This window comes from Pseudoflavonifractor sp. MCC625, assembly GCF_018784545.1.
In the GTDB taxonomy this organism is placed as follows: Bacteria; Bacillota; Clostridia; order Oscillospirales; family Oscillospiraceae; genus Pseudoflavonifractor_A; species Pseudoflavonifractor_A gallinarum.
Window position 1 is genome coordinate 1 of the sequence record NZ_WQOJ01000005.1, and the last position, 224,714, is coordinate 224,714.

223 protein-coding genes, 9 tRNA genes, 5 pseudogenes and 1 riboswitch (1 of these 238 running past the window's edge) are annotated in these 224,714 nt (G+C 58.8%); of the genes and pseudogenes, 120 read left to right on the plus strand and 117 right to left on the minus strand.

All coding sequences use genetic code 11. The annotated features are described in order from the left end of the window. Positions 1 to 59: 59 nt before the first annotated feature. The 8 genes from GPK94_RS00435 to GPK94_RS00470 form a co-directional block, all read right to left on the minus strand. The gene (locus tag GPK94_RS00435; RefSeq protein WP_003500126.1) at positions 60 to 218 is read right to left on the minus strand and encodes a Maff2 family protein; all 159 of its coding nucleotides are present in this window, start codon (positions 216 to 218) and stop codon (positions 60 to 62) included. A gap of 89 nt (positions 219 to 307) precedes the next feature. Continuing rightward, positions 308 to 2,131, minus strand: a complete 1,824-nt coding sequence (locus GPK94_RS00440; RefSeq protein ID WP_215653864.1) for a type IV secretory system conjugative DNA transfer family protein — start codon at positions 2,129 to 2,131, stop codon at positions 308 to 310. Further along, positions 2,128 to 2,598, minus strand: coding sequence for a PcfB family protein (locus GPK94_RS00445; RefSeq protein WP_012741698.1), 471 nt, complete (start codon positions 2,596 to 2,598; stop codon positions 2,128 to 2,130). Before GPK94_RS00445 ends, GPK94_RS00440 begins: the two co-directional genes overlap by 4 nt. Before the next feature lie 90 nt (positions 2,599 to 2,688). After that, on the minus strand, positions 2,689 to 3,738 hold the full coding sequence (locus tag GPK94_RS00450) for a hypothetical protein (protein WP_215653866.1): 1,050 nt from the start codon (positions 3,736 to 3,738) through the stop codon (positions 2,689 to 2,691). Positions 3,739 to 3,752: 14 nt separating this feature from the next. Continuing rightward, on the minus strand, positions 3,753 to 4,466 hold the full coding sequence (locus tag GPK94_RS00455; RefSeq protein WP_215652076.1) for an antirestriction protein ArdA: 714 nt from the start codon (positions 4,464 to 4,466) through the stop codon (positions 3,753 to 3,755). 4 nt (positions 4,467 to 4,470) lie between these two features. Continuing rightward, positions 4,471 to 5,556 carry a DNA cytosine methyltransferase gene (locus GPK94_RS00460; RefSeq protein ID WP_215653868.1) on the minus strand — a complete coding sequence of 362 codons (1,086 nt, stop codon included), beginning with the start codon at positions 5,554 to 5,556 and terminating at the stop codon, positions 4,471 to 4,473. After that, the gene (locus GPK94_RS00465) at positions 5,543 to 5,899 is read right to left on the minus strand and encodes a hypothetical protein (protein WP_003500157.1); all 357 of its coding nucleotides are present in this window, start codon (positions 5,897 to 5,899) and stop codon (positions 5,543 to 5,545) included. The genes GPK94_RS00460 and GPK94_RS00465 overlap by 14 nt, the downstream gene beginning before the upstream one ends. 309 nt (positions 5,900 to 6,208) lie before the next feature. Next, on the minus strand, positions 6,209 to 7,588 hold the full coding sequence (locus GPK94_RS00470; protein ID WP_215653869.1) for a ParB/RepB/Spo0J family partition protein: 1,380 nt from the start codon (positions 7,586 to 7,588) through the stop codon (positions 6,209 to 6,211). Positions 7,589 to 7,836: 248 nt separating this feature from the next. Between GPK94_RS00470 and GPK94_RS00475 the strand changes: the two genes are divergently transcribed. Together GPK94_RS00475 and GPK94_RS16240 are read left to right on the plus strand one after the other, a co-directional pair. After that, the gene (locus tag GPK94_RS00475) at positions 7,837 to 8,127 is read left to right on the plus strand and encodes a hypothetical protein (RefSeq protein WP_215653871.1); all 291 of its coding nucleotides are present in this window, start codon (positions 7,837 to 7,839) and stop codon (positions 8,125 to 8,127) included. A 21-nt stretch (positions 8,128 to 8,148) separates the two neighbouring features. After that, a complete protein-coding gene (locus tag GPK94_RS16240) occupies positions 8,149 to 9,822 on the plus strand; it encodes a DEAD/DEAH box helicase (RefSeq protein WP_215653873.1) in 1,674 nt (557 codons plus the stop codon). Positions 9,823 to 10,128: 306 nt separating this feature from the next. Here GPK94_RS16240 and GPK94_RS16245 read toward each other — a convergent pair. From GPK94_RS16245 to GPK94_RS15920, 6 genes and pseudogenes are all read right to left on the minus strand, one after another. Beyond that, positions 10,129 to 10,788: pseudogene (locus GPK94_RS16245) on the minus strand (PD-(D/E)XK nuclease family protein); the annotation flags it as partial. A gap of 13 nt (positions 10,789 to 10,801) precedes the next feature. Continuing rightward, the gene (locus tag GPK94_RS00485) at positions 10,802 to 11,269 is read right to left on the minus strand and encodes a DUF4365 domain-containing protein (protein WP_215653875.1); all 468 of its coding nucleotides are present in this window, start codon (positions 11,267 to 11,269) and stop codon (positions 10,802 to 10,804) included. A 1-nt stretch (position 11,270) separates the two neighbouring features. Further along, entirely contained in the window at positions 11,271 to 12,284 is a 1,014-nt protein-coding gene (locus GPK94_RS16385) for a nucleoside triphosphate pyrophosphohydrolase (RefSeq protein ID WP_346727961.1), read from the minus strand. A 17-nt stretch (positions 12,285 to 12,301) separates the two neighbouring features. Further along, complete coding sequence (locus tag GPK94_RS00495) at positions 12,302 to 12,685, minus strand: (deoxy)nucleoside triphosphate pyrophosphohydrolase (RefSeq protein WP_215654149.1); 384 nt, start codon at positions 12,683 to 12,685, stop codon at positions 12,302 to 12,304. Positions 12,686 to 12,729: 44 nt separating this feature from the next. After that, entirely contained in the window at positions 12,730 to 15,213 is a 2,484-nt protein-coding gene (locus tag GPK94_RS00500) for a restriction endonuclease-like protein (protein WP_215653877.1), read from the minus strand. Further along, positions 15,188 to 18,271: a DUF3578 domain-containing protein gene (locus GPK94_RS15920; RefSeq protein WP_252192470.1), complete on the minus strand. Its 3,084-nt coding sequence runs from the start codon at positions 18,269 to 18,271 to the stop codon at positions 15,188 to 15,190. Before GPK94_RS15920 ends, GPK94_RS00500 begins: the two co-directional genes overlap by 26 nt. Positions 18,272 to 18,591: 320 nt before the next feature. On the opposite strand from GPK94_RS15920, the gene GPK94_RS00510 reads away from it, so the two are divergent. Beyond that, positions 18,592 to 19,266, plus strand: a complete 675-nt coding sequence (locus GPK94_RS00510) for an alpha/beta hydrolase-fold protein (protein ID WP_215653878.1) — start codon at positions 18,592 to 18,594, stop codon at positions 19,264 to 19,266. Between the two features lie 444 nt (positions 19,267 to 19,710). Here the strand turns inward: GPK94_RS00510 and GPK94_RS00515 are convergent, their stop codons facing one another. From GPK94_RS00515 to GPK94_RS00575, 14 genes are all read right to left on the minus strand, one after another. Further along, positions 19,711 to 20,907 (minus strand): Wadjet anti-phage system protein JetD domain-containing protein, encoded by a 1,197-nt coding sequence (locus GPK94_RS00515; protein WP_215653879.1) that lies wholly within the window; start codon positions 20,905 to 20,907, stop codon positions 19,711 to 19,713. Then, positions 20,904 to 24,245 (minus strand): SbcC/MukB-like Walker B domain-containing protein, encoded by a 3,342-nt coding sequence (locus GPK94_RS00520; RefSeq protein ID WP_215653880.1) that lies wholly within the window; start codon positions 24,243 to 24,245, stop codon positions 20,904 to 20,906. Before GPK94_RS00520 ends, GPK94_RS00515 begins: the two co-directional genes overlap by 4 nt. Continuing rightward, positions 24,242 to 24,811 carry a DUF4194 domain-containing protein gene (locus tag GPK94_RS00525; RefSeq protein WP_252192471.1) on the minus strand — a complete coding sequence of 190 codons (570 nt, stop codon included), beginning with the start codon at positions 24,809 to 24,811 and terminating at the stop codon, positions 24,242 to 24,244. Before GPK94_RS00525 ends, GPK94_RS00520 begins: the two co-directional genes overlap by 4 nt. A gap of 13 nt (positions 24,812 to 24,824) precedes the next feature. Next, positions 24,825 to 26,225, minus strand: a complete 1,401-nt coding sequence (locus tag GPK94_RS00530; protein ID WP_215653882.1) for a Wadjet anti-phage system protein JetA family protein — start codon at positions 26,223 to 26,225, stop codon at positions 24,825 to 24,827. 701 nt (positions 26,226 to 26,926) lie between these two features. After that, positions 26,927 to 27,301, minus strand: coding sequence for a recombinase family protein (locus GPK94_RS00535; RefSeq protein ID WP_193536817.1), 375 nt, complete (start codon positions 27,299 to 27,301; stop codon positions 26,927 to 26,929). 14 nt (positions 27,302 to 27,315) lie between these two features. Beyond that, positions 27,316 to 27,825, minus strand: coding sequence for a DUF4368 domain-containing protein (locus tag GPK94_RS15925; protein ID WP_252192472.1), 510 nt, complete (start codon positions 27,823 to 27,825; stop codon positions 27,316 to 27,318). A gap of 25 nt (positions 27,826 to 27,850) precedes the next feature. Further along, positions 27,851 to 28,447, minus strand: coding sequence for a recombinase family protein (locus GPK94_RS15930; RefSeq protein ID WP_252192473.1), 597 nt, complete (start codon positions 28,445 to 28,447; stop codon positions 27,851 to 27,853). Next, positions 28,444 to 28,812, minus strand: a complete 369-nt coding sequence (locus GPK94_RS00545; RefSeq protein ID WP_215654159.1) for a recombinase family protein — start codon at positions 28,810 to 28,812, stop codon at positions 28,444 to 28,446. Before GPK94_RS00545 ends, GPK94_RS15930 begins: the two co-directional genes overlap by 4 nt. A 123-nt stretch (positions 28,813 to 28,935) precedes the next feature. Next, complete coding sequence (locus GPK94_RS00550; RefSeq protein ID WP_055145343.1) at positions 28,936 to 29,298, minus strand: hypothetical protein; 363 nt, start codon at positions 29,296 to 29,298, stop codon at positions 28,936 to 28,938. Positions 29,299 to 29,340: 42 nt separating this feature from the next. Further along, positions 29,341 to 31,845, minus strand: a complete 2,505-nt coding sequence (locus GPK94_RS00555) for an ABC transporter permease (RefSeq protein WP_055145341.1) — start codon at positions 31,843 to 31,845, stop codon at positions 29,341 to 29,343. After that, complete coding sequence (locus GPK94_RS00560; protein WP_055145338.1) at positions 31,845 to 32,525, minus strand: ABC transporter ATP-binding protein; 681 nt, start codon at positions 32,523 to 32,525, stop codon at positions 31,845 to 31,847. The genes GPK94_RS00555 and GPK94_RS00560 overlap by 1 nt, the downstream gene beginning before the upstream one ends. Before the next feature lie 100 nt (positions 32,526 to 32,625). Next, positions 32,626 to 33,633 (minus strand): HAMP domain-containing sensor histidine kinase, encoded by a 1,008-nt coding sequence (locus tag GPK94_RS00565; RefSeq protein ID WP_055145335.1) that lies wholly within the window; start codon positions 33,631 to 33,633, stop codon positions 32,626 to 32,628. A 1-nt stretch (position 33,634) separates the two neighbouring features. Further along, the gene (locus GPK94_RS00570) at positions 33,635 to 34,303 is read right to left on the minus strand and encodes a response regulator transcription factor (RefSeq protein ID WP_055145332.1); all 669 of its coding nucleotides are present in this window, start codon (positions 34,301 to 34,303) and stop codon (positions 33,635 to 33,637) included. Next, the gene (locus GPK94_RS00575) at positions 34,300 to 34,512 is read right to left on the minus strand and encodes a helix-turn-helix domain-containing protein (protein WP_055145329.1); all 213 of its coding nucleotides are present in this window, start codon (positions 34,510 to 34,512) and stop codon (positions 34,300 to 34,302) included. The genes GPK94_RS00570 and GPK94_RS00575 overlap by 4 nt, the downstream gene beginning before the upstream one ends. Before the next feature lie 401 nt (positions 34,513 to 34,913). Here GPK94_RS00575 and GPK94_RS00580 point away from each other — a divergent pair, with 401 nt between their 5' ends. Continuing rightward, positions 34,914 to 35,474, plus strand: a complete 561-nt coding sequence (locus GPK94_RS00580; protein ID WP_055145326.1) for a sigma-70 family RNA polymerase sigma factor — start codon at positions 34,914 to 34,916, stop codon at positions 35,472 to 35,474. Further along, positions 35,471 to 36,139 (plus strand): hypothetical protein, encoded by a 669-nt coding sequence (locus GPK94_RS00585; protein ID WP_055145323.1) that lies wholly within the window; start codon positions 35,471 to 35,473, stop codon positions 36,137 to 36,139. The genes GPK94_RS00580 and GPK94_RS00585 overlap by 4 nt, the downstream gene beginning before the upstream one ends. A gap of 133 nt (positions 36,140 to 36,272) precedes the next feature. On the opposite strand, the gene mobQ is transcribed toward GPK94_RS00585, so the two are convergent. The 9 genes from mobQ to GPK94_RS00630 all read right to left on the minus strand — a co-directional run bounded on the left by mobQ (position 36,273) and on the right by GPK94_RS00630 (position 44,609). Next, a complete protein-coding gene (gene mobQ, locus GPK94_RS00590) occupies positions 36,273 to 37,970 on the minus strand; it encodes a MobQ family relaxase (RefSeq protein WP_055145320.1) in 1,698 nt (565 codons plus the stop codon). A gap of 6 nt (positions 37,971 to 37,976) precedes the next feature. Further along, complete coding sequence (locus tag GPK94_RS00595; RefSeq protein WP_055145317.1) at positions 37,977 to 38,207, minus strand: hypothetical protein; 231 nt, start codon at positions 38,205 to 38,207, stop codon at positions 37,977 to 37,979. 164 nt (positions 38,208 to 38,371) lie between these two features. Then, positions 38,372 to 38,560, minus strand: coding sequence for a hypothetical protein (locus GPK94_RS00600; protein ID WP_055145756.1), 189 nt, complete (start codon positions 38,558 to 38,560; stop codon positions 38,372 to 38,374). 203 nt (positions 38,561 to 38,763) lie between these two features. After that, entirely contained in the window at positions 38,764 to 39,138 is a 375-nt protein-coding gene (locus GPK94_RS00605) for a hypothetical protein (RefSeq protein WP_055145314.1), read from the minus strand. Then, on the minus strand, positions 39,135 to 40,064 hold the full coding sequence (locus tag GPK94_RS00610; RefSeq protein WP_055145311.1) for a ParM/StbA family protein: 930 nt from the start codon (positions 40,062 to 40,064) through the stop codon (positions 39,135 to 39,137). Before GPK94_RS00610 ends, GPK94_RS00605 begins: the two co-directional genes overlap by 4 nt. Before the next feature lie 283 nt (positions 40,065 to 40,347). Next, positions 40,348 to 41,652, minus strand: coding sequence for a phage/plasmid primase, P4 family (locus GPK94_RS00615; protein ID WP_055145753.1), 1,305 nt, complete (start codon positions 41,650 to 41,652; stop codon positions 40,348 to 40,350). After that, positions 41,636 to 42,271 (minus strand): CHC2 zinc finger domain-containing protein, encoded by a 636-nt coding sequence (locus GPK94_RS00620; protein ID WP_055145308.1) that lies wholly within the window; start codon positions 42,269 to 42,271, stop codon positions 41,636 to 41,638. Before GPK94_RS00620 ends, GPK94_RS00615 begins: the two co-directional genes overlap by 17 nt. Before the next feature lie 83 nt (positions 42,272 to 42,354). Continuing rightward, positions 42,355 to 44,403 (minus strand): recombinase family protein, encoded by a 2,049-nt coding sequence (locus tag GPK94_RS00625; RefSeq protein WP_055145306.1) that lies wholly within the window; start codon positions 44,401 to 44,403, stop codon positions 42,355 to 42,357. After that, positions 44,400 to 44,609, minus strand: a complete 210-nt coding sequence (locus GPK94_RS00630; protein WP_055145303.1) for a transposon-encoded TnpW family protein — start codon at positions 44,607 to 44,609, stop codon at positions 44,400 to 44,402. Before GPK94_RS00630 ends, GPK94_RS00625 begins: the two co-directional genes overlap by 4 nt. A 250-nt stretch (positions 44,610 to 44,859) precedes the next feature. On the opposite strand from GPK94_RS00630, the gene GPK94_RS00635 reads away from it, so the two are divergent. Genes GPK94_RS00635 through GPK94_RS00645 form a run of 3 tightly spaced genes read left to right on the plus strand, consistent with a single transcriptional unit; the run spans position 44,860 to position 48,072 of the window. Next, entirely contained in the window at positions 44,860 to 45,738 is an 879-nt protein-coding gene (locus tag GPK94_RS00635; RefSeq protein WP_055145300.1) for a hypothetical protein, read from the plus strand. A gap of 47 nt (positions 45,739 to 45,785) precedes the next feature. Further along, positions 45,786 to 46,712, plus strand: a complete 927-nt coding sequence (locus tag GPK94_RS00640) for a hypothetical protein (protein WP_215632688.1) — start codon at positions 45,786 to 45,788, stop codon at positions 46,710 to 46,712. After that, complete coding sequence (locus GPK94_RS00645) at positions 46,705 to 48,072, plus strand: ATP-binding protein (RefSeq protein WP_215632689.1); 1,368 nt, start codon at positions 46,705 to 46,707, stop codon at positions 48,070 to 48,072. The genes GPK94_RS00640 and GPK94_RS00645 overlap by 8 nt, the downstream gene beginning before the upstream one ends. A gap of 60 nt (positions 48,073 to 48,132) precedes the next feature. On the opposite strand, the gene GPK94_RS00650 is transcribed toward GPK94_RS00645, so the two are convergent. The 3 genes and pseudogenes from GPK94_RS00650 to tnpA all read right to left on the minus strand — a co-directional run bounded on the left by GPK94_RS00650 (position 48,133) and on the right by tnpA (position 49,910). Next, positions 48,133 to 48,504 carry a TnpV protein gene (locus tag GPK94_RS00650; protein WP_055145291.1) on the minus strand — a complete coding sequence of 124 codons (372 nt, stop codon included), beginning with the start codon at positions 48,502 to 48,504 and terminating at the stop codon, positions 48,133 to 48,135. Between the two features lie 340 nt (positions 48,505 to 48,844). Further along, on the minus strand, positions 48,845 to 48,991 hold the full coding sequence (locus tag GPK94_RS00655; RefSeq protein WP_164475090.1) for a hypothetical protein: 147 nt from the start codon (positions 48,989 to 48,991) through the stop codon (positions 48,845 to 48,847). A 404-nt stretch (positions 48,992 to 49,395) separates the two neighbouring features. After that, positions 49,396 to 49,910 (minus strand): annotated as a pseudogene (gene tnpA, locus GPK94_RS00660) (IS200/IS605 family transposase). 206 nt (positions 49,911 to 50,116) lie between these two features. Between tnpA and GPK94_RS00665 the strand changes: the two are divergent. Beyond that, positions 50,117 to 51,256 carry a transglutaminase domain-containing protein gene (locus GPK94_RS00665; protein WP_215653883.1) on the plus strand — a complete coding sequence of 380 codons (1,140 nt, stop codon included), beginning with the start codon at positions 50,117 to 50,119 and terminating at the stop codon, positions 51,254 to 51,256. An 8-nt stretch (positions 51,257 to 51,264) separates the two neighbouring features. Here the strand turns inward: GPK94_RS00665 and GPK94_RS00670 are convergent, their stop codons facing one another. Continuing rightward, positions 51,265 to 51,669, minus strand: coding sequence for a hypothetical protein (locus GPK94_RS00670; protein WP_215653885.1), 405 nt, complete (start codon positions 51,667 to 51,669; stop codon positions 51,265 to 51,267). A 205-nt stretch (positions 51,670 to 51,874) separates the two neighbouring features. Here GPK94_RS00670 and GPK94_RS00675 point away from each other — a divergent pair, with 205 nt between their 5' ends. Genes GPK94_RS00675 through GPK94_RS00685 form a run of 3 tightly spaced genes read left to right on the plus strand, consistent with a single transcriptional unit; the run spans position 51,875 to position 53,278 of the window. Next, positions 51,875 to 52,321, plus strand: a complete 447-nt coding sequence (locus GPK94_RS00675; protein WP_195279174.1) for a hypothetical protein — start codon at positions 51,875 to 51,877, stop codon at positions 52,319 to 52,321. Further along, positions 52,318 to 53,097 carry an alpha/beta fold hydrolase gene (locus GPK94_RS00680; protein WP_215653887.1) on the plus strand — a complete coding sequence of 260 codons (780 nt, stop codon included), beginning with the start codon at positions 52,318 to 52,320 and terminating at the stop codon, positions 53,095 to 53,097. Before GPK94_RS00675 ends, GPK94_RS00680 begins: the two co-directional genes overlap by 4 nt. Further along, a complete protein-coding gene (locus GPK94_RS00685) occupies positions 53,060 to 53,278 on the plus strand; it encodes an aspartate dehydrogenase (protein WP_215653889.1) in 219 nt (72 codons plus the stop codon). Before GPK94_RS00680 ends, GPK94_RS00685 begins: the two co-directional genes overlap by 38 nt. A 188-nt stretch (positions 53,279 to 53,466) precedes the next feature. Here the strand turns inward: GPK94_RS00685 and GPK94_RS00690 are convergent, their stop codons facing one another. Continuing rightward, on the minus strand, positions 53,467 to 54,387 hold the full coding sequence (locus GPK94_RS00690) for a LysR family transcriptional regulator (RefSeq protein WP_252192474.1): 921 nt from the start codon (positions 54,385 to 54,387) through the stop codon (positions 53,467 to 53,469). A 149-nt stretch (positions 54,388 to 54,536) separates the two neighbouring features. Between GPK94_RS00690 and GPK94_RS00695 the strand changes: the two genes are divergently transcribed. Further along, complete coding sequence (locus GPK94_RS00695; RefSeq protein ID WP_215653892.1) at positions 54,537 to 55,013, plus strand: flavodoxin; 477 nt, start codon at positions 54,537 to 54,539, stop codon at positions 55,011 to 55,013. Positions 55,014 to 55,066: 53 nt separating this feature from the next. Here the strand turns inward: GPK94_RS00695 and GPK94_RS00700 are convergent, their stop codons facing one another. Genes GPK94_RS00700 through GPK94_RS00710 form a run of 3 tightly spaced genes read right to left on the minus strand, consistent with a single transcriptional unit; the run spans position 55,067 to position 56,806 of the window. Next, positions 55,067 to 55,510 carry a GNAT family N-acetyltransferase gene (locus tag GPK94_RS00700; RefSeq protein ID WP_215653894.1) on the minus strand — a complete coding sequence of 148 codons (444 nt, stop codon included), beginning with the start codon at positions 55,508 to 55,510 and terminating at the stop codon, positions 55,067 to 55,069. 9 nt (positions 55,511 to 55,519) lie between these two features. After that, complete coding sequence (locus GPK94_RS00705) at positions 55,520 to 56,269, minus strand: GNAT family N-acetyltransferase (protein WP_215653897.1); 750 nt, start codon at positions 56,267 to 56,269, stop codon at positions 55,520 to 55,522. Positions 56,270 to 56,275: 6 nt separating this feature from the next. Further along, positions 56,276 to 56,806 carry a dihydrofolate reductase family protein gene (locus tag GPK94_RS00710; protein WP_215653899.1) on the minus strand — a complete coding sequence of 177 codons (531 nt, stop codon included), beginning with the start codon at positions 56,804 to 56,806 and terminating at the stop codon, positions 56,276 to 56,278. A gap of 128 nt (positions 56,807 to 56,934) precedes the next feature. Here GPK94_RS00710 and GPK94_RS00715 point away from each other — a divergent pair. From GPK94_RS00715 to GPK94_RS00770, 12 genes and pseudogenes are all read left to right on the plus strand, one after another. Beyond that, positions 56,935 to 57,843, plus strand: a pseudogene (locus tag GPK94_RS00715) (YafY family protein). 1 nt (position 57,844) lies between these two features. After that, positions 57,845 to 58,168 (plus strand): TfoX/Sxy family protein, encoded by a 324-nt coding sequence (locus tag GPK94_RS00720; protein ID WP_215653901.1) that lies wholly within the window; start codon positions 57,845 to 57,847, stop codon positions 58,166 to 58,168. A gap of 2 nt (positions 58,169 to 58,170) precedes the next feature. After that, positions 58,171 to 58,806, plus strand: coding sequence for a GyrI-like domain-containing protein (locus tag GPK94_RS00725; RefSeq protein ID WP_215654168.1), 636 nt, complete (start codon positions 58,171 to 58,173; stop codon positions 58,804 to 58,806). An 8-nt stretch (positions 58,807 to 58,814) separates the two neighbouring features. Further along, positions 58,815 to 59,276 (plus strand): annotated as a pseudogene (locus tag GPK94_RS00730) (N-acetyltransferase); the annotation flags it as partial. A gap of 39 nt (positions 59,277 to 59,315) precedes the next feature. After that, positions 59,316 to 59,744, plus strand: coding sequence for a nuclear transport factor 2 family protein (locus GPK94_RS00735; protein WP_207724998.1), 429 nt, complete (start codon positions 59,316 to 59,318; stop codon positions 59,742 to 59,744). A 13-nt stretch (positions 59,745 to 59,757) separates the two neighbouring features. Beyond that, positions 59,758 to 60,315, plus strand: a complete 558-nt coding sequence (locus GPK94_RS00740) for a DUF3795 domain-containing protein (protein WP_215653903.1) — start codon at positions 59,758 to 59,760, stop codon at positions 60,313 to 60,315. A 4-nt stretch (positions 60,316 to 60,319) separates the two neighbouring features. Beyond that, the gene (locus tag GPK94_RS00745) at positions 60,320 to 60,724 is read left to right on the plus strand and encodes an SRPBCC family protein (RefSeq protein ID WP_215653905.1); all 405 of its coding nucleotides are present in this window, start codon (positions 60,320 to 60,322) and stop codon (positions 60,722 to 60,724) included. Positions 60,725 to 60,846: 122 nt separating this feature from the next. Then, entirely contained in the window at positions 60,847 to 61,704 is an 858-nt protein-coding gene (locus GPK94_RS00750; protein WP_215653907.1) for an AraC family transcriptional regulator, read from the plus strand. A 151-nt stretch (positions 61,705 to 61,855) separates the two neighbouring features. Next, positions 61,856 to 62,845 (plus strand): DUF3089 domain-containing protein, encoded by a 990-nt coding sequence (locus tag GPK94_RS00755; protein WP_215653909.1) that lies wholly within the window; start codon positions 61,856 to 61,858, stop codon positions 62,843 to 62,845. Positions 62,846 to 63,021: 176 nt separating this feature from the next. Continuing rightward, the gene (locus GPK94_RS00760) at positions 63,022 to 63,381 is read left to right on the plus strand and encodes a dihydropteridine reductase (RefSeq protein WP_215653911.1); all 360 of its coding nucleotides are present in this window, start codon (positions 63,022 to 63,024) and stop codon (positions 63,379 to 63,381) included. A gap of 19 nt (positions 63,382 to 63,400) precedes the next feature. Beyond that, positions 63,401 to 64,000: a TetR/AcrR family transcriptional regulator gene (locus GPK94_RS00765; protein WP_215653913.1), complete on the plus strand. Its 600-nt coding sequence runs from the start codon at positions 63,401 to 63,403 to the stop codon at positions 63,998 to 64,000. After that, positions 63,990 to 64,688 carry a hypothetical protein gene (locus tag GPK94_RS00770; protein WP_215653915.1) on the plus strand — a complete coding sequence of 233 codons (699 nt, stop codon included), beginning with the start codon at positions 63,990 to 63,992 and terminating at the stop codon, positions 64,686 to 64,688. The genes GPK94_RS00765 and GPK94_RS00770 overlap by 11 nt, the downstream gene beginning before the upstream one ends. 101 nt (positions 64,689 to 64,789) lie before the next feature. On the opposite strand, the gene GPK94_RS00775 is transcribed toward GPK94_RS00770, so the two are convergent. Continuing rightward, positions 64,790 to 65,407: a CatA-like O-acetyltransferase, family 2 gene (locus GPK94_RS00775; RefSeq protein ID WP_215653917.1), complete on the minus strand. Its 618-nt coding sequence runs from the start codon at positions 65,405 to 65,407 to the stop codon at positions 64,790 to 64,792. A gap of 179 nt (positions 65,408 to 65,586) precedes the next feature. Here GPK94_RS00775 and GPK94_RS00780 point away from each other — a divergent pair, with 179 nt between their 5' ends. The 10 genes from GPK94_RS00780 (at position 65,587) to GPK94_RS00825 (ending at position 71,914) form a co-directional block, all read left to right on the plus strand. Beyond that, positions 65,587 to 66,114 (plus strand): XRE family transcriptional regulator, encoded by a 528-nt coding sequence (locus tag GPK94_RS00780; protein WP_215653919.1) that lies wholly within the window; start codon positions 65,587 to 65,589, stop codon positions 66,112 to 66,114. Between the two features lie 142 nt (positions 66,115 to 66,256). Beyond that, a complete protein-coding gene (locus tag GPK94_RS00785) occupies positions 66,257 to 66,415 on the plus strand; it encodes a hypothetical protein (protein ID WP_215653921.1) in 159 nt (52 codons plus the stop codon). Positions 66,416 to 66,492: 77 nt separating this feature from the next. Continuing rightward, positions 66,493 to 67,434, plus strand: a complete 942-nt coding sequence (locus GPK94_RS00790) for a hypothetical protein (RefSeq protein WP_215653923.1) — start codon at positions 66,493 to 66,495, stop codon at positions 67,432 to 67,434. Positions 67,435 to 67,445: 11 nt separating this feature from the next. Next, on the plus strand, positions 67,446 to 67,649 hold the full coding sequence (locus GPK94_RS00795) for a hypothetical protein (protein WP_195279197.1): 204 nt from the start codon (positions 67,446 to 67,448) through the stop codon (positions 67,647 to 67,649). 42 nt (positions 67,650 to 67,691) lie between these two features. Beyond that, positions 67,692 to 68,399 (plus strand): ABC transporter ATP-binding protein, encoded by a 708-nt coding sequence (locus GPK94_RS00800; RefSeq protein ID WP_186963599.1) that lies wholly within the window; start codon positions 67,692 to 67,694, stop codon positions 68,397 to 68,399. Next, positions 68,392 to 69,963, plus strand: coding sequence for a hypothetical protein (locus GPK94_RS00805; protein ID WP_215653925.1), 1,572 nt, complete (start codon positions 68,392 to 68,394; stop codon positions 69,961 to 69,963). The genes GPK94_RS00800 and GPK94_RS00805 overlap by 8 nt, the downstream gene beginning before the upstream one ends. A gap of 105 nt (positions 69,964 to 70,068) precedes the next feature. Continuing rightward, positions 70,069 to 70,479: a peptide deformylase gene (locus tag GPK94_RS00810; protein ID WP_101692983.1), complete on the plus strand. Its 411-nt coding sequence runs from the start codon at positions 70,069 to 70,071 to the stop codon at positions 70,477 to 70,479. Then, complete coding sequence (locus GPK94_RS00815) at positions 70,476 to 70,790, plus strand: TIGR04076 family protein (protein ID WP_215653927.1); 315 nt, start codon at positions 70,476 to 70,478, stop codon at positions 70,788 to 70,790. The genes GPK94_RS00810 and GPK94_RS00815 overlap by 4 nt, the downstream gene beginning before the upstream one ends. 12 nt (positions 70,791 to 70,802) lie before the next feature. Next, complete coding sequence (locus GPK94_RS00820) at positions 70,803 to 71,441, plus strand: Vat family streptogramin A O-acetyltransferase (protein ID WP_215653929.1); 639 nt, start codon at positions 70,803 to 70,805, stop codon at positions 71,439 to 71,441. Positions 71,442 to 71,455: 14 nt separating this feature from the next. Then, positions 71,456 to 71,914, plus strand: coding sequence for a metallophosphoesterase family protein (locus GPK94_RS00825; protein WP_215653931.1), 459 nt, complete (start codon positions 71,456 to 71,458; stop codon positions 71,912 to 71,914). A gap of 35 nt (positions 71,915 to 71,949) precedes the next feature. Here GPK94_RS00825 and GPK94_RS00830 read toward each other — a convergent pair whose 3' ends face one another. Continuing rightward, positions 71,950 to 72,501: a pyridoxamine 5'-phosphate oxidase family protein gene (locus GPK94_RS00830; protein WP_215653932.1), complete on the minus strand. Its 552-nt coding sequence runs from the start codon at positions 72,499 to 72,501 to the stop codon at positions 71,950 to 71,952. A gap of 153 nt (positions 72,502 to 72,654) precedes the next feature. Between GPK94_RS00830 and GPK94_RS00835 the strand changes: the two genes are divergently transcribed. After that, entirely contained in the window at positions 72,655 to 73,104 is a 450-nt protein-coding gene (locus tag GPK94_RS00835; protein WP_186963606.1) for a helix-turn-helix transcriptional regulator, read from the plus strand. A gap of 94 nt (positions 73,105 to 73,198) precedes the next feature. On the opposite strand, the gene GPK94_RS00840 is transcribed toward GPK94_RS00835, so the two are convergent. The 3 genes from GPK94_RS00840 to GPK94_RS00850 form a co-directional block, all read right to left on the minus strand. Continuing rightward, the gene (locus GPK94_RS00840) at positions 73,199 to 73,858 is read right to left on the minus strand and encodes a CatB-related O-acetyltransferase (protein ID WP_215653935.1); all 660 of its coding nucleotides are present in this window, start codon (positions 73,856 to 73,858) and stop codon (positions 73,199 to 73,201) included. A 133-nt stretch (positions 73,859 to 73,991) separates the two neighbouring features. Next, the gene (locus GPK94_RS00845; RefSeq protein WP_215653936.1) at positions 73,992 to 74,342 is read right to left on the minus strand and encodes a DUF2200 domain-containing protein; all 351 of its coding nucleotides are present in this window, start codon (positions 74,340 to 74,342) and stop codon (positions 73,992 to 73,994) included. A 27-nt stretch (positions 74,343 to 74,369) separates the two neighbouring features. Next, positions 74,370 to 74,879 carry an ATP-binding protein gene (locus GPK94_RS00850; RefSeq protein WP_215653938.1) on the minus strand — a complete coding sequence of 170 codons (510 nt, stop codon included), beginning with the start codon at positions 74,877 to 74,879 and terminating at the stop codon, positions 74,370 to 74,372. 176 nt (positions 74,880 to 75,055) lie between these two features. Between GPK94_RS00850 and GPK94_RS00855 the strand changes: the two genes are divergently transcribed. From GPK94_RS00855 to GPK94_RS00990, 28 genes and pseudogenes are all read left to right on the plus strand, one after another. Further along, complete coding sequence (locus tag GPK94_RS00855) at positions 75,056 to 75,613, plus strand: TetR/AcrR family transcriptional regulator (protein ID WP_215653940.1); 558 nt, start codon at positions 75,056 to 75,058, stop codon at positions 75,611 to 75,613. A 69-nt stretch (positions 75,614 to 75,682) separates the two neighbouring features. Then, entirely contained in the window at positions 75,683 to 76,135 is a 453-nt protein-coding gene (locus GPK94_RS00860) for a hypothetical protein (protein ID WP_193538397.1), read from the plus strand. A 3-nt stretch (positions 76,136 to 76,138) separates the two neighbouring features. Then, a complete protein-coding gene (locus GPK94_RS00865; RefSeq protein ID WP_186963610.1) occupies positions 76,139 to 76,804 on the plus strand; it encodes a hypothetical protein in 666 nt (221 codons plus the stop codon). A gap of 13 nt (positions 76,805 to 76,817) precedes the next feature. Beyond that, positions 76,818 to 77,239: pseudogene (locus tag GPK94_RS00870) on the plus strand (DUF2871 domain-containing protein). Between the two features lie 282 nt (positions 77,240 to 77,521). After that, the gene (locus GPK94_RS00875; protein WP_215653942.1) at positions 77,522 to 77,752 is read left to right on the plus strand and encodes an Imm17 family immunity protein; all 231 of its coding nucleotides are present in this window, start codon (positions 77,522 to 77,524) and stop codon (positions 77,750 to 77,752) included. Between the two features lie 87 nt (positions 77,753 to 77,839). Then, positions 77,840 to 79,057 (plus strand): RtcB family protein, encoded by a 1,218-nt coding sequence (locus GPK94_RS00880; RefSeq protein ID WP_215653944.1) that lies wholly within the window; start codon positions 77,840 to 77,842, stop codon positions 79,055 to 79,057. Then, the gene (locus GPK94_RS00885) at positions 79,057 to 79,566 is read left to right on the plus strand and encodes an adenylate kinase (RefSeq protein ID WP_215654170.1); all 510 of its coding nucleotides are present in this window, start codon (positions 79,057 to 79,059) and stop codon (positions 79,564 to 79,566) included. Before GPK94_RS00880 ends, GPK94_RS00885 begins: the two co-directional genes overlap by 1 nt. A gap of 165 nt (positions 79,567 to 79,731) precedes the next feature. After that, positions 79,732 to 80,175 (plus strand): bilirubin utilization transcriptional regulator BilQ, encoded by a 444-nt coding sequence (bilQ, locus tag GPK94_RS00890; protein WP_252192475.1) that lies wholly within the window; start codon positions 79,732 to 79,734, stop codon positions 80,173 to 80,175. Next, positions 80,168 to 80,719: a hypothetical protein gene (locus GPK94_RS00895; RefSeq protein WP_215653945.1), complete on the plus strand. Its 552-nt coding sequence runs from the start codon at positions 80,168 to 80,170 to the stop codon at positions 80,717 to 80,719. Before bilQ ends, GPK94_RS00895 begins: the two co-directional genes overlap by 8 nt. 195 nt (positions 80,720 to 80,914) lie before the next feature. Beyond that, the gene (locus tag GPK94_RS00900; RefSeq protein ID WP_215653947.1) at positions 80,915 to 81,325 is read left to right on the plus strand and encodes a cytidine deaminase; all 411 of its coding nucleotides are present in this window, start codon (positions 80,915 to 80,917) and stop codon (positions 81,323 to 81,325) included. 185 nt (positions 81,326 to 81,510) lie between these two features. Continuing rightward, positions 81,511 to 81,882 (plus strand): YlxM family DNA-binding protein, encoded by a 372-nt coding sequence (gene ylxM / locus GPK94_RS00905; protein WP_101692966.1) that lies wholly within the window; start codon positions 81,511 to 81,513, stop codon positions 81,880 to 81,882. Positions 81,883 to 81,885: 3 nt separating this feature from the next. After that, a complete protein-coding gene (gene ffh, locus GPK94_RS00910) occupies positions 81,886 to 83,238 on the plus strand; it encodes a signal recognition particle protein (RefSeq protein WP_215653949.1) in 1,353 nt (450 codons plus the stop codon). A gap of 68 nt (positions 83,239 to 83,306) precedes the next feature. Continuing rightward, positions 83,307 to 83,546, plus strand: a complete 240-nt coding sequence (gene rpsP, locus GPK94_RS00915; RefSeq protein WP_101692964.1) for a 30S ribosomal protein S16 — start codon at positions 83,307 to 83,309, stop codon at positions 83,544 to 83,546. Between the two features lie 17 nt (positions 83,547 to 83,563). After that, positions 83,564 to 83,794: a KH domain-containing protein gene (locus GPK94_RS00920; RefSeq protein ID WP_101692963.1), complete on the plus strand. Its 231-nt coding sequence runs from the start codon at positions 83,564 to 83,566 to the stop codon at positions 83,792 to 83,794. A gap of 61 nt (positions 83,795 to 83,855) precedes the next feature. Beyond that, positions 83,856 to 84,353 (plus strand): ribosome maturation factor RimM, encoded by a 498-nt coding sequence (rimM, locus tag GPK94_RS00925; RefSeq protein WP_186963616.1) that lies wholly within the window; start codon positions 83,856 to 83,858, stop codon positions 84,351 to 84,353. Next, positions 84,354 to 85,148 carry a tRNA (guanosine(37)-N1)-methyltransferase TrmD gene (gene trmD / locus GPK94_RS00930; protein ID WP_101692961.1) on the plus strand — a complete coding sequence of 265 codons (795 nt, stop codon included), beginning with the start codon at positions 84,354 to 84,356 and terminating at the stop codon, positions 85,146 to 85,148. Positions 85,149 to 85,254: 106 nt separating this feature from the next. Further along, positions 85,255 to 86,091: a DegV family protein gene (locus tag GPK94_RS00935; RefSeq protein ID WP_215653951.1), complete on the plus strand. Its 837-nt coding sequence runs from the start codon at positions 85,255 to 85,257 to the stop codon at positions 86,089 to 86,091. Between the two features lie 135 nt (positions 86,092 to 86,226). Further along, positions 86,227 to 86,760 (plus strand): nitroreductase, encoded by a 534-nt coding sequence (locus tag GPK94_RS00940; protein ID WP_215653955.1) that lies wholly within the window; start codon positions 86,227 to 86,229, stop codon positions 86,758 to 86,760. A 158-nt stretch (positions 86,761 to 86,918) separates the two neighbouring features. Further along, positions 86,919 to 87,782: a 16S rRNA (adenine(1518)-N(6)/adenine(1519)-N(6))-dimethyltransferase RsmA gene (rsmA, locus tag GPK94_RS00945; protein ID WP_215653957.1), complete on the plus strand. Its 864-nt coding sequence runs from the start codon at positions 86,919 to 86,921 to the stop codon at positions 87,780 to 87,782. Positions 87,783 to 87,927: 145 nt separating this feature from the next. Then, positions 87,928 to 89,700 (plus strand): phosphoenolpyruvate carboxykinase (GTP), encoded by a 1,773-nt coding sequence (locus GPK94_RS00950; RefSeq protein ID WP_193538411.1) that lies wholly within the window; start codon positions 87,928 to 87,930, stop codon positions 89,698 to 89,700. Between the two features lie 187 nt (positions 89,701 to 89,887). Continuing rightward, complete coding sequence (locus GPK94_RS00955; protein ID WP_186963624.1) at positions 89,888 to 90,367, plus strand: NAD(P)H-dependent oxidoreductase subunit E; 480 nt, start codon at positions 89,888 to 89,890, stop codon at positions 90,365 to 90,367. Beyond that, positions 90,364 to 92,238: an NADH-ubiquinone oxidoreductase-F iron-sulfur binding region domain-containing protein gene (locus GPK94_RS00960; protein WP_215653959.1), complete on the plus strand. Its 1,875-nt coding sequence runs from the start codon at positions 90,364 to 90,366 to the stop codon at positions 92,236 to 92,238. The genes GPK94_RS00955 and GPK94_RS00960 overlap by 4 nt, the downstream gene beginning before the upstream one ends. 17 nt (positions 92,239 to 92,255) lie before the next feature. Further along, complete coding sequence (fdhF, locus tag GPK94_RS00965; protein ID WP_215653961.1) at positions 92,256 to 94,970, plus strand: formate dehydrogenase subunit alpha; 2,715 nt, start codon at positions 92,256 to 92,258, stop codon at positions 94,968 to 94,970. Positions 94,971 to 95,304: 334 nt separating this feature from the next. Next, entirely contained in the window at positions 95,305 to 96,018 is a 714-nt protein-coding gene (locus GPK94_RS00970) for a formate dehydrogenase accessory sulfurtransferase FdhD (RefSeq protein WP_215653963.1), read from the plus strand. 51 nt (positions 96,019 to 96,069) lie between these two features. Next, positions 96,070 to 96,810: an N-acetylmuramoyl-L-alanine amidase gene (locus GPK94_RS00975; protein WP_186963627.1), complete on the plus strand. Its 741-nt coding sequence runs from the start codon at positions 96,070 to 96,072 to the stop codon at positions 96,808 to 96,810. A gap of 313 nt (positions 96,811 to 97,123) precedes the next feature. Continuing rightward, positions 97,124 to 97,200 (plus strand) — tRNA-Arg (locus GPK94_RS00980). 164 nt (positions 97,201 to 97,364) lie between these two features. Beyond that, positions 97,365 to 98,660 carry a M18 family aminopeptidase gene (locus GPK94_RS00985; protein WP_215653965.1) on the plus strand — a complete coding sequence of 432 codons (1,296 nt, stop codon included), beginning with the start codon at positions 97,365 to 97,367 and terminating at the stop codon, positions 98,658 to 98,660. Between the two features lie 36 nt (positions 98,661 to 98,696). After that, the gene (locus tag GPK94_RS00990; RefSeq protein ID WP_215653966.1) at positions 98,697 to 99,152 is read left to right on the plus strand and encodes a MarR family transcriptional regulator; all 456 of its coding nucleotides are present in this window, start codon (positions 98,697 to 98,699) and stop codon (positions 99,150 to 99,152) included. Positions 99,153 to 99,222: 70 nt separating this feature from the next. On the opposite strand, the gene GPK94_RS00995 is transcribed toward GPK94_RS00990, so the two are convergent. The 3 genes from GPK94_RS00995 to GPK94_RS01005 all read right to left on the minus strand — a co-directional run bounded on the left by GPK94_RS00995 (position 99,223) and on the right by GPK94_RS01005 (position 104,216). Continuing rightward, entirely contained in the window at positions 99,223 to 101,811 is a 2,589-nt protein-coding gene (locus GPK94_RS00995; protein ID WP_215653967.1) for a LamG-like jellyroll fold domain-containing protein, read from the minus strand. A 602-nt stretch (positions 101,812 to 102,413) separates the two neighbouring features. Beyond that, positions 102,414 to 102,905, minus strand: coding sequence for a hypothetical protein (locus GPK94_RS01000; protein WP_215653968.1), 492 nt, complete (start codon positions 102,903 to 102,905; stop codon positions 102,414 to 102,416). Positions 102,906 to 103,169: 264 nt separating this feature from the next. Then, the gene (locus GPK94_RS01005) at positions 103,170 to 104,216 is read right to left on the minus strand and encodes an ATP-binding protein (RefSeq protein ID WP_215653969.1); all 1,047 of its coding nucleotides are present in this window, start codon (positions 104,214 to 104,216) and stop codon (positions 103,170 to 103,172) included. Between the two features lie 234 nt (positions 104,217 to 104,450). Between GPK94_RS01005 and GPK94_RS01010 the strand changes: the two genes are divergently transcribed. Next, a complete protein-coding gene (locus GPK94_RS01010; RefSeq protein WP_215653970.1) occupies positions 104,451 to 105,629 on the plus strand; it encodes an IS3 family transposase in 1,179 nt (392 codons plus the stop codon). A 134-nt stretch (positions 105,630 to 105,763) separates the two neighbouring features. Here GPK94_RS01010 and GPK94_RS01015 read toward each other — a convergent pair. From GPK94_RS01015 to GPK94_RS01050, 8 genes are all read right to left on the minus strand, one after another. Continuing rightward, a tRNA-Cys gene (locus GPK94_RS01015) sits at positions 105,764 to 105,838 on the minus strand. A 47-nt stretch (positions 105,839 to 105,885) separates the two neighbouring features. Then, positions 105,886 to 105,961, minus strand: a tRNA-Gly gene (locus GPK94_RS01020). A 55-nt stretch (positions 105,962 to 106,016) separates the two neighbouring features. Beyond that, positions 106,017 to 106,092 (minus strand) — tRNA-Phe (locus GPK94_RS01025). Positions 106,093 to 106,095: 3 nt separating this feature from the next. After that, positions 106,096 to 106,172, minus strand: a tRNA-Asp gene (locus GPK94_RS01030). Between the two features lie 4 nt (positions 106,173 to 106,176). Next, positions 106,177 to 106,252, minus strand: a tRNA-Val gene (locus GPK94_RS01035). Between the two features lie 151 nt (positions 106,253 to 106,403). Then, complete coding sequence (gene hslO, locus GPK94_RS01040; RefSeq protein ID WP_215653973.1) at positions 106,404 to 107,282, minus strand: Hsp33 family molecular chaperone HslO; 879 nt, start codon at positions 107,280 to 107,282, stop codon at positions 106,404 to 106,406. Positions 107,283 to 107,287: 5 nt separating this feature from the next. Further along, entirely contained in the window at positions 107,288 to 108,040 is a 753-nt protein-coding gene (locus tag GPK94_RS01045) for a class I SAM-dependent methyltransferase (RefSeq protein ID WP_101692947.1), read from the minus strand. Next, complete coding sequence (locus GPK94_RS01050) at positions 108,027 to 108,338, minus strand: YerC/YecD family TrpR-related protein (RefSeq protein ID WP_101692946.1); 312 nt, start codon at positions 108,336 to 108,338, stop codon at positions 108,027 to 108,029. Before GPK94_RS01050 ends, GPK94_RS01045 begins: the two co-directional genes overlap by 14 nt. 191 nt (positions 108,339 to 108,529) lie before the next feature. On the opposite strand from GPK94_RS01050, the gene GPK94_RS01055 reads away from it, so the two are divergent. Next, the gene (locus GPK94_RS01055; RefSeq protein WP_215653975.1) at positions 108,530 to 109,198 is read left to right on the plus strand and encodes an RsiV family protein; all 669 of its coding nucleotides are present in this window, start codon (positions 108,530 to 108,532) and stop codon (positions 109,196 to 109,198) included. A gap of 145 nt (positions 109,199 to 109,343) precedes the next feature. Beyond that, a complete protein-coding gene (locus tag GPK94_RS01060) occupies positions 109,344 to 110,621 on the plus strand; it encodes an adenylosuccinate synthase (RefSeq protein ID WP_101692944.1) in 1,278 nt (425 codons plus the stop codon). Between the two features lie 160 nt (positions 110,622 to 110,781). On the opposite strand, the gene GPK94_RS01065 is transcribed toward GPK94_RS01060, so the two are convergent. From GPK94_RS01065 to GPK94_RS01090, 6 genes are all read right to left on the minus strand, one after another. Continuing rightward, positions 110,782 to 111,783, minus strand: a complete 1,002-nt coding sequence (locus GPK94_RS01065) for an NAD(P)H-dependent glycerol-3-phosphate dehydrogenase (protein WP_101692943.1) — start codon at positions 111,781 to 111,783, stop codon at positions 110,782 to 110,784. Then, on the minus strand, positions 111,780 to 112,490 hold the full coding sequence (locus tag GPK94_RS01070) for a glycerol-3-phosphate acyltransferase (RefSeq protein WP_101692942.1): 711 nt from the start codon (positions 112,488 to 112,490) through the stop codon (positions 111,780 to 111,782). The genes GPK94_RS01065 and GPK94_RS01070 overlap by 4 nt, the downstream gene beginning before the upstream one ends. Positions 112,491 to 112,493: 3 nt before the next feature. Next, positions 112,494 to 113,819, minus strand: a complete 1,326-nt coding sequence (der, locus tag GPK94_RS01075; protein ID WP_101692941.1) for a ribosome biogenesis GTPase Der — start codon at positions 113,817 to 113,819, stop codon at positions 112,494 to 112,496. Next, complete coding sequence (locus GPK94_RS01080; RefSeq protein ID WP_215653977.1) at positions 113,816 to 115,306, minus strand: DUF512 domain-containing protein; 1,491 nt, start codon at positions 115,304 to 115,306, stop codon at positions 113,816 to 113,818. Before GPK94_RS01080 ends, der begins: the two co-directional genes overlap by 4 nt. A 176-nt stretch (positions 115,307 to 115,482) precedes the next feature. Then, a complete protein-coding gene (gene rpmF, locus GPK94_RS01085) occupies positions 115,483 to 115,680 on the minus strand; it encodes a 50S ribosomal protein L32 (RefSeq protein WP_101692939.1) in 198 nt (65 codons plus the stop codon). Positions 115,681 to 115,724: 44 nt separating this feature from the next. Further along, the gene (locus GPK94_RS01090; RefSeq protein WP_101692938.1) at positions 115,725 to 116,231 is read right to left on the minus strand and encodes a DUF177 domain-containing protein; all 507 of its coding nucleotides are present in this window, start codon (positions 116,229 to 116,231) and stop codon (positions 115,725 to 115,727) included. Between the two features lie 272 nt (positions 116,232 to 116,503). Between GPK94_RS01090 and GPK94_RS01095 the strand changes: the two genes are divergently transcribed. The 8 genes from GPK94_RS01095 to GPK94_RS01130 all read left to right on the plus strand — a co-directional run bounded on the left by GPK94_RS01095 (position 116,504) and on the right by GPK94_RS01130 (position 123,435). Further along, entirely contained in the window at positions 116,504 to 117,466 is a 963-nt protein-coding gene (locus tag GPK94_RS01095; protein ID WP_215653979.1) for an RluA family pseudouridine synthase, read from the plus strand. A 174-nt stretch (positions 117,467 to 117,640) separates the two neighbouring features. Then, complete coding sequence (locus GPK94_RS01100) at positions 117,641 to 118,828, plus strand: ABC transporter ATP-binding protein (protein ID WP_101692936.1); 1,188 nt, start codon at positions 117,641 to 117,643, stop codon at positions 118,826 to 118,828. Further along, positions 118,818 to 119,738, plus strand: coding sequence for an ABC transporter permease (locus GPK94_RS01105; protein WP_101692935.1), 921 nt, complete (start codon positions 118,818 to 118,820; stop codon positions 119,736 to 119,738). Before GPK94_RS01100 ends, GPK94_RS01105 begins: the two co-directional genes overlap by 11 nt. Next, positions 119,735 to 120,598, plus strand: a complete 864-nt coding sequence (locus tag GPK94_RS01110) for an ABC transporter permease (RefSeq protein WP_101692934.1) — start codon at positions 119,735 to 119,737, stop codon at positions 120,596 to 120,598. Before GPK94_RS01105 ends, GPK94_RS01110 begins: the two co-directional genes overlap by 4 nt. A 66-nt stretch (positions 120,599 to 120,664) precedes the next feature. Next, the gene (locus GPK94_RS01115; protein ID WP_215653980.1) at positions 120,665 to 121,750 is read left to right on the plus strand and encodes a spermidine/putrescine ABC transporter substrate-binding protein; all 1,086 of its coding nucleotides are present in this window, start codon (positions 120,665 to 120,667) and stop codon (positions 121,748 to 121,750) included. Between the two features lie 132 nt (positions 121,751 to 121,882). Continuing rightward, positions 121,883 to 122,275, plus strand: coding sequence for a thioesterase family protein (locus GPK94_RS01120; RefSeq protein WP_101692932.1), 393 nt, complete (start codon positions 121,883 to 121,885; stop codon positions 122,273 to 122,275). Positions 122,276 to 122,277: 2 nt separating this feature from the next. After that, positions 122,278 to 122,766 carry a YbaK/EbsC family protein gene (locus tag GPK94_RS01125; protein WP_215653983.1) on the plus strand — a complete coding sequence of 163 codons (489 nt, stop codon included), beginning with the start codon at positions 122,278 to 122,280 and terminating at the stop codon, positions 122,764 to 122,766. Positions 122,767 to 122,847: 81 nt separating this feature from the next. Then, the gene (locus GPK94_RS01130; RefSeq protein ID WP_215653985.1) at positions 122,848 to 123,435 is read left to right on the plus strand and encodes a DUF308 domain-containing protein; all 588 of its coding nucleotides are present in this window, start codon (positions 122,848 to 122,850) and stop codon (positions 123,433 to 123,435) included. Positions 123,436 to 123,509: 74 nt separating this feature from the next. On the opposite strand, the gene GPK94_RS01135 is transcribed toward GPK94_RS01130, so the two are convergent. The 5 genes from GPK94_RS01135 to GPK94_RS01155 all read right to left on the minus strand — a co-directional run bounded on the left by GPK94_RS01135 (position 123,510) and on the right by GPK94_RS01155 (position 130,067). Then, the gene (locus tag GPK94_RS01135; RefSeq protein WP_215653988.1) at positions 123,510 to 125,621 is read right to left on the minus strand and encodes a diguanylate cyclase; all 2,112 of its coding nucleotides are present in this window, start codon (positions 125,619 to 125,621) and stop codon (positions 123,510 to 123,512) included. Between the two features lie 345 nt (positions 125,622 to 125,966). Further along, positions 125,967 to 126,638: a TIGR03936 family radical SAM-associated protein gene (locus GPK94_RS01140; RefSeq protein WP_101692928.1), complete on the minus strand. Its 672-nt coding sequence runs from the start codon at positions 126,636 to 126,638 to the stop codon at positions 125,967 to 125,969. Positions 126,639 to 126,665: 27 nt separating this feature from the next. Next, a complete protein-coding gene (locus GPK94_RS01145) occupies positions 126,666 to 128,507 on the minus strand; it encodes a TIGR03960 family B12-binding radical SAM protein (RefSeq protein WP_215653990.1) in 1,842 nt (613 codons plus the stop codon). 97 nt (positions 128,508 to 128,604) lie between these two features. Further along, positions 128,605 to 129,726, minus strand: a complete 1,122-nt coding sequence (locus GPK94_RS01150; RefSeq protein ID WP_193538431.1) for an SLC13 family permease — start codon at positions 129,724 to 129,726, stop codon at positions 128,605 to 128,607. A gap of 116 nt (positions 129,727 to 129,842) precedes the next feature. Beyond that, the gene (locus tag GPK94_RS01155) at positions 129,843 to 130,067 is read right to left on the minus strand and encodes a hypothetical protein (RefSeq protein WP_193538433.1); all 225 of its coding nucleotides are present in this window, start codon (positions 130,065 to 130,067) and stop codon (positions 129,843 to 129,845) included. A gap of 424 nt (positions 130,068 to 130,491) precedes the next feature. Between GPK94_RS01155 and GPK94_RS01160 the strand changes: the two genes are divergently transcribed. The 10 genes from GPK94_RS01160 to GPK94_RS01205 all read left to right on the plus strand — a co-directional run bounded on the left by GPK94_RS01160 (position 130,492) and on the right by GPK94_RS01205 (position 140,183). Next, a complete protein-coding gene (locus tag GPK94_RS01160; RefSeq protein WP_193538435.1) occupies positions 130,492 to 131,262 on the plus strand; it encodes a LexA family transcriptional regulator in 771 nt (256 codons plus the stop codon). A gap of 192 nt (positions 131,263 to 131,454) precedes the next feature. Continuing rightward, the gene (locus GPK94_RS01165; RefSeq protein WP_215653992.1) at positions 131,455 to 132,429 is read left to right on the plus strand and encodes an ABC transporter ATP-binding protein; all 975 of its coding nucleotides are present in this window, start codon (positions 131,455 to 131,457) and stop codon (positions 132,427 to 132,429) included. After that, on the plus strand, positions 132,426 to 133,130 hold the full coding sequence (locus tag GPK94_RS01170; protein ID WP_215653994.1) for an ABC transporter permease: 705 nt from the start codon (positions 132,426 to 132,428) through the stop codon (positions 133,128 to 133,130). Before GPK94_RS01165 ends, GPK94_RS01170 begins: the two co-directional genes overlap by 4 nt. A gap of 14 nt (positions 133,131 to 133,144) precedes the next feature. Further along, complete coding sequence (locus GPK94_RS01175; protein ID WP_215653995.1) at positions 133,145 to 133,687, plus strand: Gldg family protein; 543 nt, start codon at positions 133,145 to 133,147, stop codon at positions 133,685 to 133,687. Continuing rightward, positions 133,677 to 134,549 carry a Gldg family protein gene (locus tag GPK94_RS01180; RefSeq protein WP_215653997.1) on the plus strand — a complete coding sequence of 291 codons (873 nt, stop codon included), beginning with the start codon at positions 133,677 to 133,679 and terminating at the stop codon, positions 134,547 to 134,549. Before GPK94_RS01175 ends, GPK94_RS01180 begins: the two co-directional genes overlap by 11 nt. Next, positions 134,549 to 135,556, plus strand: coding sequence for a DUF4340 domain-containing protein (locus GPK94_RS01185; RefSeq protein ID WP_215654000.1), 1,008 nt, complete (start codon positions 134,549 to 134,551; stop codon positions 135,554 to 135,556). The genes GPK94_RS01180 and GPK94_RS01185 overlap by 1 nt, the downstream gene beginning before the upstream one ends. A gap of 117 nt (positions 135,557 to 135,673) precedes the next feature. Further along, positions 135,674 to 136,255: a hydrolase gene (locus GPK94_RS01190; protein ID WP_215654002.1), complete on the plus strand. Its 582-nt coding sequence runs from the start codon at positions 135,674 to 135,676 to the stop codon at positions 136,253 to 136,255. Next, entirely contained in the window at positions 136,252 to 137,097 is an 846-nt protein-coding gene (locus GPK94_RS01195; protein ID WP_215654010.1) for an MBL fold metallo-hydrolase, read from the plus strand. Before GPK94_RS01190 ends, GPK94_RS01195 begins: the two co-directional genes overlap by 4 nt. A gap of 119 nt (positions 137,098 to 137,216) precedes the next feature. Further along, entirely contained in the window at positions 137,217 to 139,004 is a 1,788-nt protein-coding gene (locus GPK94_RS01200; protein WP_215654012.1) for a CvpA family protein, read from the plus strand. A gap of 117 nt (positions 139,005 to 139,121) precedes the next feature. Continuing rightward, on the plus strand, positions 139,122 to 140,183 hold the full coding sequence (locus GPK94_RS01205) for a glycosyltransferase (RefSeq protein WP_215654014.1): 1,062 nt from the start codon (positions 139,122 to 139,124) through the stop codon (positions 140,181 to 140,183). Positions 140,184 to 140,493: 310 nt separating this feature from the next. On the opposite strand, the gene GPK94_RS01210 is transcribed toward GPK94_RS01205, so the two are convergent. Both GPK94_RS01210 and GPK94_RS01215 read right to left on the minus strand, forming a co-directional pair. Continuing rightward, the gene (locus tag GPK94_RS01210) at positions 140,494 to 141,864 is read right to left on the minus strand and encodes a penicillin-binding transpeptidase domain-containing protein (RefSeq protein ID WP_186963659.1); all 1,371 of its coding nucleotides are present in this window, start codon (positions 141,862 to 141,864) and stop codon (positions 140,494 to 140,496) included. Next, on the minus strand, positions 141,851 to 143,770 hold the full coding sequence (locus GPK94_RS01215) for an FtsW/RodA/SpoVE family cell cycle protein (protein ID WP_346727964.1): 1,920 nt from the start codon (positions 143,768 to 143,770) through the stop codon (positions 141,851 to 141,853). The genes GPK94_RS01210 and GPK94_RS01215 overlap by 14 nt, the downstream gene beginning before the upstream one ends. Before the next feature lie 211 nt (positions 143,771 to 143,981). After that, a riboswitch (glycine riboswitch) is annotated at positions 143,982 to 144,064 on the plus strand. A gap of 176 nt (positions 144,065 to 144,240) precedes the next feature. On the opposite strand from GPK94_RS01215, the gene gcvT reads away from it, so the two are divergent. The 5 genes from gcvT (at position 144,241) to lpdA (ending at position 150,085) form a co-directional block, all read left to right on the plus strand. Next, positions 144,241 to 145,326 (plus strand): glycine cleavage system aminomethyltransferase GcvT, encoded by a 1,086-nt coding sequence (gcvT, locus tag GPK94_RS01220; RefSeq protein ID WP_346727965.1) that lies wholly within the window; start codon positions 144,241 to 144,243, stop codon positions 145,324 to 145,326. A 70-nt stretch (positions 145,327 to 145,396) separates the two neighbouring features. Next, a complete protein-coding gene (gcvH, locus tag GPK94_RS01225) occupies positions 145,397 to 145,777 on the plus strand; it encodes a glycine cleavage system protein GcvH (RefSeq protein WP_101692916.1) in 381 nt (126 codons plus the stop codon). Between the two features lie 3 nt (positions 145,778 to 145,780). Continuing rightward, the gene (gene gcvPA, locus GPK94_RS01230; RefSeq protein WP_101692915.1) at positions 145,781 to 147,097 is read left to right on the plus strand and encodes an aminomethyl-transferring glycine dehydrogenase subunit GcvPA; all 1,317 of its coding nucleotides are present in this window, start codon (positions 145,781 to 145,783) and stop codon (positions 147,095 to 147,097) included. Then, entirely contained in the window at positions 147,094 to 148,542 is a 1,449-nt protein-coding gene (gcvPB, locus tag GPK94_RS01235; protein ID WP_186963665.1) for an aminomethyl-transferring glycine dehydrogenase subunit GcvPB, read from the plus strand. Before gcvPA ends, gcvPB begins: the two co-directional genes overlap by 4 nt. Positions 148,543 to 148,702: 160 nt before the next feature. Then, on the plus strand, positions 148,703 to 150,085 hold the full coding sequence (gene lpdA / locus GPK94_RS01240) for a dihydrolipoyl dehydrogenase (RefSeq protein ID WP_215654018.1): 1,383 nt from the start codon (positions 148,703 to 148,705) through the stop codon (positions 150,083 to 150,085). Between the two features lie 100 nt (positions 150,086 to 150,185). Here lpdA and GPK94_RS01245 read toward each other — a convergent pair whose 3' ends face one another. From GPK94_RS01245 to GPK94_RS01315, 15 genes are all read right to left on the minus strand, one after another. After that, positions 150,186 to 150,584, minus strand: a complete 399-nt coding sequence (locus tag GPK94_RS01245; protein WP_193538452.1) for a GNAT family N-acetyltransferase — start codon at positions 150,582 to 150,584, stop codon at positions 150,186 to 150,188. 13 nt (positions 150,585 to 150,597) lie between these two features. Then, complete coding sequence (locus tag GPK94_RS01250) at positions 150,598 to 153,417, minus strand: DNA translocase FtsK (protein ID WP_215654020.1); 2,820 nt, start codon at positions 153,415 to 153,417, stop codon at positions 150,598 to 150,600. A 79-nt stretch (positions 153,418 to 153,496) separates the two neighbouring features. Continuing rightward, complete coding sequence (locus GPK94_RS01255) at positions 153,497 to 154,345, minus strand: undecaprenyl-diphosphate phosphatase (protein ID WP_252192476.1); 849 nt, start codon at positions 154,343 to 154,345, stop codon at positions 153,497 to 153,499. Positions 154,346 to 154,521: 176 nt separating this feature from the next. Beyond that, complete coding sequence (locus GPK94_RS01260) at positions 154,522 to 155,217, minus strand: ATP-dependent Clp protease proteolytic subunit (RefSeq protein WP_186963673.1); 696 nt, start codon at positions 155,215 to 155,217, stop codon at positions 154,522 to 154,524. 303 nt (positions 155,218 to 155,520) lie between these two features. After that, positions 155,521 to 156,930, minus strand: a complete 1,410-nt coding sequence (locus GPK94_RS01265; protein ID WP_215654024.1) for an aminopeptidase — start codon at positions 156,928 to 156,930, stop codon at positions 155,521 to 155,523. Positions 156,931 to 157,033: 103 nt separating this feature from the next. Further along, on the minus strand, positions 157,034 to 157,657 hold the full coding sequence (gene coaE, locus GPK94_RS01270) for a dephospho-CoA kinase (RefSeq protein ID WP_215654027.1): 624 nt from the start codon (positions 157,655 to 157,657) through the stop codon (positions 157,034 to 157,036). After that, on the minus strand, positions 157,654 to 158,394 hold the full coding sequence (locus GPK94_RS01275) for a hypothetical protein (RefSeq protein ID WP_215654028.1): 741 nt from the start codon (positions 158,392 to 158,394) through the stop codon (positions 157,654 to 157,656). Before GPK94_RS01275 ends, coaE begins: the two co-directional genes overlap by 4 nt. A 20-nt stretch (positions 158,395 to 158,414) precedes the next feature. Continuing rightward, a complete protein-coding gene (locus GPK94_RS01280) occupies positions 158,415 to 159,428 on the minus strand; it encodes an L-threonylcarbamoyladenylate synthase (RefSeq protein ID WP_215654031.1) in 1,014 nt (337 codons plus the stop codon). Positions 159,429 to 159,453: 25 nt separating this feature from the next. Beyond that, positions 159,454 to 159,723, minus strand: a complete 270-nt coding sequence (locus GPK94_RS01285; protein ID WP_101692905.1) for a hypothetical protein — start codon at positions 159,721 to 159,723, stop codon at positions 159,454 to 159,456. Between the two features lie 77 nt (positions 159,724 to 159,800). Next, positions 159,801 to 160,865, minus strand: a complete 1,065-nt coding sequence (gene prfA / locus GPK94_RS01290) for a peptide chain release factor 1 (protein ID WP_101692904.1) — start codon at positions 160,863 to 160,865, stop codon at positions 159,801 to 159,803. 27 nt (positions 160,866 to 160,892) lie between these two features. Continuing rightward, the gene (locus tag GPK94_RS01295; protein WP_346727966.1) at positions 160,893 to 161,669 is read right to left on the minus strand and encodes a YdcF family protein; all 777 of its coding nucleotides are present in this window, start codon (positions 161,667 to 161,669) and stop codon (positions 160,893 to 160,895) included. Continuing rightward, a complete protein-coding gene (locus GPK94_RS01300) occupies positions 161,666 to 163,579 on the minus strand; it encodes an ABC-F family ATP-binding cassette domain-containing protein (RefSeq protein ID WP_215654033.1) in 1,914 nt (637 codons plus the stop codon). The genes GPK94_RS01295 and GPK94_RS01300 overlap by 4 nt, the downstream gene beginning before the upstream one ends. A gap of 62 nt (positions 163,580 to 163,641) precedes the next feature. Continuing rightward, a complete protein-coding gene (murF, locus tag GPK94_RS01305) occupies positions 163,642 to 165,036 on the minus strand; it encodes a UDP-N-acetylmuramoyl-tripeptide--D-alanyl-D-alanine ligase (protein ID WP_215654035.1) in 1,395 nt (464 codons plus the stop codon). Positions 165,037 to 165,071: 35 nt separating this feature from the next. Further along, on the minus strand, positions 165,072 to 166,127 hold the full coding sequence (locus tag GPK94_RS01310) for a D-alanine--D-alanine ligase (RefSeq protein WP_215654038.1): 1,056 nt from the start codon (positions 166,125 to 166,127) through the stop codon (positions 165,072 to 165,074). A 213-nt stretch (positions 166,128 to 166,340) separates the two neighbouring features. Beyond that, complete coding sequence (locus GPK94_RS01315; protein WP_145996876.1) at positions 166,341 to 166,631, minus strand: hypothetical protein; 291 nt, start codon at positions 166,629 to 166,631, stop codon at positions 166,341 to 166,343. 166 nt (positions 166,632 to 166,797) lie between these two features. Between GPK94_RS01315 and GPK94_RS01320 the strand changes: the two genes are divergently transcribed. The 5 genes from GPK94_RS01320 (at position 166,798) to GPK94_RS01340 (ending at position 173,317) form a co-directional block, all read left to right on the plus strand. Next, a complete protein-coding gene (locus tag GPK94_RS01320; RefSeq protein WP_215654040.1) occupies positions 166,798 to 168,606 on the plus strand; it encodes a biotin/lipoyl-binding protein in 1,809 nt (602 codons plus the stop codon). A gap of 5 nt (positions 168,607 to 168,611) precedes the next feature. Further along, entirely contained in the window at positions 168,612 to 169,337 is a 726-nt protein-coding gene (locus GPK94_RS01325; RefSeq protein ID WP_195278983.1) for an ABC transporter ATP-binding protein, read from the plus strand. Next, positions 169,334 to 170,515, plus strand: coding sequence for an ABC transporter permease (locus GPK94_RS01330; RefSeq protein WP_215654042.1), 1,182 nt, complete (start codon positions 169,334 to 169,336; stop codon positions 170,513 to 170,515). The genes GPK94_RS01325 and GPK94_RS01330 overlap by 4 nt, the downstream gene beginning before the upstream one ends. 20 nt (positions 170,516 to 170,535) lie before the next feature. Then, the gene (locus GPK94_RS01335) at positions 170,536 to 172,614 is read left to right on the plus strand and encodes an S-layer homology domain-containing protein (RefSeq protein ID WP_215654044.1); all 2,079 of its coding nucleotides are present in this window, start codon (positions 170,536 to 170,538) and stop codon (positions 172,612 to 172,614) included. A gap of 79 nt (positions 172,615 to 172,693) precedes the next feature. Next, a complete protein-coding gene (locus GPK94_RS01340; RefSeq protein WP_186963690.1) occupies positions 172,694 to 173,317 on the plus strand; it encodes a LexA family transcriptional regulator in 624 nt (207 codons plus the stop codon). A 142-nt stretch (positions 173,318 to 173,459) separates the two neighbouring features. Here GPK94_RS01340 and GPK94_RS01345 read toward each other — a convergent pair. The 3 genes from GPK94_RS01345 to GPK94_RS01355 all read right to left on the minus strand — a co-directional run bounded on the left by GPK94_RS01345 (position 173,460) and on the right by GPK94_RS01355 (position 174,549). Next, a tRNA-Leu gene (locus GPK94_RS01345) sits at positions 173,460 to 173,547 on the minus strand. A 74-nt stretch (positions 173,548 to 173,621) separates the two neighbouring features. Beyond that, on the minus strand, positions 173,622 to 174,392 hold the full coding sequence (gene yaaA / locus GPK94_RS01350) for a peroxide stress protein YaaA (protein ID WP_215654046.1): 771 nt from the start codon (positions 174,390 to 174,392) through the stop codon (positions 173,622 to 173,624). Positions 174,393 to 174,465: 73 nt separating this feature from the next. Further along, positions 174,466 to 174,549 (minus strand) — tRNA-Leu (locus GPK94_RS01355). 172 nt (positions 174,550 to 174,721) lie between these two features. Here GPK94_RS01355 and GPK94_RS01360 point away from each other — a divergent pair. From GPK94_RS01360 to GPK94_RS01370, 3 genes are all read left to right on the plus strand, one after another. After that, entirely contained in the window at positions 174,722 to 175,177 is a 456-nt protein-coding gene (locus tag GPK94_RS01360) for an ATP-binding protein (RefSeq protein ID WP_193538474.1), read from the plus strand. Positions 175,178 to 175,225: 48 nt separating this feature from the next. Further along, a complete protein-coding gene (locus GPK94_RS01365) occupies positions 175,226 to 175,786 on the plus strand; it encodes a TetR/AcrR family transcriptional regulator (RefSeq protein ID WP_101692886.1) in 561 nt (186 codons plus the stop codon). Between the two features lie 143 nt (positions 175,787 to 175,929). Next, positions 175,930 to 177,900 carry an oleate hydratase gene (locus tag GPK94_RS01370; RefSeq protein ID WP_215654048.1) on the plus strand — a complete coding sequence of 657 codons (1,971 nt, stop codon included), beginning with the start codon at positions 175,930 to 175,932 and terminating at the stop codon, positions 177,898 to 177,900. A gap of 114 nt (positions 177,901 to 178,014) precedes the next feature. On the opposite strand, the gene GPK94_RS01375 is transcribed toward GPK94_RS01370, so the two are convergent. Both GPK94_RS01375 and GPK94_RS01380 read right to left on the minus strand, forming a co-directional pair. Next, a complete protein-coding gene (locus GPK94_RS01375) occupies positions 178,015 to 178,647 on the minus strand; it encodes a TetR/AcrR family transcriptional regulator (protein WP_215654050.1) in 633 nt (210 codons plus the stop codon). Beyond that, positions 178,644 to 179,885, minus strand: a complete 1,242-nt coding sequence (locus tag GPK94_RS01380; protein ID WP_193538481.1) for a cation:proton antiporter — start codon at positions 179,883 to 179,885, stop codon at positions 178,644 to 178,646. The genes GPK94_RS01375 and GPK94_RS01380 overlap by 4 nt, the downstream gene beginning before the upstream one ends. 328 nt (positions 179,886 to 180,213) lie before the next feature. Between GPK94_RS01380 and larE the strand changes: the two genes are divergently transcribed. From larE to GPK94_RS01420, 8 genes are read left to right on the plus strand one after another with little or no spacing between them, the layout of a single operon-like run. Further along, on the plus strand, positions 180,214 to 180,969 hold the full coding sequence (larE, locus tag GPK94_RS01385; protein WP_215654052.1) for an ATP-dependent sacrificial sulfur transferase LarE: 756 nt from the start codon (positions 180,214 to 180,216) through the stop codon (positions 180,967 to 180,969). A gap of 13 nt (positions 180,970 to 180,982) precedes the next feature. After that, complete coding sequence (larB, locus tag GPK94_RS01390) at positions 180,983 to 181,747, plus strand: nickel pincer cofactor biosynthesis protein LarB (protein ID WP_101692881.1); 765 nt, start codon at positions 180,983 to 180,985, stop codon at positions 181,745 to 181,747. 1 nt (position 181,748) lies between these two features. Then, entirely contained in the window at positions 181,749 to 183,245 is a 1,497-nt protein-coding gene (locus GPK94_RS01395) for a LarC family nickel insertion protein (protein ID WP_215654054.1), read from the plus strand. Positions 183,246 to 183,259: 14 nt separating this feature from the next. After that, positions 183,260 to 184,873 carry an ABC transporter substrate-binding protein gene (locus GPK94_RS01400; protein WP_215654056.1) on the plus strand — a complete coding sequence of 538 codons (1,614 nt, stop codon included), beginning with the start codon at positions 183,260 to 183,262 and terminating at the stop codon, positions 184,871 to 184,873. Between the two features lie 37 nt (positions 184,874 to 184,910). Next, positions 184,911 to 185,906 (plus strand): ABC transporter permease, encoded by a 996-nt coding sequence (locus tag GPK94_RS01405; protein WP_346727967.1) that lies wholly within the window; start codon positions 184,911 to 184,913, stop codon positions 185,904 to 185,906. Further along, positions 185,903 to 186,724 (plus strand): ABC transporter permease, encoded by an 822-nt coding sequence (locus GPK94_RS01410; RefSeq protein WP_101692878.1) that lies wholly within the window; start codon positions 185,903 to 185,905, stop codon positions 186,722 to 186,724. The genes GPK94_RS01405 and GPK94_RS01410 overlap by 4 nt, the downstream gene beginning before the upstream one ends. A gap of 17 nt (positions 186,725 to 186,741) precedes the next feature. After that, the gene (locus GPK94_RS01415) at positions 186,742 to 187,677 is read left to right on the plus strand and encodes an ABC transporter ATP-binding protein (protein ID WP_215654058.1); all 936 of its coding nucleotides are present in this window, start codon (positions 186,742 to 186,744) and stop codon (positions 187,675 to 187,677) included. Continuing rightward, positions 187,674 to 188,279 (plus strand): ATP-binding cassette domain-containing protein, encoded by a 606-nt coding sequence (locus tag GPK94_RS01420; protein WP_215654060.1) that lies wholly within the window; start codon positions 187,674 to 187,676, stop codon positions 188,277 to 188,279. Before GPK94_RS01415 ends, GPK94_RS01420 begins: the two co-directional genes overlap by 4 nt. Positions 188,280 to 188,327: 48 nt before the next feature. Here GPK94_RS01420 and rbr read toward each other — a convergent pair whose 3' ends face one another. The 3 genes from rbr to GPK94_RS01435 form a co-directional block, all read right to left on the minus strand. Continuing rightward, positions 188,328 to 188,861, minus strand: coding sequence for a rubrerythrin (gene rbr / locus GPK94_RS01425; RefSeq protein WP_101692876.1), 534 nt, complete (start codon positions 188,859 to 188,861; stop codon positions 188,328 to 188,330). Positions 188,862 to 188,969: 108 nt separating this feature from the next. After that, entirely contained in the window at positions 188,970 to 189,356 is a 387-nt protein-coding gene (locus GPK94_RS01430; protein WP_101692875.1) for a desulfoferrodoxin family protein, read from the minus strand. A gap of 158 nt (positions 189,357 to 189,514) precedes the next feature. Then, entirely contained in the window at positions 189,515 to 189,898 is a 384-nt protein-coding gene (locus GPK94_RS01435) for a transcriptional repressor (protein ID WP_101692874.1), read from the minus strand. Positions 189,899 to 190,071: 173 nt separating this feature from the next. Between GPK94_RS01435 and GPK94_RS01440 the strand changes: the two genes are divergently transcribed. After that, positions 190,072 to 190,377 carry a hypothetical protein gene (locus GPK94_RS01440; RefSeq protein ID WP_101692873.1) on the plus strand — a complete coding sequence of 102 codons (306 nt, stop codon included), beginning with the start codon at positions 190,072 to 190,074 and terminating at the stop codon, positions 190,375 to 190,377. A 274-nt stretch (positions 190,378 to 190,651) separates the two neighbouring features. On the opposite strand, the gene tsaD is transcribed toward GPK94_RS01440, so the two are convergent. The 5 genes from tsaD to GPK94_RS01465 form a co-directional block, all read right to left on the minus strand. Then, positions 190,652 to 191,662, minus strand: a complete 1,011-nt coding sequence (gene tsaD, locus GPK94_RS01445) for a tRNA (adenosine(37)-N6)-threonylcarbamoyltransferase complex transferase subunit TsaD (protein WP_215654063.1) — start codon at positions 191,660 to 191,662, stop codon at positions 190,652 to 190,654. Further along, positions 191,659 to 192,255, minus strand: a complete 597-nt coding sequence (locus GPK94_RS01450; protein ID WP_215654065.1) for a GNAT family N-acetyltransferase — start codon at positions 192,253 to 192,255, stop codon at positions 191,659 to 191,661. Before GPK94_RS01450 ends, tsaD begins: the two co-directional genes overlap by 4 nt. Next, a complete protein-coding gene (rimI, locus tag GPK94_RS01455) occupies positions 192,252 to 192,701 on the minus strand; it encodes a ribosomal protein S18-alanine N-acetyltransferase (RefSeq protein ID WP_186963708.1) in 450 nt (149 codons plus the stop codon). The genes GPK94_RS01450 and rimI overlap by 4 nt, the downstream gene beginning before the upstream one ends. A 26-nt stretch (positions 192,702 to 192,727) precedes the next feature. Then, the gene (gene polA, locus GPK94_RS01460) at positions 192,728 to 195,388 is read right to left on the minus strand and encodes a DNA polymerase I (RefSeq protein ID WP_215654067.1); all 2,661 of its coding nucleotides are present in this window, start codon (positions 195,386 to 195,388) and stop codon (positions 192,728 to 192,730) included. Positions 195,389 to 195,495: 107 nt separating this feature from the next. Next, positions 195,496 to 196,035: a DUF4364 family protein gene (locus GPK94_RS01465; RefSeq protein WP_101692868.1), complete on the minus strand. Its 540-nt coding sequence runs from the start codon at positions 196,033 to 196,035 to the stop codon at positions 195,496 to 195,498. A gap of 222 nt (positions 196,036 to 196,257) precedes the next feature. Here GPK94_RS01465 and GPK94_RS01470 point away from each other — a divergent pair, with 222 nt between their 5' ends. Further along, positions 196,258 to 197,361: a DUF3048 domain-containing protein gene (locus GPK94_RS01470; protein WP_195278969.1), complete on the plus strand. Its 1,104-nt coding sequence runs from the start codon at positions 196,258 to 196,260 to the stop codon at positions 197,359 to 197,361. Between the two features lie 698 nt (positions 197,362 to 198,059). After that, a complete protein-coding gene (bsh, locus tag GPK94_RS01475) occupies positions 198,060 to 199,037 on the plus strand; it encodes a choloylglycine hydrolase (protein WP_215654069.1) in 978 nt (325 codons plus the stop codon). Between the two features lie 65 nt (positions 199,038 to 199,102). Here the strand turns inward: bsh and GPK94_RS01480 are convergent, their stop codons facing one another. Together GPK94_RS01480 and GPK94_RS01485 are read right to left on the minus strand one after the other, a co-directional pair. Continuing rightward, positions 199,103 to 199,933, minus strand: coding sequence for a hypothetical protein (locus GPK94_RS01480; protein WP_186963714.1), 831 nt, complete (start codon positions 199,931 to 199,933; stop codon positions 199,103 to 199,105). A 556-nt stretch (positions 199,934 to 200,489) separates the two neighbouring features. Further along, positions 200,490 to 200,966, minus strand: a complete 477-nt coding sequence (locus GPK94_RS01485) for a hypothetical protein (protein WP_215654071.1) — start codon at positions 200,964 to 200,966, stop codon at positions 200,490 to 200,492. A 146-nt stretch (positions 200,967 to 201,112) separates the two neighbouring features. Here GPK94_RS01485 and GPK94_RS01490 point away from each other — a divergent pair, with 146 nt between their 5' ends. Further along, positions 201,113 to 201,868 carry an EFR1 family ferrodoxin gene (locus GPK94_RS01490; RefSeq protein ID WP_215654073.1) on the plus strand — a complete coding sequence of 252 codons (756 nt, stop codon included), beginning with the start codon at positions 201,113 to 201,115 and terminating at the stop codon, positions 201,866 to 201,868. Between the two features lie 25 nt (positions 201,869 to 201,893). Further along, positions 201,894 to 202,286: a DUF5655 domain-containing protein gene (locus GPK94_RS01495; RefSeq protein WP_215654075.1), complete on the plus strand. Its 393-nt coding sequence runs from the start codon at positions 201,894 to 201,896 to the stop codon at positions 202,284 to 202,286. 267 nt (positions 202,287 to 202,553) lie between these two features. Here the strand turns inward: GPK94_RS01495 and cls are convergent, their stop codons facing one another. The 9 genes from cls to GPK94_RS01540 all read right to left on the minus strand — a co-directional run bounded on the left by cls (position 202,554) and on the right by GPK94_RS01540 (position 212,664). Further along, positions 202,554 to 204,086 (minus strand): cardiolipin synthase, encoded by a 1,533-nt coding sequence (gene cls / locus GPK94_RS01500; RefSeq protein WP_215654181.1) that lies wholly within the window; start codon positions 204,084 to 204,086, stop codon positions 202,554 to 202,556. Next, positions 204,086 to 207,622, minus strand: a complete 3,537-nt coding sequence (locus GPK94_RS01505; protein ID WP_215654077.1) for a DNA polymerase III subunit alpha — start codon at positions 207,620 to 207,622, stop codon at positions 204,086 to 204,088. The genes cls and GPK94_RS01505 overlap by 1 nt, the downstream gene beginning before the upstream one ends. 107 nt (positions 207,623 to 207,729) lie before the next feature. Beyond that, positions 207,730 to 208,038 (minus strand): hypothetical protein, encoded by a 309-nt coding sequence (locus GPK94_RS01510; protein WP_215654080.1) that lies wholly within the window; start codon positions 208,036 to 208,038, stop codon positions 207,730 to 207,732. Positions 208,039 to 208,190: 152 nt separating this feature from the next. Further along, positions 208,191 to 208,472, minus strand: a complete 282-nt coding sequence (locus GPK94_RS01515) for a hypothetical protein (protein WP_193538019.1) — start codon at positions 208,470 to 208,472, stop codon at positions 208,191 to 208,193. A 17-nt stretch (positions 208,473 to 208,489) separates the two neighbouring features. Next, positions 208,490 to 209,386: a DNA-binding protein WhiA gene (gene whiA / locus GPK94_RS01520; protein WP_101692760.1), complete on the minus strand. Its 897-nt coding sequence runs from the start codon at positions 209,384 to 209,386 to the stop codon at positions 208,490 to 208,492. A gap of 13 nt (positions 209,387 to 209,399) precedes the next feature. Beyond that, positions 209,400 to 210,413 carry a gluconeogenesis factor YvcK family protein gene (locus tag GPK94_RS01525; protein ID WP_101692759.1) on the minus strand — a complete coding sequence of 338 codons (1,014 nt, stop codon included), beginning with the start codon at positions 210,411 to 210,413 and terminating at the stop codon, positions 209,400 to 209,402. 48 nt (positions 210,414 to 210,461) lie between these two features. Further along, positions 210,462 to 211,322: an RNase adapter RapZ gene (rapZ, locus tag GPK94_RS01530; protein WP_101692758.1), complete on the minus strand. Its 861-nt coding sequence runs from the start codon at positions 211,320 to 211,322 to the stop codon at positions 210,462 to 210,464. Positions 211,323 to 211,353: 31 nt separating this feature from the next. Next, entirely contained in the window at positions 211,354 to 212,268 is a 915-nt protein-coding gene (murB, locus tag GPK94_RS01535) for a UDP-N-acetylmuramate dehydrogenase (protein WP_215654082.1), read from the minus strand. 322 nt (positions 212,269 to 212,590) lie between these two features. After that, positions 212,591 to 212,664: transfer RNA gene (locus GPK94_RS01540), tRNA-Gly, on the minus strand. Positions 212,665 to 212,883: 219 nt separating this feature from the next. Between GPK94_RS01540 and sigG the strand changes: the two genes are divergently transcribed. Then, the gene (gene sigG, locus GPK94_RS01545; RefSeq protein WP_215654085.1) at positions 212,884 to 213,654 is read left to right on the plus strand and encodes an RNA polymerase sporulation sigma factor SigG; all 771 of its coding nucleotides are present in this window, start codon (positions 212,884 to 212,886) and stop codon (positions 213,652 to 213,654) included. 111 nt (positions 213,655 to 213,765) lie between these two features. Here sigG and GPK94_RS01550 read toward each other — a convergent pair whose 3' ends face one another. Then, positions 213,766 to 214,497: a class I SAM-dependent methyltransferase gene (locus GPK94_RS01550; RefSeq protein WP_215654087.1), complete on the minus strand. Its 732-nt coding sequence runs from the start codon at positions 214,495 to 214,497 to the stop codon at positions 213,766 to 213,768. Positions 214,498 to 214,533: 36 nt separating this feature from the next. Beyond that, positions 214,534 to 216,480 carry a bifunctional UDP-sugar hydrolase/5'-nucleotidase gene (locus GPK94_RS01555; RefSeq protein WP_215654089.1) on the minus strand — a complete coding sequence of 649 codons (1,947 nt, stop codon included), beginning with the start codon at positions 216,478 to 216,480 and terminating at the stop codon, positions 214,534 to 214,536. Positions 216,481 to 216,766: 286 nt separating this feature from the next. Between GPK94_RS01555 and infC the strand changes: the two genes are divergently transcribed. From infC to rplT, 3 genes are read left to right on the plus strand one after another with little or no spacing between them, the layout of a single operon-like run. Further along, on the plus strand, positions 216,767 to 217,327 hold the full coding sequence (gene infC / locus GPK94_RS01560; RefSeq protein WP_207724933.1) for a translation initiation factor IF-3: 561 nt from the start codon (positions 216,767 to 216,769) through the stop codon (positions 217,325 to 217,327). 57 nt (positions 217,328 to 217,384) lie between these two features. Next, a complete protein-coding gene (gene rpmI / locus GPK94_RS01565; RefSeq protein WP_101692753.1) occupies positions 217,385 to 217,588 on the plus strand; it encodes a 50S ribosomal protein L35 in 204 nt (67 codons plus the stop codon). Between the two features lie 37 nt (positions 217,589 to 217,625). Next, a complete protein-coding gene (rplT, locus tag GPK94_RS01570; protein WP_087259349.1) occupies positions 217,626 to 217,982 on the plus strand; it encodes a 50S ribosomal protein L20 in 357 nt (118 codons plus the stop codon). Between the two features lie 62 nt (positions 217,983 to 218,044). Here the strand turns inward: rplT and GPK94_RS01575 are convergent, their stop codons facing one another. Then, positions 218,045 to 218,572 carry a ferritin family protein gene (locus tag GPK94_RS01575; protein WP_186963721.1) on the minus strand — a complete coding sequence of 176 codons (528 nt, stop codon included), beginning with the start codon at positions 218,570 to 218,572 and terminating at the stop codon, positions 218,045 to 218,047. Between the two features lie 139 nt (positions 218,573 to 218,711). Between GPK94_RS01575 and GPK94_RS01580 the strand changes: the two genes are divergently transcribed. The 4 genes from GPK94_RS01580 (at position 218,712) to GPK94_RS01595 (ending at position 223,641) form a co-directional block, all read left to right on the plus strand. After that, positions 218,712 to 219,461: a hemolysin III family protein gene (locus tag GPK94_RS01580; protein WP_101693954.1), complete on the plus strand. Its 750-nt coding sequence runs from the start codon at positions 218,712 to 218,714 to the stop codon at positions 219,459 to 219,461. A 114-nt stretch (positions 219,462 to 219,575) separates the two neighbouring features. Further along, the gene (locus tag GPK94_RS01585; protein ID WP_186963722.1) at positions 219,576 to 220,445 is read left to right on the plus strand and encodes an NAD(P)-dependent oxidoreductase; all 870 of its coding nucleotides are present in this window, start codon (positions 219,576 to 219,578) and stop codon (positions 220,443 to 220,445) included. Between the two features lie 211 nt (positions 220,446 to 220,656). Then, entirely contained in the window at positions 220,657 to 222,558 is a 1,902-nt protein-coding gene (locus GPK94_RS01590) for an LTA synthase family protein (RefSeq protein ID WP_215654092.1), read from the plus strand. A 318-nt stretch (positions 222,559 to 222,876) separates the two neighbouring features. Next, a complete protein-coding gene (locus GPK94_RS01595) occupies positions 222,877 to 223,641 on the plus strand; it encodes a GH25 family lysozyme (protein ID WP_346727968.1) in 765 nt (254 codons plus the stop codon). A gap of 63 nt (positions 223,642 to 223,704) precedes the next feature. On the opposite strand, the gene GPK94_RS01600 is transcribed toward GPK94_RS01595, so the two are convergent. Then, a complete protein-coding gene (locus GPK94_RS01600) occupies positions 223,705 to 224,214 on the minus strand; it encodes a hypothetical protein (protein ID WP_215654094.1) in 510 nt (169 codons plus the stop codon). A 336-nt stretch (positions 224,215 to 224,550) separates the two neighbouring features. Between GPK94_RS01600 and GPK94_RS01605 the strand changes: the two genes are divergently transcribed. Then, a protein-coding gene (locus tag GPK94_RS01605; protein ID WP_215654096.1) for an acyl-CoA dehydratase activase crosses the window boundary here: on the plus strand, positions 224,551 to 224,714 show its beginning. The gene runs 2,773 nt beyond the window's last position; 164 of the gene's 2,937 nt are visible here — the first part of the coding sequence; its start codon is at positions 224,551 to 224,553; its stop codon lies beyond the right edge, outside the window.

Genomic DNA, 224,714 nt, shown 5'->3' on the forward strand with positions numbered 1-224,714 from the left:
ATTCTTGTAGCCTGCCGCTGATACCGTCTGGATTGGTTTTTCCTTTCTTTTTGTTCCCTTTAATTAGCCATGAACTGCTTAATGCCCTGTGATTTTGCCGCAGGGTTATCCGACCCGTAACCTTCCAGAAGGTTGATGACGCCCCATACCGCCAGACCGGCGCCAAGAGCCATGACCAGAATTTTGAGAATGTCGATTGCCTGATTGAAAAATTCCATATACGTTCCTCCATTTTGTTTGTTTGATGGTTTTGGGTACAAAAAAAGCCGCCCACATCGGCGGCGCTTCGGGTCATCATGGCCCGAAGTTACACAAACTCGTCGCTGTCCAGATCATCGAAGTTCAACAGGTCAGCTTCTTCGTCCGTGTCGGAGCCGTCCACTTCGTACACCGTGTATTCGTCCTCCGGCTTTAGTCTCAATGGCCGGTGGCGGAACAGGCTTTCCAAGCGGAAGGCGTTTTTCTTTTTATCAAATTCGGCTGTGTACTTGTAATTCGGGTGCTTTTTCAAGTCATACTTTGGGGATAGAAAAGGCGGGAGCCCCCGAAGCTGCAAGATACATTTATCCCCGGGCATGGTGGTGATCTCGCTGGTGGTCATCAGCTCCCGGCCAAGTCGCTGCATATTCTGGCTGTAACTTTCAGACTGTCCACGGCTTCGGCCCTCGGTCTGCATGGAGATGGTGGCCTTGCCCAGCCAGTTTTCCGAAATATCCTTTAGGGTGGAAGCCTCCCGGCCTCCGAGGAACACGATGCTGTCCATGTTTCCCATGATGGTTTCGGAATGGTCTTTGTACAATGCCTTGCACTGGCTCATAGCCTGATAAAAGAGCGTCAGGCTGATCTCCCGGGAGCGAATGACGGCCACAATCTTTTCCAGCCCCGGCACCTGCCCGGTGTTGGCAGCCTCGTCCCACAGCACCCGCACATGGTAGGGCAGACGCCCGCCATAGGTGTTGTCAGCCCGTTCACACAGAAGGTTGAACATCTGCGAGAAAGCAAGGGCAACCAAAAAGTTGTAGGTGGTGTCCGTGTCGCTGATAAGGAAGAACAGCGCCGATTTTTCGTCCCCCAGCTTATCAAGCTCCAGCTCGTCATAAGACATGATCTCCCGAAGCTGGGGAATATCAAAGGGAGCCAGTCTTGCACCGCAGGAAATCAAAATGCTTTTGGCTGTCTTGCCGCTGGCGAGCTTGTATTTCTTATACTGCCTCACGGCGAAGTGGTGGGGGCTGCGGCGTTCCAGCCCGTCAAACATATAGTCCACCGCATTTTTGAAGGTTTCGTCATCCTCCCGGACTTCCATGCTGTTTATCATTTCCACCAGCGTATTCATGTTGCGTTCTTCTTCCGGCCCCTCAAAGACGATGTAGGCCACAAGGGCGCAGTACAAGAGGGTTTCGGCTTTGGTCCAGAACTCGTCGCCCTCCTTGCCGTCGCCTTTGGTGTTGGCAATCAAGGCGGTAACGAATTTCAAAACATCGCTTTCCGTCTTGATATAGGCCAGCGGATTGTAGTGCATGGATTTTGAAAAGTCGATACTGTTGAACACCCGCACCCTGTATTTCTCCCGTTGCAGAAACCGCCCGCACTGGTCGAGGGTGCCGCCCTTCGGGTCTACCACCACATACGAGGAATGGGCTTGAAGGAGCTGCGGGGTCAGCCAGAACCTTGTCTTTCCCGAGCCGGACGAGCCGATGACACAGGCGTTTAGGTTCCGGGCATTGGCGGGTATCTTCGGACGGGTGTTCATGGTAAGGAACTCCGTCCCGGTCAGAATGACATTGTTCTGAAATTTTGGGTCAACAAACGGCTTTATATCCTCCTTTGTTCCAAAGCGGGCGGTGCCGTATTCCGCATCCCGCCGGAATTTTTTCGCCTGCCTGATCTTTGACTGTATCAGCAGATACACCCCAGCCGCACCGGCAAGGCCCACCAGCAGGTCAATACCTCCCAGCCCCGGCCAGTAGGTTTCAAAGGCTTTGGGGAAGGTATCGAGCATCCCCATGAGCTTTGTCCCGAAGTCTGTGCCGGGGGCGATCCGGTAGGCCGTCCCGATTTTGGAGAAGAACCAGAACACAAAGAGGTACGGCAGGTTTGGGAGTACATATTTTCTGATTTTGTCACTCAACGTCCGTCCTTCACCGCCTCTCTGGTTCGCTGCTTTTCCTTTGCCTGTGTCCTGATCTGCTCCGTGAATTTCCGAAGCTGGCCGAGGATGGAAGCCTTGTCCTGCTCTTTATTCAGCACCTTTGCGCTGTACTTCTGGAAGGCCGCCGTGATAGCGTCCGCCTGATTGGCTTTGAAAAACAGCAGGTAATGACCGGGGCTCACTTTATGGAAAGCGTAGTCCACATGGAACTCCTTCGCGATCCGGTCAAAATCCTTTGGAGCTCCCACATAGGGCATGGCACTTTTGCCGCCATAGTGGTTCATCAGCTTTTTCACGCTCTGGCGTCCCTGCGGGGTCAGCGCCTTCCGGTGGTGCTTTTGCAGCGCCCGAACCACCTTGCCAAGAGCGGCAGCCAGCACTTTTCCTGTGAGCTTCGTTGTCCTGATCGAAAGGGCAACCGTTTTTTGGTTTACTTCTTCCTGCATAAAACCTCCTTTCCGTCGGGGTTCCCGCTATCCGGGAGGCCCCCGTACAGTCTCGGGGAACAGAAAACCTCGGACCAATGTGGCCCAGGCTTACCGCTCGGCATCCCTGCCGGACGGAGCTTTCTTTTCCGGCTCCGTCTGGACTTTTTCGCCCTGTTCCCGCATGGTTTGCAAGATAGAGGGCTTCTTTTGAAGCTGGGAGGGCTTTTCGCTGGACAGCGGCTTGATACATTCCAAGCGGTCAGCCGCCCGGATGGCGTTGTCCGTGAGCTGCCTCTGCCATGCGCCCACGCTGGGAGCCCAGCGGAAACCGTTGCTTTTCAACTCGGCCCGGGTGTCCGCGTCAGGCTTTCCATCAAAGAATACCTGCAAGCGGTTGTCCTCCCGGTTCATCTCCACACGGCCCCCGTCGAACTCCCAGCCGGAAAACTCCCGCTGCGCCTGTTTGGAGAGCTGTTCGATACGCGTCTTTACCCGGCGGATCTCCGCATTGTTGTTGGTAAGCTGGTAGCTTTCAAAGGGCCTCGGGTCGCTCCGCCAGTTTGCCGCCATGCTTGCTTTCAGCTTTTCGATCTGGTCCGGCGACAGCAGCGCACAGCCATCCAGCTTGCCATGCTTGCGGTAATAGGCGTTGACCTCCTTCATAATGAGCTGGGAGCGTTCCAGCCCGTCCAGCTTCTTCTGGAGCTTTTCAATCGCTGCCGGGTCATCGGCGCTGATCCCGCCCATGCCGGTACTGCGTATCTTATCCAGCAGCCCTTGAATATACCGCCATTCCTCCATGTTGCTGTCCCGGGCCCGGTTCTGTTTTTCCTTCTTTCCCACCGGGAAATTGGCAGGTCCGGCAATCATCACAGAGGGAACCCTTGCGTCAATGGCAAAGCCCTGGTTCATGTTTTCGGCCAGCTTGCGGGCGTAGGTGTCTAACAGATGGTCGATCTTCTCATGGTACATGGGGTCCACCCGGGATTTCTGCTGTTCCGCTATGGCGGCGGCCTTGTCCACCATTGCCCGGTATTCCGCCGTTGCGCTCCCTTCCTTGTAGTCGGAAAAGCTGTTCATTTCCTTTGCCCGGCGGGCGGCTCCTTCATTGATAGGGTAATAGTTGATGGTATGCACCTCCTTCATGCTTCGGGCCATGCTGGCCCGAAGTCTTACCGTTCTTCATGGGAAGGCCCCGCCTTGTCCTTTTTCGGAGCGGGCGGGGCTTCTTGAAACCGTTTGAGTGCAGCGAGAATGGAGTGGACAGGCTCGGCCTTTTCAGGATAGGCAAATATCCGGTGTTCCGGCGGAATGTCCTGTGGCCCGTGGTAATACTCCTTGAAGCCCTCCGGGACTGCCGACACATACCCACCGGGAGCGAATACGCCGCCCTCGTTGATACGCACATCCCGTCCGTATGCTTCATAATCGAAGTAGTTCTGAATGTGCTCCGGTATGTCGATAGTCCCAAGCTCGTCGGCGTAAAGACGGCCCAGCCCTTCATCATCAGAAATATCCGGGTAAAAGCGGTAAAGGTCAAGGTTCTGCGTCAGATTTATCAAATCCTTCACGCTCCTTGTGTGGTTTCCCAAGACAAGAGCGGCTTCAAAGGTTTCCAGTCCGCCCTTATCCCATACTTCCAGCAGGGCGTGGCCCAGCTCGTTCAGCTCGTCGATGTTCTCACATTCGTAGAGATAATCGTAGAGCCCCAGCACATCACTGTCAAAGCTGGTAAAGAACACTTCGCTGTACCGTTTCCCGTCTATCCCGATTTTGGCAAGAGCGGCCTGCAACTCCTGTGTCGTCATGGGGAAATGTACCGTTGTCCCTACCTCGATCCCCATCAAGGGGTACAGGGCGGTGTTGGTTATATAGGCTTCAAACATGGGCTCATTCCTCCTTTCCGGCCCGGTCAGCCAGCACCTCATAGATCCCGGCCATAATGTAATCGGCGCAAGGGAGGGCAATCGCATTTCCCAGCGCCTTGTAGCGTTGCAGAGGCCGGATCTCCACGCCGTCCGCCCCGTACTTTGTCCAGCCCTCCGGCAGCCCCATCAGCCGTTCGCTTTCCGTTTCCGTCAGAAAACGGATACAGCCGCCCGCCGGGTCGCCCTCATACCAGAAGGCGAAGGGCGTCACGTCACTGGCTAAAAGAGTGGGAAAAGGGTCAGTTGGTAATCCGAAGCTGTTTCGGAAGGCCGTTTCTTCCTGCCTTTTTGCCGCTCCCCGCATACGGAAGCACTGAAAGGGGTGGATGACTGGTATCTGCCGCCCTGTTTCAAAAGAAGCTGTTCGATCTCCTTCGGCGGCGGCCCGCCCGCCCTCTCCGCAAGGCGGAGGAAGTGGGAGCATTGGACGGGGCTTAAATAGTATGTCTGCGGCACGTCTGCCTCCAAAATCCGCCACGACGAAAATCCGCTGCCTTCGTGCCAGCCTTCGGGAGCCTGCCCAATACTGGGCGTCCATGAGCCGCCAGCACACATCAGGCGTTCCCCCTCGCACCATTCCGGCGTTTCCCCATCTTCCCGAAGGAGGCATTGGAACTTCGGTGTCCGAGAAGGCGGATAGGACGGCTCTAAAGTCCATCCGGTCATTTGTAGAAAACGCTCCCATGACGTTTTCCCAAACAGCGATAGCTGGATATAGGTTATCAGTAGCATCCCTCATTTCCTGTATGATACGAAACGCCTGATAGAACAGGCTTGATTTTGCCCCGGCAAGGCCGGAGCGGTTGCCGATCAGAGAAAGGTTCTGACAGGGGGAACCGAAGGTAATTATATGGACAGGTGGGATTTTCCCGCCGTCCACCTTCGTAATATCCCCCAAATGCACCATGTCGGGAAAGTGCCTTTTGGTTATGGAGATGGGCGCTTTTTCAATCTCACTGGCCCATACCGGACGGATACCGCACCGGGAAGCAGCCAGAGGGAACACGCCAATCCCGTCGAAAAGGCTTCCCAGCTTAATGTCCGGCATGGCCCGGGGTGCCGTGTCCCTTCACGGCAAGCACCCCTTCCAGCGTTGTCGCCGCAATGCCCAGCCGTCCGGCAACCGCAATATCGTTTTTCACATCCTCATCCACAGCGCTGCCGCAGACGATCAGGGTGTGGGAGCGCCGCAGCATATCCCGGCGCATATCAATCCCGGCCTTGTGTTCCTCGGGAACGCTGTCATTCAAAAACAGCGGCAGATACAAGAGCGGGCAGATCGGGGAAAAGCCCGCCTCATAAGCAAGACGGCAGTAGTGGGCCGCCAGCTCCATATCAACATCCGGCTCGCCGCTCCATGCGGCGGTCAGGTACGCTAAAGGTCGTTTCATTGGTTGAGCCTCCATTTCTGTTTAGGTTTAGGGAAAAGCAAGAGTTCGCCCAACCCCTCCGCCCCTTCCCCCGGGAAGGGGAACAGCTCTGGAGAATTTATATCCCCGTCGCTTGACCGGGAAAAAGCATAACCGGGAGAAATCCGTCAAGGGTGCCTCCGGCACCGCCTGCGGCGGCGCTGCCCTTGACTGATTTTCCCGGCTATGCTACGGAATAACTGGCGACGGGGAATCATTTATATCTCCAGAGCTTCGGGACGCGGGGCAGAGCCCCGCAATCCTCGGGCCATGCTGACCCGAAGTTTGGGCTTACTTTTCCTGTTCGGTTTTCTTCTCCGGTTTTTCGTGTTCCTTCTGCTGGCCCTTCCAGTCGTCCAGCAGCTTGATGATCTGGTCCTTCATTTCCCTCGGCGTAGTTTCCTTGCCGAAATACTTGCTCAGTTCCGCACCTGTCAAAATCACTTTGTCTACCTCCTTTTTGTCCTCCATCATAATGCCGTCGATCACATCCCCGTTGAGCAGCTTCTTTTCGTCCAGCTCACGCATACGCTTTGCCTGCGCCTGCGAAGGAGAGGACTGCTGGCTGTCAATGGCGACGGCGATATAGTTCTGGTTCTTTTTGCTGACATAGGAAAGCTCCACCGCCGTAGTAAAGCCCAGCTTTTTTTCATCCATCAACTTCATCAAGTCGGGAACCAGTTCATTGAGCCGGATATACCGCTGCACCTGTTTGACGGCCATCTTATTGCGCTCGGCCACGATCTCGTTGGAGCGTTTGCCTGCGTCCTTCGGGTCAATCTGGCCCGAAGTGCGGGAGCCCTGGTGCTTGATGGCCTCAAGCTGCATTTTCAGAGCTTTGGCCCGCTCACTGGGGAGGATTTCTTCACGCTGGTTCAGATTGTCCTCCACCATCTGCGTGATGGCTTCATCGTCCGTCAGGTTGCGGACAATACAGGGCATATCCGCATATCCGGCAAGCTCGCTGGCCTTCTGGCGGCGGTGGCCGGACACGATCTCATAGCCGCCATCCTCACGGGGACGGACGATAGCGGGCTGGGTCACGCCCTTGTCCTTGACGCTGGACACCATAGCCCGCATTTCTTCATCATCCCGAACCTCAAAGGGATGGTTCTTGAAGGCGTGAAGCTCGTTCAGCTTGATATAGACGATCTGTTCCTTGCCCCGGCGTGGTGCATCCTTCGGTTTTTCGGGTCCTTTCGGAGCGGGAGCGGCCTGTACCGTTGGCGCCGTTTTTTTCTCCGGTTCTTTTTTGACCGTCTTTTCCGGTTTCTGTGCGGGGGCTTTGGACTTCGGGGCTGCGGCCTTGTCCTTATCTGCTTTCGGGGGACGGCCCCGGCGCTTCGGCTGTTCCGGCTCTTTGGGTTTTTCCTCTGCTTTTTTCGGAGTCTCCGGCTGCTTTTCCGGTTTCTCCACTTTTGCCGGGTCAGGCTTTTCCACGCCGGGAGTTGCCGCCCGTTCCTCGGCTTTCTTTTCCTTCATAATTTCAGCGAAGTTATAGACGGAAACCTGTGGGTTCTTTACCTCTGGTTCCGTCTTTTTTCCCGGCTCCGAGGAAACGGAAACCTTCTCCGGCTCTTTTGGGGGAGCGGGAGGCGTTTCCTTGCCCGGCCCGCTATCCGTTACTGGCTGTTCCGGCGTTTTTGTGGTTTTATCATCTGCCATAAGCATTTACCTCCTGTTTTTTGGCATGAAAAAAGGGGCTCAACTTTTCAGTCAAGCCCCCGTGGGAAGTTCCTCCTTTCTCCGCCATGATACAAAAATACCGCCCGTAGTCTCGTTTGGGCGGTACTTTGTGTAAGATTGGCAGTCCATTATTAAGGTTTTTATTATGTTCCCTTTGTACACCGTTGCAAAGTATTCTTGATACCTACTTGAATCTTCACGAAGAATTGAATCTCTATCTTCATGAAGACTTTTTGGATAAAGAACTAGATCTTGTAGCAGAAAAAATATTAACTAATAGGCTGCCTAACACCAAAATTGAACTGGTAAGCTTAGTCCTCTATAATGAAACAAAGCCAATTAAACTTATAAGTGAAGACGATATTAAATCTCAAATTGAAAAAATTATACAGGATAGATATGCTTCATTTGATAAGTCTAAAATAAGAATCGATGAAAATCCTATTTTAAATAGGATAACATACATAATATTTCCTATCTGGAAATTTGAAGAATTAGCTCAAGAGTTTCAAAAATTAATTTGAATCTTTATAAGAGGGGCCAAGATGAGTACAGAAACAGTAATAAGAGAGTGGCTAAAAATAGATTATTACTACATGGCCAAAAGGATTGGTTTTATTAATAAAAGTGTTTTTCCAAGCCACCAGTTGATTTTGAAGACAATTCGAACCATAGATTATGAAACCACTATGGTATCACCAGTAAATGTTAATAAAGTCATATCATTATTGGCTTTAATGTGGGAGCATATTGATAAGAAAAAGTATGATATTAAAGACTTTGTTATAAAAATATTGTCTAGAATTGGTTACCCTACTTCATCAATTATAGTCGATAGAGGATTTGATTTTAAAAAGAATCAATTCTCAATAACTAATAGCGTTTTAGATAAATATATAGTAACTCTTTTACAGAGCAGAAATGAAGTGTTTGTAGGAAATAAATCTTTTTTGTTGACTAGGTTTCAAAAACAACTATGGGATATGCTTGAACTCCACAAATCAATTGGCATTTCTGCTCCAACGTCAGCGGGAAAGTCTTTTGTGATTCTCATTAAAACCATTGAACAAATGTATCGTCAAGCATTAGATGTAATATATATTGTCCCTACTTTGAGTTTATTAAATCAGGTTACTGAAGATTATAATAACATGTTGTTACAGGTCGGTATAGATGATTATTTAATAACAAATAATCTTTCTATTGGTGAATCAAACGCAAAGCATACAATTTATATTTGGACACAGGAAAAAGCAATTTCTGCACTTTCAGCAGATAATTTTGAAGGATTACCCAATAAAACAATTCTTGTTGTGGATGAAGTTCAAAACATAGAACGTATATCAGAGGACAGTGATGTGCGTTCTAAAGTACTCTTTGACACACTGCAAGAATTACGTCATACAGATCATGTTGAGCAAGTAATTATCTCTGGACCACGCATCAACCATATTGCAGAACTTGGGATGTCTCTGTTTGGAATTGAAACTCAAGAAATAGCAACATCAAGCAGTCCTGTTTTAAACCTAACATACAGCATAAAAAAAGAAAAATCTAAATTCTATTTCAAGCAATATTGTGGATTGTTTGAAGTCCCATATGAGGAAATTATTGAAAATCCAGAGCTAATTGCAGGATATGGTACATCGACAATTTCTTTGGAATACACAAACTATCTTTGCTCTATTGTAAAAAAACTGCAAGGGGATCAAAATATAATATTTGCTCCCACTAGCTCTACAGCAAGGAATATAGCTATTGCATTGTCTGATAGTGAGGAAATTTGTGCTGACAACACGATTATAGAATTAATTGATTACTATAAAAAAAGCGTAAATGAAAACTATTCACTGTGCAAGACGTTAAAAACTTGCACTGCGTATCACCATGGGAAAATGCCTGTGCATGTGCGCAGAACACTTGAAAAAGCAATTAAGCAAAAATACATTTCAAACATTGTTTGTACGACGACTCTGATGCAAGGTGTTAACATGCCCGCTCAAAATATAATTATTCGCAATCCTCATTTATACACACGGCACCACGAAAATGAAGCTGAGTTGACAAGTTATGATGTAGCCAATCTACGGGGACGAGCAGGCCGGTTGCTTAAAGATTTTATAGGGCGAACGATTATACTTAAAATTTTCTTTGCGCTTATCATTGGGTTTGAGGATATTGATCATTTTTTGCATGGTATCCATAGTACTCTCCGGTAGATTCCATCCACCAAGTTCAAATACTCCGCATAACCGATTACCTCGCAAATGAACCCAATATAAATATACAGACTCTGTTCCCCAAGAACTCTTTTTATCAGAAAGAGGAGGGAGATTCTGATTCATAGCTGCTGTGTGAAATATAAAATAGCTTTCAGAACTGCGGTCTACCATAAAATCGATTTTTCCCTCAGCTGCAATTTCTGAAAGAGTGGATCGAATACTGTTCGTAAATTGAGAATGGCCGTCTGTCCGATGTTCAAATATCAGATCCAGCGCTTTCTTGTGCCTTGCATATATTTTGTTGCATACTTCAATCAGTTTCTGGTCTTCCACGATGTCTCTCCTTATCATGTCAAGATAATTTCTGATCATCAGTTCTACATCGGATTGCAATTCTAACTCGTCTTTCTGTTGGCCGAGAATTTCTGCAATAGAAGAATAAGTGAGGACATCCCAATTTTTTACATCGCTGGGATCATCACCGTCCGGAGTTAGGAAAATGAGCATCTTACGATATCCTGGATAATCCGCTTCCAGTATCGTTCGATACCGGTTAAGCTGGTCACTATGCTCATGGGCCCCAATTTTATTTTCAATTGCAATCAAAAATTTGTCTTGATCTGAAATCAGAAAGATATCGATGTTTTTCCACTCTCTGTATACTGTAAAGCTGTAAAAATCCAGAAGGAGGGTTTGGAAAATATCGTACCGACCATCTGTATCGTTTACAACCATTTCTTGCACAACGGCTTTGAGAAATGCGTCCCCCATGCCGTGATTCTCATTGGGGTTTAACAGCCATCCCAACATATTGCTGTGGCGTATTTCTGTTTTAGAAATTTTCAGGACATCAAACAGGTTGAAATGGCCTGTCCACGGCTGTAGTTCGTTTAAACAATCAATGTCCAGTAAAAAATCTTGCAAAGCCTCTTCATCTGAGAGGTTAACATCTTTAAATTCCATTTTGCGCTCCCTGTCAAATATGTTTATCCCTCAGGAAATAGTGTTCTGCACGGAACGGCTCCAGAAGAGGCATGTTCTTTTTAGACAGATTGAGCCCCCACTCGGGTTTGCTTGTTTGTCCGGGTTTTCCATAGTTTCGCTCAACGAGGAGTGCGTTTGGCACAGTCCATGCCGTGGATGGAACCACATAGCAATCGGGCAAATTACCATCCGCAAATAGCAGCAAGAACACCAACCTTGTCGGTCTAATCTCCATCTTATCTTTTGGAATGAAGACATATCCCCAGTTGCGGATAGACTTTACCTGAATTTCGTAATAGTTACCGTCCACAGGATTTTTTGCGACAAAGTCTACACCGTGGTCATCCACTTCAGAGGTATACACATCATACCCATAAGAAGAGAACTCCATTTTTGCGTAGTACTCCGCATAGCATCCTAATTGAAGATGAGAAAGTTCAGACCAATTCGTATTTGGCATTTCAAACCTCCACTACTTCTTTTAGTATAATTCTTCTCTCAAAACCACCACGCTCGGCGGCTTTCTTTTTACGTACCGTTTCCAACTCTTCCATTGTCCAGCCGCGGGCCTTCACAACGGCTTGCATAACTTCCAAAAGATCAGCCAATTCTTCCAAGGATTTGCTCTCCTGATACTCCGCCAATTCCTCGTTCAATTTCTTATCCAATAGGGATATGTAGTCCTCATGTGATAAGGTTTCACAAATGCAGGCCTTTCCACTTGCTTCAATGATCTCCGGAATACGGTCACGGACAAGTTTATGATATTGCTTGGCCTTTTTATCTTTCTGGCGATGCGCCATATAGTTCCAAATTGAGTAATCCAGAAGTCGCACAGTCAAATTGGGATACTTCCCTTTGAGAAGTTCCACCGCATCTTCAAGCGCATCCCGCGCTTGCTGAATGGAATAATCATTACCCGTGTGCTCTTTTAGAAACCGCAGCACGTGGCGATCAGGTTTGGCTTGTGAATCATCTCCGGAAAGCATACAGAAATACCGAAGGGACAACCCACTTTGCTGTCCTGGGATCCGCAATATTTCTTGTTCCGCTTCAATGGGAATCCCTTTTGAAGTGATATCAGCCAGTGTTTCAATCCCATACTTTTGCAGTATCCTGGCAAATCGAAGTACTGCATCGGCCTTGAGGATTCCGCTACGAGACGATGTGCGCTGGTGGTTTTTGAAAATGATATCAGCGCTTTTCTCAATGCCGATTGATTCAATATACTCAATCATTTGCGAGACGGTGTGGGTGTCACCGCAGGGATCTTGTTCCGTGTTATATTCCCGAAGTCCGTAATAAGTACAATAACTTTTCACAACGTTCTGCGTACTTGTATACTTCACTCCAATGGAGAATACGGCATCTATAATGCAGTAGGGAAGCGAATCATAATAATATGACGGACTCAGCGATGCGGACGCAAGATCCAATATAGATTCGCACGCGGCGCATAGAGAATCGACTTTCATATTTCATTTCTCCCCTTTTAAAAGGCCTGTTTCAGCTTGTTTAAGATTTCCTCATCCGCTGGGCAAAACGCATACCGATCAATCTCATCTACTGTGATCCAACGGATGTCGTTATGCTCCAGTTTCTGGGGGACACCTTCCCGGATAGTAGCATGGAACAGTGTCAAATGAACCGTAAGATCAGGGTATTCGTGAACCACATCCATGAACACCTCGCCCACATCCAGCGTGACGGCCAGTTCCTCCTGACATTCCCGGATAAGTGCCTGTTCCTTGGTTTCGCCTGGCTCTACTTTCCCACCAACAAACTCCCACAGCAGCCCTCTGGCCTTGTGGGCTGGGCGCTGGCAAATCATAAACTTATCCTGATCCCAAATCAGGGCTGCAACTACTTCTACAATACTTTCTCTCATCGTTTCTCTCCACATATCGTATGCAAACCGCACTACATTTTATCAAATCGCAGAAACTCATTTTGTATCTGCCTGAACACCGCATTGGGGCGTCTGGAGAAATCGGAAATCGTATATTTAGCAAAAATCTGTTTGCCTTTGGATATTAAGATGTTCCCATCTTCAAAAACGATCGTAAAATTGCCAAAATTAAATCCGAGGTTGTTATCCACATCATTGATTGTCGTATCATTGACTGCTCGTTTCAACTCCGAATAGAGCCGGTATTCTTCTTCGGAACGGATCCAAAGTTCCGGCATTTCTGCACTGTGCTCAAGCAAAAAGCGATTGGTAAAGCTTCTCACAAAGCCCATTTCTTTTGCCACAATCGGCTTGCTCAGCCGTTTCCATTCTTTAACCTCAAAACGGTAGTAGCGTTTAGTTTCCGTCCCGGGGCGGGGCTTGATTTCTGTAATTTCCCCTCTGCTCAAAGGAATGCACTTGGTCACTTCGCCGTAATACCGAACCCCTGCTTCAGATCTGAAAAGCGCCTTACTTTGATAGAGTGCAATGTAACGGACAGGGAAATCGCTATCTTTCAATCGTTCTGCCGGAATGTGATAAAAGCGATACTTTAGGCAAGCATCAAGTTGCTGCCTCTTAGAGAGTGTTCCAATCAGCACATCGCGTTCAGACCAATCCACCTTTGCCAGTTTGCTTTCGATTCCTCTGGGCAGGGTCGTTCTCTCAAAGGCAGAAGTCGGCGAGTCCGCAATCAGTTGATCCAGCATTTCCGTGACCATGGTAGTTGCGGAGGGCAAAAACGGAAGCCCGCCGATGTTTACCTTATCAATACTCTCGAAAAAACGATGGCTGCGATACTCGTCTTCATTACTGTATGGGAAGAGCACATATGCGCCGAACATCGTCCGCTCAAACGGGGATACACCGTTTCGATATACGATGGCGTCTCGGTATCGATGCATGGTGTTAATATCCCCGATTTCCGGCCCAGGCGTATGTCCGACAGAGGCATAATAGTCCGTTCCCGGAAGTGCGGGGTTAATGCGATACTTTGCGTCGAATACATATTCGTACTGGACGTCCGCACCCTTCTTTTCCAGCGTCAGAACGTTATCAGGCTTTTGCGTAATCGTAGGGACATCAATCTCTTTGGGGTTATAGGAAAGGGTAATCACCTCTTGTGTGGCTCGGTTCCTATACCGCATACGGGACGATTTTCCCTTTACCAGAGAGACATAGATGCCGTTACCTTCAATCTTGACAATATCCTGTGAGATAAGGTCATATTTACTGCTGTTTCGCATCAAACTATTGAGTTTGATAAAGCACCAATACTCATAGAGAAGGGCCAAATCTTTGACGGAAATATGGAATACATCCCCTGTGACTGAGAGCCCTCTCAGCAGCATCAGATAGTACTTGTACAGTTCTCGATAGCCGGGAGCCATGGAAAATACCAACGACATGCCGGAGGATGCTTCGCGCGCATTTACATTGGCCAGAAAGCCACTGTTACATCGCCGCGTAATCCCCTGGATCATACCGTCAATTTTGGATATAAGGGCTGTGTCACTTTCGCGTTGCAACCGCATATAATTCTGCTTAAACCCGATAAGTTTTTTTGCTGTGGACTGGAGAACATATTTTGTGAGCCGGTTTTCTTTTGTGTCATAGTTCACCCGCTTATTTACAGCCAAAGCCTTATCAACAGCAAACCAGTTACCCAAACGAGCAACATGAGCCGGGTGCTTTTCAATCCAGCGGACGGTACGGATATCAGTCGATTTGATTTTATGGCTGGGAAGTACCTCATGAATCGTTTCCAATTCATGGTGCGGCTGCTGCAAAATCATATCGGCAGCCCGGATAAAATCCTCGTAGATTTTACTGACTACAGCCAAAAACTCTACGGGGCTATTTCCGACTCTGTCATTTTGTCGGTATCCGAGGTAAGTCTTTTTAAGCAGGTCAAAAATGACATTATAGACTTCAGCTGTAACGTCGGCAACGATTGCTTTGTAATCATTTTTATAGCTGATTTTAGAAGGAAAAACTTCTATTACAAGGCGCAGATAATCGGTTCCGTTCACCCGAACAATCAGGTCGGACATACCGATTTCATTCCCGAAATTGATCACACCGGATAAGATTTTTTCACTTCGCCCTACCGACGTGACTTTGTTGCGCACATTATAGTTTTCGTGCCAGAACTCAACTGGGGAACCACCGAAAGATTCAATCACAATTTCATAGCGCTGTTGTTCGTAGAAGAGCGGAACTGTCCTATATTCACCCAAACAAGCGGTGCCAATAACCTGCTTTGAAACAAGCTCGGCATCTCCTTTCAGGTTGATTTCATAAGACTCATCACAGAACACCTTGAGAAAGGACTCTTTCTCAAGGTGCTCCGCGCCCTGATTGTGTGGATGCGAGGCCGGTCCCTTTATGGTTACACTTACCTTATCCGTTTGGATGTATACCAGTTCATCAGAGCCAGTATGAAGTGAAGCCATCCTCTTCAAATCTCCTTATCATGAGTTCAATCTTTTCTGCGCTGTGTCGATACTTAATTTTTCTATTCGTATCACGCAATGCTTTGGACATTTTATCGCTGACGTTGTCATTCTGTACCTGATACCCATCGTAGTCTCCGGCACAGAGTTTGAACAACTCGCACAACATGGTTTTTACGGAAAGGCTGCTGCCCTGAATACGAGGAAGGATCTTCTGCATCAGCTCATTATCCATGGCCTGCTCTTCCGGCAATAAGTCATATTTTTTGTTGTTTAGCAAATAGAAGACAATTTCGTCACGCACTCGGTACCCCACATGGGCATTTGCTTGTTGAAGAATTTTATTAATCTTCTGAAGTTCAAGGCAATAGCCGCTTACAGATTCACTTTCCTCAGAGCATTGGCTCAATAGCAAAAACTCTGTTTTGAGAAATGAGTTATTCAAGCTTAATGCCTGGGATGAATTTTGGGGAACCGTTTCAAAATTCGGCATAAGGTCAACGAAAGAAAACTCAATCGTGTTGGCACGATCTAAAACCTTTCGGCTAAAGGGGAAAGTCGTTTCGTCCATATTGACAGTGCCGATAATATAGAGATTTTCCGGAAGCAAGACTGTACCGTAACGCCCGGCTGCAGCGGTGTCGGCACCGTAATATGTATGATCGATGAGCGGGGAAGACTGTATCCTCCCATCCTTAAAATCCCTGGTTTCAATGACAGACAAAATATCGCTGAGATAGTATTCTACACGGGCCAAATTCATCTCATCTAAACAGAGAAAGTACGGATAGTTGCTGTCGAGTTCAGCTTTCTTTACGAAATCAATAATTGCGCCCGGAACAAATTTCCCGTTCAGATCCACATGCCCAAAAAGATCAGAAGAATCCGACCAGTCTGGACGAACAGGTACCATCTTGTATCTACCGTTTTCTGAGGTTGCTCCTACCGCTTCCGCAAACAATTTAACCAATCGAGTCTTACCGGTTCCCGATGTGCCGGCAAGGATCACAAACGGCTTAGATTTGAGGCTGAGATAAAAGTTTTCAATTAGTCCATCTTCGTAGCAAAAGTCCTTTTGCAAAATATAATTATTGATAGATGAGATAATCTCTTTTGTTTCCATTTCATTTTCCCCAGTTGTGCGAATTAATTGCCAAAGCTTCTCCAATTCATCAACGTAATAATTCTTAATAGAAATCCCAGAACCTTGTGGATTCCATTTTTGGTTTGGAAAGTGTTCTGCCAACTGGTCAATCTTCAAAAAATGCTCGTTATCAATATCTACAACCAGATCAAATTCTACTCCAATACGATTGATCAGCTGACCATTGGAGGCTTTAGTGGGATCCCAATGTTCACTTTGATAGCTCTCTGTTGTGGCGTAGCCAGATGCTATAATTCCGTTATTTTTTGTTCCTAACATTGCTAAGAACACACGGTCTCCAATTTTTACATGCGTATTCACACAGGACCATTCATTGACATACTTTTTCCCTGTATGAGTTAAGAAAATAGCCTCTCTATAGTCCTTCCATTCCCAATTTGAGGGGTTCCAAGTCAAAAGCCAAGCGCGAGGGGAAGCATCAGATTCTTCCAGGTCTTGCCCGAAATATAGATTTGTATACTCTCTATATATATCCATCATATTGGACAGATCTTTGCGAAAAATTTCTTCAGAAGGCAAATTTTGCTTTTGATATTTTTTATAAAAAATAGTGCCTTTTTGATACATTTCCGCAAGTTCGGTAAGATCGTCACCCAAATTAATATTTTCATCAATGAAAAATCCTCGCGAATCAATTTGAGATCTAATCTTTTGGGCATTTTCTCGCATAACCCTAATTGCATCACGCTTACTTAATGTTTTTCGTAGGTCTGTACATCCTTGATTAAATGTAAGGTAAAGCGTATTACAATCTTTTGAAAAGAGATAGACTATATAGATTCCCTTAGTGGCAGATGTCGTAATATTTCGATCAAAAATACATATCCATGGAATCGTTGCCCAATTGCCTTGCCCAACACTACCACTCACAAGGTAAGTAGAAGGATCCACCAAATTTGTTTGATAGATCAAATTTGGAACTTCATTTCGCATATAATTACCGATTCCGTGTCCGGAAAAGGGCTCATTTTTCGCATGAATGTATTCGTTTAATATTTTGGATGCAATGTCTCTTATTTGACCATTAGTAACAGTAAGTCTCGAAAAATAAAATTCAATTTTACGATCTATTAGACTGGTAATCGTAGCAATATCGCTTTCTTGTAATTCCTCCTGTAATTTTGAATTTAAGGCAAAATAATCTTTCCCGTTAATTTTCTTCTGAACAATAAATCCTTTTTTATTAATTGCAGCAAATGGATTGCGAAGTATTAGGCCATAAACACTTTCAATAGAACTACTTTCAATATTTGTAATAACATTATCGGCATCAATGTCTGCTAACTGTCCGGCCATTTTCCGAGCAATATAAAAACTCCGGAATGCTTGCGATAATGTGTCAGCGGGAACTTGCGCACTCTTTTTTAACAGCATAAAGAAACACTTATAAAAAACTAATTTATAAGAACGTTGGTAGCCGACAAGATCTCGTTCCCCGCCTATGTATTTGAAGAAATCTTCTTTTTCTTTCACTTGGAGTTTGTCCTTAGGATAACAACGAAATTCAAGAGTTTCAGGCCCTATCGGATAAACCTCTATATATTCCTTATCATCATCAGGAATCCTGATAGTCTTCTGTCCTGATGCCCTAAGATTAGAGATTAAAGTTGCACTATGATAAAAGAGCTCATTTAACTTTTGACATATTGCGCTACCAGATGAATAGCGTATTTGTACTACTTCTCGGTTGGTTACCCCTTCACTAAAACCAACATTCGTAAGTGTTGCTTTGTAGTTTGAGTCTTCTATTTGAATCCAAATAGAATGTTTTTCCCCTTTATTAAGAATAATTCCAATACTCGATAAAAGTTTACTTTGAATATCTTTTGGTATAGCGGCACCTGAAGTTAGTAAGGACAGATCTACAACTTTTTTAAAAAGTAATTCTTTCATATTTTTCTCCAAGACCCCTTTATAATTTTCTTAAAAGGTTCTATCTGGCCTCAATGAAAGCGAGTCATTGTTTTGTGAACAATGTCAGCAATTATGCTTGAATCGGCAATGTAAGTTTTCTATCAATCAATAATTTCCTGCGGTTGTTGTATAAAATAGCCATTTCCATTTGGCCGACAGAATACATTATTGACATAATTATACTATTTGCCTTGAAAAATGACAAGGATAGTTCATATTCAATTGTGAATTAATCCTTACGGTGTATAATATAATCTACAATATTAAATTAAATGTTTTTGCGAAAGATGGAAATCATCATGTATACATTTGCAATAAACAACAAGACAATATCTGTTTATTCATGTGCTGAATTGGGAGCTCCAGTGATTTACCTCAACGCATGTTCTAGCGAAGGTCAGAGGGTGTATGAGATCGCAAAGGGCGTTAGTTGCCCACCGTTCACATTGGTGGCGATAAATAATCTGGACTGGAACCACGACATGGCACCTTGGGACAGCCCACCTGCTTTCAAAAATGCCGAACCCTGCACTGGTGGTGCGGACGACTATCTGCGGCTCCTGACCGAAGAGATTATCCCAACGGCAGAGAAGAAGATTACTGGCGTGCCGTTTTGGCGTGGGATCGTCGGGTATTCTCTTGCTGGGCTGTTTGCCTTGTATGCCATCCACAAGACAGATCTATTTTCCCGTGTAGGGAGCATGTCCGGTTCTCTCTGGTTTCCTGGAATAAAGGAGTACATTTTCTCCCATGAGCCAAAGCGTTTGCCGGACTACATGTACTTTTCTCTGGGTGACAAAGAGAATAAAACTCGAAACCCACTTCTGAGAAATGTCAGGCAGAACACAGAAGAGATTCATGCTTTCTATCAAAGCAAGGGGATTGATACGGTATTCCAACTGAATCTGGGCAATCACTACAATCGTGCTACGGAGCGTACAGCTACAGGCCTTTGTTGGCTCCTGAGCAGGTGAGTTAGGCCCTCCTCCCGCCAGGCTGTATTCTTTGTTTAGGCGTGCTAAAAACTGATACGCCTGAGGGGCAGGAATGACTTGCTATCAGGCTTCGCCAGAGGTACAATACCTTAAGCCTCGAACATGAAAAAGAGCCCTTCTGGACAGGCGGCGGCAGCGGATGCCTCGCCTGGTCAAGAAGGGCTCTTTGACCACATGTTTGACCACAGACAGCGCCGGAACACTCGGAAACAGTGGAATTAAGAGCGGCAAAGAGTGAGCGGAATGTAGCGGAAATGGTTAAAAACCATTAGAAAGTACCAGAAAAAATTTAGTTCAACCGTTTGGGACTAGAACACATTAAAAGCGATTAGAAAAAAATAATAGTATTAGAACAAACCATACAACATAAGAGCACGGCCTGCCTTGCAAGTTGCCTCCGGCCTATGGATACCAGGGCGGCAGTTATAATTTCATTGCTGAAAGAGATTCCTGCTCTGCTTTACAGTTATGTGCCTGCATGAAATCGAATATTTCCCGGTAGGCACAGAGCATAGGTGACTGCATGACTTTCCGATCTTCTGCGGTCAGCGGACGGTAATGTCCTGCCTGGAAACAAGCTTGCAGGGTAGCAAGATCCATTCCTGAAGCGTCAAATGGAATTCCAGTTTTTTGTTTCAGGTTTTCCAGTATCAAGAACCCATATGGATCCAGATCTCCATAATGCAAATAAACAGCATTCGGTTTGGAAACGTAAACCATACGAAGAAAACTTGCCCGTGCGGAATTTGGGAAACCACCCAGATATAAAACGGCTCGATCCTCTGAGGAAATGTCGTGATAGGTAGTGAGGTTTTCAACGGTAATGACTGTCTGGGTCTCCAAAAGGACAGACCGTATGGCACTCAAGCCGTCAGAGGTCAAACCAATACCACCTGGAAGATCAGCAACACGGATACATGAGTCCGGAAACTCCAATATCCAGCCTCCTTTCAAATAGAGGTAGGTTGGATTTTCCAAAAGATTGTAATATTCCAGGATCTGCTTCTTTTCTACCGGCTGGTCTGTCAAATCAGAGAGAATACTGCGGATAATCCCGGAAATAGACTGAAAGTGCTTGGAGTCATGGAATACGGCCTCAGAAAAGTTGCGCACATAGGTCTCTTTCTTTAGCTGCCCGATTTTTTCCAGAGCCAGCAAAATATCCCGCAGTTTCTCAAGATTCCCCTGCAGGCCGTATCCGAGGGAGCGCCCGGCCTGCAGTGCGGCCATCATCTCTCCGGCGAAACGGCCGGAGAGAGTGTCCGGATTTTGCTGCCAGGTCTCCAATAGAAGCTGCAGTTGCTCTTGTCGGGTTTCCTGGGCCGGTTTCCGACCTAAAAATTCATAGATTTCCTGAATGTGGTCCAGCCGCAGCGTGATCTTGGTGTAGTATCCCTGGGCACTGCGGGGGGCGGCAACCATCTGCCAATTGGAAAGGCGCGACACTGCCTCGTCAATGGCCTGCTCCTCCTCGCTCAGGTGGTCCCGGTATATGGGATAATGCTTTGCAAGATCGAAGGTTACCGCCCGCTGAGGCTTACCGTTCTGGGTAGAAGTCCCTTTCCTGCGTTCATAGCGATCCACCATCGCCGTGAGAATTTCGTGGGTGTAGTCCATCATTCCCTCACATCCTGATAAAACGGGCGGACAGCATTGCGTGTACCGCTTTTGATAATGGAACAGGTAGTGTCACAGTAGGGATGGATGGCCGAGGCCTTTTCCACTGTTGTGATCAGCACCGTCTGTAGTTGCATTTTGCGCAGCATCTGCATCATGGGGCGGATGCGGTCGCTGGTCATGCGGCTGAACGCCTCGTCCAGCAGTACCAGGCGAATACTGTTCTCGCATTTGTCGTAGATCTGCAGCAGGGATGCGCAGATTGCAATGTAGAACGGCGCCTGGTTCTCTCCACCGCTGCTGTCCTGACTGACCGCGGAGAGCCGGGTCACGCCGCCTGTAATCTGGTTGCGGCACTCAATGTCATATTCCAGGTAGTACCGGTAGTCCACATAGCGAGACAGCTCTGTGGCCAACTGCTTTCCCTCCTGGCGGCGCTGGGCATTGGCTTTCAACTCTGCCAAGATCCGCTCCATCAATTCGTTCACCTGTGTTTCGTAGGCCGGGTCATTGCGGGCCAGAAAATCTTCGATGCTGCCGTCCCCCTGGATCCGCTGGTTGCTGTCCTGCATGATAACATCATAAAATGCCCGGCGTTCGGGATCGGCGCTAGCCTGGACAACGAACTGATAGACCTCCTCACCGTATTGCAGGCTTTCCATTGTGCGGTTAAGTTCCCGGAATTGCCGCTTGGCGTTATAGATATCATCCTTCATTCGATACAGAATGTCTTCACGGAAGCGCTGGCGGCACCGCTCCTGCGCCTGATGCAAACTGGTGGAGTACCGTTCCAGATCTACATGAATCAGCCGTTCCTGCTGTTCCCGGAAGGTCTCGATGCCATCCAGACCCAGGGGATAGTCACAGGTATAGATGGTGTTATACTCCCGCTGCTTGGGGATTAGATGGTCGCGCAGCCATTCATCCAGCGCTTTATCCACCTGATTTTGATAATTCGTCTGGTATTGGACAATCTTGTCCGGGGGACGGCTGCGGGCTGCGTCCTGATATTTTTTCTCTACTTCTGTCTGTAGCAAGGGTTCCTGCTGGCAAAACGCCAGCCAGCCTACTCTGGCGTCTTCTGCCTTTCGGATAGCCTGCTCCTGCAGCCCTTGTTTTTCCTGGACTTTATCCGTTCGGGAGCGGAGGGCGGCTTCAATTTCCACCCGCTTTTGATCCTGCCGCGTCCATTCTTCCTGACAGAGATGTTCGGCAGTAATTTTTGCCTGAAGAATAGGATTTTCCTTCCACATCTCGTATTCCTGCCGTGCCCGCTCCAGCGCCTGCCAACTGGACTGGTGCCGCTGGACGCTGCCCCAGTTTTTGCGCAGATCCTCCAGAACGTTGCTATGCAGAATGCGGCGGCATTGCTCCAGAATATCCCGCAGGGACTGTGCATGGGCGGAGCACTCTGTCAACTGTCCACGCAAAACTGAAAACTCCTCCCGGGCGGCTTTCAACTGCTGCTTGCGGGCTTCCATGCCGATATACAGCACAGGCGTGCGCAGACGTGCCAACCGATAAGGATAGTGCCGCAGAAGATCTTTTGTGGCGCTCTGGGGATACGCTTCCAGAGTCTCCGACGTATCGCAGCAGACAATTTGCCCCAGCAGGTTCTGCACATAGTATTTGGCCAGCCAGTTTTCACTGGTGACTTTGGTGGCGAGGGAACTGGCCAGCAGGGAGGCAGCGTCTTTTCCACCATCCCGCTCCAGCGCTGGACTGTCCAGAAGGCTGACCTGTCCCACCTCGGCTTTCAGATGCTCAAATACCCGTTTGGCGGTACGGTAATGCCGGGGGGAAACGAAAATGTCGAAGCGGCGGTTTCCCAGACAGGCTTCGATACACGCCTGCCAGTCAGGCTCCTGCACCGTCAGGATCTCGCAGAGAATGCGGGCATCGGCCTCCATGCCCTGCTGGGCCAGTTCCCAGTTGATGGCTTGGCAGACCCGTTTTGCCCGGTCCTGATCCGGATAGACCAACTGACCTTTTTCCAGTGTTTCGATTTTCGCCTGAAGGGCTTTCTGCCGATCCTTCAACTGCTGGAGATCGCTTCGGACCTGAAATTCTTCCTGATCCAGGGAATCCTCCCGCTCCCGAAGCAATTGTTCCATGGCGATGAGCTGCTCTGTCTGCCGCTGTTCCGGCAACTGCTCAATAGCGTCCGGCATTTGTTCGGCCGGAAGTGCTCGTCCGCAGTCGGCCAACTTTCGATTCAGAACTTCCAGTTCCTGTTTGGCGTTTTGCAGAGAGGAGAGGGCTTTTCGAGCCTCCGTGTAGTCCCTTTCCCGGGCTTTTACCAGATCATCGAAGACCTGCAGCTGCTGGCGTTCCGGGCTGTTCTGGTTTTCCCGCAGGGCATCCATCCACCGCTGGTGGGCCTGCTCCGTCCGCTCCTTCTGATACCGCAGTTCTTCTTCCAAACGGTCGATCTCCCGGTTTCCGTCGCGGATGGCGGTAAGGATCTGTTCTTCCTCTTCGGCTGCCGCCTGTTGGCTGGCATACAGAACAAACCCCTGGTTCACTCTGCAGTCCCGCTGCTTAGAACGGGCAGTCTCACCTAGGGTACCGATCTCCGTCAGTAGCTGCGCCCGCTCCTTTGCCTGGAGCAGCACGTCGTTCAGATGATCCAATTCGATCTGCTCCTGCTGCAGTGCTTGGGGGTCAATTTCCGGCTGGGGGAGGATGTAGTGATAGATGAATTCCCGGAAGTCCTCAATGTCGTCCATCCCGGTACCCATGGGAAATACCGCACAGAATTTCTTCCCCAACGGGGAGTCTGCTGCTCCAATCCCCAGCGCGCGGCAGATTAGGTCTTTTGCCAGCTTTTGATTGTCGGTATCCCGCATTTTCCCGTTTTTCAGGCAGAACTGTTCCCGCTTTGTGGGAACATGGTCGGGGCCCAGGAAGGGGAGGTCCTCCAGCATGACGCCCCGGGGAGAGATGTACCAGCGCTGCTGTACGTGACGCATGTCCTCGTCAGGTTTCTCAGATTCCACCCGAACCGTAATGACAAAGGTGTCCTTCCCAGGAGCTGCGGTATCATCCCGAAATTCGGCGCCGACATAGGATACAGTATGCCCCTTGCGGCTGTATCGGGGACGGTCTCCGTCCTGATCCCGCTGTTTGCCGTGTACCGAGCCCAGCAGTGTTCGCTTGCTCTTGCGGTTGCCCAGGGCGTTGAAGCTTTTGCTCGTGGTGAGGCAATACCGCAGGGCATCCAGGATCGTGGTCTTGCCCACACCGTTGACTCCGATCAGATACGTGATCTGCTGGATATTTAGAAGGTCGTTGACAAAATTATGCCAGTTGATCAGCCGCAGGCGGCACAGTGCAATCATACATCATCCTCCTCACCGGCTTTGCGGTATTTGTCCAGTGCCGCTGCCGTCTCATCCCTGGATGCCTTCAGGACATTGTCCGGCAGCGCCAGAATAACAGTGGGATAGATCTCAATTTTGGCCTCTTCCTCGGTGAGACGGTCCAGCGGCTTTGCCAGATTGTAGGTCTTGAGGGTTCGCAGGATGGCTTCCAGCGTGATCCGGTCCAGTTTGCGGGGAAGCCCCAACTTTTGATACTCCTCCTGGATCTCTCCCACTGTGACGACGACATGCTCTCCATCCAGAGAGAGCTTTTCCCGCTTCTGCAAATACAACAGCCGGAAAATCAATAGTAGAATACTCTCGTATTTATTCAGTTTAGCCTGATTTCCCTCATACTCGCTGACCAGTGCAATCACCTTCAGAGGCGCGGAATGGTAGACAACCGTGTAGCCAAGGGGCTTGAAGATCCGGCGCAGTTCCTCCAGGTGATTGACTGCATAGTAATGCTTTTCCCACAGGTCTTCCGCCTGCGACGGGAGAAAACAGTGGTTGAGCAAATAGTTGGCGACCTCTCTTACGTCCATAGAAACCTCTCTTTCAGCTTCGCATGCGTATCCAGAACTGCTGGAACCGGAATCCGCCGCAGGAGACCCATTCCTCCTGTTCGGAGATCTCATAATTGCGGTCGGGGGACTGTGAGTATGTGTGAAGTCCGATGATTTTGATAAACTCCTGACTTTGCACAGAAGCCAGTTCCAAAGCGGAAACTGTCTCCCGGTGCTCCAGCACCTGGCTGGCAAAGCGATTTACATTTTCCAGAGTGACCGCCTGGCGGACATATTCCAGCAGCAACTCCTGCTGGCGCTGGAGCTCCTCCTCGGATATCGGTGGTTCCGGAGGAGATTGCTCGATGGGAGTGGGGGTTCGGCTGTTGATGGCAGGCTTGAGAAAGTTCCTGTCCAGGATCTCTGTAGGATAGAATTTCCAATGGCGGCTCAAAGGGCTCTCGTCTGGCTCGAACAGCTCTTCCGGGCGCTGAATGGTCTGGGCGTAATACCGCAGCAGATCGCTGATTTTTCCCTGGGCGGAGCCGTCGGAGAGCAGCATGAACTGTGCCCGCTGTACGGCCCGCTTCCGGTAGGTCACATGGTTGCGGTCGATTTCCGCCAGCAGATCCCGCATGATGTCTAACTCGTCCCGCACCTTCTGGACCAGCCGTCGCACTGCAATGGTGCCTTCCGCCTCGCTGACCCGCTCCACTCGGCAGTAATCTGCGACCAATGCTTCGGCATACCGCCCATCGCAGGTATCCAGTCCCTCCATGATCCCGGTTCGGTACTGAAAAAGATTGTCGCTGGTCTTGAAGCGGTGGTAGGCAGCCACCACGATCTCGTCCTCGTACTGCTGAAACAGGTCCAAAACCTCCTGGGGCGTCCGGTTCCGGGTCAACTGGTCAATATAGGTCCCGATGGACGCATTGAGCTGCCGCAGGGAGGAGTTCAGGTCCGCCATGTCAGCGGAGACCTCTTTGAGCACATTTTCATAAGGGCTTTTTTCCTGCTCCAGATTTTGAAGCAGTCGATATGCCTTTAGGAGCTTTCCGCTGTATGTGACAGTCTTGGGATGGAGCAGTTCATCAAAAAGTTGCAGCAGGCGGACAGCCGGGGCACACAGGGCCGTGCGGGTTTCCTCCTCATATCCGCCCTCCAAATCTTCCAGCCATCCCGTGTCCCGCAAGCGACGCAGGAACAGCAGACCCTGGCTTCTGGCATCAGATGTCGCTCCATCCCATTCGTCTTCTTCATCCGGCGGCAGAAGGGTGCCCAGCCCTTCCATATAAGTCTCTGTCAGCTCTGTGAGCGCGCTTTTTCCTATGCTGTAGTCCTGGGATGTGCCGCATCTGTCCCAGATCAGCATCAGCAAGTCAGTATAAATACGTTGGTTTCGCCCGGCCAGCGGCCGGAACATTTTCGGATTGAGTAAATCAAAAAGATTCATTTTGAGACCTCCCATTCAGGCAGAGAGAACGGTTAAGGTATCGTAAGCATCAGGCTTATTTGTGCAAAAAGTTTTTTGCAGTAAGGAATCAAAAGATTACGCTCCTATTATTTTCTGGTAGCCCGCTTTGTCAAGATTAACTTTATAGGAATATTCTGGTTGCGTCAAGCGCATCTCCAATGCGGCAATATCATCGGCAAAAAAGAAATGGGGTGAATGACAACCTCCTAGGGGTCCCTATAAAATCCGGGCACCTGTAGCAATTGAGCCTTCTCCAAAAATCCGCCGTAGTATCAAAGACTGCGGCGGATTGGGGGGAGGATCTTTGACAGACGTTTTCTTTGATATAGCGACGCAAAAATTGATCTGTTTTTATCTCAAAAAAGTCTTGTATGTTTTTCGAGATGAAGGTATTATTTTTCAAACTTTGAGGTAAACTGTGCTGCCTAGAGTGTCACTGTGGGTCAGGGCTTCTGGCCGAAACCTTTCCGCTGACCACATGTAAGACCACAGACAGAGCTGGAATACGCGGAAACAGTGGAAACAAGAGAGTTGGAAAGTAAGTGAGTTGGAGTGAAAATGAGTAAAAACCGCTAGAAACGACTATAAAAAATGCCGAAAACCTCTTTGGGAGCAGGATGCCGCAGGTTCGAATCCTATCACTCGGACCATGCGGAGTGTCCTTATAGGATCTGAGTATCCTACAAAGGACACTCCGCATTTTTTATTGTCAAAATTGGGGCGGCGCCGTTTTCATCGAACAGCAGCCGATCCCGGATGCACAGGAGCTTTACCTTGTGCCGGGTGAGCAGGTCAATGTAGCTTTGGGTCATCCCCCACTCCCGACCTATCCGGTTCAGGCTATGGACTAACACCACATCCACCCTGCCAGCGGCAACGGCCTCGGTCACTTTCTGGAGCGCCGGGCGGTCTAATGTGAGCCCGCTGCCGTATTCGTCCGCAGCGCCGATGATGGTATATCCCGCCTTCTTTGCGTAGATCTGGAGCAGAAACCGCTGGTGTTCCAATGCGAAAGAATCGTCATGGGCGACACGGCAATAGAGAAATGCTCTCATATCCCACACCACCTTTACACCGCCGGGGCGTAGCTTAATGCTACGCCTTTTCTCGTTTCCAGCAGAATATCCCGCTCGGGGATTTTCCGGCGATCCGGCACCTCAAAGGCCCCGATGCAGTTGTAGTGGATCGTCACCCGCTGATTGGTAACACCGTCCTCCTTGACCGCAGGATAGACTTCGATATATTCAATGAGTTCGGCAACCATGCGCCTGGTGATGGCGGTGGCGTCGGTGTACCGGCGCACCGTTTCCAGAAAGGTGTCCACATCCATCCGCTTATCTTCCAGCTTTTTCAGCTCCAACCGCAGGGCCTTGATTTTCTTGGCGTTTTCGCCCTGTTCCTGCTCATACCGCTTAGACATTTTGGCGAACCGGGCATCGTCGATCTTGCCAGACACATTGTCCTCATAGAGCCGTTCAAAGAGCATATCCAGCTCTCCGTCCCGGGCCAGCAGCCCGTCCAGCTCCCGCTTCTTGCGTACCCGGTCATGTTCTACTACCTTGGCTGAGCGGCCCACCATCGCCTTGATAAAGTCGTTTTCGTACTCATTGGCGAAACAGGCCAGCCGGTGTATCGTGGTTGCCCTGGTTAAAGTGGAAAGTCAGGTTGCCGCCGCACTCCGGGCATTTCAGATAGCCGCAAAAGGCGCTGGACTCCTTTGTTACGGTAGGCCGCCTGCGCCGGGTGGTTTGCAGGCTTTGCACCTTTTCCCAAGTCACACGGTCAATGATGGGCTCATGGACATTGAGGAAGATTGCCCGGTTTTCTTCCGGGTTTTCAATCCGGCGCTTCATTTTATAGGATTTGGAATAGCTTTTGAAGTTGATAACATCCCCGCAGTATTCCTGCGTGGTCAAAACCTTCTTGATTGTGGTGTGCCCCCATTTTGTAGTCTCCACGGTGCTTTTGGAGCCGCCTCTGCTTGTACCCCTGCTGCGCCAGTAGTAGGTCTGGTTGACAATCCCATCCGCACCGAGGGCAGCGGCAGTTTCAGCCAGCCCGTACCCGTCCAGCGCCATGCGGTAGATACGGCGTACCACCTCGGCGGCCTCCGGGTCAACGACCCAAAACCGGGGATCATCCGGGTTCTTTATGTAGCCATAGGACGGCGGCGAAAGCGGAATCCCAGCGTTGCCTTTCATCTTATTGACGATCCGGCGCTTCTTGGAGATGTCCTTGGCGTAGTATTCATAATGTTCTTGAACGGGGTAAAATCATCTTCGCCCTCGTCGCTGTCCACGCCATCGGAAACGGCCACCAGCCGCACATCATGGAGCGGGAAGAATTCCTCGGTGAGCTTGCCCACCTCAATGTAGTTCCGACCCAGCCGGGAGAGCTCTTTCACGAACACCGCCGAGATATACCCGGCCTCGATTGTAGCGATCATCGTTTGAAAGCCGGGGCGCTTCATGGTAGTGCCGGTAATACCGTCATCCACGAAAAAGATAGTGTCCGTGTAGCCCTTGTCCTTGGCGGCCTTTTGTAGAATTTTCTTTTGAGATGGAATTTGTCAAGGGGCTTTTCTGCAAAACACAATGTTTCTGAAAATAGCGTTCAAAATATATGCAGAGCCGTTAGTCCGCAAAGGATGCGAATTATCGGCTCAATGGTTTTCTTTTATTTGTAATCATTACTTTTCCAATTCCAGATATTCTTGTCCCATGAAGAAGATTTTCAATTCGTTTTGATCTACTTCTATCTCAAATTCTACACTACTATTTCCCTGTGTAACACAGATTATATCCGAGTAAGAAAAACTATAATATGCGTCACCGCAGGATAGACCCGAATCGGGCATATCTTTACTCACAGCAAGTTCCCCGTTTTCTTGAAAGGTAAATATCTCCTCAGCATTTGCATCCTTCCATGTGCCAATAATATCTTTTTCGTTCTGAATGCGATTTACTTTACCAACACATACAATGGCAAGTATAACTGCACCAACAGTCAAAGCAATGCCTGCAACTCTCTTTACCAGTTTCTTTTTACGCAATTTCTATTACCTCTGTTTCAGTTGCTTTGTTAGATTGAATGATTACATATTGCTCAATTTCAGTTCCTCTACAATTTCCACCTTTGATACGCTTCTAACAGCAAACAGCATAGCGATACATACCATAGCGCCGACAGCCATAACTGCAAGAGCATAAATACCGCCGTTCATATAAAAAGCAAATGGTGTCATACCCGACGATATGAAGTAGTAGATAGCACAATGAATCAAAAAGCTCACAGGCAACGCAAGAACCAATGCTTTTACGCCGTACAAAACAGCTTCGAGCAATAGCGTACATTTTAATCCTTTGGCAGTCATACCAACAGAACGCAGAACAGCAAATTCGCTTCTTCTCAAATGAATCGTATTCGAGATAGTGTTACAAACATTCAAGCTGATAATAACCGTCATCAGGATCGAGAACAGGCAGATTACCAGTTTTGCAATCGTATATACCTGTCTGGAATTATTCGTTGCGGCTGCAATGTCCACAGTTTGCGGAAATCCTCTGTCAGCCAGACATTCCATTGCTTCTTTATGCTGTGCTGTCTGTATTCTCATTTCCACATAGGCGTTATCATCTATCAGCAAGTTAAAATAACTTAAAGGCACGATGAGGACAGCTCGATCTCTCACAAACATGGATTGGATATTTGCATTTTCTTCTGAAACGATTTCTTCCACGATAATCGGCAAGGCATCCTCGGATGCCCCCAGCGGAATGATTTCTGTTCCCGGTTCAATAAGAAACGGTGAGCCTGCAATTACCCGATTTTGTGCCGAATTATAGTATCCCATAGTCTGATTGAGCAAAATTCCATGATTGAAATTTGTCACATCCAGACTGAATCCATTTTCATCGCAAAAAGAGACAAAATGTTCTTCGTCCAATCCTACGACATATACCTCTGCTTTCGTACCATTGATAAAATATCCTTGCATATCAGGATTGATTTGTTCCTGCGAAAATTCAGCGGTCATATATCGCTGAAAAGAATAGGAAACATCCGCAGTGATATTTTCATCCGATAATGCCCCGATTGCGACAGGAATATCTTTGTATTGAATCATCGAAATCACATCAGTATAACAGGAACCGTCCTCCTTCATATCCAAGGATGTCTGATAAAGCATAAAATCAGAGAAACTATATAAGGAAAGGGCAATTACCACCGACAAGAAAATAGAGCCGGTAATCGCTCGGAAGCGTTTTGGATTACGCTTAATATTTTTTGCTGCTAACGAACCATAAATGCCAAAAACCAAAGAAACGATTTTTCCGTCACGGAATTTCTTTCTTGATACCGCATTGTTAGACTGGCGGATCGCTTCAATAACTGTAATTTTAGCTGCTTGCTTCACAGGCTTTCTACTTCCGAAGTACAAAGAAGCAATGCCGGATAATCCGCTGACGAGCAGGATCAATCCGTTTACCTTCAAGGACAGTTCTACGATGCCAAAAGTGAATGTTTCTCCAAAAGCTGCCCTGACCACACTTAATAACAGAGCAGATAGCAGGATACCAACAACCAATCCAAAGGGTATGCTCACCACTCCCAAAAGGAAGGCTTCTAAATATACGCTAAGGCGTTTTTGCCCTTTTGTGGCTCCAATACTGGATAGCATTCCCATCTGCTTAATTCGTTCCTGTAAGGAAATGGAGAGGGCGTTGCTGATCATTGAAGCAGATGCAGCCATCAAAAGACAAACGACCATGACCACCAAAGCAATCAGTTTTGCAGCTCCTTTACCCCCGGTAATTCCATGATAGACTAACAATTCCGAATGAAACTTTGCTACATGACTGTCTACTGCCGCAGCCACTTCTTCGGCTTCTGTATAGATCGAATTGGATAAATTCTTTGCCTTGACATACGCAGCAAAATCGGATGCCGTTTTGTCAACACCTGCAAAGGCATTATAGTTTGCTGCGATTTTTGAGTCATTCACATCTGACAGAATACCAACAACTACATACGCTTTCTCTTTTGTTGGAACGAAGCTTTCTTCTTCGCCCCTATAATTTGTCAGCCCGGAAAGCTGGGCATTATATTCATCCCAAATTCTTGAACCAAGAGTTAAAGAAATCGTATCTCCAATCTCTGTATTCATGTTGTTTTTCTTCAAAAAAGATTCTGAAATAACAATCTCATTTTCATCTTGCGGGAAACGCCCTGCAAGCAAATACTGATTTAACGAAAATCTTTGGGTAAAGTTCTCGTCAATCTCGCCAACGGAGAGCATTGTACTGTTGGATTTCTCCCCGTAAAAACTGTTTCCGGCAAAGCGGAGAAGCGAAACTTCGCCTACATTGTTTTGACTATATAGCTCTTGAACCTGCTCCCAAGTCAAATCCTCCATGTAGTAGTCATAATCGCCACCATACACTTTTTCTTTCTCTTTCAAAAAATCAACCAACGACCATCCCCCACAGAGAATAGCGGTTATCATACTGATTGACAAAAGAATGGTTAAAAGTGTGAGTAGGGTACGCTTTTTATTCGACAACAGATTCCTGAGTGTAAGCATGAAAATCATATTCATCAGCGTATCACCTCATCCCTCACAAGTCTGCCATCCTGAATTTCCAGAATACGGTCTGCCTGCATTGCGATTTCACGGTCATGGGTAATCAGGATCATTGTCTGGCGATAGACTTCATTGGATTCACGCAGAAGTTTCATAATATCCCTTGTGTTCTCCGTGTCCAGATTTCCCGTTGGCTCATCCGCAAGGATAATCGCAGGTGCGTTAATCAACGCTCGTCCGATTGCCACTCTTTGTTGTTGACCGCCGGATAACTGACTTGGCAGGTGCTTTCTACGCTTTACCAGTTTGAGTGTGGATAGCAGTTCTTTCAAACGCTCCTGATTGATTTTACGCCCATCCAATCGAATCGGCAGCGTGATATTTTCCTCGACAGTCAAAACCGGGATCAGATTATAAAACTGATAGACAAGCCCAACCTGCCTTCTTCTGAATACAGCCAATTCATCTTCATTTTGCTCATAAACATCCTGTCCATCCACAAATACTTTTCCCGAAGTCGGTCTGTCAACACCACCTAAAATGTGCAACAGGGTAGACTTGCCAGACCCAGATGCTCCAATGATTGCAACAAACTCTCCTTTATCGACGGAAAAAGAAACATCTGACAAAGCATGGACAGGAGCATTGTCCATTTCATAGGTTTTGCAGATATTCTCTACTCTTAATATCTCCATAAAAAGTTCCTCCATATATTTTTGCAATTCAGTATAGCAAAGCCAAGTGACTGCTTCATTACTTTTTCATTACAAAAATGTCACTTAAAAAGGGGCTGCATTAAGCAGTCCCCCGATAAAAGCAGATTTCAAATTTTGCACCGCCTGACTCCCGATTTTTCGCTTGGATGACACCACCCTGATTGACAATGATCGTCTTTGCCAGAGCCAACCCCAAACCGGCATTACCGATTGTAGAGCCACTTCCTTGATAAAATCGGTCAAATAAATGGGGGATGTCTTTTTCCTGAAAACCTGTTCCGCTATCCTCTATAATGATCTGTGTCAAAAGAGGTCTTTCTATTGCCTTGATTTCGATAGTGCTGCCCTCTGGTGAATGTTCGATACAGTTTTTGATTACATTCCCCAAGGCTTCAGCAGTCCAATCAGTATCAAGAGATAGTTTTAATTCTGCCGGAATCACTTGCGTGATTGTCTGCATTTTTAATTCTGCCGCAATCTCCAGAGGACGAATTGCTTTTTCTACCACATCTTTTAAGTATACCGCCTGTGGCTTTAGAGTAATCGTTCCTGCATCCAGCTTGGATATTTTCAGAAGTGTGGCTATCAGCCACTCCATTCTTGATAAGAGCATAGTCTGTTCGCGGATCAGCTCATACCTTTCTTCGTCAGTCAGTTCCTCATTACACAGAGAAGCATTTAAGATATTCAGCGATGTCAAAGGTGTTTTTAATTGATGTGAAATATCGGCTAAAGCATTTGCCAAATTACCTTTCTCCATTTTCAGAGCTTCTGCCTGTTCAATAAGCCGTCTTGTCATCTTGGATATTTCATCATGTAAAACAGATAACTCACCTTCTTGAAACTGCCCAAAAGAAATTTTTTCATCTCCATGTAACAGCCTATCAATATGCAAACTAAAATCAGCAATTTTCTTGTATCTCTGATATGTGAAAAAGAGGGAAACTGCACTGGATGAAATGATAGCCGACAGAACAATCCACACAGCTTTGCTATCAACGATAATGCCAATGCCGCCCCAAAATAGAATAAGAATACTGCTGACAACAATTTGCCTTTTAACTTCTTTATTTCTGATAAAGTCCATATCAACCCACCTTATAGCCAAGCCCACGAACGGTAATTATGATTTCCGGCTCCTGCGGATTGGTTTCAATTTTGTCACGTAGCCTTTTCATATAGACAGTCAATGTATTATCATTGATAAACTCCCCAGTAGTGTCCCATAAAAGCTCCAACAATCTTCTGCGAGAAAGGACAATACCTTTGTTACGCAAAAAGACTAACAGCAACTTATATTCCATAGCAGACAACAAAATCTCTTTCCCATTCTTTGATACGGTTGCTTGATTTGTGTCCACAACTAAGTCGAGGTAACTGATAATGTTTTGTGTGTTCTTAGTTCTCCTTAATACGCTGTTGATCCTTGAAAGCAGTTCTCTTGGTCTGAACGGTTTGCTGATATAATCGTCAGCCCCCATATCTAACCCAGCCACAACACTATATTCATCATCAGAAGCCGTTAAGAAAATAACTGGCATAGTTCCTCTTTCTTTAATTGCAGAACAAACAGAAAAACCATTTCCGTTTGATAATTGAATGTCCACCAAGGCTATATCGTATTGGTCGCTATCCAATTTTTCTATTGCTTCTTTTTGACCGGGAGCATTTTCGATTTTGAACCCTTCATTTCCTAAATAGTCTGATAATGAGGATACGATACTTTGGTCATCCTCCACTAATAACAATTTACTCATCGTGTGTTCTCCTTGTTGTCAGCTATAAATTCATTTTTATTTTGTTTATATCTTCCATCAGCCGGCTTTTGGGCATCTTGGGGAATTAGCCATGCACGAGGTAGCCGAACAATTCCATCAATGCGATTCTCCTCACACAGCTTTTGAACACGACGCACCGATATTCCCCAAAGTTTAGCCGCATCCTGTACTGTCATGTATTCAAACATAGTTTACCTCCGCATCAAATAGTTATATATATTATATACGCACAAACGAACAATATCAATGGGCTGTTTGTAAACACTTAAACACTAACTGTGTACGAATTAACTCGGCGCTAACAATTTCCGTCATCCTGTTTCGGATATTATTTATTTTTCCACCCAACCCATTCTGTCCGGGCAGCTACCTTTAATTTTTTGTTACGCCTCCTCTGCTGCGAGCAACTCTACCAAAACCGAAGGACCATATTTTCAGACTGCCGAGCGACCTCGACTGGTGCCAAACGATTTTGCTGAGGCGATAGAAAATAGAATTGCAATGTACTATAATAAAGGTGTGAAATTTTCCCTCGCTTCTGTAAGATTGTCCGCCAGATCCATAGTACATAGGTGAGGAGGTGGATACCTTGTTAGAGGATGTGAAGATCATTGAACTGTTCTTTGCTCGTACTGAGCAGGCAATAGCTGAACTTGCTGCAAAATACGGTTCAACTTGCAAAAGAATTGCAAACAACATTTTGAAATGCGAACCCGACGCAGAAGAATGTGTAAATGATACATACCTTGCTGCGTGGAATGCAATTCCTCCAGAAAGACCTGACCCACTCAGAACCTATATTTTTCGTATTACCCGCAATATCGCTACCGCAAAATACCACGCAAATACTGCACTAAAGCGAAACAGTTACTATGATGTTGCACTTGATGAGTTGGAAGAGTGCCTAACTTCTGCATCTACTATTGAACAGGAAGTGGATGCAAAGGAGCTGTCACAGGAAATTGATCGTTTCCTTGACAGCTTGGATCAGGAAAGCAGGGTTATGTTTGTAGCAAGGTATTGGTACTCAGATAGCATTACAGAAATTGCAAAGAGGCTTCGTACAACAAATAACAATGTGTCTGTTCGCCTTTCCCGAATCAGAAGCAAACTTAAAAATCATTTACAGAAAGCGGGGTATGATTTATGACACGAAAGAACATCTCTGACGCCGTTGGTGGCATTGGTAGCCGTCATATCGAAGAAACGGCGAGTTATCAGGCAAAGAAACAAAAAAGCATTTGGCTGAAATTTGGGGCAATTGCTGCGTGTCTCTGTCTAATCGTGGTGGGAGTGTTTAGTATGGGATTATTCGGCAAAAGTACAGAAACAGCTACATTAGGTGATGGAACTACCATATCTTTCACTAAAGCAGATACGGTAGCCTCTGCTCTGAGTTTGAACTTGCAAGCACGAGCATTGACCAAAGATGAGGTTCAGACTATTTTCGGTGATCTTCCGATTTCCGGAGATGCCCTCTTTACCTTGGACGATGTAGCATTTGTTGGCTTTGATGGTCATTACAGCGATATGAAATTTGTTGTTTCGCTGTCTGGGAACAATCTTATGGATACTACCGTAATTGGCAAGGGAAATGTATCTATGGTTGGAGATACGCCAGTTAAAGCTGGCTACTTCGTTACAAATGCAAACAGCGAAGGAATTAAGACTGTGATCTATTACGCCTATATCACATTTGATAACTATTCCATCTATATCGAAAATGCAGGCGGAGAAAGTGAAAGAGAGGCTGTTCGAGCGGAACTGATGGCAGCACTTGATAAGTTGTTGGAAAACTCTTTTGATTTTAAGTGATAGAATTCGATTAAATATTGCAAGCACCGGTATGGAAAACCCATACCGGTGCTTATTTTACGCTTGACGTATAGGGATTATCTCCATCCCCCTATGTCACAGACTTCACCTGAAGTTTCAACCTCCAGCACTTTTAACGTTCCATATCTCTGTTTTTCATCTTACGCTCAAGCCGCTCCGATCGCCGCCTTTGCCGCAGTTCTCGATCCATTGTCTTTTCCTGTGCATATTCGTCAAGATAGCCAGACACATCCCGTAGGCCACTCTCCATCAACCACCAACTGAACTTGTCGCCATAAGCCGCTTCAATGCGTTGGGCTGCTGCTTTCTCTCTGTCAGGTCGAAGTGCCTTCCGCTCCAGATAAAGCTGCAAGGAATCAAAGCCGGAAGCTTGCTCTTTCAGCTCGGCATACTCAGACAATGCAGCCTCCAGCTCTCCGGCATACTTATTCTCCTGCGCCTCAAGCCGTTTGAGATTATCTTCATAGCGGTCAATCTGGCGCTGGAAGATATCGCTTGTGGCGTCCTCTGGGTATTCCAGAGAATGAAGCAGCATAGCCTTTTCGCTTTTTAGCTCCTCTAACTTTTCCGTCAACTCGGCTATTTTGGAGGCAAGCTCACGGTGCCTGACAAAGTGGATCGCAGGAAGGGATTTCTTTTCAGCCAGTAGGGACTTCCGTTCTTTGGTTGTTTCCTTTATCTGCTGCACAAGGGAGCGGTACTGTGCCAGATTTGGCTTCAGAATATTCAAGGCACCGGTCATCTGTTTCTTGCTGCTGCGGATATGCCCTAACTGATAGCAGAAGATCAGCATATTTTCCCGCAGCTTTTCCAACGCTTCTGCAATAGCGGGCAGCGTGTTCTTCACCGCCTCCGTAATTTTCTTGAACTGCGCCTTCAGTTCCCGCAGGAGCCTGTTGTCCGCCTTGATCTGACGGTTGAGTTCGCACCTGTCGGACACGATACCTTTCTGTTCCAAAGCACGGGCAATCACGCCCTCGTGGATGGTGGGCTGCTCGTCAATGCCTCGCTCGACAAAGCTGCGGTGGTCGATGCGCTCCTCATGACCGTATCGCTCCAAATATTTGTTTGTCACATCTGCCCATGCTTTGCGCCAGATAAGGAGCTGTTCCTCGCTGTTCCAGCGTTCAGAAATGGGATTCTGTCTCCCGTATTTGGTGCTTTTGGGATACTTGCTGGCACGCTCATATCCATGTTCCTCAGCTGCGGATGGTGTCATATACACTTTCTTCCTGCCTACCTTGTACTGGTACTGTTTCTCCCATCCGTCAGCCTGTGCAGCCTTAAACTCGGCAGCGGTAAAGCCCCGTTCCTCACCGTCACGGCTGCAGAGATATTCCTTCTCCGTTTTGTATTGCCATTTGCCGCTTTCATCAAGCGGGCGCACCGTCAAGAGAATGTGGGCATGTGGATTATGACCCGGTGGATCAGGATCGTGGATTGCCAGATCGGCGCACATCCCGTCTGCGACAAATTGGTTTTGTACGAAGTCCGTCAACAGCGTCTGCCATTGCTCTAGGGACAACTCTATGGGCAGGGCTACCACAAACTCACGGGCTAAGCGGCTGTCCTTGGTTTTCTCGTTTTCCTCCACGGCGTTCCAGAGAACCTCTCGGTCTTGCCATGCGGGTGGGGCCATGTCCGGCAGGAATACCTCCTGCCACACAAGCCCCTGCTTTCGGGTGTAATCGTGCTGTACTCCGTCATAGTCATTGAGGATGTGGGAGCAGCTGAGATAAGCGGAGGCTGCACAGGCGGAGCGTCCGGCTCCCCGGCTGACCACCTTTGCCTCCAAGTGGTAAATTGCCATTTGCGTTCACCTCGATTCGTATTTTGTGAGGGGGTGGTAAAACGCCACCCCTTGGTTTCTGTTTCTCTTTGCAAAGAGAAAATGGGCTGCATTGCTGCCCATATCTGCGATAAAGCTGCCGGTGGCAGGTTTTCGCAGGCAGGAGGCGGGCAGAGTATCTGCCGGATTGGTGCGACAAGCAGCAATCTCTGCATCAGCAGAAGCGCCGACTGCACAGGGAATGCTGACTTGCGGCATTTCCTGCCCTCTCTGGAGAAGTGTCCGATGGACAGTTCGTGAAGAGCGCACGAGCCCGACCAACGGAAGGGATACCACCGCCTGCTTCGCAGGTGGTGAGTAAGTGCGCCCTTCGGGATAAAAAAGGAAGGGACGCCCCGGTTGCCCGGAACGCCCCTCGCAGATTAGTGTAGCTTCTCATATAACAAGTCCTCTAATTTTTCAAGCTCCATTTGCTGAGCCTCTGGAAATACTTTCTCCAAAACAGCGCCCTCCTGAATCAAGCGTCTGGTACGGGCCTTTCGCTCTTTCGCCCGATCCCGCATTTGTGCCTCCTCCAATCGGTGCTTGGCCTGCAATTCTTCCTTGGTCATGATCTTTTTATTTGCCATATCTGGCTCCTTTCTGCCGCTGGGCGGCTTCGTGATAGTAAAAAGCAGGGAACTGGTATCACACAGATACCAACTCCCTGCAGAACTGATGGTAAATTGTTTTCCTCATTCTGAGAATTGCCAATTTGGTAGCAAAGACGGATTGTATTGCCACCAACATAGTAGTAAAATCAAGAAAAGTAATTTCAAAAGCCGTCTGCAAAATCCAGCGCAGCTGAAATGTCCTCCTCGGTTTCCTCCGAAACAAGAGCAGCGGCAGGCTGTGCGCTCTGCATAAGCTGTAGGATACCGCCAAGGCTTACCGGCGTACAGCTCTGCAAGCTGCGTGAGATGGTATCCTCGATCCGGCTGAGGAAAGCGTCCTCCTTCTCCCGTGTTTCCAGATAGGGATCATCGGCAAGCTGCTTGCTACGGTCAAAGTAAGCGTTGACCGCCGAAACGACTGCCTTGCTGACTGAACGATATTCTCGCCTGTCAAGGCTCTGCAAATGCTCCCACGCCCTGCGGTCTGCTTCGTTCTCCAGATTCAGCCGAAGTGTTGTTGTGTAGATTTGCTTCATACAAGATCGCCTTTCTTTTGCATTTTCTGTGCAGACAGCAGCTCATAGCCCTTGGCTGTGGCGCAGATGTCATCATTGATCATCACCCGGCTGGCATCATATTCTCCGAAATTCTTCACCATGCAGCTTCCACCGCCGACAACATAGAGCCTCATCAGTTCCGGGTCATACTCATGCTCACGCAGTCTGCGGAAGATGCCTGCGGTGTAATCCCTCGCTGTGTTCTGGATAGCAGTTAGGTAGCGTTCGCTGATGTCTGCCGTCCCAAAGCGAATCACACGCTCCAGAATCGTATCATCTACCGATGCGCCAAACTGCCGCATGAGATTTTCCCGGACAGCAATCATGCACTGGTTTGTCCCGTACTTCTCCGTGAAGCACTTCTGAGATAGCGGACGGCGCTCGTTGATATACATGACATTCATCGTTCCGTTGCCAATGTCGCAAAGCATATTGATGCCCTTGAATCCCCGCAGTCTGTCCGCCACAGCGGAGAAGCCCTGCGGGAAGATGTCCGCTCCGGCAAACTCCACATGATAGCTGACACCACGGAAAATGAAATCCGCCATTTCATTCTGCAACAGGTACGCCTTGAAGCTATCCTTCTGTTCGCTGACCCAAGTAAGAGGGAGCCCCGCCGCCAAATGCACACGGGCAGAGGTCTGCTTGCGGATATTCAGCTCTCTTGCAATGGCAGCAAGGGTCAGAATATAGTAGTCACCGTCTGTCATTTTGTCAGAGATAAACTCCTTGTGACCTTCGCCCACGGTGTAATAGCTGCCGTTGTAGACAAGCAGATTGCTTTTGAAGGTCGGCTCCTTGTCAGAGATGATCACGCCCGTAGGAAAGCAGCAATGTGCAGTCTTGATATTCCCATAGCCGTGGTCGATGCCGATGATTATAGGGTTATTGTTCATATAGTTCATAGTTTGTCCTTTCTGCCGCTGTGCGGCCTTGAAAATAGATTGTTTGTGTACGGCTCTGTACGGTAAACGCCAGTGCTGTACGCCGCTGTACACCGATTGGTCTTTGGATTTTGCGTTTGCTTTGTCAAATCGCTGTTTATACCGCAAGAAAATGCGGTAATCGCAGCACATTGCACATAAAGAACGCTGATTTTGCGGTAAAATAGCTTTTTGAAAACGGAGTTGAGAACTGCCGTACATCGTGTACGGCATGTACGGCAGTTTTGAAGTCCAGTTCTCATATTTAATAAGGAAGCAAGTTCATCGCCTCCACTCCGATAAATCCACGCACCCGCTTTCCGGCTGCGTACACATTGTTGGTAGCCTCCACATTATAAAGCCGTTCATTCTGGGCCAGCTCTGAGCTGATACGATTTGCTGACATAGGCTTTTGTGCGTTGTCCTCGCACCAGCGGAGATAGGCTTCATAGATAGCCTTGGAGCTGGCTTCGCTGTCGGCCTTAAAGCGGATATAGCCCTCGGATTGCAAAAACTCGATCACATTGTTGCTGCTGCGCTTTACTGTCTCCATATTTTCTTTGGCTCTATCGCTGATGGTGAACTGATACTCGTTCCCAATCAACCGCCGCAGACCCTCCAGACACCACAAAAAGATGCCCTCACGCTCCTGTGTCAGCTTATCCACCAGAAATGGATCATCGGCTCGTCCTGCTGGCCTGTCCTTGGTGGTCAACACGATCTGCCTGCGGAAGAAGCCGTCTGACTTGTCGTGCAAAGCGGTTAAAGCGCCGTTGCCGAAGCAAAGAAAGCGGACATAAAGCTGGCTCTGATAGCTTTGAACACCCTTGCGTTCCATATCCATCTTGCACTCTGAGGTCACGATGGATTTGATATAGTTGGTCTTGGGCAGGGCACTCATATCCATATCGTCATCCACCATCAGCAGCTTGTTTTCCAGGTCTGCACGGCTGAAACGGTTGTTCTCTACCTTCTGGATGCTGGTGGTATTCATGTTATCTCCCAGCATGGAGCGCATTACAAGTCCGATTCGACTCTTTCCTTCGCCGCCCTTACCAATCATCAGGAGCATTTTCTGCCCCTTTGTGGTAGGCAATAGGCAGTAGCCCATATACTCCTGCAAGGTGGGAATGTCCTCCGGGACAAGCAGCTCGGATAAAAATTGCAGCCAGCGCACAGGCGGCGGTGCATCGGGGAGATAGGCCACACTCAGACGGTTGTTGCAATAGCTTTTGTCCTCGGTGAAACGCCCATCCAGAAAGAGTGTCCCGTTTGCCACATGGATACGGTCAGTCTCGATGGGCAGGGGCGGCGAATAGGCTTGCAGCTTGATACTGGCCAGCAGATTTGCCACCACCTTGGAAAGCCCGGAGGTCAGACAGCCGGAGATCTCCTCCAGAATGAGATTGCCGATTTGCGCCTCGTCCTCAATCAGTCCATCCACTGTGAACAGCCTTCCTCTGACACATTTCATGGGATGCTTTTTTAAGAACTGCTGACAAAACAGCACTTCGTTGATGCGTTTTCCATCATACCAATCGGGAATGCTTTCTTCAGGCGGCATAACCATTGGGGTATTCAATTCGTCCATAGGTTTCCTCCTTTCGCAGTTGTTCCAGACGCTCCTTTAGTGCTATGATTTCACCATCCGTCATCCAGTCCTGTACAATTTCCCGACGCTCATAGCTGTCACCAAAGGTGAGAATGTTCAGTTCATATTCAATCTGACTGAGCTTGTGGCAGGCTTCCACGAATAAATCATGGACTGGCTCATCCGGCGTTTGCGGCGCATAGTATGCTTTCCATTCCTCCAAGCAACGGTAATAGTCCGATAAAACAGAAAAGCACAGACGCTCGTTTTCTTTGAGCTTCTGTGCTTCTGTTCGGATACGCTTTGCATTGAGTGCCGCTGCGCTGGGCGGCTTGTCCGGGTCAAGATGAAAGTCTATCACCAGCTTCATGGCTGCGTCGTAGGGCTTGAGATCAAACAACCTTGCAGTGAAGTCAATGACATCTCCATGCTCTCCGCAGGTAAAGCAATAATAATGGTCGTTTGCCACATACAAGCTGGGGTGTCTGTCATTGTGAAAGGGGCAGAGCGCCTTGCCGTGCCGGTTGACCTCAAGGCCATACGCCTGTGCCGCTTCCCGCAGGCTGACGTTGTTTTTTACGGTTTCGAATAAATTCATGTGTCCTCCTTTGCGTAGAAAAAGCGGCTTGCCCTGATATAAGGCAAACCGCTTCCTCAAAATTTATTGTTTTATTGGAAATATTAAGCCGGAGAGGTAACTGTCTCCGCTGCCAGTTTTTCCTTCCTGTTCGCTGCATTGCGAACCCGCTGGCCTTTGATATGCCCCTCATATCGGCACTCATCACTGCAATACTTGACATTGCTTCTTGTGGTGGAAAAGGTCTTACCGCAGTTTTCACAAGTGCAGTCACGCCGCCTGTTTTCTGCCGCTTCCTGCCGGTAGAACTTCGCCCGGCAATTCGGTCCGCAGAACATAGCAGCCGAGCTTTTGGATTCAAATCCCTGACCGCAGCACTTACAGGTTAGCTGAAAAGGCTGCCCAACGGTGTGCTTCCCGGCCTTAATCAACTGATAGCGCTCCCGGCTTTTGATGCGATGCTGGCGTAGCTGCTCCTGCCGCTTGATTTCCTCTGCTGTCAGCTCCGGGGCAGGAAGTTCAAACTTTCCGATGAATTTCAGGAAGATTTCTACCTCCTGCGTTCTGTCCCCGTCGATGCGCTCCGGGGCATGAACGATGATTTTATCAATAAATTCATTGATCATCGGTGTAGTCAGCTCGGAGAAATCGGTGTACTTTTCTGCCAAAGCAAGGAACTGCTCTACACGGGCAGTATCTTCCTCATAGCTCGTCAGGCTTTCCTCCGTTTCTGCAATCTGTGCGGAAAGGTTTTTCTGTTCGACTTCGTACTCAGCAAGCAGGCTGTCAAAGCGTTCCTCAGAAATTCGGCCTACGGCAAAGGATTCATAGAGCTTTTTAATGATCGTATCCAGCTCACTGTGGCGCTTACGGTCTTTGTTCAGCTTTCGTTTGGCATCTTTGGCCGCCTCCACCTGCCTGACCTGTGAAGCGGCTCGTATCTTCTCGGTGAATTTTTCCCGATCTGCTATGGCAAGCTGGCTGACAGTGCGGATTGTCTCTAAAATAAGGATACGCAGCGACTTAGTGGTAATATAGTGCCCGCAGCAGTCCTTTCCATGCTTCTGATGTGCCAGTGTATAAGAGGAGCAGTCAAAGAAATCCGACGGATACGGAGTGCCTTCTGTACCGCCTCTGGAACGATGATTATACATCTTTGCGCCGCAGTCCGCACAGTATAAAAGCCCGGTCAGGGGATTGGCTTCGCCTATGGTATCAATACGCCGTGGCGTTTTCCGCAGTTGCTGAGCAAGCTCCCATGTTTCCGGCTCGATAATGGCCTCATGGGTGTTCTCGAAGATCAGCCAGTCCTCCTTGGGATTAGGAATAGAGGTCTTGTCCTTATATGACAGCTTGTGGGAACGGAAATTGACCGTATGCCCCATATACTCAGGCTTAGACAATATCTGCCCCACAATATAGCCGCTCCAGTTATAAGGATATGCGAACTCGGTCTTACTTTTCCAAACGCCAATGCCTTTCCTTGCAAAATAGACCGCCGGAGCTTCTACCTTATCTTCAAAAAGGATTCTGGCAATGTCATAGGGGCCTTTTCCCTCGATGGTCAGACGGAAGATGCGCCGCACAACGGCGGCGGCCTCCTCGTCAATCAACCAATGGTGCTTGTCGTTCGGGTCTTTCTTATAGCCGTAGATGGCACTGTTGGTGGTAGGCTTGCCTGATTCCCCCTTCACACGGATAGCGGTTTTCTGCTTGCGGCTCAGATCACGCAAGTACCACTCGTTCATGATGTTGAGGAACGGAGCAAATTCATTGCTGTTCTGGTCGTTGCTGTCCACGCTGTTGGCGATGGCAATAAAATGAATGCCATGCTGACGGAACATAACCTCCGTGTAAAAGCCGGTCTGCAAGTAGTCACGTCCGATTCGGGACATATCCTTTACGATCACACGAGCCACCTTGCCAGCTTCAATGTCTGCCACCAGCTTTTTCCATGCCGGTCTTTCAAATGTGCCGCCTGAGAATCCGTCGTCCGTGTAATGGGCAAAGTTTGTGTACCCCTGCTGTGCGCAATAGCCCTCCAAGTATTTCTTTTGATTCACAATGGAGTTGCTATCCCCAATCTGGTCATCGTCACGGGAAAGTCGTTCGTATAAGGCGGTGATCTTGTCCTCAGTCTGAATGATGCTCATGATGCGCTCCTTTCAGACTGACGGCTCATTTGTGGTACACCAATTATATCACAAGTTCCGTCGTTTGTAACTACTTCGTTGCGTATCATTCGTAAAATTTTATCCTCCATTGTCTCTTTCCCACTTTCACTGAAAGCGACTCTCACCTTGTAGGTGGTGCCGCCAATACGTCTTATCATATACTGTGCCTGTTTGTTTTTATCCATAGCGTTCCTCCTTGAAAAATTCATGTTCGTTTGATATACTAATGGTGGTTCCGACTGATGTAAGTCGGTGGCATCTTGTGTCATGTTTCATAAAGCTACCGCAACTTGCGTCCTCCTTTCTCTTGATACGGGTTGAAAAAGTAACCTAAATAACCGCTTATCAGATTACCCTCTCACTAATAGGAGAAATCCGGGGTGTAAATCGGAACTGTTTTTGAAAGAAATTCAAAAAATTTTCGGAGGTGAGGTCATGACAGATGAAAATAGAACATTTCTCCTGTTCCCGGATGACGGTGATGACCTAACCGAATGGGATGAAGCCTCCGATCTGACGATACAAAACGAGCAGTTAGAGGAAATCCTCTCCGAAGAACGAGCCTTAGAGCTGGAAAGAGAGCTGGAGCAGGACGAAAACCCAAGGGACTACACCGTAGAACTGGAGGACGAAGAGGAAGAAGCTGCTCCTGTCAGCGAAAAACGCTTAAAGCGCCAGATACGGGCAGAGGCGTTGGCACGGCTGGAGGATGCTGCAAGAACAGAGGACGACTTTCGATACGTTGTCAGCGAATGGGACAGGTTGGATCGGAATCGGGAACGACGGGAGCGTGACCATGAAAATCTCCGGGGAGATGTTCCGTTAGAATACATGGCAGTTCCCAATCCGAAGATGATTCCGCTGTATTTGAATCTGCCACGATACCGCCAGCTTGCCAGCGGCAATTTTCTGGATATCATTTTTTCTTGCCCCTATGAACTGCATGAGTTGGTTGCAAGCTCATTTATTTCTGAGCTGATACGCAGCCTTACCATTGATCAGAAGGAAGTGCTGTATTACCTGTCCATCCGGCAGTACAGCACCATACAGGTGGGTATGATACGGGGACAGACAGACCGAAACATTAGAAAGCTCCGAAAGAATATCCACAAGAAGCTGCAAAGAGCGGTTTATGATTACCTTTTGGAAAAACAGAACGACTGTGGAAGCCTAACGCTGCGGGAACGGCAGTTCTTAGAGGAATATGGGCTTTTGCTGAAAGCCTATGGCAAGGACGCCGTTATCCTCCGGGAGAACAAATCAAAGCCGAGGAAAAAGAAAGCTGCCCTTGGCAGCAGCAAGGACAGCGAATGATCTGATTGAATTTGATAAGCAGATGACCGAAAGGAAGGATTTGCGTTATGAATACATTTTTTGAGCAATCCCGTTCCCATTGGGTGCGGTATGAACGCTATGAAATCAAAACAGGCAAGGACGGGAAGAAATACATCACCCCGGCAAAGGATGCCAGGCCGGATGTCTATAACCCACTCAAGGAAGCCCCGGACATTGTGCTGGATGCTCTGAATGTGGGGATGCTGATGATGAACGGCAAGAAAAGCTCTGAGCCAGAGGTAGAAAAGGCAATCTTGGAATTTATTACCCACTATGGGCTGCTGGGCCTGATGACGGCCCTGCCCACCACGCCGTCCTTTATGGATTATGAGGCGGTATATCTGCCAAAGAACCATTTTATCAAGGAAGAAACGATGGAGACGGAGAAGTATCTGTCCCTGTTTTACCCCTTTGATAGGCTGGATGTGGTCAAGAACGGTGTGGAATCCAGTTGGAATGTGTCCAGCGACCGGGCAATGATTGCACTGACCATGACCTTTATGGACGAGCCGATGGCAAAGACCATGAGCTTCCAGCGGGCGTATGCAGAGCCTTACGATTGGGTGGCACAGCAACTCAAGGATTGGGCATTTAATATGCTGACCTCTTTCTTCTATTATAATGACTATGATTCCATGGAGGAAGAAAGCCGGAATATGCTGCGTAAGTCTATGGCTGCATTTGGCGGCATTGCACCCACCTATCATATAGAGCTGTTGGATAGGCCAACGATCTATTGGGATTTCCATTCCCTGCTGTTGGGGATTCAGATGATGTTCAGCTTCATGCTGGTGGACAGCACAAAGCCGTTGCGGATGTGCAAGCAGTGTCAGAAAGTGTTCCTGAGTAACCGGGCTAACTCCGCTTTTTGCAGTGCAAGGTGTAAAAATCAGTATAATGTTTATAAGAGCCGGGGAAAGAATAAATCAGAGGATGGTGATAATAATGCCTGAAAATCAGAACATAGAATGGAAAGCTAAGTGGAAGGATGACTATCTGGAATGGATTTGCGGCTTCGCCAATGCACAGGGCGGCAAGATTTATATTGGCTGTGACGATGATGGAAAAGTTATCGGCCTGCCCAATATCCGCAAGCTGCTGGAGGATGTTCCAAACAAAATCCGAAATGCCATGAGCATCGTGGTGGATGTCAATCAGCTGGAGCGTGACGGGAAAGAATATCTGGAAATCGTTGTTCCACCATATCCCGTTGCCATAAACTGCAAAGGTGTCTATTATTATAGAAGCGGCAGCACCATGCAGACCCTTTCTGGCCCAGAACTGGAGAGCTTCATTCTACGCAAACGTGGTGCTTCGTGGGATAATATGCCCTTGCCGGGATTTACGTTGGATGATATTGATGATGAGTTGGTCAAGAGATTCAAGACCCTTGCCGCCAAGAAGGGCCGGATCGACCAAAGCGTTTTAGACGAGGACAAAGCGGATTTAATGGAAAAGCTGCGTCTGACCAATGCCGGGTATTATACCAACGCAGCGATGCTGCTGTTCTGCAAAGACCCTGACCGCTGGCAGCTGGGCGCATACACAAAAATCGGCTTTTTCGAGAATGATGCCGATCTCCGTTATCAGGATGAAATTCACGGCTCCTTGTTGGAACAGATTGACAAGATCATTGAAGTCATCCATCTGAAATATATGAAAGCGAAAATCACTTACGAAGGGATGCAGCGCATTGAGCGTTATTTTGTTCCCGACGCTGCCCTGCGTGAAGCCCTTCTTAACGCTCTATGCCACAAGCAATATGAAAGCGGCGTTCCGATTCAGATCAGCGTGTATGAGGATAAGCTGTATATCGCTAACTGTGGTAGGCTTCCAGACAACTGGACGGCAGACAGCCTGATGTCCAAACACGCATCCCGCCCTTACAACACGGCGATTGCGAATGTGTATTATTTGACCGGCTTCATCGAGAGCTGGGGACGTGGTATTGAGAAAATCTGTCAGGCTTGCAAGGAAGATGGAAGCCCGCTTCCTGCGTACACCGTGCATCCCGGCGATATTATGATTCAGTTTACAGCGTCAGAGGATCGGGTTATTCGATCTGCCACCTACAAGGTGACAGAAAAGGTAACAGAAAAGGTAACAGAAAAGGTAACAGAAACCTTGGATGAAAAATCCATGCAAATTCTGGCCCTGATTTCCGAAGATCCTGCATACACATCTACCACCATAGCAGATAAGCTATCTATCAGCAGAAAAACAGTTTCTCAGCGTCTGAAGGAGCTGAAGGAAAAAGGAATCATCGAGCGCATCGGGTCTGACCGAAAAGGCTACTGGAATATAAAGAGCTAAGTGATACAGAATTAGCCCCACACCAGCGTTCATTCATGCTGATGCGGGGCTAACATGTGTTTAGCAATATACAAGCTCCGTCAGAACAATTTCCTCTGCACGGTTATGAATGTTGTTCATGCGCCGTACCCATTCCATTTGATCGGTAGCTTTAAGTGCCTCGGTCACACCTTCCAGTCGTGCCATAGCTTCGCACATGATCTCCATACGCTGATTGCAGGATTTGTCTATCTCTGCAAGATGTTCATGCAGGGTGCAGCTTGTTAGGTAGTGTGCATAAAGGACGGGACGATGCTCTTTCAAGTAGCGGCGGCGCATACGGCCATACTTACCGATCTGATATTCCTCGGTCTCCGGCAGCGCAAGGTCGGGGATATAGTAATCGCCAACCTTCGTATATGTGCCGCCCATTTCTTCAAAAATAGACTTCATTTTCATGCTCCCTTCGTGCTAAAATGTCAGCAGTTATGCGGATTTTTTTCCTTTCCCACAACTGCCAGACCAATTCACCACAAATGAGCCGCCAGTCATGTAATAGTATTAGGCGGTAGAAACCACCCTCTACATATTACATCTTGGTTCTGGATGCTGTTGGACTCGCTGTCCATGTTATCGTCACGGCTCAGACGGCAGTAGAGAGCAGCTGTGCCGGTAGAGATTTTCTTGCTTGACTGCTTCATTATGTCCTCCTTTCCAAGCAGCCGAGCAAGGCTTCATCCTATGTATATTATACCTCTACCGACTACCCGTGTTAAGGATGTCGATGGAACAGTTAGGCTGGCTCCAGATCGGCCAGCATCAGCTTCAACAGGATGTCACGCATGGACTCGCCGTTGTCCTTGTAGACGGGCGTGACAATGAATTGGATTTTGCCGACTTGATAGGTGTATTCCTCCTTGACGGGTACGGGATCTTCCATGTGGGCCTCCTTCCAGAGCGATACGAAACAATGACCGACAGTCCCCCTTGTCCCGTGGGAAAACGCAAGAGGGCAGTACCGCCGAAGGTGCCGCCCTCCTGCCCTGCTCCACTTTGGGACAACTTGTCCCAAGGTAGATAAAACAAAATGCGACTGCGCGACACAAAGTCACGCAATCGCATGAAATTAAACATTCACTTATTGACTGCCAAACTGCATATCTACTGCCGGACTGATGCCGCTGGATGGATAGACTTTTTTTGACAGATTAGGGGGATGAAAAATAAAAAAGGACACGGCGATACCTCCCAGATACCGCCGTATCCTTAAAAGAGTGCGACTTTAACACACCCCCCGTAATCTCATTTTTCAAGTCAAAGCCTCCGGCTAAGCCGGAGGCTTGATTAAGCCCTATAAGGGCATAATACAGACAATACCCCTAAAGAGGAACTGAAAAGGTCTGCCAACTGCATTGCTTTTTCAGGCCACCCCTTAAGGGGTATTATTTTTATGTCTTTGTTTTCTTGCAACTGCTTCTTGATGTACTCCTGTATCTGCTTTTTATTGCGTCCTACTGTATCCACATAGTATCCTCTCGCCCAAAAATGTCTGTTCCCATATTTGTACTTGAGGTTTGCATGCCTGTCAAAAATCATTAAGCTGCTCTTCCCTTTCAAATATCCCATGATCTGCGATACGCTGTATTTGGGTAGAATACTGATCAACATATGAATATGATCAGGACATGCGTTTGCCTCTCTATGATCTCTACTCCTTTTTGTTCACACAACTTCCTGAGTACAAATCCTATATCTGCTCTTATCTCTCGATATATTACTTGTCTGCGATATTTGGGTGCAAACACAACATGGTATTGACATCTCCATTTCGTATGCTCTAAACTGTTTATGTCTTTCATGCGAAGATCTCCTCGATATTTTAGGTTAGGTTGGCAGACCTTAACTCTAATCTATCGGGGAGTCCTTTTTTGTCCATAGCTATAAGCTCTTTATCCACTGGCAGAGCCAGTGGTTCTTAAGCAAAAGTATGAAAGCGAAAGTTCATTGCCCCATCCCCTGGGTTTATGCTATGATACGGTCACGGAGTATTGCAGGAGGGATTCCCATGTCCAAAAGAAGAATTGCCGTTGTCTGCGCGCTTTTCCTGCTGCTGAGTCTGTGCAGCTGTTCCGAGCAGACAGCGGAAGTCCACAGCACCAGTGTGCCGACCGCCACTTCGGCACCGGAAGAAGTTCCGGTACCGAAGCCATCCGACCCAATGGACGGCGTCTATCCGGTCACATCCCCGGAGGATGCGGCGGAGATTCTAAAACAGGCCTATGAGGGAATGGTCCCCCAACTGACCTTTGCCTTTTCCGATGCGGAATTGTCTCTGCAGGACCGGTCTATTTTCCTGCAAAATGCGTCCAGTCAGGTTTTGAGTCAGTATCCCGAACTGAAATATGCATATCAGCTGGATTGTACGGACGGCCCGGAGGGTACCGTCTGTCAGATCCGCTACATGCCCTATAAATTGGGCTATCCGGACGGGATGCCGGAGGGCGGAATGGAGATCCGCTGTCTGGCCGACCTGGTGGAGGTTGCCGATGCCCACCTGGGAGAAACCGAAATTCCCATCGCCATCCTTGATCCGGATCTTTTGGTGGATGATATGCAGCGGGCTTTGCAGCAGGCGGGCTATGGCTATGTGCTTTATATGCTCAACAGCGACGCCACCGCCATCTGTGCCTTCCCCGGCAATTCCGACACGCTGGAGCCGAGTGTGGCACAGGCAAGAGAGTTAAAGAATCTAACCCAGTCCATTGCGGAGCAGATTTTTACGGATGATATGGGGGACGAGGCGAAGCTGCGCGCCATTTACCGCTACATCGTGGAACATACCTCCTATGATTCCCGCTATTATCAGGACCCCAATGCCCTGCCCTATGAGTCCCGCACCGCATATGGCCCGCTGAAGTATGGAACCGCCATCTGCGGCGGCTTTTCCTGGGCCTTCAACATGCTCTGCCAAGAGGCCGGGATCCCCTGCTGGAATGTCACCGGCGTGGCCGCCGGGGAGGAGCATATGTGGAACTGTGCCCAGATGGATGGCGAATACCGATACTTTGATACTACCTGGGACGCCGGAATGACAGATGAGGCACAGTGGCGGTATTTTGCATGCACAGAGGCGGAAATCACCCAAAATCATCAGTGGGGGCCCGGACAGGAGGAACTGATCCACGCATTGACCGATGCAACATAGGATGTGGGCTATAACGTGACCGAATCGGTCTCTCCGAAATCATGTTCCCCGAAGAACTCCACTTCCAGCTGCTCTTTCGGCTGGCCGATGTACTGCCGGGACTCTCGAAGCCGCCGCTCCAGCGCCACGATTTCCTCCTGGATCTGCCGGCGGCTTTTGGCCCGGTTGCTCTGCAGAAAGAGATGGTACCGCGCTTGCAGGGATTCTGCCTTCGGTGGCAAGGTAATGACCGCGTCCCCGATCTGGTTCCCCTCCAATTCGTTCCGGCAGATCTCATCGTCCATGACCGCCATATAGAGCGCACATCGGGTGAACTCCCGGAGCGACATCCGGATCATCCAGCGCCGGTAGACCGCGGATCCAACGGCGACTGCCAGGCAGCCAATGGCCGCAGCTTTGTGACCTGTCTTCATTTTTTCATCCTCCCGCGTTTTGAATCTTGCGTCCGGGCTCATGACAAAACAGCCTGGATCTGAAGAGTACAATAGCAGATAAAAGCGCATTTGAGATAAATATTTCCTTAATTCTCTTTAAAATCGTGCGATTTCCCCTCCGGGACGGAGTGTTTCAGGCTGAACCTATCTGCCCAGGAGGAGCAATTCTGAGGAGTGTACAGACATGGATTTTCTATCCATCGCAATGATCCTTTTTATCATCATGGAGTCGGCCAATGTGGCCATTCTCTACTTCTGGCCCGGCAGCCGGTTGGGTAACGGTGTGGGCGTCTTCAACGCCTTTTCCAATCCGGAGAGCGAGGAGCAGCGGTTGTTCGCCTCTTATCTGGTAAACTGGGTGGCTGGTGTGAAGCTGATTTTTCTCTTCCTGCTGGCGGTGATTCTGGTGATCGGCACGGAGCAGGTGAAGCTGTGGGCGGTGGTGGCCATGATCTTGTCCATCGCCACCTACTTCCGGCGGCTGCACCCCACCATCCAAAAGCTGGACGCCATGGGCTGCATCACGCCCAAGGGCTATTCCAAGGCGCTGGGCTGGATGATCACCGGATTTCTCATCATGTTCACCCTGGCTTTGATTGGGCATATACTGACCGAGGTGATGGGAGCATGAAAACAAAACCGAGGTCCCAGCGCAAAAAATGGCTCGTCGCCGGAGGAATCCTTCTTCTGATCCTGGTCCTTCTGACTGGGCTGTTTTTCTGGTATGTGTCCGATTACTACCGGGCGGAGGATGTGGCCCTTGCGGTGATGGAACAGGACAGCGGCATCACGGCGCAGGACAATCTGACCATCCTCTCCCCTACCTATCCCACCGATACCGCCATCATTTTCTATCCGGGCGCCAAGGTGGAGGCCGAGGCCTACCTGCCTCTGCTGGATCAGATCCGACAGCTCGGAGTCACCTGCATTTTGGTCCATATGCCTTTCCACATGGCGATTTTCGATGCTGATGCGGCGGAGGATGTCATTGCCCAGTTCCCCGAGATGCAGCACTGGTATATTGCCGGGCACTCCATGGGCGGCGCCATGGCCTCCAAGTTTACCTCCGACCATCCCGACCAGGTGGACGGACTGATTCTGATGGGCGCTTACATCTACGGTGATTATCCGGCGGAAAAGACACTGACCATTTACGGCTCCCTCAACCAGAGCGTGGAGGACCACATCGACTACACGGAGAACATCGTGGAAATCGAGGGCGGCAACCACGCCCAGTTCGGCAACTACGGTCCGCAGAAGGGGGACCTGCCCGCTGCGATCTCTGCCCAGGAGCAGCAGGCCCAGACAGTAGCCGCCATTGCGGTATTTCTGGAGTCGGCAGATGCGCCGGATCGAGGAGGGGCACAGGATGTTTTTCAAGAAAAAGCCAGAGACACAGTCCTATGACAAGGAAAACCAGAAGCCGGTGATCCGCGCCAGCATCTGCACCGGGGAAAAGGTCGCAGGGTTTCAGGACGTCCGCACCGGAACATTCCGCGAGGTCATGCTGATCCGTACGCCCAGTGATCTGGAGGAATTCCGTCAACTCTACGGTATCGGCGAGCGCGAGATCCCCACCCAATACTGAAAACAGAGCAGATCCCAAATGGGATCTGCTCTGTTCTTTCTATCGTTCAAATCATGCCGCACCGGCCCCAGCTCTCGTATTCCCGCAGAATGTACCTGGAGGTGTGATCGCGTTTCCACGCCTTCTGTCTGGTCATATGGAAGCCTCCAAATAAAAAATGTGGGTATCCTTCCTCGAACGCCCACGTGCTAAAATGACTCGTTCACAATGTCGAATGTTTCTTTTCCTTCCGATGCCCACGGAGCATTTTTAATGTGCTGATGGAAGGCCTCCACCACCGGGGTCAGCGCCTGATCCTTCTTCCAGACCAGCACCGTTCCCGTCTCCATAGGCGGAGAAAAGGGCAGGAACCGGAGGCCATCAAACGCCAGGTTCAGGTCGAACCCCAGCGCCGCTCCCACACCGCAGCGCACCATATTGGCTGCATTGAGGATCAGATTAAAGGTCGCGGCGATCTGCAGACGATCCCAACTATCGTCAAACCAACTGGCAAGCTCCCGTTGTACGCTCTCCCGTCCGCTGACCAGCAGAGGAACCGATTCCAGATCCTGCGGCGTGACCGCCTCCAGCTCAGCCAAGGGAGAATCTGTCCGCACCAACACACCCCAGCGGTCCTTCTCCCGCATCCGGCAGAAGGCATACTTGCCCACATCCACCGGCTCCGTCAGCAGCCCCATATCCAGAAGGCCCATATCCAGCCGCTCCTTCACATCATCGGCATTGGCGCTGAAGATGCGGAAGGTAACCTTGGGATAGCGCTCCCGAAAGGTGCGGATGGCCTGGGAGAGGAAGGTCATGCTCCGGGTCTCCCCTGCACCAATGGTGATCTCGCCCATCAGCTCCGTCTCTCGGGCGGCAAATTCCCGGGCTGTTTTGTCCGCCAAGTCCACCAATTCCTGGGCCCGGCGGCGCAGCAGCATCCCCTCGTCGGTGAGGACGATGTGGTAGCGGCTGCGGTGAAAGAGCTGCACGCCCAGCTCCTCCTCCAGCTGCATCAGCTGCCGGGACAGGGTGGGCTGGGTCAGATGGAGCAGGGCCGCGGCCTTGGTGATGTTCTCCTCCCGGGCCACCGCCAGAAAATATCTCAAAACGCGAAGTTCCACGGTCATCCCTCCTTCTTCTATCCTACTACTCCCCTCCCGCTCCCGCAAGATAAAGATGCCTTTTTAGAATAACTGCAAATAGAAAATGAGTATTTTACATTTTTGAGCGGCGGACTTACAATAGAGGCGAAGCATACCATAAGGAGGTTATTCATATGAACGCATTGGTTGCTTATTTTTCCGCTACCGGCACCACCGCCAAGGCGGCGAAGGCTCTGGCAAACGCCGTGGGCGGGGATCTCTATGAGATCAAACCTGCCGTTCCCTACACCAACGCCGATCTGAACTGGATGGACAAGGGCTCCCGCTCCAGCGTGGAGATGAAGGATGCCCACTCCCGCCCCGCTCTGGCCGACACCGATGCCCCGATAGCCGGACACGATGTGATCTTCCTGGGGTTCCCCGTGTGGTGGTATGTGGCCCCCACCATCCTCAACACCTTCCTGGAGGCCTATGACTTCACCGGAAAGACCATCGTTCTCTTCGCCACCTCCGGCGGCAGCGGCCTGGGCAAGTCGGCGGCCGGGCTGCGCCCCAGCGCCCCCGGTGCCAAGATCGTGGATGGCAAGCTGCTCAATGGCCGCCTGAGTGAAGCCGAACTGAAGGCCTGGGTGGAAGGGCTGAAGCTGTAACGTATCCCGGATACTGAAAAAATGTGGAGCGCCTTAATTGGCGCTCCACATTTTTATATCTCTTTTTGCAGATACACCATATCCACCAACGGAACACCGCACTCGTAGATGGGGTGGTCGTAGTGGTCGGCGAAAAAGTTCTTGACCAAGTGGTGCCTGCGAAAGCCGCAGGATTGATAAAACGGGATGGTAGCGGGACTGTCCCCGGTACCCACCTGCAGCACGGTATACTGCCCCCTGTAGGTTCGGATGAGGAAATCCACCAGAGCCTTCCCATAGCCTCTCCCCTGAAAGTCCGGCTCCACGGCAATGTTTTTCAGCTCCAAAATCCCATCGCCCTCGTCCGTCACTACACATTCGGCCTTGACTCCATCCTCCTCCAGCACATACATGGTCCCACGCTCCAGATAGCGGTCGATCATGTCCTCCTGCTCGTCCGCCAGCAGCAGCAAATCAAGATACTGCTTTTTATCGGTTTCCACTTTTCGAATTACCATGAACACACCCTACTTTTTCAAAAGCCGCTTCAGCGCGGCGGCGTCCAGCAGATTTACGGTCACGAACTTTCCCCGATAAAATACCGCCCAGTTGTTGAACACACAGGGCAGAGCCTTGGCCTTTTCCAGCGTGTCCACCGGAATGAGGGTATAGGGAACCTCCAGCTCCTGGCAAGTCTTGCGCACCAGCTCCACGCTCTGATGGGTGTAGGGACACTGGGGACTATAGTAGATGGTCAGCTCCTGATGTTCCACCTCCAGCCCCTTGGCGTTCTCCGCAAAGCGGGGCTTTGTCCCGTCAAAGGAGAAGGCCAGCAGCCGGTAGCCGTCCGGCGTGGTGTCCACCGTTTCAAATCCATATTTTTCTGCGAAGGCCTGGTCCGAGAGCCAGGCCTTCTGTTTTTCCGCTCCCAGCATACACACGCCGGATTTCCCCTTGGCCCTGGCATCAGCCAGGCAGTACTCCATCAGCTGCCTGCCGTAGCCCTTGCCTTTGAAGGCCCCGGTGACCCACAGGCAGTAGAGGTAGAGATAGTTCTCTCCCTCCACCGGCACCCAGGCCGTCTCCAACGGAGCGTACTCGATGAACACCACGCCCTTGGCATCCAGCTTGCGGAACACATGGCCTTCTTTCAGACGCTCTCTGAGCCAGGCCCGCTTGGCCTCCACACCGGGATGGGGCTTCTTACTGCGGATGATGCAGCACAGGTGCTCCTGTTCCAGATTTTCTTCTGTCAGATTGATAAATGGTTCCCGCATTGCCTATCACCGCTTTTCGTACACCAGATCCACGATCCCGTTCCAAGGTTCCGTTCTCACCAGCTTCAGCGGCGCTTCCTGAGAAAGCTCCGGAAACAGCCGCACACCCCTGCCCAGCACGGTGGGGATGATGGACAGCCACAGCTGATCGATGCGTCCCTCTTTCCAAAGCTGCCCGGCCACGGACGCACCGCCGCAGATCCAGACATTGCCCCCATACTCCCCTTTCAGCTTGTCTATCAGGGCAGTCAGTTCCCTATTCCAGAAGAAAATGTCCTTCTGGTCCGCTTCCTGCCGATGGGTCACCACATAACAGGGGCGGCCCTCATAGGGCCAGCGGTCCGGGGAGAGCTCTGTTACCAGCTGGTGATAGGTCGTCCAGCCCATGACGATGACATCCACCGTATCCAAAAAGGCCGGGTAGCTGCCGGGGGCATCCGGCTGGCTGCCGTCGCCCGCCAGCCAATCCACGCCGCCCCGCGCGTCCGCAATGTATCCGTCCAAACTCATGGCGAGATATAACACCGTCTTTCCCATAACGATTCCCTCCGTGGTTCCTATTGTACCCAATGGTCCCAAAAAACACAAGGCAAGCGAAACATGACAGACGGTTGTCCGGTTCCTGTGCTATAATACAGACAAAACCGGGAAAGGCGGCGTGGCGCATGAAAATGGAGCGGCTCATCGGCATATTGTCCATTCTGCTCCAGCGGGAGAAGGTCACCGCCCCCGAGCTGGCGGAACAATTCGAGGTGTCCCGCCGGACCATCCAGCGAGACATTGAGTCCCTCTGCCGGGCGGGTATTCCCATCGCCACCGTCCAGGGGGCTGGCGGCGGTATCTCCATCATGGAGGGCTACCGGGTGGACCGTACCGTGCTCACCGCTCCGGAAATGCAGGCCATCCTGGCGGGGCTCAGGAGCCTGGACAGCGTCAGCGGCACCCGGCGCTATGCCCAGCTGATGGAGAAGCTGTCCGCCGGGACCGACGGACTGGTGAACGGGGGCGCCCACATGCTCATTGACCTCTCCTCCTGGTACAAGACCAGCCTGCCGCCGAAAATTGAGCTCATCCAAGGGGCCATCGAGCAGCACCGCACCATCCGTTTCCCCTACTTCTCCCCCAAGGAGGAGTCGGTCCGCACCGTGGAGCCCTACTATCTGCTGTTCCACTGGTCCACCTGGTATGTGTGGGGCTGGTGTCAGACCCGGAAGGATTTTCGCCTCTTTAAGCTCAACCGCATGACGGAGCTCTCTACCGGCGAGCCCTTTACTCCCCGCCCCGCTCCCCTGCCCAATCTGGAGCCGGAGCGGGTCTTTCCGGTGAAATATCAGGTCACCGTGCGCTTTGATCCCTCCTGCCGCTGGCGGCTGGTGGAGGAGTACGGCGCAGACCGTTTCACCGTGGATCCGGACGGAAGACTGCGCTTCACCGGCGGCTTTCCTGATGCCGACAGCGTACTCAGCTGGGTCCTGACTTTTTGAGACAAGGCGGAGCTGCTGGAGCCGGAAGAACTGCGGGAGCAACTTGGGGATTTGATCAAAACGCTGGCCCAGCGCTACAGGAGGAATTGATATGGCGTCTCATCCGGATTTTGTAAACTATGTGGCCGAGCAGCTGCGGGAGGCCGGAGCCATCCGCAGCCGGAAAATGTTCGGCGAGTACGGTCTTTACTGCGACGATGTGTTTTTTGCCGTAATCTGCGATGACCAGTTTTTCGTAAAGGTCACCCCCCAGGGCGAAGCGGCCTTTCCCAACCTACCCAAGGTGCCTCCCTACGAGGGGGCCAAGGATTCTTTTTTGGTGGAGGATGTGGAAGCCCGGGAGCAAATGACTGAACTGGCGCGCATCACCTGTGAGGCGCTGAAAAGCACATTACAAAAGAAGGGGCGGAAATGACCATGGCCTTTGACTACAAGAAAGAGTATAAGGAATTCTATCTGCCGCCCAGGACACCGGGCATCGTCACCGTGCCCGCCATGCATTTTCTGGCCGTGCGGGGCCGGGGCGATCCCAATGAGGAGAACGGCGCCTATAAGCAGGTCCTGGGGCTGCTCTATGCCATGGCATACACCATCAAAATGAGCAAGCTGGGCAAGCACAGGCCGGAGGGCTACTTCGACTATGTGGTGCCTCCTCTGGAGGGGCTTTGGTGGCAGGAGGGCATCCACGGGGTAGATTACGCCCGTAAAAAGGACTTTCAGTGGATCTCCCTCCTCCGTCTGCCGGAGTTCGTGACAAAAGAGGTCTTTGCCTGGGCCATCCGGGAGACCACGGAAAAGAAACAGCAGGACTTCTCCCCCGTGGAGTTCTTCTCCTGGGAGGAGGGGCTGTGCGTCCAGTGCATGCACATCGGTCCCTATGACGACGAGCCCGCCACTGTGGCCGCCATGGAGGAATACGCCACGGCCCAGGGTTACGAGGAAGACTTTGGGGAGGGCCGCTTCCACCATGAGATCTATTTGAGCGATGTACGGCGGTGCAAGCCGGAACGGCTGAAAACCGTGATCCGGCAGCCGATCAAACGGGCAGAGTGAGGAATGAGATGAACACGATCATTCGCAAAATACGCTTGGAGGAACATGACCTTCTGCGGGAATTTCTCTATCATGCCATCTATCTCCCGCAGGGCGTGGAGCCGCCGTCCCGATCTGTGATAGATCTGCCGGAGCTGCAGGTCTATATTGCGGACTTCGGCACACGGCCCGGCGACCACTGCATAGTAGCCGAGGCGGCGGGAAAAGTGGTAGGTGCGGTGTGGTGCCGCATCATGGTGGACTACGGACACATCGACAACGGCACCCCCTCTCTGGCCATCTCGTTACTGCCGGAGTATCGCGGGCTGGGCATCGGGGCGCGGCTTCTGAAGGCTCTTTTGCTCCTGCTCCAAGAGAATGGGTACCGGCGGGCATCCCTCTCCGTGCAGAAAGAAAATCCGGCTCTGCATCTCTACCAGCGGACAGGATTCCGCATCGTGGCGGAAAAGGAAACGGAGTATTTGATGCTTTGGGACAGCACCCAAAGGGGACAACAGGAGAATATGAATATGGAAGCAGAGAAACAGAGGGAAAGTAAAATCCGGCAGTGGTTTTCCATGTGGCTGGATAGGCAGGACACGGGCATTGAGGAGCTATTCGCCCCGGATGCCGTCTATATTGAGAGCTGGGGGCCGGAGTACTACGGCAGCGGAAAGATCAAGCTGTGGTTTGATGAATGGAACAGCCGGGGCACCGTAGAGCGCTGGAACATCCGGCAGTATTTCCACAAGGGGGACCAGACCGTGGTGGAGTGGGCTTTCCGGTGTGTCATGGCGGACGGCACCATCCAGAGTTTTGACGGTCTCTCCCTCATCCGCTGGAATGAGGTGGGACAGATCTGCTTTTTACAGGAATTCGGCTGCAACGAGAACCGCTATGATCCTTACGCTCAGGGGAAAACCCCGGTATTCCGGGAAGAGCAGGTGCTGTGGTTCTGAGGGAGGAAACGTTATGAAAGGCTTTACCAGAGAAGAGACCCGATTCTCCCTCTGTGGACTCAACTGCGCCCTGTGTTCCATGCGCCTGGGTGGCTACTGCCCCGGCTGCGGCGGAGGCGCAGGAAACCAGAGCTGCACAATAGCCAAATGCTCCCTGGAGCACGAAAATATCCAATTCTGTTGGGCATGTTCGGAATACCCCTGTCCCCGCTACGAGAGCTTTGACGAGGGGGATTCCTTTGTCCCGCACCGGAACCGGCAGCAGGACATCGCCCTAGCCCGGGAGATTGGGCTGGAAGCCTACCTGGCCCAGTTGGAGAAAAAGCAAGCCATTTTGGAGAAACTTCTGGCCCATTACAACGATGGCCGCCGCAAAACCCTGTTCAACACAGCGGTCTATCTTCTGTCCCTGGAGGATCTGCGCTCTGTGATGGCTTCCCTGGAAAGCTGTCCGGAGCTGTGCGGGCAATCTATCAAGGAGCGTGCCCTTACCGCGGTGGGACTGCTTCAGGAGGCGGCGGACCGCCGGGGTATCAGCCTGAAACTGAACAAGAAACCGAAGAAGGGGTGATCCCATGGCGACGTCCAAGGTGACCGTCTATTTTCCCTGCCCGGTGGTGCGGGTGTGGCAGACCGTCACCGACCTCGCCCATACCGCCTGGCGCAGCGACTTGGCCCGGGTGGAAGTTTTGGACGAGGCGCACTTTGTGGAACACACCAAAAGCGGCTACGCCACGAACTTTACCGTCATAGCCTGTGAGCCGCCCCGTTTTTGGTCCTTCACCATGGAGAATGACAACATGTTCGGCTTCTGGGAGGGCGTCTTTGAGGCGGCTGAGGGCGGCACCCAGCTGACCTGTACCGAGATAGTTCACGCAAAACACTGGTGGATGCATCTCTTCGTCCCCGGCTATCTGAAGCGGCAGCAGAAGCGATATCTGGACGATTTGCAAAAAGAATTGCGGAAGCAAGCTGTATAACACGAAAAAAGCAGTTCCAAGAACCGTGTAATATAGACGCCACCAGACAAACATGAGCACGGAAAATCGGGCAGGAAACACCCGTTTCCGGTATGCTGGAGGACAGAAGGACGGTGTGACCAATGGATTGGGTAACCAGCATTCATCAGGCGATTCAGTATATCGAGGAACATCTCCGGGAGGAGCTGACCATCCGGGAGATCGCACAGCAGGCGGTCCTGTCCCCCTTCTACTTTCAGAAGGGCTTTGCCATGCTGTGCGGCATGACGGTGGGCGACTACATCCGCCAGCGCCGGCTCTCCGCCGCCGGGCTGGAGGTCCTCACGACGGACCGGAAAATCATCGACATCGCGCTGGAATTCGGCTATGATTCGCCGGACAGCTTCACCAAAGCCTTTGCCCGCTTCCATGGCCTCACACCTGCCGCACTGCGAAAAAGCGGAGGCGCGGTCCGTTCCTTTGCTCCGCTTCGAATCAACGTGACATTGGAAGGTGGTCAAAACATGGATTGCAAGATTATGAAAAAAGAGGCCTTTACCGTGCTCTGCCGGGCAAAGACGTTCAAGTATGAGGAGGCCGTGGCCCAAGTCCCCCAGTTCTGGGCAGAGCATTTCGGCACCGGCGGCGGCCAGGTGGTATGCGGCATGTACGGCATCAATCTGGACGAGAACATGGGCGGCAATGAGTTTGAGTATCTCATCGCCGACAACTACGATCCCGCCAGGGAGATCCCGAACGGCTTCACCACCCGCACCATCCCGGCCCATACCTGGGCGGTGTTCCCCTGCACCGGCCGGATGCCCCAGGCGCTCCAGGGCCTGAACCAGCAGATTTTTTCCCAGTGGCTGCCTACAAACCCCGACTACAAAATCGCCGCGGGTATCAATGTGGAGCTGTACAGCGACGCCAGCAAGTTTGAGGACGGCACCCAGGATCAGGACTACTACTGTGAGATCTGGATCCCGGTGGAAAAGAAGTAAAACATGTCCCTCTCCGGAAAAGGCGCCTGGAGTTGTTTTGCGGTGTCCTTTTGTGTTATAGTAAACACTCAGGATGCCCGGTTCCAAACGATCTGCCATGGCCGGGGCGTTCTCTGAACTTCTTCAAAGAATAAAGAGGGGTTATTTACCGATGGGAAAGAAAACGACCGCGCTGTTCTTGGCCCTGGTCCTGGTGTTCACCCTGGCGGGGTGCGAAAAAAAGGAAAAACAGCCCTCCATGTACGCTCAGACGGAAAACTGGGCCTACCTGGAAACGGACAAAACCGCAGATGCGGATGTGTTTTTCATCTGCCCTACCGTCTACGGCGGCGGAGAGGACCGTTTCAACATGTCCATGGACGATGACACCACCAAAAGCGATTTCCTGGGCGCCACCAACATGGAGAAAGGGATCTACGACCAAGATGCCCGGTTCTTTGCCCCCTATTACCGGCAGGTGGGGCTGAATGTCTATGAACTGCCCATCGAGGAGCGGGAAACCTATCTGTCGATTGCCTATGAAGATGTAAAAGATGCCTTTACTTACTATCTGGAGCACTACAACGAGGGTCAGCCCATCATTCTGGCTGGATTCTCCCAAGGGGCTGACCTGAGTATCCGCCTGCTGAAAGACTGCTTTGCTGATGAGGAGACCAATGCCCTGCTGGTGGCCTGCTACGCCATCGGCTGGAGTATCACCCAGGAAGAGCTGGAGGAATATCCCCACCTGCGGTTTGCCTCCGGCGAGGATGACACCGGGGTGATCGTCTCCTTCAACAGCGAAGCGGAACCTGTCAACGACTCCCTGATGATTCCCGCCGGGACCTGCACGCTGGCCATCAATCCTCTCAACTGGAAAACCGACGGCACGCCCGCCGGAAAGGAGGAAAATCTGGGGGCCTGCTTTACCGATTATGATGGAAACATTGTCGCGGAGATCCCCCAGCTCACCGGGGCCTATATTGATATAGAACGGGGCGCTTTAAAGGTGACGGATGTGACGCCGGAGGAATATCCGCCGGTGCTGCCCATCTTCTCCGACGGTGTGTACCACCTGTATGACTACCAGTTCTTCTACCGCAATCTGCAGGAAAATGTGGGCGTGCGGCTGGATGCCTATCTGGCAGAGCGGTCCGCTTGACCCTATCATAAGAGCCGCAATTTTGATACAACGGGTATCGGGGTTGCGGCTCTTTTTTACGATGCCGTTTTTGAAATCAGCACAAAACCCAAACCGTGTTGTTCTCTTTTCGCCTTGTATCCCCTATGATCATATCAGCAGCTGCAGAGAATGGATCATACGAGGAGAATAATACCATGAACACGGATAAAATTTTTGCGGAAGCCATTGCCAATGAATATGCCCCCAAGGATACCTCCAAGGTCGTCGCCCTGAGAAAGCTGGATTGGAAAGCAAAGCGCGCGGCGACTCTCTTCGCCTATGGCTTCGGTATCGGGATGGCGCTGGTCCTCGGCCTGGGGATGTGCCTTTCCATGCACGTGATCGGAGGCGACGGCGTTCTCATGACGGGAGCCGGGGTCCTCCTGGGCGTTCTGGGGCTTGTCGGCGTGGGGCTCAACTACCCCATCTATAAAAAACTTCTCCGGACCGGCAAGGAAAAGTATGCCTTTGAGATCATGCAGCTGGCCCGAGAGATCAGCGAATCCGCCGAGTAAAATGAGAGGAGGGCGGCAGATGAACAAGTCCGAAAGCAAATACTTCAATACCGCCCTGCGGATGGATGAGGCCCTCCTGGCCCTGCTGGAGGAGAAGGACCTGGAATACATCACGGTGAAAGAGATCTGTCACCAGGCCGGTGTGAACCGCTCCACCTTCTACCTGCACTATGAGACCATCGCCGACCTGGTGAGTGAAACCTTGGAGATGATCAACCAGCGCTTTCTCTCCTATTTTCCCCAGCAGGAAGAAGAAATTCTGGGGAATATGGGCAGCCTAGTGCGGGAAGACCTTGTGTTGGTCACCCGGGAATATCTTCTCCCCTATCTCCGCTTTATCCGGGACAACAAAAAGGTCTACCGGGCGGCATTCCGGAACCCACGCAGCATGCAGGCTCATACGCGATATGGGGAATTGAAACAGCATATCCTCGGCCCCATTCTGGAGCGGTTTGAGGTCCCGTCCACCCACCGCCCCTATTACATGGCCTACTATGTGGAGGGCATCATCGCCATCGTCAAGGAGTGGCTGCGGCAGGACTGCGCCGATGAGGTGGAGATGATCGCCGATATTATTGAGTCCTGCGTCCGGCACAAAGACATCAGTCATGCGGAATAACCGTCGTGCTGCAGAGCTCCTTCGCATATGGCGGGAGGATTACATCGGTCAGACCCTCATGAGCGCCGCTGTTTCCTTGGGTATCACAGCGCTCTTTGCCCTCTACCACGGGTACCTGGGTTTTTGCTACGGGTCGGTATGGCATGGGAGTATTGGTTTCTTTTACCTCCTGCTCATGGTGATTCGGGGCACCGTTCTCCTCACGGAGAAGCGGAATCAGACCCGGCTTGAGACGGAGCAAATTCTCTGTCGCCACCGGACATTCCTTATCAGTTCGGTGCTGCTTCTGGTGATGGATATAGCTCTGATCTGGCCCATTTTCATGATGGTCGTGCTGGACAAACCCGTATTCATGGGACCAATTCCGTCCATTGCCATGGCGGCCTATACCACCTGGAAGATCACCATAGCCTCCATTCACATGAGGAGGCAGCGACAAAGGGCTAACGGAAACATTCTGGTAGCGGAGCTGAGAACGGTCAATTTCATTGACGCACTGGTGGCCATCCTGACGCTGCAGAACACGCTGATCATGGTGAACCAGACAACGACGGACGGAAACACCATGCTCCCGGTGTCCGCTGCTTCCAGTGCCATGATCTATATCGTGATCGTGTTCATCACCGTGCGGATGCTGCGAAAGGGCCTGAGACAAACAGGCATCCTCACTTGTGGGAAACAAACATAAAATCTCCCATGCTGTGTTATTCTCTGACGAAACACAGCATGGGAGATTTGCTTCTACGGATCACGTACTAGTTGACGGAGCGTCAGAGTCAAGGGGAAATGCTAAATTTCTTTGATTTGCCGCTGTAGCCGCTCCAAAAATTCCGCCGCGGGGATGCCGTCCATCTGGGTGTGATGGAACTGGAAGGACACCGGCAAGGTGGCCCGCAGCCACTTTTTCCGGTATTTGCCCCAGATGAGGAAGGGGTTGTTATAGCATCCGGCATAAATGTTCACCGCGCCGTCGATCTCATACCTCGCCAGGGCGGAGGTGCCGATGACCATATACTCCTCGCCCAGTTCAAAACTCTCCCCACTCTCGTGGACCTGCCCGGTGAGCTTTCGGTAATCCCGGTTGAATTGCTCCAGATCCGAGGAAACCGGAATATCACAGGTGGCGATGCCGCCGTCCCGGGTGGTCACCACCGTGTTGACGGCCAGGCGGTCGTACTGCATCAGTTTGTCGCCCACCGGAAGGAGGTAAAAGTCCTCCATCCCGGCCGCCGCCTTTCCAATGCACCAGCACAGGAGCATATTGAACCTATAGCCCCGTTTCCGGCTCAGGCGCACCAGCGGGGTTACATCCAAGGTTTTCATCAGAGTCACCATAGGCATGGGCGCCTTCATCCAGAGTACAAAGGCCTGTGCCCGGGAGGTGCTCTTTGGGTCTACTTCTCTCATATGGTTCTCCATTCTGTTCGTCCAATCAGGTTCGGATGGCCGTGGTAGGTAGATTTTATCACAGCTCCCCATCGTGGGCAACCGACTGCTTTCTTTCAGAAGATACTTTTCCGGAATTGCCTTTCTCGTCGGAAAACCGTATAATGACCACGAGAATATATAAGGGTGGGATGACGGTTATGGCGAGAGTATCCACGAAAGAGAATAAGAATATTTACCACAAAATACGGGAGGAGCTGCACCTGACCCGGGAAGCAGCCAGCGAACTTTTGGAATCCCTTGCGCCCGAGCGTATCGAGAAGATCGAGAACGAGCGCTGCCTGCCTCACCCGGATGAAGTGCTGGTCATGGCGGATAAGTACAAACAGCCCAGCCTCTGCAACTACTACTGTGCCAACCAGTGCCCCATCGGGCAGCAGTATGTGCCGGAAGTAAAAATCAAGGACCTGTTCCAGATCGTTCTGGAAATGCTGGCCTCTCTCAACTCTATGAACAAGCGCAAAGAGCGGCTGATTGAGATCACGGCGGACGGCATGATCAGCGAGGATGAGCTGACAGACTTCATTTTCATCCAGAAAGAGCTGGAGCGCATCTCCATCACGGTGGAGACGCTGCAGCTCTGGGCGGAGCGGATGCTGGCCACCGGTGCCATTGATGCCAGGCAGTACCATGCCTGCAAGGAACGGCTGGAAACCGAGGAAAATTAAACGGAACCATTTTGCTGCCGCAGTGGAAATAGGCGCTCCTATTTTGCTGTATCTGTCCTGGTTGCCCTTCCGACGGAATGGTAAAATATCCCCATAAGCAGAGGGGCAGCACTCTGAGACCATGTACAGCGAGGTGATCCCAATGGACACAAAAGCGCGGATTCTGGCACTCCGTCTGATGGAACGACTCCGGAACGATCCGGCCTATGCGCAGTCCTTGGGCGTGGAAGCCGCCCTGAAAAAGCGGCTTCCACCTTCTATCCACTCCCATCTCCAAACAGAGGGCCTCACCGTGCTGTGAAGCCCTTTTTTGCAAACTGGGAGGGTTTGATAATGAGAGATGAGATCTGTGTGTATCGGGGAAAGGAGGCAGAGGGTATGCGCCCTTATGACGAACAGCTGCGCGCTTTACAGGCCCAGTGCGCCCGGAAAAAGAAGCTGGAGGCCACGGTGGCAGAGCTGCGCGCTCAGCGGGATACATATACCGCCCGGGCTCAGGAGCTGGAGCAGCAATGCCGGGAGGAGCAGGCGGATGTGGACCGCCTGGAAGGCCGGAGCCTTTCCGCCTTCTTCTACCAAGTCATCGGAAAAATGGATGAGAAATTGACCCAGGAGAAGCGGGAGGCCTGCGCCGCCCGGGTCAAATACGACGCCGCTGTCCGGGAGTTGGACGGGGTTGAGCGCGATCTGCGCAGGTCTGAGGAGGAGCTGGATTCCCTCTGGGACTGCGAGCAGCGCTATGCCTCCCTGCGGCAGGAAAAAACACAGGCGGTCAAAGCGGCCGGCGGCAGCACGGCGGAAGAGATCCTGACCCTGGAGGAGCGGTCGGCCTATCTGGAGAGCCAGGTGCGGGAACTGGAAGAGGCCTGCGCCGCCGGGCAGGCCGCGCTGGTCACTGCGGACCAGATCGCCGACAGCCTGCAGAGCGCGGAAAGCTGGGGCACCTGGGATCTGGTGGGCGGCGGCCTGTTTGCCGACCTGGCAAAGCACGACCATCTGGATAGGGCCCAGGCATCTGTGGAATCTCTTCAGTCTCAACTGCGCCATTTCAAGACGGAGCTGGCCGATGTGACCATCACCGCCGATTTTCAGGTCAGTATCGACGGCTTTCTGCGGATGGCCGACTACTTTTTTGACGGTCTCTTTGCCGACTGGGCCGTGCTGGATCAGATCCATCAATCCCAGGCCCAGATTCAGGATACCAGAAATCAGATCTGCGGCGTACTGGGCCATTTACAGACTCTGATGGACCAGGCCACCGCAGAGCGGGACAGTCTCCAGCAGGAAATCACACGCCTGGTAGACAGCGTGCCCATGTGAGCGGACCGCATATGAAACAGTTTGAAAGAAGGATCGACAACCCGATGGACGACGACACAGGAGCACAGAAGCTTCACGTACTCTGGATCGACTGGACAAACCATATCGTATCCTTTCACGAGGAACTGGGATATGAGCGTTTGGAATTTGCCACCCGTAAAGACAAGATGGAATATGTCTTTCAGAAAGGGGCCAGCGGTTTTCGCATCCAGTGAATCGGTCCGTTGATCGGAATATAATAGAACAAGGAGAAATCCATGAACTTTGTCATTGAACACCTCTCAAAGCGCTTTGAGCTAAAAACAGTTTTGAGAGATATTGATTTTACCTTTCAGGAGGGGAAGATCTACGGCCTGCTGGGGCGGAACGGCGCCGGCAAGACAACACTTTTCAATTGTCTCAACCGGGATATGAAAGCAGACGGCGGCGCCTTTTACCTGGAGGAGGACGGGGTGCGCCGGGATGTGGCGGCGGAGGACATCGGATATGTGCTCTCCACCCCTACTGTCCCCGAATTTCTGACCGGGCGGGAGTTTTTAAAGTTCTTCCTGGACATCAACAGGGCCTCCATCCAAAGCCCCAAGTCCCTGGATGAGTACTTTGACTGGATGAGCATTGCGCCGGAGGACCGGGATAAGCTCCTCAAGGACTATTCCCACGGCATGAAGAACAAGATGCAGATGCTCGTCAACATCATCGCCCAGCCCAAGATCCTGCTGCTGGACGAGCCGCTGACCTCTCTGGATGTGGTGGTGGCTGAGGAGATGAAGCAGCTGCTCCGCTCCCTGAAGGACGGCCGGATCACCCTTTTTTCCACCCACATTCTGGATCTGGCCCTGGACCTCTGTGACGAGATCGTGCTGCTCAGTCACGGAACCCTGGAAGTGGTGGAGAAGTCCAATCTGGACGATCGGGAATTCAAAGAACGAATCATTGCAGCGCTGAAAGAGGAAACCTATGCTTAACACACTGCGGCTGTCCTTTTCTCTGAAAAACACCTATCGGGTCAACAGCATTCTCTATTCCCTGCGGCAGATCCCGCTGCTCAAATCCCTCCTCCCCGTCGCCCTGTATCAGGTCCGGGGACTCAAGATCTTTGCCAATGTCCTGTCCCTGCTCTGGGAGCTGGTCTCCATTTTTCTCTTTAAGGCCCTCTACTTCCTGGCGATGGTATGGGGTCTGGGGCTTCTCTATCAGAACGTGCCGTCCCCGCTCTCCTTTCTGCACATTCTGCTCTTTCTGACGCTGATTGGCTCCTATATGAACACCAGTCTCTTTGTGCCCACCCGGGACAAGTATTACGCCATGATCCTCCTGCGGATGAATGCCCGCTCCTACACACTGGTCCATTACGGCTATGCGCTGCTGAAGACGGTGGTGGGTTTCCTTCCCTTCACCCTTCTACTCGGACTGGAGCGGGGTGTCCCCCTGTGGCTGTGCCTGCTGCTTCCCTTCTGTGTGGCAGGGGCCAAGCTGTCCGTGGCCGCTTACTCCCTGCGGGATTATGAGAAAAAAGGCTCTGTCCACAATGAAAATAAGCTTCAAAAACTTGTCTGGCTGCTGACGGGAGTGCTGTTGGTGCTGGCCTATCTGCCGCCCGCTCTCGGGTTCGTGCTGCCCCTGGCCGTTTCCGCCGGACTGTTTCTGATCTGGATCCCGGCAGGCCTGGTGAGCCTGCGCCAGGTGGTGAACTTCCGGTATTACCGGGAGATCAACCAAGAGCTTCTCTCCCAGGTGCCCACCCAGATGGACTCGGCCAAGAAGGCCACCAAAGCCGCCAGCGAGAAGGCCATCTCCGCGGATACCTCCATCACCAGCCAGAAAGTGGGCTTTGAGTACCTCAACGAGCTGTTCATCCAGCGGCACCGGAAGATTTTATGGCGCTCTTCTCTGCGCATCGCCGGTATCTGCGCGGTGCTCTGCTGCGGGGTACTGCTGCTCATGGAGCTGCTCCCAGAGGCCAAGACCAACATCCATCAGTCCGGGATGACCTGGCTGCCCTACTTCGCCTTCATCCTCTATTTCATCAACCGGGGCACCGGCTTTACGCAGGCCCTCTTTATGAACTGCGACCACAGTCTGCTGACCTACTCCTTCTACAAGCAGCCCGGATCGATCCTCAAGCTCTTTCAGATCCGCCTGCGGGAGATCATGAAAATCAACGCAGTTCCCGCCCTGGTGCTCGGCGTGGGGCTCGTCCTGATCCTCTACGCCTCCGGCGGGACGGACAATCCCCTCAACTATGTGGTGCTTCTGGCCTCCATTCTGTCCATGAGCCTCTTCTTCTCCATCCACTATCTGACCCTCTACTACCTGCTGCAGCCCTACACAGCGGGAACCGAGATGAAAAGCGGTACCTACCGCATCGCAATGGTATTGACCTATGTGGTGTGCTATCTCATGATGGATCTCCGGCTGCCCTTACTGGTGTTCGGCGTGGCCTGCATCGTCTTTTGCGTACTGTACTCCATGGTTGCCTGTATCCTGGTCTACCGATTCGCTCCGCAGACCTTCCGGCTGCGTACATAAGCCGTCATCGAATTCTTCCTGCGGGACAAACACATCCTTCCTCATGGCATTTCCCCGCCTGCTGTGCTATAATTTCTGCAATAAGGCAAAGAAGGAGCAGCAAGTATGATTCGAGATATCTGCAAGGATGAAACCTTTCTGGCCCAAAAGGCGGAACCTGCCACGCCGGCGGACCTGCCCGTCGCCGCCGACCTGCTGGAGACCCTGGAGCACCACAAAGCGGGCTGCGTGGGCATGGCGGCCAATATGATCGGCGTGAACAAGCGCATCATCGCCTTCGACAACGAGGGTACCTATATGGTCATGTTCAACCCGGAGATCGTCAAACAATCCGGTCCCTACGACGCGGAGGAGGCCTGCCTCTCTCTCACCGGCACCCGCCCGGCCAAGCGCTGGAAGTCCATCAAGGTGCGCTGGCAGAATGAGAAGTTCCAGGAGCGGCTGAAAACCTTTACCGGCTGGACGGCCCAGATCATCCAGCACGAGATCGACCACTGCGAGGGCATCCTCATATGAAAAAATGTAAAATCACCGTCATGCGCATCACCCGCTATGAGGACCTGATGGCCCAATATGAAAACCCCATCTCCCACGCCTGTGACATGGCGGTGGGGCAGACCTTCATCGCCAACGGCTGGGAGAGGCCGGAGGGCTTTTGTCCCAGTGCCTGGGACACCCTCTCCCCGTTTGTACTGGCCCTGAGCCACGGCGCAGAAAACTTTTACGATGGCTGGATGAAGAACCCCAAGTCCGCCATGCTCTCCTGCAACGACGGCTTCCGTCCGGTGAGCTTCCTGGTGGAGGCCCTGGACGAGGACGCAGACTGAGGAGGTTATACGATGTTTGGACCGAATCCGGACGCTGTCCACCCCAACGAACACATTCCCAGCGTCTGCTACATCAAGAATATCATCACCCGCTCCAATATCCAGGTGGGCGACTACACCTATTATGACGACGCGGCCACCGGAGGCGAGGACTTCGAGGCCCATGTGACCCACCACTATGACTTCATCGGGGACAAGCTGATCATCGGAAAGTTCTGTGCCATCGGCAAGGGGGTGGAGTTTGTGATGAACGGGGCCAACCACCGCATGGCCTCGGTCACCACCTACCCCTTCAACATCTTCGCCCACGGGTGGGAGAAGTGCACGCCCACCCTGGATGAGCTGCCCTTCAAAGGGGATACCATGGTGGGCAACGACGTGTGGATAGGGCAGAATGTCACTGTCCTGCCCGGCATCCACATCGGCGACGGGGCCATCATCGGGGCCAATTCCGTGGTGGCCGGCGACATCCCGCCCTACACCATCGCGGCCGGAAACCCCTGCCGGGTGATCCGCCCCCGCTTTGACCCGGAGCTGACCGACTACCTGCGGAAGCTCCGCTGGTGGGACTGGGACGCGGAAAAAATCTTCCGGAACCTGGAGGCCCTGTGCAGCGGTGATCTCGCGCAGATCCGCCGCATCGAGCCGTGATGGGAGGAAAGCGCATGAAACTTGCCATTCTATCCGACACCCATGGCCTGCTGCGGCCTGAGGTGGTGGAACATCTGAAAACCGCCGACGTCATTCTCCACGGCGGCGACATCAACAAGCCCAGTATCGTGGACGAGCTGCGGCAATATGCCCCTCTCTACATCGTCCGGGGCAACAATGACAAGGAGTGGGCCGAGCACATCCCCCACGACCTCATCGTGACCCTGGACGGCGTGACCTTTGCCATGGTCCACAACAAAAAAGAGGTCCCGGCGGACCTTTCCGGCGTGGATGTGATAGTCTTTGGCCACTCCCACAAGTACGTGCAGGAGGAGCGGAACGGTATCCTCTGGCTCAATCCCGGATCCTGCGGTCCCCGGCGGTTCCATCAGGAGATCACCATGATGATGGCGGAGCTGACAGACGGGAAGATTCAGGTAGAAAAGGTCACCATTCCCCACGAGGGGAAGTGACAAATCGCGTCTACACACAATGAGAGCCCGGAGCTTTAAAACTCCGGGCTCTCTATTTTCATTCCGGAATCAGCCCCCTCCAGCAGCAGCGTCTGCCGCGGGGCGCACCCGAGCTCCTTGAAGTCGGAGAACAGACACTCGATGCGGGTGGGCCGGACACAGATCAGGTGCATGGGGCTCTCCAGCTTGCGCAGAAATTCCAGGGAGAGCTTTTTCCATGTGGCGTGGGCGTTGTAGGCTTCGCTGAACGGCTCCACCAGCTCGGCCAGGCCCATCACCTGCATCCCATGGAGCTTTCCAAAGCCCTCATACCGGTCATAAATGGCCAGGCACACATGGGGGTTGCTCTGAAGGCCGATGAACTTTTTCCCTCCCTCGCTGAACATCCAGAAAGCGCCGTCGTGCCAGCTGTATTCGATGGGGGTACAGCGCACATAGTCCCCGGTCCCGGTGGCCAGGGCACAGGTGTTGTTGGACTGGATATACTCCTCCACCATGGCCCGCAGTTTGCTCTGCTCCAGCCGGACGCTGACCGCGTCCTTTTCCTCCCAATAGCGGGCAGCGGCCTGATATGCCTCGTCTGTCATACACATCCCTCCCGATCTGCTTTTCTTCAGTATAGCACACAGCTGGAGAAAATGTCAGGAATCCGGGCGAAAGTGACCGCTTTCCCTGGTAGATTTTTGGCCGCCCGGACGGTATACTGAAATGCAGAAACCGGAACGCAGGAGGAACATACCATGAGTTTGGGAAGCAGCTTATATCACGCCCGGAAAAAGAGCGGGCTGTCGCAGGAAAATGTGGCTGAAAAACTGGGGGTGAGCCGCCAGACCATCTCCAAGTGGGAGACCAATGAGACCCTGCCCGACATCCGCCAGTCCAAGGGGCTGGCCATGCTCTACCACATGACCCTGGACGAGCTGATCGAGTACGACTTTGACGAGCAGCAGGCCCAGCAGATGATCGACAGCGTCAGCGACGAGGCCCAGGCCCGGATCGACTGGAACAAGGTATGGAGCAAGAAGTACCCGGTGCTCTCCACCTACCATCAGAGGGTGCGCATCAACGACTATGCCCCCGCTCTGCGGGAGATGCTCACCCAGCTGCGGGTGGACTACGGTTACAATCACACCGACGCCTTGCTGGTGCTCAAGGACATTCTGGCCCGGGTGTGGAAGGGCCAGATGTGAAAAAATACACTCCCCCCATTCTGTGCGGCCCATAGGCTGTCACAGGATGGAGGGAGTCTCTTGTTTTATGGCTCGCCCGCAGGCTTATTTCACGTTACTTCGTGCGAACTCTTGCGCGGATCTCCCGCTTGACCTTCTCCAGATCCGGATCGCACAGCAGGGGCAGGACCTCCACCAGCTCCTCCGGCTCCAGATCCCACCACCGGAATTGCAGCAGCAGGCCGGTCAACTCCTCGTCAAACCGGTTCTTGATGAACTTCGCCGGATTGCCACCAAACACCGTGTAGGGCGGGATGTCCCGGACCACCACGGAACAGGCGGCCACGATCGCGCCGTCGCCGATCCGGACACCCGGCATGATGACGCACTCCCGCCCGATCCAGACATCATTGCCCAGCACAGTATCTCCTTTTCGGGGAAGCTGGTCCAGGTGGGGCGGGGTGTTCTCCTGCCAAGCTCCGCCGAACACATGGAACGGATAGGTCGTAACGCTGCTGATGCGGTGGTTGGCCGGCCCCATGATGAACTTTGTGCCCGAGGCGATGGCACAGAACTTCCCGATGATGAGATGGTCCCCAAACTCCGGGTAGTTAAAGAGCACATTGTTCCGTTCAAACCCGGTTGGGTCTGCCGCGTCGTCGTAATAAGTGTAGTCACCGATGGAGATATTGGGGGCCTTGACCACATTTTTGATAAAGCAGGAGGTCTTATATTCGTTTGGAAAGACCTGACTGGGGTCTGGTATCTGATGCATGCCTGTCATCCTTTCTTATGTTTCGATCACATCCTTCCTCCGGCATCCTGGGGTGGCAACCGCCCGTTTTTTTCTGATTTCTTTCATTCTTGTACACTCCTGTGCGGATGGTTCGGCATCGCCCGTCAAACCATCATACTCTCAAAATCTGCTCCATGGATTTTCCCTTGGCCAGCTCGTCCACCAGCTTGTCCAGGTACCGGATCTCCCGCATCAGGGGGTCCTCGATCTCCTCCACCCGGACGCCGCACACCTTGCCGGTGATGAGGGTACGGTTGGGGTTCAGAGCGGGGGCGTTGCGAAAAAAGTCCCCGTAGCTGGTGTCGGACTCCTCCAGCCGTGCAATCTCCTCGGCCGTGTATCCGGTGAGCCAAGCGGTCACCTGGTCTACCTCTTCCCTGCTGCGCCCCTTCTTCCCGGCCTTATTGACCAGGAGCGGATAGAGCTTGGAAAAGGGCATCTGTGTTACATCGGTGCGGGGCATAAAAATACCTCCTCGGTTTTGATCCCATCAAAGGTCCACAGAATAGGTTCCGTCGATCAGGACGTACGGAACGCCATAGGTTCGGCAGGCTTCCAGCGTTTGCGCATTGTCCTGAAGCAGCGTCTCCAGCGTACAGTCTGAATCGTCTCTCCTGTGTTCCATAACATTGGCATACTCTTTGATGTCCTGGTAGTGGCTGCGGATGTACGCTTCGCTCATCACCAGGCAGCGGTATTGGATCTGGCTGCAGTATTCCGGGGCAAAATCCTTTTCCCAGTCAAAGGGAATATAGCAGCCCTCCACGATGAGGTTCTGCCCATTTTCAATGGCGGTTTTGATCATTTCCCGTACCACCGGCCACAAGTAATCCGTCAGATCCCGGTCACTGCTCATCGGCGTAAGGGGCGTGTACCCGCTCCGAATCAGGCCCATTTTCAGATGGTCTATGGACAGATAGGGATATTTGTATTGCTCCAAAAGCCTTTGGGCAAGAGCCGTTTTGCCTGTATGGGATGCTCCCGCAATCAGAAAGACCATCTTCTCCCCCCTGCCCATATCTTGCTTCAACCGAAAGCACATCTCAATGTGGATAGCCTTATCATAGCATGAGCGGCCCCATCTGACAATCCGCCCCGGTGACATCAACGTGGAAAAACACTTGACAAAAGAGTATAACCCCTTATAATGAACAGTGTTCATATTGAGGTGATCGGATGAATACCATTGTCACATCCAAAGAGGAAATCCTGAAAACCAGCCGGGAGCTGATCCGCCGGGAGGGCTGGTCGGCGATCAGCATCCGCTCGGTGGCAGCGGCCTGCGGAGTATCGGTTGGATCCATTTACAACTATTTCGATTCCAAGGCCGCCCTGATGGGCGCCACGGTGGAGAGCGTCTGGTGTGAGATCTTCCACCGTCCGGAGGACGGGGCCGTGTTTCAGGACACCCAGGCCTGCATTACCTGGCTGTACGGGCGGATGGAGTACGGCTGCAAAGAGTATCCTGGTTTTTTCACCCTCCACTCCCTGGGCTTCCTGGGCGAGGACAAATCGGATGGAAAACGGCGGATGCAGCAGACCTGGCAGCATATTTTAGCGGGGCTGTGTTCCGTCCTGCGGCGGGACCGCAGAGTCCGGCCGGACGCCTTTACCGAGGCCTTTACGGCGGAGAAATTTGCGGACCTTCTGTTCTCTCTGATGCTGTCCGCCCTGCTGCGGCAGGATTACGACCCTGCGCCGGTACTGGAGATCGTCCGCAGGACCCTCTATTAAAATTCCCACTCTTCCGTGGGAATTTTATATCCGCCAAATTGAACATCGTTCACCAAAAGGAGGACCCAAATGAAAGTAAAACGGAATACGCTTCTGCTGCTCGCCTGTCTGGTGTGGAGCGCGGCGGGCTTCAATATTCTCCGCATCGGTCTGATGGCCTATCCGCCCTATCTTACGGTGGTGAATTATCTGCTGTCTGTGCTGGTTTTTGTCGTGTTCCAGCGTTTTATCTTCGGAAAGCTGGTGAAAAAGCACACGGCCAGGATCATTTCCTACCTGGAGGAGCGGCACTTCTTCCTGAAATTCTTTGACGGAAAGGCCTTCGCCATCATGGCGGTGATGATGACCGGCGGCATCGGCCTGCGCGTGAGCGGGTTGGCACCGGAGCGGTTTATCGCCGTCTTCTATACCGGACTGGGCGCGGCCCTTCTGCTGGCCGGACTGCTGTTCGGCCGAAACTTCGGCAAGGCGGTCTTTGCCGCATCCCCTGCAAAAAACAATATGGAGCAAAAAGGAGAGTAAACTATGCAGGCAATTATGGAAACACTGTTTGATGCCGTCTATCTGATCTCCGTCATTACCATCGGGGTCCGGATGATCCAGGGCAGCAAGGGAAATCGTCAATTCCGGCTGTTCGGTCTCATGGCGGTGGTGCTGGGCGCGGGCGACGCCTTCCATCTGATCCCCCGTGCGGTGGCTCTGTGCACCACGGGCCTGGAACACTATACCGTTCCGCTGGGGCTGGGCAAATGGATCACCTCGGTCACCATGACCATCTTCTATGTCCTGCTCTACTATGTGTGGCGGCAGCGGTACCGCGTACAGGGACAGAGTGGCCTCACCGCCGCGGTGTACGTCCTGGCGGGGCTTAGAATTTTCCTTTGCATGATGCCCCAGAACCAGTGGCTCAGCGCCGACGCGCCCCTCTCCTGGGGCATCTACCGCAACATTCCCTTCGCCCTGCTGGGCCTTCTGGTGATCGTGCTCTTCTACCGCAGCGCCAAGGCACAGGGGGACCGGGCCTTCCGCTGGATGTGGCTGACCATCGTGCTGAGCTTCGGCTTTTACATCCCGGTGGTGCTGTGGGCAGACGCCATCCCCATGATCGGGATGCTGATGATCCCTAAGACCTGCGCCTATGTCTGGACGGTGCTCATCGGGTACTTTGCCATGAAGCAGGAGTGCAAATAAAGGAGAATCCGGTATGAAACGATATAGCAACACGGCTTTGGTGTACGCCATCCTCGCCATGGTGGGCGGCGTATTTTATCGGGAGTTTACCAAGTTCAACGGCTTTACGGCCAGAACGACCCTCTCCATGGTACATACCCACTACTTCCTTCTGGGCATGGTATTTTTCCTGCTGCTGCTTGTGCTGGAGAAGAACTTTTCCTTCACGGGAGCCGCCACCGGGCGGGTACTGGCCGTCTATCACGTGGGTCTGAATCTGACCGCTGTGATGCTGGCCGTCCGGGGTGTGATCCAGGTGCTGGGAAACACCCTTTCCTCCGGCGTGAACGCGGCCATCTCCGGCATGGCCGGGATCGGTCATATCCTGCTCTGGGCGTCAGTCTAGTGCTGCTGCTTCTGCAAGTCAAACGCAGCGTACCGGCGGCGCAGGGATAAGAACATAAAAGATTGGAATGGGGGCTGGTGCGGTGCATCAGCCCCCTCTCTGTTCTCTTTTTTCCCAGCACAAGGGTGCAGGAACAAAACTTTCAGTTGATGGTTTCCATAAAATTATGTATGATGGATTTGAAGCAGGATCTCCGATTCCCCTCCCCATGTCATGAAAAAACGAAATCTGCCCGGCCGTGTGGCAGGGGGGCTTTCTCCACTCGCCAAAAGAAATGTCCTTTGCCCTGACTGCTGCACCTGGAGCGTTGTCTGCGTAAGGAGGAACGCCAAATGGAAGGAGCGAAGTTTCCAGCCATGCTGCGGGAGCATTGGCACTTGATTCCCCTGGCGATTGGCATACTGCTGCTGCTCGGCGCCATTCTGAATTGGAATTGGCTCTGCGATCCCACCGGCAAGCCCGAGTCCCATCGCTATAGCCGCGGCTCCCGGCGGGCGATCTTTTTCCTGTTGGGGATCGTGCTGATCGTGTCCAGCCTCTGGCGCTGTCTGCTGACGCTGTAAGGGCAGATCCGCCGGGGTTGGCGCATGCCGCAGACAAGCTCTGCGGTACCGATCGAATCACAACGAACACCATTCAGCGAGGTTATCATGATCGAAATCAAAGGAAAATACAACGAGGCCAAGATCTTCACCGACGTGGTGGACAGCGCCTCCATCGCACAGGTCCAGGAGCTGTGCCATCAGGAATTTGCGGCGGGCAGCCGCATCCGGCTCATGCCCGACATCCACGCCGGCGCGGGGTGCACCATCGGCACCACCATGACCATCACCGACAAGGTGGTGCCCAATCTGGTGGGGGTGGACATCGGCTGCGGCATGGAGACCGTGCGCATCCGGGAACGCCGGCTGGAGCTCCAAAAGCTGGACAAGCTGATCTATGAGAAGATCCCCTCCGGCTTCTCCATCCGGGACAAGGCCCACCGCTATTGCAGCGAGATCGACCTGGGTGAGCTGTGCTGTGCCCGCCACGTGGACCTTCTGCGGGCGGAAAAGAGCATCGGCACCTTGGGCGGCGGGAACCACTTCATCGAGGTGGACCGGGATGACGAGGGAAACCTCTATCTCGTGGTCCATTCGGGCAGCCGTCATCTGGGCGTGGAGGTGGCCAGCTACTATCAGGAAGAGGGCTACAAGGTCCTCAACCACACGGACGACGCCTCTCTCCAGGCCCTGGTCGCGCAGATGAAGGCAGAGGGCCGGGAGAAAGAGATCCAGAAAGAGCTGAAAAAGCGTAAGAATCTCAAGCAGGCCAGCATTCCCAAGGCCCTGGCCTATGTGTCCGGGGCGCTGTTTGAGCAGTACATCCACGATATGAAGCTCGTCCAGCACTTTGCCATGCTCAACCGGCAGGCCATCATGGATGAGATCATCAAGGGCATGAAGCTCCACGTGGAGGAGCAATTCACTACCATCCACAACTATATCGACACCGACGCCATGATCCTGCGGAAGGGGGCCGTGTCCGCCAAGGCAGGGGAACCGCTGCTCATCCCCATCAACATGCGGGACGGAAGCCTCCTCTGTGTCGGCAAGGGCAACGAGGACTGGAACTGCTCCGCCCCCCACGGGGCAGGCCGCCTGATGAGCCGGGCGGACGCCAAGCAGTCTTTCACCGTGTCCGAGTTCAAAAAGCAGATGGCAGAGGTCTACACCACCTCGGTGAGCAAGGCCACCCTGGACGAGTGCCCCATGGCCTACAAGGGGATGCAGGACATTCTGGACAACATCGGCCCCACCGCGGATGTGGTAAAAATCATCCGCCCCATCTACAACTTCAAGGCCGGGGATGAGGAAGCGGTGAGGTGATGGAGCGGATTCTGGTCATCGGCTGCCCGGGGGCGGGAAAGAGCACCTTTGCCCGGGCCCTGCGGGATCTGACCGGCCTGCCCCTTCACTACCTGGACCAGATCTGGCACCGGCCGGATGGGACGCAGATCTCCCCTTCCGCATTTGACGCGCGTCTGTCCGAGATCCTCCGCCAGAAACGCTGGATCGTGGACGGCAACTATTTGCGCACGCTGGAGCTCCGGCTGCGGCACTGCGACACGGTATTCCTGCTGGATTATCCCCCTTCGGTCTGCCTGAGGGGAGCCGCATCCCGCATCGGCATGCCCCGTGAAGATCTCCCCTGGGTGGAGGAGACCTTTGACCCGGAGTTCCGGCAGTGCATCGAGGACTTCCCCCAGACGCAGCTGCCGCAGATCTACGCCCTTTTGGAACGGTACCAGGCAGGAAAGACGGTCTTTGTGTTCCGCCGCCGAGCGGAGGCCAGCCAATGGCTCCGCCATCAAACTGGGCCCCACTGCCCCAAATAAAAGAGAAGCCCCCCATCCTGTGCCGGTCAGCCGGTGGCACAGGACGGGGGGCTTTGTCGTTTAACCGGAGGGGCGAAGAATCCCCTTTCTTGTGCAAATTTTATACTTGACTTTATCAAGTATATGGTCTATATTTGATCTTGTCAAATAAATGGAGGTGATCCCTTGTACAGCGACTCCTTTGCCTTTTCTATCTCCGTACTACGAAAGCACTTTGTCGCCTACTGCTCCGAGAGAATGGCGGAGCTGGGCGTCACCTACAGTCAGCTCTTCATCCTCATCTATATCGGCAAGCGGCGGCAGTGCTCGCCAAAAGAGATCTCCGAATCCCTCAAGCTGGACGCCGGGCAACTGAACCGGACCCTCTCCAAGCTGATTGAGCACGGTTTTGTGGACCAGCGCAAGAACCCCATGGACCGGAGAGCCAATATCGTATGCCTGACCGAGCGCGGCAGCACGGTCTTCGCGGCCAGCCGCTCCCTCTTTGCCGAGTGGGATGAACAGGTCCTCTCTCCCCTGGACGAAAACAGCCGACACCTGCTGATCGACCTTTTGAAGCAGATCACATTTTCTATGAATCACCACACGGAGGAATCAAATCATGAATAAACTCAATGCCTTTCTCGCGCTCCTGTCCGGAAACTTTGACAATGCGGAGCAGTTTGAAGCCAAAAAAGCGGACCAGCCCGACTTTCCCTACGCCCGGCATGTGAACACCGTCTGCAACGACAAGATCTCCCACCTGCCGGCCGATTTCCAGGGGGCCTTCCTGCTGGAGGAGAGCTACTACACCGCCAAGGGGAACACCCACGCTACCCCGCACCTGTTCCTCTTCACTGAGGAGGATGGCGGCATCCGGCTGACCTCTTACGAGATCCCCGCCGGCTATGACAAAAACACCTTTACCTATCAGAATCTCCAGGAGATCGACTTCCGGGATCTGAAGCAGTCGGAGAAATTCACCCCCGCCCTGTATGTGGAGAAGGACGGTGTGTGGGAGGGCGGCAGCGTCAGCATGTTTTCCCCCGTGCTGAAATTCACCCTGTTCGAGCGCTTCTCGTCCCAGTGCCTGGAGGTCAGTGAGAGCATGGAGGTCAACGGCAAAAAGACCTTCGGGTATGATGAACCCATCCTCTACAAGCGCGCCGACTGATCCCCTCCCCTCTCTTTGATCTCTTCCCCTCTCTTTTTTGCAAGCCTGCCAGAGGGCCCGGCAGAACCCGGGCGCTCTGGCAGGCCTTTTTCTCGTCCCGCCGGCGGATAGAATAAATTTACGCCCCTGTTTACAGGTCCGCCCATATATCCTAAAATAGAAGTCCATACCACTTGGAAAGGAGCCATTCCCCCTATGGATATCTGGGAACGCATGTACCTGGCCGCACGGGAGCAGTATCACCCCACCCAGCTCTCCCCCTTCCTCTACGCCCACCATGTGGCCGCCGCCGTGGAGAGCGGAGACGGATGCATCTATACCGGCTTCTGTATCGAGAGCGCCTGCGGCGTCATGGACCTGTGCGCGGAACGGACCGCCGCACTCCACATGTACCTGAGCAGCGGGCAGACGCTGATCCGGCGGGTCCTCGCCTTCCGGGAGGCACCCCCCACAGAGGGCAGCGGGATGCCCTGCGGAGCCTGCCGGGAATTTCTGATGCAGCTCAATCCGCAAAATCGAGACGCCGAGATCCTCGTGGACTATGCCAGCCGCCGCACGGTGCGCCTGGAAGAGCTGATCCCCGACTGGTGGGGCTGGAAGCGCTGACCTTCCCCCCCTTTCGGCATTCCGCACGAAAACCCATCCCGGAGCACCCGGAAATTATATTGCGGATGTTGGAATTTCCCTTGACAAGAGGGGCAAAATCAGGTATCATCTTTTGTGTTGTAAAGCTCACGAACTTTACAAAGTGCCCAACCTTTACAAACCGGTTCTCAGAAGGAGGTCACAGAATGAAAAACCAGGCGTACCGCATGGCGATGCTGTTCGATTTTTACGGCGACATGCTCACGGACCGCCAGAAGGAATTCTATGACCTCTATTACAATGAAGACCTCTCCCTGGCCGAGATCGCCGAGAACTACGGCATCACCCGCCAGGGCGTCCGGGACGTGATCGTCCGGGCCGAGGCCATTCTGACCGAACTGGAGGACAAGACCGGGATCATCCGGCGCTTCCACAAGATGCAGGAGCAGTTCACCGACATTCAGACCGCCGTGGACCGCATCCGGCAGATCAACGAGGAGCGCCGCTATTACGATAACGGGATTGAGGGCAGCTGCAACGACATCCAGTCCATCCTGGACCAGCTCAGGCAGGAGTAATCTATGGCTTTTGAAGGACTCACCGAAAAACTATCCGCGGCGTTCAAGAAGCTGCGCGGCAAGGGCCGCCTCACCGAGGCCGACGTCAAGGAGGCCATGCGCGAGATCCGGGTTGCCCTGCTGGAGGCCGACGTCAACTTCAAGATCGTCAAGCAGTTCGTCGCCACGGTCACCGAGCGCGCGGTGGGCTCCGACGTACTGGAGAGCCTCACCCCCGCCCAGATGATCGTCAAGATCGTCAACGAGGAACTCACCAACCTGATGGGCAGCGAGGCTGCCAAGCTCAATATCTCCCCCAAGCCCCCCACCGTGGTCATGCTGGTGGGTCTCAACGGCGCGGGTAAGACCACCAACGGCGCCAAGCTGGCCGGCTACATGAAAAAGCAGCACGGCAAGCGTCCCCTTCTGGTGGCCTGCGACACCTTCCGCCCGGCGGCCATCACCCAGTTGGAAGTGGTGGGCGGTCAGCTGGACGTCCCCGTCTTCCAGATGGGGCAGATCGATCCCATCGACATCGCCAAGGCGGGCATCGAACACGCCCGCAAGCACGGCAACGACATCGTATTCATCGATACCGCCGGCCGGCTCCACGTGGACGAAGAGCTCATGGAGCAGCTTAAGGACATGAAGGCCGCCATCTCCCCCGACGAGATCCTGCTCATCGTGGACGCCATGATCGGTCAGGACGCCGTCAACGCAGCCAAGACCTTTGACGAGGCGCTGGACATCACCGGCGTCATGCTCACCAAGCTGGACGGCGACGCCCGGGGCGGTGCAGCCCTCTCCATCAAGGCGGTCACCGGAAAGCCCATCAAGTTTGTGGGCGTGGGCGAGAAGCTGGACCAGATCGAGGTCTTCCACCCCGACCGTATGGCCTCCCGCATCCTGGGTATGGGCGATGTCCTCTCCCTGATCGAGAAGGCGCAGCAGAATTTCGACATGCAGAAGGCCGCCGAGCTGGAGCAGAAGCTGCGCAAGAACAAATTTACCCTTGCTGATTTCTATGAGCAATTGGCTCAGATCAAAAATATGGGCTCTCTGGCCGACATTACCGGCATGCTGCCCGGCGTCAACGCCAAGGCGCTGGAGGGCGCCAATGTGGACGAGCGTGCCCTGGCCCGGACCGAGGCCATCATCCTCTCCATGACCCCCGCCGAGCGGGAAAACCCCTCCCTGCTGAACAACAGCCGGAAAAAGCGCATCGCCGCCGGCTCCGGTACCCAGGTGGTGGACATCAACCGTCTGCTCAAGCAGTTTGAGATGATGCAGCAGGTGACCAAGCAGTTCTCCGGCGGACGCATGAAGCGCAAGGCCGGACTGTTCGGCAAGATGAAAGGGATGAAATTCCCCTTCTGATCCCCGTTTGGTACGCGCACATGCGCTGACCATATAGAGATGTAGAATATGTTGGAGGTGAATCTACCATGGTTAAAATCCGTCTGCGTCGTATGGGCGCCAAGAAGGCTCCCTTCTACCGCATCGTGGTCGCCGACTCCCGCTATCCCCGTGATGGCCGTTTCATCGAGGAGATCGGTACCTACAACCCCCTGACCGCTCCCGCCGAGCTGAAGGTGGACGCCGAGCGCGCTCAGGCTTGGATCAAGACCGGCGCTCAGCCCACTGAGACCGTTAAGGCCCTGCTGAAAAAAGCCGGCGCCCTTTAATGGAGGTCCTTGGCCGCATGAAGGAACTGCTCACTTATATCGCCCGTAATCTGGTGGATCACCCCGACGCGGTGGCGGTCTCCGAGCACGAGGGCGATGGCGAGACCATCCTGGAACTCCGGGTCGCTCCGGAAGACATGGGTAAGGTAATCGGCCGTCAGGGCCGCATCGCCAAAGAAATCCGCACGCTGATGCGTTCGGTGGCCCAGCGTCAGGGCGGCAAGGTCTCGGTTGAGATCGTCGACTAACAAAAACGGCGGGGACTCCCCCGCTGTTTTTTTGTATCCAAACGCAAGGAGGAAAACCACCATGAAAAGCCAGTTTCTCGAAGCCGGACAGATCGTGAACACCCACGGCATCCAGGGCGAGGTGAAGATCGTCCCCTGGTGCGACTCCCCCGAGTTTCTCTGCGGCTTTGATACCTTTTATATTGACGGCGCGCCGGTGAAGGTCCGCGCCGCCCGGGCCCACAAGGGCAATGTCCTGGCCCGGCTGGAGGGCGTGGAGGATGTGAACGCCGCCATGCGCCTGAAAAGTAAGATCGTGGAGATCGACCGCTCCGGGATCGTGCTGCCCGAGGGCCGCCACTTCATCGCCGACCTCATCGGACTCACCGTGATCGACGACGACACCGGGGCCTCCATCGGCGTCATTGACGAGGTCCTCACCCCGCCCGCCCACGAGGTCTATGTGGTCAAGGGCGAAGGCAAGACCTATATGATCCCGGCGGTGGACGCCTTCCTCCGGGGCACCAACGTGGACGAGGGCTGGGTCCGGGTCCACCTGATCGAAGGGATGGAGGGCTAAATGTACCGCATCGATATCCTGACCCTGTTTGATCAGACCGTGGGCGACATGATGAACGAGTCCATCCTGGGCCGGGCCCAGGAGCGGGACCTCATCCGCATCGAGGCCCACCAGATCCGGGACTACACCCTCAACAAGCAAAAGCAAGTGGACAACTACCCCTACGGGGGCGGCCGGGGGGCGGTCATGCAGGCCGATCCTCTCTTCCGCTGCTGGGAGCACGCCAAGGCCCTGGGTGAGGGGCCGGTGCGCACCATCTACCTCTCCCCCTGCGGCAAGACCTTTACCGAGGCTGACGCCCGCCGGCTCAAGGAGGAGTACAACCACCTGATCCTGGTCTGCGGCCACTACGAGGGCATCGACGAGCGCTTCATCGAGGAGTGCGTGGACGAGGAGATCAGCCTGGGCGATTTCGTTCTCACCGGCGGCGAGCTGCCCGCCATGTGCGTGGCCGACGCAGTGGCCCGCCTGGTCCCCGGCGTGCTGGCCGACCCCGAGTGCTTTGAGGATGAGAGCCACTGGAACGGCATGCTGGAGTACCCCCAGTACTCCCGCCCCGAGGAGTGGCACGGCCGCAAGGTTCCGTCCATCCTCCTCTCCGGGCACCATGCCAACATCGCAAAGTGGCGGCGCAAGCAGTCCATCCTCCGCACCCGAGACCGGCGCCCTGATCTCTACGCCAAGCTGGATCTGAGCTCCAAGGCCGACCAGAAGCTGCTCCGGGAGATCGCCGAGGAGGAGCGCCAGCGTCTGGAGACCGCTTCAGACCCGGCGGAGCCCGATTCCCAGGCATAGCGTACCCGATCTCGGCGCCTTTCCCTTTACTTTTTCCGCCCGGCATGATACAATGGCTCCATACTCCGAAATATAATTTTCGAAATGATATCAAGGAATGGTTCACATGAGTTTTAAAATCATTGTTGACAGCTGCTGCGACCTCACCCCCGCGCTGCTGCACAATTCCGCCTTTTGTAAGGTCCCCCTTACGATTCAGGTCGGGCCCCATACCTTTGTGGATGACGACACCTTCGATCAGGCCAACCTGCTCTGGCGGATGAAGGAGAGCGAGGAGGCCCCCAAGACCTCCTGCCCCTCCCCCGCTGCCTATCTGGAGGCCTTTGACTGCGGGGCGGACGACATCTATGTGGTTACCCTCTCCGCCCTTCTCTCCGGCTCCCACAACAGCGCGGCGCAGGCCCGGCTCATGTTCCTGGAGGATCATCCCGGGGTGCACATCCACATCTTCAACTCCTGCTCCGCCTCTTCCGGCGAGGTGCTGGTGGCCCTCAAGGTGCTGGAGCTGGCCCAGTCCGGTCTGGACTTCAACGCCGTGGTCCAGCAGACCTCCCGCTTCATCAACGAGATGGAGACCCTGTTCGTGCTGGAGACCCTGGATAACTTGCGGAAAAACGGGCGCCTGACCCGTCTTCAGAGCCTAGTCACCGGGACCCTGAAGATCAAGCTGCTCATGGGCGCCACGCCGGAGGGCGAGATCTGCAAGCGCGGGCAGGCCCTGTCCATGAAGCAGGCCCTCTCCAAGATGGTGGAACTCATGGCCAAGGATCCGGCCCACAGCGGGCGGACCCTCTGCATCACCCACTGCAACTGTCTGGAGCGTGCCTTCCAGCTCAAGGAGATGGCGCTGAAGAGCTGCAAATTCGGTGAAATCCTCATCTGCGAGACCGGTGGAATCTCCACGGTCTACGCCAATGACGGCGGCATTGTGGCCGCCTATTGATCAGCCGGTCAGCGGGCTGCTCTGTCGGAACGGGACAGAGCGGCCCGCTCTCTTTTTCTCCTGGGCGGGGACTTGACTTTTCCAAACGCAGACGGTACGATAGTATCACCAACTTTTTCCGGGAGGTTTTTACAGATGGAACTTCAGGACTGTATCCGAACCCGCCGCAGCGTGCGGAAATTTACCGATGAGCCGGTCAGCCATGCCCTGTTGGAGCAGGTCATTTCTCTGGCTGCCTGGGCGCCGTCTTGGAAAAACACGCAGATCAGCCGCTACATCGCCATTGAGGACCCGGCGGCCCTCCAAACGATCTGTGAGAAATATGCCGCTTTCAACGGCCGCATCATCGGCGGATGCAAGACCCTGATCGCCCAGACCTTTGTGAAAAACCGCTCCGGCTTTGAGCGGGACGGCTCCTTCTCCACCGACCGGGAGGGGGGCTGGCAGTACTATGACTGCGGCATCGCCGCCCAGACCCTGTGTCTGGCCGCCCATGACCTGGGCCTCGGCACCGTGATCATGGGTATCTTTGACCGCAAGGGGCTGGAGGAATTCCTCCAGATCCCGGAGGATCAGGAGCTGATGGCCCTGATCGTCATCGGTCATCCCGACGGCGAGGCCGTCGCCCCCAAGCGCAAGGATGTGGAGACCCTCCTCTCCTACCGCTGATCGAAACAAAAACATGCCCGCAGGGCCCGCTGTCTGCTCACCGGAGCAGGCGGCGGGCCCTGTTCTGTCTTCCCCCCGCCTTGACGGCGCTTTTCCCCTCAGGTATACTGTTCTTACTCATTTTCGCAAGTTTGTAATGAAATTTAAGGTGGTAGCAAATGGATCTCTGTAATCTGAAAGACATCAAGGCCCTGCTGGCGCGGCACGGCTTTCACTTCTCCAAGTCCATGGGACAGAACTTCCTCATCGAGAGCTGGGTGCCCCAGCAGATCGCCGAGGCCTCCGGTGCGGGCCCGGGGGTGGGCGTGATCGAGGTTGGCCCCGGCATCGGCCCCCTCACCGTCCAGCTGGCCCAGCGCGCCGACAAAGTGGCCGCCGTTGAGCTGGACAAGAGCCTCCTCCCCATCCTGTCGGAGACTCTGGCCGACTTCCCAAATGCAGAGGTCATCCCCGGGGATGTGATGAAGCTAGACCTGCGCGCCCTGGCGGAATCCCATCTGGCGGGGCTCACCCCCATGGTGTGCGCCAACCTCCCCTACAACATCACCACACCGGTGATCACCTCCTTCCTGGAGGCGGGGTGCTTCTCCGCCATCACCGTCATGATCCAGCGGGAGGTGGCCCGGCGGATCTGCGCCGCCCCCGGCTCCTCCGACTACGGCGCGTTCTCCGTGTTCTGTCAGTACTACGCTGAAACCGAGCTCCTCTTTGACGTGCCCCCGGAGTGCTTCCTCCCTGCGCCCAAGGTGACCTCCGCCGTGGTGCGTCTGGTCCCCCGGAAGACCCCTCCCCAGACGCTGGTGGACGATAAGACCTTCTTCCGGGTGGTCAAGGCCGCCTTTGCCCAGCGCAGAAAGACCTTACTGAACAGCTTAAGCAGCAGCGGAGGCTACTCTAAGGATCTCTTACGCTCTGTTTTGGCGGAATGCGGGCTGGAAGAGACCATCCGAGGCGAACGCCTCGGAATTGATGCCTTTGCGGAGCTGGCTTTCCGCCTGCAAAGCAATTCCAAACAGTCTTAAGGTAATTCTTAGTATCTATTTTTACTATTTAAGGTGCTCCATCTACCCCTTTTTACTCTCTTTAGTGCGGTAGAGAAAAAGAGCTTGTTTTTTCTCCCCCAATCCTGTAAAATAAAACCAAAGCATTTTCGAGGGGGTATTCTCTATGGCACCTACGAAGAATCGTGCGGTCCTGGACTGGATCGCTGATATGGCCGCAATGACCCAGCCCGATCAGATGGTCTGGATCGACGGCAGTCAGGAACAGATCGACGCGCTCCGGGCCCAGGCCTGCGCCACGGGCGAGCTGGAAAAGCTGAACGAGGAGCTTTTGCCCGACTGCTACCTGCACCGCACCGCAGTTAACGATGTGGCCCGCGTGGAGGACCGCACCTTTATCTGTTCCCGCCGGGAAGAGGACGCGGGCCCCACCAACCACTGGATGGCGCCCGATGAGATGTACGCCAAGCTCCGCCGCCTCTATACCGGCGCCATGAAGGGGCGCACCATGTACATCATCCCCTACTCCATGGGCGTGGTGGGCTCTCCCTTTGCCCAGTACGGCATCGAGCTGACCGACTCCATCTATGTGGTGCTCAATATGTGCATCATGACCCGGGTGGGCAACGCCGTTCTGGAGGCGCTGGGCGACTCCCCCGACTATGTCAAGGGACTCCACGCCAAGGCGGACCTGGACCCGGAAAACCGCTACATCGTCCACTTCCCCGAGGACAACACCATCATGTCGGTCAACTCCGGCTACGGCGGGAACGTGCTCCTGGGCAAGAAGTGCTTCGCCCTGCGCATCGCCTCCTACCTGGGCCGGAAGCAGGGCTGGATGGCCGAGCACATGCTCATCCTGGGCGTGCAGAATCCGGCGGGCGAAGTCCGCTACCTGGCCGCCGCCTTCCCCTCCGCCTGCGGCAAGACCAACCTGGCCATGCTCATCCCGCCCGAGCACTACCGGAAGGCGGGCTGGAAGGTCTGGTGTGTGGGCGACGACATCGCCTGGATCCGCGTGGGCGAGGATGGCCGCCTGTGGGCCATGAACCCGGAGAACGGCTTCTTCGGCGTGGCGCCCGGCACCAACGAGAAGTCCAACCCCAACGCCCTGCACACCACCCAGCGGGGCACCATCTTCACCAACGTGGTACATAACCTGGACAACAACACCGTGTGGTGGGAGGGTCTGGACAAGAATCCGCCCGAGCACGCAGTGGACTGGAAGGGAAATCCCTGGAACGGCAAGACCTCTTCGGAGAAGGGCGCCCACCCCAACAGCCGCTTCACCGCGCCCGCCCGGAACTGCCCCTGCATCTCCCCTGAGTTTGAGAATCCCCACGGCGTGCCCCTCTCCGCCATCGTCTTCGGCGGACGCAGAGCCCGGACCGCTCCCCTGGTCTACCAGGCCCGGGATTGGGAGCACGGCGTGTTTGTGGGCTCCATCATGGCCTCTGAGACGACGGCGGCGGCCGCCGGTGCCGTGGGCGTGGTCCGCCGGGACCCCATGGCCATGCTCCCCTTCTGCGGCTATCACATGGGGGACTACTGGCAGCACTGGCTGGATATGGAGCAGTGCACCGACGCCGCCAAGCTCCCCAAGATCTTCAATGTCAACTGGTTCCGCACCGATGACGAGGGCCATTTCCTCTGGCCCGGCTTCGGCGACAACCTGCGGGTGCTGGAGTGGATCATGAAGCGCTGCTTCGATGAGGTGGACGCCGACGAGACCCCCCTGGGCTATGAGCCCCGGCCCGAGGACATCGATCTGGAGGACTCGGGCGTCGATCTGGAGACCCTGCGGGGCCTGCTCTCGGTGGACCGGGACCTGTGGCTGGAGGACGTGGCGGCCATCCGCTCCTTCTACGCCAAATTCGGCGATAAGCTCCCCCCGGTACTCGCCCAGGAACTGGATGCCCTGGAAGCGCGGCTGAAATAATTGACCTGGCCCGCCATATGGATCATATGGCGGGCCTTTTGTTAAACCATTTATTTTAAACTAATGAGGTTAAATTTTAGTTGTCAATTCCGTCAAAATGTTGTATGGTATAAGGGTAGAGAAATCTGACTTCCCGGCGTTCCATGGTCCAACCAGCAGGGCCGCCCGGAAGCAAGGAGGAGCGTCTATGTTAGAGCAGTCCTATTTTGCCAAGGCCGACGAGCTCATTGCCCGCTACGGCAGGCAGCCAAGCGCGATCATTCCGGTCTTGGAGGACATTCAGGAAGCCTATCGCTATATTCCCCGTGAGCTTCTGACCTATGTGGCCGACGCGCTGGGGATCAAAGAATCCAAGGCATACAGTATTGCCACGTTCTACAAGAACTTTTCCTTTGAGCCCAAGGGAAAGTACGTCATCAAGGTCTGTGATGGGACCGCCTGCCACGTCCGGCACTCCGCGCCCATTCTGGCCGCTATGCAGAAGGAACTGGGCCTGAGCGCCCAGAAGCACACCACAGACGACATGCTCTTTACGGTGGAGACGGTCTCCTGCCTGGGCGCCTGCGGCCTGGCTCCCACGCTGACCGTCAACGACGAAGTACATCCCAAAATGACGCCCGAAAAAGCGGTGGCCCTGCTGCAGGAACTGAGAGGTGAAGCCCAATGAGGATGGAAGATCGCAATTCCCTTCTGGAGCGCCGGGAGACGGCGCAGCAGGCCCTGAGCGCCTATCGCTGCCGCATCCTGGTCTGTGCCGGCACTGGCTGTATCGCCTCCGGCTCCCAGGTCATCGCCGAGACCATGCGGAAGCTCTGTCAGGATCTGCCCAATGTGGAGGTGGAGTGCTGCGGACACGTGCCCCACATCGGCATCGCCAACACCGGCTGTCAGGGCATCTGTGAGCTGGGTCCCCTGGTGCGGATCGAGCCCTATCACTATCAGTACGTCAAGGTGAAACCCGAGGACTGCGCCGAGATCGTGGAAAAGACCGTCTGCCGGGGCGAGCCGGTGGAGCGCCTCTTCTACGAGAGCCAGAACGGCAAGACCTGCCCCAAGCCCGAGGACATCCCCTTCATGGCAGGACAGACCCGGGTGGTGCTGGAGCACTGCGGCAACATCGACGCCGTCTCTCTGGACGAGTACATCGCTGTGGGCGGATACGACGCCCTGAGCAAGGCCCTCTTCGATATGACCCCCGATCAGGTCATCCAGGAGGTGGACCGCTCCGGCCTGCGGGGCCGCGGCGGCGGCGGCTTCCCCACCGGTACCAAGTGGAAGCAGGTGGCCGCCCACACGGAGGCCCCTGTCAAATACGTGGTCTGCAACGGCGACGAGGGCGATCCGGGCGCCTTCATGGACGGCTCGGTCATGGAGGGTGATCCCTATAAACTCATCGAGGGCCTGACCATCGCGGGCTATGCGGTGGGGGCCACGGAGGGCTATATCTATGTCCGTGCCGAGTACCCCAACTCGGTCTCCCGCCTGCACTATGCCATCGCCCAGGCGGAGGCGGCCGGTCTGCTGGGCGAGAACATTCTGGGCAGCGGCGTCACCTTCCATCTCCATGTGAACCGGGGCGCCGGGGCCTTTGTCTGCGGCGAAGGCAGCGCCCTGACCGCCTCCATCGAGGGCAACCGGGGCATGCCCCGGACCAAGCCGCCCCGCACCGTGGACCACGGCCTCTGGGAGCAGCCCACCGTGCTCAACAATGTGGAGACCTATGCCAACGTCCCCAACATCGTCCTCCGAGGGGCCGACTGGTTCCGCACCATCGGCTCGGACAACAGCCCCGGCACCAAGACTTTCTCCATCACCGGCTCCATCGCCAACACCGGCCTGATCGAAGTGCCCATGGGCACCACCCTCCGGGAGATTATCTATGACATCGGCGGCGGCATCAAGGGCGGCGGCGATTTCAAGGCGGTCCAGATCGGCGGTCCCTCGGGCGGCTGCCTTACCCGGGAGCACCTGGACGTGGGCCTGGACTTCGACACGGTGAAAAAATATGACGCCATCGTGGGCTCCGGCGGCCTGGTGGTCATGGACGAGCACACCTGCATGGTGGAAGTGGCCCGCTTCTTCATGAGCTTCACCCAGCGGGAGAGCTGCGGAAAATGCTCCCCCTGCCGCATCGGCACCAAGCGGATGCTGGAGATTCTGGAGCGCATCGTGGCCGGAAAGGGTACGCTGGAGGACCTGGACAAGCTGGAGGAGATCGCCGAGTTCGTCCGCAAGAATTCCCTCTGCGGCCTGGGCAAGAGCGCGCCTCTGCCCGTCATCAGTACCCTCAAGCGCTTCCGCAAAGAGTATGAAGAGCACATCGTGGACCACAAGTGTGCCGCCCACGTCTGCGAGGCCCTCAAGCAATACAAGGTAGACCCGGACAAGTGCATCGGCTGCACCAAGTGCGCCCGCAACTGTCCGGTGGAGGCCATTTCCGGTACGGTCAAACAGCCCCACGCCATCGACCCGGACAAGTGCATCAAATGCGGCACCTGTCTGTCCGGCTGTCCGGTGGGTGCGATCTACGTGGATTAAGGGAGGAAATCACTGCTATGAGTTTGCTGCACGTTACCATCGACGGCATCCCCGTCGAGGTAGAAAAGGGCACGACCATCCTGGAGGCGGCCGAGCGGGTCGGGGTCAAGATCCCCACCCTCTGCCACATCAAGGGTCTCATGCCCGACGGCTCCTGCCGGATCTGTACGGTGGAGATCCAGAACCGGGGCCGGTCCAAAATGGACACCGCCTGTTCCGCCCACTGCTCCGAGGGGGATGCCATCCTGACCCGGAGCGAGGCCGTGGTGAAAGCCCGGCGGGGCATTCTGGACATGCTCCTCTCCAACCACCCCACCAACTGTTTCTCCTGCCCCTCCAACGGCGAGTGCAAGCTCCAGGACCTGTGCTATGAGTACGGGGTGAAGGAGACCTCCTGCCCCGGCGAGATGAGCAACCGCCCTGTGGATGACTCCAACCCCTTCTTTACCTATGATCCTAATCTGTGCATCCTGTGCCACCGGTGCGTCAACACCTGCCACAAGATCGTGGGCTGCGGCGCCATCGACACCATGGAGCGCGGCTTTGAGTCGGTCATCAGCCCGGCCTTCGGCATGCCCTGGCGGGAGAGCAACTGTGAGTCCTGCGGCAACTGTGTGGCCGCCTGTCCCACCGGCGCCCTCACCTCCAAGCGCAAGCAGAACTACCGCCCCTGGCAGGTGGAGAAAAAAGTGCTCACCACCTGTCCCCACTGCGCGGTGGGCTGTCAGTACTATCTGATGGTCAAGGACAACAAGGTCGTGGGCGTGGAGGCCGCGGACGGCCCCTCCAACCACAACACCCTCTGCGTCAAGGGCCGTTACGGCTCCTATGACTTCATCCACTCCAACGGACGTCTGACCGATCCTCTCATCAAGGATCGCTCCACCGGAGAATTCCGCAAAGCCTCCTGGGAGGAGGCGCTGGACCTGGTGGCCTCCAAGTTCCAGGCCATCAAGCGGGAGTACGGCAACGGCGCGCTGGCCGGCTTTGCCTGTTCCCGCTCCACCAACGAAGACATTTACATGCTTCAGAAGATGGTGCGCACTTGTTTCGGTAATCACAATACCGACAACTGCGCACGTGTGTGACACGCCCCCACAGTTGCCGGTCTGGCAACCACTTTGGGGTCCGGCGCGATGACCAACACCATCGCCGATGTGACCCGTGAGTCCGACGTGATTCTGCTCGTCGGCTCCAATCCCGAGGAGGCTCACCCCGTCTTCGGTATGCAGATCCGCCAGGCGCTTCAGCGCGGCGCCAAGCTGATCGTCGTCGATCCCCGCAACATCGGCCTGTCCAAGCAGGCTGCCGTCCATCTGAAACTCAAGCCCGGCACCAACGTGGCCTTCGCCAACGGAATGATGCACGTCATTCTGGAGGAGGGCCTGGAGGACCGGTCCTTCATCGAGTCGCGCACCGAGGGCTTCGAGGCCCTGCGGGATCTGGTCAAGGACTACACCCCCGAGCGGGTGGCCGAGATCTGCCACATCGATCCCGAGGATCTGCGCACCGCCGCCCGGCTCTACGCCAAGGCCGACCGGGCCCCCATCCTCTACTGCCTGGGCGTGACCGAGCACTCCAGCGGCACCGAGGGCGTAATGTCCCTGTCCAACCTGGCCATGCTGGTGGGCAAGCTGGGCCGTCCCGGCTGCGGCGTCAATCCCATCCGCGGACAGAACAACGTCCAGGGCGCCTGCGACATGGGCGCCTCCCCCACCGACTTCCCCGGCTATCAGAAGGTGACCAACCCCGAGGTGCGGGCCAAATTCGAGCAGGCCTGGGGGGTCTCCCTCCCCGCCGAGCCGGGCATGTTCGCCACCGACTGCTTCCCCGCCATGCTGGAGGGGACCATCCGTGGCCTGTTCATCTTCGGTGAGGACCCCATGCGCACCGATCCCGACACCAACCACGTCCGCCGCGCCCTGAGCGCGCTGGACTTCCTGGTGGTGGATGAGCTCTTCCTCACCGAGACCGCCAAGCTGGCCGACGTGGTCCTGCCCGGCATCAGCTACGCCGAGAAGGAAGGCACCTTCACCAACACCGAGCGGCGGGTCCAGCGGGTCCGCAAGGCGGTCCCCAGCCCGGGGAATGCCAAGCCCGACACCTGGATCTTCACCGAGCTCATGAACCGGATGGGATATCCCCAGCCCCACCTCACCCCCGCTCAGATCATGGAGGAGATTTCCTCCCTGACGCCCAGCTACGGCGGCATCAGCCACGCCCGGCTGGACAGCGAGGAGCTCCACGGCCAGGGTCTCCAGTGGCCCTGCCCCTCGCCGGAACATCCCGGCACCCCCATCCTCCACGTGGGACAGTTCAGCCGCGGACGGGGCCTCTTCGCCCCCTACGCCTACGTCCCCTCCATGGAGCTGCCCGATGAGAGCTATCCCTTCCTCCTGATGACGGGACGCATCCTCTACCACTACAACGCCTGCGCCATGACGGACAAGACGCCCGAGATCGTGGAGATCGCCGGCGGCTCCTTCCTGGAGCTCAACGACCAGGACGCCAGACGCCTGGGCATCGCCGACGGCGACACCATCCGTGTCTCCTCCCGCCGGGGCACCATCGAGACCACGGCCCGGGTCAGCGGCAAGACCTCCCCCGGCGAGTGCTGGATGCCCTTCCACTACCTGGAGGGGAACTGCAACTGGCTGACCAACGCGGCGCTGGACCGCATCGCGCGGGCCCCCGAGTACAAGGTCTGCGCCATCCAGATCACAAAGGCATAACTATCAACCCACCCTGGGCGGCCACGGGAGTTTCCATGGCCGCCCCCCCAGCGTGTCGAAAAACTTCGACACGCTTCTCAAAAATGCAGGCATTTTTTCGAGGGGATACAGGCCACCGCATGCACTCGCTGACACTCGTACACTTGTGGCCTGAGCAGAGTGTTTTCCGACGTACACGCCGCCGGAAAACACAATTTGACTCTCTTCCGCCGTCTGCGGACGGCGGAACTCTGCGAGGCTCTTGCAGCACTGATCGCAGCAGTACACCTTTTGACCGTCTGTGGGTGGCCACGGGAGTTCCCATGGCCGCCCCTTTTTTCTACGAGGATTTTGTATGACTGACGCTCTCTCTGTTTTGTGCGACGTGGTCCACGTCTCCCGTTCCACCGACACCCCTGGGCAGGACGAGGTGGTGGTCGAGCACCCCCTTCGGGTGGAGATCGACGGGACCGACTCCCTCCTCCTCTCCTGTTCCCCCGCCCACCTGGAGGAGCTGGTGACCGGGAACCTCTTCTGCCGGGGCTATCTGTCGTCGGCCGGGGAGCTGCATACCCTCTCCTTCTCCCCTGACCGGCACACCGCCTATGTGACGCGTACCCCCGCGGCCGCGCCCTCAGCCCCGGACCGTCCGGAGGACATCCGCCTGCCCGCCTCGGCGGCCTACGCCATCATGGGACGGAACCTGAGTGCCTCCGCTCTCTTCCAGCGCACCGGCGGGGTACACTGCGTGTCCCTCTCCCTCCCGGACAGTTCTCTCATCTCCCGGGAGGATCTGGCCCGACACAACGCCGTGGACAAGATCATTGGGCACGCCCTGCTCCACCATATCCCCCTGTGCCGCTGTGTTCTGGCGGTCAGCGGGCGCCTCTCCGCCGATATGATGGAAAAGGCCGCCCGGGCCGCCATCCCCATCGTGCTCTCCAAGGGGGCCCCCACCGACCGGGCCATCCAGCTGGCCCGCGCCCACGGGATCACTCTGGCGGGCTTCATCCGCGGGGAGCGGATGAACCTCTACGCCTGCCCGGAGCGCATCGATCCCGCCCGTTAGCACCGCTTTCTCCCCCGATTCATAGGATGGGCTAAAAGGAGGTCTGTTCCTATGCCCATCATTTATCTCTCCCCCTCTACCCAGGAGAACAACCTGTATGTCACCGGGGGCACCGAAGAGGAGTGGATGAACCGTCTGGCCGACGCCATGGTCCCCTACCTCTCGGCCAGCGGCATCCGCTATGTCCGCAATACGCCGGATATGACCGCCCTCTCCTCCATCCGAGCTTCCAACGCCGGGACCTATGACCTGCACCTGGCCCTCCACTCCAACGCGGCGCCGGAGGGGCGCTATGGACAGGTCCGGGGCGTGCTGGTCTTTTACTTCCCCGGCAGTATCCAGGGCCAGGAGGCTGCCAATCTGATTGCCGATAACCTGAAGACAGTCTACCCCCTCCCCAACAAGGTCCGGGCGGAGCCCACCACCTCCATCGGCGAGGTGCGGCGGGTCCGGGCCCCCTCCGTATTCCTGGAGCTGGGATATCACGACAACCCCGACGACGCGGCCTGGGTCAAGGGCAATCTGGACGCCATCGCCCGCAGCATCGTGCTGGCTCTGACCGAGTACTTCTCCCTCCCCTTCCTGGAGCCACAGCCCCCCAGACCGGCGGTGGTGGATGTGAACTGGGGCTATCTCAACATCCGGGACCGCCCGGACACCGCCTCCTCCGTCCTGGCCAAGGCCTACGACGGCGCGCCCCTTACCGTTCTAGGGCAGTGGCAGGACTGGTATTCCGTCCGGTTTGACGGGATGGTGGGATGGGCCAGTTCCGATTTCATTACATTGGTCTGATCGGCGTTCACAGAAAGTTCATATACCGTTTGCAAACTGTCCATCCATTTCCCGCGCAAAGCTGGTAAGATATCCTCGTCAGGAAGCAAATGACACAGAAAAAACTCCTCCTCTCTCTTCCCTCTCTTTTCTATTCACACTGTCCTGCGGCGGGGAGCAGCGGTTCCCCGTCGCAGGGGCAGACCATCTCAGCGGGCACGTCGGAGCACGTGCTTTTTCTTTTTTTATTTTTTTGCAAAAAAAGGCTTGCATTTTTCCAAATGATGTGCTAATATAATTGAGCTGTCAGCGATAAGTAATCGCGAAACGGTATGCGGCTGTAGCTCAGCTGGATAGAGTGTTTGGCTACGAACCAAAAGGTCGGGGGTTCGAATCCCTTCAGCCGTACCAAAAGAGAGATGTGACGTGAGTCATGTCTCTCTTTTGTTTTATCCTCCGTTCCCTGCCCACACGTTGCTCTTTCCAAGTATCCCCTGTATAATAGAAAAAGCGGCCCTCTCCAGGGCCGCTCCCAAGCGGATATCACCTTCTCTGTTAGAAAGGATCTGGAACTGATGGATCATATCTCCTCTGTATTTTCCTTTTTGGATGCAGGCGTCAGCCCCTGGCACGCGGCGGCGGAATCCGTCCGCCGCCTGGAGGAGGCGGGTTTTCTCCGGCTGGAGGAATCCGCTCCCTGGGCCCTCGCGCCGGGCGGCTCCTACTATGTCACCCGAAACGGCTCGGCCGTGCTGGCCTTCCGGCTCCCTGTCCAGCCCATCCGCGGCTGGCGCCTTGCCCTCTCCCACAGCGACGCCCCCACCTGGCGGGTCAAGAACACCTGTGTGGAGCAGGCCGGGTACACCAAGCTGGAGACCGAGGGCTACGGCGGTATGCTGATGGGCACCTGGCTGGACCGTCCCCTCACCCTGGCCGGACGGGTGGTGGTCCGCACAGCGGAGGGTCTGGCCAGCCGCCTGGTCTATCTGGACCGGGATCTTCTCACCATCCCCAGCGTCGCCATCCACTTTGATCGGGGCGTCAACGACGGACGCAAATGGGACCCCCAGGTGGATCTCCAGCCCCTCTACGGCGAGGCCGGCTGTCCGACCCTGCTGGAGCTGATCGCTCAAGAGGCCGGCGTCGCGCCCGCCGACATCCTGACCTGGGATCTCTGCCTGGCCGTGCGGCAGAAGGCCACCCGGATCGGACCGGACGGGGCCTTTTTCATGAGTCCCCGGATCGATGATCTGGAGTGCGCCGCCACCACCCTTCTGGGCTTCCTGGAGAGTGAGCCCCAGCCCGCTGTTGCCGGTGTGTGGGGCATGCTGGACAACGAGGAGGTGGGCTCCTCCAGCCGCCAGGGCGCGGAGGGGACCTTCCTGTCCGACACCCTTCACCGTATCCTGCACTGTCTGGGACAGGGTGCCCAGGACGCCTGGCAGATCGCCGCCAACTCCCTCATCCTCTCGGCGGACAACGGACACGCCATCCACCCCAATCATCCGGAAAAGTCCGATCCCCAGAATGCGCCCCGCATGAACGGCGGCGTGGTCATCAAGGTCAACGCCTCCCAGAAATATACCACGGACGCCGTCAGCGCCGCCCTCTTTGAGCAGATTTGCCGGGAGGCCCAGATCCCCGTCCAGCGCTTTGCCAACCGGGCCGATATGCCCGGCGGCTCCACCCTGGGCAATCTCCAGGGCCACAGCGTCTCCTCCCCCATGCTGGACATCGGCCTGGCCCAGCTGGCCATGCACTCCGCCGTGGAGACGGCCGGCACCAAGGATATCGCCCACATGACCGCCGCGGTCCGTGCCTTCTACCAGCGTCCCTTTACCTGCTGTGGGGACGGCCTCTACTCCCTCTGAGCAGGCCGTGACGCTCCATCCATACGAGGCAAATCCATGAAACACGAGTCTATTACCATCCTGCGGTATATCTCCATCTTGCAGCGCAATACCAACCGGTATTTTGATCTCACCCTGGAGCCCGATCAGATCGGCAGCGGGCAGCAGTTTTTTCTCCTGCGCATCGCGGAGCACGAGGGCATTACCATGTATGACCTGGCCAAGCTGGGACATTTCGACAAGGGCACGGTCACCAAGGCCGTGCAGAAGCTCAGTGAGCAGGGCTATGTCTATCTGGAGCCCGACCCCCACGACCGGCGGGTACGCCATCTGTATGTCACAGAGCAGGCCCGTCCCCTGATCGAACGGGTCTACCGCCTGCGGGACCACTGGACCGACTCTCTGACCCGGGAACTTCCCCCTGAGACCCAGGAGCAGCTGCTCCACACCCTGCAAATCCTGGCCGAGCGCTCCTGCCAGACCTTGGAGGAGATACAGTCCTCCGCCCCATAAACCAATTCCCCCTGCCGCTTGACTGCGGCAGGGGGAATCTTTTATGCGTTCTCTTGGAGATAAGCAGGCCTTACACCACGTCCAGGTAGGCCTTGGCCAGCTCCACCAGGTCCTGCAGGTTGACTGCGCCGTCCTGGTTGACGTCCGCCTTCTGGGCCTCGGTCCAGTTGGCATCGCCCTCCTTGGCCTGGTAGTAGTCCTGAGCCGCCGCGATGTCGTTGAGATCCAGATCGCCGTCGCCGTCCACATCGAACAGGTCGCTCACCGCCGTGTGTACCGCGGACGCAGCCGCATCCACCTGAGCCTGAACGCCGTCGTTGACCAGAACATTGCGCAGGGTGACCTGCACCTCCCCGCTCTGCTCCGTGGTGCGGACATACAGCTCCAGCATCTCCTTCAGCTCCGCCATGGCCTCCGCATCGGACAGGCCGTAGCTGAGAACCACGTCATACCGGACGCCATCCTCCAGAGCGGTCTTCTTCTGGCCCAGCAGCTGGAAGCCCTCGGCGGCCTCCAGGGCCTGGGTGTCGGTGAACATGCCCTGTCCCTGGATGTCAAAGGTCAGATGCACGGTCTTGAGCCCGGTCACATCGCCGTTGAGTGCGAAGGTGTAGGGCACGCGGGCGTTCTGGCCCGCCTTCTCCGGGCCGCTGACCGAGACGGTCACAGCGGTCTCCTCGGGCTCTTCCACGGGGGTCATGGCGGCCTCATAGGCCTTCTGCACGTCTTCCGCCGTCATCGTGCCGGTGTACACTCGGGCCAGCGCGATCTCACAGTTTGCCTGGTACTCCAGCTCGCCGCCGGAGGTGGTGTCGCCGCCCAGGAAGAGGTAGTGAGGGGGCTCCTTCATGCTGCCGGAGGCGGGAACGGAGTCCTTCAGCTCGCCGTTGAGATAGATCTTGACGTTCTCTCCGTCATAGGTACCCACGATGTGGTTCCATTCATTGGCCGCCACATCCACCTCGGGTGTCTTGTAGCTGCCGCCGATATGGGACCAGAACTGAAGGGTGTTGGTGCCGCCCTTCTGCTCGAAGCAGAAGCCGGAGACCTGCGTATTGCCCATGGGGTTGTTGTTCTTGTTGTCCAGAGGCTTATAGAAGAGCTCCACCGTGTAGTTCTTGGTGAGCTTGGCGTAGTCCTCGCTGGTCATGGAGTAGCGCAGGCCGTCGTTCTGGCCGTCAAACACAGCCACGGTGCGGTTGAGCTCCTCATCCACGCGGTAGGAGGGCTCGCCAAACACGGTCTGGGTGTGGCCGGCGGCATCGGCGCCATTGTCCTTTTCTGCAAAGTCCACGTCAAAGATGGCCTCGGCGGGATAGGTGGGCACATAACCGGCGCCGGTGGTCACGTCCTCCTCGGCCACGATGGGATTGCTGATGGCATCAAAGGAGGTCACCGCCTCCACCTGGATGGAATAGGTGGTGTTGCCATTCAGATCGGTGATCTTCACGGACATCTCGCTCTGGCGGTCCTCTTTATAGTAGTCGGAAAACACCTTGCGGACCACCTTGCTCTGATCGGCGGTGTTGGTCAGCGTGATCCAGTACTCATGGATCATGTCTGCATTGTCCCCGGTCGCCTCCGCGGCAGTGGGGAAATGCACCACCATGGAGTCGCCGGTCACATCGCTGACGGTCACCACAGACCCCTCTGCAAAGGAGGGCGCCGCGGAAGACGTGCGCTCCTCGGTGTAGGGACGCTCGCCATCGTTTCCGCCGTCAAAGACCCAGGGCTCAGACTCGTACATATACGTCCCTTCGGTCAGGTCCATCCGGTAGATCTCCACCGTGCCGTCTTCCATCACATCCACCCGCAGGGCCTGCGAGGAGTACTCCGCATCGTAGGGATAGGTAGAGGCCTGTCCGGTGACCGGGTCCACCTTGCCGCTCTCATTTTCGAAATAGGCGCCGATGGTGCTGTCCTGAATGGCAGTATAGCCGTCATCCTGATAGATGGAGCGGGCGTCCTCCAGCGTGGAGTGGGAGTGGCCGGAGATGTGGATCACCTGGGGATACTGCTCAAAGAGCTGGGTCAGGTCCCGGTCCGTGCCCTCTCCGTAGTTGCCGTACCACTCGTTGGTCACATATGCGGTATCGCGGATGCCGTGGTGGCCCATGACGATGACCGGCTCATCGGGATCGGCCTGCTCCAGCGCCGCCTTGACCATGTCATAGTCTCCGGTGTAATTGCTTCCGCCCACCGGCGTCATCTTGATGACGGTGATCCCGCCCAGGTCCAACACTTCGCTGGACTCCTGCCCGGTCTTGGACTCAAAGCGGTCAATGCCCCCGCCCATGTCGTGGTTGCCCATGGAGAGAACGACTTTTCCGGCCGCGCCCAGATCGCTCTCGTTGATGATGCTCATGAGCCGGTCATACTGCGCCTCCGATCCGCTGTCGGTCAGGTCGCCCACAAAGAGCACTCCGTCGGCCTGGGGGTCTACCTGATAAAACACATCCAGCGCATTGGCGACCTTCTCATCCGCGCCGCCCCGGCCGATGTGCGTATCGCTGCCCACAAAAAAGCGCGCGGCGACGCCCTCTCTTCCGGCCTCCTGCCAGCCGTCCACCGCGGGGGCCTCCCAGGCCATCGCCGCAGGCATCGTGCCGATCAGCAAAGTCGCAGCCAGCATACCAGAAAAATTGCGTTTCCAGTGCATGTCTCTATCCATCCCTTTTTATAGATTACCGCTCCAACCGGGAGATCTCGCCCGTGGCTCGGTCCATCTACTATTCTAAAAACTCCGTGTAAACTGTACAACGCATCTTATGCAAAACACCTGTAAAATCAGCGCCGTGGCGCATATTCCACCGCAGAATTGCATTCCCCCGCATTTTATGCCATTTGTCCAGCCTTTCCGTTTGGTTTTCTTCTATTTTTCAGAATGGCAATTTCGATCGTACTGTAAATAAAAGGCATAGTTTGAAAACAGAGCTGGAACTGGGTGCAGCTTCTGATTCACTCCGCTTTACATGGGACTTTCCGCCCGGAACAAATCACCAAAATACAGCAAGGGACACCGGCCGGCAGACCGATGTCCCTTATAAACGTTTTGCCTAAACGAACACTTTAAAATTCCCAGGTACAAAAAGAAACACCAGCCGATTGGCTGGTGTTTCTTTGTCTTGTCTGTAAAGTATAGATGCCGTTATCTCCACGATATAGCAAGGCATCAAAAGGAGAGACGCATTCAGATTAGCAAAATAAGTACAGTTAGCCAAACACCTGTTATTTGATTAATAAATTCTCAACGATGAATGATTATTGGCAAGAGGCTATTGCCGTGGAAATGCAACCGTAATGTGTAGCGATAGCTTCAGTTTCTTCCCAAGGACAAGCCATGGCTAATCCTTTAAATAATTCAGTAGAGTGGTCTGGGTTAGTAATTGCAATAGCCGCTGAATACTCTGCCTTAGTGATTTGCCGGTTATGTGTCAAATAGTTGCTTAATTTCTCCGAAGCAATCAAATCATGCACATATTTACTGGCTTGTTCAGCGATAAAGCTTTCTTGTTCTCCATGTTCTGCTAAAGCATGCAGTAATACAGTTTCAATTGCACCTTCACTATCAAAAGGAATAACGATAGGCATAATCTGCATCGCAATCTGCTGTCCGCTAGCTGATATCGTATATTTGCAAATTTTATGATTTTCTAATGTGATAGTGTCGGAAAACCAAGTTGCTATCTCATTGACGACATCATCGTGTTTGCGAGCGTCGCAATCCTTAATGATTACGATAGATTCAATCATATTGTGGGGATAACTGGAGTTAATGTGGAGAATATCATTTATAGCATCCTGTATTCGATCCTGACCGCCAACTGCCCATACAGAAGCATAATCACGGGGGTGATTAGCACCACTAGTAATATACTGAACATCTTGAGTATGATCTTTAGGTTTAATTTTATAATAAGGCCAAGTTTTCTTAAAGCCTTACCCATCCATTAGTTTTATGGAGAAAATAAGCGATAAACCAAAGATCATCTTTGCCCTCACAAAGTATAATAGATCTCATACTCGTAACTCCATCTCAAACTCGGATCGATCTCTGATGGCCTCTTTACCAGTCCGAACTATAGCCCTAGTTTTATGTTCATTTGCTTCTTTTCTTAGAGTAATAATTCGTATATCATCCATAGTCTCAACGCAACAGTTTTCCAATATTGCATCTATAGCTTCGGCGCTGTGAGTAGTTACAAATGCTTGTATATTAAAACGCCTACACGCATTTATGAACCAAGAAAAGATCTCTTGAAAAGCCGATATATTAATGGCATTGTCAATTTCGTCGATTAATAAGATTCCATTTTGATTGCCTGCAAGTAAGGCCGTTAATAACACAGCTTTTTGTAAACCAGCACCATAAGAAAATAGAGGCAAAGTGCCAGAAATAGCATTATGGAGATAAATATCCTCACCAACAATACTAATATCTTCTACATTAGGATCAAACGACCGAATGATGTCCAAAATTTCTTTTTTCTGCTCATTTATAATAGAATCAGACAGAAGTTTGATACAACTCCTATAATACGAAACACCAGAATGAAGGTATGTGCCATGAAATAATGGTTCTGATGAAGACTCAAAACTCTCAATAATGCTATTTTTTATATTATGACTGATATATACCGGCTTTTTATCTTCTTGTATAACTTTAATTGTTAACGAAAAAATTTTATCCGATCCGCCAGCACTATCGGTTAATTCTCCTATGTCTCCACCCGCCTCATATTTATATGATATATTATCTATCACCGTCTCGAAGGCTAAGGAGTAATGGGATTTTCCATCAGTTTCTGTCTCTTTTACAAAAATCGAGGAAAAGTATTCGACCGACTTTATTTTACGCATTGTGACAGGAGTCCGAAGAAAGGCAACTTGCATTAAAGTACCAATGTTATAGGGTTGAGATATAAGCCTAATTGCTTCTAAGATACTAGTTTTCCCACTGTTATTGGCTCCAATTAACACATTGATACGTGAGAGGTGATCAAGATCTAATGCTCTAATCCCTCTAAACATTGAAATGTTTAATTTTGAAATCAATGGTTCCATTTGACACCTCCCGCTATCTTCTTCACCCTAGTTATTTTATCCAAGTATAAATCCTATTGAAGAAAAAAACAACAAATATAATAATTTTTCTCTCTACAATTATTATAAAAGCGTTATGGCAAGTCAGTAGAACATTGTAGTCAAATAGGCTTTACGGATGGCTTTAACATATTTCTACTCCACATTATAGACATACTGATAAAATACATTCATCACCAGAAAGGAGATGAATGTATGTCAACCAAATACTCAGCAGAATTCAAAAAGCAAACCATTCAGCGCTACGAAAAGGGGGTATCAATCAAAATACTGAGTCAGGAATTAGACATTTCACAAAGCACTATCTACCAATGGCGCAAGCAGTACTGTTCCATCCAAACGCCCAACCGCACTTATACTCCAGCGGAGTTTGATACTGTCACAAGACACTTAACAAAGCTGGAACACGAAATGGAGATCATCAAAGCGTCTGGTTACCTCAGCCGCGTGCCACTTCAGGAAAAGTTGGTTACATTGGAAGGGATCTACACACAAGAGAATAATCCATACAGTGTATATGAGTTGTGTGAAGCATTGGATGTTGCACGCGGAACATTCTATAATCACATCTTCCGTCGTGCAGACCGCAGTAAACGAGAAAAGGAGCAGCAAGAACTGATGCTGAAAGTACAGCAGATTTTTGATGATAATCAGCAGCGATTTGGTGCTGAAAAAATCAGGGCAGTTTTAGCACAAAACGGGATACGTGTTAGTACGAAACGAATCTCAGCAATTATGCGTGAGTTGGATCTTCACAGCATTCGCACAGATGCGAAAAAGCAGTACAAAAAGCGGCAACAATATGCAAAACGCAATTTACTCGAAAGAGAGTTTACTGCGGAGCATCCAAACCAAATATGGGTCAGTGATATTACTTACTTTAAAGTCAACAGCTATTGGGTATATTTCTGTATGATTTTGGATCTCTATTCCCGAAAGATTGTGGGTTACAAAGTATCGCGTAATGCCAGTACAAACTTAGTTACTACCACGTTTCGAAATGCTTATCAGGAGCGCGGCAAACCCAGAAATCTGACATTCCATAGTGATCGTGGAACGCAGTACACATCTGCTGCTTTCACAAAACTTCTTCAAAAGTACGGTGTCAAACAGTCCTTTTCCGCTACTGGCCGCCCTCACGACAATGCAGTTGCTGAATCCTTTTTTGCCACATTCAAAAAAGAAGAGGCATACCGCAGAGAGTATACCTCAGAACGAAGTTTTTACAAGAGTGTTGAGGAATTTGTTCGATACTACAATGAAGATCGTCCTCACCAAACGCTAAAGTATCAGACACCGCAAGCTTTTGAAGAAAAGTATTATACCGGTTCTATTGAAAACGAGTGTTCAAATAGCGTCACAGAGCAAAAATAATACTTCTGCATTTTATGATTTTCAAAAAGCCATAGCTAAAATATAAGAAAAGGAAAGCCTTGTGTATCAAGGCTTTCCAAAAATGAGAAGTCCGCTTTTCGATAAAAATGTTCGAAAAGCGGACTTCGTTCATATGGAGGCGCCACCCAGAATCGAACTGGGGAATAAAGCTTTTGCAGAGCTCTGCCTTACCGCTTGGCTATGGCGCCATATGGAGAACAGCGGAACTGTTCTCTTTTGTATGTACTTTCGTACATGGAGCAGGTGACGAGGCTCGAACTCGCTACCTCCACCTTGGCAAGGTGGCGCTCTACCAGATGAGCTACACCTGCATCGTGCAGACCCTTTCGGGACCCTCTGAGATACGATATGTATCTCAGAGGGTTTTGGTGCCTCCGGCCGGAATCGAACCAGCGACACGGGGATTTTCAGTCCCCTGCTCTACCAACTGAGCTACAGAGGCATATGGCGACGCGGAAGGGACTTGAACCCTCGACCTCCGGCGTGACAGGCCGGCGTTCTAACCAACTGAACTACCGCGCCATACTGGTGGGAACAACAGGGCTCGAACCTGTGACATCATGCTTGTAAGGCATGCGCTCTCCCAGCTGAGCTATGCTCCCTCATTCATTCTCTTTCGCTGTCGTGTCTCACACGACGGATGTTATTATAGCAGGCTTTCCCCGAGATGTCAACCACTTTTTTCATATTTTTTTGAAGGCCTTTTTACAGGCCGCCGGGCCGGGTAAAAATCCCGTCCGGCGGCCTGTCCGGTCAGATCTCGGAGAGCAGTTTCTCCAGATCCTCCCGGCTGTAATGATAGACCTCATCGCAGAACTGGCAGGTGAGCTCCGCACTCCCCTGCTCCTCCAGCAGGGCAGTCAGCTCCTCCCGTCCCATGCTGATCAGGGCGCGGCTGACCCGCTCCCGGCTGCAATAGCAGCGGTACTCCACTGGAGACTCCTCCAGGACCTCCAGCTCGAAATCGCTCAGGACCCGGCGGACCAGCTCCAGCGCGGAGATGCCCTCCTTCAGCGCCGTGGTGACCGGCCCCACCGCATGGACGCCCCGCTCGATCTTGCTGATGACCTCGTCATCCGCGCCGGGCAGGAGCTGGATCAGATATCCGCCCGCGCACAGTACGCTCTGGTCGGTGTCCACCAGCACGCCCAAGGCGCAGGCCGAGGGGATCTGCTCGCTCTCCGCGAAATAGGCGGTGATGTCGTCCGCGATCTCCCCCGACAGCAGGCCGATGCTGCCCACATAGGGCTCTTTCAGGCCGATATCCTTGATGACGGTCAGCGTGCCGTCCACGCCCACCGCCTGGCCCACGTCCAGCTTGCCCGGGACCTTCTCCATCAGCTCCACTTCACCGTTCTGGACATAGCCACGGACATTTCCCTCGCTGTCCGACGTGACCGTGATAGAGCCCAGCGGTCCGCCGCCCTTGATCTGCAAGGTGACGGTGCCGTGCTCCTCCTTGAGCTGATTGCCCATCATGGAGCAGCCCATCAGCGCCCGGCCCAGGGCAGCGGTCGCCACCGGCAGGGTCTTATGGATCTGCCGGGAGCGCTCCACCAGGTCCCGCGCTGAAATGGCACTGGCCTTGATCGGTGCGTCTTTGGCCAGCACCCGTACAATTTGATCTGACATATTCCTTATAATTCCTTTCGTGCCACAAAGAAGATCCGCTCTTCCCCTGCCCGGGGCCGGCGCATGATCCGCTCTCCATAGCGTGTGATCTTCCGGAACCCGGCGGCACGGAGCATCTCCTCCAGCTCGTCGGGCTCATAGGCATATTCCTCGTGGAGCTCTTCGCCCCGCTCCCAGAGGCCGTCCTCCGTCCGGCAGAAGAGATCCATGGCGTAGGTGCAGATCCTTCTCCGCTTGGAGTACTCCGCCCGCCAGACGCAGTAGGTGTCCTCTGTCTCGTCCAAAAAGACCTGTCCGTCCAGCCCACGCAGCTTCTCGGGCGTGTTGATGTCAAAGATGAACATGCCCCCCGGCATCAGGAAGAGATGGACCCGCTCAAAGGCCTTGCGCAGCAGCGCCGGACGGGTGACATAGTTCACGCTGTCCAGGCAGCACACGCAGGCGTCGATGGTCCCGTAGAGGTCCAGCCGGTCCATGGACTGATGGAGGAAAATGGGCCGCTCGGCCACTTCCTGCTCCACGCCCTTTTCATTGGCCTGGGCCAGCATCTCCTCCGAGAGATCCACGCCGATCATCTCATAGCCCCGGCGGGCAAGCTCCCAGGTGAGACTGCCCGTGCCGCAGGCCAGATCCAATACCGTATGGATCCCGATCCCGGCACGGGCAAAATGCTTCTCCAGATAGTCAGCCCACTGGGCGTATTTCACATCGGTGGTCAGCTCGTCATAGCACCCGGCCAAAAACTCATAGCTGGCCATTGGCTTTCAGCTTCTCCTTGACGCGGGGAAGAACGGTCTGATAGCCGTCCGCGCCATACTGGAGCGAGCGGTTCACACGGCTGATGGTGGCGCTGCTGGCGCCGGTGCGCTCCAGAATGTCGTTGTAGATCATTCCGTCGCTGAGAAGCAGCGCCACTTCAAAGCGCTGCTCCATGGCGCGCAGCTCCGCCATGGTGCACAGGTCGGAGAAGAACTTTTTGCATTCATCCAGATCCTTGAGAGACAAAATGGTCTCATAAAGCAGGTCTCCCTGCTCCTTTTTCATGTTTTTAGGCAAAACGGTTACCTCCCGCTTTTTTAAGCTTGCCCCGTACCGGATCGGCTCAACAACAGGGCCATATGTATTTTACCAAAGTGAATCGGCAAAGTAAACAGGTTTTCCGATTTTTTTCACAGAAACACCTTTTAACATCTCCTCCCATATACTGCGTACAGAGTTTGTTTGAATGAGAAAAGGGGGCCTGACCCATGACTTCCATATCCATCCACGGCGGACAGATCCCCATACAGCCCAGCCGCTTTGTGCAGCAGCTGAAGCTGAATGGCGCGCCCGTCCTGCGCATCTCCTGCTGCCTGCCCCGCCTGGTGAGCGACAGCCGGGGCGCGCGCAGGATCAACCGCTACTACCGCCAGCTCTCCGACGCCTGGCGAAGCCGCTGGACCGGTGTCCTCTATACCCGGGCCTGCGCCGCCCAGAAGGCCGCCCTGGCGGAGGGGGCCTCCTTTTCCCCGTGGGAGGCCACATTGGACTATACCCTCACCCTGCAAACTCCGGAAGTCCTCAGTCTGACCTGGCAGGTGGAGGAGAAGCGGTCCGGGGTCCAACGCGCCCAGCAGCACGGGGATACCTGGTCCCTCCTGGATGGGTCTCCCCTTCCCCTGCGCGGCTTCCTGCCGGGGGGACGCCGCTGGAAGCATCGGCTGCTGGAAGAAATTTCGAATCAAATGGCCGCCCGGACCGCCTCGGGTGAGCCCTTCCGCCCCGATTCTGCAGCCATGCTGCGCCGGTATTTTCAGCCGGAGCAGTTCTTTCTCACCCCGGAAGGAGTGACCGTCTGGTTCGCGCCGGACACCCTCGCAGCCCCCTCGGCCGGCGCCCCGCGCTTTTTCTTTTCTGCTGCTGTCACGAAAAAATAAGGTGATTTTTTCGACTTTTACGCCTTGTCATCCCAGAAAAAACGCGATATAATATCACCGCTGTTTTGGGGACAACGTCCGCAGGCAGCGACGTTTGCGCGCGGGAAAAGGCCAATGCGCGAATCCCCGCGGCAGGAGGCTCATTATGGTCAAAGCAATTGTTGGCGCAAACTGGGGCGACGAGGGTAAGGGAAAAATCACCGACCTCTTTGCCGAAAAGTCCGACGTGGTCATCCGCTTTCAGGGCGGTGCCAATGCCGGCCACACCATCATCTGCGACTACGGTAAATTCGCCCTGCATCAGCTCCCCTCGGGCGTCTTTTACCCCCACACCACCAACATCATCGGAAACGGCGTGGCGCTGAATGTCCCCGCGTTTCTCAAGGAACTCAAGACCCTGGAGGACGGCGGCGTCCCCGCTCCCCACGTGATCGTGGATCAGCGCACCCAGCTGCTCATGTCCTACCACATTCTGCTGGACACCTATGAGGAGGAGCGCCTGGCCGGAAAGGCCTTTGGCTCCACCAAGTCCGGCATTGCCCCCTTCTACTCGGACAAATATGCCAAGATCGGCATTCAGGTGGCCGATCTCTACGACGAGGCCCGCCTGAAGGAGCAGCTGGAGCACATCTGCACCCTGAAAAACGTGCTCATGGAGCACCTCTATCACAAGCCCCTCCTGGATCCCAACGCCCTCTTTGAAGAGCTGATGGGCTATCGGGATGGCCTCAAGCCCTATGTGGGCGACGCGGTGACCTATGTCCACCAGGCCCTGGCCGAGGGCAAGGAGATCCTGCTGGAGGGCCAGCTGGGCTCCATGAAGGACCCCAACCTGGGCATCTGCCCCATGACCACCTCCTCCCACACCCTGGCCGGCTTCGGCACGGTGGGCGGCGCGGTGCCTCCCACGGCCATCCGCGACGTGGTGGTGGTCACCAAGGCCTACTCCTCCTCCGTGGGCGCGGGCGCTTTCGTCAGCGAGATCTTCGGCGAGGAGGCCGAGGAGATGCGCCGCCGGGGCGGCGATGCCGGCGAGTACGGCGCCACCACCGGCCGTCCCCGTCGTGTGGGCTGGTTTGACGCTGTGGCCACCAAGTACGGCTGCATGGTCCAGGGTGCCACCCAGGTGGTCCTGACCGCCATCGACTGCCTGGGCTACCTGGATGAGATCAAGGTCTGCACCGGCTATGAGATCGACGGCAAGGTCACCACGGATTTCCCCGTGCCCGCTCTGCTGGAGAAGGCTAAGCCCGTGTACGAAACGCTGCCCGGCTGGAAGTGCGATATGCGGGGCATCACCGATTACAGCCAGTTCCCCCAGGCCGCCAAGGACTATGTGGACTTCCTGGAGCGCCACATCGGCTACCCCATCTCCATTGTCTCCACCGGCCCCAAGCGCCACGAGATCGCCCTGCGCAAGTAATCAAAACGCGAGGATCAAAAAGGCAGACAGCCTGTGGCTGTCTGCCTTTTTATGCGTGTCGAAAAACTTCGACACGCTTCTCAAAAATGCAAGCATTTTTTCGAGGGGATACAGCCGCCTGCGGGCGGCAAAACTCTGCCGAGGGCTTTTTTGAAGACCGTTACAGCCAGCTGTCCTCGATCTCGTGCTTTTTGGCCCGGGTCATCAGCTCGGTAATGACTTTACGGGGGTCCTTCCCCTCATAGAGAACGGAGTAGGCCGCCTCGGTAATGGGCATCTCCACCCCCATCTTCTCGGCCAGCTCCTTTCCGGTGGCGGTGGCGTAGTAACCCTCCACCACCGCGCCGATCTGCTGGATGGCCTCCTGCACCGGGACGCCCTGCCCGATCAGAATGCCGCAGCGGCGGTTGCGGGAGTGCATGGAGGTACAGGTGACGATCAGGTCGCCCACGCCGGTGAGGCCCGCAAAGGTCTCCTTCCGGCCGCCCATGGCCACGCCCAGGCGGGCGATCTCGGTAAGTCCCCGGGTCATCAGGGCCGCCTTGGTGTTGTCGCCGAATCCCATGCCGTCGCAGCAGCCGGCGCACAGGGCGATGATGTTCTTGAGGGCGGCGCCCAGCTCCACGCCCACGATGTCGGGAGAGGTATAGACCCGGAAGCGCTCGTTCATGAAGAGATCCTGCACCAACTCGGCGGCCTTCTGGTTCCGGGAGGCGGATACCACCGCCGTGGGCACCTTCCGCCCCACCTCCTCCGCGTGGGAGGGACCGCACAGGGCCACCACCGGATGGTCCGGCCCCAGCTCCTGCTCGATGGCGTCGGTGAGGGTCAGGGAGGTGTCCTTCTCAATGCCCTTGGACACCGATACCACCACGGTTCCGGGGTCCAGGACTCCCTTCAGGCTCCGGGCGGTGGTCCGCACCGCAAAGGACGGGGTGGCAAGGACCACCATGGCGCATCCGCGGACGCAGTTCAGGTCGCTGGTCAGCGCCAGCTCCCGGGGCAGAGGCACGCCCTTGAGCATGGGATTCTCGCCCGTCTCCCGCAGGACGCGGGACTCGGCCTCCTGATAGGACCAGAGCGTGACCTCATTTCCGTTTTCCAGCAGCACCATGGCCAGAGCCGTGCCCCAGCCGCCGCTGCCCAATACCGCCGTCTTCATTGGGACCCCTCCTTCTTTTTATGCAGGCTGAATTTGGACTCGTTTCCCTGGATCAGACGCTGGATGTTCCCCCGGTGCTTCCAGAGGATCAGTCCGCCGATCAGCGCGGCCAGCAGGGTGAGCGCCACACTGTGGTACACAAACCAGGTGGCGAAGGGGAAGCTGGCCCCCGCCCAGCAGGAGCCCAAGGACACATACTTGGTGAGGATGGCCAGGATCAGGAATCCCCCCCAGACCACCAGCGCAATACGCCAGTCCATCATGATGGCGATGGCGCCGCCGGAGAGGATGCCCTTTCCCCCTTTGAACCCAAACATACAGGGGAACATGTGTCCCAGCAGGCACCACAGGCCCGCCCAGTACTTGGCCCCCACCGACAGGCCTGGCCAGCCCACCAGCCACACGGCGAAGAGGGCCAGGCAGATGGCCACGATGGCCTTCACCACATCGGAGAGGATGACCACCAGCGTCAGCTTTCCGCCAAAGACCCGGTGGAAATTGGTCAGGCCCGCGTTGCCGCTGCCGTGATTTCGCACGTCGTTGTGCAGGATATACTTGGACACGATGATCGCTCCGTTGGAGCAGCCCAGGAAGTAGGAGAACACCGCGATGACCACCGCCAGAACGGCCAGCAGGATGGGGTTGGGCAGAGCGTTCATGGCCCAGTCCGGCCCGCCGTTGACCAGCGCGCGAAAGGAGTCCAGCATCCCTTACCCCTCCTTGTCGCTCTTCTGCCGGATGGTGAGACGCACGGGCGTTCCCTCCAGGCCGAACGTGTTGCGGATCTGGTTCTCCAGATAGCGCTGGTAGGAGAAGTGGAAGAGCTTTGCGTCGTTGCAGAAGCAGACAAAGTGGGGCGGACGCACCCCCACCTGGGTCATATAGAAGACCTTCAGGCGGCGGCCCTTGTCGCTGGGGGGCTGCACCCGGGCGGTGGCGTCGGCCAGGAGGGTGTTGAGCATACCGGTGGTGATGCGCATGGCCGCCTGGTCGTTGACATAGTTGATGAGCTCAAAGAGGCGGGGGACCCGCTGGCCGGTCAGGGCCGAGATAAAGAGGATGGGCGCATAGGGCATGTAGGAGAGATCCCGGCGGACCTCCTCCCGCATATGGTCCATGGTCTTGTCGTCCTTCTCCACGGCGTCCCACTTGTTGACCACGATGATGCAGGCCTTGCCCGCCTCGTGGGCCAGACCCGCCACCTTGGTGTCCTGCTCGGTGACGCCCTCGTTGGCGTCGATCAGGATGAGGCACACGTCGCTGCGCTCAATGGCCATGGTGGCCCGCAGGACGGAGAACTTCTCGATGGGATCGTCCACCTTGGACTTCTTCCGCATGCCGGCGGTGTCGATAAGCAGGTACTTGCCCTTGTCATTCTCAAAGTAGCTGTCCACCGCGTCCCGGGTGGTGCCCGCCATGTTGGAGACGATGACCCGCTGCTCGCCCAGGATGCGGTTCACCAGGCTGGACTTGCCCACGTTGGGCTTGCCGATGATGGCCACCTTGATGACGTCGTCGTCCAGCTCCTCTTCCTCCTCGGGGGGGAAGTACTCAAAGCAGGCGTCCAGCAGGTCGCCGGTGCCGTGGCCGTGGACGGCCGAGACCGGGATGGGATCGCCCAGACCCAGGTTGTAGAACTCATAGATGTCCGGGTTGGTGTGGCCCACCTGGTCCATCTTGTTGATGGCCAGGACCACCGGCTTGCCCGACTTCAGGAGCATCTTGGCCACCTCGTGGTCGGAGGCGGTGAGTCCGGTCTTGATGTCGCACACGAAGATGATGACCGTGGCGTTCTGGATGGCGATCTCCGCCTGGGCGCGCATGAAGGCCAGGATCTCGTTGTCGGTGCCCGGCTCGATGCCGCCAGTGTCCACGATATTGAATTTGCGGTTGCGCCACTCACACTCGGCGTACAGCCGGTCCCGGGTGACGCCGGGGGTATCCTCCACAATGGACAGCCGCTGTCCGCACAGCTTATTGAACAGCATGGACTTGCCCACGTTGGGCCGGCCCACGATGGCGACTAACGGTTTCATTTCGGCTCACACTCCTCTTCCGTCCGCCGTCTGCGCGGCGGGTTATAGCGGTAATAGTCTTCCGTATCGGTCGGGAAGGCATCCCCCTCCCCGTCGGTTTCCTCATAGGCGTCGTCCCAGGAGTCCTCGTCTTCCTCGTCCTCGCAGGAGACCCACTCCACGGCGCCGCCGTCGTCCCAGTCCACGTCAAAGAGAGCATCCAGCAGCGCGCCGCCGTCCTGCTCCACGGGGACCACCGTCACGTGCAGGGCCTCCTCCACCGCCTCGATGGTGGTGTCGTCCAGGAACACGTTCTCTTCATGGCGGAGCATGTTCACCGGGATGAGCAGCCGCTCCCCCAGGGTCTGGTCCCGGAGCTGTTCGATCAGGTCCCTTCCGGTCACCAGTCCGGCCACATTGATATTCTCTCCAAAGAAGTGGTTCACGATGGGGACTACCTGGCCCTGGAGGCCGGGGCATTTCCCGCGGGCCTCCTCCACCAGTTTCTCAATGGTGGGGGCGGCCGCCAGTCCGGTGGCGATGGTAAAGGAGGAGGGCTCCTCGTCCCCCTCCACGCTGAGAAGGGCGGCATGGAACTCACTCTCCAGCAGGCGCAGCATGCCCACGCCGTTTTCCAGCTGGACAAAGCGCTCAAAGCTCTCCTCGTCGGGGAGGGGACGGCCCGCCTTCAGATAGAACTCGTCGGAGCACCAGACCATCCGGGTCCCCCGCTCGGCCAGAGAGCGGGCGGCAAAGGCCTCCACCTGGTCGATGACCGCGGCCGCGCCCTCAGGCGTATAGGGCTCCAGCTGACACAGGCCCTCCCGGAACTTGGTCAGGCCAACCGGCACCACCGCCACGCTGTTCACCCCCGGCCAGAGGGCGGAGAGCTCCTCCATGGTCTGCTGGAGGGCGGGGCCGTCGTTGATGCCCGGGCAGGCCACTACCTGACAGTTCATGGTGATGCCCGCCCCGGCAAAGCGCCGCATGATGTCCAGACACTCCCCGGCCCGGCAGTTTTTCAGCAGCTGCCGGCGCAGCTCCGGGTCGGTGGCGTGGACCGAGATGTTGATGGGGCTGACCCGCAGGTCGATGATGCGCTGGATCTCCCGCTCGGACAGGTTGGTCAGCGTGATATAATTCCCCATCAGGAAGGAGAGCCGGGCGTCGTCATCCTTAAAATACAGCGTCTCTCGCATGTTGGGGGGCATCTGGTCCACAAAGCAGAAGATACAGTTGTTGGCGCAGGAGCGGGCCTTATCCATCAGATAGGTCTCAAAATTGAGCCCCAGATCCTCGCCCACGTTCTTCTCCAGGGAGACCGTCCGCTCCGTTCCGTCCGCCGCCCGGAGCACCAGCTCCAGGCTGGGGTCATAGGTATAGAATTTGTAGTCCAGCACATCCACGATGGCGTGTCCGTTTACCTGCGTGACCGTCTCACCCGGGCGCAGGCCCGCCCGGTGGGCCGGACTGCCCGGATCGATGCTCTGGATCTTTGTCAGGCTCATAGCGCTCCCTCACTCTCCCCCGCCGCCGGACCGCCCAGCGGCCCAACGGTGAAGGGGACATATATAGATACATTGTAATACAGACCCGGAAAAGCCGCAAGTACTCTCTGGTGTGATCTTCCATTTCCGGGCAAAAAGAAAGAGGGGACACTTCCCCTCTCCTCTTTTCAGGCTATTTACTTCGCCTCGGCCACAGCCTCGGTCTTGCCGAACTCATGGCCGTTGTAGCTCAGGCAGGACTTGCACATCCGATGCGGGAGCCGGAACGCACCGCACTTGGGGCAGGTGGTGATGCCGGGGGTCTCCAGCTTCCAAACGGAGCTACGGCGCTTGTTACGGCGCTGCTTGGACACTTTACTCTTAGGGACTGCCATTTATGACACCTCCTTAGGTCAATGCCCTGGCCGGGCAATATTTCTCAGTCATCAGACTCTTTATCCAACAGCTGTGCGAGGACAGCAAAACGTGGATCAACTTCAGCCCTGCACTGGCAGGGGCCGTCGTTCAGATTGGCGCCGCACTTGGGGCACAGCCCCTTGCACTCCTCCGAACAGACGTGCTTGGGTTCCATTGCGAGGACCAGATCGGTGGTGAAGACCTCTTCCAGGTCCAGCTCTCCGCCGTCCAGCAGCAGGATGTCGTCGTTCTCCTCATCCTCCAGCGTCTCGGCCAGCAGGTGCTCCACCGGGAGGACCAGTTCCTCCGAGAAGGGCTTGAGGCAGCGGTCACAGACCACCTCCAGCGTGGTATGGGCCTCCCCCTCCAGCACCAGAGCCCCGGCCTGATTGCGGACCTGGCCGGAGACCTCCACCGGATGGGCGAAGGGCTTGCTTCCGAAAAAGTCCAGCTCAGAGAGCTCCAATTGGAAGGAGAAGGGCACGCTGGCGCCCGGCTGATGGATGATGTCGCGGAGATTCAGTCGCATGGCACACCTCTCACAATGTCACAGCAGACATTATAACGAATACTACGGATATTGTCAAATACTTTTTCGCAAAAAATCCGTATTTTTTCATAGGACGGTAAGCTGTACTACTTTACGCCCGCCGTCCCGTATATCATAGCACATTCTTTTGGGGGAATGCAACCCCCAAAGGTGTACGAAGAACCTTTGCGCTCAGGGGGATTTTATGCTATACTCGTACCAATTGCAAGACCACCGGGCCCCTCTCCGGCCCGCTACTGTGAGGATCACCTATGAAAGAGTTTACCATCGGCAAGAATGACGCGGGTCAGCGGCTGGACCGCTGGCTGGCCAAGACCCTTCCCCTCCTCCCCGCTCCCCTGGCCCAGAAGTACATCCGCCTCAAGCGGGTGAAGGTCAACGGAAAGGGCTCCAAGCGGGACGTCCGTCTCCAGGTGGGGGATCTCCTTCAACTATATATCAATGACGAGTTCTTTGACGCCCCCACGCCGGAGAATGCCTTTCTCTCGGTGTTCAAGCCCCATCTGGACCTGGTCTATGAGGACGAAAACCTTCTTCTGGTCAACAAGCGTCCCGGCCTGGTGGTCCACCCGGATGAGCATGAGCGGGTCAACACCCTCATCACCCACATCCAGGCCTACCTTTATCAAAAGAAGGAGTGGAGCCCCTATTGGGAAAACTCCTTCGCCCCCGCCCTGTGCAACCGCATCGACCGGAACACCGGCGGCATCGTCATTGCCGCCAAGAACGCCGAGACCCTGCGCATCATGAACCAGAAGATCAAGGACCGGGAGCTCTCCAAGTACTATCTGGCCATTATCCACGGCAGGATGAACCCGCCCAGCGGCAAACTGGAGGGCTTCATCCTCAAGGATGAGAGCAAGAAGCAGGTCCGGGTCTTTGACCACCCCATCCCGGGTGGAAAGACGGCCGCCACGGTCTACAAGACCTTAAAGGTGAAGGGAGGGCTCTCCCTGGTGGAGTGCGACCTGCTCACCGGCCGGACCCACCAGATCCGCGCCCAGTTTGCCGCCGCAGGCCACCCCCTCCTGGGGGACGGCAAGTACGGCCGGGAGCGGGACAACAAGCAGTACGGGCGCTCCTTCCAGGCCCTTTACTCCTACCGGCTCTCCTTTGACTTCACCACCGACGGGGGGATTCTGGAGTATCTCAACGGCCGCTCCTTCCAGGTGGAGCACGTGGACTTTGTGGACGAGTACTTTGGAGACAAGTGAACACACTTTATCCATTCTGTTCCACCAGCTTCCGCCCCAGGTAAAGACTCTGAAAAAAATGTCGATTCATATTGACATTTCCCACAGAAACAGATATAGTTGTCTCGACACAAAGGGGCGTACCCATTCGCCGGATGGGTACGCCTCTATTTCGACTGAAATGGGGGAGGATACATGGCTAAGGAGCTGATCCGCCTGTCCGACTGCTTTGTCCAGTTTGACGACGACATCATCTTGGATCACATCAATCTCTACATCAATGACAAAGAATTTTTGACACTGCTGGGTCCCAGCGGCTGCGGCAAAACGACGACCCTGCGCCTCATCGGCGGGTTTTTGAAACCCACTTCCGGAGAGGTGCTTTTTGACGGTGCCAAAATCAATGATGTGCCCCCCCACAAGCGGGCGGTCAACACGGTGTTCCAGAAGTACGCCCTCTTCCCGCACCTGAACGTCTTTGAAAATATCGCGTTCGGCCTGCGCATCCCCAAGACCGAATCGGACGGAAAGAAGCAGCGGAAGATCAAGCTGTCCGAGGAAGAGATCCAGCGCCGTGTCATGGAGATGCTCGAGGTGGTCAACCTCAAGGGATTCGAGAAACGCTCCATTGCCTCCCTTTCCGGCGGCCAGCAGCAGCGCGTTTCCATCGCCCGCGCCCTGGTCAACCAGCCCAAGGTCCTCCTCCTGGACGAGCCTCTGGGCGCCCTGGACCTGCGTCTGCGCAAGGACATGCAGAACGAGCTCAAGCGCATCCAGCAGCAGATGGGCATCACCTTTATCTATGTCACCCACGATCAGGAAGAGGCTCTCGCCATGTCCGACACCGTGGTGGTCATGGACGGCGGCAAGATCCAGCAGATCGGCACCCCCGAGGACATCTATAACGAGCCCAAAAACGCCTTTGTGGCCGACTTCATCGGCGAGTCCAACATCATCGACGGCATCATGCGCGCCGACGGCGTGGTGGAGATCTTCAACCGGAAGTTCCAGTGCCTGGACAAGGGCTTTGCAAAGGACGAGCCGGTGGATGTGGTCATCCGCCCCGAGGACATCGACATCGTCCCCGAGAGCGAGGGCCAGCTCCGCGGCACCGTGACCAACGTGACCTTCAAGGGCGTCCACTACGACATCATCGTGGATTTCTACGGATTCAAGTGGCTCATCCAGACCACCGATTTCTGCCCGGTGGGCGCCGTGATCGGAATCAAGATCGATCCCGACGGCATCCATGTCATGAAGAAGAGTCAGTACTCCGGCATGTTCGGCGATTACAGCTCTTACAGTGAGGAGTACGAGGAGATCAGCGACGCGGACTATGATCCTGACGCCGAGGAGGAGCAGGAGGAAGGCGATGAAGAATAGGCTCTCCCTTCTGGCCGGCCCCTATGTGGTGTGGATGGCCCTCTTCGTGGTCGCCCCCATTTTCCTGGTGGTCATTTATGCCTTCTCCAGCGCGGGAGGCGGCTTTACCCTGGATAACTTCACCAAGATGAGCACCTACTGGGTGGTGTTCGTCCGCTCCTTCGAGCTGGCGCTCATCGCTACCTTTATCTGCCTGCTCATCGGCTACCCCCTGGCCTACATCATGGCCAAGGAGGGCCCCGGCTTTCAGCGGATCGCCATGGTCCTCATCATGCTCCCCATGTGGATGAACTTCCTGCTGCGCACCTACGCCTGGATGTCCATCCTGGAGAATACGGGTCTCCTCAATCAGTTCTTCCAGGCGGTGGGCATCATCGATCTGGGCAATCTGATCAACGGCTGGCTCAACAATCTGTGTGCCGGGCTCAACGACCTTCTGGGTCTCTCCCTCAACACCGCCCGGGACACCAACATGGAATACTTCAAGATGATCAACACCTCCGGGGCGGTGGTGCTGGGCATGGTGTACAACTATCTGCCCTTCATGGTCCTCCCCATCTACTCGGTCATCATGAAGCTGGACCACTCCCTGCTGGAGGCCGCCCGGGACCTAGGCGCCAGCACTGGCCGGGTCTTCCGGAAGGTCATCTTCCCCCTCAGCCTGCCCGGCGTGCTCTCCGGCATCACGATGGTGTTCGTACCCTCGGTGTCCACCTTTGCCATCTCCCGCCTGCTGGGCGGCGGCAACGAGCTGCTGCTGGGCGACCTCATCGAGCGGCAGTTCCTGGGCTCCGCCTACAACGCCCAGCTGGGCTCCGCCATCTCCCTGGTCATGATGCTGGTGGTACTGATCTGTATGTATGTGATGAATCGCTTCGGTGAGGGCGAGGAACAGGCGGTGATGCTATGAAACAGCGCAGCTCCATCCTGGACCGCCTGTTCATGGGCCTGGTCTTCTTCTTCCTGTACGCCCCCATCTTCCTGCTCATCATCTTCTCCTTCAACGACTCCAAGAGCCGCACCGTGTGGCAGGGCTTCACCCTGGATTGGTACGTGGAGCTCTTTCAGGACAGCGCTATCATGAGCTCCATCTACACCACCCTGCTGGTCTCGGTGATCGCCACGGTGGTGGCCACGGTGGCCGGTACCTTTGCCGCCATCGGCTTCTACAACATGCGCCGGCGCTGGCGCAACCCCCTCATCACCATCAACAACATCCCCATGATGAGTGCGGAGATCGTGATGGGCGTGTCCCTGTGCCTCTTCTTCGTGGCCGCCTTCGGCCTCTTCGGTACGGCGGCCCAGTGGCTCAACAACACCCTGGGCACCAACCTCCCCACCCGGTATTATCTGGGCTTCCCCACCCTGCTGATTGCCCACATCACCTTCAATACCCCCTATGTGGTGCTGGCGGTGATGCCCAAGCTCCAGCAGATGGACAAGCACCTGGTGGAGGCCGCTCAGGACCTGGGTTGCACCTGGCGCCAGGCCTTCTGGAAGGTCATTATCCCCGAGATCAAGCCCGGCATCGTCAACGGTATGCTCATCGCCTTTACCATGAGCGTGGATGACTTTGTCATCAGCTACTTCACAGCCGGCTCCTCGACTTCCACCCTGGCCATGACCATCTACGGCATGACCAAAAAGCGCATCAGCCCCAAGATCAACGCCGTGTCCACCCTGCTCTTTGTGACCGTGCTGATCCTGCTGGTGATCGTCAATGTGCGCGAGGCGCACCAGGCCAAGGCCAAGAATGCCGCCCGGTCCTGATTTCCCCGTTCTCCCGGCCGCGGTATGGCCCTGAGATAAATCTACCCACACTGGAGGAATGATCAATTGAAAAAGAAGCTTGCCTTGACGCTGACCCTCACTGTAACCACCGCCCTGCTGGCCGGATGCTCCGGCGGCGGGAACTCCGCAGACGCCCGGGTGGTCAATGTGTGCGGCTGGGGCGAGAATATCGAGCCCGAACTGATCGACCAGTTCGAAGAAGAGACCGGTATCAAGGTCAACTATCAGACCGCTGAGAGCAACGAGGCCATGTACGCCCTCATCAAGAACGGCGGCGCCAACTATGACGTCATCGTTCCCTCGGACTACATGATCTCCCAGATGATCGAAGAGGATATGCTGGCCGAACTCAACTTCGACAACATTCCCAACTTCTCTCTCGTGGATGACCGGTTCAAGAATCTGAGTTATGACCCGGAGAACAAGTACACTGTCCCCTACACCTGGGGCACTCTGGGTATTATCTATAACTCTGATGTGGTGAAAGAGGACGTGACCAGCTGGGACATCATGTTTGATCCCGCCTATGCCGGTCAGACCGCGATGATCAACAATCCCCGGGACGCTCTGGGCATCGCGCTGATGAAGCTGGGCTACTCCATCAACACCACGGATGAGAACGAGATCCGGGAGGCCTATCAGCTCATCGCCGATGCCAAGAACAACGGCGTGTACCAGGGCTTCTTCATGGACGAGATCTATGACAAGATGGAGGGCGGCGAGACCTCCGTGTGCACCTACTACGCCGGCGACTATCTGGTCATGTATGAGAACAACCCCAGCCTGCGCTGGGCCGTGCCCGAGAATGGCTCCAACTGGTTTGTGGACGCCATGTGCGTACTGAAGGACGCTGAGCACAAGGAGGAGGCCGAGGCCTGGATCAACTTCATCACCTCCACCGAGGCCTCTCTGGCGAACATGGACTTCATCTGGTACGCCACCCCCAACAAGGAGGCGCTGGAGCAGTATCCCGCCTACTATGAGGAGCAGAACGGCGAGCCTCTGGACCCCGCCCTGTACGAGGTCATGGCCGCGCCCCAGGAGGTCCTGGACAAGTGTGAGTCCTACCTGGGCCTCCCCGAAGAGACCCGCACCCTGTATAACGACCTGTGGAATGAGCTGGGCATCTGATCGTCCTCTCCTTCCTGCTGAAAGCCGCCGTCTCCCGCAAACGGGAGACGGCGGCTTTTTCTTTCCTCGCGCCTTGCAAAGGGTGGCGAAACCGTGTACAATATTTGGTAATGATAAGGAGTGTGATGTTTTATGTCGCTTCAAATCGGCTGTAAGGGCCGTGCCGAGACCGTTGTCACCATGGAGAACACCGCCGCCGCCGTGGGCAGCGGCCTCCTCCCCGTCTTTGCCACTCCCTCCATGGTGGCGCTGATGGAAAATGCCGCGGTCAACGCCTGTGAGGGCGGTCTGGAAGAGGGCCAGGGCAGTGTGGGGACCTGCCTGAACATTACCCATGACGCCGCCACCCCCATCGGCCAGAAGGTCTACGCCGAGGCCGAGCTCACCGCGATCGACGGCCGGAAGCTCACCTTTTCCGTCCGCGCCTATGACGAGGCAGGCCCCATCGGCGGCGGGACCCATGAGCGGTTCCTCATTATGAATGAGCGCTTTCTCGCCAAGGCCCAGAGCCGGGGAGGGAACTGACCATGTCCATTCAGCAGTGCCGCACGTTCTTCCGTACCCTGGGCCGGGAGGAGGACATTCTGGAATTTGACGTCTCCAGTGCCACGGTGGAGCTGGCCGCCCAGGCGGTGGGCGTGGCGCCCGCCCGGATCGCCAAGACCCTCTCCTTCCTGGTGGACGGCAAGTGCGTGCTCCTGGTCTGTGCCGGCGACGCCAAGGTGGATAACACCAAGTTCAAAGCCCAGTTCCACACCAAGGCCAAAATGCTCACCCCGGAGCAGGTGGAGGCCTTCACCGGCCACGCGGTGGGCGGTGTGTGCCCCTTCGGCATTACCAACCCCGATGTCACCACCTATCTGGACCGCTCCCTCCAGCGGTTTGAGACGGTCTATCCCGCCGCGGGCAGCGCCAATTCCGCCATCCAGCTGACCTGCGAGGAGCTGGCCGAGTACGCCCACAGCGCGGGCTGGGTGGATCTGTGCAAAAATTGGGAGGGCGCTCCCACCGAGTGAGCGCGGAGTATCTTCCCTTTTGACACATACTAACCGCAACCCCTTCGCTGGTTTTACGGATGCATGAAAGGATGTCGTACCATGGTTGATACGCTGAAACGGGCCAGAGTCAGTTTTCTCCTGGCCTCCGTCCTCTATGTGATCCTCGGTCTGGTCCTTTTGATCTGGCCGGGTGTGGGCGGCGTGGCCCTGTGCCGCCTTCTGGGTGCTGCTCTGCTCCTCTACGGGCTGGTGAACATCGTCGGGTTCCTCCTCCGGGACCGGGAGATGGGCGGCTTCCGTCTGGAGCTCCTCTTCGGCATCATCGCCGCCGCCACCGGACTCTTCTTTCTTCTCCAGCCGCTGGCCGTCTTTTCCATCCTCTCCATGGTCATGGGCGTGTATGTGATCATTGACAGTCTGGTGGCCCTGAACCGGGTCCGCGCCCTCTATCGGATGGAATATCCCTACTGGTGGGTCTCCCTCCTGCTGACGATCCTGGGCGTCGTCCTGGGTGCGGTCCTCCTGTGGCGGCCCTTTGTGGCGGTGGAGGCAGTGGCCATGCTCATCGGCGCCGTGTTCCTCTTCCTGGGCCTTGCCGATCTGTGGTCCATCTGGAAGCTCTCCCGGCTGACGAAGGCCCTGCGGGAGACCCTCCCCATCGAAGTGGACCCCATTGATCTGGAGTAAGCTATCCCCTATCCCCCACAAAAAAATCACCCCGAATCCGGCGCGTCTGCCCGGGTTCGGGGTGATTTGTTCTGCTATGACAGTTTCTTCGGCGGGGTATAGAAGCTCACCTGTCCGCGCCCGGCGCGCTTGGACTGATAGAGGGCCTGGTCCGCCTTGCGCAGCAGATCGTCAAACTCCTGTCCGTCTTTCGGGTAGAAGGCCACGCCGATGCTGCAGCTGATCTCCAGCGGCTCCCGCGCGCAGGCGATTTGAAGGTGCTGGCGGCAGAGCTGCTTGAGCTTTTCCCGGACAAAGGTGGGATCTCCCATATTCTTCATTACCACCAGGAACTCATCCCCGCCAAACCGGGACACGATGTCGTCCGGCCGGAACAGGCGGCGGATGCTCTGTCCAAAGGCGGTGAGGATCTGGTCTCCCGCCTCATGTCCCATGGTGTCATTGAGGCTCTTGAAGTGATCGATGTCCATAAAGGCCACGGTCAGCGGGGTGTGGGTGTTCTTCCCCTCCAGCAGCAGCTCCTCAAAGAGGATATGAGCGCCCGCCCGGTTGTAGAGCTGGGTCAGGGCGTCCGTATTGGCCCGCTTCTGGCACTCGGTGGCCTCCCGCTTGATGCGGTTGATGTTGGTCAGCTTCCCCACATAGCCCAGCTCCCGCGTCCGGTCCCGGTGGTCCAGAATCACATGGAGGACCAGGTGGAACCAGGGCCGTGTCCCGTCCGGCAGGGGCAGGCGCAGGTCCATCTCCATCTCCGGCACCGCCCAGGTCAGCCGGTTCCGGCACTGAATGAGGGCCTCATACTCCTCCGGGTAGAAGGTACGGGCCGAGGGGCGGTATTTGCTGTACTCGCTGATGTAAGCGGGCACCTGGAAGACACGGCAGAATTTTTCGCTGAACTCCATGGAGTCGAAGAGCTGATTGTAGGTAAAGACCATGTCCTCGGAGAGCTCGGCAATGATGCGGTACTTCTCCTGCTCCAGCAGGAAGAGGGTCTGGGCCTCGCTGCGCTGGCCGCTCTCCTTCTCCTCCTGCACAGGGCTTGCCGCAGCGGGCTCCGCCGGGGCGGCCACACGGGCCTTGGGGCGCTCCTCCGGCGGCTCCTCGGCCGCCTCCCCGCTCACCTCCGCGATCAGCCGGACAGCCACCCGGCGCAGGGAGGCCAGGATCTTGGGGTTGAAGGCGCCGCACTCCCCTTCCAGGATCATCCGGACGGCCTCCTCCGCGGCATAGGCCGGCTTATAGACCCGTCGGCTCACCAGCGCCTCGTAGACGTCCGCAATGGACACCGCCTGGACCCAGATGGGGATCTCCTCCCCCTTGAGTCCGTCCGGATAGCCCTCGCCGTCCCACCGCTCATGGTGGTGCCGGCAGATCTCATAAAAATACCGCTGCACCCGCTCACCCTGGGGGAAGGTGATGTGCCGCACCAGCTCCCCGCCGTAGATCGTGTGGGCCTTCATGCGCTCAAACTCGTCCGCCGTCAGCCGCCCGTCCTTGGTCAGGATGTTTTCGGGCACGGCGATCTTGCCGATGTCGTGCATGATGGAGAGCTCGGATATGGCATCCGTCTGCTCCTGGGTCAGTCCATACTCGGGATAGTGCTCCATCACATCCAGAAGCAGCAGCCGGGTGACCTGCCGGATGCGGCGGACATGAAAGCCCGAGTCGCAGTTGCGAAACTCAATGGCCGCGCTCAGGGCCTCCATGATGGATTTGTTGGTCTGGCGCAGCCGCTCCTCCTGCTCCCGGATGCGGGCGGTCTGCTCCAGCACCACGCGCTCCAGCTCAAACCGGTGGCGATAGAGCTCCACCATATTGGCCACCCGGCGCTTGACCACCTCGGGCTTGAGGGGACGGACCAGAATATCCGCCACACCCAGCTCATAGCCCCGGGCCATGGTCTCGTCCGACTCCTCCTCGGTCACCAGGAAGACCGGGATATTGTTCAGCCATCCCTTACTCTGCATGATCTGCAGTACATCCAGCCCATCGATCCCGGGCATTCCCTCATCCAGGAGAATGGCTGCCAGCTGTGTAAAATAGGTCTCTGTCATCTGGAGGGCTTCGTTTCCATCGGCGGCCTCAATGACCTCATATGCTGAAGCAAGTACCTTACGCAGTGCCACACGATGCTCCGCACAGTCATCCACCAGCAGAACCGTTGTTCTCTCCCGCAACTCACTCACGCCCTTTTCTTCCATCCGGCAAACCGGATCTATGGAAAGGTAAGAATATCCATTTGTTTTATTGTATCTTACTTTTCCTCGTTAGACAAGAAGAAACTGCCCATTTGACCTCTTTCGATGAAAAAAGACTTCCTCTCCGCGGAGAGGAAGTCTTTTGAAGCGTGTCGAAAAATTTCGACACGCTTCTCAAAAATGCAGGCATTTTTTCGAGGGGAGGCAGCCCGCTGCGCGCACTCGCTGGCGCTCGCACACTTGCGGTCTGAGGCGTGTGTTTTCCGCCGTGCGCGCCGCCGGAAAACACGATTTCAACCTTCTTCGACCGCCTGTTGACAATTGACTAGGGTGTCATTCCCAGACCTGCATCCCTTCATCCAGCACGCTGCGCCGGTGGAAGAGGGCAAAATCCGGCGCCGCCTCAGGGCACTCGCTGCGGATGGCAGACACGATGAGCTCCGGGTTGAGGCCCGGGTTCTGGGCCCGGAGGATCAGGTCCAGCGTCACGCTGTCCCGGCGCTCCTCCACAGTGGCCTTGTGAATCAGGGGGATGAGGTCCACCTCGGTAAAGCCGCTCTTGGCCTTCTTGGAGCGCTTGCGCACCACCAGGCTCTCCCGGGAGAGGAGCTCCTGAATGGCGGTGTCCGCGCCGAAGGGGGCCCCTGCCTCATACTCCAGCGTCACGATATAGTTGACATAGGCCAGCTCCTTTACGGCCCGCTGGGCCTCGTAGCAGCGCTTGACCTCGATTCCCGCGGGCAGGACGGCGTTCATCCGCTCGGGGACCCGCTCCAGGTCGGGATTTTCTCCCAGAATCTGGCACTCCAGCACCTCGCACACGCTGGAGTAGCCCACCGACAGGGGCAGCGGGATGGACACGAACGCGTGGGGATGGAAGCCCTCCGTATGCTTGATGGGAATATCCGCCCGGAGGAAGGCCCGCTGGAAGGTGCGCATCAGGTCCAGATGGGAGATAAATTTGGCTGTATCCAATTTGGAAAAGGCCAGTCTATGGGTCGTCATAGGCCGATCCACTCCTTTATTCCGAAATTAACACTCGGCGTCGCACACGCCTCCGGGGTAGAGCTTGTCCGCGCCGCAGCCGGTGCACTGCTTCCGGCAGTCGGGGGTGATGACCCCGCGGTAGGCCTGCTCCCGCTCCCGCCAGAGGAAGCGGCTGCTCACCCCCACCGAGGTGGTGCTCCAGGGCAGGAGCTCGTCCTTGTCCCGGACCCGGTTGGCATAGAAGGCCGGGTCGATGCCGCACTCGGCAAAGGCCTCCATCCAGCGGTCGTAGTTGAAATACTCGTCCCAGGTGTCGAACTTTGCGCCCTTGCGCCACACTGTCTCCAGCAGGTCGGCCAGACGGCGGTCGCCCCGGGCCAGCACCGCCTCCAGCACGCTGGTCTCCGGGTCGTGCCAGTGGTAGGCGATGGAGCGTCCCCGCATGTGATCCCGCAGGAGCTTGACCCGGCGCTCATACTCCTCCCGGCTGATCTGGGCCTCCCACTGGAAGGCCGTATGGGGCTTGGGCACAAAGAACGCGGTGGAGACCGTGATCTTCACGCCCCGGCTCCGGTTGGGGGTGACCTCCCGCCAGGTGTGGTAGACCTTTTCCGCCAGGTCGGCGATGCCCAGCACGTCCTCATCGGTCTCGGTGGGCAGACCCAGCATGAAGTAGAGCTTTACGGTGGACCAGCCCCCCGCAAAGGCCGTGCGGCAGAAGTTGAGGATGTCCTCCTCCGTGACGTTCTTGTTGATGACGTCCCGCAGGCGCTGGGTGCCCGCCTCGGGCGCGAAGGTCAGGCCGGTCTTGCGGCCGTGCTGGAGCCGCTCCATCAGATTCCAGGAGAAGTTGTCCGCCCGCAGGGAGGGCAGGGACAGGCTCACCCCGTTGGGATCGCACCACTCCTGAAGGCCGTCGCACAGGTCCAGCAGGCGGCGGTAATCGCTGGTGGAGAGGGACGAGAGGGTCATCTCCTGATAGCCTGAGTTCTTGCAGGACTCAATGCCCTGCTGCACCAAAAGGGCGGGTTCCTTGGCGCGCACCGGGCGGTAGGCGTATCCCGCCTGGCAGAAGCGGCAGCCGCGGATGCAGCCCCGGAAAACCTCCAGCATGACCCGGTCGTGCACGATCTCGGTGGAGGGCACGATGGTCTTGGTGGGGAAATAGGAGCGGTTCAGGTCCTGCACGATCCGCTTGGTCACGGTGGCAGGGGCCCCCTTGGTGGGGGTGATGGACTTGACCGTGCCGTCCTCGTTGTATTCCACCTCATAGAGGGAGGGGACATAGAGACCGGGGATCTGGGCGGCAGCCACCAGCAGCTCCTCCTTGGTCCAGCACTCCTCCCGGGCCTTCCGGTAGAGCTCGATGAGCTCCACCGTCACATCCTCGCCCTCGCCCAGGGAGAAGATGTCGATAAAAGGAGCCAGCGGCTCGGCGTTGAAGGCGCAGGTGCCCCCGGCGATGATGAGGGGGGCGAACTCATCCCGGTCGGCGCTGCGCAGGGGCAGCCCGGCCAGGTCCAGCATGTTGAGCACATTGGTGTAGGCCATCTCATAGCCCAGGGAGAAGCCGATGATGTCAAAGTCGGCAATGGAGTCTCCGCTTTCCAGTCCGTAGAGGGGGATGCCCTCCCGGCGCATCTCCTCCTCCATATCCCCCCAGGGGGCAAAGACCCGCTCGCACCAGACACCCTTCATCTCGTTCATCACGCCGTAGAGAATGCGCACGCCCAGGTTGGACATGCCGATCTCATAGGTATCCGGGAAGCAGAGGGCCACACGGGTATCCACCTGATCCCGATCCTTGACCACCGCATTATATTCTCCGCCCGTATAGCGCGCAGGCTTCTGCACGCGGGGCAGGATATGCTCCAAAGTACGATTCATAGCCGAACTACCGTCGCTTTCTTTTCCCAAAGTTGTTTCCTATACAGAGTAGCTTCTTATTTTACCTTCTTTTTTGTACTATTGCAACCCTATTCCCTTAAAAAGCGGCAAAAATCGCGGCAGCACCCGCTAACAGCACCAGTCCAATGGCATTCGCTGCCAAAAAGAAGCGCATATACCGGCCCAGCTCGGCCCCCGGCGTGCGCAGATACAGCCGCATGGAGATCAGGCTGGCCAGGGAGGCCACCGGTGTGCCCAGTCCGCCGATGTCGGTGCCGATCAGCAGCCCCCGCCAGTCCTGGGTAAACCCGGAGAAGAGCACGGCCGCCGGTACATTGCTGATGATCTGACTGGCCAGACCGGAGACCAGGGCGGTGTTCCCCTCCAGCGCGGCGGTGAGGACCGCGCGCAGCTGGGGATTGGCCCCGATGTTCCCGGCAAAGATGAAAAAGCACACAAAGGTCAGCAGCAGGCCGTAGTCCACCCGGGGCAGCAGGTCCCGTCCGGCCAGCAGCAGGCTCACCAGGACCACCGCCAGCAGCACGGGAGCCGGGATCACATGGAACACACACAGCAGGCACAGCGCAAAGAGCACGCACAGCAGCACCAGCCGCCCCCGCTTGCGCAGGGTCACCCGCTCAGGGAAGGTGACCTGGATGGTCTCCTGCTTGCCCCAGAAGAGGCACGCCGCCGCCAGCGCCAGGCCGCTGACCGCGGTCAGGGGGCCCACCACGCCGAAGAACTCACCCGCCCCCAGCTGGAACTGATTATACAGGTAGAGATTCTGGGGATTGCCCACGGGCGTCGCCATGCTGCCCAGGTTGGCGGCCAGGGTCTGGAGCACCACCACGGGGATCAGGCGCTCCAGCCGCCCCACCCGCTCCAGCACCAGAATGGCGAAGGGCACAAAGGCGATGAGGGCCACGTCGTTGGTCACCAGCATGGAGACAAAAAAGGGCATCAGGACCAGCAGCAGCGTGAGGGTGCGCATCCGGTGGCGGCCGGAGAGCAGACGCTGGGCCAGCACCTCAAAGACCCCACAGTCCTGAAACCCCGCCACCACCGCCATCAGTCCGAACAGCAGGATCAAAACCCGGGTGTCGATATAGCCCAGATAGGCCGCGGACGGTGGCGTAAGGGCCATGGACAGCACCGCGCAGGCCGCCGAGATGGCCAGCACCGGCTCCCGCTTGACCCACAGACGCAATCTTTGCAACATGTTTCTCTCTCCTCTTCTCGTTCCAGATACGCACATACGGAAAGCCACCCCGAAGGATGGCTTTCCGTGGAATCATGCATCATGTACGTTTAGTTTAGCGCATCTGCCTGGGATGGTCAACCCTCAATCAGCCCGCCGTTTCGAAAATCCTCGGCCACATCTCCCATATGGAGGTAGGACAGCCCCAGCCGGTTGCACACCCGCACCAGGTGCTCCACCGCCTGACACTCGGTGGACAGCCACTGGATCACCGGCACCCCTTCTCCCTCGATCCCGTACATCGCGGGGATCCTGCTCTGGTCTGCAACCACACGGTAATTGACACAACATGTTTCCATCATAAATCCTCTTTCCTATTTCTTTTTTCGCGGCCTGAGCGCAGGCCGCTCTCTCCATGTCCACGAACTGCTTCTTGTGATTTCCCTCTATCCGTTTTCTGTTTCACACGGTATAATATGCTTATGACCCGGCCGGTCCCCTGGACCTGCGCTGCCGCCATACCGATGTATGGAGAGAACCGATTTATGGAAGTCCCGGTGTGCGTTGCCCGGTGCAAACAGCCTGCACATCCCTCCCCGTTTTTCAATTGTTATATTTTACCATTTAAATTCTGCTTTGTTCTTTTGCTTTATTCAATATGCTGTATTTCCGATCCGATGTCAATGAGCCGTCCAAAATTTGGTTTTAATACACGCTTTTTTTACCACTTCCGGTTAATTCCAGCAAAACATACCCGCACACAATTGAAATGCGGAGGATGCCATCATGTCTATGGTGAAAAAATTAGCCTATTTGAAAAAGCGGGACGGGATCACCTCGGAGACCGTGGCCGCCCGCTCCGGCATTCCGATCGGCACCTTGAATAAGATCCTCAACGGCCAGACCAAGAGCCCCTCTCTGCCCGCTCTGCGCGCCCTGGCCGCGTGCTTCCAGGTCTCCACCCGCTATCTGATGGACGACACCATCCCTCTGGAGTGCGATACCGGGGTTTACAGCGAGGAGGACGGCTTTCTCTTCCTGAACCGGGAGGAGTCCATCCTGTTTCAGCGCTACCGGAGCCTGGCGCCCTGCGACCGCAAGGCGCTGATCTCCGCGCTGGAGCAGTTCAGCCAGCCGGTCGTCCCCTCCGGCCCCGTTCTGTCCCAGCGTCTCCTTCCCTGCTATCTCCCCGTCTCCAACCCGGGGGGCGGGTCCATGGGGCACCAGTTCCAGACCAAGCTGGTCCAGGCCGACGCCCACTCCCTGGCTGCCGCGGCCGATTTTGCTCTGCTGCTGTCCGACACCTCCCTGGAGCCCGCCTTCCACCCGGGCCACATCCTTCTCTTGCAGTACGGTAGGGTGTCCAACGGGCAGCTGGGGCTCTTTTCCGTCCACGGCGACTGCTACATCCGCTATCTGTCTATCCGAAGCGGGATTTGCAGACTCATCCCCATCAACAACTCTGCCCGCTCCATCACCCTCTCCTCCCCTGACGATCTGACCCACTGGGGCAGTGTCCTGGGCTCCCTGGACCCAAAGCGCTGGAAGTGGTGCTGATTTCCATACCTTACACCGCGGGCCGCAGCCGGAACTGGCTGCGGCCCGCGATCTTTTCTCCGCTCTTTCCGGCTTTCACAGAAGATTTACAAATGTTTCAGGGTAATTTCAGCCTCCTGCCGTACCATAGATCCGCCGGATGCCCTCCAAGGGCATCCGGGCAGAGCACCGCAACAAGGAGGACGACATGCTGTGATCGAAGTGCGCAACCTGGTCAAGCGGTATGGGAATCACGTGGCCGTGGACCACTTGAGCTTTACCATACCGGACGGCCAAATTTTCGGATTTCTGGGCCCAAACGGGGCCGGGAAGTCCACCACCATGAATCTGATGACCGGCTATCTGGGCGCCACCGAGGGAGATGTGCTGGTGGACGGCCACGCCATCTCCCAGGAGCCGGAGACTGTCAAGCGCTCCATTGGATACCTGCCCGAGATACCGCCCCTCTACCCCGATATGGTTGTGGAGGAATACCTTCTCTTTGCCGCCCACCTCAAGAGGATCCCCAAACAGGAGCGGGAGGAGCAGGTGATGCAGGTCATGGAGATGACGGGGACCGAATCTGTGTCGGGGCGGCTGATCCGGAACCTCTCCAAGGGCTACCGCCAGCGTGTGGGCCTGGCCCAGGCCCTGCTCGGCTTCCCCCGCGTCCTCATTCTGGATGAGCCCACGGTGGGCCTGGACCCCAAACAGATCCTGGAGATCCGCACCCTGATCCGCCGTCTTTCCAAAGAACACACCATCATTTTAAGCTCCCATATCCTCTCCGAAATCCAGGAGATGTGCGACCATCTGCTCATCATCCACCACGGAAAGCAGGTGGCCGCCGGAGCCGCCGACGCGCTGGAGCGAGAGCTCAACGGAGACCCCGCCCTCCACCTCACCCTCCGCGCTCCGGAGGCCCGGGCCAAGGCCCTGCTCGGCGGCCTGCCGGGGATCTCCTCCGTCACGCCCTGTCCGGCGGAAACGCCCGGCTGCGCCTCCTTCCGCCTGGAGCAGGCCTCCGGCCACGATATCCGGGAGGCCCTCTTTTATGCCTGCGCCCGGGCAAACCTCCCCATTCTGGAGCTGCGCCAGGACCGGGTGACCCTGGAGGATCTCTTCCTCCAGCTCACCGCGGAGGAGCCCGCCGCTCCCCACCCGTCGAAGGGAGGAGCATCCGCATGACTGCCATCTATCAGCGCGAACTGCGCGCCTATTTTACCTCCATGACCGGCTACGTCTTTCTGGCCGCGCTGGTCTTTTTTACCGGGATCTATTTTATGGCATACAACCTGTTCAATGGATTTCCCCGGTTTTCCTACGCCCTGATGAGTTTGACCACCATCCTCATGTTCACCATTCCCATCCTCACCATGCGCTCCATGGCGGAGGACCGGCGCAGCCGCACGGACCAGCTTCTCCTCACCGCTCCGGTCTCGCTGACCGGCGTGGTGATGGGGAAATACCTGGCCATGGTGACCGTTTTCTTTTTCCCGGTCTTTCTGGCCGCCTTCTGTCCCCTGATCATCGCCGCCCACGGGGCGTCCTTTCTCGCCTCGGACTACGCCTCCCTGCTGGCCTTTTTTCTGATGGGGTGTACCTTCCTCGCCATCGGCATGTTCCTCTCCGCCCTCACCGAGAGCCAGATCATCGCCGCGGTGGGCACCTTTGTCCTGCTCCTGCTGCTCTTTCTCTGGGACGATCTGACCGGCTTCCTCCCCGGTGTTCTGGGCGAAGTGCTGTCCGCCTTTTCCTTCACGCAGGCCTTCTATAATTTCGCCCTGTATGACGTGTTCGATCTGGGCGGGCTGGTCCTGTATCTGTCCATGGCGGCCCTCTTTGTCTTTTTGACCATCCAGACGCTCCAGAAGCGCCGCTGGTCCTGAGAGGAGGTTCTGCCATGAAACGGATTCCCTTTCGTATCCCCTCCCCCCGGCTGGTATCCCTCCGGCGGGGCGGCTACCTGGCCGTCGTCACCGCCGCGGCCATTGCCATCGTTCTGTTCCTCAACCTCATCGTGGGCCAGCTGCCCACCCATCTCAAGGAGCTGGACCTGAGCGACAACCAGCTCTATGAGATCAGCGATACCTCCCGGGACTTTTTGGCCGGCCTGGAACAGGATGTGGAGGTGGTGGTCCTGGCCGAGGAGGACGCCACCGACCCCCGTATCCTGAAATTTCTGGACCGCTATGCCGCCCTCTCCAGTCACCTGACGGTGACCGAGGTGGACCCGGTGGCCCATCCCACGCAGGCCGCCGCCTATGAGGCCAACGCCGACTCACTGGTCGTGGTCTGCGCGGAGACCGGCCGGCAGGAGGTCATCCCGTACAGCGACATCATCACCTATTCGTACAGCATGTTCTCCTCCACGGAGGACTCCTTTGACGCGGAGGGACAGCTCACATCCGCCATCCGCTCCGTGACCGGCGGCAGTGAGCAGTGAGAAGTATCTCTACCCCCTCTCCGGCCACGGGGAGAGCGAGCTCTCCGCCCCCATCTCCCAGGCCATGGAAAAGGCCGGATTCACGATGGCGACGGTCACCCCCCTCCTGACGGGGGCCATACCGGAGGACTGCGACCTGCTGCTGGTCAACGGGCCCACCGCGGACCTCTCCCAGGAGGAGTATACGCTGCTGGAGGACTATCTCTCCGGGGGCGGACAGATGGTCTTCCTCTGCTCGGACAGCGAGGAGAACTTCCCCAACTGGAGCGCCCTGCTGGAGAGCTACGGCCTGACTCTGGTGGACGGGTATATCGCCGATGAGGAGCGGTATTATCCCCAGTTCGGCTCCCTGTTTGCCATCGCCGGGGCCATCTCCACCGGGACCGAGGTGACCCAGGGCATGAGCGAGCAGGACCTGACCCTGCTCACCAACAGCCGCGGCTTTACCCAGCAGGAGGACACCGACGCTGTGATCACCCCGGTCCTCACCACCTCTTCCCACGCCTCTGCCGTCACACTGGACGGCCAGGAGGTCCCCGGCACCTATCTGCTGGCCGCCGTATCAGAACGCGCCGGCACGGACGGCGCCACCGGACGGCTCACCGTGCTGGGCTCCAACTCCCTGATCGACGGGGACATTCTCTCCTCCTATCCCAATCTGGTCAACGAGACGCTGTTCCTCAACCTGCTGACCGCCGGGTTCGAGGACGGCTCCAACCTCTCCATCCCGGCCAAAAGTTTGGCCGTCACCTACAATACCATTCCAAATCCCGGACTCTGGAGCGCCCTGTACCTGGTGGTCCTGCCCCTGGTCATTCTGGTGACGGGATTGATCGTCTGGTGGAAACGGAGGAGACAGTGATGAACCGTCAGAAAACCACCCTGGCCGTCCTGTTGGGCCTGCTGGCCCTCTGCGCCGGGGCCTATCTGGCCCTACGGATGTGGAACAGCAGCCATCCTCCGGCCACCGACACCATTTCGGTCACCGCGTTCTCCGATCCATCCTCCTTCTCCTTCCTTGGGACGGACGGCGAGACCCTCTCCTTCACCAAGCAGAACGGCGTCTGGCAGTGGAATGAGGACAGCACCTTCCCCGCTGACCAGAGCGCGGTGGAGAGCCTGGCCGAGGACCTCTCCCACGTGGAGGCGGTGCGCGCCATCTCCGACCCGGAACCCCTCTCCGCCTATGGTCTGGACTCCCCCGCCTACACCATCCAGGTGGCGGACAGCGGCGGGATGGGGGCCACCCTTCTGATCGGCGCGGCGGTAAACAGCGATTATTACGCCGCGCTGGAGGGCGGGGAGACGGTATACACCATCTCCTCCTCCCTCCTCGACACCCTCTCCATCGGTCTGATGGACCTGGCCGAGCCTGAGAGCATCCCCTCGGTTCGGGAGGACAACATCCAGTCCATCCAGTGGGAGAGCGGCGGCACCACCCTCCTCCTGACCAAGGACACCGAGACCCTGTCGGTGGAATCGGAGGACACCGGCTCTGTGGAGACCGTGACCGAGTACCACTGGACGGTCAACGACAACGCCATCCCACAGGACAACGAGACCCTCTCCCTCCTGCTGGATGAGCTCTCCTTCCTGGGCTTCTCCTCCTGCTACGACTATGACGCGGAGGAGAGCGTCCTCGCCTCCTGCGGGCTGACGGAACCCGCGCTGGTGCTGACGGTGTCCTATGACGACGGCCAGAGCTTCACCCTCTCCGTGGGCCAGATGGACGGGGACGGCACTTACCGCTTTGCCCTCCTCAATGACTCCCGCGCCATACAGCGCCTCTCTGCCTCCTCCATTGATGTGCTGATGGGGCTGACCCAGGAGCAGCTGCTGACCGCTCCCGACACAGAAGAAGATACCTGATCTCCTCCTGACCGCAAGCCCCGGCAATCGGGGCTTGCGGTTTGTGCGCGGTCGTACTATGATGGAGGGGAACTGCCCCCGGCGGCATGGATCAAACGATACAAAGGAGAGACAACGATGGAACTGACACGAGAGCAGGGCCTGGCTCTGCTGCGCACCTACAATCAGGAGCCCTTCCACCTGCGCCACGCCTTTACGGTGGAGGCCGTGATGGACTGGTACGCCCGCACCCTGGGCTATGCGGAGGAGGCCCCCTTCTGGGCCATGGCCGGCCTGCTGCACGACATCGACTTTGAGCGCTGGCCCGAGGAGCACTGTGTGAAGGCCCCCGCGCTGCTGGAGGAGGCAGGGGCCTCTCCCGCTCTCATCCACGCAGTGGTGTGCCACGGCTGGGGGATGACCGGCGCGCAGGTCAAGCCGGAGTACGAGATGGAGCGGGTGCTCTTCGCCTGCGACGAGCTCACCGGGCTCATCGGTGCGGCCGCCCTCATGCGCCCCTCCAAGTCGGTACAGGATATGGAGCTCTCCAGCCTGAAGAAGAAGTTCAAGGACAAGAAGTTCGCCGCCGGCTGCTCCCGGGACGTGATCCGGCAGGGCGCGGAGCTGCTGGGCTGGGAGCTGGATACCCTGCTGGACCGCACCCTCCAGGCCATGAAGGCCGGAGAGGCCGCCATCGAAGCCCAGTGTGCCGCGCTGTGATCCCCGCGCCGCTGGAGTATCCGCCCTATACGGCCCAGCGGCTGTGCCCGGGGCTGTGGCACATCCAGGACGCCACGGCCGACCATCCGCCCGGGACGCAGCCGGACGGGAGCTTTCACAGCCCCTCCAGCGTCTATGTGGTGGAGACCCCCAGCCAGGTCCTGGTCGTTGATCTGGGGCCGCCCTACCCGGGGCGGGCCCTGCGCGCCCTGGTGGACCGGATCGCCGGGGGGCGCGCCATCCAGGTGGCCATCACCCACAACCACTTCGACCACATCGGCGCTCTGCGCCAGTTTGAGGACTGCCTCCACCATCTGCCCCAACGCGATCCCATCCAGACGGCCGCCCCATCCCGCCTTCTCACCGGGGGCGAGTCCATCGCCCTGCCCCCCTATCACTTTCAGGTCCTGGCGGTTCCGGGACACACCCGGGGGAGCCTCGCCTTCTACGAGCCGGAGCAGGGCTGGCTCTTCACCGGGGACGCCTTCGGCTCCAGCTATGTCTGGCTCCTCTTCCTCCCCGACGCTGTGGAGGTCTACCGGGACACGCTGCGCCGGACCCTGGAGCTTCTGGGGGAGCAGGAGGATCTTCTCCTCCTGCCCGGGCACCGCTACCAGCAGCAGATCCTTCCCGTCCCCGGGATCGATCCCCGCTCCCCCCGCAATCCTCGGCTGGGCCTCCCCTATCTCCGGGACATGCTCACCCTGAGCGAGCAGATTTTGGCCGGCACCGCCGCCTCCCGCCCCTTCCAGGCCTGCGGCCGGGAGGACCTGGCGGCCTACACCTACGGCCGGGCCGAGATCGACGCCCTGCTGCCCGGCCGTCCGCCGGTGGAGCTCTGAACTTTCACCAAATTTTAATCTTTCTTCCGCCCTCCCTCTGTTGCTTTTTCCCCATGGAACGGCTATACTAAGGAGTATTCGCACCGGAACTTTTTGGTACAACAGAAGGAGAATGTATTTTGAATCAGTCATCAAACGGCAAAAAACGTCGTTCCCCCCGCAGTAAAGCGGGAAAGATCCTCTTGAATCTGGTGGTCACCCTGGTGGTGGGTCTGGTCTATTTCTACGTGTCCCTGCCCGCCCTCAACCCCCAGTCCGGAGATTTTTACAGCTTCATCGGTCTGCTGTGCATCACCTATGTCATCTCGGCCCTGATCACCTCCGGCTTCTCGTCGGGTCTGGACCAGGCCGCCATGCCCAAGGAGCACTTCAAGGAGTATTTCCGCTTCATCAAGCAGCAGTGCCTCCCCATCGGCGTGCTGTTCCTGGCCCTGATCGCCGTGGCCCTGGTGGGCCAGGTCATCTCCATGCCCATCTTCAGGGCGGGGGCCTACCGGGATCTGCTGACCGTGGAGACCGGCGACTTCGCCAAGGAGATCACCCAGATCTCCTTCGACGAGATCCCCACCCTGGACAAGGACTCGGCCAATTACCTGGGTGACCGGCAGATGGGTACCCTCAGCGACATGGTCAGCCAGTTTGACTACTCCAACGAGTCCACCCAGATCAACTACCAGGGCCGCCCGGTCCGCGTGGCCCCCATCGCCTACGCCGACCTCATCAAGTGGTTCACCAACCGTGCCCAGGGCCTGCCCGCCTATGTGGTGGTGGACATGGTGACCCAGGAGGCCAAGGTGGTGCGCCTCTCCGAGGGGATGAAGTACTCCTTCTCCGAGCCCCTCAACCGCAACGTCATGCGCCACCTGCGCTTCTCCTATCCCACCTACATGTTCGATACCCCCCGCTTTGAGATCGACGAGGAGGGCACGCCCTACTGGATCGCCCCCCGGATCATCAAGACCATCGGTCTCTTCGGCGGCACCGACACCAAGGGTGCAGTGCTGATGAACGCCATCACCGGCGAGTGTCAGTACTATGAGGAGGTCCCCTCCTGGGTGGACAATGTCTACAACCCCAACCTCATCATGGAGCAGTATAACTACCACGGAACGCTGGTCAACGGCTTCATCAACTCCATCTTCGGTCAGCGGGATGTGACGGTGGTCACCCAGGGCTACAACTACATCGCCCTCAACGACGACGTGTACATGTACACCGGCGTCACCTCCATCAACTCCGACCAGTCCAACCTGGGCTTCCTGCTCTCCAACCAGCGCACCAAGGAGACCAAGTTCTACAAGGCCCCCGGCGCCACCGAGGAGGCGGCCAAGGCCTCCGCCCAGGGCGTGGTGCAGGACCTGGGCTACACGGCCACCTTCCCCCTGCTCCTCAACATCGCCGACGAGCCTACCTATTTCATCCCCCTCAAGGACGCCGCCAACCTGGTCAAGAGCTATGCCATGGTCAACGTGGCCCGGTATGACATCGTGGCCACCGGCAGCTCGGTCACGGCCTGTGAGCAGCAGTATATCCAGCTCCTGGCCCAGAAGGGGGTCACCTCAGAGGAGGAGCTGCCCCAGACCCAGGTCAGCGGCGTGATCGCGGAGATCCGCTCGGCGGTCCTGGACGGAAATACCTACTATTTCCTCCGTCTGGAGGGCGATGAGACCTTCTACACCGTGTCGGCTGCCCAGAATCCCACCGCCGTGATCCTCAACGTGGGCGATACGGTCACCATCCAGCACGAGATCCGGGAGGGCGCCTCCGACATTCTGAGCGGCTCCTCGGTCAAGCTGGACCGCAGGGGCGACGGCGCTGCCGTCCCCGTAGTGCCCTCCGCTGTTCCCGCCCTTCCCCAGCCCAGCGAAACGCCTGCCGTGGAGGAATCCATCCCTCCCGCAGCGTGATCCTCTTCTAGTTCCAAGCATATTAGCCCCGTCCGATTCTGAAGAACCGGACGGGGCTGTGTTTTATCCGCCCATCCCGGCATAGGATAGAGTAAATCAGGATGGGAGGCCGCGCCGATGGAGACCATCTCGCTGTGTATGATCGTAAAAAATGAGGAGGCCGTACTGGAACGCTGTCTGAACAGCGCCCGGGGGATCTGGGACGAGCTGATCGTGGTGGACACCGGTTCCCAGGACCGGACGCGGGAGATCGCCGCCCGCTTTACCGACCAGGTCCTCTCCTTCCCCTGGCAGGACGATTTCTCTGCCGCACGCAATGCTTCCTTTGAACGGGCCTCCGGCTCCTACTGTATGTGGCTGGACGCGGACGACGTGCTGCTCCCGGAGGACCGGGACGCCTTTCTCGCCGTGAAGGAGCAGGACCTGCCCGAGGCCGACGTGGTCATGGCCCGCTATCAGACCCTGGACGCGGACGGGGCCCCCGTCCTCTCCTATTACCGGGAGCGCATCGTGCGCAACGTGCCCTGGCTGCGCTGGAGCGGCGCGGTCCACGAGGCCATCCCACCGCTGGGCCGCGTGGTATACACCGAGGCGGCCGTCACCCACCGGAAGGAGCGCCCCGGCGATCCGGACCGGAATCTGCGCATCCTGGAGGGGCTGCGCGCCTCCGGGCGCAACCTCTCCCCCCGGGAACAGTTCTACTATGGCCGGGAGCTCTACGAGCACGGCCGCTATGAGGACGCCGTACAGGAGCTGGAGCTCTTTCTGACCGTAGGCTGGGGCTGGCGGGAGAACAATCTGGAGGCCTGCCGGGTCCTCTCGGCCTGTTACAGCGCCCTGCACCGCCCCCGCTGTGCCCTGCGCGCCCTGCTGGAGTCCCTGGCCTTTGATTCGCCCCGGGCCGAGATCTGCTGCGACCTGGGCAATTTCTTTCTGGAGCGGGAGGATTACCGCTCCGCCATCCGCTGGTATGAGCAGGCCCTCTCCTGTACCCGGGACGACCGCTCGGGCGCCTTTGTCCGGCCGGACTGTTACGGTTATCTCCCCGCCATGCAGCTGTGCGTCTGTTACCACCGCCTGGGGGAGCGGGAGCAGGCTGTGGCCTGGAACGAGCGGGCCGGGGCGTTCCGGCCGGATGACCCGGCGGTCCTGCGCAACCGCGCCTTTTTCGCAGGCTGAGCGCCCAAATACAAAAAGCCGGTCCGGAATATTTCCGGACCGGCCCAGCGTGTCGAAAAACTTCGACACGCTTCTCAAAAATGCAAGCATTTTTTCGAGGGGATGCAGCCCGCTGCGTCGCACGCCCCTTTGGGGCGCACGCTTGCGGCCTGAGAAGTGTTTTTTCCGACGTACACGCCGCCGGAAAAAACGATTGAACTCTCTTCCGCCGTCTGCGGACGGCGGAACTCTGCGAGGCTCTTGCAACACACAAAAATGCACTTGATCGACAGCCTGAGCCGGTCCGGAGAAAACTCCAGACCGGCTCTTTTCAATATCCGTTGACGATGGCGTCCAGCACTTTGGAGGCCACGGCTCCAGCGGTGTCGGAGCCGCTGCTTCCCTCCTCCACCAGGACCACGAAGGCATAGGGGGCGTCCTCGTTGCGGAGAAAGCCCGCAAACCAGGTGTTGGGGGCCTTGCCGCCGCCCACCTCGCCTGTGCCCGACTTGGCGCAGATGTCCATGTTGGGGAAACGGCTGCTGCCATAGGTCTGGGCCACATTGTTGGCCATCATATCCGCCAGACGGCTGGCGGTGTCCCGGTCCACCAGAGAGGCGGTCTGTTTTTTCAGGTAGAAGGACGCGGGAGTACCCAGCGGGGTCTCCGTCTTCTGGATGAGCTGGGGGACGGCAGCCTTCCCGCCGTTTGCCACTGCTCCCATCCACACCATCATGGCGCAGGGGTTGACCAGGTCGTTATACTGTCCCACACCGGCCCAGCCCAGCTGGTTGGGGGTGGTCCCCACGTCAAAGCGGCCCGCCGCCGTGGGGATCCCGTTTACCTTGTACTGGCTGGTCAGTCCGGCCTGGGTCACATAGCGCTCCATGGTCTCCGCGCCCAATTCGGCGGCCAACTGGCCGAACACCCCGTTGCAGGAATTGGCAAAGGCCCCGTAGATGTCCATCTCCCCATGTGCGTGGGGACAGGTGATGACCTCGCCCCCCACCTGGGTGGAGCCTGTACAGGTAAAGGTCCGGCTGAACAGATCGGGGATCTCCTCAATGGCGGCTGTCAGGGTCACCGTCTTGAAAATGGAGCCCGGCGTAAAGGTCCCCGAGAGAAAACGGTTCAGGTAGACCCCGTCATAGCGCTCGTCCCCCTCCTCAATCACCGGCGGATTGGCCGGGTCAAAGCTGGGTGAGGAGACCATGCACACAATCTCTCCGGTCTTGTAGTTGTAGACGCCCACCGTCCCCTTTTTGCCGCCCAGGGCCTGGTAGGCGATGTAGTTGTAGCGGGCGTCCAGGGTAAGGTAGAGGTCGTTCCCCTCGCCCAGGGGGCTGTATGCGCCGGTGAGCAGATTGTAGCCCGAGAGCTTATCCGCAAAGGCCACCAGCGCGCCGGTGCCGATGTTGCCCGACGGGTCGCCCACCGCATGGAGGGTGGCCTCCCGCACGGTGGCATTGTCGTAATAGCGGCGGTTCCCCGCCTCGTCCACCCAGGAGAGCACGTCGCCGTCCCGGTCCAGGACCCGCCCCACGGCCAGCTGTCCCTGGCTGTTGTAGAGATGGCGGTTGGCGGCGAAGCCCGCCCAGCGTCCGCCGCTGAGCACAAAGCGCACGCAGAACAGTCCCAGGCCCAGCAGCATGGCCAGGGCCAGCAGAAGGCAGACTACCGCCCGTTTTTCAATCTTCTTCATCGTCCGCCTCCGCTCCGTATCCGCCGTATCCGGGCCCAAAGTCAAAATCAAAGTCCACCAGATCCTCGTCCTCTCCGGTGGGGATCACTCCGCTCCGGCCCCGGGTGGAGCGGCGGGCCAGGTGCTCCTGCCGCTCAGGGCCCTTTCTCCGCCCGGGCAGGCGGATGGCAAAGCTGGCGTTCTGCCGGGTGTCGGTGGCCTTCAGAAAGGCCAGCAGTCCCCAGGACGAGAGCATGGAGGAGCCGCCGTTGGACACGAACGGGAAGGTCACGCCGGTCAGCGGCAGGATGTCCACCGCGCCCAGCACGTTCAGCGCCGTCTGGAACACCATCATGGAGGTGGCCGCACAGGCGGCAATGATATAAAAGCTGGACCGCCCCGCCCGGCAGGCCCGCACCGCAAAGACCGCCAGGGTCAGGATACAGCACACCGCCAGGACGGCGATGACGAGGCCCCACTCCTCGCAGAGCATGCCGAACACCAGATCGGTGTCGGCGGCCGGGACCCGGTAGAGCCAGCCCCGGCCTGGTCCCACGCCCACCAGACCGCCGGAGGCCGCCGCCGACATGGTGCGGGTCTGCTGAAAGCCTCCGTCCGAGGCGTACTGCCAGGCGTGTCCCCAGGTGGCAAAGCGCCGCAGGATGTAGGGTTTGAGGGAGAGCAGCATGAACCCGCCGAAGACGGCCGCGCCGCAGATGAGGGCCAGGGTGGCCCAGTCTCCGGAGCGGAGATAGGCGATCACCAGGAAGGTGATGAAAAAGATGGCCGCGGTGCCGAAGTCGCTCATCAGCGCCAGGCAGCCCATACAGGCTCCCGTCAGGACGATGAACAGCCCCAGGTTCCGCTTCCGGAAGAGGCGCTCCAGCGTGGCGGCCCCGGCAAAGATGTAGCAGATCTTGGCCACCTCCGAGGGCTGGAAGGAGATGCCGCCGATGCTGATCCAGTTGGCCGCGCCGTATTTCACCTGCCCAACCACCAGGGACAGACCCAGCAGGCAGATGGCCCCCACCGCCATGACCCAGCGGATCTTCTTCACCCGCTCCAGGTCCCGGAGAAAGATTCCCAGCACCAGAAAGAGCACCAGCCCCAGCAGCATGGCGGCCAGCTGCTTGAAGAGGGCGTGGGGCGCGGAGGACGCGGTCACCGACAGGGACAGGGTACACAGGAAAAAGGCGATGAGCTCCATCTCAAAGCCCACCCGCCGCAGCGCCCGCAGGGTGAGGAAGTAGATCCACATCAGAGCGGTCAGCGTAAAGAAGGCCAGGGGCAGGGAGACCTCGGCCTCCTCCCCCGCCGCTACCACCAGCTGGAGGGCGGCCAGGACCTGAAAGACCGTCAGGAGCACCAGCGGCCCCCAGGGCGAGGAGGGCTTCTCCACCCTCCGGCGGCGCTGCCGCCGCTCCTCCTGCTCCTCCTGGGAGACCGGCAGCAGCACGGTCTCCACTCCGCCCAGGCTGAGCACGTCACCAAAGGTCACCGGCGCGCTGCCCTGGACCGGCTTTCCATTGACCCGTACCCCGCCCTTGGAGTCCAGGTCGTGGACGGTCCAGGTGTCATCCTCGGCACGGATCAGCGCCGCGTGCTGGCGGGAGACCACCGGGTAGTTGAGCACTACGTCCGAGGACTTTCCCCGCCCCAGAATGTTCTCCCAGTGGGTCAGGGGCTCCTCCGCCCCGCTGGGCAGGGTCAGGTAGGCCCACACCTCCGGCAGATGGGGGACCTTTAACAGGGAGCGGATGGCCCCGGCCAGGATCCCCAGCGCCAGCACCGGGAACACAAAGCGGACCACCGAGGTAAACCAGGCTGCCAGCATGGGATAGCGGGCCGGCAGCGTCAAAAACGCATGGATCAGATCCTGCGGCTGTGATAAAAGCAATGCGACATCCTCCTTTTTAACGGAATCCAAAGGGATTGCCTCCTATTATACCACAACTTTTTCCCCGCGCAAATCGGGCCGTTTTGCCCCCCGCTCCGGGCGGCCGGAGCCCCCCTTCCGATTTCTCCGGGGGAATTTCAAAAAAACGGTTGACTTTTCTTGGATTTGTATTATACTTATAAGTACAAAATAAAACTCAATAGTTTAAACTCATTATATCGAAAAATTCTATATCGTTCGGATGACATGACCGAGAGAGTGCGATACAGTCGCCGCCGAAGGGGAATCAGAAAATCTCTCAGGCAAACGGATCGGCCATTGACGAGACTCTGGAAAGCGTGGAAGTTTTTTCCTCGCACCGAAGATGCAACCTCATCTATGTGAGGGAAACTTTCAGGTTATGACAGAGCGTATAGCATTTGCTATGCGCTTTTTTCATACCATTCAGTAACCGTCAGTATAATTTCTAATTTTTCTAGTTTACATTATCACAGGAGGTCATGATCATGGAGCGAAAAACCCCACTTTACGACTGCCACGTGGCGGCAGGCGGTAAAATTGTCCCCTTTGCAGGCTGGCTGCTGCCGGTCCAGTACAGCGGCGTGGTCGCCGAGCATATGGCGGTGCGCACGGCCTGCGGACTCTTTGACGTCTCCCACATGGGCGAGCTGGTCCTCCGGGGCAAGGACGCCCTGGCCAATCTCAACCGCCTGCTGACCAACGACTACACCGACCTCCAGACCGGCTACGCCCGGTACAGCCTCATGTGCTATGAGAGCGGCGGCGTGGTGGATGACCTGATCGTCTACAAGTGCTCCGACGAGGCCTACCTCATCGTCGTCAACGCGGCCAACTGCGAAAAGGACGCCCAGTGGATCTCCGAGCACCTCTCCGGCGAGTGCACCATGGAGAACATCTCCGACTCCGTGGCCCAGGTGGCCCTCCAGGGTCCCAAGGCCGAGGCCGTCCTCTCCAAGCTCTCCAAGACCATCCCGGCCGGCAACTATACCTTCATCGCCCAGGGCGAGGTGGACGGCATCCAGGCCTTGGTCTCCCGCACCGGCTACACCGGCGAGGACGGCTTTGAGATCTACTGCGCCGCCGCCGATGCCCCCGCCCTGTGGGAAAAGCTCCTGGCCGCCGGCAAGGACGAGGGACTCATCCCCTGCGGCCTGGGCGCCCGCGACACCCTGCGCCTGGAGGCCGGCATGCCTCTCTACGGCCACGAGCTCTCCGCCGAGATCAACCCCTACGAGGCGGTGCTGGGCATCTTCGTCAAGATGGATAAGCCCGACTTCATCGGCAAGGCCGCTCTGGAGCAGGCCCGTCCCGTCTCCCGCCGCAAGGTTGGCCTGAAGGTCACCGGACGGGGCATCATCCGGGAGCACTGCGACGTATACGCCGGCGAGGAAAAGGTGGGCTTCGTCTCCTCCGGCACCCACTGCCCCTACCTGGGCTACGCGGTGGGCATGGCCATGGTCCCCGTGGAGTACAAGGAGCCCGGCACCAAGCTGCTGGTGGACGTGCGCGGCCGCAAGGTGGAGTGCGAGGTCATCAAGACTCCCTTCTACAAGCGGACCCAGTGATCCTCTTCCCTTTGAAACGAAACTATGTACATAAAAAATCAAAAATCATATCGATAAAGGAGAAATTATTATGAACTTTCCTGCTGATCTGAAGTACGCCAAGTCTCACGAGTGGGTTCGCCAGGAGGGCGACACCTATGTCATCGGCCTGACCGACTTTGCCCAGGACGAGCTGGGCGACATCGTCTTTGTCAACCTGCCCCAGGAGGGCGACGCCGTCTCCGCCGGCGAGGCCTTCTCCGACGTGGAGTCCGTCAAGGCGGTCTCCGACGTCCTCTCCCCCGTCTCCGGCACCGTCGTGGCCGTCAACGAGGAGCTGATGGACGATCCCGCCAAGGTCAACAGCGATCCCTATGGCGCCTGGTTCATCAAGGTCGAGAATGTCAGTGATGTGGAGGAGCTGCTGGACGCCGCCGCCTACGAGGCCCACTGCGCCGCGGAAAAGGAGTAATCTATGTCGAGTTATCTGTGCTCTACCCCGGAAGAGCGGCAGGCCATGCTGGAGGTCCTGGGCATGAAGTCCATGGACGACCTCTACGTGGATGTGCCGGAGGAGGTCATGATCAAGGGCCCCCTCAACCTGCCCGCCCCCAAGTCCGAGCTGGACATCCGCCGGACCATGGAGTCTCTGGCGGAACACAACACCCGCTTCCATACCATCCTGCGGGGCGCCGGCGCCGAGCGCCACTACATCCCCGCCGCCGTCTCCCGCATCACCAGCAATGAGATCTTTGTCACCGCCTACACCCCCTATCAGGCCGAGGTCAGCCAGGGCGTGCTCCAGTCCATCTTTGAGTTCCAGACCATGATGTGCGAGCTCACCGGCATGGACGTGTCCAACGCCTCCGTCTACGACGGCGGTACCGCCGCCGCCGAGGCCGTGGCCATGTGCAAGGAGCGCAAGCGCACCAAGGTCCTGGTCTCCGAGACCACCCATCCCGACGCGCTGGCCGTCATCAAGACCTACTGCTACGGCTCCAACACCGAGGTGATCACCGTGCCCGCCAAGGACGGCGTCACCGATCTGGAGGCCCTCAAGTCCCTGCTGGGTGAGGACTCCGCCTGCTTCTACGTGCAGCAGCCCAACTTCTTCGGCATGCTGGAGGACTGCGACGCCCTGGGCGAGGCGGTCCACGCCGCCGGAGCCAAGTACATCATGGGCGTCAATCCCGCCACCCTGGGCGTGCTCAAGAGCCCCCGGGAGTACGGCGCCGACATCGCCGTGGGCGAGGCCCAGCCTCTGGGCATGCCCCTCTCCTGGGGCGGCCCCTACCTGGGCTTCATGACCTGCACCACCGCCATGATGCGCAAGCTCCCCGGCCGGATCGTGGGCGAGACCACCGACGACAAGGGCGAGCGCGCCTTCGTCCTCACCATGCAGGCCCGCGAGCAGCACATCCGCCGCGAGAAGGCCAGCTCCAACATCTGCTCCAACCAGGCCCTGTGCGCCCTGACCGCCTCGGTCTACCTGGCCGAGATGGGCCCCGCCGGTCTGGCTGAGGTGGGCAACCAGTGCTATGCCAAGGCCCACTATCTGGCCTCCGAGCTGTGCAAGATCGAGGGCGTCGAGCTGGTGTTCCCCGGCGAGTTCTTCCATGAATTTGTCACCACCCTGCCCGATACCTACCGGGTCCTCTGTGCGCTGGAGAAGAAGGGCATCCTGGGCGGCCTGCGCCTGCGGGAGGGCGTGCTGTGGTGCGTCACCGAGTACTGCACCAAGGCTGACCTGGACGAGGCTGTGGCCGTCATCAAGGAGGCGTACGGAAAATGAAACTGATTTTTGAATTGAGCAAGCCCGGCCGCGGCAACAAGGTCCTCACCCCCTATCAGACCACCCTGAACCTCAACCCCACCGCAGAGGTCCCCGCCGTGGAGATCCCCGCCGCCTTCCGCCGGAGCTCGGCCCCCCGTCTCCCCGAGGTGAGCGAGAACGATCTCTCCCGCCACTATAACGCTCTGGCCCGCCGTTCCTTCGGTGTGTGCGACGGCTTCTATCCCCTGGGCTCCTGTACCATGAAGTACAACCCCAAGATCAACGAGGTCATTGCCAACCTCTTCAAGTTCACCGACATCCATCCCCTCCAGCCCAAGCACACGGTCTCCGGCTGCCAGACGGTCTACGCCCTGGCCGAGAAGTACCTGTGCGGCATCACCGGCATGGATGCCATGACCTTCCAGCCCGCCGCTGGCGCCCACGGTGAGTTTACCGGCATCCTGCTCATCAAGGCCTACCATGACTCCCGCGGCGACTACGCCCGGAAAAAGGTCATCGTCCCCGACTCGGCCCACGGCACCAACCCCGCCACGGCGGCCATGTGCGGCTACGAGGTGTGCTCCATCCCCTCCACGCCCGACGGCATGGTGGACCTGGACGCCCTGCGCGCCGCGGTCGGCCCCGACACGGCGGCCCTGATGCTGACCAACCCCAACACCATCGGCAAGATCGACAAGAACATTCTGGAGATCACCAAGATCGTCCACGACGCAGGCGGCCTGTGCTACTACGACGGCGCCAACCTGAACGCGGTGATGGGCGTGGCCCGTCCCGGCGACATGGGCTTTGACGTGTGCCACCTGAACCTGCACAAGACCTTCTCCACCCCCCATGGCGGCGGCGGCCCCGGCTCCGGCGCGGTGGGCTGCAAGAACATCCTCAAGCCCTTCCTGCCCGGCTCGGCCATCGGCGGAGGCGGCGGAGAGCAGTCCGTGGGCCAGGTCAAGATGTTCTTCGGCAACTTCCTGGTGGTCCTGCGCGCCCTGGCCTATCTGATGACCCTGGGCAACTCCGGCGTGCGGGAGGCTGCCCAGACCGCGGTCCTCAACGCCAACTACATGAAGGCCAAGATGGAAGAGGCCGGCTATGTCTGCGCCTATCCCGGCATCTGCATGCACGAGTTCGTGCTGGACCTGTCCCAGCTCAAGAAGGAGACCGGCGTCTCCGCGCTGGATGTGGCCAAGAGCATGCTGGACCACGGGATCCATCCCCCCACGATGTACTTCCCCCTCATCGTCCACGAGGCGCTCATGTTCGAGCCCACCGAGACCGAGTCCCGGGAGACCATCGACGAGGCCTGCGCCGTCATGGCGGAGATCCTCAAGACGGCCAAGGAGGACCCCGAGGCCTGCCACACCGCGCCCCACCACACGGTCATCGGCCGGCCCGACGAGACCAAGGCGGCCCGCCATCCCGTGGTGCGCTACGACTTCAATTCCTGATCTGACCGCATGGCGGCGTCCGCTTCCCGGCGGGCGCCGCTTCTGCGTGTCGAACCCGTTCGACACGCTTCTCAAAAACGCCAAGCGCTGCCGCAGAACACGCCGGAATCTATTTTTTCGGCGGGCGCCGCTTTTTATTGAATGACTGGAGGTATCACCCATGCAATATGATCTGCTCGTCATCGGCGGCGGGCCCGGCGGCTTTGCCGCTGCCGTCAAGGCCGCCCAGCTGGGAAAGAAAGTCGCCCTCTTTGAGGCGCGGGAGCCCGGCGGCACCTGTCTCAACCGGGGCTGCATCCCCACCAAGGCCCTGATGCACACCTCCCAGCGCTATCAGGAGCTGAAGGAGGGCATCCCCGGTATCGCCCTGGGCGACGTACAGCCCGACTGGGCCGGGCTGGCCGCCCGGAAAAACGAGGTGGTCTCCACCCTGCGGGACGGAATGGCCTCCCTCATCAAGGGCAACAAGATCGACCTGATCGCCGAGCACGCCGTCATCACCGGCCCCCAGACCGTCCGGGCCGGAGAGAACACCTATGAGGGCGCGCATATCCTGGTCGCCGCCGGCTCCATCCCCTCCCGTCCTCCCATCCCGGGACTGGACCTGCCCGGGGTGGTGACCAGCGACGAGCTGCTGGACGACATCTCTCCCCGGGACTCCATGGTCATCATCGGCGGCGGCGTCATCGGCGTGGAGCTGGCCACCGTCTGGGCCGCCATGGGCACCAAGGTGGTCATCGTGGAGGCGCTGGAGCGCATTCTGGCCAACCTGGACCGGGAGATCTCCCAGTCGGTCTCCATGCAGCTGAAAAAGCAGGGCGTGGAGATCTATACCTCCGCCATGGTCTCCCGGCTGACCCAGGAGGACGGCCGTCTCACCGTCCACTTCACCCACAAGGAGGAGGAGAAGGCGGCCTCCGGCGCCACGGTGCTGGCCGCCATGGGCCGCCGGGCCAACACCGCCGGGCTCTTCGACGGCGTGGAGGTGGAGCTCAACCGTGGGATGCTGGTGGTCAACGACCGCTATGAGACCTCCGTGCCCAGCATTCTGGCCATTGGCGACGCCATCGGCGGCATCCAGCTGGCCCACAAGGCCGAGGCCGAGGGCGTCCGCGCCGTGGAGCTCCTCTACGGCCATGTGCCCGAGCGGGTGTCCTCCCCCATCCCCTCCTGCGTCTACACCTCCCCGGAGATCGCCCAGACCGGCCTGACCGCCGACGAGTGCAAGGCCCAGGGCATCCCCACCCTGGTGGGCAAGTACGTGATGGGCGGCAACGGCCGCACCGTGATCGAGGGGGGCGGGCGCACCTTCATCAAGGTGGTCTTCCACGGGGAGAGCCACGTCCTGCTGGGGGCCCAGCTCCTCTGCCACCGGGCCACCGATCTCGTCAGCGAGCTCAACACCGCCGTCACCCTGGGGCTGACCGCAGAGCAGATGCTCTCCCCCGTCCGGCCCCATCCCACCTTCGCCGAGGGAATCAGCGAGGCGGTGGAGGCCGCCTTCGGCCAGAGCCTCCACTCCGCGCCGGTGCGCAAGCGTTAATAACTGCGATAACCACAGCGCCCGGGACCGATTGGGTCCCGGGCGCTTCGCGTGTCGAACCGATGCGGCACGCAAAAAAGCCGCCCGCAGGCGGCTTTTTTCAGTCCAGTTCCTTGATAAAGTAGTACCGGCCATGGGTGCCGGCGTAGGGCTCCACCCGGCCGAACTCCCGGAACCCCAGCTTGGGGTAGTACTCCGGGGCCTGGAAGGAGAAGGTGTCCAGCTCGATGCGCTTGGCGCCCCGGGCCCTTCCCGCCGCCTCCACCCGGGCGAGGAGCTCCCGCCCCACGCCCCGGTGCCGCAGGGACTCGTCCACCCAGAGGATCTCCACATAGATGCAGTCCCCCAGCAGGCGTGCCAAAATCCCGGCCACCACCCGGCCGTCCTCCTCCACACACTGGGAGAGGTCCGTACTGGTGCCGATATAGGGCTGATTGTAGGCACGCAGGCCCTCCAGCACCGCCTGTTCATCCTGCTGTGTGCACTCTCTCCACTCCATACTCGCTGCCTCCTCAGTCGTCCAGATCAAAGGGGGGCGCCTGTTCGATGGCATCCCGCTCAAATTCCAGCTCTTCGGGCACCGGCTCCGACATGGGAGAGGCCCCGGCCGGCATGTTCTGCTTATACTGCATCTCCTGCCACTGGGCCTTGGAGATGAGGACCTGACGGGGCTTGGAGCCCTCAAAGGGGCCCACCACGCCCTTCTCCTCCATCTGGTCCACCAGGCGGGCCGCCCGGGAATAGCCCAGTTTCAGACGCCGCTGGAGCATGGACACCGACGCCATGCCGGTCTCCACCACCACCTCGATGGCGTTGGGCAGGAGCTCGTCGTAATCGTCCTCGGAGCTGTCGACGGCGCTCTCTCCGCCGCCCTTGTTCCCCTTGTCCTTGGCCGCGGCGTTCTGCTCGATCTCGTGGAGGACCTCCTCGTCGTACTCCGCGGTGCCGCTGCGCTTGACGAACTCCACCACGCTGGCCACTTCCTCGTCCGAGATGAAGCAGCCCTGCACCCGCTGGGGCTTGCCCGAGCCCAGGGGGAAGTAGAGCATGTCGCCCCGGCCCACCAGCTTCTCCGCTCCAGTGGTGTCCAGGATGATGCGGGAGTCCAGAGAGGACTGGACCGCAAAGGCGATGCGGCTGGGGATGTTGGCCTTCATGAGGCCGGTGATGACGTCGGCCGAGGGACGCTGGGTGGCGATGATCAGGTGCATGCCCGAGGCGCGGCCCATCTGGGCCACGCGGCAGATGGACTCTTCCACCTCTTTTGCGGCCACCAGCATCAGGTCGGCCAGCTCGTCGATGACCACCACCACCGAGGGCATTTTCTTCATTCCCTCGGTGCGCTCGGCCAGGGCGTTGTAGGATTTCAGGTCCCGCACTCCCACCTCGGCGAAGGAGCGGTACCGCTTCATCATCTCGGTCACCGCCCACTGGAGGGCGCCGGCCGCCTTTTTGGGGTCGGTCACCACGGGGATGAGCAGATGGGGGATGCCGTTATAGATGCCCAATTCCACCATCTTGGGGTCCACCATGATGAGGCGGACCTCCTCGGGTGTGGCCTTGTAGAGCAGGGAGATGATGAGGGAGTTGGTACACACCGACTTACCGGAGCCGGTGGTACCTGCGATGAGCAGATGGGGCAGCTTTCCGATGTTGCACACCACGCAGCGGTTGCTGATGTCCTTGCCCACCGCGAAGGAGACCTTGGACGGGCTCTCCCGGAACTCCCGGGAGTCGATCACGTCCCGGATGCCCACCGGGGCCACCAGCTTGTTGGGCACCTCGATGCCCACCATGGAGATCTTGCCCGGAATGGGGGCGATGCGCACTCCGGTGGCTCCCAGGGCCAGCGCGATGTCGTCGGTGAGATTGGTGAGCTTGTTCATCCGCACGCCCTGGGCCAGCTCCAGCTCATACCGGGTGACCGAGGGGCCCCGCACCGCGTCCACGATGGCCGCGTCGATGCCGAAGGAGTGGATGGTGTCGGCCAGCCGGAGCTGGTTGGCCTGGAGCTCCCCGGCCATGTCGCTGGCCGAGACCCCCCGGCTCTGCTGGAGCAGATCGATGGGGGGATACTGATACTCCGGCCCCACCTCTTCCCGCTCCAGGCTCTGGGTGATGTCCCGGCTCACCTCGGCGGCGGCCCGGGCGGTCTCCTCCGCCTTCGCCTTGGGCGCGGTCACCGCGGGCTCCCGCTGGATCTCGGGCATGGGCGGCATGGGAGGACGGACCGGCTCGGACTCCTCCACGGGCAGAGGGGCGGGCTCCGGCGGACTTTCCCGCCGGAAGAGTCCCAGCGGGGGCTTGGGCTCGGGAGCAGGCTGGACCACCGGCTCCTCCACCCGCTCGGGCACCGGGGTCTGGACCTCCGCCGCCGGCTCCTCCGCTTCCGCCTCCGGCTGGACCGGGGCGGGCTCGGGCTTGCTCAGCACAGGCACCGTGGGCTCGGGCGGCTGGACCCGGTCTCTCCCCGCCAGGACCTCATCGGGCGTGGGCACCGAGGGCTTCTGGTTGAAGAACTTGCCCTTCTTGGTAAAGAGCGGGCTGGACACCGGCGCTTTCCCCACCAGGGGTCCCTCGTCCACCGGGATGTCGATCTCCGCGCTTCCCCGTCCCCGGGGGGCAGGAGCGGGGGCCGGCTTCTTCTCTCTGCGGGGCGGGAGCTCTTCCTCCTCATAGGCCGGGCGGTCCCGGATATAGTCCACGATATCGGCCAGGGTCACCCGCGCCGCCCCCATGACCAGAAGGGCCCCGGTGAGCAGGAAGACGATGCCCGCGCCGAACTTGCTGAAGATGGCCCCAAAGGACAGGGCCAGAATGCCGCTGACCACGCCGCCGCTCTGAAGGGCTTCGCCCTCCTTCCAGAGGGTCTGGAAGAGCTTGAGGTCCCAGGCGTAGGTTCCCTTGGCCAGAAGCAGGTGGAGCAGCGCGCCGAACACCACCGGCAGCAGCAGGGTACACCAGACCCGCAGCTGGACCGGACGTCCCCGGTGGAAGGCCAGAATCCCGCTAGCCACCAGCAGCATGGGGGGCAGCAGCAGGAAGCCGTAGCCGATCAGGCCCTTGACCCCGCCCACGAAAAAGTCGATGAAGAGGGCCTTGACCTGGAAATAGCCCAGCGCGGCAAAGATGGCCAGAAGCAGGCAGATCAGCGCGCCTACCCCCCGCCGGATGGGCTTGGGGGCGGAAGCGCCGCTCTTTTTCCGGCTCCCGCCGGAGGCGCGGGACTTCCCTGCACCGGAGGAGGCGCGGCTCGTCCCGCCGCTCCGCTTGTTCCCGGAGCGGGGAGCGGCTCGCTTTCCCCCGGATGACTTCTTTTGTGCTGTGGCCATGGAGTTCATCCTTTCTGCGCAGAATGAGGCATGGTCACCATGCCTCATTCCCTAGAGTTTCAATGGTTGTAAAGTTTTATTACTTGCCGAAGAAGGGCACAATGATCCCGGCGATGAGAGAGCCCAGGCCCACGACCCAGCAGTAATAGGCGAACATGCCGAAGCGTCCCTTGTCCGAGAGGAGGTTCACCAGCCGGATGGCGAAATAGCCCACCACTGCCGCCACGATGACGCCGGCGATGTATCCGGGGATGAGGGCGGGGTCCACTCCCTCAGCGGCCGCCTCCCCGATCTTGAGCAGGTTGGCCCCCAGTACGGCGGGCAGGCTCATCAGGAAGGAGAAGCGCACCGCGAACTTCCGGTCAAAGCCCCGGAAGAGCCCGGTGGAGATGGTGATACCGGAACGGGAGATCCCGGGTATGGTGCCCACGGCCTGGGCCGCGCCCACCAGAAGGGCATCCACCAGCGTGGCACTCTTGGCGTTCTTGTGTCCCTTGGCCCGCCGATCCGAGAAGAAGAGCAGGAATCCGGTCAGGAGCATGGCGATGGAGACCGAGATATTGTGGGAGAAGGTCCGCTCCAGCCACTTGTGGATGGGCAGGAGGACAACGAGCGGCAGGGTGGCCGTCACCAGCAGGATGATCATGCGCCCGGCCGGTGTGGGACGTCCCATCCCCTTAGGGTCCCGCTTGACCAGGGCAGTCACCCACGCGCCGAAGGCCCGCAGCATCTCCCACACGTCCTTGCGGTAGTAGATACAAACCGAGATCAGTGTTCCCAGATGAAGGAGCACCGAAAAGAGCATGGATTCGGTCTCTTTCATCCCGAAAAAGGTCTCAAACAGCACCAGGTGGCCAGAGCTGGAAATGGGAAGAAATTCCGCAATGCCCTGGATCACGCCCATCAGTATGGATTGTATCAGATTCAACCCGGATCCCTCCATTCTCCTTCACCGCCCCTTCTCGATCCTCTCTGCGCGGCGGCGTGCAGACGGTATGCATGACATACAGGAATATGATACCATACTTTCCCGCAGATTTCCACGTTTTTTCTTGCCGTTATGTCAACAAAAAAGGAATGGAGCAAACTCCATTCCTCTCTGTTTTATCCTCTTGTCCGCTCGCTCTCTCTGCGGTCCATCATCTGGTGCAGGCACTCCAGCGCGTCGGAGAGGCCGCCCACATGGTCGATGAGTCCAATGGCCACCGCCTCTTCCCCGTGGACCACGCTGCCCACGTCGGCGGCCAGCTCCCCGGTCTGGAGCATCAGCTCGGTAAAGGTATCCCGCTGGATCCTGCTGTGGCGGGTGACAAAGTCCAGAATCCGCTCCTGGATGCGGCTGAAATAGTGGAAGGTCTGGGACACGCCGATGACCGTTCCCGACATGCGCACCGGATGGATGGTCATGGCGGCCGAGGGCGCGATGAAGGAGGTCTGCGCGGACACCGCCAGCGGTACGCCGATGGAGTGCCCTCCTCCCAGCACCAGGGATACCGTGGGCTTCTTCATCCCGGAGATGAGCTCCGCGATGGCCAGCCCCGCCTCGATGTCCCCGCCCACGGTGTTGAGGAGGACCAGAAGGCCGTCGATGTCGTCGCTCTCCTCCACCGCGGCCAGCAGCGGCAGCACATGCTCGTATTTGGTGGTCTTGGTGGACGGGTCCAGGACCTGGTGTCCCTCGATCTGGCCCACAATGGTCAGGGTATGGATGGCGCCCCGCCGGGTGCGGATCACAGAGGAGCCCAGCTCCTCGATCTGGGCCCGCCCCTCTTCCATCTGCTCGGATTTGTTTTGCTCCATGTCGGTTCCCCCCTCTTGGTTTGAGGATAGGTTGCCCGATTTTTTGCCCGCTATCCAAAAAGGAGCCCCGGACAAACGTCCGGGGCTCCTTACATTCTCGATCGCGTGTATTCTGCGTTTTCGATGCAAGCGCCTCGCAGAGTTCCGCCGTCCGCAGACGGCGGAAGAGGATCAAATCGTGTTTTCCGGCGGCATGCACGTCGGAAAACACTCTGCTCAGGCCGCAAGTGTGCGAGCGCTAGCGAGTGCGCGCAGCGGACTGCATCCCCTCGAAAAAACGCTCTGCGTTTTTGAGAAGCGATCTTACTTGGCCTCGTAGACCGCCTTCATGCCCTTGTAGGTCATGTAGCAGTCCAGCTTGGAGACCGTCTCAAAGGGAGAGTGCATGGAGAGCACGGGCACACCGGCATCGATGGTGTCGATGTCGCGGTTGGCCATGAAGCAGGCCACGGTGCCGCCGCCGCCCGCGTCCACCTTGCCCAGCTCGGCCATCTGCCAGAGCACGCCGGCCTCGTCCAGGGTGCGGCGGACATAGGCCACCACCTCGGCGGCCGCGTCGGAGGAGCCGGACTTGCCCCGGGCTCCGGTGTACTTGGACAGGCCCATACCGTAGTTGATGCGGGCGCTGTTGCGCTTCTCATAGACCTCGGGGAAATTGGGGTCGTAGGCCGCGGTCACGTCGGCGGAGAGGCAGAAGGACTTCTCGTAGCAGGCCTTCAGGGGCACCTTCTGGGTGTCGCACAGGTCGGACATAAAGGTGTCGAAGGTGGCGGACTGCATGCCGGACACGCCCTCGGAGCCGATCTCCTCCTTGTCGGCCAGGATGCACACGGCGGTGCGCTCGGGCACGCCCAGCTCCAGTATGGCGGCAAACTCCGCATAGGCGCACACCCGGTCATCGTGGCCGTAGGCGCCGATGAGGGAGCGGTCAAAGCCGATGTCGCTGGCACGGAAGGCGGGGACGGCCTCCAGCTCGGCGGAGATGAAGTCCTCCTCCACGATGCCGTACTTCTGGTTCAGGATGTCCAGGATGGCCAGCTTGACCCGGTCGGCGCCCTCGTCGTCCTTGAAGGGACGGCTGCCCACCAGGATGTTCAGGCTCTCGGCGGGGATGGCCTCGCCCAGAGGCTTCTTGGACTGCTCCGCGCCCAGGTGGGGCAGCAGATCGTCCACGGTGAAGAGGGGATCGCCGGCGCCGGTGCCGATGGCCACCTTGAGAACGGTGCCGTTCTTCAGGGCGATCACGCCGTGGAGCTCCAGGGGGATGGTCACCCACTGGTACTTGCGGATGCCGCCGTAGTAGTGGGTCTTGAAGAAGGCCATCTCGCCGTCCTCATAGAGAGGATTGGGCTTCAGGTCCAGGCGGGGAGAGTCGATATGGGCTGCGCCGATGTTCACGCCATCGGCCAGGGAGCGATTGCCGATCACCGCCAGCATCAGGGCCTTGCCCCGGTTGGAGCGGTAGACCTTGTCGCCCGCCTTGAGCTCCATGCCCCGGACAAAGGGCTTGAAGCCCCGGGCCTCGGCCTGACGGATGGCCTCGTCCACACACTCCCGCTCGGTCTTGCCGGCGTCCAGGAACTTCTTATACTCCTCGCAGTAAGCACGCATGGCCGCCTCTTCATCGGCGGAAATACGATCGTAACCATTCTTGGGGGCGTAGCAGAGCGCTTCGCGGCGCAGCTCACCCACACTCTTTTTCTTGTCTTCCATAGGAAAGATCCTCCTTATATCACAATGGCAGACGCGCCGGAGCAAAGAGGCGCGCCTCAATGCGTCCTTGTCTATCCTACCACAAGTGAATCTTTTTTTCCAGTCATGAACTGGGAATTTCTTTTTCCCCTCCCAGCAGGGACTGAAACAGAGCCAGGGCCCGGCGCTGGAAGGTCTCGGGCGTATCCTCCGGGCCGTTTTCCAAGATATGAGAGCAGTGCGCCCGGTAAAAATCGTCGCCCGGCTGGGACTCCACCCGCTTCCGGGCGTACACCTCGCCGATCCCCTCCCGGGCCATGATACGGCGGATGCGCAGCTCGGACGGAGCCAGAATGCCCACCACCGCGTCGCAGGAGGCACCGATCCCGCTCTCGATGAGTCGGATGGCGTCCACCGCCACCGCTTCCCGGCCCTCTCGCCGGGCCGCCTCGGTCCGCCGTTCCAGCTCTTCCAGAATGAAGCGGTGGGTGATGGCGTTCAGATCCTCCAGGGCCTGATGATCGCTAAAGACGATCTCCCCCAGCCGCTTGCGGGCGATCTGTCCCCCCTCGTCCAGGATGCCCGTGCCGAACCGTCCGGTCAGGGCCTCTTTCAGCCCCTGGTCGGAGGAGAGCAGATCGTGGTACATGGCGTCCGCGTCGATGACCGCCGCCCCCAGGGAGGTGAGGGCGTGCAGCGCCGTGGTCTTGCCCGCCCCGGTGGGGCCGGTGATGCCGATGCGCTTCATATGGATACCTCCTCCCGCGCCCCCGCCCGCAGCGCAAGGCGCAGGCGGATGGCCAGGATCAGATTGACCGCCGGCACCAGGCCCAGCAGGATATAGAGGGCCAGCGCGCCGGGGCGCTTTTTTTGCAAAATACACCCCCGGACCAGACCGTGGAGGAGGAAGATCTCCTGCACGGTCCACAGCACGCCGATGAGAAAGGCGGCCAGAAGGATCAGGGGGTCCAGAACGATGGCCACCAGGGCCACGTGAAAGACCAGGTGCAGCATGGGCCAGAGGGCCGCCAGCACCAGAGGGTAAAAGGGCAGCATCCACACCGGCCCCTGAAAGGCCCCGTGGAGGGAGACCGCCGCGTACCCATAGCCGCCGATGAGCAGCACCTGGAGCGGGATGCCCAGCGCCAGGCCGTCATCCAGAATCCGCACGGCACGCTGAACCCGCGTGGCCTCCGGGACCCGGGCCAGGGGGAAGAAATTGGCCTTTCCCACCACGTAGAGCCCCAGAAGGGTCCCCGGCAGGGCGGACAGGGCCGCCTGCCCCCACGCCAGCAGGGATGAAATTCCGGCCCCCTCCACCGTCTGCACCAGGGCCAGCAGCGTGAGGGCCGCCGTCCAGAGCGTGGAACAGAAATAGCCTGCCCCGGTGAGGAACACCCACACCGGATGCCCCAGCTCGATCTTTTTCATCCGGTCCAGCACAAACAGCAGCACCACGGCCGCATAGACCAGCAAAATCGCCATGCCGCTCCCTCCCCGTCTGCTCAGACCTCCACGATGTGGAAGCCGGCCGCCTTGTTCAGCCGGTTGGACACCGCCAGACCGATGCCGGAGGGCTCCGGTCCCTGGGCCCAGATCTGCTCCACCTCCGTGCCGTCAAAGGCCCGCAGAGCGTCGAAGACCCGCCGGGCCTGCTCGGCCTGGTCGGCCTTGGGGCCGATGGACTCCACCGGGTGTCCCTCGAAGAGATGGGTGAACTCCGCAAAGCAGATGACCCCGTCCTGGTCGCCGATGTGGCGGCGGATGTAGCGGGCGCTCTCGGCCGCCTCACCCTGGACCACGGTCACCGGGGCCTTGGGGGCGTAGTGCCGGTACTTCATGCCGGGGGCCCGGGGCTTCTCCCCCGCGCTCAGGAGCCGGGTGACGGCCTCGTCCACCGCCACCTCGCCCAGCACCTCCCGCAGTTCCTCCAGCGTCACACCGCCAGGCCGCAGGAGACGGGGCGGCTGTACCGTCAGGTCCACGATGGTGGACTCCACCCCCACGGAGCAGGGGCCCCCGTCCACGATGCCGTCGATCTTCCCGTCCATGTCCTCCAGCATGTCCGCCATGTTGGTGGGGCTGGGCCGGCCGGAGGTGTTCCCCGAGGGGGCCGCCACCGGCAGGTCCGCGGCGGTGAGGATGGCCCGGCACACCGGATGGGAGGGACAGCGCATCCCCACCGTGTCCAGTCCCGCCGTCACCACGTCGGGCACCATGGGCTTGCGCCGCAGGATCATGGTCAGCGGGCCCGGCCAGAAGCGCCCGGCCAGCGCATAGGCGGTGTCCGGGATGTCGGTGCAGTACCGCTCCAGCCAGTCCGCCGTGGGGATGTGCAGGATCAAGGGGTTGTCCTGGGGCCGTCCCTTGGCCGCAAAGATGCGGGACACCGCGTCGGCGTCCAGACCGTTGGCGCCCAGACCGTACACGGTCTCCGTGGGGATGCCCAGAAGCCCGCCCTCGGCCAGAATGCGGGCCGCCTCTTGGGTCTGCTGAGATGTAAAGCGTTTTGTCTTCACAGTTTGTACACCTGATTTCTGCTCGTTACTCGTAGATTCCAACCGGCATGCCGGAGAGCTCAATGGCGGTATCCCGGGCAAAGCCGCTGCGCTGGAGGTAGTGCTTGACGGCCAGGATGCCGTACTTGGGGTTGGCCCGCTCGTCCTCCAGCTCCAGCTCCAGCCAAAACCCGGAATCGCTTGTGCCAGAGCCGGTGAGCCAGCCTTCCTCGTCCAGGACCTGGGCCAGCTCCAGCTTGAACCGGTCCTCCTCCATGCCCTGGGGGAGGGCGGTATAGTGGATGCGAAGTTCCATACTGTTCCTCTTTTCTGTGCTCGTATGGGGGCGGACGGCCCGCGGCTCCTCCGCCCACACTGTAAATCAATTAAACTTTACGCCTCTTCCCCGCTCTTCAGACGCTCGGCCTGGTCGGCGGTCACCAGCGCGTCGATGAGCTCGTCCAGATCGCCGTCCATCACGGCGTCGATCTTATAGAGGGTCAGGCCGATGCGGTGGTCGGTCACCCGCCCCTGGGGGAAGTTGTAGGTGCGGATGCGCTCGTTGCGCATGCCCGAGCCCACCTGGCTGCGGCGCTGGCTCTCGAACTCGCTGCTCAGGCGCTCCTGCTCGGCCTCGTAGAGCTTGGAGGCCAGAATGCGCATGGCCTTGTCCCGGTTCTGGAACTGGCTGCGCTCCTGCTGGCACTCCACCACCGTGCCGGTGGGCTTGTGGATGAGGCGCACGGCGGAGGAGGTCTTGTTCACGTGCTGGCCGCCCGCGCCCGAGGAGCGGAAGACCTGCATCTCGATGTCGGCGGGATTGATCTGCACGTCCACCTCCTCCATCTCGGGGAGGACGGCCACGGTGGCGGTGGAGGTGTGGATGCGTCCGCCGCTCTCGGTCTCGGGGACCCGCTGCACCCGGTGGACGCCGCTCTCAAACTTCAGCCGGGAGTAGACCCCCTCCCCCTCGATGACCATGGAGAGCTCCTTGACGCCCCCCAGCTCGGTCTCGCTCAGGTTTACCAGGTCCACCTTCCAGCCCCGGGCCTCGGCGTACATGGAGTACATCCGGTGGAGGGAGTGGGCAAAGAGGGCCGCCTCCTCCCCGCCCACGCCGGCCCGGATCTCCACGATGACGTTCTTGCCATCGTTGGGGTCCTTGGGGAGCAGGAGGATCTTGAGCTCCTGCTCCAGGGCCTCGATGTCCTTCTTGGCCTGGGCAAATTCCTCTTTGGCCATCTCGGCCATCTCCGGGTCGCCCATCAGCTCCTCGGCGTCGGCCAGGTCGCTCTTGCGGCGGTTCAGGTTCCGGTAGGCCGTGACCACCGGCTCCAGCTCCCGCTGTTCCCGGTTGAGCTTGGTCACCAGCGCGGGGTCGTTGTAAGTCTCCGGGGCGTTGAGCTGGGCCTCCAGCACCTGATAGCGCAGGTCCAGCGCCTCCAATTTATCGTTCATAGGCACTCCTTTTTCGTTGGTTTCCGGTCAGCGGTCCAGCAGCCAGGATTTGAGCAGGGCGGGGGCCTCCCGCACGTAGCTGTTCACCCGGGCGGGCAGATCGCTGCTGGGGGCCGCCAGGGTGGAGACATGGGCAAACCCGTTCCGGTCGGCCAGCATCCTGGCCCGGGTCAGATGAAAGCCGTTGGACACCACCAGGATGTGGGTCTCCTCCGGCTCCATGCCCCGCTCCTCCAGGAGCCGGGCGGTCTCCCGGAAGTTCTGGACGGTATTGCGGGAGTTCTCCTCCATCCAGATCTGCTCCCCCGGGCCCCCCTGTTCGGTGAGATAGTCATACATGCACTGGGCCTCGGACATGGGCTCGTCGCTCCCCTGTCCGCCCGAGACCACCAGGGGCAGCTCCGGGTGCTCCCGCCAGTAGTCCAGGGCCGTATCCAGCCGGTCCTTCAGGAGGACGGAGGGCCCCCAGGGCTTTACCTGGGCGCCCAGAATGACCATCACCTGGGGCTCCTCCTGGATCTCCGTCCGGTCCCCGGCCAGCACCAGGCCCTCCAGCACCGCAAAGCACATGGCCCCCGCGATGGCCAGCACAATGGCGCTCCCCCGCAGGGCCCGCTTCCAGGCCGGGGAGCCATAGGACCCCAGCCCCCACAGGAGCGCCAGGACCGCGAAGGCCAGAAGGACCAGTCCCACAAACCGGTAGGCCCCCGAGGCGAAGTGGTGCGTGAGGCCCGCCGCCAGGAAGAGGCAGAGCGCCGGGACCACGGGGCCGATCCCCCGGCGGGGGAACCGCTCCCGGCTCACCCCTGAGCCTCCTCCAGGGCGGCTGAGAGCTCTTCCCACTGCTCATAGAGGGCGGCAAGCTCCCCCTCCATGCGCTCCTTCTCCGCGCACAGCTCCTGCAGGCGCACATAGTCGGTGGCGGCCTCCTCCATCTGGCCGTTGAGGGCCTCCAGAGCCTCCTCGGCCTTGGCCACCGCCCGCTCGGCGGCGCTCACCTGCTTCTCCAGCATCTTGGTGCCGCCGCTGCGCTTGGGGGGCTTGGGCTTGCTCTCCTCCTTGGGCCCCTTGGCCGGGGCGGCCTTGGCGGAGAGCTCCAGCTGCTTGCGCCGCTCCTGAAAGGCCCGGAATTCCTCAAAGGTCCCCCGGAAATCGGTGACCTGTCCGTCCTCGATCATCCAGATGCGGCTTGCAAACTGGTTGATGAAATAGCGGTCGTGGGAGACAAAGAGCAGCGTCCCCTCGTAGTCGGTGACCGCCTCCTCGATCCACTCCCGGGAGGCGATGTCCAGATGGTTGGTGGGCTCGTCCAGGATGAGCAGGTTGATGTTCTCGTCCATGAGCATGCACAGCCGCAGCCGGCTCTGCTCCCCGCCCGAGAGGGCGGAGACCGGCTTGAACACGTCCTCCCCCCGGAAGTTGAAGGAGGCCAGCCGGTTGCGGGCGGTCTGGGTGGTGCAGTTCTGGGCGTAGAGCATGGTGTCCACCAGGTTGCGCTCGGGATGGTCGAAGTGGATGATCTGGGGGAGATACCCGATCTTCACCGTGGGGCCCCGGCGGATCTTGCCCCCGTCGGGGAGCTCCTCCCCCATGATGAGCTTGAGGAAGGTGGACTTGCCGGTGCCGTTGTCCCCCAGCAGGGCGATGCGCTCCCCGCCCTCGATGAGGAGGTCCACGTCGTGGAAGAGGGTGCGCCCCTCAAAGCCCTTCTCCAGGCCCTTGATGAGGAGCACCTCGTCCCCCTGAAAGTCCCGCTCGCCGAAGCGCATGTCCAGCTTGCGCTCTTTCTTGGGCTTGTCGGTCTTGCGCAGGCGCTCGATCCGCTTTTCCATGGAGAAGGCCCGCTTGTGCAGCTTGTCGTTGCCCATGAAGGCCCACAGGTGGAGCTTGTCCGCCGCGGTCTGGAGCTGCTCGATCTTGGCCTGCTCCTTCTCGTACTGCTTGAGCTTCTCCTCGTAGCGGCGCTCCTTCTCCTCGGCGTAAAAGCTGTAATTGCCCGCGTAGAACTCGGCCTTGCCCTCCTGGATCTCGATGACCCGCTTGACCACCCGGTCCAGGAACCAGCGGTCATGGGAGATGGCCAGCACGGTCCCCTTGAAGCGGTCCAGATATTCCTCCAGCCACTCGGTGGCCCGCAGGTCCAGGTGGTTGGTGGGCTCGTCCAGCAGGAGGATGTCGGTATCCTCCAGAATGAGCCGGCCCAGGTTCACCCGGGTCTTTTCCCCGCCGGAGAGGGAGGAGAAGAGCTGCCGGCGCATCTCCTGGGAGATGAGCAGGCCGTTGCAGACCTTATTGAGCTCGGTCTCGGTGTCGTAGCCGCCCCCCGCCTCAAAGGCGGCGGTCAGCTTGTCATAGCGGCTCAGGATGGCGGGGTCGGAGTCGTGGGCCATGCGCTCGGTGAGCTCGGCCATCTCCCGCTCCATGCGGTGGAGCCGCTCAAAGGCGGTGCGCAGCACATCGTCCACCGTATACTCCGCCGGGTAGACGGGGATCTGGGAGATGAGGCCCATGGTCTTGCCCGGGGCCACCACCACTTCTCCCTCGTCATAGTCCAGCTCCCCGGTGAGGATCTTCAGAAAGGTGGTCTTGCCCGCGCCGTTTTTGCCCAGCAGGCCCACCCGTTCTCCCTGGTCGATCTGGAAGGTCAGGCCGTCCAGAATGCGTGTGCCGACCTCGAACTCCTTGACGAGGCCGGATACGGATATATCGATCATTGTTGTACTCCTATGTTGCGGAAAAGGCCGCGGGCCCCCTTGGGGAGTCCGCGGCTCCGAATTTACTCAGCCTCTTTTGTCTTGCTCTTGAGGTACTCCACCAGGTCCTCGAAGGCCATACCGCGGGAGGCCTTGACCAGGACGGTGGTATGGGGCCGGATCACCTGGTCCAGCACGCTGTGGGCGCTCTCCTTATCGGGGCAGTAGTAGACCTCCTCCAGGGGGCTCAGCTTGGCCGCGTCGTAGATGTGCTTGGCCAGCTCACCCACCGCCACCAGGCAGTCGATCCCCACCTTGCCCAGGTACTCGCCCACGCCGGCGTGGAGCACGGGGGCCAGGGGGCCCAGCTCGAACATGTCGCCCAGCACGGCCACCTTGTGCTCGGCCTTGGTGTTGGAGAGGACCTCCACCGCCGCGCGCATGGACTGGGGATTGGCGTTGTAGGTGTCGTTGAGGATGGTGATGTCGTCGGCCCGGTGGATGATGTTCATGCGCATCTTGGTGGGCGCGAAGTGGAGCACGCCGTCCACGATCTCCTTCTCGGTGAGGCCGAAGTGCTCGCCCACCGCCATGGCCATCAGGGTGGGATAGATCATGTGCTCGCCCAGGGCGGGGATCTCCACCGTTCCCTCCATCCGGGGGGTCTTGACCCGGCAGGTCATGTGGCTCTTGCCGTCGCTGACGATGTCGCTGGCCCGGTAGTCCAGGCCCTCGCTCCCGCCGCACCAGACCGTCTCAAAGGGCAGCTTGGGCTCCAGGGAGCGCAGGAGGGGATCGTCGCCGTTGAGGACCACAAAGCAGTCCTTCTTGGCGTGGTGGAAGATCTCGCTCTTGGCCTCCAGGATCTTCTCCCGGGTGCCGAAGAACTCGATGTGGGAGTCGCCCACGTTGGTGATGAGGGCCACGTCGGGCTCCACGATGTCGGAGAGATAGTCGATCTCCCCGGCGTGGTTCATGCCCAGCTCCAGCACGGCGATCTCATGCTCCCGGTTCAGGCGCAGCAGGGTCATGGGCACGCCGATGTCGTTGTTCAGGTTGCCCTCGGTCTTGAGGACCTTGAACTTCTCCCCCAGCACGGCGGCCACCATGTCCTTGGTGGTGGTCTTGCCCACCGAGCCGGTCAGGGCCACAAAGGGGATGTGGAACTTGCTCTTATAGTGCTTGGCAAGGTCCCGCAGGGCCCGGCCGGTGTTGGCCACCTTGATGTAGAACTTGCCGGGCAGATAGCTCTCCCGCTCCCGCTGGGTGAAGCAGCCTGCGGCTCCCCCCTCCAGCGCGGCGTTGATGTAGGCGTGACCGTCAAAGCGCTCGCCGGACAGGGGCACGAAGAGGGACCCCTCATGGATGGTCCGGCTGTCGGTCTCGACCCGGGTGATCTCCCGGTCCAGGTCGTGAAACTCGCCCAGCATGTGCCCGCCCACGACCTCCATGATCTCGCGTATGGTGATGGCTTCCATCGAATCTCCTCCTGGGGACCTTGGGTCCCGCGTTTTTATTTCTGTTCTTTCCGGGCCTCCAGCGAGGCGTCCACGATCTTCTGGCACAGGGTGTCGTAGTCCACACCCACCGCCGCGGCCTCCTGGGGCAGGAGGCTGGTGTCCGTCATACCGGGCAGGGTGTTGACCTCCAGGAACCAGGGCCGGTTGTCCTTGTCCAGCACAAAGTCGCTGCGGGAATAGGCCGTGAGACCCAGCAGCTCATGGATCCGCCGGGCGGCCGAGCGCATCTGGGCCTCCGCCTTCCCGTCCACCTGGGCGGGACAGACCTCCAGAGAGGCCCCGGCCACATACTTGTTCTTATAGTCGTAAAAGCCCGTCTTGGGGATGACCTCGATGGGGGGCAGGCTCTCGCCGTCCAGCACGCCGCAGAAGAAATCCCGGCCCTCCACGAACTGCTCCACCAGCACCTGGCGGCCCAGGCGGCGGCACTCCCGCAAGGCCCTGTGGAGCTCCTCCCCGGTGCGGCAGATGAACACGCCCACCGACGAGCCGCCGTTGTGGATCTTCACCACGCAGGGCAGGGGCTCGCTGCGCTCCACCTCTTCGATCTCCCGGTCGGTGAGCTTGACGGTGCGCCACTGGGGGGTGAGGATGCCCTCGGCCGCCGCCAGCTGCTTGGTGTAGTTCTTATCCATGGCGATGGCGCTGCCCAGATAGCCCGAGCCGGTATAGGCGATGCCCAGCATGTCGAACGCAGCCTGGATGCGCCCGTCCTCGCCGCTCTCGCCGTGGAGGGCGTTGAACACCACGTCGGCCATCTGGCAGGCCGCCAGCACGCCCTGGCCGAAAATGCTCCCGCTCTGGAGCTTGCGCGCGGCCTTCACCGCCTCCAGATCGGGCTCCTCCTCCTTGATGCTCAGATCGGGCAGCGGGGGCGGAAGCCGGAACAGATCCGCGAGCGGATGCCCGTAGTCCTCCAGTCCCAGATACAGGTCCACCATGGCTACCTGGTGCCCTTTCCGCTGCAGAGCCTGCGCCACCATGGCGCCCGACGCGAAGGACACGTTGCGTTCCGGACTCAGTCCGCCCGCCAACACTACTATATTCATAGATACACCTCTAGACATTGTTCCAGACTTACGCGTTTGTTTCAGTATATGCATACATGGGATATTATAACATACCCGCACCGGATACTCAATGCAAAATCGCGCCTCTCTCCCGGTTGTTCGGGCGATTTCCCCCGGTTTCCCCGGCTCCGGGCAGAAAAAAAGACCCTGTCCGGTGGAGCCATGCCCTTCAGGGTCCCTCTTCTCTTGGCGTCAGCGCCCCTCCAGGGCGGCGGTCAGACGAGCGGCGATGGCGCCGCACTTGTCCAGAAAGGCCTTGCGGTCCGGGTCCTCCGGATCGCCCATGCCCGCCACGGTCTCCATCTGGTTGCGCACCCGGGCCAGGAGCCAGGCGTAGTCCTCTTCTCCCAGCGCATTGCCCCGCAGCCGCTCCAGCATGCCGCCCGCGATACGCTGCATCTCGGCGGAGCCCACGTCCTCGCCATAGTTGTAATACAGTCCCACCAGCCGCTCCAGATAGCGCTGGTCTTCCTCCAATAACACCGAAATCCCCCATTTCTCCCCGTTCTGGTACGCATCATCATAGCAGATTTTACCGGCACTGACAAGGAAATTTACACGCCGTTCACACTCGGCCCCCTCTTCTTCAGAGTAATTTCAGTTTCCCACTTTATACTAGGAAAGAATTAAAGAACAGGAGGCTGAATGTATGCAGCTCACAACCCTCCCTGCGGACGCCCCGTCCGCTTCTGAAACCCCCAGGAAGCGCCGAACGCTCCCAAAGCGCCTGCTCCTTCTGCCGGCGCTGGCGGTGCTGGCCGCCGGGGGATTCGCCCTCTACCAGCTCTTCTCCCCCTCGGAGTCCTCCACGCCGCTCACCGAGACCCTCACCACCGGGAGCCTTGCCACCACCATCACGGGCACCGGTGTGACCCTCCCGGCCGACAGCCAGACCGCCACCGTGGCCTCCACCGCGGAGATCACCAAGGTCTATGTGGCCGCGGGCGACATCGTCCAGGCGGGCGATCTTCTCTATGAACAGGACGACTCGGAGCTGGATGAGCAGATCGGCACCTACCAGGACCAGATCGCCGATCTCCAGGATGAGCTCACCACGGCCCAGACCCAGCTCTCCGACCTCCAGGAGACCCTCTCCCATCTGACCGTCACCGCCCCCTTCTCCGGCACCGTCACCGAGGTGGAGGTAGAGGCCGGCGACTCCGTGCAGGCCGGTACCAAACTGGCCCAGCTGGTGGATGACAGCCAGATGACCCTCACGGAGTATTACAGCTACGCCTATGAGTCCGAGATCCGGGTGGGCTCCAAGGCCCAGGTCTCCATCGCCAGCCTCATGCTCAACCTGGACGGCACCGTCACCGACGTGCAGAAGGTCTCCCGCTACACCACCGAGGGCACCAAGTGCTTTGCCGTCACCATCACCGTGGATAACCCCGGCGCCCTCACCCAGGGCATGTCCTGCGCGTCCTCCATCTCCTCTTCCTCCGGGCAGCCCATCTACGCCGCCATCTCGGGCACCCTGGAGTACAAGGACAGCGAGACCCTCACCGCTGAGGCCTCCGGCGAACTGACCCAGGTGACCCCGGTGGCCTACGGCACCGTCACCAAGGGCCAGACCCTCTTTGTGCTGGATGGGAGCGACTACACCTCCCAGCTCTCCAGCGTACAGAACAAGATCACCCAGACCCAGGAGCGCATCGCCGACTACCAGGAGCAGATCACCGAGACCGAGGCCAAGCGGGCCGACTACGCCGTCACCGCCGAGATCTCCGGCAAGGTCATCCAGGTCAACGTGAGCGAAGGGGAGACCCCCCGGCAGGCGGGCGAGACCGCCGTACTCCTCTATAATCTGGACAACATGGAGATCTCGGTCAACATCGACGAGCTGGACATCGAGCACGTCACGGTGGGCACCCAGGCCCTCATCTCCCGCTCGGGCGCCAGCAGCGACGGCGACCAGACCTTTACCGGCACCGTCACCGCCGTGAGCTACGAGGCCACCAACTCCAACGGCGTGGCCTACTTCCCGGTGACCATTCAGATCCCCAGCGGCGGGGAGCTCTCGGCCGGTGTGAACGTCTCCTACTCCATCCAGGTGGGAGACACCTCGGAGGGCCTTCTGGCCCCCATCTCCGCTCTGAAGCGCTCCACCGACGGGGAGACCTGCCTGTACATCCAGTCCGACACCCCGCCCGAGCAGACCGTGGAGGCCGAGGGCGTGCCCGACGGCTTCTATGCCGTGCCCGTGGAGGTGGGCGACTCCAACAGCCAGTATGTGCGCATCCTCTCGGGCGCGGAGGAGGGCGACGTGGTCTTTACCCGCTACCAGCAGAGCGCCCCGGCCAACGGCGACACCACCAGTCAGGGTGAGGAGTCCCAGGAGCAGGCCTTCCCCGGCGGCGAGATGCAGATGATGCCCGCCGCACCGGGCGGCGACTTCTCCGGCGGCTTCTCCGGCGGAGGCGGCGGCATGCCCGGCAGCGGACGGATGGGAGGCTGATACGCATGTCCCTGATCCAATTGCAGCACGTATCCAAGATCTACGCCCAGGGCCAGGAAAATCAGGTCAACGCCCTGGATGACGTCTCCCTGGAGATCGACACGGGGGAATTCGTGGCCATCATCGGCACCTCCGGGTCGGGCAAGTCCACCATGATGAACATTCTCGGCTGCCTGGATGTGCCCACCAGCGGAGAATACTACCTGGACGGCGTCTCCATCCGCCAGAAGTCGCGGCGGGAACTGGAGCTCATCCGCTCCCGTCAGATCAGCTTCATCTTTCAGGGGTACAACCTGATCCCCTCTCTGAACGTCTGGCAGAATGTGGCCCTGCCCATGCTCTACCAGAAGGTCCCCCTGGCCGAGCGGAAGGCGCGGGCCATGGAGGCCCTGGAGCAGGTGGAGATCTCCGCCAAGGCTGAGAACCGCCCCACCCAGCTCTCGGGCGGCCAGCAGCAGCGGGTGGCCATCGCGCGGGCCATCGCCACCCGCTCCCCCGTCCTCATGGCCGATGAGCCCACCGGCGCGCTGGACTCCGCCACCGGCGCCCAGGTCCTCTCCCTGATGAAGGAGCTCAACACCCGGGGCACCACGGTGATCCTCATCACCCACGACAACTCCATCGCCGCCCAGGCCCGCCGCACCGTCCAGGTCAAGGACGGACACATCATCCACGACAGCCTCTGGGACGGGGTCCTCCTGGCCCAGCCCGCGGGAGGAGCGAGAGCATGAACGCGCTTTTGATGGCTCTGGACTCGATCCGGGAAAAGAAGGGCCGCTCCTTCCTCACCATGCTGGGCATCATCATCGGCGTCACCGCCGTGCTGGTCCTGGTGGCCCTGGTCTCCGGCTATAACGCCGACATCACCGCCTACTATGAAAAGCTGGGCGTCAACAAGGTCAATCTCAGCCTGACCTGGTATGACCGCACCCGGGCCAGCGATGTGTACAGCCTGGTCTACACCTACGCCAACGACACGCTGGGGGACATGGTGGAGGGGGTCTCCCCCTTCTCCTCCACCCAGCTGCCGGTAAAATACCGCTCCACCACGCTGGAGGAGAGCACCATCTACCTGGGCAGCGACCAGTTCTCCATCTGCAACAACTACACACTGGAGGACGGGCGGGACCTGAATGAGTGGGATCTGGAGCAGCGCAACAAGGTGTGCGTCCTGGGCTCCTATGTGGCGTCCGCCCTCTTCCCCTACACCGACCCCATCGGGGAGACCGTCTATCTCTCCGGCATCCCCTTCACCGTGGTGGGCACCTACTACCAGAAAGACGGCGGCACGGAGGACTCCATGGACGACATGCTCGCCGTGCCCTATACCCTCAACCGGGAGCTCCTCCAGAGCGCCGACGTCACCTCCATCACGGTCAAGGTGGACACCTCCCAGCATGTGGAGACCGTGCTGGCCCGGCTGGAGGTCTATCTGGCCCAGCAGATCTCCTCCAGCGTGGGGGAGTACACCCTGGAAAACGGAAACTCCGCCATGTCGGAGAGCTCGGAGGAGACCACCTCCATGAGTGTGGTGCTGGGCGGCATCGCCTCCATCGCCCTCCTGGTGGGCGGCATCGGCATCATGAACATCATGCTGGTCACCGTCACCGAGCGCACCCGGGAGATCGGCATCAAAAAGTCCATCGGCGCCCCCCGGGGCGAGATCATCACCCAGTTCCTGGTGGAGGCCGGCATCCTCAGCGGCCTGGGCGGGCTCATCGGCATCGCCCTGGGCTTCGGGCTGTCCCTGATCCTGGGGAAGGCCATGTATGACCTCATCCTCCTCCCCAGCCTGCCGGTCACCCTGGGGGCCTTCTCCTTCTCGGTGGCCATCGGCATCCTCTTCGGCATCTATCCGGCCGTCAAGGCCTCCAACCTCCAGCCCGTGGACGCGCTGCGGGCCGACTAACAAACTAAGAGGTGTATCCAATGAAACAGCGAATCCTCTCCGCCGTTCTGGCGGCCGCCCTGTGCCTGGGTATCATCGGCGTGGTGGGTCTCTCCCTCCCCGCACAGGCCGCCGGCTTCTCCGACATCGGGGACGCCGACGTCTCCGAGGCGGTATCCGTCCTGTCCAGCCTGGGCATTGTCTCGGGCTACTCCGACGGGACCTTCCGCCCCTCCGAGACCCTGACCTGCGCCCAGTTCGCCACCCTCGCCGTCCTCGCCGAGGGGCACGGCGATCAGGTGGCCGAGAGCGCATACCGCACCCTCTTCTCCGACCTGCCCGCCTCCCACTGGGCCGCCCCCTATGTGAATCTGGCCCAGAGCGAGGGGCTCATCAGCGGCTACGGCAACGGCCGCTTCGGGCCGGATGACCCGGTCACCATCGGGCAGGCCGTCACCATCGTCCTGCGCCTGATGGGCTACGGGGAGGAGGACGTGGGCCCCTTCTGGCCCCAGGACTATCTGAGCAAGGGGGCCGATCTGGGGCTCCTGGAGGGCGTGCGCCCCCAGGCGGATGCCGCCATGACCCGGGGCGAAGCCGCCCTCCTGCTCTATGCCATGCTCCAGAGCAACTGCAAGGACGGAACGTCCTATGTGGAGAAGCTGGCCCACACCACCATCTCCGACGCGGTCCTCCTCCAGAACGACGACACCTCCCCCTCCGGTGAGGTCCACACCGCCCAGGTCTATGCCGGAAACAGCGGCCTGACCTGGTACACCCAGGACACCGCCCTCCCCGATACCCTGCTCAACCGCCGGGGGACCCTTCTGCTGAACGAGAGCGGCGCGGTCTCCGGCTTCCTCCCGGATGAAAGCACGGTGCGCACCCTCTCTCTGGCCGAGGCCAAGGCCGACCGGCTCGTGGACGAGAGCGGCGCCAGCTACACCCTGTCCAGCGCGGTGACACTGGTCCTGGATGACACCGTCACCACCTACGGCGAGTCCTGGTATGAGCTGGACGGCCGGGAGACCGTCACCCTCTACTACAGCGCCTCCGGCAGCGTCAATCTGATCACCGCCTCCGAGACCAAGCGGTATGACGGGGCCGTGCTCACCGGCTACTACGAAAACGTCCACCCCAATGCCTCCAACCCCACCTCGATCACCCTGCTGGGGGAGACCTACCCGGTGGCCGAGGAGGGGGTGAGCGCCCTGGCCCAGTTCCGGGTGGGGGACCGGATCACCGTCTCCTTCAACGGCTCCGGTGAGATCGTGGACGCCTGCTCTCCCTCTGAGCGCAGCGCCGTCATGATCGGTCTGGTGACCGAGACCGGGAACTCCTGTTCCGTGGCCCTCTCCAACGGGCTCACCGCCTCCGGGAGCTGCTCCGACACCACCTTTGCGGTGGGTGACCTGGTGCGGGTGAGCGCCTCCAGCCTGGGGACCCTCTCCCTCTCCCAGGTCTCGGCCGGCACCTCCTCCGCCGCCCTCCAGGTGGCGGAGCGGACCCTGGGGAGCACCCCGCTGGCCGAGGACGTGGTGCTCTATGACCGGGTGGGCAAGACCCACGCCGTCCAGATCACTCTGGAGGACCTGCTGGTGGACTCCGTCCCCGCCTCCCGCATCCTCTACACGGCAGCCAACTCCGCCGGGGAGATCGACGTGCTGGTACTGGACGACGTGACGGGAGACGCCTATACCTACGGCATCTTCTCCTCCGGCACCAAGACCGAGGGCAACGGGAACATGCAGGTGACCAACCGCACGGTGGCCGTGGAGAACAGCGCCGGTCTCTCCCAGGAGTGCCTGACCGGCACGGCGGTCCCCGACGGCCAGGTGGGCGGACTGGTCCCCTCCAGCGACGGCCGGGTGGCCGGACTTCTGGTCCTGGAGGAGGTGGAGGACGTCCCCCGCTCCGCCTTTGACGGCACCGACACGGTGACCCTGTCCGGCGTGGCGGTCCCCATCAGCGACCAGGTACAGGTGTATAACACGGACAACGGGCAGTGGATCACCCTCGCCCAGGCCAAGGCCTACACCGATACCTTTACCGTCTATTACAGCGGCACCCTGGGAACCGACGCCAAAGTGCGGGTCATCCTGACGCAGTCCCCCTCCTGATTCTTTTTAAGATTCTCTCTTGCCATCTTTGTTTGGAAAATGTATAATCAAGATACTTTCAGAGAAAGGATGATCCACCATGACCATGGGCCAGCGCATCCGTGACCTCCGCAAAGCCGCAGGCCTCTCCCAGGAGGAGCTGGGCCTCCAGGTAGGGGTCAAAAAGGCCGCCATCCACAAATATGAGAGCGGTCTGGTCGTCAACCTCAAGCAGGCCACCATCGAAAAGCTCGCCGCCGCCCTGCACACCACCCCCGCCTACCTGCTGGGTCTGGACACCCCCTCCCTCCCCGAGGGGGCCCTCCCCTATCACCCCACCCAGCGCATCCCCATCCTGGGCCGGATCTCCGCCGGCATGCCCATCTATGCCGAGCAGAACATCGAGGGCTACACCGTCACCGACCTGAACGGCGGCGCGGAGTACTTTGCCCTCCGGGTGTCCGGGGACAGCATGAACGCCATCGGGATCAACGACGGCTACCTCATCATCGTCCGCCGCCAGGAGAGCGTGGAAAACGGCGAGGTGGCGGTGGTCCTGGTGGGGGACGAGAACGCCACGGTCAAGCGCTTCTACGCCACCGACAGCACGGTCACCCTCATGCCCCAGTCCACCAATCCCATCCACCAGCCCCAGATCTACGACCTGCACCGCACCCGCATCCAGGTGCTGGGCAAGGTGGTCAAGGTGGAGTTTCTTCTCTAACAACACGCAAAAAGGGCCCGTCGCAGAATCGTTCCATTCTGCGACGGGCCCGCGCATTTCCATCTCCGGAGGGTGGAGCCGCCCCAGGGGCGGCGAAACCCAAAAAGAAAGACATCTGCCCAAAAGCAGATGTCTTTCTTTCTGGTGCACGAGGCGGGACTTGAACCCGCACGTGCGTAATGCACACTAGAACCTGAATCTAGCGAGTCTGCCAATTCCACCACTCGTGCGTCTCTGCGCTGTGCACCGCTCAGCGCAGGTAATATATTACCACACCGCTTTTCGCTTGTCAACTACTTTTTTCTTATTTTTTCTTCTTTTCCTGCCCGGACTCCTCCCGCAGGAAGACCAGCCGGTTTTCCGTGGAATCCTGGGGGGAGTAATGGTAGGAGAGCCGGTCAAACGCCTTGGCCTCCTCCGGGGACTCGGCCCCCCGCTCGGCCAGGAAGCGGACCATCTCGCCCCGGGCCATCTTTACGTGGACGCTCTTTTCCACGATCTTCTCCCCTGCCCGCTCGCCAAAGACGCATTTGACCACCCGCACGCCCTCGGGCAGGTGGCGGGCCACTCCCTTGCCATACTCCCAGGAGGAGAGATCCAGCAGCACCCGCTCCCCCTCCAGGGCGGCCCGGGCCAGCTTGTCCCCCCAGAAGTCATACAGATCCCGGCAGAAGGGGGTCTTGAGCCGGGCCCCCATCTCCAGGCGGTAGGGGGTCACCGCGTCCAGAGGGCGCAGCACGCCGTACAGCCCGGACAGGATGCGCAGATGCTCCTGCACATAGGTATAGTAGGCCCCTTCAAAGACCCGGGGGGCCATATACTGATATTGGATGCCGTCATAGGCCAGCAGGGCCGGGGTGGATGCCCGCTCCAGATCCATCTGCTGATAGCGCGCCCAGTTGAGGGCCGCGATCTTCTCGTTGCAGCCCATGAGCGCGCGCAGCTCCTCCAGGGAGAGGCCGCGCAGGTAGTCCGCCAGCTGTCCGGCCTCGGCCAGATACTGGGGCAGACCGGCTGGGGCCAGGGTGTCCCCCTCTTCCCGCATCTGCTTGGCCGGGGAAAGGATGATCCGCACGGCAAAGCCCTCCTTTGTCACGTTTTCAGAATGATAAAAAAATCGGAGCAAGCGATGAAAGCTTGCTCCGACGTGGTGCGGATGACGGGACTTGAACCCGTACGTCATGGACACACGCACCTCAAACGTGCCTGTCTACCAGTTCCAGCACATCCGCATGTTGTGCTGTCCTCTTCAGAACGCTTGTTTATTATAGCTTCCCATGCAGCATTTGTCAATGGTCTTTTTTCAAGTTTTTAAAAAATTTTCCTGACCCTTGTCCTCCCCCCTCCGCTCCTGTATACTGAGTGCAGAGTAAGACCACACCGTTTGGAAAGAAGGGGATTTCCATGTTTTCTCTGGATCGGATCGAGACCTACCGGGAAAACGCCCGTCTGGAGGCCAAGCTGGCCACCGGTGGGCTGCCCGAGAGCCTCTGGGAGACCTACTCCGCCTTTGCCAACTCCTACGGGGGCGTCATCCTGCTGGGGGTGGAGGAGCGGAGCGACCACTCCCTGCGCATCCAGGGCCTGCTGGACGCCCAGGAGATGCTGGAGGAATTCCTCACCCGGGTGCAGGACCCCCAGACCGTCAGCGCCGACCTGGTGTCGGAGGAGCGGGCCCGGGTGGAGTCCACCCCCCACGGGGACATCATCGTCATCGAGGTGCCCTGGGCCGAGGACGCCCTCCGCCCGGTCTATGTGGGCCGGGACCCCTACCACGGCACCTACCGCCGGGAGGGAGAGGCCGACCTGCGCTGCTCCCCCGCCGAGGTGGAGGCCATGCTGGAGGGGCGGCAGGGCTGAGGTTTCCTCTCTTTTCGACCGGACCCAGCGGGGAGGCGCATTTCTACTATGTCAACCATTACCAAACAGGCGCTGGAGGCGTCCCTCAAGCAGATGATGCTGAAAAAGCCTCTGGACAAGATCACCATCCGCGACATCACCGAGGCGTGCGGCATCAGCCGCATGACCTTTTACTACCACTTTAAAGACATCTACGACCTGGTGGAGTGGGTCTGCGTGGAGGACGCGTCCCGGGCCCTCCAGGGCAAAAAGACCTACGACACCTGGCAGGAGGGGCTTGCCCAGATCTTTGAGGCGGTGCTGGAGAACAAGCCCTTTGTCCTCAACGCCTTCCGCTGCATCAGCCGGGACCAGATGGAGCGCTTCCTCTTCCACCTGACCTACGGATTGATCCGGGGCGTGGTGGACGAGAAGAGCCAGGGGAAACCCATCTCGGAGGAGGACAAGGCCTTTATCGCCGAGTTCTACAAGTACAGCTTCGTGGGCATCCTGCTGGACTGGATCCGCCAGGGTATGAGCGAGGACTACCAGACCATCGTGCGCAAGGTCAGCGCCACCATGCACGGAACCATCGCAAACGCCATTGAAAACTTTACCGCACAGCGGTGATTTTTGTACAAACGGGGCCGGATGATCAAAAACCGATCATCCGGCCCCGTTTGTCCATGGTGTTTCCCGCCTGGAACGGGTAAGATACAGACACATTCCAAACGAGCTCCGCCCTGCGGAGCCCCATGAAAGGCGGATCATCTATGGCAAAACACATCGGAAAATGGACTGCGGCAGCCGCCGGTCTCGCGGGCGCGGGCGCGGCGGTCGTCCTGGCAAAGAAGGCGGCCCAGAGCCGCACTACCCCGGAGGGAGCCTCCGCCGGGGCCCACGCGGAGTACCGGAACACCGAGCTGGGCCGGCAGGCGAAAAACAGTAAGGGCATCTACTACTCCAACGGAAACTACGAGGCCTTTGCCCGCCCCGAGAAGCCCGCCGGCGTGGAGGAAAAGCACGCCTACCTGGTGGGCAGCGGCCTGGCCTCCCTGGCCGCCGCCTGCTTCCTGGTGCGGGACGGACAGATGCCCGGCTCCCACATCCACATCCTGGAGTCCATGGACGTGGCCGGCGGCGCCTGTGACGGCATCTACGATCCCAGCCGGGGCTACATCATGCGGGGCGGCCGGGAGATGGAGAACCATTTCGAGTGCCTGTGGGACCTGTTCCGCTCCATCCCCTCGCTGGAGAAGCCCGGGGCCTCCGTGCTGGATGAGTTCTACTGGCTCAACAAGCACGACCCCAACTACTCCCTGTGCCGGGCCACCGTGAACCGGGGCCAGGACGCCCACACCGACGGCAAGTTCGACCTGAGCCAGAAGGCCTGCATGGAGATCGTCAAGCTCTTCATGACCCCGGACGAGGACCTCTACGACAAGACCATCGAGGACGTCTTTGACGAGGAGGTCTTTGACTCCACCTTCTGGCTGTACTGGCGCACCATGTTCGCCTTTGAGAACTGGCACTCCGCCCTGGAGATGAAGCTCTACTTCCAGCGCTTCATCCACCACATCGCGGGCTTACCCGACTTCAGCGCCCTGAAATTCACCCGCTACAACCAGTACGAGTCCCTCATCCTCCCCATGCAGCGCTATCTGGAGGAGGCCGGGGTGGACTTCCGCTTCGGCACGGAAGTGACCAACGTGCTCTTCACCATCCAGGGCGGCAAAAAGACGGCCACCGCCATCGAGTGCAAGGTCAACGGCGTGGAGCAGGGCATCGTCCTCACCGAGAACGACCTGGTCTTTGTGACCAACGGCTCCTGCACCGAGGGCACCATCTACGGCGACCAGGACCACGCCCCCAACGGGGACGCCGAGATGCGCACCAGCGGCTGCTGGAACCTGTGGAAGAACATCGCCAGGCAGGACCCCAGCTTCGGCCGTCCGGAGAAGTTCTGCTCGGACATCTCCAAGACCAACTGGGAGTCGGCCACCATCACCACCCTGGATGACAAGATCCTGCCCTATATCACCAACATCTGCAAGCGGGACCCCCGGACCGGAAAGGTGGTCACCGGCGGCATCGTCAGCTGCCGGGACTCCAAGTGGCTGCTCAGCTGGACCATCAACCGCCAGGGCCAGTTCAAGGAGCAGGACCCCGAGCAGGTCTGCGTCTGGGTCTACGGCCTGTTCACCGACGTGCCGGGCGACTATGTGAAAAAGCCTATGCGGGAGTGTACCGGCCGGGAGATCACCCAGGAGTGGCTCTACCACATCGGCGTGCCGGTGGACCAGATCCCCCGGCTGGCCGATGAGAGCGCGGTGTGCGTGCCCACCATGATGCCCTATATCACCGCCTTCTTCATGCCCCGGACCAAGGGGGACCGCCCCGACGTGATCCCCGACGGCTGCGTGAACTTCGCCTTCCTGGGCCAGTTCGCCGACACCCCCCGGGACACCGTGTTCACCACCGAGTACTCCGTGCGCACCGCCATGGAGGCCGTCTACGGCCTGCTGGGCGTGGACCGCGGCGTGCCCGAGGTGTGGGGCAGCGTCTACGATGTGCGCGCCCTGCTGGACAGCTCCGTGTGCCTGATGGACGGCCGCTCTCCCCTGGAGATCGAGCTGCCCGGCCCCCTGAACCTGCTGAAAAAGCCCCTGCTCAAGGCCGTGCAGGGCACCGTGGTGGAAAAGCTGCTGCGGGACCACAACATCCTGCGGGACGGTATGCTGTAATTTCCTCCCCCAACAGAACACACGCCCCCGGAAGCCATGGCTTCCGGGGGCGTTTCGCATGAGGAGCACGTTCGGCATGTGTCTCAAAGAGGCTCTTTTCCCTAAGTCACAAAACTATGCTTGATCGGCAGACTGCCGCAGGACGCCGAAGAGGATCAGGTCCAGCATCTCCGCCCCCACGCCCAGCACGGTGTGGAGGTCTTTGCCTTCGCTCTCCTCCTGATAGTGGAGCAGCAGGCTGCGGAAGGAGGCCTCCGTGCTCTCCAGATAGCGGATCACACGCTCGGGCTCCAGCCCCGGGCGGAGGGGCATGGTGCGCACCATCCGCTCCAGAAAGGCCCGGTTCATCCGGCGCAGGGGCTCCCACAGCCTCCAGATCTCCTCCCGCAGGTGCTCCGGGGGACGGAGCATGGCGTTTTCAAAGATCCGCTTGCGCTCCGGGTGGTCCTGGAAATAGGACTCCCGCAGCAGGAAAAAGCGCTGGATGCTCCCCAGGGCGTCCCCCTCCCCCAGCTGGGCCATCCCCGCCTCCACATGGGCGGTCAGCCGCTCAAAGGTGTCCCGGACGCACAGCAGGAACAGCTCGTCCTTGCAGGAGTAGTAGTGGTACATCATGCCCTTGGAAATGCCGTGGTTTTTGCAGATCTGCTCCATATTGACGGCATCATAGTCCCGGCGCCCGAACTCCTCCAGGGCCGCCCGCAAGATCTCCTGTCTGCTGTGTTCCTGCCGCTCCTTTTGTGTCATGCGGTCAGACCTCCTTCTGCCTTGTGCAGCTCCCCGGCCCATTCAAAGCCCTTCTTGGCCGCAAATACGGCGATCACCTCGTTGATCACCGCCGCGGCCGCGATGGTCCCCTGGAGCATGGACGCAGACTCGGGCGCCGCGTTCTGCAGCACCGACACGGCGATGCCGGTGAACACCAGCGACACGCCCGAGTGGGGCAGCAGCGTCAAGCCCAGATAGCGCCGCACCGTCGCCGGCGCATGGGTGACCGCCGCGCCCAGATAGGCGCCGCTGTACTTCCCCACCGCCCGCGCCAGGATGTAGACCGCCGTATAGATCCCTGCGCCAAAAATAAGGTGGTAGTCCAGCGGCGCGCCCAGGTTCAGAATGACCACGATCATGGCAAAGCCGATGGCCGGGTTCACTACCTCCATCATACCATATAGCTTCTCCGTGTCAATGAGATTGGAGAAGGCGGTGGAGTAGGCCATGCCGATGAGCATGAAGTTCAGCACCGGAACGGGCAGCAGGCTGTTGATGAAAAAGCCCAGCCCCGCCGTGAGGAGCAGCATGGACCCCATCACCGCCAGCACACCCGCCCGGCTGCGGACGCGGCGCATCAGAAGCCCGGCCGCCGCACCGGTCACGCCCCCCAGCACCACCGGCAGGAAGACCAGCAGCATCACCGCCGGCAGAGGGATGCCCACGGCGGACACCTGGGCCGAGACCAGGCCCATGACCACAAAGAACACCAGCGCCCCCACCAGATCGTCCAGGGCGGCCATGGGGATCAGGGTCTTGGTCACCGCTCCGTCGGTCTTCAGGTCCCGCACCACCGACAGCGAGGGGGCCGGCGCGGTGGCCAGCGCGATCCCCCCGAAGACAAAGGCCAGATAGACCGGCACCCCCGTGCAGGCAAAGAGCACGCCAAAGACCAGACTCACCACCACAAAGGTCCCCAGGGACTCGGTGATGGTGGTGACCAGGATCCTGGGCCCGGCCTTTTTCATCTGCCTCCAGATCAGCTCGGTGCCGATCATCAGGCCGAACACGCTCTCCAGTATGCGCTCGGTCACATCGAACCACCCGGACTCCAGGACGGCCTCGTTCAGCAGGTCCAGCCCGTGGGGCCCGATCACCATGCCGGCGATCAGCCAGCCCAGAATGGCCGGCAATTTCAGTTTCGAGATCAGCTTGCCCGCAGCAAACGCCAGGAAGATGGAGACCAGCAGCCGCAGCACAGAAAACAAGAGGTCCATAGCAGTCTTCTCCTTTTTCAATTATAGACGAGTCCGTCTGTTTTTCTCAGTATAGCACAAACAGACGACTCCGTCTGTAAATGAATTGTTAAGAATTCCCCCCGCCGTCCCACGATGGCTCTTGCCAAAACGCAATTTTTTCGGTATACTAAATAGAAGTCCGCAGAACGAAGCTGCGCGCCCCGGCAGGAAGCCGGGCAGATCGGCAGAAGCCGCCGCAGCCCTCCCGGACCTCCGTCCCCGCGTGTTCTACGATTGTCGATACCAGGAAGGTATCTGTCCCCCGGAAGGAGGACAGATACCTTCTTTTTCTGTGAAAGGAGACTCTATGACACTGGAACAATTCTTCCACGACCACCCCAGAGCCGCCGTCGCCTTCTCGGGCGGCGTGGACTCCGCCTTTCTGCTCTGGGCCGCCCGGGCCTACGGCTGCGACGTGCACGCCTACTATGTGAGCACCGCCTTCCAACCCGCCTTTGAGCGGGAGGACGCCCGCCGGCTGGCCCAGGAGCTGGGCGTGCCCATGACGGTCATCGAGACCGACGTCCTCGCCGTCCCCGAGGCCGCGGCCAACGGCCCCGACCGCTGCTACCACTGCAAGCGCTCCCTCTTCTCCCTGCTCTGGCAGCGAGCCCGCGCCGACGGCCACACCCTGCTCCTGGACGGCACCAACGCCTCGGACGACGCCGGGGACCGGCCCGGCATGCGGGCCCTGCGGGAGCTGGAGGTCCGCTCCCCCCTGCGGGAGTGCGGCCTGACCAAGGAAGAGGTCCGCGCCCGCTCCCGGGAGGCCGGGCTCTTCACCTGGGACAAGCCCGCCTATGCCTGTCTGGCCACCCGCATTCCCACCGGCACCCCCATCACCGCCGCCGATCTGGAGCGGGTGGAGCGGGCGGAGGACGCCCTCTTCGCCCTGGGCTTCTCCGACTTCCGGGTGCGTCTGGCGGGGGATGCCGCCCGTATTCAGATCCCGGCCGACCAGATGGAGGGCCTCCTCAAGCGCCGGGAGGAGATCCTGAAGCAGCTCGCCCCCCACTTCTCCGCGGTGCTGCTGGATCTGGAAGCACGCACCCCCTCCCGCTGAGAAAGGAGTTTTTATGGACAACAAGCATGAGATCTTACAGCTCCTGCGCTCGGTAGCCTCCGGGGACACCTCCCCGGAGCAGGCCCTGCTGGAATTCAAGCAGTCCCCCTTTGAGGACCTGGGGTATGCCAAGGTGGACTTCCACCGCAACATCCGCCAGGGGGCGGCTGAGGTCCTCTACGGCGCCGGCAAGACGCCGGAGCAGATCATCGGCATCGCCTCCGCCATGGGAGAGCGGGGCTGCCGCAACATCCTCATCACCCGCATGGAGGCCGACGCCGCCCGGCAGGTGGCCGACGCCCTCCCCCTGGAGTACCACCCCTCTCCCCGGCTGGGCATCGCCTTCCCCGGTCCCCGGACCTCTCTGGGCAACATCGTGGTGGCCACCGGCGGCACCAGCGACATGCCGGTGGCTGAAGAGGCCGCCCTCACCGCCGAGGCCATGGGCAACCAGGTCACCCGGCTCTACGACGTGGGGGTGGCGGGGCTCCACCGCCTGCTCTCCCGCCTGGACGTGCTCATGAGCGCCCGCTGCGTGGTGGCCGTGGCCGGGATGGAGGGGGCCCTCGCCTCCGTGGTGGGCGGTCTGGTGGACTGCCCCGTCATCGCCGTCCCCACCAGCGTGGGGTATGGAGCCAGCTTCGGGGGACTCTCCGCCCTGCTCTCCATGCTCAACTCCTGCGCGTCGGGCACCAGCGTGGTCAACATCGACAACGGCTTCGGGGCCGGGTATCTGGCCAGTATGATCAATCAAATGGAAGGTTTGGAGGAATCCTGAGATGAAAACACTGTATCTGGAATGCAATATGGGCGCGGCAGGCGATATGCTGCTCTCCGCCCTCTATGAGCTCCTGGAGGACAAAGAGGCCTTCCTGGACACCATGAACCACCTGCCCCTCCCCGGCGTGCACCTGGAGGCCGAGCGTGGCGTCACCTCGGGCATCGCGGGCACCCACATGCATGTGACCGTCCACGGCGTCGAGGAGGGGACCGATGGTCACGATCATCACCATGATCATGAGCATGAGCATGACCACCACCACGACCACGACCATGAGCATGACCATCACCATGACCACGAGCACGACCACGAGCACGACCACGACCACGAGCACGGTCATGAGCATCATCATGACCACGACCATGACCATGAGCATGACCATGAGCATGACCATGAGCATGACCATGAGCATGACCATCACCATGACCATGAGCATGACCATCACCATGACCATGAGCACGATCACCACCACGACCATGACCATGACCACGACCATCACCACCACCACGATCATGACCATGACCATGACCATGAGCATGGGCACGATCACCACCACGCCACCCCCGGCGCCATCGCCCATCTCATCGACCATCTGCCCCTCCCCCAGGAGGTGAAGGACCACGCCCGCGGGGTCTATGATGCCATCGCCCGGGCCGAGGCCCAGGCCCACGGCTGCCCGGTGGGTGACGTCCACTACCACGAGGTGGGCGCGCTGGACGCCGTGGCCGATGTGACGGGCGTGTGCTATGCCCTCCACCTGCTCCGGCCCGAGCGCATCGTGGTCTCCCCCATCCACGTGGGCAGCGGCACCGTCCGCTGCGCCCACGGCATCATGCCCGTCCCCGCGCCCGCCACCGCCGCCCTTCTCGCCGGGGTCCCCACCTACGGCGGGGCGGTCCAGGGCGAGCTGTGCACCCCCACCGGGGCCGCCCTTCTGGCCCATTTTGCCGACTCCTTCGGCCCCATGCCGGTGATGTGCACCCAGAAGGTGGGCTACGGCATCGGCACCAAGGTCTTTGAGCAGGCCAACTGCGTCCGGGCCTTCTGGGGCGAGAGCGCCGAGGAGGCCAACGGCGAGATCGTGGAGCTGGTGTGCAACATCGACGACATGACCGCCGAGTCCCTCTCCTTCGCCTGCGCCCGCCTGCTGGAGCTGGGCGCCCTGGACGTGTACACCCTGCCCGGGACCATGAAGAAGGGCCGCAGCGGCCAGGTGCTCACCGTCCTGTGCGCCCCCGAGCAGGAGGGCGACCTGGCCCGGCACATCCTCTCCCTCACCACCACCAACGGCCTGCGGGCCCGCCGGTGCGGGAAGTATTTCCTCACCCCCTCCGTCCGGGAGGCGGAGACCCCCTGGGGCGCGGTCCGGGTCAAGACCGCCCAGGGGTACGGCGTGACCCACGTGAAGCCCGAATATGAGGATGTGGCCGCCCTGGCCCGCAGCCGCGGCGTCTCCCTGGAGGAGATGGCCCGGGACATCCTCCGCCACGTCTGATCCAGGAGGTCCTTATGTCCAAGAAATCTCTTCTCTCCCTGCTCCTCACCGCCGCCCTGGGGGCGGGCATCCTCACGGGCTGTCAGGGGACGGCTTCCCCCTCCCCCACGCCCGCCTCGTCCGCCGGGAAGGACTCGGTGGTCATCGCCATGGACACCAACTCCGAGCCGGCCGCCGGCTTCGACCCCGCCTTCGGCTGGGGCGCCGGGGAGCACGTCCATGAACCCCTCATCCAGAGCACCCTCACCGTCACCAAGCCCGACCTCACCATCGGCTACGACCTGGCCACCGGCTACTCGGTCAGCGACGACGGCCTCACCTGGACGGTCACCATCCGGGACGACGCCCGCTTCACCGACGGGGAGGCCCTCACCGCCGAGGACGTGGCCTTCACCTACAACACCGTGAAGGAGTCCAGCTCGGTCAACGACTTCACCATGCTGGACCGGGCCGAGGCGGTGGACGAGACCACCGTGGCCTTCCACATGAACACCCCCTTCTCCATCTGGCCCTACACCATGGCGGTGGTGGGCATCGTGCCGGAGCACGCCTATGACAGCGCCACCTACGGCCAGAATCCCATCGGCTCGGGCCGCTACGTCCTCAAGCAGTGGGACAAGGGCCAGCAGATCATTCTGGAGGCCAACCCCGACTACTACGGCGAGGCCCCCACCATCCGCCGGGTCACCATCCTCTTCCTGGAGGAGGACGCCGCCTTCCTGGCCGTCCAGGCCGGACAGGTGGACCTGGCCTACACCTCGGCCACCTACTCCGACCAGAGTGTGGCGGGGTATTCCCTCACGGCCTACCGCACCGTGGACAACCGGGGCTTCAACCTCCCCGCCGTCCCCGCCGGGACCGACGCCCAGGGCCAGGCCATCGGCAACGACTTCACCTCTGACGTCCTCGTCCGGCGGGCCATCAACATCGGCATCGACCGGGAGGAGATGATCGAGAACGTCCTCAACGGCTACGGCACCCCGGCGTACAGCGTGTGTGACCAGCTCCCCTGGTACAACCCCGCCTCCCAGGTGGAGTACGACCCCGAGGCGGCCGCCGCCCTGCTGGACGAGGCCGGCTGGACCCTGGGCAGCGACGGCATCCGGGAGCGGGATGGCGTGAAGGCCGAGCTCCATCTGCTCTATCCCAGCAGCGACTCGGTCCGCCAGGCCCTGTGCGCCGACTTCGCCCAGCAGCTCCAGGAGCTGGGCATCTCCACCTCCATCGAGGGGGTAGGCTGGGACACCGCCTATGACCGGGCCCAGTCCGAGCCCCTCATCTGGGGCTGGGGCGCCCACACCCCCATGGAGCTCTACAACATCTACCACACGTCGGGGGACACCGGCCTTGCCGGGTACTCCCCCTACGCCAACGCCGCCGTGGACTCCTACATGGACCAGGCCCTCCAGTGCACCGACCTGGAGACCTCCTACGAGCTCTGGCAGAAGGCCCAGTGGGACGGCTCCACCGGCGTCACCCAGGAGGGCGACACCCCCTGGGTGTGGCTGGTCAACGTGGATCACCTCTACTGGGTCCGAGAGGGGCTCCAGGTGGCCGAGCAGAAGATCCACCCCCACGGCCACGGCTGGTCCATCGTGAACAACGTGGACCAGTGGAGCTGGTCCTGATCCCCGGCGTTCTGCCGCTGCAAGAGGAGGCCTTTGTGTGAAACACCGTCTGCAATTTGCGGGCAAAAAACTCCTGCGCATGGCGCTGCTCCTGCTGGGCGTGAGCCTGGTGGCCTTTCTGCTCATGTCCCTCTCCCCCCTGGACCCCCTCCAGACCAACGTGGGCCAGGCCGCCCTGGGCTCCATGAGTGAGGAGCAGATCGCCCGTCTGGAGGAGTACTGGGGGGTCAACGAGCCCCTCCCCCAGCGCTATCTGGGCTGGCTGTCCGACGCCCTCCGGCTGGACTTCGGCACCTCCCTGCTCTACCGCCAGCCCGTCATGGAGGTCATCGGACAGCGGCTTGTGAGCTCCCTGGGCCTGATGGTCACGGCCTGGGTCCTGTCCGGCGTCCTGGGGGTAACCCTGGGCCTGCTGGCCGGGGCTACCCGGGGAAGGCTCCCCGACCGGCTCATCCGGGGGTACTGCCTCATCATCTCCAGCACCCCCGCCTTCTGGCTGGCCCTGCTGCTGCTGATGATCTTTTCGGTGTGGCTGGGCTGGCTCCCCATCGGGCTGGCCGTCCCCATCGGGATGGAGGCCTCACAGGTCACCTGGCAGGACCTGCTCTCCCACGCCATCCTCCCCGCCGTGACCCTGAGCATCACGGGAGTGGCCAACATCGCCCTGCACACCCGGGAGAAGGTGGTGGACGTACTGGATTCCGACTATGTCCTCTTCGCCCGGGCCCGGGGGGAGTCGGGACGGGCCATCCTACTGCGCCACGGCCTGCGCAACATCCTGCTGCCTGCCATCACCCTCCAGTTCACCTCCATCAGTGAGATCATCGGGGGCTCCGTGCTGGTGGAGCAGGTCTTCTCCTACCCCGGTCTGGGGCAGGCCGCCGTCACGGCGGGCCTGGGGAGCGATCTGCCCCTCCTGCTGGGCATCACCGTGGTCACCGCCGCCATCGTCTTTCTGGGGAGTCTGAGCGCAGACCTCCTCTACGGCGCGGTGGACCCCCGCATCCGAAGGGGGGTGGCCCGTCACTCATGAGCCGTTGGAATCAGCGCAAGCGCACCCTGGCCCTGCTGGGCTGCGCCGCCCTTCTCCTGTGCGCCGTCACCGTGGCCGGGCTCCTGTTCCAGCCCCTGGCCATGGAGACCGACTTTGCAAACAAGCAGCTCGCCCCCGGGCCCGGCCACTGGTTCGGCACCGACTGGATGGGCCGGGACATGCTGGCGCGCACCCTCACCGGCCTCTCCCTGAGCATCCGCATCGGCCTTCTCACCGCGGTGGTGAGCGCCCTCCTCTCGGTCCTGCTGGGGGTGACCGCCGCCCTGGGCCGCCGGGCCGACGCCGTGATCTCCTGGTGCATCGACCTCTTTCTGGGCATCCCCCATATCCTGCTGGTCATGCTTATCTCCCTGGCCTTCGGCCGGGGCTTTGTGGGAGTGGTGGCCGGTGTCTCCCTGAGCCACTGGCCCTCCCTGGCCCGGGTCATCCGGGGGGAGGTCCTCCAGCTGCGCCAGACCACCTATGTCCGGGCCGCTGAGCGCCTGGGCGTGCCCCGGGGCCGGATCATCCGGCGGCACATGCTCCCCCACCTGCTGCCCCAGTTCCTCACCGGGCTCATCCTCCAGTTCCCCCACGCCATCCTCCACGAGGCCAGCGTGACCTTCCTGGGGTTCGGCCTCTCGCCGGAGCAGCCCGCCATCGGGGTGATTCTGTCCGAGAGCATGCGCTACCTCACCACCGGGAAATGGTGGCTGGCCCTCTTCCCGGGGCTGTCCCTGGTGCTGGTGGTGCTGCTCTTCGCCGCGCTGGGGGAGGGTGTGCGCCGCCTGCTCCACCCCGCCAGCGCCCATCAATGAGGAAAGGAGGTTCCGCCATGGAACCAATTCTGGACGTGGAAGGACTCTCCATCTCCTTCCGGCAATACGACCGGGGCGCCCACCAGCGCACCCTCCCGGTGATCCACGACCTGTCCCTGTCCATCGCCCCGGGGCAGGTGGTGGCCGTGGTGGGCTCCAGCGGCTCGGGCAAGAGCCTGCTGGCCCACGCCCTTCTGGACATCCTCCCCGCCAACAGCGCCCGGGAGGGAGTCATCCGCTACCGGGGGGAGCCCCTCACCCCTGCCCGGACCGCCGCCCTGCGGGGGACGGAGATCGTGCTGGTCCCCCAGGGCGTGACCTATCTGGACCCCCTGATGAAGGTGGGGCCCCAGATCTGCAAGGGGCGACGGGAGGGGCGCATCCGGGAAGCCTGCCGGGCTGTCCTCGCCCGCTACGGCCTCCCCCCCGACACGGAGGAGCGCTATCCCTTTGAGCTCTCGGGCGGCATGGCCCGGCGGGTGCTCATCTCCACCGCCGTGATGGAGTCCCCCCGCCTGGTCATCGCCGACGAGCCCACCCCCGGCCTGGACGCCCGGGCCGCCGGGCGCATCCTGGGCCACTTCCGGGAGCTGGCCGACGGCGGGGCGGGGGTCCTCCTCATCACCCACGATCTGGAGCTGGCCCTCACCATCGCCGACCGGGTGGCCGTCCTCTACGCCGGCGAGACGGTGGAGGAGGCCGCCGCCGCCGACTTCACCACGCCGGGGGGCCTGCGCCACCCCTATACCCGGGCGCTCTGGGCGGCCCTCCCCCAGAACGGCTTCCGGCCCATCCCGGGCAGCCAGCCCTCCCCCGGCGAGATGCCGCCCGGGTGCCGCTTCGCCCCCCGCTGTCCCCGCTGCCGGGGGGACTGTCAGGAGACCCATCCGGCCTACCGCTCCTTCCGGGGCGGCATGGTCCGCTGTACGTTCCCCGGGGAGGTGATGGAATGAGTCTGGAGGCCAAAGATCTCACCTTCCGCTATCCCCGCCGGAGCCGGGGGAGCGTGCTGGAGGGGGTCTCCCTCACAGTGGAGCCCGGCGAACGGGTGGGGCTCTCCGCCCCCAGCGGCCGGGGCAAGACCACCCTGTGCAAGCTCCTCTCCGGCTATGAGCGGCCCGACCGGGGGGAGGTCCTGCTGGACGGCCGCCCCCTCTCCTCCTACAAGGGCTTCTGCCCGGTGCAGATGATCTGGCAGCACCCGGAGACGGCGGTGGACCCCCTCCTCCGCCTGGGCGAGACCCTCTATGAGGCGGGTCCGGTGGAAGACCGCCTGCTGGATGCCCTGCACATCCAGCCCGCCTGGCTGGAGCGCTATCCCCTGGAGCTCTCCGGCGGGGAGCTTCAGCGCTTCTGCATCGCCCGGGCCCTGCGGGAGGGGGTGCGCTACCTCCTGTGCGACGAGATCACCGCCATGCTGGATCTCATCACCCAGGCCCAGATCTGGGATTTCCTCCTGGAAGAGGCCCGGCAGAGAGAGCTGGGGCTGGTCATCGTCAGCCACAACACCCTCCTGCTGGAGCGGCTTTGTACCCGCATCCACCCACTGACATAAAAAAGCCTCCCGAACATGGTTCGGGAGGCTTTTTGCTGATTCAAGCGATTAGTAATTCTTGCACTGGAGCTCGAAGTAGGCGCGGGGATGGGCGCACACGGGGCAGACCTCGGGGGCCTCCTTGCTCACGTGCAGGTGGCCGCAGTTGCGGCACTTCCAGACGTAGACGTCGCCCTTCTGGAACACGGCGCCCTCTTCCAGGTTCTTCAGGAGAGCCAGGTAGCGCTCCTCGTGCTCCTTCTCGATCTTGCCCACGCCCTCGAACAGGAAGGCCAGGCGCTCGAAACCCTCTTCCTTGGCGGTCTCGGCCATCTCACGGTACATCTGGGTCCATTCCTCGTTCTCGCCGGCGGCGGCGGACTTCAGGTTAGCGGCCGTATCGCCCAGCTCGCCCAGCTCCTTGAACCAGAGCTTGGCATGCTCCTTCTCATTGCCGGCGGTCTCTTCAAAGATGGCTGCGATCTGCTCAAAGCCCTCTTTCTTGGCCTTGCTGGCAAAGTAGGTATACTTGTTGCGGGCCATGCTCTCTCCGGCAAACGCCTTCCACAGATTGGCCTCGGTCTTGCTGCCCTTCAGTTCCATATTTCTGTCCTTCCTTTCTATTCTTTGATTCAAAATTTAGATCCGATCACAGGCGGTCAAAGCTTGCATTTTTGAGAAGCGGGCCGAACGGGTTCGGCCCGCTGGGCGTTAGCCTTCGCCCTTCCAGAAGCCGTGCAGGTTGCAGTACTCATAGGCCTCCACCTTCTCGTTCCGGGTGAAGGTCTTGAGCTCGGGCTCGTCCCCGGGCTGGGGGAAGCGGAAGGTCACGGTGTCGCCGGACACGGCCGCGATCAGATTGATATAGTGCTCCGGCAGCATGGGATGGGTCACGGAGCCCACCTTCACGGTGACGGAATAGCCGCTGCCGTGGGCGGTCTTCTCCACCACGGGGACGTGCTTCTCCAGGGCGCCGTCAGTGGTGTTGGGGACCAGCTCCTGCATGGGCTCGCCGCAGCAGACCACGGGCACGCCCTTGTCGACGACCTTGAACACGATGTTGCCGCAGTGGGCGCAGCGGTACAACTTCATTTCCATGATAAAATCCTCCTTAATAAAATGGTCAAATCTTTTCTCTCAGCTTCTCCAATTGTAACATTTTAACGGGCAAACTACAAGGGATAATGGTCAAATCTTTTCTCTCAGCTTCTCTAATCGTAACATTTTAACGGGCAAACTACAAGGGATACGGGGACTCAGTGGAGGGTCTTGCACTGGGCGCAGATCCCGTGGAAGAGCAGCTCATGTCTTGTGACCTGGTGCTCACTGTGGGCCAGGGCCTCCTCGTCCAGATCCGCCCGGTAGGGCAGGTCCATGTCATAGACCCCTCCGCACCGGTCGCACTGAAAATGGGGATGGGACTTGGTATTTGCGTCATATCGCTCCACGGGGAAGGCCATGCGGGTGATCCTTCCCTCATCTGCCATCAGATTCAGATTCCGGTAGACGGTCCCCAGGCTCAGGTTTGGATTTTCCGGTTTCAGCCACTGATAGATCATCTCGGCGGTGGGATGCTCGGTGGTCCCCATCAGGGCCTCATAGATCAGTTCACGTTGTCTGGAATAGCGTTTTCCTTTCATCGACCGTCTCCTTTCTTTAAATCAGTAATTATTACTGTTATTAATATAGCAGATGTTGCGCCGTTTGGCAAGCCCTAATTTTGAAAAACTTCCGGTATGAATGTCCCCGGTTTTGCGCAGACTAGCGTCAGATGCACATCTCAAGTATTTGAAACCATTGAGGAGGCTATCCCATGAAACGGATTTTCTGTATCCTTGCGCTTACCCTTGTGATCGGTATGGGGCTGGCGGGCTGTTCCGGCACGGAGCCCATGTCCTCCCCCACGCCTACGCCCACCATGGCGCCCACCAACTCCGACCACCCGGTCCAGGACGCCATCGACGGCGCCGGTGACGCGGCCAAGGGTGTGCTGGACGGCGCGGGCGATGTGGTCCGGGGCGCGGCCGACGGCGTGGGCGACGCGGCCCGGGATGTGGGCAACGGAGTGAGCAACGCCGCCCGGGATGTGGGCGACGGCATCAAAAATGCCGTCCAATGACCCCGCCCCTTTGCATAGAGAGGACCGGCTCCCGCCATGGGAACCGGCCCTCTTTTTCCATGTATCCAACGATATGCGCCTGTTTTGGGCGTGGGATGCCTCGCAGAATTCCGCCGTCCGCAGACGGCGGAATGAAATCAAATCGTTTTTTCCGAGGACATGTGCCTCGGAAAAAACACTGCTCAGGCCGCAAGTGTGCGAGCGGCAGCGAGTGTGCGCGCGGACTGCATCCCTCTCTCAAACATGCTTGCATGTTTGAGAAGCGCAGCGCGCTTTAGCCTTTACTGATATCCCGGGTGGCGTAGGCGTTCAGGTCCATCCCGTCCCGCTTTCCGGCCAGATACTCATAGTAGCCCTGGCAGCCGATCATGGCCCCGTTGTCCCCGCACAGGGAGAGGGCCGGGAGATAGAGCTTGTCCCCGCTCTGGGCGCAGGCCCGCTCCAGGTCGGCCCGCAGCCGGGAGTTGGCCGCCACGCCGCCGGCAATGGCGATCTTGCCGTAGCCGCACTTCCGGGCGGCCGCCATGGTGCGGGGCACCAGGGTGTCGCTCACCGCCGCGCCGAAGGAGGCCGCCAGGCCGGGCAGATCCAGCGCCTCCCCCTTCTGGTTGGCGTTGTGGACCAGGTTGACCACCGCCGTCTTGAGCCCGGAGAAGGACATGTCCAGCTCGGCCCCCGCCACATGGGCCCGGGGCAGGTCGTAGCGGGTATCGTCTCCCCCCTGGGCCAGCTTGTCCATGGGGGCCCCGCCGGGGTAGCCGATCCCCAGGACCCGGGCCGCCTTGTCAAAGCACTCCCCCGCCGCGTCGTCCCGGGTGGCCCCCAAGATCTCCATCTCGGTATAGCTCTTCACGTCCACGATCATGGTGTTGCCCCCGGAGACGCACAGGCACACAAAGGGGGGCTCCAGATCGGGATGGGTGATGTAGTTGGCCGCAATGTGGCCCCGCACGTGGTGTACCCCGATGAGGGGCTTTTTCAGGGCGTAGGCCACCGACTTGGCAAAGTTCACCCCCACCAGCACCGCGCCGATGAGGCCGGGGGCGTAGGTGACCGCCACCGCGTCGATGTCCTGCTTTCCGATCCCGGCCTCCCGCAGGGCCCGGTCGGCCAGGGCGGCGATGGCCTCCACATGCTTGCGGGAGGCGATCTCCGGGACCACGCCCCCGTAGGTGGCGTGCATATCGGCCTGGGAGGCGATGGCGTCGGAGAGCACCGTCCGCCCGTCCCGCACCACGGCCACGGCGGTCTCGTCACAGGAGGACTCCACAGCCAGAATAATCATGGTTTCGTTCCTTCTTTCTCTTGGATGGGGATGTGTACATAGCGCCGGCAGAGGGGCAGCAGCGTCCCCAGGCGGTAGAGGGCCCGGTGGGCCTCCATGGCCTCCCCGGTGTCCATGGACCCGGAGGCCGACCAGCCCAGCATGGCATACCGCACCCGGAAGATGTCGGCCTGGTAGTTGAGGTCAAAAAAGCCGTTTCGGGTATAGAAGGCCAGACGGCGGCGGCGCTTCTCCCCCTCCTCCGGGGAGAGATCTTCCTCCAGGGCCTCCACTTCGGCCAATAGGCCCCCCGGGGCGGCGTAGCGCCGCTGGAGCGCGGCCAGCATGGCGCTTCCCACGCCCCCGCCCCGCTTTCCCTGGCAGGCGGCCAGATAGTCCAGGAGCACAAAGCGCTCCCCCAGGCGCAGGATGGCGTATCCCACCAGCTCCTCCCCCCGGTAGAAGCCCAGGGCGTCGTACTCGCCCCGCTCCATCAGGCGCAGGATGGTCCACAGGGGCTTCAATTCCCCCCGGGGAAAGGCCTCCTGCATCTCCCAGCGGTAGATGCGCCGCATCTGCTGCCGGGAGAGGACGCGCATATCCAGCTCCATCATGCCCGGTCCCACTCCCGGGTCATGAGGATGGCGTCCTCCTTCGGGTCGTCGTAGTAGTCCTTCCGGCGGCCCACCTCGTAGAAGCCGTGCTTCTCGTAGAGGGCGATGGCAGGGGCATTGCCCGCCCGCACCTCCAGGGTGAGGAAGGCCAGCTTGGCCGCGCCGAACCGGACAAAGGTGTCGATGAGGGCGTCGGCGATCCCCTGCCGCCGGTAGGCCGGGTCCACCGCCACGTTGTCGATATAGCCCTCGTCCAGCACCACATGGAGCCCCGCGTAGCCCAGGACGCTGCCGTCCTCCCCCTCGGCCACCAGGAAGGAGGCCGTCTCGTTGTAGAGCTCCTCGGCCAGCATATCCACGCTCCAGGGGTGGGAAAAACAGGTCCGCTCCAGCTCCGCGATGCCCTCCAGATGGCTCCGGTCCATGGGGACCAGTTGGTAATTCATGGTGATCCGCTCCTTTTTCTCGTTGCTCAGTGGGCCTCGGCCCAGCTCTTGCCCACGTGGGCGTCCGCCGTCAGGGGGACCGCCAGGGAGACGACCCCCTCCATCTCCTCCGTGAGCAGCTTCTTCACGGTCTCGGCCTCTTCCTCGGGGCACTCCACGATGAGCTCGTCGTGGACCTGGAGGACCAGCCGGGCCTTCAGGCCCTCGGCCCGCAGCCGGGCATCCACCTGGATCATGGCCAGCTTGATGATGTCGGCCGCCGTGCCCTGGATGGGCATGTTGAGGGCCACCCGCTCCCCGAAGGAGCGCATATTGAAGTTGGAGGATTTGAGCTCGGGCAGCCAGCGGCGGCGGCCCATCAGGGTGGAGACAAAGCCGTCTTTCCGGGCCCGCTCCACAATATCGGTCATATAGGCGTGGACGCCGGAATACCGTTCAAAGTAGCGCTCCATGTAGGCCTTGGCCTCTTTCCGGGTGACGCCGATGTCCTGGGAGAGGGAGAAGTCCGAGATCCCGTACACGATGCCGAAGTTCACCGCCTTGGCCGCCGAGCGCATCTGCCGGGTCACCATTTCGGGGGGCACGCCGAAGACCTGTCCGGCGGTGATGGTGTGGATGTCCTCCCCGCTGCGGAAGGCGGAGATCATGTGCTCATCCCCGGCGATGTGGGCCAGCAGCCGCAGCTCGATCTGGGAGTAGTCGGCGTCCACCAGCACGTTTCCCGGCCCGGCCACGAACATCTTGCGCAGCTCGGCCCCCAGCTCGGTGCGGATGGGGATGTTCTGGAGGTTGGGCTCGGTGGAGGAGAGCCGCCCCGTGGCGGTCACCGTGTTCTGGAAGGAGGTGTGGATGCGCCCGTCCGGGGCGATGACCTTGGTCAGCCCCTCCACATAGGTGGAGGAGAGCTTGGTGTACTGCCGGTACTCCAGCACGGCGTCCACGATGGGGGCCTGTCCCCGGAGCTTTTCCAGCACCTCGGCGTTGGTGGAGTAGCCGGTCTTGGTCTTTTTCACGGGGGGCAGCCCCAGCTTGTCAAAGAGGATGTGCCCCAGCTGCTTGGGCGAGAGGATGTTGAAGGTCTCCCCCGCCTCCTCATAGATGCGCTGCTGGACGGCCTGGATGCGCCCCTCCAGCATCTCTCCAAACTCCCCCAGGGCCTTCCGGTCCACCAGGAAGCCCTCCCGCTCCATGCGGCTGAGCACGGCGCACAGGGGGAGCTCTACCTCGTAGTAGAGCTTGTCCATCCCCAGCTCGGTGAGCCGGGGGGCCATGGCCTCCTTCAGCGCCCCGATGAGGGCGCAGTGGGACAGGAGCGCGCCCAGCACCGCCCCCTCGTCCCCCAGGGGGGAGAAGGCGTCGGGGGCCAGGTAGGTCTCCTTGGCCTTGGGGTATTCGTGGTTGAACCAGCTCATGCCCAGCTTTTCCAGGTCATAGCTGCCGTCGGTGGGGGCCAGGAGGTAGGCGGCCAGGGCGGTGTCGAAGACAAAGCCATCCCCCTCGATGCCCTCCTCCAGCAGCCGGGAGAGGAGGCTCTTCACGTCGTGGGCGTTCTTTTTGATGTCCCCGGCGAAGAGGGCCTTTAAGAGGTCGTTGTACCCCTCCAGCTTGTCGGCGCGGAGGACCGCGGCGTGGCGCTCCCCCTCGTTCACCCGGTGCTCCACCGCCACCACGTCCAGCCCCGGCAGGGCCAGCATGTTCACGCTCTCCTGCCCGCGCCAGAGCGCCAGCAGCTCCTCGGCCCGGGCCCGGTCCTCCACCACCTCGCTGGTGCAGGTGCCGGTAAACTGCTCCTCCTGCGGGGTCTCCCCCTGGGGGGCCTTGAGGCCCAGCTTGTCGATGAGCTTCTGGAACTCCAGCTTGAGGAAGAGGTCGTAGAGGGCAGAGGTGTGGCTCTCCTGCCGGAGGTTGTCCTCGGGGGCAAACGGAATGGGGGCCTCGCACCGGATGGTGGCCAGGTCATAGGAAAGGCGGGCGCCCTCCTCCCCCTCCCGCAGCTTTTTCAGCACGGCGGGCTTGGCCTCCAGGGTGTCCAGGCCCTGGTAGATGGCCTCCACCGAGCCGTAGCGCTGGATGAGGTCCATGGCGGTCTTCTCCCCGATGCCCTTGACGCCGGGGATGTTGTCGCTGCTGTCCCCCATCAGGGCCTTCAGGTCCACGATGTGGATGGGGTCGAAGCCGTACTCCTCCCGGAAGACCGCCGGGGTCATGTTGCGGGTGGTGGTCTGGCCCATGCGGGTGGTCACCAGCTTGACGGTGGCGTGGTCGCTCACCAGCTGGAGGGAGTCCTTGTCACCGGTGACGATGACGGTCTCCCACCCGGCCGCGGTGTCCCGGGCGGCGATGGTCCCCAAGAGGTCGTCGGCCTCCCAGCCGTCCAGCTCATAGCGGGGGATGTTCATGGCGTCCAGCACGTCCTTCAGAATGGGCATCTGGGCGGCCAGCTCCTCGGGCATGCCCTTGCGCTGGGCCTTGTAGCCCTCATAGGCCAGGTGGCGGAAGGTGGGGGCCTTCCGGTCAAAGGTCACGCAGAGGGCGTCTGGCTTCTCCTCCTCCAGCAGCTTGAGCAGGATGGTCACAAAGCCGTAGACGGCGTTGGTAGGGGTGCCGTCCTTGGTGGTGAGGGGCCGGATGCCGTAAAAGGCCCGGTTGATGATGGAGTTGCCGTCAATGGCCATGAGTTTTTTCATAGGATGCCTCCGTCCCGAATCTGATTCCTTCTATTATATCCGCTTTTTCCGCCCGGCACAAGTCCGCCCCCGCGGAACGGAACACTCCATCCCCGGGGGCGGTATCCTTATTCGTCCTTGCTGTCCTCTTTGTCCAGCAGAGCGGCCAGCACCTCGTTGTAGACCCGCTCGGGCTTGGCCTGGAACCCCTCGGACAGGCGGGCGGCCTGGTCCCGGTTGACGCACAGCAGCTCGATGGTCATGATGTTGCCCCCCTCGTCGTCCAGGGTCATGCGGGCGGTGAGGCTCCCGTCCGGCCGGGGCAGCACCTCGGTGCGGACCTGGGCGTTGCGCCGCAGGATGCCGTTGACCTTGGCCAGGTTGGCGTTGCACTTGTGCTTGACCGAGTAGGGCAGGCTGCTCTCGCAGGCCTCGCCGTTCTGGCGGCCCTTGTCGGTGATGGCATAGAGCCCATCCTCCAGGGTCATATGCCCGGTCTCCACCAGCTCGGCCACCGCCTCGGCAAAATCGAAATAGTCCACGCCCTCGTCGCACATGGTCAGCTCGGTCAGCGTGGGAAAGTCGATGGGTGAGGCCACCCGGGCCATAATGTAGAGGACCAGGAACTTGATCTCCATTTTGTCGTGGATGAAACCAAAACGGCTCATGGAAGGGACCACCTTTCTGCGTTTGCAGTCTTTTCTCTGTACTGCTCAGTTAAAGTCATTATACGGTATTTTTTCCGGCTTGGCAAGAGCGTGGCGGGCTTTCCCTCCTCCGCCGCCCCGCGGTCCCATTTTTCCCGCCGTTTTTGTCTTTCTTGACAGAGTTCGGCCGGGAGGGTATCATAAAATTATCCCGGAATTACCAGGAAAGAGAGGCTTTCTTCCATGCTGACCAAGAAGCTCGCCCCACTCTGTCTCGCTCTGCTGCTGGGCCTGAGCGCCTGCGGGAAGCCCACGGCCCAGGTCTCCCCCGCGCCGGAGCACTCCCTCCCGGTCCGGACGCCCGAGCCCATTCCCACGCCTACCCCCGAGCCGGAGTATACCGGCCCGGTGAATCCCCTCACGGGACTGCCCATCGCCGAGGAGTATGTGAACCGCCGCCCGGTGGCCATCATGCTCAACAACCTCAAGCAGGCCCTCCCCCAGGTGGGGGTCTCCGACGCCGACATCATCTATGAGTGCCTGGCCGAGGGCGGCATCACCCGGATGCTGGGGGTCTATCAGGACCCCAGTCAGGCGGGGGCCATCGGCTCCATCCGCTCCTCCCGGCCCTACTATCTGGAGCTGGCCCTGGGCCACGACGCGGTCTACATCCACGCCGGCGGCAGCCCCGACGCCTATGAGAAGATCCGCGCCTGGAACGTCACCGCCCTGGACGGGGTCAACGGGCCCTACTGCGGCTCCAGCCCCGGCTCCAACCTGATGTGGCGGGACGCCGACCGGCGGCGCAACATGGGCTATGAGCACAGCGTCATCACCACCGGCGAGACCATCGTGGAGCGCTTTGCGGGCTACTCCTTCCGGCAGGAGCACCAGGAGGGCTATACCTACGAGATGAACTTCCTGCCCGACGGGACCCCCTCCGGCGGGGTGACGGCCAACACCATCACCGTCCCCTTCTCCAACGTGAAAACGGGCGTCTTCACCTACGACCCGGAGCAGGAGCTCTATCTGGTGGAGGAGTACGGAAAGCCCTATGTGGACGGCAACACCGGCGAGCAGGTGGGGGTCACCAACGTGCTCATCCTCAAGACCCGGTGCTCCGCCATCCGCGGGGACGACAAGGGCCGCATCACGGTGGACCTCACCAGCGGCGGCACCGGCTACTATGCCTGCGGCGGCCAGCTCATCGACATCCTCTGGAGCAAGGGGGGCCGGAATGAGCAGCTGCGCTATACCGACCTGAACGGCAACCCCATCTCCCTGGGGGCCGGGCACAGCTATGTGAACATCGTCCCCCTGGACTCCGACGTGGAGATCCAGGGCTGAGAAGACAGCTTAGGCGTCTCCGGTCCTCTCAGACCGGGGACGCTTTGCGTGTCGAAACAGTTCGACACGCTTCTCAAAAATGCAGGCATTTTTTCGAGAGGGATGCAGACCGCTGCGCGCACCTCGTCGGGTCAAAGTCCGTACCGTTCACCCCGGCCTGACGGCCAGGGCTTACTTCACTCCCTTGCCCCTCCTCTCCCAAACAAACCCGCTTCGCTGGGCTTTGTCTGGGGTCCCGGGAAGGGGCACATACTTGCGGTCTGAGAAGAGTGTTTTCCGACGTACACGCCGCCGGAAAACACGATCCTACTCCCTTCCGCCGTCTGCGGACGGCGGAACTCTGCGAGGCTCTTGCCTCTAAAAGGACAGAAAGCCATGTGATCGACCGCCTGGGCGTCTCCGGTCCTCTCAGACCGGGGACGCTCTTTTTCGGTTTTCTTTTCTATTCTCTTATCTTGACTTACTCTCTCCGCCATTTTTGTCGGGAGGGGTCCCGCCATTTTTGTCAGGAGGGTCCCGACAATTTTGTCGGGAGGGGGGTGCTCCCGCCGTCGGTTTCTTTGTAGGATATTATACGCTTTTCTTTATATCTTGTTGAGATACCCGAGGGGCGTCTGTCCGCTGGAAAACAGCGGAAGGTTTGCTTTTTGGCCTCTCCCGGGGTATACTGAAAAAAAGGTTGCAAGGAGGCCTGTTTTATGTGTACGAGCGTCGCGTTTTCTGCCCCCCGGAAGCTGTTTGGCCGCACGCTGGATCTGGAATATTCCTTTGGACAGCAGGTGGTGATCACCCCCCGAAACCATCCGCTGCACTTCCACCGGCGCAGCACCATGGCGCACCATCTGGCCATGATCGGCATGGCCACGGTGGATCGGGATACCGCCCTGTATGCGGAGGCGATGAACGAAAAGGGCCTCTACATGGCGGGCCTGAATTTCCCCGGAAATGCCTATTACACCCCGCCGGAACAGGCCGCAGCGGACGCCGTGGCCCCCTACGAGCTGATCCCGCTGGTGCTGGGCCGCTGTGAGACCCTGGCGCAGGCCGAAGCCATCCTGAAGGGGATCGACCTCTTGAACCTCCCCTTTGCACCGGGCTATCCGGTGGCCCCGCTGCACTGGCACATTGCCGACGGGACCGGCTCTATGGTGCTGGAGGTCATGGAGGACGGGGCCCATCTCTATCCCGACCCGGTGGGGGTGCTCACCAACAATCCGCCCTTTCCGTACCAGCAGATGAACCTGAGCAATTATCAGACCCTCTCGCCCCATCCCCCCAGGAACACCTTTGCGCCGGCGCTTCCCCTGGCCGTATACGGGCAGGGCATGGGCGCGCTGGGACTGCCCGGCGATGTCTCCCCCATGTCCCGCTTTGTGCGGGCGGCCTTTTTGAAGGAGAACGCCCTCTTTACCGGGGATGAAATCCAGGATGTGACGCAGTTCTTCCACATCCTGGATGGCGTATCCATGGTCCGGGGAAGCGTCATCACCCCGGAGGGAAAGCCGGACCTGACCCTGTATGCCTCCTGTGCCGATGCCTCCCATGGGGTCTATTACTATAAAACCTACGAAAACCATCAGATCAACGGGGTGCGTTTTACCGAGGCGTTGATGGATGGAGAGGCGCTCTCCTGCTATCCGCTGGAGAACCAGCAGCACGTACACTGGGTCAATTAAACGATAGGTTTCCACGCAGCGGCTCCCCCGGCCAAACCGACCGGGGGAGCCGCTGTTTGTACGATTTAGACCATGCAGCCGTTCTTGACCTCCCGGTAGCACGCGGGGGTGCCGGGAGCCTGGTTGGGCGGGAAGAACTCATCCACGGGGAACTTCACATGGCGGAAGATCTCACAGGGATCGTCCTCGTTGCCGCCGCAGGTGCACTCCTTCTCGGGCAGGCAGTAGTCGTAGATGGGCATAAGGAGCTGGGTGTCCCGCTCCAGCCGGATGATGGAGAACTGCCCCAGGCTCACATAGACCCGCTTGCCCTGGTTGCCGAAGCACAGGTCGCTGCAGAAGCAGGCGCAGATGCAGGGCGGGATCTCGGTCAGCTCGCAGTCGCAGGGGTGGCACTCGCACACGTCCACCAGCTTCATGTTCAGGACGATGGGGTCCACCGCCTCCACCACGGCGGTGGGCACGCTGCACCGGCGCATCTGGGCGTCCGGCCCCTCGTCCAGGCAGGAGGAGAAGACCTTGGCGCTGCTCTCGCTGCCGAAGAGGATGACCCGCTTGTCAAAGACGCACAGGCCGCTGATCTCCACCGGACGCACCGCGCCCACAAAGGCGTCGGCCGTGACCCGGTAGTAGTAGCGGACGTCCACGGTGTAAAAGCCGCGGTTGAACCCGATGGGCTCCACGTCGATGTACACATAGATCAGCTCGGCCTTCCCGGCCTTGATGCTGACCGCCCGGTCGATGGCGCACTGGGAATCCTGGGTGGGATAGAACCGCAGATCTTCGATGCAGTCCTTATCTTTGCACGAATCAAAGATCTTTCGGGTGTCAATGCAGACGGCTTCCCGGATGCAGGTGTTTTCCTGCACAGGGCCGGGGGTTACTTTCTCAGGCATTGCAATACCTCCTAATGCGTGTTCGGAATTGCTTCCATGCCATTCTATGAGGGGGCGGGAGAATGGTGCGCCCCGCCCCGGCCCCCGGGACATGAAAAAGCGGCAGGGGTTGGGGCCTCATGCCCTCTCCCTGCCGCTCAGTTCCAATACTGGCCCGGTTCTGTGTCCATGTCCTTCACCATCTTTCGAAACGGTTGATTTGGTACATAAAACAAAAACCACACCAAAGTCTGGTGTGGAACAAACCCTGACGGAATCCGGTTTTTTAGCGATCGCTGCGAATGACCTTCTCATCGCCGCCAAAAATCATATCGTCAATATCGGTCCCACGATTCTTCTCATACAACATAGTATCACCTCCCTCGTTTGATCTGTACTCAGTATACTCTATTTTATGTAAATTTACAACCCCTGTTTCTTACGATTCCGTGAAGAAATCAAGAACATTTTGTAAATTACCCGTAAAAATCAAGGTTCTATCCTTGTTTATCCCATTTATTCCCTTTTTCGGGGTAAAGGGGGGGCGGCCCGGGATACCCCGGCCACCCCTTTGTTTTTACCCTCTGGTACGGGCCCAGTAGGCCGCCATGCTCTCCTGCCCCTCCTGGGTGACCTCCCGGAGCAGCCAAGGCTGCCATTCCCCGGGGTCCCAGGCCAGGGCTGCCTCCTCGGTGGGGAACTCCACCTCGGCGTAGAAGTAGCCCTCGGGGGTGCCCGCGTCCACCTGGTTCCACTCCAGGGTGTACCCCTCCGGCAGACGGTAGCGCCGCTGCTCCTTTTGGATAAAGGGCTTGTCGATGAAGGCGGCCACTGCCCGGAACTGCGCCTCCTCCACGGGGAACTCCACCTCCATCCGGCTCAGGCCGCTCCCCCGCTTCAGGCAGAGCAGAAAGCGCTCCTCTCCGCCCGCCCGGCGCTCGCTGCGCACCCGGACGGCGGGGCGGGTGGTCACATACCCCTGCTCCATGTGCCAGACCTCGTCGGGCTCTCTCTCCGGCCAGCCACGGGCCAGCCAGCGGCGTTCGATCTCCATATCCGCTTCCTCCTGTCTCCCCCGCCCGGCGGGGGCCTTGGTAGTATCAGGATACCCCATTTTCCCCTCAAACGCAACGGCCCGCCCTTTGAAAAAACGGTCCCCCGTGGTATGATAGAGTTCCAAATGTGAAAGCGAGGGATTCCATGATTCTTTCTTTTTCCGGAACCGGCAACAGCCGCTACTGCGCCCAGATGCTCGCCCACCGGCTGGGGGACGCGTATGTGGACGCGGCCTACTACCTGCGCCAGGGGAGCCCGGCCCGCCTGCACTCCGAGTCCCCCTGGGTCTTCGTGGCCCCCACGTACAGCTGGCAGCTGCCCCGGGTCTTTCGGGACTTCCTCCGCAGCAGCTCCTTCTCCGGCTGCCGGGAGGCCTATTTCGTCATGACCTGCGGCGCGGAGATCGGGGACGCCCACCGGGCCAACCGGGCCCTGTGCGGGGAGCTGGGACTGGCCTGCCGGGGCACCCTGCCGGTGGTCATGCCGGACAACTACCTGGTCCTCTTCCCCGCGCCGGAGGAGGGGGAGAGCAAGCGCCTCCTCGCCGCCGTCCGGCCCACGCTGGAGCAGGCGGCCGCGCGCATCCAGGCCGGGGAGGACTTCCCGCCCCCCGCCGTGGGCCTGCCCGACCGCCTCAAGTCCGGCCCGGTCAACCGGCTCTTCTACCGCTTTTTCGTAAAAGCCAAGCCCTTCACGGTCTCCTCCGCCTGCATCTCCTGCGGCAAATGCGCCCAGGACTGCCCCCTGGGGAACATCCACCTGGAGGGCGGCCGCCCTGTCTGGGGGAAGAACTGCACCCACTGCATGGCCTGTCTCTGCGGCTGCCCCGCGGCGGCCATCGAGTACGGCAAGGCCACCCGGGGCAAGGCCCGCTACCAGTGTCCCCCCTACCAGCCCTGAGCCCCGCTCTGGAAAGGAGTATGTGATGGAATGTTCCCCCTACTATGAGAGCGACGTGCTGGCCTATTTTGACGGCCACGCCGAAGAGCGGGCCCTGTACGAGGCCTTCTTCCGCCGCCTGTGCGCCCAGTTCCCCGCCTGCTCGGTCAAGGTGCGGAAGAGCCAGATCAGCTTCTACAACCGCCATCTCTTCGCCGCCGCCTCCCTGCCGGTCCGGCGGAAGAAGGACTGGCCCAAGACCTGCATCCTGGTGACCTTCGGGCTCTCCCACCGGCTGGACTCCCCCCGCGTGGCCGTGGCGGTGGAGCCCTATCCCAACCGCTGGACCCACCATGTGGTGGTCTCCTCGCCCCAGCAGCTGGACGACACCCTCTTCGCCTGGATCGAGGAGGCCTATCAGTTCGCTGAGAACAAATAAAACAAAAGCCCCGCCCCTTCTCCTGTTCGGGAGAGAGGGCGGGGCTTACTTTTGCAGACTTCCGCCGGTGTAATTTCTGGAATTTGGGAAACAAAAGCCTCGCAGAGTTCCGCCGTCCGCAGACGGCGGAAGAGGATCAAATCGTGTTTTCCGGCGGCGTGTACGTCGGAAAACACTCTGCTCAGGCCGCAAGTGTGCGAGCGTCAGCGAGTGCGCGCGGCGGCCTGCATCCCCCTCGAAAAAATGCTCGCATTTTTGAGAATGTCCCTACATGAGGGGCGCCAGGATGCGCAGCACCGCGCGGAAGAGCCGCCGCACACCCGAGTGGGCCCGGCAGCGCTGGAGGGTGATCCGCTCGCTCTGCGCCTGGGTGCGGAGGAAGTCCTCCTTGATGTCCCGCAGGCAGGGCGCGCCGCACAGCCACACGCCGTCCTCGAAGTGGAGGAACATGCTGCGGTAGTCCATGTTGACCGTCCCCACCGTGCCGAACTGGTCGTCCACCACGAAGTTCTTCCCGTGCATGAAGCCGGGGGTGTACTCGAAGATCTGCACCCCCGCCTCCAGCAGGGACTCGTAGTGGGCCCGGGTCACCTCGAAGATGACCTTCTTGTCGGGGATGTGGGGGGTGATGATGCGCACGTCCACCCCCGCCTTGGCCGCGTTGCACAGGGCGGTGTTGACGCTGTTGCTGACGATGAGGTAGGGGGTGGTCAGGTAGATATACTTCTTGGCCTTGTTGATGAGGTTGAGGTAGACGGTCTCCCCCACCGGCTCCCCGTCCAGGGGGCTGTCGGTGTAGGGCTGGACGAAGTAGTCCCCGCAGTGGGCGCACTCGGGCGGCAGGGAGGCCGGGCGGAAATCCTCCATGCACTCCTCCCCCCGCATGTAGTCCCACATGGTGAGGAACATCACCGTCATGCTCCACACCGCCTCCCCCCGCAGGAGGATGGCGGTGTCCTTCCAGTGGCCGTACTTGACCGCCCGATTGATATACTCGTCGGCCAGGTTGATCCCGCCGGTAAAGCCCGTGTGGCCGTCGATGATGCACAGCTTCCGGTGATCCCGGTTGTTCAGGCGCAGGGAGAGGATGGGGATGAAGCGGTTGAACACGCAGCACCGGATGCCCTTGGCCTCCAGCTGGGCGGCGTAGTCCTTGGGCAGGGTGAAGAGGCTGCCGATGTCGTCGTAGATGACCCGCACATCCAGGCCCTCCCGCACCTTCTCCTCCAGCACCTCCAGAATGGAGTCCCAGAAGACCCCCTGCTCGATGATGAAGTACTCCACGAAGATATACCGCTTGGCCTTGCGCAGCTCCTCCAGCATCCGGGGGAAGGCGTCGTCCCCCAGGGGGAAGTAGGTGGCCTCGGTGTGGTTGTAGGCCGGGGCGTGGGCGTACTGCTCCAGATAGCGGGCCTGGTTCACCGCGTCGGCCCCAAAGCCGGAGAGCTCCTCGGCCTTGCAGTCCCGCTCCAGGGCGGCCACCATCTGCCGGTCCATGCCCTGCATCTTTCTCTGCTGCCGGGGGGAGAGCCGGTTGCCGCCCAGGAGGAGGTAGATCAGCCCTCCAAAGACCGGGAAGAGCAGAATGGGGATGAGCCAGGCGATCTTATAGCCCGGGTCGCTCTTGTTCCCCACGATCCACAGCACCGCCGCCACCGAGAGGGCGATGCAGAACCAGTAGAAATAGACAAAGTACGCGGAAAAGCGCCCCATCATGGCCAGCAGCAGGGCCAGCTGCACCACCAGCAGCAGCGCCGTCATGGTCAGCCGGTGGAAGAGGATGGAAGCCAGTTTCTTCATCATAGGAACGCCTCCCCGCCCGGCAGGGGCGTCAGCACCTCAGGCTTGCCCGACTGGACCACCACGTTCTCCTCCCCCAGCAGGCCCCGCAGCTCCTCCAGGAGCAGGGGGTGGATCTGGCAGGGGTAGGCCGGGGTCCACTGTCCCTCCGCGGCGAACTTGGCCCGCAAAGGCTCGCTCCCCGGGAACATGAGGAGCACCCGCAGGATGTGCCGCCAGCGGGGGTCCTCCCGGGCGGGCAGGCGGAGGTAGAGCTTGCGCACCTTCCCCGCCTCCGGCTCGGCCGGGGCGGAAGCGCCGCTCTCGGGCGCGCCCTGGAGGGGACGCAGGCTGTCGCACATGAGCTGGGGGGGCTTTTCATCCCGCACCGAGATGCGCCCCTCGGCCACCACCGGGGTGTTCTCCTTCAGGCAGGCGCTGCACTCCCCCAGCACCCGGGAGAAGATGAGCACCTCCAGCGCGCCGGTGTCGTCCTCCAGGGTGGCGTAGGCCATGAGGCTGTTGTTCCGGGTGGTCCGGGTCTTGGAGGCCGTCACCACGCCGGCGATGGTCACCTTCTGCCCGTCGGCATAGCGCTCCGGCCCGCCCTCCCGGGCGAAGTCGGCGGTGATGGAGCCGATGGGCACGGCCCGGCAGGCCCGGGCGGCCGCCCGGTACTCGTCCATGGGGTGGCCGGTCAGGTAGAGGCCGGTGGTCTCCTTCTCCATGGTCATGCGCTCCTGCCGGCTGAACTCCGGGATGTCCCGCAGGACCAGCTGGGGGGCGGTCTCCATGGCGTCCCCGCCGCCGCCGAAGAGGTCGAACTGTCCGGCCAGGTTTTTCCGCTTGTTCTGGGCGATGGTGTCCACCAGCTGCTCGTAGGCGTCCAGCAGCTGGGAGCGCCGCACCCCCATGGAGTCGAAGGCCCCGCAGCGGATCAGGTTCTCCAGCACCCGCTTGTTGAGGTCGTGGTCAAAGAGCCGCAGGCAGAAGTCGGGGAAGTCCCGGAAGGGCCCCTTCTCCCGCTCGGAGAGCACATCCCGCACGAAGCCCCAGCCCACCCCCTTCACGGCGGCCAGGCCGAAGCGCAGGTTCTCCCCGGACACGGTGAAGGAGGCCCCCGATTCGTTGATGTCGGGGGGCAGGAGGGAGATCCCGCAGTCCTTGCACTCGGCGATATACTCGGCCACCTTCTCGCTGGAGTCCAGCACCGAGGTGAGGAGGGCGGCCATATACTCCCGGGTGCGGTGGCGCTTGAACCAGGCGGTCTGGTAGGCCACCACCGCGTAGCTCACTGCGTGGGCCTTGTTGAAGGCGTAGTTGGCGAAATCGTAGATCTCGTCGTACACGTCCTGGCCCACCTGCTCCGGGATGCCCCGGGCGATGCAACCGTCGATCCCCCGGTCGGGGTCGCCGTAGATGAAGGCCTTGCGCTCCCGCTCGATCTGGTCCTTCTTCTTCTTGGAGATGGCCCGGCGCACCATGTCGGCCTGTCCCAGGGAGTAGCCCGCCATGTCCTGGAAGATGCGGATGACCTGCTCCTGGTAGACGATGCACCCGTAGGTCACCTCCAGGATGGGCCGGAGGGAGGGGTGCTTGTAGGTGATCTTCTCCGGGTTCTGCTTGCAGGCGATGAACCGGGGGATGGACTCCATGGGGCCGGGGCGGTAGAGGGCGATGATGGCGGTGATGTCCTCGATGTTCTGGGGCTTGAGGCTCACGCACACGCCGGTCATGCCGGCCGACTCCATCTGGAAGACGCCCGAGGTCTTGCCCTCGGAGAGCATCTGGAAGACGGCCGGGTCGTGGTCGGGCAGGTTTTCTAGGGAAAAGTCCGGCTCTTGGGCCTGGACCAGCTTCACCGCGTCGTCCAGCACCGTCAGGTTGCGCAGGCCCAGAAAGTCCATCTTGAGCAGGCCCAGCTCCTCCAGGGTGGTCATGGTGTACTGGGTGACCACCGATTCGTCGTTTTTCGCCAGGGGCACGTACTCGTGGACCGGGCGGCGGGTGATGACCACGCCTGCGGCGTGGGTGGAGGCGTGGCGGGGCATGCCCTCGATGGCCTTGGCCGTGTCGATGAGGCGGCGGATGGTCCCGTCCCCCTCGTAGGCCTCCCGCAGGGGCTTGGAGAGCCGGATGGACTCGTCCAGGGTGATGTGGAGGGCCCCCGGGCCGCTGGGCACCTGCTTGGCCACGGCGTCCACCTCGGCGTAGGGGATGTTGAGGGCCCGGCCCACGTCCCGGATGGCCCCCTTGGCGGCCATGGTGCCGAAGGTGACGATCTGGGCCACGTGGTCGGGGCCGTACTTGCGCTGGACGTACTCGATGACCTCCTGCCGCCGGCGGATGCAGAAGTCCACGTCGATATCGGGCATGGTGACCCGCTCCGGGTTGAGGAAGCGCTCGAAGTACAGATCATAGCGCATGGGATCGATCTCGGTGATGCGCAGGCAGTAGGCCACCATGGACCCGGCCGCCGAGCCGCGGCCCGGTCCCACGGGGATCTGGTGGCTCTTGGCGTAGTGGATGAAGTCGGAGACGATGAGGAAGTACTCCACAAAGCCCATCTGGCGGATGACCCCCATCTCGTACTCCAGCCGCTCCCGGTAGGCGGGGGGCGCGTCGGGGTAGCGTCGGGCAAAGCCCTCGTCACAGAGCTTTTGGAAATAGGCGTCCCCGTCGGTGTACCCCTCGGGGAGCTTGAACTCGGGCAGGTGGTACTTGCCGAACTCGAACTCCACCTGGCACCGCTCGGCGATGCGGGCTGTATTGGCCACGGCCTCGGGGTACTCGGGGAAGAGGGCGGCCATCTCCTCCTCCGACTTGATATAGAATTCCCGGGTCTCAAAGCGCATCCGGGAGGGGTCGTCCACCGTCTTGCCCATCTGGATGGCCATGAGGGTGTCCTGCATGGCCGAGTCCTCCCGGGTCAGATAGTGGGCGTCGTTGGTGAGCACCAGGGGGATGCCGGTCTCCCGGTGGAGGCGGAAGATGCCCTCGGCGGCCTCCCGCTGGGCGGGGATGCCGTGGTCCTGGATCTCCAGGTAGTAGTTCCCCTCCCCGAAGATCTCCTGCATCTCCAGGGCGTGGGCCTTGGCCCCCTCGTAGTTGCTCCCCAGGAGGAGCCGGGGCACCGCCCCCGCCAGACAGGCCGAGAGGGCGATGAGCCCCTCGGAGTGCTCCCGCAGCAGGTCCATGTCCACTCTGGGCTTGATATAAAAGCCCTCCAGAAAGGCCTGGGAGACCAGATAGCTCAGATTCCGGTAGCCCACCTCGTTTTGGCACAGGAGCACCAGGTGGCGGGCGGCCGAGTCCAGCTCGTGGACCTTGTCAAAGCGGGTGCGGGGGGCCACGTAGACCTCGCACCCGATGATGGGCTTGATCCCCGCCGCCTTGCAGGCCTTGTAGAAGTCGATCACGCCGTACATCACGCCGTGGTCGGTGATGGCCACCGCGCTCTGCCCCAGGTCCTTCACCCGCTGCACCAGCCCTCCGATGCGGCACGCGCCGTCCAGAAGGCTATACTCCGTATGGACATGTAAATGGACAAAGGACATGGGTCTCCTCCTTTTGATCTGATCTGTATGCGTGTGGGGACAAACGGGCGGTCCGGAGGCCCGTCTCTACGGTCTGTTGTCGGGGGCGGCCCCGACGCCCCTTTCTCTTACCGCTCCCGGCGGGAGGGCAAAGGTCTTTCCGGGTCCAGGATGGCTCCGCAGCGGGGGCAGCGCCGGAGCGGGGCGGAAACGCCGCCCCGGTATGCCCTTGCCCGGCTGCCGCAGTTGGGACAGCGCTCTCCCCCGCCCAGGGCCAGCATGCCGCCCGCCAGCAGGAGGACCATGCACCCCAGGACCAGGATTCCGCCGGGCAGCGCTCGGTGTTCCATCCAGAGCCCACCCGCGATCATCCCCGCCAGGCACACCCCTCCCCAGAGGGCCATGTGCCGCCGGAGCCATGCGCGAAACGGTTTCATCCCTTCTCCCCCGCTTTCTCGTTTCCGGTGCTCCCCCGGCTGGGGGGCTATATCCTTGCTTCCTCTACGGTCTGCGTGTGGGGGCAAACGGGCGGTCCAGAGGCCCGCCCCTACGGTCTCTTGTAGGGGGCGGCGTCCCCGACGCCCCTTTCTTATTTCGGCTTCACGATGCTGCCGCAGTTGGGGCAGCGGTACTGCTCCGTCTGTCCGGGCAGCTGGTCGGTGGGGGTGCGCAGGGTGGCCCGGCACAGGGGGCAGGTCTTCCGCCGCACGCCGCCCTGGATGCCGAAGGCCAGGCACAGCACGCCCGCCACATAGCAGACCAGGGCGACGGCCTGGGCCGGCAGGGCGGTCTGGCTCACCGCGCCCAGCAGCAGCAGGACGATCCCTCCTGCCAGCACCGCCATCTGGCGGCCGGATGGTGTTCTCTGCATGGGTGTTCCTCCTTCCGTTATGCCTTCCCCAGCTCCATCAGCTTGCGCAGCCGGTGGTTGAGGCAGGACTTGGTCACCGGCGGGTCCAGGGCCTCGGCCAGCTGGGAGAGGGTGAGCTCCGGATGGGCAAGGCGGACCTCCGCCGTGGCGCGCAGCTTGGGGGGGAGCTCGTCCAGCATCCCCCGCTCCTCCAGCCGGTGGATGGCCTCGATCTGCTCCTGGGCGGCCTCCACCGCCTTGTCCAGGTTGGCCGCGTCGCAGTTCACCCGGCGGTTGACGCCCCCCACCACCGCCTTCTCCGCCTTGGCGTTCATCACGGCCATGGCCGAGAGGGGCGCGCCGATGCCGGTGAGGAAGTCCTCGATGGTCTCGCTCTGTTTGAAATAGGTGATGTAGTGGGACTTGCGGGTGGTCTCCTTGGGGAAGAAGCCCGCCTCCCGCAGCAGGGCGCTCATCTCCCGGCTCACGTTGTAGTGGGAGGTGGCCAGCTCCAGGTGGTAGCGCTTGGTGGGGTCGGTCACCGATCCCCCCGCCAGAAAGGCCCCCCGGAAGAAGGCGGTGCGGCAGTGCTCCTCCTCCAACACGGCGAAATTGATGTGGTGGGCCAGGGTCTCCCCGGGGTCGTAGCCGAATACCTCGCAGATGGCGGAGAGCTTGTCCGCATCCTGAATGGCGAAGATGTACTTTCCCCGGTGCTCCGGCTCGGTCTGGCGGTCAAAGCGGAGCTTGAAGGCCTTCTTGAAGAGGGCCGGAAGCCGCCGGGCAAACTCCTCGGATTCGGTGACGATCCGGGCCCCGGCGGCGGAAAACTGATTGCAGAAGAGCAGCACCCCGTAGGCTTCCGCCTGGGCGCAGCAGCGGCGGGAGAGCTCATTCCGGCACAGCTCCCCCTTGGTCTCCGATGCGAAGGACATGGCCGCTCCCCCCTTAAAAGATCCGGGTGTGGGCCCGCTCTTCGTAGATCTCCATCACCGCCTGAGCCAGACGGGTCACCGAGTGGCGGGCGTAGTTGGAGGTCTCGGAGGAGACCGGACGGGTGACCAGCTCCACCCCCAGGGCCTCGATGGCCTCCTTGTCCACGGTGATGGGGATGGCGTCCTCCTCCCGGTAGCGCTCCAGAAGGCCGGGCCGCACCGGGGCGGAGTTGCACAGGCACAGGTCCACCAGCCCCGGGCCGGAGTGGTCCAGGAGGGCGGCCACGTGGTCGGAGGCCGTCATCCCCTCGGTCTCGCCGTCCTGGGTCATGATGTTGCAGATGTAGAGCTTGAGGGCCTTGGAGCGGCACACCGCCTCGGCGATCCCGTCCACCAGCAGGTTGGGGATCACGCTGGTGTAGAGGCTCCCCGGCCCCAGGAGGATGAGCTCGGCCTCCTCAATGGCCTCCACCGCCGCAGGCAGGGCGGCCGGACGCTCGGGCAGGAGCCGGACGCTGCGGATGCGGCAGTCCTGCTCCTTCTTGAATTGGAAGATCTTGGACTCCCCCACCACGGAGGTGCCGTTTTCGAAGGTGGCCTCCAGCTGCACGTTCTCGTTGGTCACCGGGAGGATGCGCCCCGAGATGGCCAGTACCTCGCTCATACGGGCCACCGCCTCGTCGAAGGAGGGGTAGATCCCGTTGAGGGCGGCCAGGATGAGGTTGCCGAAGGACTGCCCGGTCAGCCGCCCCGAGCCGCTGGGAAAGCGGTAGCTGAGCAGCTGCTCCATCACCGGCTCGGCGTTGGCCAGGGCCTCCATGCAGTGGCGGATGTCCCCCGGAGGCGGCATACCCAGGTCCTCCCGCAGCACCCCCGAGCCGCCGCCGTCGTCGGCCACGGTGACGATGGCCGTGAGATTGCGGGTATGTAGCTTCAGGCCGCGCAGCATGGTGGACAGTCCCGTCCCCCCGCCGATGGCCACGATCTTGGGGCCGCGGCCCACTTCACAGCAATTCCGTTCTGTCATGTACGATTCCTCCGCGCTGAATGGGTGGGGCCTGCCCCACGGCAAGCCTTATGCCCGGGTCATGTCCCGGTGGTTCTCGCTGGCGTCATAGCCCTTCTGGCGAATGAACTCGGCCAGGGCCCGGGTGACGGCCACCGAGCGGTGCTGTCCGCCGGTGCAGCCCACGGCGATGACCAGCACGGTCTTTCCCTCGGCCACGTACTGGGGCAGGAGGAAGTTCATCAGGTTCTCCAGATGGGTCATGAAGTCCCGGGTCTGTTGGTAGTGGAACACGAAGGAGCGCACCGGCTCGTCCAGTCCGGTCTGGGTGCGCAGCTCCGCGATGTAATAGGGGTTGGGCAGGAAGCGCACGTCAAAGACCAGGTCGGCCTCGATGGGGATGCCGTACTTGAAGCCGAAGGAGATGACGTTGATGCTCATGGCGTGGGGGACCTGCCCGTCTCCGAAGAGGCGCAGCACCTCCCCCCGCAGCTTGGCGGTGGAGAGGGCGGTGGTGTCGATGATGTACTCGGCCCGCTGCCGCACCGGCTGGAGGGCGTCCCGCTCCTCCTGGACGGCCTGGGCCAGGGACCGCCCGTCCCGGGAGAGGGGGTGGATGCGCCTGGTCTCCTTGTAGCGCTTGATGATGGCCTCGGGGGCGGCCTCCACGAAGAGGATCTTGTACACGCACCCCATCTCCTTCAGGGCGCTCAGGGCCTCAAAGAGGTCGTCAAAGGTGTGTCCGCCCCGGATGTCGGTCACCAGGGCCACCCGCTGATACTTGCCCTGTCCCGCCATGCACAGCTCGGCAAACTTGGGGATGAGCGGGGCGGGCATGTTGTCCACCACGTAAAATCCCATGTCCTCGATAAAGGACGCCGTCTTGCTCTTTCCCGCTCCGGACAGGCCGGAAATGATCACAAATTCCATCCCTCTTGCTCCTCTCTCCCGCGGGGACCGCTCAGATCCCCAGGGTACGAACCTCCATCTCCAGCGTCACGCCGGTCTCCCGGAAGACGGTCTCCCGGATGTGGGCGGTCAGATCCATCACGTCGGCGCAGGTGGCCCCGCCCCGGTTGATGACAAAGCCCGCGTGCTTCTCCGACACCTGGGCGCCCCCCACGCGCTTGCCCTTCAGGCCGCAGCGCTCGATGAGGGCGGCGGCAAAGTGCCCCTCGGGCCGCTTGAAGGTACTCCCCGCGCTGGGGTACTCCAGGGGCTGCTTCTCCCGGCGGCGGGCGGCCAGGTCCTCCATCTTGGCGCGGATGTCGCCCCGCTCCCCCCACTCCAGGCGGAAGACGCCGCCCAGGATCAGACGCGTGCCGTCGGAAAAGGCGCTGTGCCGGTAGGAGAAGCCCTGCTCCTCCCCCACCACGGCGCAGATGGTCCCCTCCGGCGTGAGGACCCGGGTCTCCTGGGCGACCTGACACATCTCGCCGCCGTAGGCCCCTGCGTTCATCATCAGGGCGCCTCCCACGGTGCCGGGGATACCGTGGGCAAACTCCAGCCCGGTGAGGCCGTGCTCCAGGGCAAAGTTGGCCAGCCGGGAGAGCAGCACCCCGCTTCCGGCCCGGATGACCTCCCCCTCCACCGAGAGATGGTCCATCCCGTCAAAGGTCTTGAGGATCAGGCCCTCATACCCGGTGTCCGACACCAGAAGGTTGGAGCCGTTGCCCATGAAAAAGGGCTCGATCCCATGGGCGCGGGCCGCCTGGACCACGCCCGCGGCCTCCTCCTCACTGCGGGGTAGCGCCATCAGCCGGGCGGGCCCCCCGATGCGAAACGAGGTGTGCCGCTCCATCGGCTCCCGCTCCCGCAGCTCCATGCCGGGAAACCTCTCTCTGAGTGCCTGAATCAATGCGGAATAAACGTCCATGGAAACCTCCAAACGATCGATCCTCTGACCGCCGCCGCCCGGGATTTCCCCGTTGGCCCGGCCAGTCTATAACTCTTATTATAACAGCTTTTTCCATAGATTAGAATAGGCCCGCCCCAAATCCCCCCATCACAGAGAAAGACCGCGGGAAGCCCCTGTCAGAAGGCTCCCCGCGGTGTTGGGTCCTGGAAGGAGGGCCGGCAGGCGGCAGGACCCGCTGCAAGCGGTCCGCCGGGCGGCCCTGAAAGCATCATACCGCGGCGCCAGGGCCGTTCGATATGGAAAAAAAGTCGGAGCAAGCACTTGCACGCTTGCCCCGACATGGAGCAGGTGACGGGAATCGAACCCGCGTGTTCAGCTTGGGAAGCTGACATTCTACCATTGAACTACACCTGCATCTTGGTTACTGACTCGGATATTATAGCACGCCCCATCCGGTTTGGCAAGTGATTTTTTTCCAGATGGTCCCGGCTTTTTGGCCCGCTCCCCTTTCCTGCGCAAAATCCATCGAATCGGGTCCCACAATAAAAAATATCCCCCCGGCCTTCCGGTATGTTCCTTCTCTGCCCGGAAATACTGAGGAACAGACCGTTTCTGCACAGGAGGGACCGCGCAATGATAGGAAAAGTGGAAATCTGCGGCGTCAATACGTCCAAGCTCAAGGTCCTCAAAAATGAGGAGACCATGGCGCTGCTGAAACAGGCCAAGGCCGGAGACGCGGAAGCCCGGGAGGCCCTGATCTCCGGCAATCTCCGGCTGGTCCTCTCGGTCATTCAGAAATTTTCCGGCCGCGGCGAAAACGTGGACGATCTCTTTCAGGTGGGGTGCATCGGCCTCATCAAGGCCATCGACAACTTCAATACCGACCTGGACGTGCGCTTCTCCACCTACGGCGTGCCCATGATCGTGGGGGAGATCCGCCGCTATCTCCGGGACAACAGCGCCGTGCGGGTCTCCCGCTCCATGCGGGACACCGCCTACAAGGTCTTGCAGGTCAAGGAGGCCTTCCTCTCCCAGCACCAGCGGGAGCCCTCCATCGAGGAGATCGCCAAGGCCCTGGACGTGCGCCGGGAGGAGATCATCTTCGCCCTGGACGCCATCGTGGACCCGGTCTCCCTCTACGAGCCGGTCTACTCCGACGGCGGGGACGCCATCTGCGTCATGGACCAGGTGCGGGACTCCAAAAACACCGACGAGAACTGGCTGGAGCACATCGCCCTCAAGGAGGCCATGGCCCAGCTCTCCGACCGGGAGCGGCACATCCTCAACCTGCGCTTTTTCGAGGGGCGGACCCAGATGGAGGTCTCCACCGAGGTGGGCATCTCCCAGGCCCAGGTCTCCCGCCTGGAGAAAAACGCCATCAAGCAGCTGCGCAAAAATATGTAAGCGCTTCTCCAAATCCGCGCATTTTGGATCGGAGGCTCAGGCCGCCGCATGCGCTCGCTGACACTAAGGGCGCTCCGGTATGATCACCGGAGCGCCCCCATTCTCTTTCTATTACATTCTTCTTCCCCGCACTAGCAGCATCATGGGGCGGCGCAGCTCGTCCGCCATGCCCGGCACGTCCATCAGGGCGGGATCGGGCCGGGGCTCCACCACCCGCTCCAGCGTAAAGCCGGTCTCCAGCAGCGTGTTGAGCCAGTCGGTCAGGGTGTGGTGGTATTTCACCACCTCACAGCCCAGGAAATGGGCGGTGCGCTTCCCCTCGGTAAAGTACCGGTCCACCGGCCAGTGGAGCGGCCGGCCGTTCCCATCGCAGTACCAGTCCTGGCTTCCCTCTGCGGTAAAGATCGGGTGCTCGCAGGAGAACACGAACACTCCGCCCGGTACCAGCAGGTCGTGGACCTTCTGAAAGACCGGCCGCAGGTCGTCCACGTAGTGCAGGGCCAGCGAGCTGAGGGCCACATCAAAGGAGCCCGCCTCCCCCTCCAGGTCCTCCATGGCCGCCCGGCGGTAGGTGATGCGGGGGTCCTGGGTCATTTCCCTGGCCCGCTCCAGCATTTTCTCCGAGAGGTCGGTCCCCAGCACCGACCGGGCCCCCTGCTCCGCGGCATAGCGGCAGTGCCACCCGAACCCGCAGCCCAGGTCCAGCACCCGCTTGTCCGTGAAATCGGGCATGAGCTTTTTCAGCTCGTGCCACTCGCCGGCCGCCCGCAGCCCCTCCACGGAGCGGGGAAAGCGGCTGTATGCTTCAAAAAATGTCTCGTTGTCGTAGTGGTTTTCTTTCATGGTTTCACCTTATTCTATGCGGTCCATCCGGTGCGCTTACCCCCGGTAGGGCCGGTATCCGTTCCCCCGGCCCCGTCCTTTCCCGTAGGCCCGGCGTTTTCTCCGGCCCCCGCTGGAGACCACCAGCAGCACCAGGATCACCAGGCCCAGCACCACGCCGTACACGGTCAGACCCACCTGGTTGGGGGAGCGGAGCAGGTCCACCGGGTTCCAGGAGGGGATCACCTGCTTGCGCCCCTCGGGGGCGGCATAGCGCTCGTCCACCGTCCCCATGGACCGGAGGTAGGAGGCCAGAGCGTACCACTCCTTCACCTCCGCGCCGCTGGCGTTGTGGATGATGCGCGCCTCCAGGTCCTCCACCGGCGCGCCGTTCTCGTCCCGGGGGGTGATGCCCAGGATGCCGAAGGACTGGCCGTTGACCGTCCCCAGCATCTGCCCGCAGTAGAGCCCCGTCACCACCCGGTAGAGCCGGTCATCCTCGATGGGTACCCGGGTCCCGTCCTCCAGCACCTGCCAGCAGTCGGTGACCTTGTTGAAGATCAGCCGGTGGGGGTTGAGGCTCCAGCCCATCCCCGCGCCGTAGAGCTGGGCCTCCGGCATCAGGGGCGTGACCGAGGCGTCCACCTCGAAGGCGTCCTTCAGCTCATGCCCGTACAGGTAGGCCGAGATGAGGGGATAGCCCGGCGTCCCGTCCGCCCCGATCCCCAGGGAGGACACCTGGAAGGCGTCCGCCGTGGTGATGGGCCCCGGGGTGAAGGAGCTGCGGATCACGCCCTCGGCCACCACGGCGAAGTCCACCGGTACATAGTCCGCCCCCTCGGCCTTCTTCACCGCATAGAGATAGGAGTCGGCAATCAGGTTGCCCAGAGGTTCCTCCTGCTGCGCCTCTCCAAAGGTCTGGATGGCGGGAAAGGACCAGGGATTTTGGGCCAGCACCTGGTCGTACCCCAGGCCGTAGTCCCGCAGATATCCCTCTTCCACCTTTCGCTGAAAGACCTCGGCCATGGCCACCATCTCCGGGTCCTCGGGCACGGTCTCGTCCACCGGGAGGAGGGTGTAGTCCACCAGCTCCAGCCCGCCGTTCTCGTTCCGCTCCACCGTCAGCCGGCCCAGGTTGGCCGTGTCCGCCCCGCAGGAGACGATGAGGGTGTCCCCCACCCGGATGGGCTCCTCCAGGGTGGTGTGGGTGTGGCCCGAGAGGATCACGTCGATCCCGTCCACCTTCCGGGCCAGCTCGTAGTCCTCCCCCTTGCCGTTGTCCGTGCCGCTGTGGGAGAGGCAGACGATGAAGTCGGCCTCCTCCCTGGCCTGGATCTCCTGCACCACCCGCTGGGCGGCCTGGGCCGCCGGCTCAAACTCCATGCCGGACATGGGCGCGTTGGAGTCGGCCTCCTCCCCCATCACGCCGAACACCGCGATGCGCAGGGGGTCCCCGTCGGCGGAGCGGCCCCGCTCGATGACGGTATAGTCGGTGACGCCGTAGTTCTCCCAGGCCGCCCAGCTCTCGGTGTCGCTCTCCGGGGGGCGGTAGTTGGCCTCCACGATGGCGGGGAGGGTCTCCCCGCTCTCCACCGCCGCGTTCAGCATGGCCGCAAGCCCTCCGGCGCGGTAGTCGAACTCGTGGTTTCCAAAGGTGGTGGCGTCATACCGCATTTCCCCCAGGGCCCGCAGCTCGGGGGCGTCGGTGGAGTAGATGGTCTGGAGCAGGGACCCCATGGAAAAGTCCCCCGCGTCCAGGGTCACCAGGGCCTGGCCCTCCCCGCTGGGAAAGGCCTCCCGCTCCTGCCGGAGCAGGGTGGCCAGGCGGGTGTATCCCCCATATGCTCCCCCCTCCGACTCGGTGGGGTACCAGTGGTCGTGGGTGTCGTGGGTAAACAGGATGCGCAGGGTATCGCGCTCCCCCTGGGCCTGGGCGGGGGCAGCGCTCCCTGCCAGCACCGCGCCCAGCAGCACCAGGACCGGAATGCACCGGACTCCTCTCATTTCCAGTATCCTCCCTTTTTTCTGTCTTTCCTGGTCTCATTATGCCATAACCTGCACAAAAAGGGAAGGGCCCCGGCCCGCACTCTTTGGGAAGTCTCTTTTCGCATTTTCCCGTTGACAAGCGCCTTGAATCCTGCTATACTAATCAGGCACAATAAAGCAGAACGGTCCCCGTCCTCACCTCCAGCACAGAGCGAAGAGGTTGATAGCGTTGCAGAACACGCCGGAATTCCGGCGGTGTTTTTCGTGCGATTGCGGGTACCGGGCTGGTAGCCGCTTTTTTGTTTTGCTTATTGAGAATGGGAGGTGCTGTCGTATCAGCAACAAGGGTCATCAAATCAACGAAGAAATCCGCGACAAGGAAGTCCGTCTGGTCTCTGCCACCGGCGAGCAGCTTGGTATCATGTCTGCCCGGGAGGCGCTGGAGAAGGCCATGGAGGCCGATCTGGACCTGGTGAAGATTTCCCCCACCGCCGTCCCCCCCGTCTGCAAGCTCATGGACTACGGTAAGTTCAAGTTCGAGCAGACCAAGCGGGAGAAGGAAGCCAAGAAGAATCAGCGCGTCGTGGAGATCAAGGAAGTCCGCATGTCTCCCAGCATTGACGTGAATGACTTCAACGTCAAGCTGCGCAACGCTCAGAAGTTCCTGGGCGAGGGCAACCGCGTCAAGGTCACCGTCCGCTTCCGCGGCCGTGAGATGGCGCATACGGACATCGGCAAGAATCTGCTGGTGAAATTCGCGGAGGAGTGCGGCGAGGTCGCCACGTTGGATAAGGAGCCCAAGCTGGACGGACGGCACATGTCCATCTTCCTCTCCCCCAAGACCGCGAAGGAGACCAAGAAGTAAGAGGGCTTCCTTCTTACCTGTATCCTGGATATTGTTAAAGTAAAGGAGATCACTACCATGCCTAAGCTGAAAACCCACAGCGGCGCGAAGAAGAGATTCAACCTCACCAAGACCGGCAAGGTCAAGCGCGCCCACGCCAACAAGCGTCACCTGCTCAACGGTCACGGCAAGACCACCAAGCTGAAGAGAGGCCTCCGTGCCGGCGCTTACGCGGACAAGACCAACGAGCCCGCCATCAAGCGTCTGATCCCTTATAAATAAGAACTTTTTACTCATTGATATAGGAGGCTAATCTACAATGGCTAGAGTTAAAGGCGCGATGATGACGCGCAAGAGAAGAAATAAGACCCTGAAGCTGGCGAAGGGCTACTTTGGCGCGAAGTCCAAGCACTTCAAGATGGCCAAGGAGCAGGTCATGAAGTCCCTGGTGTACGCTTACACCGGCCGCCGTCTGAAGAAGCGCGACTTCCGTCAGCTCTGGATCGCCCGCATCTCCGCCGGCTGCAAGCAGAACGGCATGAACTACTCCACCTTCATGAACGGCCTGAAGAAGGCCGGTGTGGAGATCAACCGCAAGATGCTCTCCGAGCTGGCCATCCACGACAAGGCTGCTTTCACCCAGCTGACCGAGCTGGCCAAGAGCAAGCTGGCCTAAGATTCGATCGAAAAACCGGAACTCCGTCTGGAGTTCCGGTTTTTTGTTTGTCTGTCTCCCGATTACCTGCGCCGGTCCATGTGCTCCTGCCACCGCTGGCGGAAGAGCTCCAGATGGCACCGCTCATCGGCCAGAATCCGCCGCAGATTGGCCCGCACGTTCTCGTCCCCGATCCAGCGGGCCTGGTTCTCGTAGATCCGGATGGAGGCCTCCTCCGCCCGGACGGCGGCCTGCAATAAGGGACCCATCATCCGGTTATACTGATTGTACTCGGGCGACCACCAGACCCGCCGGCCCCGCTGTACGCTCCACAGGCGGGGCTCGCCCCCCAGCTGCACCGCCAGCGCCCCGAAGATCTCCAGGTGGTGGAGCTCCACCATGGCCACCTCGTGGAAGGTCTGGGCCAGCGCCTCCTCCCCGGCGCACACCAGCTGGTCATACAGATACAGGGACGCCGCGGACATCTCGGACGTCCCGCCCCCCATGTTGCTCAGCATGGCCCGGGCATAGCGGAGGTTTCTGCCCTCCACCCGGATCTCCGGATAGGGCTCCGGCGCGCGGAAGGCCGCGGCCACGCAGATCATTTCCATCGGTACCCCTCCCTTCCTTAAATCTAATTTTAAATATTATATCTCACTCTCCTGTTGACTATTTCTTGCGATGCGTGTTATACTAACCATAGCAGAGGCGGTGTACGCCTTTCAATCTATGCGTGATCGGGTGACTTTTATGAACCATGAACATATCCTGCCTGGCGATTCCTCCAAGCTCTACTACCACCCCGCTCCCCGCCGGAAGCGGATCTCTGAACAGGGCCGGGACCCCTACGACGGCCTGCGCCCCTGGTCGGCCATCACCCACGGTGCGGGCGCCCTGCTGGGCGTGGTGGGCACCGTGGCTCTCCTCCTGCGCGCCTGGGCCCTGGGTCTGGACGCCTGGCATGTGGTGTCCTTTCTGATCTACGGGCTGTCCATGATTGGGCTCTATACGGCCAGTACCCTCTACCACTGCGTCAACACCAGCGTCAAGGGCCGCATCGCCCTGCGCAAATACGACCACACCTCCATCTATCTCCTCATCGCCGGGTCCTATACCCCCATCTGTCTGGTCCCCCTGCGGACCTACGGTCTCTGGGGCTGGGTCCTCTTCGGGGTGATCTGGGCGCTGGCCCTGGCGGGCTTCGCGCTGGCGGTGGCCTGGATCGACGCCCCCCGCTGGGTGACCTCCGGGCTGTGCCTCTTCATGGGGTGGATGGCGCTGGTGGCCCTGGTCCCCCTCACCCAGGTGCTCCCCGCCGCCGGATTTTTCTGGCTCCTGGCGGGCGGTGTGCTCTACTCAGTGGGCGGCGTGCTCTACGCGGTCAAGTGGCCCGGCCGGAACAACCCCCGCTTCGGCTGTCACGAGATCTTCCACGTGTTCATCCTGCTGGGCAGCGTCTGCCACTTTATCCTCATGTACCAGGTGGTCGCTTTCCTCTAAGTTGATCCTGCACCAAGGCCGCAGTCCGATGGACTGCGGCCTTTTCCTTCCGGTTGACAGACCGGACCGGGAGGCACTATACTGAATACAAACTCATCCAAGGAGGTCCTCCCTATGGCACATATCGCATGGATCGGCGCCGGTGTGATGGGACGCCCCATGGCCGGCCATCTGGCCGCCCACGGACACAGCGTTTCCGTCTATACCCGCCGTTTTGAAACCCTCTCTGAAGTGGCGGCCCAGTATCATCTGACCCCCTGCTCCACCATCGCCCAGGCGGTCCAGGATGCCGACGCCATCTTTGTCATGGTCGGCTATCCCCGCGACGTGGAGGAGGTTTTTACCGGCGCGGAGGGCATCTTTGCCCACGCCAAGCCCGGCGCGCTGGCCATCGACATGACCACCTCCTCCCCCGCGCTGGCCCAGCGGCTCCACGCCCTGGGAAAGGAGCGGGGCATCCGCGTGCTGGACGCCCCGGTCTCGGGCGGAGACAGCGGCGCCCGCAACGCCTCCCTCTCCATCATGGTGGGGGGCGACGAGGCCGACTTTGAGGCGGCCGCCCCCTTCTTCGCCTGCATGGGCAAGAGCATCCACTACATGGGCCCCGCCGGGGCCGGACAGCACACCAAGGCCGCCAACCAGATCGCCGTGGCAGGGGCCACCGCCGCCTATACCGAGGCGCTGGTCTACGCCCAGCAGGTGGGGCTGGATCCCCAGGCCATGCTCCAGGCCATCGGCGGCGGAGCGGCGGGCTCCTGGCAGATCGCCAATATGGCCCCCCGGGTGCTCAAGGGCGATTTCGCCCCCGGCTTTTTCATCAAGCACTTCATCAAGGACATGCGCATCGTCCAGGAGGAGTGCCGCAGCCGCGGCGTGGACCTGGAGATGCTCAACACCGTCTGCGCCCTCTATGAGAAGATGGCGGAGGACGGCTTGGAGAACGAGGGGACCCAGGCTCTGATCCAATATTACCAGTCCCGCTGAACACTTCTCAAACATGCAGTCTTTTCTTGCGGAGACGCAGTTTGCCCCGGCCCGGATCAGGAAACCGGGCCGGGGCTTTTTTCGGGCGTTTCTGGGTGCTTTTTCTGTTTTTGTGTCTCTTTGCCATTGACAAATGCCATTTCCTCCGCCTACAATGGGAAAATACTTGCTCAAACGCGATATTCCAGCCAGAAAGGATCGGATGTGCCCCGTGACCCGTGATCGTATGCTCCGCTTCTGGCGGGGACCGTGGAGACGCAATCCATGGCTCCGCCTTCCCGTCATCGGCTTTGCCCCGCTGCTCCTCCTCTACCTGTGCCAGCTCATCACCTTACAGGGCGCACCAGAGGCCGCGGCCTGGATGGACAGCCATGTGCAGGCCGTCTTTTTTACATACTGCTTTCTCTTTTTGCTCCAGCAGCTGCTCCTGCTTCTGACCCGGCGCTTCTTCGCGGCGGCGGCCATGCTCACGCTGCCCCTGCTCCTCTTCTCCATCGCCAACCACTTGAAGGAGGTCCTCAACGGCGCCCCCATCCTGGCCAGCGACCTGGCCATGACCGGGCAGGCCGGGCAGATCGCCGGATTTCTCCGTCCCGGGATGGAGCTGGGTACGGCCACCTGGCAGGGGATCGGGCTTGCCCTCCTCCTGCTGGTGCTGGCCTTTCTCTTCTCCAAGGGGGAGCCCTCCCCCCGCTGGAACCGGCTCCCCCACCGCCTGGGCTGCCTGGCCCTGACCCTCTCCCTGCTGGGCAATCTCCTGTGGATGCCCCCTTCCCGCGCCCTCCTCTCCGGCCCCGAGGGGGAGAGCCAGGGGGAGCGCAACCAGCGCCTGGGCCTGCTCTCCGGCATGTACAGCGCCCTGTGCGAGAGCGCCATGGAGGCCCCCGACGCCTACACCGAGAACAACCTCAACCGCATCCTCCTCCAGCTGGAGGCTGCCCAGGAGCCCGCCGACCCCCAGGCCCAGCAGCCCAACATCATCCTCATCCTGTCGGAGAGCTTCTTCGACATCACCGCCCTCCCCGGCATCACCTTTGCGGAGGACCCCATCCCCAACTTCCACGCCCTCCAGCAGGAGGCTGCCGGGGGGACCTTCCTCTCCTCCGCCTATGCGGGGGGCACCGGGAATGTGGAGATGGAGCTCTTCACCGGCGTCCCCTCCGCCTTCCCCGGCGCGTCGGAGAGCCTCACTACCCTCAGCGACCGCACCGCCTACGCCCGTCTCCCCTCTCTGGTCAAGGCCCTGGAAGGGCAGGGCTATGAGACCGCCATGGTGCACTCCTACAACGACAGCCTCTACAACCGCGCCTCCAACCTGCCCGCCATCGGCTTCGACCAGCTGGTGTACGATGAGGACTTCACCGTGGAGCCCCGGTATGCGGGCGGCTACCTCTCAGACGACACCCTGGCCGACCAGCTCCTTACCCTCTTCGGGGAGAAGGGGGACGCCCCCCTCTTCCTCTACGGTCTGACCATGGAGAACCACCAGCCCTATTACGACGGGAAATTTTCCTCCCCCTCCGGGATAGACTATACCTGTCCCAGTCTGACCGGCGCCGACCTGGGGGCCCTGGACTCCCTGATCCACGGTCTCCACGACGCCGACGCCATGCTGGGCAAGCTGGTGGACGCCCTGGAGGACTGCGGAGAGCCCGTCCTCCTGGTCTTCCTGGGGGACCACCTGCCCGGGCTCTCTCTGGGCACTTCGGACTCCATCTACTCCAAGCTGGGCTACTCCTCCTCCCCCAACACCGAGGACTGGGACACCCAGGAGCTCTTCCGGATGCACCAGACCTCCTATGTGGTGTGGAACAACTACGGCGCGGAGCTGGAGGCCCCCGACCTGGTGAGCGTCTCGGGTATGGGAACCCAGATCCTGGACTGGGCGGGGCTCTGGAAGCCCCTCTGGTTCACCTGGGTGGACCAGGCCGGTGAGGACATGCTGCTCTACCGGGAGCGGCTCTTCGTGGACGGCGCGGGGACAGCCTACGCCGCTCCGCCCGAGGAGAGCGCGGAGACCGTCTCCATCTACCGCTCCCTGGTCTACGACATCCTCTACGGGGAACACTATATCGCGGAGGAGCTCACCTGCTACACCCCTGAGCGGGAATAAATTCCATCCCCCGGCCCTTGCCAAAGGGAGCGCGCTGCGCTTCTCAAAAATGCAAGCATTTTTTCGAGGGGGATGCAGTCCGCCGCGCGCACTCGCTGACGCTCGCACACTTGCAGCCTGAGCAGAGTGTTTTCCGACGTACATGCCGCCGGAAAACACGATTTGATCCTCTTCCGCCGTCTGCGGACGGCGGAACTCTGCGAGGCTTTTTCATCAAATCTCACAGAAATACCATTTATTGACCGTCTGCGGGACCACAGCCCGCTATGATAGGGGAGAAGCGCAAGCAACCCAACCGAACAGGAGGCTCGTTTTCCGGTGCGCATTGTGAAATCTGTTTTTCGTATCCTGCTGCGGCTCATTCTCATTGCGGCCGCTCTGGCCGCCCTGGCCGCGCTCACCCTGGCCTTTCTCCGCTGGCGGGGCTACATCCTCCTGCCGGACGAGGTCCATCCCCCCGAGTGGCAGGTCTTCGGCGTGGATGTGTCCACCTACCAAGGGGAGGTGGACTGGACCTCCCTGGCCGGGCAGGGGGTGGACTTCGCCTTCATCAAGGCCACCGAGGGCAGCGGCCTGAAGGACGTGCGCTTTGCGGAGAACTGGAGCGGCTCCCAGGCCGCCGGCATCCGCCCCGGGGCCTACCATTTCTTCAGCTACGACAGCCCCGGCGAGACCCAGGCCCAGAATTTCATCGAGACCGTGCCGGTGACGCCGGGCTCCCTCCCCCCGGTGGTGGACATCGAGTTTTACGGCTCCTATCTGGATGAGCCGGCCGACGCCGCTTCCACCAAGGCCATTCTGGACCCCCTCCTGGAGGCGCTGGAGGAGCACTACGGCGTCAAGCCCATCCTCTACGCCACCTACCGCTCCTACCAGCTCTACCTCTCCGGGCGGGAGTATCAGGACTACCCCCTCTGGATCAGCAGTCCCCTGGTGGCCCCCCTGCTCCACGACTGGGACTTCTGGCAGTACAGCCACGCCGCCCGGCTGGAGGGCTATCAGGGCCGGGAGCAGCGCATTGACCTGAACGTCTTCCGTGGCAGCCGGAAGGTCTTCGATGCCTTTGGTATCCCTGCCGCATAATATCCCACACGCAGAAAACGGCCCTCCGGCAACAAGCCGGAGGGCCGTTCTTATTGGCCGCTCTTATTTGAACTGGATCTGCACGGAACCCTCGTCTACGTAGACGCTGCCTTCCCATCCCGACTCCTGCGCGTCTCCGTACACGGCCACCCCTTCCTGGGGATTGAGGGTGTACTCATAGACATGGGCCTGGTCGCCCTCTCCCGGGAGGAGCACCGTGGTCTCCGTCTGGGCCTCTGTCACCACGTCCACCGACCGGTGCGCGCCCCAGTCCATCCAGCGGGAGATCTGCCGGGCCCCGGAGTAGATGGAGGCCGCCAGCAGGACGCACAGCACCGCGCCCACCGTCCACCGGGTCCGCCGGTCCGGCCGGCGCCGCTGGTCCGACACGCCGCACAGCCGCGCCGCCAGCTCCTCCGGCGTGCCCCACTGCTCCATCAGGCGCGCCTCTCCCTCCGCCCCCGCTTCCGCCAGGGTGCGCTCGTAATAGGTCACCAGGCGCTCGGCCTCCGCCCGATCCACCCGGAGGATCAGGGCATTCCACAGCCCCTGCAAATAGGCTTCCTTCGTCATATTTCGTTTCCTCCCGCTGTCCTGTGGTTGTTCGGTGCTATCATATAATATCCCCGGCCCACAGACAAGGCTCCCTTCTTTAAAATCGGATTAAAAATGTCCCTGGACCCAAACGCCTGTCCGGATTTGCCGCCTTGTCGACCAGCCCCTCTCCCACCCGGTTATCTTTGTCTATCCTGCACAATTCCAAATTCATTTCCAACACCGGAACATCCTGTATTCCCGCTTTTAGGGGTTGTAAAATGAAAAATTTTGTACTATTATGTAAGTTACGTGTATTTCATATTTTCCGAGCGGGGCCGGTCCGGCCCTGGGAACATGAAGGAGATTTCGGCTATGAGCCTGCGCATCGGCATTGATATCGGCTCCACCACCGTCAAGGTCGTGGTGCTGGATGAATCCAACAAACTGCTCTTCCGTTCTTATGAGCGGCACTACTCCAAGACCCGCGAGCGGGCCTGCGAGACCCTCCACTCCATCGAGGATCGATTCCGGGGCCA

Excerpts from the sequence above, each read along its gene's own strand:
- GPK94_RS00435 (WP_003500126.1), bottom strand. The coding sequence starts at position 218 with ATGGAATTTTTCAATCAGGCAATCGACATTCTCAAAATTCTGGTCATG.
- GPK94_RS00445 (WP_012741698.1), bottom strand. The coding sequence starts at position 2,598 with ATGCAGGAAGAAGTAAACCAAAAAACGGTTGCCCTTTCGATCAGGACA.
- GPK94_RS00450 (WP_215653866.1), bottom strand. The coding sequence starts at position 3,738 with ATGGCCCGAAGCATGAAGGAGGTGCATACCATCAACTATTACCCTATC.
- GPK94_RS00455 (WP_215652076.1), bottom strand. The coding sequence starts at position 4,466 with ATGTTTGAAGCCTATATAACCAACACCGCCCTGTACCCCTTGATGGGG.
- GPK94_RS00460 (WP_215653868.1), bottom strand. The coding sequence starts at position 5,556 with ATGCCGGACATTAAGCTGGGAAGCCTTTTCGACGGGATTGGCGTGTTC.
- GPK94_RS00465 (WP_003500157.1), bottom strand. The coding sequence starts at position 5,899 with ATGAAACGACCTTTAGCGTACCTGACCGCCGCATGGAGCGGCGAGCCG.
- GPK94_RS00470 (WP_215653869.1), bottom strand. The coding sequence starts at position 7,588 with ATGCTTATGGCAGATGATAAAACCACAAAAACGCCGGAACAGCCAGTA.
- GPK94_RS16240 (WP_215653873.1), top strand. The coding sequence starts at position 8,149 with ATGAGTACAGAAACAGTAATAAGAGAGTGGCTAAAAATAGATTATTAC.
- GPK94_RS00485 (WP_215653875.1), bottom strand. The coding sequence starts at position 11,269 with ATGCCAAATACGAATTGGTCTGAACTTTCTCATCTTCAATTAGGATGC.
- GPK94_RS16385 (WP_346727961.1), bottom strand. The coding sequence starts at position 12,284 with ATGAAAGTCGATTCTCTATGCGCCGCGTGCGAATCTATATTGGATCTT.
- GPK94_RS00500 (WP_215653877.1), bottom strand. The coding sequence starts at position 15,213 with ATGGCTTCACTTCATACTGGCTCTGATGAACTGGTATACATCCAAACG.
- GPK94_RS15920 (WP_252192470.1), bottom strand. The coding sequence starts at position 18,271 with ATGAAAGAATTACTTTTTAAAAAAGTTGTAGATCTGTCCTTACTAACT.
- GPK94_RS00510 (WP_215653878.1), top strand. The coding sequence starts at position 18,592 with ATGTATACATTTGCAATAAACAACAAGACAATATCTGTTTATTCATGT.
- GPK94_RS00515 (WP_215653879.1), bottom strand. The coding sequence starts at position 20,907 with ATGATGGACTACACCCACGAAATTCTCACGGCGATGGTGGATCGCTAT.
- GPK94_RS00520 (WP_215653880.1), bottom strand. The coding sequence starts at position 24,245 with ATGATTGCACTGTGCCGCCTGCGGCTGATCAACTGGCATAATTTTGTC.
- GPK94_RS00525 (WP_252192471.1), bottom strand. The coding sequence starts at position 24,811 with ATGGACGTAAGAGAGGTCGCCAACTATTTGCTCAACCACTGTTTTCTC.
- GPK94_RS00530 (WP_215653882.1), bottom strand. The coding sequence starts at position 26,225 with ATGAATCTTTTTGATTTACTCAATCCGAAAATGTTCCGGCCGCTGGCC.
- GPK94_RS00535 (WP_193536817.1), bottom strand. The coding sequence starts at position 27,301 with ATGAGAGCATTTCTCTATTGCCGTGTCGCCCATGACGATTCTTTCGCA.
- GPK94_RS15925 (WP_252192472.1), bottom strand. The coding sequence starts at position 27,825 with ATGGTGGGCCGCTCAGCCAAGGTAGTAGAACATGACCGGGTACGCAAG.
- GPK94_RS15930 (WP_252192473.1), bottom strand. The coding sequence starts at position 28,447 with ATGAAAGGCAACGCTGGGATTCCGCTTTCGCCGCCGTCCTATGGCTAC.
- GPK94_RS00555 (WP_055145341.1), bottom strand. The coding sequence starts at position 31,845 with ATGAATATGATTTTCATGCTTACACTCAGGAATCTGTTGTCGAATAAA.
- GPK94_RS00560 (WP_055145338.1), bottom strand. The coding sequence starts at position 32,525 with ATGGAGATATTAAGAGTAGAGAATATCTGCAAAACCTATGAAATGGAC.
- GPK94_RS00565 (WP_055145335.1), bottom strand. The coding sequence starts at position 33,633 with ATGGACTTTATCAGAAATAAAGAAGTTAAAAGGCAAATTGTTGTCAGC.
- GPK94_RS00570 (WP_055145332.1), bottom strand. The coding sequence starts at position 34,303 with ATGAGTAAATTGTTATTAGTGGAGGATGACCAAAGTATCGTATCCTCA.
- GPK94_RS00575 (WP_055145329.1), bottom strand. The coding sequence starts at position 34,512 with ATGTTTGAATACATGACAGTACAGGATGCGGCTAAACTTTGGGGAATA.
- GPK94_RS00585 (WP_055145323.1), top strand. The coding sequence starts at position 35,471 with ATGACACGAAAGAACATCTCTGACGCCGTTGGTGGCATTGGTAGCCGT.
- mobQ (WP_055145320.1), bottom strand. The coding sequence starts at position 37,970 with ATGGCAATTTACCACTTGGAGGCAAAGGTGGTCAGCCGGGGAGCCGGA.
- GPK94_RS00595 (WP_055145317.1), bottom strand. The coding sequence starts at position 38,207 with ATGCCGCAAGTCAGCATTCCCTGTGCAGTCGGCGCTTCTGCTGATGCA.
- GPK94_RS00600 (WP_055145756.1), bottom strand. The coding sequence starts at position 38,560 with ATGACCAAGGAAGAATTGCAGGCCAAGCACCGATTGGAGGAGGCACAA.
- GPK94_RS00605 (WP_055145314.1), bottom strand. The coding sequence starts at position 39,138 with ATGAAGCAAATCTACACAACAACACTTCGGCTGAATCTGGAGAACGAA.
- GPK94_RS00610 (WP_055145311.1), bottom strand. The coding sequence starts at position 40,064 with ATGAACTATATGAACAATAACCCTATAATCATCGGCATCGACCACGGC.
- GPK94_RS00615 (WP_055145753.1), bottom strand. The coding sequence starts at position 41,652 with ATGGTTATGCCGCCTGAAGAAAGCATTCCCGATTGGTATGATGGAAAA.
- GPK94_RS00620 (WP_055145308.1), bottom strand. The coding sequence starts at position 42,271 with ATGAATTTATTCGAAACCGTAAAAAACAACGTCAGCCTGCGGGAAGCG.
- GPK94_RS00625 (WP_055145306.1), bottom strand. The coding sequence starts at position 44,403 with ATGAGCATCATTCAGACTGAGGACAAGATCACCGCCTTATACGAACGA.
- GPK94_RS00630 (WP_055145303.1), bottom strand. The coding sequence starts at position 44,609 with ATGGATAAAAACAAACAGGCACAGTATATGATAAGACGTATTGGCGGC.
- GPK94_RS00635 (WP_055145300.1), top strand. The coding sequence starts at position 44,860 with ATGACAGATGAAAATAGAACATTTCTCCTGTTCCCGGATGACGGTGAT.
- GPK94_RS00640 (WP_215632688.1), top strand. The coding sequence starts at position 45,786 with ATGAATACATTTTTTGAGCAATCCCGTTCCCATTGGGTGCGGTATGAA.
- GPK94_RS00645 (WP_215632689.1), top strand. The coding sequence starts at position 46,705 with ATGCCTGAAAATCAGAACATAGAATGGAAAGCTAAGTGGAAGGATGAC.
- GPK94_RS00650 (WP_055145291.1), bottom strand. The coding sequence starts at position 48,504 with ATGAAGTCTATTTTTGAAGAAATGGGCGGCACATATACGAAGGTTGGC.
- GPK94_RS00655 (WP_164475090.1), bottom strand. The coding sequence starts at position 48,991 with ATGGAAGATCCCGTACCCGTCAAGGAGGAATACACCTATCAAGTCGGC.
- GPK94_RS00665 (WP_215653883.1), top strand. The coding sequence starts at position 50,117 with ATGTCCAAAAGAAGAATTGCCGTTGTCTGCGCGCTTTTCCTGCTGCTG.
- GPK94_RS00670 (WP_215653885.1), bottom strand. The coding sequence starts at position 51,669 with ATGAAGACAGGTCACAAAGCTGCGGCCATTGGCTGCCTGGCAGTCGCC.
- GPK94_RS00675 (WP_195279174.1), top strand. The coding sequence starts at position 51,875 with ATGGATTTTCTATCCATCGCAATGATCCTTTTTATCATCATGGAGTCG.
- GPK94_RS00680 (WP_215653887.1), top strand. The coding sequence starts at position 52,318 with ATGAAAACAAAACCGAGGTCCCAGCGCAAAAAATGGCTCGTCGCCGGA.
- GPK94_RS00685 (WP_215653889.1), top strand. The coding sequence starts at position 53,060 with ATGTTTTTCAAGAAAAAGCCAGAGACACAGTCCTATGACAAGGAAAAC.
- GPK94_RS00690 (WP_252192474.1), bottom strand. The coding sequence starts at position 54,387 with ATGACCGTGGAACTTCGCGTTTTGAGATATTTTCTGGCGGTGGCCCGG.
- GPK94_RS00695 (WP_215653892.1), top strand. The coding sequence starts at position 54,537 with ATGAACGCATTGGTTGCTTATTTTTCCGCTACCGGCACCACCGCCAAG.
- GPK94_RS00700 (WP_215653894.1), bottom strand. The coding sequence starts at position 55,510 with ATGGTAATTCGAAAAGTGGAAACCGATAAAAAGCAGTATCTTGATTTG.
- GPK94_RS00705 (WP_215653897.1), bottom strand. The coding sequence starts at position 56,269 with ATGCGGGAACCATTTATCAATCTGACAGAAGAAAATCTGGAACAGGAG.
- GPK94_RS00710 (WP_215653899.1), bottom strand. The coding sequence starts at position 56,806 with ATGGGAAAGACGGTGTTATATCTCGCCATGAGTTTGGACGGATACATT.
- GPK94_RS00720 (WP_215653901.1), top strand. The coding sequence starts at position 57,845 with ATGGCGTCTCATCCGGATTTTGTAAACTATGTGGCCGAGCAGCTGCGG.
- GPK94_RS00725 (WP_215654168.1), top strand. The coding sequence starts at position 58,171 with ATGGCCTTTGACTACAAGAAAGAGTATAAGGAATTCTATCTGCCGCCC.
- GPK94_RS00735 (WP_207724998.1), top strand. The coding sequence starts at position 59,316 with ATGGAAGCAGAGAAACAGAGGGAAAGTAAAATCCGGCAGTGGTTTTCC.
- GPK94_RS00740 (WP_215653903.1), top strand. The coding sequence starts at position 59,758 with ATGAAAGGCTTTACCAGAGAAGAGACCCGATTCTCCCTCTGTGGACTC.
- GPK94_RS00745 (WP_215653905.1), top strand. The coding sequence starts at position 60,320 with ATGGCGACGTCCAAGGTGACCGTCTATTTTCCCTGCCCGGTGGTGCGG.
- GPK94_RS00750 (WP_215653907.1), top strand. The coding sequence starts at position 60,847 with ATGGATTGGGTAACCAGCATTCATCAGGCGATTCAGTATATCGAGGAA.
- GPK94_RS00755 (WP_215653909.1), top strand. The coding sequence starts at position 61,856 with ATGGGAAAGAAAACGACCGCGCTGTTCTTGGCCCTGGTCCTGGTGTTC.
- GPK94_RS00760 (WP_215653911.1), top strand. The coding sequence starts at position 63,022 with ATGAACACGGATAAAATTTTTGCGGAAGCCATTGCCAATGAATATGCC.
- GPK94_RS00765 (WP_215653913.1), top strand. The coding sequence starts at position 63,401 with ATGAACAAGTCCGAAAGCAAATACTTCAATACCGCCCTGCGGATGGAT.
- GPK94_RS00770 (WP_215653915.1), top strand. The coding sequence starts at position 63,990 with ATGCGGAATAACCGTCGTGCTGCAGAGCTCCTTCGCATATGGCGGGAG.
- GPK94_RS00775 (WP_215653917.1), bottom strand. The coding sequence starts at position 65,407 with ATGAGAGAAGTAGACCCAAAGAGCACCTCCCGGGCACAGGCCTTTGTA.
- GPK94_RS00780 (WP_215653919.1), top strand. The coding sequence starts at position 65,587 with ATGGCGAGAGTATCCACGAAAGAGAATAAGAATATTTACCACAAAATA.
- GPK94_RS00785 (WP_215653921.1), top strand. The coding sequence starts at position 66,257 with ATGGACACAAAAGCGCGGATTCTGGCACTCCGTCTGATGGAACGACTC.
- GPK94_RS00790 (WP_215653923.1), top strand. The coding sequence starts at position 66,493 with ATGCGCCCTTATGACGAACAGCTGCGCGCTTTACAGGCCCAGTGCGCC.
- GPK94_RS00795 (WP_195279197.1), top strand. The coding sequence starts at position 67,446 with ATGAAACAGTTTGAAAGAAGGATCGACAACCCGATGGACGACGACACA.
- GPK94_RS00800 (WP_186963599.1), top strand. The coding sequence starts at position 67,692 with ATGAACTTTGTCATTGAACACCTCTCAAAGCGCTTTGAGCTAAAAACA.
- GPK94_RS00805 (WP_215653925.1), top strand. The coding sequence starts at position 68,392 with ATGCTTAACACACTGCGGCTGTCCTTTTCTCTGAAAAACACCTATCGG.
- GPK94_RS00810 (WP_101692983.1), top strand. The coding sequence starts at position 70,069 with ATGATTCGAGATATCTGCAAGGATGAAACCTTTCTGGCCCAAAAGGCG.
- GPK94_RS00815 (WP_215653927.1), top strand. The coding sequence starts at position 70,476 with ATGAAAAAATGTAAAATCACCGTCATGCGCATCACCCGCTATGAGGAC.
- GPK94_RS00820 (WP_215653929.1), top strand. The coding sequence starts at position 70,803 with ATGTTTGGACCGAATCCGGACGCTGTCCACCCCAACGAACACATTCCC.
- GPK94_RS00825 (WP_215653931.1), top strand. The coding sequence starts at position 71,456 with ATGAAACTTGCCATTCTATCCGACACCCATGGCCTGCTGCGGCCTGAG.
- GPK94_RS00830 (WP_215653932.1), bottom strand. The coding sequence starts at position 72,501 with ATGACAGACGAGGCATATCAGGCCGCTGCCCGCTATTGGGAGGAAAAG.
- GPK94_RS00835 (WP_186963606.1), top strand. The coding sequence starts at position 72,655 with ATGAGTTTGGGAAGCAGCTTATATCACGCCCGGAAAAAGAGCGGGCTG.
- GPK94_RS00840 (WP_215653935.1), bottom strand. The coding sequence starts at position 73,858 with ATGCATCAGATACCAGACCCCAGTCAGGTCTTTCCAAACGAATATAAG.
- GPK94_RS00845 (WP_215653936.1), bottom strand. The coding sequence starts at position 74,342 with ATGCCCCGCACCGATGTAACACAGATGCCCTTTTCCAAGCTCTATCCG.
- GPK94_RS00850 (WP_215653938.1), bottom strand. The coding sequence starts at position 74,879 with ATGGTCTTTCTGATTGCGGGAGCATCCCATACAGGCAAAACGGCTCTT.
- GPK94_RS00855 (WP_215653940.1), top strand. The coding sequence starts at position 75,056 with ATGAATACCATTGTCACATCCAAAGAGGAAATCCTGAAAACCAGCCGG.
- GPK94_RS00860 (WP_193538397.1), top strand. The coding sequence starts at position 75,683 with ATGAAAGTAAAACGGAATACGCTTCTGCTGCTCGCCTGTCTGGTGTGG.
- GPK94_RS00865 (WP_186963610.1), top strand. The coding sequence starts at position 76,139 with ATGCAGGCAATTATGGAAACACTGTTTGATGCCGTCTATCTGATCTCC.
- GPK94_RS00875 (WP_215653942.1), top strand. The coding sequence starts at position 77,522 with ATGGAAGGAGCGAAGTTTCCAGCCATGCTGCGGGAGCATTGGCACTTG.
- GPK94_RS00880 (WP_215653944.1), top strand. The coding sequence starts at position 77,840 with ATGATCGAAATCAAAGGAAAATACAACGAGGCCAAGATCTTCACCGAC.
- GPK94_RS00885 (WP_215654170.1), top strand. The coding sequence starts at position 79,057 with ATGGAGCGGATTCTGGTCATCGGCTGCCCGGGGGCGGGAAAGAGCACC.
- GPK94_RS00895 (WP_215653945.1), top strand. The coding sequence starts at position 80,168 with ATGAATAAACTCAATGCCTTTCTCGCGCTCCTGTCCGGAAACTTTGAC.
- GPK94_RS00900 (WP_215653947.1), top strand. The coding sequence starts at position 80,915 with ATGGATATCTGGGAACGCATGTACCTGGCCGCACGGGAGCAGTATCAC.
- ylxM (WP_101692966.1), top strand. The coding sequence starts at position 81,511 with ATGAAAAACCAGGCGTACCGCATGGCGATGCTGTTCGATTTTTACGGC.
- ffh (WP_215653949.1), top strand. The coding sequence starts at position 81,886 with ATGGCTTTTGAAGGACTCACCGAAAAACTATCCGCGGCGTTCAAGAAG.
- rpsP (WP_101692964.1), top strand. The coding sequence starts at position 83,307 with ATGGTTAAAATCCGTCTGCGTCGTATGGGCGCCAAGAAGGCTCCCTTC.
- GPK94_RS00920 (WP_101692963.1), top strand. The coding sequence starts at position 83,564 with ATGAAGGAACTGCTCACTTATATCGCCCGTAATCTGGTGGATCACCCC.
- rimM (WP_186963616.1), top strand. The coding sequence starts at position 83,856 with ATGAAAAGCCAGTTTCTCGAAGCCGGACAGATCGTGAACACCCACGGC.
- trmD (WP_101692961.1), top strand. The coding sequence starts at position 84,354 with ATGTACCGCATCGATATCCTGACCCTGTTTGATCAGACCGTGGGCGAC.
- GPK94_RS00935 (WP_215653951.1), top strand. The coding sequence starts at position 85,255 with ATGAGTTTTAAAATCATTGTTGACAGCTGCTGCGACCTCACCCCCGCG.
- GPK94_RS00940 (WP_215653955.1), top strand. The coding sequence starts at position 86,227 with ATGGAACTTCAGGACTGTATCCGAACCCGCCGCAGCGTGCGGAAATTT.
- rsmA (WP_215653957.1), top strand. The coding sequence starts at position 86,919 with ATGGATCTCTGTAATCTGAAAGACATCAAGGCCCTGCTGGCGCGGCAC.
- GPK94_RS00950 (WP_193538411.1), top strand. The coding sequence starts at position 87,928 with ATGGCACCTACGAAGAATCGTGCGGTCCTGGACTGGATCGCTGATATG.
- GPK94_RS00955 (WP_186963624.1), top strand. The coding sequence starts at position 89,888 with ATGTTAGAGCAGTCCTATTTTGCCAAGGCCGACGAGCTCATTGCCCGC.
- GPK94_RS00960 (WP_215653959.1), top strand. The coding sequence starts at position 90,364 with ATGAGGATGGAAGATCGCAATTCCCTTCTGGAGCGCCGGGAGACGGCG.
- GPK94_RS00970 (WP_215653963.1), top strand. The coding sequence starts at position 95,305 with ATGACTGACGCTCTCTCTGTTTTGTGCGACGTGGTCCACGTCTCCCGT.
- GPK94_RS00975 (WP_186963627.1), top strand. The coding sequence starts at position 96,070 with ATGCCCATCATTTATCTCTCCCCCTCTACCCAGGAGAACAACCTGTAT.
- GPK94_RS00985 (WP_215653965.1), top strand. The coding sequence starts at position 97,365 with ATGGATCATATCTCCTCTGTATTTTCCTTTTTGGATGCAGGCGTCAGC.
- GPK94_RS00990 (WP_215653966.1), top strand. The coding sequence starts at position 98,697 with ATGAAACACGAGTCTATTACCATCCTGCGGTATATCTCCATCTTGCAG.
- GPK94_RS00995 (WP_215653967.1), bottom strand. The coding sequence starts at position 101,811 with ATGCACTGGAAACGCAATTTTTCTGGTATGCTGGCTGCGACTTTGCTG.
- GPK94_RS01000 (WP_215653968.1), bottom strand. The coding sequence starts at position 102,905 with ATGATTGAATCTATCGTAATCATTAAGGATTGCGACGCTCGCAAACAC.
- GPK94_RS01005 (WP_215653969.1), bottom strand. The coding sequence starts at position 104,216 with ATGGAACCATTGATTTCAAAATTAAACATTTCAATGTTTAGAGGGATT.
- GPK94_RS01010 (WP_215653970.1), top strand. The coding sequence starts at position 104,451 with ATGTCAACCAAATACTCAGCAGAATTCAAAAAGCAAACCATTCAGCGC.
- hslO (WP_215653973.1), bottom strand. The coding sequence starts at position 107,282 with ATGTCAGATCAAATTGTACGGGTGCTGGCCAAAGACGCACCGATCAAG.
- GPK94_RS01045 (WP_101692947.1), bottom strand. The coding sequence starts at position 108,040 with ATGGCCAGCTATGAGTTTTTGGCCGGGTGCTATGACGAGCTGACCACC.
- GPK94_RS01055 (WP_215653975.1), top strand. The coding sequence starts at position 108,530 with ATGACTTCCATATCCATCCACGGCGGACAGATCCCCATACAGCCCAGC.
- GPK94_RS01060 (WP_101692944.1), top strand. The coding sequence starts at position 109,344 with ATGGTCAAAGCAATTGTTGGCGCAAACTGGGGCGACGAGGGTAAGGGA.
- GPK94_RS01065 (WP_101692943.1), bottom strand. The coding sequence starts at position 111,783 with ATGAAGACGGCGGTATTGGGCAGCGGCGGCTGGGGCACGGCTCTGGCC.
- GPK94_RS01070 (WP_101692942.1), bottom strand. The coding sequence starts at position 112,490 with ATGCTGGACTCCTTTCGCGCGCTGGTCAACGGCGGGCCGGACTGGGCC.
- der (WP_101692941.1), bottom strand. The coding sequence starts at position 113,819 with ATGAAACCGTTAGTCGCCATCGTGGGCCGGCCCAACGTGGGCAAGTCC.
- GPK94_RS01080 (WP_215653977.1), bottom strand. The coding sequence starts at position 115,306 with ATGAGCCTGACAAAGATCCAGAGCATCGATCCGGGCAGTCCGGCCCAC.
- rpmF (WP_101692939.1), bottom strand. The coding sequence starts at position 115,680 with ATGGCAGTCCCTAAGAGTAAAGTGTCCAAGCAGCGCCGTAACAAGCGC.
- GPK94_RS01090 (WP_101692938.1), bottom strand. The coding sequence starts at position 116,231 with ATGCGACTGAATCTCCGCGACATCATCCATCAGCCGGGCGCCAGCGTG.
- GPK94_RS01095 (WP_215653979.1), top strand. The coding sequence starts at position 116,504 with ATGAAAGAGTTTACCATCGGCAAGAATGACGCGGGTCAGCGGCTGGAC.
- GPK94_RS01100 (WP_101692936.1), top strand. The coding sequence starts at position 117,641 with ATGGCTAAGGAGCTGATCCGCCTGTCCGACTGCTTTGTCCAGTTTGAC.
- GPK94_RS01105 (WP_101692935.1), top strand. The coding sequence starts at position 118,818 with ATGAAGAATAGGCTCTCCCTTCTGGCCGGCCCCTATGTGGTGTGGATG.
- GPK94_RS01110 (WP_101692934.1), top strand. The coding sequence starts at position 119,735 with ATGAAACAGCGCAGCTCCATCCTGGACCGCCTGTTCATGGGCCTGGTC.
- GPK94_RS01120 (WP_101692932.1), top strand. The coding sequence starts at position 121,883 with ATGTCGCTTCAAATCGGCTGTAAGGGCCGTGCCGAGACCGTTGTCACC.
- GPK94_RS01125 (WP_215653983.1), top strand. The coding sequence starts at position 122,278 with ATGTCCATTCAGCAGTGCCGCACGTTCTTCCGTACCCTGGGCCGGGAG.
- GPK94_RS01130 (WP_215653985.1), top strand. The coding sequence starts at position 122,848 with ATGGTTGATACGCTGAAACGGGCCAGAGTCAGTTTTCTCCTGGCCTCC.
- GPK94_RS01140 (WP_101692928.1), bottom strand. The coding sequence starts at position 126,638 with ATGACGACCCATAGACTGGCCTTTTCCAAATTGGATACAGCCAAATTT.
- GPK94_RS01145 (WP_215653990.1), bottom strand. The coding sequence starts at position 128,507 with ATGAATCGTACTTTGGAGCATATCCTGCCCCGCGTGCAGAAGCCTGCG.
- GPK94_RS01150 (WP_193538431.1), bottom strand. The coding sequence starts at position 129,726 with ATGTTGCAAAGATTGCGTCTGTGGGTCAAGCGGGAGCCGGTGCTGGCC.
- GPK94_RS01155 (WP_193538433.1), bottom strand. The coding sequence starts at position 130,067 with ATGATGGAAACATGTTGTGTCAATTACCGTGTGGTTGCAGACCAGAGC.
- GPK94_RS01160 (WP_193538435.1), top strand. The coding sequence starts at position 130,492 with ATGTCTATGGTGAAAAAATTAGCCTATTTGAAAAAGCGGGACGGGATC.
- GPK94_RS01170 (WP_215653994.1), top strand. The coding sequence starts at position 132,426 with ATGACTGCCATCTATCAGCGCGAACTGCGCGCCTATTTTACCTCCATG.
- GPK94_RS01175 (WP_215653995.1), top strand. The coding sequence starts at position 133,145 with ATGAAACGGATTCCCTTTCGTATCCCCTCCCCCCGGCTGGTATCCCTC.
- GPK94_RS01185 (WP_215654000.1), top strand. The coding sequence starts at position 134,549 with ATGAACCGTCAGAAAACCACCCTGGCCGTCCTGTTGGGCCTGCTGGCC.
- GPK94_RS01190 (WP_215654002.1), top strand. The coding sequence starts at position 135,674 with ATGGAACTGACACGAGAGCAGGGCCTGGCTCTGCTGCGCACCTACAAT.
- GPK94_RS01205 (WP_215654014.1), top strand. The coding sequence starts at position 139,122 with ATGGAGACCATCTCGCTGTGTATGATCGTAAAAAATGAGGAGGCCGTA.
- GPK94_RS01210 (WP_186963659.1), bottom strand. The coding sequence starts at position 141,864 with ATGAAGAAGATTGAAAAACGGGCGGTAGTCTGCCTTCTGCTGGCCCTG.
- gcvT (WP_346727965.1), top strand. The coding sequence starts at position 144,241 with ATGATCATGGAGCGAAAAACCCCACTTTACGACTGCCACGTGGCGGCA.
- gcvH (WP_101692916.1), top strand. The coding sequence starts at position 145,397 with ATGAACTTTCCTGCTGATCTGAAGTACGCCAAGTCTCACGAGTGGGTT.
- gcvPA (WP_101692915.1), top strand. The coding sequence starts at position 145,781 with ATGTCGAGTTATCTGTGCTCTACCCCGGAAGAGCGGCAGGCCATGCTG.
- gcvPB (WP_186963665.1), top strand. The coding sequence starts at position 147,094 with ATGAAACTGATTTTTGAATTGAGCAAGCCCGGCCGCGGCAACAAGGTC.
- lpdA (WP_215654018.1), top strand. The coding sequence starts at position 148,703 with ATGCAATATGATCTGCTCGTCATCGGCGGCGGGCCCGGCGGCTTTGCC.
- GPK94_RS01245 (WP_193538452.1), bottom strand. The coding sequence starts at position 150,584 with ATGGAGTGGAGAGAGTGCACACAGCAGGATGAACAGGCGGTGCTGGAG.
- GPK94_RS01250 (WP_215654020.1), bottom strand. The coding sequence starts at position 153,417 with ATGGCCACAGCACAAAAGAAGTCATCCGGGGGAAAGCGAGCCGCTCCC.
- GPK94_RS01260 (WP_186963673.1), bottom strand. The coding sequence starts at position 155,217 with ATGGAGCAAAACAAATCCGAGCAGATGGAAGAGGGGCGGGCCCAGATC.
- GPK94_RS01265 (WP_215654024.1), bottom strand. The coding sequence starts at position 156,930 with ATGGAAGACAAGAAAAAGAGTGTGGGTGAGCTGCGCCGCGAAGCGCTC.
- coaE (WP_215654027.1), bottom strand. The coding sequence starts at position 157,657 with ATGAAGCGCATCGGCATCACCGGCCCCACCGGGGCGGGCAAGACCACG.
- GPK94_RS01275 (WP_215654028.1), bottom strand. The coding sequence starts at position 158,394 with ATGGCGATTTTGCTGGTCTATGCGGCCGTGGTGCTGCTGTTTGTGCTG.
- GPK94_RS01285 (WP_101692905.1), bottom strand. The coding sequence starts at position 159,723 with ATGGAACTTCGCATCCACTATACCGCCCTCCCCCAGGGCATGGAGGAG.
- prfA (WP_101692904.1), bottom strand. The coding sequence starts at position 160,865 with ATGAACGATAAATTGGAGGCGCTGGACCTGCGCTATCAGGTGCTGGAG.
- GPK94_RS01300 (WP_215654033.1), bottom strand. The coding sequence starts at position 163,579 with ATGATCGATATATCCGTATCCGGCCTCGTCAAGGAGTTCGAGGTCGGC.
- murF (WP_215654035.1), bottom strand. The coding sequence starts at position 165,036 with ATGGAAGCCATCACCATACGCGAGATCATGGAGGTCGTGGGCGGGCAC.
- GPK94_RS01310 (WP_215654038.1), bottom strand. The coding sequence starts at position 166,127 with ATGAATATAGTAGTGTTGGCGGGCGGACTGAGTCCGGAACGCAACGTG.
- GPK94_RS01320 (WP_215654040.1), top strand. The coding sequence starts at position 166,798 with ATGCAGCTCACAACCCTCCCTGCGGACGCCCCGTCCGCTTCTGAAACC.
- GPK94_RS01325 (WP_195278983.1), top strand. The coding sequence starts at position 168,612 with ATGTCCCTGATCCAATTGCAGCACGTATCCAAGATCTACGCCCAGGGC.
- GPK94_RS01330 (WP_215654042.1), top strand. The coding sequence starts at position 169,334 with ATGAACGCGCTTTTGATGGCTCTGGACTCGATCCGGGAAAAGAAGGGC.
- GPK94_RS01335 (WP_215654044.1), top strand. The coding sequence starts at position 170,536 with ATGAAACAGCGAATCCTCTCCGCCGTTCTGGCGGCCGCCCTGTGCCTG.
- GPK94_RS01340 (WP_186963690.1), top strand. The coding sequence starts at position 172,694 with ATGACCATGGGCCAGCGCATCCGTGACCTCCGCAAAGCCGCAGGCCTC.
- GPK94_RS01360 (WP_193538474.1), top strand. The coding sequence starts at position 174,722 with ATGTTTTCTCTGGATCGGATCGAGACCTACCGGGAAAACGCCCGTCTG.
- GPK94_RS01365 (WP_101692886.1), top strand. The coding sequence starts at position 175,226 with ATGTCAACCATTACCAAACAGGCGCTGGAGGCGTCCCTCAAGCAGATG.
- GPK94_RS01370 (WP_215654048.1), top strand. The coding sequence starts at position 175,930 with ATGGCAAAACACATCGGAAAATGGACTGCGGCAGCCGCCGGTCTCGCG.
- GPK94_RS01375 (WP_215654050.1), bottom strand. The coding sequence starts at position 178,647 with ATGACACAAAAGGAGCGGCAGGAACACAGCAGACAGGAGATCTTGCGG.
- GPK94_RS01380 (WP_193538481.1), bottom strand. The coding sequence starts at position 179,885 with ATGGACCTCTTGTTTTCTGTGCTGCGGCTGCTGGTCTCCATCTTCCTG.
- larE (WP_215654052.1), top strand. The coding sequence starts at position 180,214 with ATGACACTGGAACAATTCTTCCACGACCACCCCAGAGCCGCCGTCGCC.
- larB (WP_101692881.1), top strand. The coding sequence starts at position 180,983 with ATGGACAACAAGCATGAGATCTTACAGCTCCTGCGCTCGGTAGCCTCC.
- GPK94_RS01395 (WP_215654054.1), top strand. The coding sequence starts at position 181,749 with ATGAAAACACTGTATCTGGAATGCAATATGGGCGCGGCAGGCGATATG.
- GPK94_RS01400 (WP_215654056.1), top strand. The coding sequence starts at position 183,260 with ATGTCCAAGAAATCTCTTCTCTCCCTGCTCCTCACCGCCGCCCTGGGG.
- GPK94_RS01410 (WP_101692878.1), top strand. The coding sequence starts at position 185,903 with ATGAGCCGTTGGAATCAGCGCAAGCGCACCCTGGCCCTGCTGGGCTGC.
- GPK94_RS01415 (WP_215654058.1), top strand. The coding sequence starts at position 186,742 with ATGGAACCAATTCTGGACGTGGAAGGACTCTCCATCTCCTTCCGGCAA.
- GPK94_RS01420 (WP_215654060.1), top strand. The coding sequence starts at position 187,674 with ATGAGTCTGGAGGCCAAAGATCTCACCTTCCGCTATCCCCGCCGGAGC.
- rbr (WP_101692876.1), bottom strand. The coding sequence starts at position 188,861 with ATGGAACTGAAGGGCAGCAAGACCGAGGCCAATCTGTGGAAGGCGTTT.
- GPK94_RS01430 (WP_101692875.1), bottom strand. The coding sequence starts at position 189,356 with ATGGAAATGAAGTTGTACCGCTGCGCCCACTGCGGCAACATCGTGTTC.
- GPK94_RS01435 (WP_101692874.1), bottom strand. The coding sequence starts at position 189,898 with ATGAAAGGAAAACGCTATTCCAGACAACGTGAACTGATCTATGAGGCC.
- GPK94_RS01440 (WP_101692873.1), top strand. The coding sequence starts at position 190,072 with ATGAAACGGATTTTCTGTATCCTTGCGCTTACCCTTGTGATCGGTATG.
- tsaD (WP_215654063.1), bottom strand. The coding sequence starts at position 191,662 with ATGATTATTCTGGCTGTGGAGTCCTCCTGTGACGAGACCGCCGTGGCC.
- GPK94_RS01450 (WP_215654065.1), bottom strand. The coding sequence starts at position 192,255 with ATGATGGAGCTGGATATGCGCGTCCTCTCCCGGCAGCAGATGCGGCGC.
- rimI (WP_186963708.1), bottom strand. The coding sequence starts at position 192,701 with ATGAATTACCAACTGGTCCCCATGGACCGGAGCCATCTGGAGGGCATC.
- polA (WP_215654067.1), bottom strand. The coding sequence starts at position 195,388 with ATGAAAAAACTCATGGCCATTGACGGCAACTCCATCATCAACCGGGCC.
- GPK94_RS01465 (WP_101692868.1), bottom strand. The coding sequence starts at position 196,035 with ATGAGCCGTTTTGGTTTCATCCACGACAAAATGGAGATCAAGTTCCTG.
- GPK94_RS01470 (WP_195278969.1), top strand. The coding sequence starts at position 196,258 with ATGCTGACCAAGAAGCTCGCCCCACTCTGTCTCGCTCTGCTGCTGGGC.
- bsh (WP_215654069.1), top strand. The coding sequence starts at position 198,060 with ATGTGTACGAGCGTCGCGTTTTCTGCCCCCCGGAAGCTGTTTGGCCGC.
- GPK94_RS01480 (WP_186963714.1), bottom strand. The coding sequence starts at position 199,933 with ATGCCTGAGAAAGTAACCCCCGGCCCTGTGCAGGAAAACACCTGCATC.
- GPK94_RS01485 (WP_215654071.1), bottom strand. The coding sequence starts at position 200,966 with ATGGAGATCGAACGCCGCTGGCTGGCCCGTGGCTGGCCGGAGAGAGAG.
- GPK94_RS01490 (WP_215654073.1), top strand. The coding sequence starts at position 201,113 with ATGATTCTTTCTTTTTCCGGAACCGGCAACAGCCGCTACTGCGCCCAG.
- GPK94_RS01495 (WP_215654075.1), top strand. The coding sequence starts at position 201,894 with ATGGAATGTTCCCCCTACTATGAGAGCGACGTGCTGGCCTATTTTGAC.
- cls (WP_215654181.1), bottom strand. The coding sequence starts at position 204,086 with ATGAAGAAACTGGCTTCCATCCTCTTCCACCGGCTGACCATGACGGCG.
- GPK94_RS01505 (WP_215654077.1), bottom strand. The coding sequence starts at position 207,622 with ATGTCCTTTGTCCATTTACATGTCCATACGGAGTATAGCCTTCTGGAC.
- GPK94_RS01510 (WP_215654080.1), bottom strand. The coding sequence starts at position 208,038 with ATGAAACCGTTTCGCGCATGGCTCCGGCGGCACATGGCCCTCTGGGGA.
- GPK94_RS01515 (WP_193538019.1), bottom strand. The coding sequence starts at position 208,472 with ATGCAGAGAACACCATCCGGCCGCCAGATGGCGGTGCTGGCAGGAGGG.
- whiA (WP_101692760.1), bottom strand. The coding sequence starts at position 209,386 with ATGTCCTTCGCATCGGAGACCAAGGGGGAGCTGTGCCGGAATGAGCTC.
- GPK94_RS01525 (WP_101692759.1), bottom strand. The coding sequence starts at position 210,413 with ATGACAGAACGGAATTGCTGTGAAGTGGGCCGCGGCCCCAAGATCGTG.
- rapZ (WP_101692758.1), bottom strand. The coding sequence starts at position 211,322 with ATGGAATTTGTGATCATTTCCGGCCTGTCCGGAGCGGGAAAGAGCAAG.
- murB (WP_215654082.1), bottom strand. The coding sequence starts at position 212,268 with ATGGACGTTTATTCCGCATTGATTCAGGCACTCAGAGAGAGGTTTCCC.
- sigG (WP_215654085.1), top strand. The coding sequence starts at position 212,884 with ATGATAGGAAAAGTGGAAATCTGCGGCGTCAATACGTCCAAGCTCAAG.
- GPK94_RS01550 (WP_215654087.1), bottom strand. The coding sequence starts at position 214,497 with ATGAAAGAAAACCACTACGACAACGAGACATTTTTTGAAGCATACAGC.
- GPK94_RS01555 (WP_215654089.1), bottom strand. The coding sequence starts at position 216,480 with ATGAGAGGAGTCCGGTGCATTCCGGTCCTGGTGCTGCTGGGCGCGGTG.
- rpmI (WP_101692753.1), top strand. The coding sequence starts at position 217,385 with ATGCCTAAGCTGAAAACCCACAGCGGCGCGAAGAAGAGATTCAACCTC.
- rplT (WP_087259349.1), top strand. The coding sequence starts at position 217,626 with ATGGCTAGAGTTAAAGGCGCGATGATGACGCGCAAGAGAAGAAATAAG.
- GPK94_RS01575 (WP_186963721.1), bottom strand. The coding sequence starts at position 218,572 with ATGGAAATGATCTGCGTGGCCGCGGCCTTCCGCGCGCCGGAGCCCTAT.
- GPK94_RS01580 (WP_101693954.1), top strand. The coding sequence starts at position 218,712 with ATGAACCATGAACATATCCTGCCTGGCGATTCCTCCAAGCTCTACTAC.
- GPK94_RS01585 (WP_186963722.1), top strand. The coding sequence starts at position 219,576 with ATGGCACATATCGCATGGATCGGCGCCGGTGTGATGGGACGCCCCATG.
- GPK94_RS01600 (WP_215654094.1), bottom strand. The coding sequence starts at position 224,214 with ATGACGAAGGAAGCCTATTTGCAGGGGCTGTGGAATGCCCTGATCCTC.